The organism is Nocardia sp. NPDC050378 (genome assembly GCF_040655675.1).
In the GTDB taxonomy this organism is placed as follows: Bacteria; Actinomycetota; Actinomycetes; order Mycobacteriales; family Mycobacteriaceae; genus Nocardia; species Nocardia coubleae.
Genome location: NZ_JBFAKI010000011.1, coordinates 1 through 224878, shown reverse-complemented (window position 1 = coordinate 224878; position 224878 = coordinate 1). Strand labels below are relative to the sequence as shown.

The following is a 224878-nucleotide window of genomic DNA, read 5'->3' as shown; positions in this document are numbered from 1 at the left end:
TGGACGGCGTTGCGGCGGAAATCCTTTCGATGTCGGCGACGATGGCCCGCGACCCGGGCATCGTCGCCGCCGCCGAGAAGGAACTGAAGGCGGGAATGCCGACGGCGCACGCCGTGCACCTGGCCTTCGAGGGTTTCTGCGCCAAGCTCGAGGCACTGGGCGGGTACATGGCCGAACGCGCGACCGATCTGCGCGATATCGGCGGGCGAACGATCGCGGTGCTGCTCGGTGAGCCGATGCCGGGTATTCCCGAGCCGGGATTTCCGTTCGTGCTCGTCGCGCGCGATCTGGCGCCGGCCGACACGGCGATGCTGGGCGACAGCGATGTGGTCGGCCTGCTCACCAGTGCAGGCGGGCCGACCAGTCACACCGCCATCCTGGCGAAATCGCTCGGCCTGCCCGCTGTGGTGAACTGCCCGCAGACCGACAAGCTCGTCGATGGCGCACCGGTGCTGCTCGACGGGTCGACCGGTGAAGTGGTGATCGACCCGAGCTCCGAGCGTCAGCAAGCAGCGGCCGAGCAGGCGGCCGCCGACAAGGCGCGGCTCGCGGCGGCCAGCGGACCGGGGCGCACGGCCGACGGCACCCCAGTGCACCTGCTGGTCAATATCGGCACGGTCGACGACGCGGTGAAGGCGGCGCCGGTCGACAGCGAGGGTGTCGGCCTGTTCCGCACCGAGTTCATGTACCTCGGCAAGGCGTCGGAGCCTTCGCTGGACGAGCAGACCGCCTCTTACACAGCGGTTCTCGAGCAGTTCGGGGGCCGCCGCGTGGTGGTGCGCACTCTTGACGCGGGCTCGGACAAGCCGCTGCCGTTTCTCGATCTCGGGACCGAGGAGAATCCGGCGCTCGGTGTGCGTGGATTGCGGATCGGATCGGTATTCCCGGAAACACTGGCCACCCAGCTCGCCGCGCTCGCTCGCGCGGGCGAGGCGACGGGCGCCGACTTGTGGGTGATGGCACCGATGGTCGCCACGGCCGACGAGGCCGCCGGATTCGCGGCGCTGGCAAGGGAATCCGGCGTGCGCAAGGTCGGGGCGATGATCGAGATTCCGGCGGCGGCATTGCGGGCGGCCGATCTGCTGGCGCACCTGGACTTCGTGAGCATCGGTACCAACGATCTCAGCCAGTACACCTGTGCCGCGGACCGGATGGCGGGCAGCCTCGCACAGCTCCTCGATCCCTGGCAGCCGGCGGTGCTCGACTTGATCGCGATGGTCGGCGCGGCGGGAACGGCATCGGGCAAGTCCGTCGGTGTATGCGGTGAGGCGGCGTCGGATCCACTGCTGGCCCCGGTGCTGGTCGGGCTCGGAGTGACGAGCCTGTCGATGTCGGCGCCCGCCCTGCCCGCTGTCCGAGCGGCCCTGGCGGGGATCGACATTCAGCGTTGTCAGGAAGCGGCCGACGCGGCGTGTGCTGCGCGTGGGCCACAGACGGCACGTCAGGTGGTCGCGGCGATCGTTGGACGGGCATGAGGTGGTGACGGCGGGGTCGAGCGGCTCGGTGGTCGCTGCGGCTGCGCGCGGGGTGCGACGTTCGGCCGCCGACAGCGTGGTGGCGGCCGTCCCCCTGGCAGCGGGGATGTCACTGATCGGGTCTCCAGCCGCAACCAAGTCACCGGCAGGGCCGCCGCCTCCGGTCGGGGCGGGCGGACCCCAGGCAGCAACGGTGCAACCAGTCGAACCGTTGGCCGCGGTCGTGGCAGCCGAGCTTGCGGCAGCAAGAATTTCAGCGGTCGGGCCAGCGGCGGGGATAGTGGCCGGCGCATACCGGGCAGTGACGCTACCAGCGGTTGGGCCGCTGGCGGCGTGCTGGTCGATCATCGGCCCGCGGGGTGCGGCGGTTTGGGGCACGCCGGTATCCGGCGGTATTGGTAGAGGGATAGGTGGGTCGGCATGACTGCCTTGCGGGGGTGGGTCGTCGGTGCGGGTGAGGGTGAGATTGCCGATGGCGTGGTCGAATTCGACGGGGCGACGATTACGTGGGTTGGTGAGGCGGCGAGTTATCCACGCCCGCAGGAACTTCCGGAGGCTACGGATGACCTTGTGCTGCCCGGGTTGATCGACCTGCATTGTCACGGCGGGGCCGGGTTCGGGTTTCCCAATGCCGACGGGACGGGGGCGCGGGTTGCGGCGGCGCACCATCGCGCGCACGGCACGACTGGGCTGCTCGGCAGCTTGGTGTCGGCGGCGCCGGAGGTGTTGGTCGAGCAGGCGGCGGTGCTGGCGGATCTGGTGGACGGCGGGGAGTTGCTCGGGGTTCACCTCGAGGGGCCGTTCATCAATGCGGTGCGGTGTGGTGCGCAGGATCCGGCGGCCATCGTTGCCGGTGATCCGATGCTGTTCGAGCGGATCTACCGGGCGTCGCGCGGGACCGTCCGGTCGATGACGCTGGCGCCGGAAACCGCGCACTTCGGCGAATTGCTCGGCGTGATGCGCGAATACGGTGTGCTGCCGAGCCTGGGGCATACCGATGCCGACGCGGCGACGACGTCGGCTCGGATCGCCGAGTGGGTCCACCCGCGCGGAACAACCGAGCAGGCCTCCACACCGCGAAGTCCCGACACTGCTCCACAGCCCGCCGAAAGCTTCGGAGCGCCCCGAACCGAAGCCCGTGGGCCAGTGCGGTTCGGTGGCGAACCGATCACCGCCACCCATTTGTTCAACGGGATGCCCGAGTTGCATCACCGCAGGCCCGGACCCGCTACCGCCTGCCTGGCTGCCGCCGCCCGCGGCGAGATGGTGGTCGAATTGATCGCCGACGGTGTGCATCTGGCGCCGGAGACCGTCGCGATGGTCTTCGACACGGTCGGTGCCGAGCAGATCGCCCTGGTGTCGGACGCGATGGCGGCTGCCGGGATGAGCGACGGCGACTACCGGCTCGGCGCCCTCGAAGTGACGGTGCGGCACGGGGTAGCCCGGCTCGCCACCGAGGACGGTTCGCCGGGCGCTATCGCCGGTGGCACGGCAACACTGCTCGAGGTCGTGCGGTGGTCGGTGGAGCATGCGGGTATCCCCCTCGTCGATGCGGTCAGGGCTGCCACGCGCACGCCTGCGCGGGTGCTCGGGCTCGAGGCCGAGCGCGGCACGTTGCGGGCGGGCGCGCGGGCCGATGTGCTCGTGGTCGATCGGCAATGGCAGGTGCGGCGGGTGTTCGTCGCCGGAACGGAAGGAAGCTGATGGAAATCGTGATCCGCGCGGACGAACACGAAGTGGCCACCACGGTCGCCGATATCGTCGGCGGCTCTGTGCGCCAGGGCAACGCGATCCTCGGCCTGGCCACCGGGTCGTCGCCGCTCGGCAGTTATCGGGAACTGGCGCGCCGCTGTCGCGACGGCGAACTGGACTTCACCACGGCCAGCGGGTTTCTGCTCGACGAGTACGTCGGCCTGCCGAAAAGCCATCCGCAGTCGTACTTCTCGGTGATCCGGTCGGAATTCGTCGATCATGTGAACCTCGATCCTGCGCGTGTGTTGAGCCCGAACGGAGAGGCGGGCGACATCGCGGGCGAAGGCAGGCGTTACGACGCCGCGATCGCCGCCGCCGGCGGGGTGGACGTGCAACTGCTCGGAATCGGCACCGACGGGCACATCGGTTTCAACGAGCCCGGTTCGTCGCTGACCTCACGGACCAGGGTGAAGACGCTCACCGAGCAGACCCGCCGGGACAATGCCCGGTTCTTCGACGGCCCCGACGACGTCCCGCACCATGTGCTCACCCAAGGGCTCGGCACCATCTGCGAAGCCCGGCACCTGGTGATGATCGCCCTCGGCGCGGGGAAGGCCGACGCCATCGCGGCGGCCGCCGAGGGTCCGCTGTCGGCGTTCTGCCCGGCCTCGGTGATGCAGTGGCATCCGCATGTCACCGTGGTGATCGATGAAGCCGCGGCGAGCAAGCTGAAGCTGGCCGACTATTACAAGTACGCCCTCGCGAACAAGCCTGTGTGGCAGTCGTTCTGAGGTCAGGCGCGTTCGGCCAGGATGCGTTCGGCTTCCCCCGGGTCGCAGTCGAAGGCGGCGCGGACGGCGGCCACCGCCTGTGCGTGTTCGCCCGCCGCGACGAGCCGGTCGATCTCGGCCCATTGCGCGGACGGCGCGGCCACCTCGGGGCCTAATCGGCGGTCGAGACGTTCCCACATACGGGCGACCGTCGGGTCGTCGGCGAGCAATCCGCCGAGATGCGCTTTGAAGGTGGGGTGTTCGGTGCGGTACATGCCCATCCAGCTGGAGGCGGGTGGGCTCGCCTCGGCATTGGCCGTGCGGTCGGCGAGTTTGAGGATCACGGCGCGGGGGTGGGCGGCGATCTTGGTGTAGGCGTCCAGGTTCCGAGCCTTGCGGTCCGAACCCACGCCGGTGACCGCCCAGACGAGATCGAGAACCGCACGCCCGAAACGGGTTTCGACCTCTTCGGCGGTGACCGGGGTGTCCTCGATGACGTCGTGGAGCCAGGCCGCCACCGCGAGATCGCCGCCGAAACCGAAGTCGTCGAGTACTCCGCGCACGGCCGCGAGATGGGTGACGTAGGGCCGCTCCCCATAACGCTGGTCACCGTGCGCCGCGACGGCGAATTCCCGTGCCTGCGCTTCGCGCTGATCGAACTCCATGCGACACCCCCGTGCTCGATTGCGATCCTGTTGCCCCGACCCTAGCCGAGGCCACCGACAAGTCGGGCCGATCAGCGCTGAGCGGTCCCGGATGCGGGTTTCATACAGGTGAGAATGCCGGTCTGATAACGGCTCTGGGTGTAGCCGAGCTCGGTGAAGCCGATGGCCGCCAGCTGGTCAACGTAGCGGCGGATATCGACAGCGTCGAAGCCGCCGAACATCGGTGCGAGCAATCTGCGCATTCGAGGTGACGGTGAGGCATCGGCAAGCAGCAACCTGCCGCCGGGACGCAGCACACGCCACATCTGCGCCAGCGCCTCAGCACGGTGTTGCTCCGGGATGTGATGCATGACGAAAGTGCTGGTCACCACATCGAATTCGGCATCACCGAAAGGCAATCGCTGCGCGGGCCCGTGCTCGTATCGATGATGGGGTGTGCGGTCACGCCGCTGGTTGTCGTCGATGGCGGCCGCCGACGGGTCGACACCGACGACGGCACCGGTCGAGCCCGTCGCGATACCGAGGGCGCGGACGAGTTTTCCCGGGCCACAACCGATATCGAGCACATGGTCACCGGGGCGCACCCCTGCGGCCGTGACGAGTTCGGTGAGCAGCGCGCGATGCCTGCCGAGGAAGAACACGCTGGTGAACAAGTTGTAGCGGCGCAGGCCAGCGATGAGCAGACCGGTGTCGCCGTCGTCGACGAACATGGGAGTGAGAAGCTGATTTCCTGTCATGAACCTATGGTCGGGCGAGGTCGTTGCCGCGACCAGGCGCAAGATGTGGCGATCTGTCCGTTTCCGCACAGATCCGGGAAATCCGTCCGGGAGGCACGATGTCCGAGCACACCGATCGCCGCGTCCGGCGCACCCGCGACGCCCTGCACCGCGCGCTGATCGAGCTGATGATCGAGCGCGGCTACGAGCGGGTGACGGTGAGCGACATCATCGAACGCGCCGACGTGGGCCGATCCACCTTCTACGCCCACTACCGGGACAAGGACGACCTGCTACTGGTGAGCTGCACCGAATTCCTGCGCCGCGAAATCGCGAACACCGCGGGCGGGGCCTCTCCGCTCGGCCGACTTCGCGTGCTGTTCCAGCTCGCGGGTCGGTATCCCGAGGTGTACCGGCCGCTGGTCGGGCCCAAGGCTGCGACCGCCGTGATCCACGCCTACCGGCGCGGATTGGCGGAGCTGATCGCCGAACTGTTCGGCGACTGGCCCGCGACCACCGTCGCGTTCGTGTCCTGGGGACTGCTCGGCCTCACCGCGGAGATCATCGACTCGCCCGATCCGCTGCCGGCCGAGCGAGCATGGCAGCAGTTCGAGAAGCTGGTGGCGACCGGGATCAGTGGCGGCGCAGATCCGGCCACGGCGGACGGCGCAACAGGGCGAGCGCCAGGATCACGCCGGTGAGCAGACCGATCCACTCCCCCAGTTGGGCAATGCGATTGGCATCGACCGCCGGTGACCAGTGCGCTCGGCCTTCGTGAATGACGAAGACACCGACGGGCCGTGCGGGCCTGCCGAATCCGCCGCCGCGAGCGACGGTGATGACGGTGGTGCCATCGGCCGTGTCGGTAGGTTCGCCGAAGACTATCGGCGGTTCGGTAATGGCCTGTTCCAGTCGATCTCTGATCGTCATCCGGACCCCCGTTGGTGTCGATGCGGCAATGCCGTCGAACATACGCGCCATGACCGACAGGTCGCGTTCATTCCGGCTGTCATGATGGGAACTGCCGCGCCCGGCGCCCGTCCGGGACGAGAGGAGCCGCGCCGATGACCCCCGATCCGGTCCTGTCCACCACCTGGTCGCGCTCGCTCGGTCTGCGGGTCCCGATCGTGAACGCGCCGATGGGCGGCGCGGCGGGTGGACGGCTCGCGGCCGCGGTGACCGAGACGGGTGGACTCGGCATGATCGGGATGGGCAGTGCCGGTTCGGCGCAGGCATTGCGCCGCGAACTGAGCGAGGCAGGCGGCGCCCCGGTGGGCATCGGGCTGGTCGACTGGGTACGCACACGCGAAGCCGACCTGCTCGACACCGCTCTCGCCGCCCGTCCACGGGCGTTGTCGATCAGTTTCGGTACCGATTTCTCGTGGGTGCCCGAGGTCCAAGCGGCGGGCATTATCGCGATCACGCAGGTCTATGACGTACCCGGCGCACATCGAGCACAGGAGGCGGGCATCGACGTGATCGTCGCGCGCGGCAGCGAAGGCGGCGGGCACGGCGCCGACCGGCTGGCGCTCATGCCGCTGCTCGACGCGGTGCTCGACATCGCGACCGTGCCGGTGCTCGCCGCAGGCGGCATCGGTTCCGGCCGGACACTGGCCGCGGTCCTGGCCGCCGGAGCCTCGGGCGCGTGGCTCGGTACCTGTCTGGCCGCGGCCGAGGAGTCGCTCCTGGGTGAGAACGCGCGGCGTGCCATGCTCGCCGCCGACTCCACCAGCACCGTGGTGACCACCGAATTCGACGAGGCACTCGACCTGCCGTGGCCGCCGATCTATCCGGCGCGGGTGTTGCGCAACGAATTCACCGATCCGTGGACCAGGGCAGAGGGTGACGAGAACCCGCCCGGTGTCGATGATCTGCGCGCGGCCATTGCCGCCGACGATCCACGGATCGCGCCGGTCGACGCGGGTCAGGGCGTCGGGCTCGTCACGCATGTGGAACCCGTCGCCGAAACCATCGCACGCCTGTGCGCTGAAGCCGCCGAGCTGCTCACGGCAGGCTGACCTTGCAAAAATATGTTGACCGGTCTAGTTTTGGCTCGTGGGTGCAAAAGGAGCCGAAACCCGGTGCAAACTGATCAGGACCACCAGGTCACTGATCGAATCGCGCGGCTACTTCGGCACCGGACTCAAACAGATCGTCGAGGACAGTGGGGCGCCACGCGGGTCGCTCTACTTCCACTTCCCCGGCGGTAAGGATGAACTGATCTCGGCGGCACTCACCGACAGTGGCACCGAGATGGCGCAGCTGATCCGCACCATCGAGGCGACCGACGCGCGGGAATTCGCCCACACCATGCTCCGGCTGCTCGGCGATCAGCTCGAGTCCTCCGACTGGACCATCGGCTGCCCGGTGGCGGCAGTGGCATTGGATACCGCGTCGACCAATGACGCTGTGCGACAGACCTGTTCGGCTACTTACCGCCTCTGGGAAGACGCCATCCGGGAGCGGCTGATCACGTTCGGTCACCCCGAGCCCGAACGCCTCGCCACGGCGGCACTCGCCCTGATCGAGGGTGGATTGGTGCTGGCCAGAGCGCACCGCGATCGTCGACCTCTCGATCGACTGACCGACACCATCGACCTGCTCGTCTGACCCCGCAGCGCCCGCAGCGGGGCTCGTTTATCACCACAAAATATGCCAATCGGTCTACTGAAAGTAGGACATCATGGTTCATACCGATTCGATCGTTTTCGGGGCGGCCGGATTCATCGGCCGCTCGCTGGTCGCGGAATTGCTGCGCACCGGGCACACCGTCACGGCCGCCTTGCGCGCCGGCAGTGAGCAGCGCCTGTCCGCGTGGCTGGTCGAGCAAGGCGTGGACACCGCCGGTCTCACGATCACCACCACCGATATCGCCGAACCAGATCTCGCATTGGGTGACTCGATCGAAGGAGTACGCGATGTGTACAACGCGGCCGCCTTGATGAAGTTCGGGCTCGATGCCGACGTGGCGCGTCGGGTCAATCTCGACGGTGCGCTGCACGTGCTGGAATGGGCAGCGCGGCAGCCGGATCTGCGTCGTATCGTGCACATCACCGGATACCGCGCCGAAGCCGGACACACCGACTACCGTTCCGGCGCCTACGAGGCCTCGAAGGTCGAGGCCGACGCGCTGCTGCGAAAAGTGGCTGCTGACAAGCACATCCCCCTGACCTTCGCCAACCCGTCCGGCGTGGTCGGCCCCGGTCAGTTCTTCGGGCTCGCCGACCTGATCGACTTGCTGTGGCGCGGCAAGTTGCCCGTGCTGCCGGGGTCGGCCGACACGTTCATCCCGGTCGTCGACCTGAACTACCTCACCCGTTTCATCGTCGGCCTGCCCACCCTGCCCGACACAGCGGGACGTTCCTACCCCGTCCTCGACGCCACGACCCCGAATCTTCCCGAGCTGATCCGCCTCGTCGCTGATCACTTGCATGTCCGCGCACCGCGCATCACCGTCCCTGCCGAAATCTTGCGGCGGCTGCCGCGGGCACTCACTCAGACCGATCCCGAGACGCTGTCATTCATCAGCAGCGACCGATACGACACCTCCGCCGGCGACGAAGTCGCCGCACGGCTGGGTATCACGCAGCCACCGGTCGGCGATCTCCTGCGGTCCTATGCCGACCGGATCGTCGCCACTCGTAATGGTGCCGTGGAGACGACGCGGGCAGCCGGTTTCCACACGGGAACCTGGCTGAGCGGCGATCATGCCGACCCAGATTATGTGCTACTGCACGGCATTCCACTCGACAGCGATTCGTGGGCCGATCTCACCGATGCGCTGGAAGGTTCGGTTCTCGCCGCGGATCTGCCCGGACTCGGCCGCTCGGCCGCGACGAACATGTCGTCAGCCGAGTGGATCGACGACGTACTCACGCCGGTACGCAGCACGCCCGTGCTCGTCGGGCACTCCCTCGGCACCGGTGCCGCCGTCGAATACGCGCTTCGCCACCCGGATCGGGTTTCGCGACTGGTGCTGATCGCACCGTGGTTCCTCCAGTCACAGGTGCCGTGGATTACCGCTTCGCCTCTGGCTGCCGCTGTCGCGAAGCGGCTTCCGGTCGCGAAACTGGCCGCGCGCCTGGGTATTCCGAATGGCGCCGCGATCGAGTCGGCGGTCGCGGGCCTGCGGCGCACCGGGGTGGCTCAGCGTACGTTCGCGATCATGCGGGCGGTACGCACGGATCGATACCGTGCCGACCTGGCCGCGAAACTCGCCGAGGTCCGCGTTCCGGTCGACATCGTCGTCGGTGCCGACGACCCGCTGACGCGGCCGACCACCCACCGGGTCACCACCATCGCCGGTGCCGGACACTACCCACAGCTGACCCATCCCGACCAAGTCATCCGCGTGATCGAGGGCTCGGAAAAGTCTGTCTCCCAGCAGGTTTAAGCAGGCAGTTCGACCCGCACGGCCGGATCGTTCAGCAGCGCCTGCCCGAGTTCGACGGTTTCGGCACCGCGCCACCGCGCATGCCAGGTCGGCACGCCACCGGACAGGTTCAGCTCGCGGGCGGCGGTGAGCAACGGCAGTTCCACCCGCGCCGCCTCGACGGTGACCCGCGCATTGGTCGGCGTATGCGACCACACGTCGTCGACAACGTCGGTGATGCGCACACCCAGGCGATGCCCGACAGCCAACCGCGCGTCCTGCCACAGCAGCCGGACCTGGGTTTCGGTGCGAACCGGGGCGATCCCCCGGCTCATCACCGTGGCGCGGCCGTCGGGTGCGATGTCGTAGAGCTCCAGCGCGACCGTCGCCTCGGGCGGGCCGGACAGTGTCAGGGACGCCGTGGGGCGGCCCGCCAGGTGCACCGGCTGGGTGACCGGATCCGAGATGGACCAGATCTCCCGGTCGGCGCCGGGCAGCAGACCGCGATCGACATAGGTTCCGGTGCGCAACTGGACCGTCGTGCGGCGCGTATCGACCGGCGGCCACACGTCTTCGCTGCGCCACCCGCCGTCGAACTGGCCGACGGTGACCGGCGGGCCGGGCACCTCCACATCGGCACCGGCCACGTGCCGGTCCAGGAATGCGGACAGTTCGGCGGCGAAATGCGGTGTGCCGCACTTCTCCCGGCAATCGGAGTGGCCCCACTGTCCGAACCAGGCACGATGCTCGCCCGGGCCCCGCGCTTCCCAGGCCTCGATGACCCGATCGGCGCGGGTATTGGCATCGAGGAAGCCCTGGCCGAGGAACAGCGGGGTGGTGTTGCCGCGTAGGTCCTCGACCATGTCGCGCTCCCGCCAGCCGGGGTCGGCGCCGTTGTGGTTCACGGTGAGCCCGAGATAGCTGTCGGCGCAGGCCTGGGTCATCTGGACGGCGTTGGCTTTGTACTCGTCGCTGTCGGCCCAGTGACCGGGGGTCGACGCGATGGCCAGGTGCTCGCCGCCTGCCATGTCGGCGGGGCGCACACCGTCCTCGGTCAGCGGTTTGCCGCCGAACTTCCACGAGGTGCCCTGCATGTACAGGTACGAATACGGGTCGACGACCGGCGCGAACGCCGCGACCGCCGCGAGCCCCTTCGGCTTCTCGGCCAGCGCCATCATCCCGGTCCAGCCCTCATAGGAGGTGCCGACCATGCCGACCCGGCCGGTCGACCACGGCCTGCTCGCCGCCCACTCGACCGCCGCGACCACATCGGAGCGCTCCCCCGGCCCGCCGTAATCCGGGCAGCCGTTGGACCCGCCGAAGCCGCGCAAATCCACGATCACATAGGTGTAGCCGGCCTGCAGCGCCCATTCGACCGGCAGATTCTCGGTCGAAGGCCCGCCTTCGGGTCGAGGCACACTGAGATAGGCCAGATGCGCTCGGTACGGACTGACGGTCAACAGCACCGGCGTCCGCACATCCGGCGCCAGGCCGGGAGGCCGCAACACATCCGCGTGCAACCGGGTTCCGTCGGCCGCGGTCAGATACTCCTGCGTCCACGTGAACTCCACCGGCGCCTCGGCCACCACCGGTGCCGCCGCCATCCCGACCACCAACGCCACGCCGGCCATCGCCCGCGCCGCCACAACGCCCCATCGCACCCCTGGACTATTACCGCAATCCGCTCACCCGTCCAGCCCCGATATCCGGGGGGCGAAAACCCCGGATACGGGAAAGTCCACCCGCCGTGTGATCACGGAACGGGTGGACTCAACCGTTTACTGCGTACCCACTGCTTAGGGAACGGGCCGATCAGCACCGTTTCCGCAGGTCAGGCTTACACGTCGTAGTAGAGCTCGGACTCCGTGCAGGACGTTTGTTGCTGATGCCTGCGCTCGGTTCGTGTGCTTAACCTGGGGTTTCGATCGCCGTCATCGTTGGCAGGATATGGGCGCATCCGCGCCTACTGCGGACGGATTGCGGACGGGTTGAGGTCGACCAGGTTCGCATCTCAAGGTTCTCGTTGATTCTGGGCCCATTCCGGCATCCGACGGCCTGGCGCGGCCAGCCACGAGAGTGTCCCCAGGTGGAGTGATCGCAGTCCGCATGCAAAGCAGGTGCTAGATCGTCGTCGCCCAGACTCGGCAGATGTGCGCCCGGTAATGGTCTACGACCGTGGTCCACCGGACACTTCAGACCACCCTGCGGTCCAGCAGGCGCAGGCGGCAGCGGGCCGCGGTTCGGGATCGGGTACCGCAAACCACTACCAGTACGCGTGCCGGACGTTGCCGGACGCTGCCCAATAGTGCCGGACAAGTGCCTATCATTGCCATACACATGCCGATCGTGGTACAAAAGTGTGGCCGGATGAGCATCGGGCAACGGACACACTGCCCCCACACGGGCAGAAGGGAAAGTGAAGACATGACCGAACGGAAGCCCTCTTCCCTCGTGCAGGTGGCAGCGTTCATCGCCAGCGTCGGGGTCGGGAACCGGTTCACGATGAAGCAGCTCAACGCCGCGGTCCCGGATGTCATCCAGACCGACCGGCGGATGCGCGATCTCCGCCAGATGGGCTGGAAGATCGACAACTACAAGACCAACGCCACCCTGCCGCCCGACCAGTACCTCCTGCAGGAGATCGGGGTTCGGGTCGACCAGGGAGAGCGCCGCCCGCCCACCATGCGTCAGTCGATCACCGGAGCCAAACGGCGCCGCATCTTCGACCGCGACGGAATGGCGTGCCGGATCTGCGGAGTCACCGGCGGACAGGAGTTCCCCGACGCCCCTGGCCGCAAGGCTGTCCTCACCATCGGTCACATCGTCCCGAAGGACCGTGGCGGATCCGACAACGACGACAACCTTCAGATCGAATGCCAGCGCTGCAACGACGAGGCGCGCAACAACACCCAGTCGCCGCCGGACCCGGCAGAAGTTCTGACCGCCATCCGCAACCTCAAGGGTGGGCGCGAAACCAAGAAGACGATTGTCGGATGGATGCTCGCCGGCAAACGGGAGATCAGCGACGCCGAGCGCGCTTTCGGCAATTGGTGGCGGCTCCCCCACGACCAGCGTCAGGAGGTCAAGGATGCCCTGGTCAGGGAAGTGCTCTGACTCCGATCAGAGGTAGAGGGGCCGCGGGGCTGCTGATCACTCCAACAGCAGCCCCGCCTTCGCCGCAGACTTCTTGTCGCACCCCCGACGTAGCGTGGAAACGACTCCACAACAACATGTTTCACTCGCAGGAGCAGAACCCATGGTGACGAGCACCAGTGCCTCCGAAGTCGTAGACCACTTTGCCCCCAACGGCACCAAGACCAACAAGTTGCTGGACTGGTGGAAACACCGGCGAGGCCTTGGCCACGTCGCTCAAACTGTCCTGGCCCACGTAAGCCGAACACCTTACACCGTCGTCGCCGAGGACATCGCGACCCTCACCACGAACCATCCTCTTGGCGAGATCCGCCCCAGCCGGGCCTATCAGGTCGACGCCATCAAGAACTGGAATCCCGGCTACGCGTTCACCCACCTGTTCCACCAGATGCTCGAGGAGCACCGCGGGGTTTTCACCTGGGACGAGTTCCGCGAATGGGCTCAGCACCCAGCAGTGGAAGACAGGCTGTGGCGACCCGCGCAAGCAGTCATCGAGGCTGCGGTGGCATCCGGAGCGGACCCGAAGGAAGCCCACGAGGCGATGCAATGGCGGATCGGAGTGTTCTACTACTCGTTCCTGCGCGAGCTCTACGTCATCGCCCGATTCCGCGAGCAAGACCTCCCCGTCCTGTGCCACCCGCTCGCCGACGCCCTATTCCGCACCGACGCATGGTGCGACAACGTCATCGTCGAGCTATACATCCCCAACCCCACATTCAAAACCAGCGACGCCGGCCGGAAGTGGAAAGCCCGCGAGCTGTTCGCCGACCAGCCACATTTCGAAGTCGTCGAGCTGGCCATGCCCACACAGCACACCTTCGGAAACCTGCATCTCCCTGGCCCTCGGACAATCGATCTGGCTGCCAACAAGATCCGGCAGGCGCTCGAGCGGTCACAGGCTCGTGCGGAGACCGCCTAGTAGACATTGTTATGCGCCCCAACGGCGGCCGAGGTAGGGGCGATGGGCACCCCTGACCCCAGTTCAGCCGGTGGGCGAAATCGCCTGGTCAGAGGAATTTTCGATGGGGCACTGCTCGGTGCTGACATGGGAGTTGTTCAGCGTCGTTCGTATCGTGTGGTCCCGTTCCGGTCCCGTTGTCGGAGCCTCGAAATAGGGTGCGCATGTGACAGACAGCAATGACCCAGACTTGGAGGAACGGAGCGGCTTGTGGCTGATGACAGCGTAGAAACAGCTACCACGTGGCCATTGGAAGGCAGCTTCGCCTGTGGTAGCGGCTTCTTAGTGACACCTGACTGCCTCGGGCAGAAATTTCGAACGCGAACTGCGAACCACGAGTTGTTTCTTACGCTGCCAGTCCGACCAGATGGCACGGAGGCGAACGACCTGCGACGCACGCCGTGGACGTACGTTCTTGAGGGCGACGAGCGAGACGCTTGCTGGTCGGATGACGAATGGGGCACCGTAGCAGGCGCTGCCGGGGAGACACCGATCTACGCGCATATCAAAAGGTGCGTTGTCCACTCTCAGGTCGCAGCGAATGATGAGGTTGAGTTCAAGGCAGCTGCCCAGCAGTTCGGAGACGAGTTAGCCGCCTGGTGGAATTCCGTCTGCGATTGGCTCGACATTCTCACTTTGCAGGATTTTGCCAGCCTCAAGCGCGCTCAGCGGAGCATTCTAAACGACTCGGTACAGATGTGGAGCGGCGATTCAGTCGGTATCCGAAAGGCGGGCATCAGTTACCAGATCTTTACAGGTGGAATACACCAGGTCGAAGTACTTGATGCGAACCAGCTACAGGCCGCATTCGATTTGGCTGCACGTGGAACGCGGCCTGACGCTGAATGGCTATTCATGAGAGATGCGCGCTCCCTCCTAAACGCTGGCGAGTATCGGCGAGCGGTGATCGACGCGTGTACAGCAGCAGAGCTCGCCGTGACTTCGCTCATCGACCGGAAATTTGACGATGACGGGACAACAAAGGTTGAACGTAAACGAGAGTTCGGTGCACATCATGGACTCTTTAAGCTCACTCAACTCCACAAGAAGCGGCGGGCCTTCGGGAAACTGCCTACACGCTTGGTCGAGGAGGTCGGCGCTCCTCGAAACAAGGCAGCTCACAAGGGTGCGTCTCTCAGCAGAAATGAAGCAGAGACTGCTATCGGAACCGCAGCAGAAGTCGTTTCCATTGCTTTCCCGCTCAGCTCGATAGTCCCCGGTTTCCCGGCCAGCATTATTCGTTCTTCGCGACAGTTGGGAATTCTGCCACAGGACGAATACATGCATTTGGCGAGAGGATGCGACTTCGTAGCAAGGGCGGAATTGCCGTCGGCCGCAGGCATGAACGGGCAGTCAGCGATCATGCTTACGGGGCGAACTGTCCGTCACGATGACACCCCCTCTGAAACGAGTTCTTGACCATCCGGAGTCGAAGCGGAAGTCGGCCTGGTACGAACAGTTGGCGCCCGATCCTGCGCCTGAAAAGCGGAAGGTCGCCGGTTCGATCCCGGCCCTGGCCACAAAGATCCCCTCACCAAAACACCTGGTAGAGGGGATTTTTCGCGTTCTACCCCCGCTCGGGTACCGGTCGAGATTTTGACCGTGGTTTACCGCTGAAATCCGGTGCTTGGGGCACGTGGGGGGGCACGGGGTCTTGGCCCTGTTCTGGGTTGGGTTGCGCACACTGGGGGCTGGCTCACCGCCTGCCCGTTAAGGCCTGCCTTTCACGCGCAGAGGCTCACAGGTCAAGGGTGGCGAAAGCCATCAGCGAAGCTGACGCGAATGCGCCCTTGAGGTGTGAGGGGCGCGGGATCACACAATGCAGGCCAACCCAGTACAGGGCCACGCGGCCACCGGTCGCGATACCACCGACCTCACCGCGGATTCTGTTCAGCAATTCGCCGGGCTGGGTGTTGCGGGCCTGGGGTCGGCGTCGTTGGCGACCCGCTACCGGCTTCGTTGACGGCGGCCAGGAGGTGGAGAAGGGGGCCGAAGCCCCCTCCCGGGCTAGGCGTATTCGGTCATGGCGGCTTCGGTGGCGAGGTAGTCGGTGAGGCAGGGCTGGCAGGCGAAGAGGGGCTTCCAGGGGCCGTGGTCGTGCTCGGGGAAGACGGTGGTGGCGGGTGCGGTGGTGCAGGCCCAGCAGGTCGGGTGAGTGGTGATGATCATGATGGGGGTTCCTCTCCGGTTGGGGTGGTCTGGCTCTGTGTCGGTGGAATCTGGGCTCGCCCGGACCAGGCCGCGCCCGCCCCGGCAAAGGCTCACCGCCCGAGGTGGTCACCCGGCAGAGTGATCGAGGTGAGGTGAAGTGCCCGAAATGACGTCGCCGCTGGTGACCACCTCGGGCGGTGACACGTCTTGGTCTTTGCCGGGGTGGGTGCGGTCTGGTACGCCTTCGGCAGATTCCGTCGACGCAGAGACAGGCCGCACCAGGCGGAGAGGAACCCTGGTGGCCATCGCTGCGGACTGGACTGCGACTGAACGCGACAACTGACCATCGCAACGGGACGAACTGGCATGGACCTCGACCGGACCGGACCACAGCCAGTCGACCGGGCAGAGTGCCGGCCTTTTCGCCGACGACTGCGGGAGAGCCAATCGGGGACGGCACCCGTCGCGCCCAGCACTGCTCGGTTGTTGGGAAAGGCGGTCAGATAGGACCAAGTCGCCGGTATGGCGCAAGCGTGCCGCCGACGCGCCGACGTGCCCAGGCGGCGCCTTATCAGCCTGGTTGCGCGTCGAAGCGCGGCGGCGGCGCGCATGCGCCGCCGCAGGCGCTCTTGACTCTATATAGCCGAATTCGGCAACCACTTCGTGAAGTGAGAGGCGCTCAACAACTCGGGGTGTCGTGAACCTGGCCGGTGAACCCAGCGAGATCGGTTGGCGTTCATGGCCTTCCACCCTGACCGCTCGACTAGGCTGGGCGTCACCTCCAGCTCAGGGGCGGTGTGGCAGCTGGTCCAGGCCGCATCGCGCCGAGGAAGGAGGTGGTGGGAGATGGCGAAACATCGCCGGAGGAAGAGCAAGGCCCCGGTCGACTACGGCATTGTCCTTGCAGGGGCTGCCGTGATCGCCGGGGCGCTCATGTTGGTCCGCCGAGTCTGGCTGGCTAGCTAAACCCACCTGGGTAGGGCGTCGGGCCAACGGCGTCCTACCCGCTCGGCATCACTCTCGTGACGTTCCTGATGGTACTTGACGTTGAACCTCAGGAACAGCGCGATGAGCGTCTAGTCACCTTGCGAAGTTACCTGGCAGCAACCGGCGAGGGTGTCGCATCCGGCGTAAGATGAACTCGTGAATGAAGCGATGGCGAAACTCCTAGCGCCACTTACTGATTCGCGACGTGCCCACTCCATTGCAGTCGGTGAGCGAATGGAGGGCGTTGCTAACGTGTTGCCGGAGAATTTGCGGGCCGACGCGATCACGGCCGCATACCTCCATGATGTCGGCTACGCGCAAGCCGGGCTCGGCTTCCACCCGATCGATGGGTCGCGACTGCTCCGCTCGTTGGGCTACTCGCCGATCGTCTGCCACATCGTCGCTTTCCACACGGCAAGCATGGTTGAGGCCGACGTGCGCGGAATTGACCCGCAGGTGTTCACCGAGTTCGAGCTCGACGACGTGCCGGGCCTCGACCTCGCGGACGACTTGATGTGGTGGGCCGATCTGTCGACGGGGCCGAATGGCGAATCGTTCACGGTCGACCAGCGAATTGACGAGATCCTGTCGCGATACGAGGCGGGAAGCGTCGTCCATACGGCGATCACCCGCTCTGCGCCGCTGCTCAGAGCGGCCGCTCAGCGTGCGGAAGGATCGATGTAGGGCTCATCCTGCGTAAGTGCCCAATCGAGGCGTTTTCGCTGGCTGGGGTCCATTTTCAGTGTCGGTATGCGGTCGATGGGCACCCACTCGACACGGGTGCTTTCGCTACTGGTGGTCGGAGTCCCACCAACCGCTTCCGCGCGGTAGATGACAGTGAATTCCTGCCGGACCTCGTCGTTGCTCGTGTAATGAATGACATGGTCCGGATCGGTGAAGATACCGACAATGCCGGTCAGTTCGACCGCGACGCCGGTCTCCTCGTCCGTCTCACGTACGGCGGTCCGGCTCAATGATTCGCCGGGGTCGTGGGCTCCGCCGGGCATCGACCAGTTGCCGTTGTCAGATCGGCAGATCAGAAGCACTGAGTCGCCCTGGCGGACAAATGCGCCAGCACTCGGCCGGACACTGTTGGCCGCAGGTGCGTTCGGATCGTGGTGGTAGTCGATTCGGCGTCCCATCACCTCAGGGTAGTTCGAGGTCCCCCAATTTCCAGACAGCCTCGAAGGACTCCATGTAGTAGTTGAACAGCTGTCCGCCGGGCACATGCTGGAGGTGTTGAACCGGCGACTTCGCCGCGTATGCGCCGTAGCTGTGGGTATTGACCAGCATCGAACCGTCGAACCGGTAGATGCTGTTGTACAGCGGCGTCCCATGCGTGGCGATCTGCACGTTCGGCGAGCTGGTCGTCTCCTTCAAATACTCCATGGTGGATTTGCAACGCTCCGGGAGAGACATCAAGCCCTCCTCTTTCGCCCGCTTGAGAACCTCGGGCGCATCGGGCTTTCCGAGAAGAATGCGGATTTCCACGCCCTGCGCAGCCTTCTGCTTGACGACGTTCACGAAGTCGAGGGATTCGACCAGGAAACCGCCCGCGTAGACCAGGACATCGATGTGGCTGGTCGCCTGTCGCATGAGCGTCCGCCACACTTCGTGGGGCACGTCCGGGCGAGTGGGCCAGAGCTGCACCAATTCAGACTGGGACGCTGCGGCTGAGCGGCTGCCGGTCAACAGCTCGGGCCACAGGTATGTCTCGTCTCGATCCAAGAGCCGGGCGACCCGCAGACGCATGTCCGGATGCGGTAGCCGATCCTGCGTGATCCACCGCTCGACCGTCTTGGTCGACACTTGGGCCTGCTCGGCAAGGCCGTTCTTGGTCAGATTCGCCGCGTTCATCGCCCCGCGAAGCCGCTCGTTTGCCATGACTCCATGGATCGGGTCATCGGTGGACACCGTGCGCACCAAGATGCTGCCCGGCCACAGCCCTGATGACTGGGAAAACCGTGCCGACCACCTGGCCCACGCCTTCGGTACCCAACATGCCGCCGTCACGGTCGCCGGACCTGCCCTGATCGAAATCAGCTTCCGCCGTACCGATTCCCTCGCCGACCCCGTCGTCGTCCCGTTCGAGTCGATGGCCGGATTCAAGAACGTCACCAACAAGGCCGCATGACCACCGCTGAGATTCCGCTACCCGAAGGAGGCCGCGTCATGACCGATCAACCTGATGCCCCTGCGGCCTCCCTCGGCCGTCTCACCGCCGCCCAACGCCGGGCAATGCCGTCGCTGAAGGACATCGCCGAATCCGCCGCCGAGAAAGAAGGCGTGTGCGCTCGGGTCGTCCCGATGCGTGCTGTCGATGACCGCACCGGCAAGATTTCCTACATCGGCGCCCCGTGCAAATGCCGCTTCGAAGCGATCTGCCCCGCGTGCGCCAAGGCTTACCGCAACCTGCGGATGACACAGCTTCGTGAAGGGTGGTGCCTGGATCAGGAACCGGTCGATGAGACCGTCGAGCCGACCCAGCAACACACCGACCTGCTCAGCATCCGCTCCCACCTGTTCGACCAGTTCCGCCAGGCCCGCGAGTCCGGCGACGACGACATGATGGAATCCATCCGCGCCGCTGTCGCCGACATCGATACCGAGCTGCGCGAACTCGGGGTGAAAGGCCGGTTCCCGTCGCTGGATGAGAAGCCGCGCCGTAAAGCCAAGTCGACCCGTCGTCGTCAGGACGTGCCCGACCTGCCCCGCCGCAAGGTCGAAAAGCGCACTGTCGGAGCGGTGTACAACGGCTACCAGCCCTCCACGTTCCTCACACTCACGTTGCCGTCCTACGGCGAGATCAACCGGGTTTGGGACCCTGCGGCGAAGAACGGCAAAGGCGAGTGGGTCTCGGACGGTTCGCCCGTCGACCCGGACACCTACGACTACTCCCGCGCGGCTCGCGACGCGATCCACTTCGCCGCCCTCTATGACCGGTGGGTACAGAACCTGCGTCGGGCGGTCGGCTGGAACGTGCAACTGTTCGCCACCGTCGAACCCCAGAAACGCGGTGCCCCGCACCTGCACATCGCGATCCGGGGTTCCGTGTCGAACAAGATGCTCCGCGCGGTTACCGCGGCGACCTACCGACAAATCTGGTGGCCCCACTTCGACCGCGAGGTCTACACCGGCGACAACATGCCCGTCTGGGACTACGAGGCCGGCACTTTCGTCGACCCGAAAACCGGCGCCCCACTGACCTCCTGGGATGACGCGCTGGCGGTGATGGACGAGGTAGACGACCTCGAACCCGCCCACGTGATCCGCTTCGGTGTCCAAAAGAAGCCGGTTCAGATCCTCGGCGGCACCGACAAGATGGACACCAAGGTTCGCTACCTGGTTAAGTACCTCACCAAAAGCGTCGCCGACCTGCTCGAACCACCGTCACGCCGGGTAGCCGAACACTACGACCGGCTCCACGCCGAACTATGCGTGACCCCGTGCTCACCGACATGCGGGGTGTGGTTGCGGTACGGCATCGTGCCCAAGGGCGCTACCGAGAAGACCCAACCCGGTCGATGCAAGCGCAAAGCCCACCGTCGCGACACCCTCGGGTTGCCTGGTCGCCGGGTGCTGGTGTCGAAGCTGTGGAGCGGTAAGACCCTCCCCGACCACAAGGCCGAACGACAGGAATTTGTTCGGCAACAACTCGCCGCCGTCGGCATCGTCAAACCCGACACCTCACACCTGCGTGTCTACCCGGTCCCGCCCGGCGACCCCGACGCACCACCACGCGAACACCTCGTCATGGCACTCGTCGCCGCCCGCTCAGCCTGGCGCAACGAGTACAACACCGCCCGCCTGGCGATAGCCGAAACACCGCCTGGCACAACATCTCTCGTTCAGCAATCCAACGCGGCATAGGGAGGAAACCCGCAATGAACACCGAAGAGACGTACCTACGGGCCAAGGACTGCGAAGCCCTCACCGGCATACCGGAAGCGACTTGGCGGTGGTGGGCCCACGTGGGCCAAGGACCAGCGAGCTTCAAGCTCAGCGCCCGCCGACGGGTGTGGCGCAAGTCTGTTGTTCTGGCCTGGATCGAGGAGCGCGAGCGGCTCACCGGAACGCAGGAGGCGGCCTGATGGGTACCTCACCGCGTCGCCACCGACGGTCGGGTGTAGAACCTCGCTGGTACAAGACCGTCACAGTTGTGGCCGAGGATGGCACGAAAACCCGCGAACAGGTGCCCTCGGCGAACTACGGCGTTGGGAAGAAGTGGCGTGCCCGGTACGTGGACGACCAGGGCAACGAGCATGCCAAGGGATTCGACCGCAAAACCGACGCACAAGCCTGGCTCGATACCCAGATGTCCGCGCTGGTACAGGGCACCCATGTCTCGCCCCGAGATGCTCAGCTGACCGTGCAACAGTGGTGCGATCTCTGGATTCAGGGCTACGGGGTACATCGCACGTCCACCGTCCGACAGGCCAAGGTGCACATCAAGCTGATCACTCACGAATTCGGCAACATGCCCTTGGCCGCCGTTCGGCCATCGTCGGTGAAGACCTGGGTGGCGAAGTTGAAGCGTGACGGTCGAGAGGCGAGCTACGTCTACGCCCTGCACTCACGCCTGTCGCAGATCATGAGCGACGCGGTGCATGAGGGGCTGCTGGTTCGTAACCCGTGCTCGCGCCGGACCGCTCCCCCGATGGGAAAGCAAAAGCCGTATGTTGCTACCACACAACAGGTTTGGGCGATCTATGACGCCTTTCCGGAACACCTTCGGGCAGCCGTTCTCCTCGGTGCGTTCGCGGGTCTCCGGGTCGCCGAAGTATCCGCCCTCAGGGTTGAAGACGTCGACCTGATGCGCGGAGTGATCAGCCCGAAGCAGCAATGGAAGAACGAACCGCTCAAGACGGACGCGAGCCGGACCCCGATTCCGATTCCACGGGAGCTGACTCTGCTGCTGTCGGCATCGGTGAAGAAGTGGCCCGCCGACCAGATGGTGACCGACGGCATGGGCAACCCGGCGCCGCCGTGGCACATCGATCGTGCCCTCCGATCTGTGCGGGCTGCGGGCACAGTGAAGGGGCTGCCCGAGGAATTCAGCTTTCATGACTTCCGGCACTACTTCGCTTCGCTGCTGATCGCCAAAAAGGCCGACATCAAGACTGTGCAGGCCCGTCTACGGCACGCGAGCGCGAAGACCACACTCGACACCTACGGGCATCTGTGGCCGGACGCAGACGAGTCCACCCGAACCGCAATCGGTGAAGTGATCGCGGAACGGATGGACTCGGGTACGGCAACTGCGGACGAACTGCGGACAGAGGACCGGGGTTAGATGCTCAGCCGCAGGTCAAGCCATCGAAATGGCTTACACGTCGTAGTAGAGCTCGAACTCGTACGGGTGCGGACGCAGGTTCACCGGCGCGATTTCGTTGTCGCGCTTGAGCTGGATCCAGGTCTCGATCAGGTCCTCGGTGAAGACGTTGCCTTCGGTGAGGTAGTCGTGATCCTGCTCGAGGCGGTCGATGACCGTCGCGAGGCTGGTGGGGGCCTGCGGGATGTTCTTGGCCTCCTCGGGCGGCAGCTCGTAGAGGTCCTTGTCGACCGGAGCCAGCGGCTCGATCTTGTTCTTGATGCCGTCCAGGCCGGCCATCATCATGGCGGCGAAGGCCAGGTACGGGTTACCCGAGGAGTCGGGCGCGCGGAACTCGATGCGCTTGGCCTTCGGGTTGTTGCCCGTCACCGGGATACGCACGGCAGCCGAGCGGTTGCGCTGCGAGTACACCAGGTTGATGGGGGCCTCGTAGCCCGGCACCAGACGGTGGTAGGAGTTGACGGTCGGGTTGGTGAACGCCAGCAGCGACGGGGCGTGGTGCAGGATGCCGCCGATGTAGTGACGCGCCAGATCCGACAGGCCGCCGTAGCCGGCCTCGTCGTGGAACAGCGGCTTGCCGTCCTTCCACAGCGACTGGTGCACGTGCATGCCCGAGCCGTTGTCACCGAAGAGGGGCTTCGGCATGAAGGTGACAGACTTGCCTTCCTGCCACGCGGTGTTCTTCACGATGTACTTGAACAGCTGCAGGTCGTCCGCGGCGCCCAGCAGAGTGCCGAACTTGTAGTTGATCTCGGCCTGACCGGCGGTGCCGACCTCGTGGTGGCCACGCTCGAGCTCGAAGCCCGCGTTCTGCAGGTTGGTCGAGATCTTGTCGCGCAGGTCGACGTAGTGGTCGTACGGGGCGACGGGGAAGTAACCGCCCTTGTTGCGGACCTTGTAGCCGAGGTTGCGGCTGCCGTCCGGGTTGAACTCGTTGCCGGTGTTCCACGAGCCCGAGATCGACTCGATCTCGTAGAACGAGCCGTTCATGCCCGAGCCGTAACGGATGCCGTCGAAGATGTAGAACTCGGCCTCGGCACCGAAGTACGCGGTGTCGGCGATACCGGTCGAACGCAGGTACTCCTCCGCCTTGCGCGCGATGTTGCGCGGGTCGCGGGAGTACGCCTCACGGGTGAACGGGTCGTGCACGAAGAAGTTCAGGTTGAGCGTCTTCGCGGCACGGAACGGGTCGATCCGGGCGGTGCTGAAGTCGGGGAGCAGGAGCATGTCCGACTCGTCGATCGACTGGAAGCCACGCACCGAGGAACCGTCGAACGCGAGACCCTCTTCGGCCAGGTCGGCGGTGAACGCCTTGGCCGGGATCGAGAAGTGCTGCTGGACGCCGGGAAGGTCCGAGAAACGGATATCGACGTATTCGATGTCCTGTTCCTTGATGTACTGGATGACCTCTTCGGCCGTGCTGAACGTCACTTGTTCTCCTTACGGATCGGTTCCCAGCCCGTCACGATGCGTGGGTTCGTCGCGACCTGACGTTATGGACGCGGTGTTTCCCTACAGTCAAGGCTGTGTTTCGCCAGTGTTACGCGCATGCCGGGCGACGGTGATGTCTGCCATCCGGGCGCGACCTGCAGGCCCAATCCTGCCATCTTCACTTGCGCGCGCTCACGTGACCTCCGTCAATGCGGTCGGTAGCCGCCCCTGACCCGGCTCTATCCTGGAACTCATGGCGCGCATCACCGGCACATGGCTCTCGGGCAATCCCACCGAAGGCGACGACGAGACACCGGGTTACCCCGGCGAGCTCTACGGGTTGCCTCGCGAGGGCGCGGGCTCGCTGGCCCCGACGTGGCGGCGGGTGGTGGCGCTGTTCGTCGACTGGTTCATCGCGGTGGGCATCGCGGCCGTCATCACCGGCAGTTTCGCGTCGTCGTCGGTGCCGCTGCTGGTGTGGTTCGTGATCGGTGTGCTCGCGGTGACGCTGTTCGGGTTCACCCCCGGCCAGTACTTCCTGCGGATGCGGGTGGCGCGGATCGACGCGCCCGTGCCGGTCGGGTTCGTGCGCGCGCTGGCCCGGCAGGTGCTGGTGTTCTTCGTGGTGCCCGCCCTGTTCACCGATGCCGACGGCCGCGGCATGCACGATCAGGCCACCGGCACCGCTCTGGTCAACGCCCGCTGATCGAGCGCGTGGCGTGCGGCGCGGCCATACGATCGGGCCGTGTCACTGAATCCGGCCCTACTGGCCGTACGTTTTCTGCTCGAACTGATCGCCATCACCTCGTTCGGGGTGTTCGGCTGGCGTGCCTTCGATTCCCCGTGGCGATATCTGCTCGTCGTGGTGCTGCCGGTCGCGGCGGCTGTGCTGTGGGGCACGCTCGCGGTCCCCGACGACCCGAGCCGCAGCGGTGACGCGCCGGTGCCGGTCCCCGGTCCGGTGCGGCTCGGCGTCGAGTTCGCGGTGCTGTTCGGCGGGGCCGCGGCCCTCTGGGCAGCGGGGCTGCCACGGTTGGTGCTGATCTCGGCGGCTGTCCTCGTCGGCTATCACCTGCTGGCCTACGACCGTGTCCTGTGGCTGCTGACCGGCCGCACGCCCCAGGCCTGAAAGCGGCGAGCCCGCCACCTCCCATGGTGACGGGCTCGCGACGGGGTGGATCAGCGGCGACGGATGGCGCGCTGCATGCCCTTCATCTTCGCGCCCGGGGGCATCGGGCCCTTCGGCATCGCGGGACCGCCGCTGCGGGAGCTGAGGGCCGAGAGCCTGCCCTCGATCTGGTCGATCCGCTTGACGTCGATATTGCGCGGCAGCTTGGTGAGGAACTTCTGCAGATCCTTGAGCGGGGTCTGCCCTTCCTCGTTGCCGACGATCACCTCGTAGATGGGGGTGTCACCGATGAGGCGCCCGGTGCGCTTCTTCTCCTGCGCGATGAGCGACTTGACCCGCTGCGGCGAACCCTCGGCGACGAAGATGACGCCCGGCAGACCGATCACGCGGTGCACCGCGTCGAGCTGGGTGGTCGCGGCCACGCCGTTGGCGACCCGCCACTTGCCCTGCAGGTTCTCCAGCACCCACGCCGCCGCGCCCGCCTGACCCTCGGCCTTGCGGTAGACGTTCTTCTGCACGCGCCGCCCGAAGATGATGAAGGCGAACAGCACACCGAGCAGCAGACCGAGGGGCAGCAGGAACCACTGCATGTCGAAGATCAGGCCGATGACGAAGAACACCACCGTCGTGGCCACGAGTGCGCCGATCATCAGCGGCAGCAGCGCCTTGTCTTCCTTGCGCTGCATGTTGAACGCCTGCCACAACTGCTGACGACGTTCGCGTGATGCCTGCTTACGGGCCGCTTTAGCCGCGGCCTTGGCTTCCTTCGACGGCTTGCCGCCCTTGCCTCCTGCCATGGTGTTCAGCTTAGATGCACGCTCGCGCGCCGGTCGGACCGCATGACACTCGCGACGATTCGCCGCACTTTCCGCCGCGTGTCCGGCGAGAATGGCGCAGGTGCGCCCGATCACCGACAACAGTGCCCACTCCCCCGTCACCGACGGTGCCGACGACGACGTGGCCGAACGACTTGCCGCGGCCCTGCGCTGCGCGACGGTCTCGGCCGACGATCCCGCCCGCAGCGCCGACGCCGAGTTCGCCCGCCTGGCCGAGCACCTCGAGGCCGCGTTCCCGCTGACCCACGCCGAGCTCGACCTCACCCTGTTCGGCCGCAGCAGGCTCTACCGCTGGCCGGGTGTCGAGGAGGGCGTGTCGGCGATTCTGCTGGCCCATCAGGACGTGGTCCCGGCCGACGACCCGCAGCGCTGGACCCATCCGCCGTTCGCCGGTGTGGTCGACGACGAGTTCATCTGGGGCCGGGGCGCGATCGACGACAAGAGCCGCGTGCTCGCCGTCCTCGAGGCCGTCGAGTGGGCATTGCGGAACGGAATCCGGCCGAGCCGCACGGTCTACCTGGCCTTCGGTCACGACGAGGAGGTGTTCGGCGACGGCGGCGCGGTGCGCATGGCCGGGCACCTGCGCGACCTCGGCGTCCGGGCCGATCTGCTGCTCGACGAGGGCGGTGTCATCACCGACGGGGTCGCCGACGGCGTCGACCGGCCGGTCGCCAGCATCATGCTCGGCGAGAAGGGCTACGCGACGGTGCGGCTCTCGGTGACCGAGACCGGCGGGCACTCCTCGATGCCCGGGCGGCAGACCGCGGTCGGCAGACTGGCCCGCGCGGTGGCCCGGGTGCAGGACCGGCCGATGCCGTTGCGGCTGACGCCGGTGATCGCCGACATGCTGGCCCGGATGCGCGTGGCGCTGCCCGGGCCACGCCGCAAGCTGCTCGGGCTCACCGATTCCGAGGTGCTGTCGCGGCTCGCGGCACCGCTGCTCACCCGGATCATGGCACTGGCTCCCAGTACGGAAGCGCTCGTGCGTACGACGACGGCACCCACGGTGATCGCGGGTGGGGTGAAGGCCAATGTGCTGCCGCAGAGCGCGGAGGCGCTGGTGAATTTCCGTATCCTGCCCGGTGATTCGGTCGCGGCCGTCCTCGCGCACTGCCGCCGGGTGATCGGCGACGACGGCGTGACGGTCGAACTCGTCGGCCCCACGTCGGAACCGTCGCAGGTCAGCGGCGCCGGACCCGCCTACGACGTCATCGCCGACATCGCCACCGATTTGGTGCCGGGCATCGTGACGACGACCGGGCTGGTGCCCGGTGCGACCGACTCCCGCCACTACGACGATTTGGTCGAAACGCGCTGCAACTTCGCGCCGATTGTGCTCGACGCCAAAGACCTGGAACGTATCCACGGAACCGACGAGCGGATCTCACGGCTCAACTACGCTCGGCTGATCGAATTCAATCGGCGTCTGATCCAGTGGCTCGCGTCGAGCGACGCACCCGAGCAGGCCACGACCGGCCGGACAGCGCCCGAGCCGACAGGAACGCAGCAATGACAACCGACACCGGTGACTTCGCGGGTAACGGCGGCCGGATCGCCTGGCGCGCATGGCGACCCGAGACACCGCGCGCGGTGGTGACGCTCGTGCACGGCGTGGCCGAACACTCCGGCCGTTACGAATACCTCGGCGCCGCGCTGGCAGAGGCCGGGTTCGCGGTGTACGCCCTCGATCATGTCGGACACGGGCGGTCCGGCGGTCGTCGCGCCAACATCGATTCGATGGACGCCGCCGCCGACAATGTGACGACCCTGCTCGACCTCGCGAGCACCGCCAACCCTGGGCTGCCGCGATTTGTGCTCGGGCATTCGATGGGCGCTCTCGTCGTGCTGCACCTGGCTACCCGCGCGCCCCTCGACGTAACCGGCGTGGTGGTATCGGCGCCGCCGCTCGACATCCCGCTCGGCAACCCGGTTCAGCGGGCCGCCGCACCACTGCTCACCCGGTTCGCCCCGAATCTCGGTGTGCTGAAACTGGATTCGTCGCAGATCAGCCGCGATCCCGACGTGGTTCGCGCCTATGACAACGACCCGCTGGTGTTCCGCGGCAAGCTACCCGCCCGCACCGCCGTGGAAATCTTGCGTCACACCGACCTGGTGAAACAACGCCTCGGTTCGCTCACCGCACCGCTGCTCGTGCTGCACGGCACCGGCGACGCGATCGCCGCGCCGTCGAGCGCCGACGTACTCGAACGCGACGCGGGCTCGGCCGACAAGACCGTGCGCCGCTACGCGGGCTACTACCACGAGGTCTTCAACGAACCCGAGCGCGACGAGGTGATCGGCGACGTCGTCGACTGGCTCACGGCCCATATTACCGACAAGTAACTTGTCGGCTAGTAGACTCCGACCATGGGAAACACCACTTCCGGCGCCGTCGCCTTCATCCGCGCCAGCTGGCACAGTTCCATCGTCAACAAAGCACACGAGGGCTTCCTCGCCGAGTACGCCGACCTGGGCTTCGACCAGGCGGTGGTCGAGGTGTTCGACGTGCCCGGTGCCTTCGAGATCCCGTTGCACGCCAAGCGCCTGGCCGCCACCGGCCGCTACGAGGCGATCGTCGCTGCCGCCTTGGTCGTCGACGGCGGCATCTACCGCCACGACTTCGTCGCCTCGGCGGTGATCGACGGCCTGATGCGCGTGCAGCTCGACACCGATGTGCCGGTGTTCTCGGTGGTGCTCACCCCGCATCACTTCCACGAGCACAGCGAGCACGTGGACTACTACACCAACCACTTCGTGACGAAGGGAGCCGAGGCTGCCCGCGCGGTGGCGAACACCCTCAGCTCCCTTCGATCGCTGCCGGTTTCCTGACCTACTGGAACTGACTCCAGCAGACCTGCTCGCCCTGCAGGACGCCGGTGCGGAAGGCCTCGAGTCGCTGGTATCCGCTCGGCACCACCTTGCCGTCGACATCGCTGGCGGCGAGGCCGTCGGCGAGCAGGCCGGAGACCGCTTCGTCGAGGTCGCCCGCCGACAGTCGCGGATCACTGCCCGGCTCGCTGAGTTTCGTGGTGAGCGCACCCGACAGGCAGGCCGTGCGAAGGCCCGCGGTGGCCGCGCCGGTCAGTGAGACCTTCCGATCCTGTTGCAGCGCAAGCGCGTAACGGGAGACGAAGACCACGGCGGCGTTGTAGTCGCCGGTGACGACCGCCGACAGCGGTTCCTCCGCACCGCTCGCGCCTTCTCCGGCCCGCTCGGCCATGGCGGGCACGTCGGTGCCGATGGTGTTGGACGAAGGGCAGTACGAGACCGGTTCGGTCGTGGTCGTTTTCGCGCAGTTGCGGGTGACGCCGCTGTAGTCGAACTTCGGCACGTTCTGCACGGGCATCGACTTGCCGAGCTGGGTGGCGAGCGTGCTGAGCGTTTCCTTGTCCACCGGCAACTGCTTGTCGCGCTCGTCCTCCTCGAAGGTGACCGGCAGCCCCTCGCGGCGCTTGGCGATCTCGTCCTTGTCGATGGCCTTACACGCCTTGGCGCCGTCGGTGTAACCCATCTGCACCGCGGTGACCCGCTCGAACGCCGAACCGTGGATGGCGTCGGGATCGTTGGGGTCACGGTCGCGCACGGCGACGGTCGCACCGAGGACACCGTTGAGGCCGTCGGTGGTGTTGAGGGTGAAGTGCTTCGAATTGCCTTCCGCCACATGGCGGAGGAACACACCGGCCAGGCAGTCGGCCTGCTGCTCCTTCACCAGGCCGTCCATCAGGAACCCGCGCAGCAGGTCGGCCTGCGCCTGGATGGCGTGCCCGTACTCGTGGGCCAGCACCATCACCACCGACATCTCCTTGTACTTGTCGACCAGCAGCGGCAACAGCACCTCACGGTCCCAACCGATGGTGTGGTCGAGCGGGCAGTACGCGGCATTGACCAGCTTGTAGGTGCTGCCGAAGCAGAACTCCACCGACTCGGCCTCCGAGGCCCGCGCCGACCAGGAGATGTACTTCGAAGCCGGCTTGAAGTCGCCGCGGAAAGTCTTGGAATACTCCCCCTGCCAATACTCTTCGATGTCGGCGATCGCGTTCATCGCGAGCTTGTCGATGGCACCATTGTCGGTGTTCTCGGCCTTCTTGTCGGTGTCGGGCACACCCGGGCGCGGGCCGCTCGGCCCCTCGCTCGAGGTCGCGCCCGCCACCTCCCACGGGTTGTCCTGCGTAGGTACCGCCTGGTCACCGGTGACGGTGTTCGCCGTCGAGCAACCGGTGACCAGCACCCCCACACTCATCAGTGCCGCGGCCGCGGCCACGCCGAACCGATGTCTTCTCATACGCTGTCCTCCCCGGAAATGACGCGGACACGAAGCCTCCGCTGTCGAGCGCTCACATGGTAATCCAGAAGTGTCAGCGGTCCATTCGGAGCGTGGCGAGCACAGCGCGATGATCGGTGCCCGGAAGGGTCAGTGTGCGAACGTCTTCGGCGACACCACCGGCGACGAGCACGTAGTCGATACCGAGCAACGGACCCCAGCGGCGGTCGGCGGGGTAGGTGAGCAGGATGCCGTCGCCGGTCTGGTCGGCGGCCGAGGCGAACGGGCCGTCGAGCAGTGCCCGGTAGGCCGAATGATTCTGGGTCGCATTGAAATCCGCGCCGACGATCGCGGGCGCGCTGGTGGCGGCGAGGATCTCGTCGACCCGGCGCATCTCGTTCGACCACGCCACGAAGTCCAGGTTCGGCGGCATCGGATGGAAGGCGAACACCGAGATCGGGCCGCGCTGCGGGTGTTCCATGGTCGCGCCGAGGTTGCTCATCACGAATCCGTCGAACTTCCTGGTGTCGCGCAAGGGATAGCGGCTGTAGATTCCGGTGCCTCCCCCGCCCGCGTGGGCCGCTTCGAGGTAGACGTGCGGAAGCTGCTCCTCCAATCCGGCCGCGCGCAGCGCCGTGATCGCGTCGAAGGTCAGTTCCTCGACGGTGAGTAGATCGACGTCGTTGTCGCGCACCGTCGAGACCACCGCCTTCGGGTCGGCCTTGCCGAAGAGAATGTTCGACTGCAGCACAACCACTTCCGGCCCGTCCGCGGCCCGTGCCTCGGGAACGTAGGACGGCACGACCAGCGCGCCTGCCCCCACCAGCACCGCCGCACCAACGGCGGCACTGCGCCACCCACGCGCGAGCAGCAGCAACACCACCCCCACCACGGCGCCGAGCATCAACCACATCGCCCCCGAAGCCAGCAAGACCAACGTTCTCTGCTGCCAGTTCCCGACGTGCAACACGATCCCGGCCACCGCCGCGATCACTGCGCCCCACCCCAGGACGAGCAGCGCTCGATCCATCCATTCACGCATCATGCGAGCAGCCTAAGCGGGCACGCATCAGGCCTGGATGTGGTGCCTCTGAGGATTCTCTGAGGGGCCTACACTGGCCGCCGAGAAGGAGGTGGCCGTGTACATCGAACAATTCAGTGCCGCCGGGCAGCTCACCGAGCAGGCGGTCGAGGACCTGATGACCGTCGCGACGAGCCGCACCCCCGCGATCACGGTGACCGTCGGGACCCGGACCGTGCAGCTGCCGGTCCTGCCCGTCTGCTGGCCGGAACTCGACGTCCGCGCGGGCACCCCGATCACCGTGGAAACGACCGACCCCGAGGCCCTGCGCGAGTTCGTCACGACCTTCCAGCGCGTGACCGGCGCACCGGACTAGAGGGGCATCCCCGCTTCGATCCAGTTGTAGGCCTGGATCTTTCGCGACGCCGGATCGTTGACGACCTGGTTGATGAGATCGTTGATCTGATCGGTCGACAGCGGATAACCGTAGTGTTCGGCCGCGCCCGCCGAGGCCCAGAGCGACGCGAACAGGCCCGGCCCGCCCAGGATGTGGGTGAGCGCGTTGGCCACCTCGTCGACGGTATCGATGACGCCGTGCACCAGGGCGATCGCGATGTCCTCGTCACCCGGGACCGCACCGGGCGCCAGCGCACCGGACTCGACCGCCCGCGCGGCGAGCCACTCACGCGGGATCAGCGGGTTGGGGCCGATGGCGTCGCCGAGGTAGTAGCGCCATTCACCGGGGTTGCCCTGGTCGAAGGCGTGGATGTAGAAGGTGCGGGTGAGCGCCCACAGCGCGATGTAGCGCAACGCGACCTGTTCGGGGCTCAGTTCCACCACCTCGGGACCGCTCGCCCGGTCCTGCTCGAGCAGTGCCCACGAGTAGGTGAACCAGACCAGTTCGGAATTGCCGACCCAGGTGGCGGGCAGCCGTTCGGCCAGCGCGGCCACATCGGCGGCGGGGCCGTCGAAGCCGGGAGCACCGGACGCCTCGGCACGCAGGTTCTCCACATAGCCGCGCAGGGCGTCGACGGAGGTGAACACCGCGTAGCCCAGCTGGGAGAAGCGGGTGAGGTCGGCATCGGCCGGTTCGAGCAGCAGCACCACGGGCATCCCGACACCGGGCTGCAGCCCCTCGGGCCAGAACGCCTCCGCCACCGCGAGTTCGCGGCCGGTGATGGGGTCGGAGACCTCGCTGTCGAGCAGCGGGAAACCGAAACCGTCGGCGACGAGGTCCTCCACGAGGGCGTTCACCTGGTCGACGGCCGGGTCGCCGACCGTGACACCGGCGACACCGACCGTCAGCAGCGTCGGCCGGTGCAAGTTGCCAGTGCGCAGCTTCTCCAGGAACGTATCGGCCGCCCGTGACAGCTGCATGCGTCGCGCGCGCAGGAATTCGCGATAGTTCTCCACGCGCCACAGGTTGGGGTCGGTGGGAATCCACTGAGAGGCGAGGACGCCCGGGTTGCGCCGCTCCATCTCCGCGAAGTAGTCCGCCGGTTCACGCTCGCCCACTTCGGCTTCCGAGCCGGGACTCAGGAAGCAGAAGTTGGCGATCGCGTTGATCTCGTTGCGCTCGTAGCCGTATTCGCGCAGCAGGGTTTTGGGGAACAGGTAGTGCACCTGCACCGGGGTGCGGTCACCGAACTGTTCGATGCCGAGTTCGGTTCCCGTGCCGAGATCGCGCGAACCGTCCACGCGGGTGAGCAGGTACAGCAGCGGGTAGAAACGCGAACCGCGGGTGGCGCCGGCGAAGTCGTCGGCGCACAGGTCGAGCGAGCCGCCGCGAAGGCGTTCCAGGGAGGCGATCAGCGCGTCGATACCGCCGCGTTCGAGGGTGTCGTAGTCCTGCTGCAGGAAAGTCTCGGTCGACCCGCTGAAGCGGCCCCACAGCGCCGAATGGATGTACCAGTACAGCACCCGGTCGCGGTGCAGGTCGTTGTCGAACTGCCCGCCGTTGAGGAACAGCAGCCGGGTGATGACCGGAATCGCGTAGCGGCCCATCAGGACTCGGTCGTGGTCGAGGCCGAGCCTGCCCGCGACGGTGTCGAGGAAGGTGTCGACCTGGCGCGCCGACTCGCTGAGCGCCAGCTCGAATTCGGCGGGCTCGAGGTCGCCGAGGGCGTCGAAATGGGAGCGCCCGTTGCCGACCGCGATCACATTGCGCAGCAGCCAGTCGAGGGTGAAGGTGTAGCCGTCCTTGTCCCAGCGGATCAGGTGATCGCGCAGGTTGCCGCGCGCCTGCGGCCACTGGGCACACAGGGTGGCCAGCGCCAGGTCGCCCTTGGAGAGTTTGGTGCCGCCGGAGTTCACCCGGTTGAAGATGTCGACCACCTCGTCGACCGTGCGGTCCGAGCCGGTGATGGTCTCGACATTGAACTCGCGGTGGGTGATCTCGCGCAGCTTGTTCAACCGGTCCAGGTACAGCGCCAGGGTTTCCGGCGACTCGTCGGGGAACCGGGACATGTAGTGCATCGGGCCGAGCGCGAACAGTTCGGTGACATCGATCCACGCCGGGCTGATGTCGCGGCCGGGCACCTGGAACTCGAAAAGCTCACGCTCGACATCGAAATGGAGGCCGGTGAACGCCACGGCGTCGCCCTCGAAGAACGACGGCGCCTTCCCGCGCACGATGCCGTAGAGGGTGGTGATGCGCTGCTGGCCGTCGAGCAGCAGCTGCCGCAGGCCCGAGCCGGCGGCCGTGCCGCGCACCGCGATGTCGTCGGATCCGGTCTCCCACACCAGCAAGCCACCGACCGGGTACCCCAGGTACAGCGACCGCATGAGCCCACGCACCTGATCGCGGTTCCACACGTACCCGCGCTGGAACTCCGGCAGCAGCACGGCCCCGGAATCGATCTGGTCGAGCAGGGTGGACAGACGTGTCACGACAGCCTTTCGATCGCGTTCCTCCTAGCGGCGAACCGCCCCATCGTCGCACGGATCGTACCGACAGGCTCCGACATCCCAGCGCCCGAACAGGACTGGCGGCTCGCGTGCCGCGCTACCCGGTCCCGGCCACCGCGGCACGGAATTCCGCGGAGGCGTAGAACGGCGCGAGCCTGCGTCGCAACAGCGCGTCGAGATAGCCGCGTTCGTCGAGCTTTTCGAGCACCGACGGGCCGAAACGCAGTGCCTCCTCCATGATGTCGGCGCGGCTCACGCCGAGCTCGGCCAGGAGTTCGGTGAGTGCGGTGTCGCCGTACTTGTCGAAGACGTGGTCGATGCCCTCGTCCAGCAGCGCGTGGAAGTAGTCGGTGTCGCGGAAGGAGCGCCAGAATTCGAAGGCGAGCACGACGATGTCCTCGACATCGTCGGCCGAGACCACCTCACGGAACGTGCCGACGGAATCGCCGACGTGCTTGCGCCAGGTCTCGCGGGCGGTGTCGATGAGTACCTCGTCGGCGTCGTTGCTGTTGCCGCGCAACACGAATCGCGCACCGGTGCGGGTGATGCGGCCGACGCCGTTCTCGATCACGGGCATCGCCGGTTCGGCCAGTCGCGACAGCGCGCCACGCAGCGAGGCGGCCAGCCCGCCGCCCTCCACATGGCGCCCGTCGTCGACCGCGGTCACCACCGCGCGCTGCACGGCCTCCACGCAGGCGTCGACGGTGACGGGGCTGTTCAGCACCATGCGCAGGAGCCGGTGCGTCACCTCCATGCCCGCGATCGCGTCGACGAGGTCGTCGAAGTGGCGGGTGTCGACCACCTCGCCGACCTCCATCTCGTCGTTGACGCGATGGTTGTACAACCGCGCGGCCACCTCACCGACGAGTTCGGGGATGGCGCCCTCGACGGGGAACTGCACCGCGTACTTGTGCGCGACGGCCTTGATCTGCTCGCGGGTGACGGCCTCGGCCAGGGTCAGCACGTCGGCCTCGGCGAGCGCGCCGTCCACCTCCTCGGTGATCAGTTCGAGAAAAGCCGCGGGATCGCGCAGCCGTCGCTTCTCGAAGGCCACGTGCGCGTCGAGTACCCGCATGGCGAGGTCGATGTCCATGGTGCCCAGATTGGCACACTTCGCGGCGGCGGGTGAGCGAGGCCGAACGATGACCGAAACCGTGTGCGACACGCCCGGGGATTTCCGCAGACTCCGCCCATACGGTGGTGTGATGCGACCGAATGCGCGGTTTGCTGACGAGTGTGGCATACTTGGACGCTGAGACTGGGCTGATCGCAAGTGATCGCCGTGGCTCACCTACGGAAAAGACTTTTAAAAACATGACTCAAGGCACTGTTAAGTGGTTCAACGGCGAAAAGGGCTTCGGCTTCATCGCCCAAGACGGAGGCGGCCCCGACGTCTTCGTGCATTACTCGGCCATCGGCGGCTCGGGCTTCAAGTCGCTCGAAGAGGGCCAGCGCGTGGAGTTCGAGGTCGGTCAGGGCCAGAAGGGCCCCCAGGCTCAGGACGTCCGCGCCATCTGATTTCGGCGTGATGCTGTAGGAAGGCCCCGCACCACTGGTGCGGGGCCTTTCTCATGTCCTCACACCCCGAAGACCCGCTCGACGACGGCCCTGGCCCGGCGCGTGATGCGCAGGTAGTTGTCGAGGAATTCGCTGCCGTCGTCGTTGGGCCAGCCGGCCACCCGCGCCACCGCCGACAGCAGTCGGCCGGGACCGGGCAGCTGATCGGTCGGCTTCCCCTTCACCAGCACCAGCGCGTTGCGGGCCGCCGTCGCCGTGAGCCACGATTCCCGCAGCAGCGCAACGTCTTCCGGCTCGAGGATGCCCTCGGCCTCGATCACGTCGAGCGACTGCAGTGTCGAGGTGTTGTGCAGGGCCGGCACCTCGTGGGCGTGCCGCAACTGCAGCAATTGCACCGTCCACTCGATATCGGCCAGGCCACCGCGACCGAGTTTGGTGTGGGTGGCGGGGTTGGCACCGCGCGGCAGCCGCTCGGAATCCACGCGCGCCTTGATCCGGCGGATCTCGCGTACCGCCTCGGGCGACACACCGCCCGCCGGGTAACGCACGGGATCGATGACGTGCAGGAACCTCACACCAAGGTCCTGATCCCCCGCCACCTGGTGTGCGCGCAGCAGCGCCTGCACCTCCCACGACTGAGCCCACTGGGCGTAATAGGCCTGATAGGCCGCGAGCGTGCGAACCAGGGCGCCTTGACGACCCTCCGGGCGCAGGCCCGCATCGACCTGCAGCGGCGGGTCGACACTCGGGGCCCCGAGCAGCCGCTGCACGTTCTCGGCGACACCGGTCGCCCATTTCACCGCGGTCGTCTCGTCTTCACCGGGCCGGGGATCGCACACGAACAGCACGTCGGCGTCGGAACCGTAGCCGAGTTCCTTGCCGCCGAGCCTGCCCATGCCGATCACCGCGATGTCGGCGGGTGCCGGGGCGCCACGCTCGGCTTCCGAGGCCCGGATGACGGCGCTGAGCGCCGCCTCGAGCACCGCGACCCACACCGACGACAGCGCCGCGCACACCTGCGACACGTCGAGCATGCCGAGCAGGTCGGCCGAGGCGACCCGGGCCAGTTCGTGCCTGCGGAGCGAACGAGCCGCCGCCACAGCGCGTTTCGGGTCGTCGTAGCGGGCGGCGGCGGTCTGGATGCCGCGGGCCACGTCCTCGGGTAGCGGTCCGAGCAGCTGTGGCCCGCCGGGACCGTCGGCGTACATGCGGATGGTCTCGGGGGCGTTGATGAGCAGATCGGGCAGGTACTCCGAGGAGCCGAGCACGATCATCAACCGCTGGGCGATGGCGCCCTCGTCGCGCAGTTCGCGCAGGAACCAGATCTGGTCGTCGAGCCCCTCCGAAACCCGGCGGTACGCGAGCAGGCCCGCATCGGGATTCGGTGTGTCACCGAGCCATTCGAGCAGCGTCGGCAGCAGCAGCGCCTGGATACGACCCTTGCGCGACACTCCACCGGTGAGCGCCTTGAGGTGCCCGAGCGCGTTCTCCGGGGCGGCGTAGCCGAGGGCGGCGAGCTGGCGCACGGCGGCGTCGGGGCTCAGGCGAAGCGCGTCGGAATCCATCCGGGCCACCGCGTCGAGCAGCGGTCGGTAGAACAGCTTGGCGTGCAGGCGGCGCACCCGCACCGCGTTGCGGCGGATCTCGGTGTCGAGCACGCCGACCGCGTCCTGGCGGCCGTCGGGCCGGATGTGGGCGGCGCGCGCCAGCCAGCGCATGCCTTCCTCGTCGTCGGCGGCGGGCAGGGTGTGCGTTCGTTTCAGCCGCTGCAGCTGCAGGCGGTGCTCGAGCAGGCGGAGGAACTCGTAGGAGGCGGTGAGGTTGGCGGCGTCGTCGCGGCCGACGTACCCGCCCGCCGCGAGCGCGGTGAGCGCCTCGACGGTGTTGGTGACATGCAGCGAGTCGTCGACCCGCCCGTGCACCAATTGCAGTAGCTGCACGGCGAATTCGACGTCACGCAGGCTGCCCGCGCCGAGTTTGAGTTCGCGTTCGCGCAGGTCGGCGGGCACCAGGTCTTCCACCCGGCGGCGCATGGCCTGCACGTCGGCGACGAAGTCGGGGCGTTCGGAGGCGGCCCACACCATCGGCATGAGCGCGTCGCGGTACTGCTGCCCGAGTTCCAGATCGCCGGTCATCGGGCGGTTCTTCAGCAGCGCCTGGAACTCCCAGGTGCGGGCCCAGCGCTTGTAGTAGGCCAGGTGCGAATCGAGGGTGCGTACCAGCGCACCGGCCTTGCCCTCGGGGCGAAGTGCCGCGTCGACCTCGAAGAAGGCCGAGCTCGCGACACTCATCATCTCGGCGGCCAAGCGCGTGGCGGTGGCGTCGGCGGGCTCGGCGACGAAGACCACGTCCACATCGCTCACGTAATTCAGTTCGCGCGCACCGCATTTGCCCATCGCGATCACCGCGAGCCGCACGGGAACCTCGCCGTTCTTGCACACCCGCGCCACCGACACCGACAGGGCGGCGGTGAGCGCGGCGTCGGCCAGGTCCGACAGGTGCCTGCCGACCACCTGATACGGCGGCACCGGTTCGTTCTCGACGGTGGAGGCCAGATCGATCGCGGCGAGGAGCATGAGCTGATCGCGATACCGGTCACGCAGCAACGCGATCGACTCGGGACCGGAGATACCGGCCCGGAACAACATGGGGCCCGCGTTGGGGCCGGTCTCGGGTTTCGCGTCGACGGCGTCGAGCAGGTCGGCGATCAGTTCGTCGCGATCCGGAAGCCGACTGGCGCGCAGCACCTTCCAGCGCTGCGGTACGGCGACGAGGTGATCGCCGAACGCCGTCGAGGAACCGAGCAGCGCGAACAGCCTGCCGCGCAGCGTCGTTTCCGAGCGGATCGCCGAATCCAGTTCACCCCAGTCGTTCCCGAGCGCTTCGCGCAACCGCACGAGCGTGGACAGGGCCAGATCGGCGTCGGGCGAACGCGACAGCGCCCAGAGCACGGGCACGCCGTCGACATTGTCCCAGCCGAGCTGGTGCAGGGAGTCCGCCGCGGTGGGTTCGAGTAACCCGAGCCGACCTACGCCGGGAACAGTGGAGCGGGCAGTCGGTGGCCGAACCATGCGTCAAAACTTACATGGTCCGGGCAACGACAGCGTCACGCCGGATCCCACGGCGCAGGAATTACAGGCTGAGGTATTCCTTGAGCTCCCAGGGGGTCACCTGACTGCGGTAGTCGGCCCATTCGCGGCGCTTGTTGCGCAGGAAGAAGTCGAAGACGTGCTCGCCGAGGGTCTCGGCGACCAGCTCCGAGCGCTCCATCGCCTGCAGTGCCTCGTCGAGGGTGCCCGGCAGCGAGCGGAAGCCCATCGCGCGCCGCTCGGCGTCGGTCAGCGACCACACGTCGTCCTCGGCCTCGGGCGGCAGGTTGTACCCCTTCTCGATGCCGCGCAGACCGGCCGCGAGCAGCACCGCGAAGGTGAGGTACGGGTTGCAGGCCGAATCTGGGCTGCGGATCTCGACGCGCCGCGACGACGACTTGTTCGGCGTGTACATCGGCACGCGCACCAGCGCCGAGCGGTTCGAACGGCCCCAGGACGCGGCCGTGGGGGCCTCGCCACCGTGGATGAGGCGCTTGTAGGAGTTGACCCACTGGTTGGTGATCGCGCTGATCTCCGGGGCGTGCTCGAGGATGCCCGCGATGAACGAGCGAGCGGTGCTCGACAGGTTGTTCGGGTCATCCGGGTCGGCGAAGGCGTTGGACTCGCCCTCGAACAGACTCATGTGGGTGTGCATGGCCGAACCGGGGTACTGGGAGAACGGCTTGGGCATGAACGTCGCGCGCACACCCTCGTCGATCGCCACCTCTTTGATGAGGTAGCGGAAGGTCATCACGTTGTCGGCCATCGATAGCGCGTCGGCGTAGCGTAGGTCGATTTCCTGCTGGCCGGGCGCGCCCTCGTGGTGGCTGAACTCCACCGAGATGCCCATCGACTCGAGCGCGTCGATGGCGTGGCGGCGGAAGTTGGGCGCCGAGTCGTGCACGGCCTGGTCGAAGAAGCCGCCGTTGTCGGCGGGCATCGGCTGGTAGCCGTCGCGAAGCTGGTTCTCCAGCAGGAAGAACTCGATCTCGGGGTGCACGTAGCAGCTGAAGCCCACGTCGGCGGCCTTGTTCAGCTGACGGCGCAGCACGTGGCGCGGGTCGGCCCACGACGGCGAACCGTCGGGCATGGTGATGTCGCAGAACATGCGCGCCGAATGCTGGTGGCCCTTGGAACTGGCCCAGGGCAGCACCTGGAAGGTCGACGGATCGGGCCGCGCGACCATGTCCGCCTCGGACACGCGCGCGAAGCCTTCGATGGCCGAGCCGTCGAAGCCGATGCCCTCCTCGAAGGCACCTTCGAGCTCGGCGGGGGCGATGGCGACGGACTTGAGGTAGCCCAGCACATCGGTGAACCAGAGACGTACGAAGCGGATGTCCCGCTCTTCGAGCGTCCGCAGCACGAATTCCTTCTGGCGATCCATACGGCGAGCGTAGGCACCCGGCGTTAAATCCGTGTTACATACGCCGACTCGTTTGCTGTCAGGTCACATCGTCCGCACTTCTCACCCGGCGTGACCGGGCGGTGTGCGCGGTCTCACCCGCCGCAGGTGAGTCCGGGCGCGGGCGTGGCGAGTTCGGTGAGGTAGGCGATGACGGCGTCGTCGAGGCACCGGTCACCGGCGACGAGGGCGGCGGTGTGCCGGTTGCCCCGGAAGGTGACGAGCGCGGCGCCGAGCTGCTCGGCGAGGTCGACACCGGCCTGGTACGGGGTGGCCGGGTCCTCGGTGGTGGAGACGACGACGATCTTCGCCACGCCCGGCGCCGATATCCGGTGCGGTTCGCTCGTGTTCGGCACCGGCCAGGACGCGCACAGTTCCAGCGGTGCGGCGCCGGTGCCCTTGCCGTCGTCGAGAAATGGCGCGGCCCGGCGGTATTCGGCGTCCTGGCGGGCGACGACGGCCGGGTCGGTGATGCGCGGGTCGTCGACGCAGCGGATGGCGTTGAACGCGTCCTGGGTGTTGGCGTAGGTGCCGTCGGCCCTGCGGCCGTCGTAGAGGTCGGCCAGTTGCAGCAGGGTGTCCCCCGTGCCGCCCTGTAGCTCGGTGAGGCCGCGGGTGAGCAGGGGCCACATCTCGTCGCTGTAGAGGGCCTGCTGGACGCCGGTGATGGCGTCGTTGTAGCTCAGGCCGCGTGGATCCTCGGTGCGGGCCGGGGTCGCCTGCAGCGGGTCGACGAGTTGCCGGAAGCGGGCCACGGCGCCTGCCGGATCGGTTCCGAGCGGGCAGTCGGCGCTGTTCGCGCAGTCGGCGGCGTAGGCGTCGAAGACGCCTTGGAAGCCCGCCGCCTGGCGCAGCGATTCCTGCACCGGCTCCTGGGAGGAGTCGACGGCACCGTCGAGAACCATCGCGCGCACGTTCTGCGGGTACTTCTCGGCGTAGGCGGCGCCGAGGCGGGTGCCGTAGGAGTAGCCGAGGTAGGTCAGTTTCGCGTCACCGAGGGCCGAGCGCAGGACGTCCATGTCCTGGACGACTTCACGGGTGCCGACGTGGCCGAGCAGGTCGAGGCCCGAGCGCTCGGCGCAGCGACCGGCGTATTCGCGGTTCTCGGCTTCGGCCTCGGCGATGCCCGCCGGGGTGTTGTCGGTGGGCGGTTCGGCGCGTTCGGCATCGGCCTCGGGTGGGGTCAGGCAGACGATCGCGGGCAGCGAGGAGCCGACGCCACGCGGATCGAAACCGATGCGATCGAATCGTTCGGCCAGCTCGGTGCGGTGCCCGACGGTGACCATCGACAGCCCGGAGACGCCGGGCCCGCCCGGATTCATCAGCAGCGACCCGATCTTGTCTCCCCTGGCCGGGATCCGCGACAGCGCGATCTGGGCGGTCGGACCGTCGGGCCGGGCGTAATCGATCGGCACGGTGACGCGCGCGCACTGGGTGCTCGGCGGCAACCGTTCCTCCGGACTGCCGAACTCCTCGCAGGAACCCCAGTCGATGCGCTGTTCGTAGAAATCGTTCAGCCCGGGGGGTGACGGCGGCAGCGGAGTGGGCGGGGTGGCGCTGTCGCTGCCGGTTCCGCATCCGGTGGCGACCAGCGCGCAGATCGCGCCGAGAACAACGACGAGCCTGCCTCGCTGCACAGTTGGCCAACCTTTCCGCGCCGGGCGGCGCAACACGACGCACCCGAACGGGCTCGCCATCACGGTAACCGAAGCGCGGGTGTGACCGATCCCACCGGCCACGCCCTTAAAACGGTTCGGGGCGAGGTGGCACACTGGATGCGTCAGAAAAACCCGGGGACCCGCTACGGGCCTCGAGGAACCAGACGAAAGTAGGGACGATGATGTCCGTATCCGATGAGCAGAGCCCTGCCTACGGTGCCGCTCCCGCTGCCACCCCCAAGCCTCGCCGCAAGACCCGTGTCCAGCATCTGCAGCAGATGAAGGCCGAGGGTGAGCGCTGGTCGATGCTGACCGCCTACGACTACTCCTCGGCCCGCCTGTTCGAGGAGGCGGGCATCCCGGTCCTGCTGGTCGGCGATTCGGCCGCCAATGTCGTGTACGGCTACGACACCACCGTGCCGATCACCGTGGACGAGCTGATCCCGCTGGTCCGTGGCGTGGTGCGCGGTGCGCCGAACGCCCTGGTCGTCGCCGACCTGCCGTTCGGCACCTACGAGTCCTCGCCTCAGCAGGCGCTGGCCACCGCCACCCGTTTCATGAAGGAGGGCGGCGCGCACGCGGTGAAGCTGGAGGGCGGCGAGCGGGTCGCCGAGCAGATCGCGCTCATCACCGCCGCGGGCATTCCCGTGATGGCCCACATCGGTTTCACCCCGCAGAGCGTGAACACCCTCGGTGGTTTCCGGGTGCAGGGCCGCGGTGACGGTGCCGAGCAGCTCGTCGCCGACGCCATCGCCGTGCAGGAGGCCGGTGCGTTCTCGGTGGTGATGGAGATGGTGCCCGCCGAGCTGGCGGGCCAGGTCACCCGCAAGCTGACCATCCCGACCGTCGGAATCGGTGCGGGCGCCGATTGTGATGCCCAGGTGCTGGTCTGGCAGGACATGGCGGGCTACACCAGCGGCAAGACCGCCAAGTTCGTGAAGCGGTTCGGCAATGTGGGCGACGAATTGCGTTCCGCCGCAACCGCTTACGCCGACGAAGTGCGACAGGGCACCTTCCCGGGGCCCGAACACAGCTTCTGATCCGCACGCACCCGGCCCCGTCGTCCGGCGGGGTCGGGCAGCGGCGCGGCGGACGGCGAGATGGCAGACTCGGAGTCGAAACAGCCGACTCGAAGAGGTACGCATGCATCGCCGATGGAAGACCAGTCCCGGGCTCGTTGTCACCGGTGTCATCGCCGCCGTGACCCTGACGGCCTGTGGCGGTACGGAAGTCACACCCAGCGGGTCCGCGACCACGACCGCCGCCGCCACCACGACGGCAGCGCCGAGCACCACGCTCGAGATCAGCGACTCCTCGGCGAACCAGCTCTGCGACATGATCCGGCCAGAACTGTCGAACTTCCGGGTGCAGGGTCCGACGCTCGGCCGGTTCGCGCTGAACACGATGGTGCACGAGTGGGCGCTGCGCAACGGCGGCATCAACGGGCACGTACTGGCCGACAAGGCCATGATCGACCGGCTGACCACCAAGGCCTGCCCCGATGTGCGCACCGAAACGCTCACCGCCCTCGACCTGCCCGACCTGGCCTCGGGATTGGCGTTGTGATGCGCGGCCTGTACCCGGAGCTCGAACCGTTCGACAAGGGCCTGCTCGATGTCGGCGACGGCCAGTCGGTGTACTGGGAGGTCAGCGGCAACCCCGACGGCAAGCCGGTGGTGTTCGTGCACGGCGGCCCCGGCGGCGGCACCGGTCCGCTGCACCGCCGGTTCTTCGATCCGGCGGTGTACCGGATCGTGCTGTTCGATCAGCGTGGGTGTGGAAAGTCGGTGCCGCACATCGCCGATGGCGCGAGTCTCGAGTTCAACACGACCCCGCACCTGATCGCCGACATGGAGGCATTGCGCGAGCATCTCGAGTTCGAACGCTGGCAGGTGTTCGGCGGGTCGTGGGGTTCCACCCTCGGCCTGGCCTACGCCCAGGCGCATCCACAGCGGGTCACCGAGCTCGTGTTGCGCGGCATCTTCTTGTTGCGGCGCAAGGAGATCGACTGGTACTACAACGGCGCGGCGGGCAACATCTACCCCGCAGAATGGGCGAAGTTCCTGGCGCCGGTGCCTGCCGAGGAACGCGACGAGGACCTCGTCGAGGTGTATCACCGGCTGCTGCATTCGCCGGATCCGCAGGTCGCCCTCGATGCCGCGGTCGCCTGGTCGACGTGGGAAGGCGCGACGAGTTCGCTACTGCCGCACCCGGATCGGGTCGCCGAGACCGGTGAGCCACGCTTCGCTCTCGCCTTCGCCCGCATCGAAAACCACTATTTCCGGCACGGCGGATTCCTCGACGAGGGACAGTTGCTGCGTGACATCCATCGGATCGCCGACATCCCCGGAGTGATCGTGCAGGGCCGCCACGACGTGGTGTGCCCCGCGGTGAGCGCCTGGGAACTGCACAACGCCTGGCCCGGCTCCACCCTGCACATCGTCGAGGACGCCGCGCACACCGCGCACGAACCCGGCATCACCCACCACCTGGTCGAGGCGACCGACCTGTTCGGGAAGCGAGACTGACCCATGGCGAACGAAGCCGGACCCGCCGTCGTCGCGGCACTGCGCGAGGACATCGACCGGCTGCTCGCCGCCGAACCCGATGTCCGCGCCGACGCCGAGGACTCGGTGCACCAGATGCGGGTGGCCACCCGCCGGTTGCGCAGCGTATTGCGTTCCTACCGCAAGCTTTTCGACAGCGACGCCGCCGCCGAGACGGTGACGGAGCTGAAGTGGCTCGCGGAACTGCTCGGGGTCGCCCGCGACGCGGAGGTCCGCGGCGAGCGGTTCGCGAAACTGCTCGACGGGTTCGGCGAGGTGCCCACCGAGGTCACCCGCCGCCTGGTCGGCGCCACCCACGACGCCTACGCCCAGGCACACACCGAGATCCTCACCGCCCTCGACGGCAACCGGTACGCGGCCCTGCGCGAGGTGCTCACCACATGGCGCACCGATCCCCCGCTCGACGATTCCCTCGCCGGTGACGACGCGGACGACGTGTTCGCGCGCGTGCTCGGCCGCGACCGTAAACGCCTGCGCAAACTGGTCTTCGCCGAGCCGACCGCCACCCCCGCCGACCGGGTGGAACTGCTGCACGACATCCGCAAGGGCGCCAAGCGTTTACGCTATTCCTGCGAAGCGGCGGGCGAGGTTCTCGGCACCGACGCCACCGAACTGGGTACGCGTGCCAAACGCCTGCAATCGGTGCTGGGCGACCACCGCGACGCCGTGGAATCCCGCGAGGCCATCCTCGCCGCCGCCGCCGATGCCACCGACGCCACGATCTACGAACTCCTCGCTGACACCGAGGAAGCCGCGGCAGGCCGCGCGATCGCGGGTTACCCCGCCGCCGCGGCGTTCATATCGACCGACTGATCACCCGGCGGACGCTGCCCGCCTCGATGGCGCACCGAGGTTCACTCGGTGTCGGCGGGCTCGCCGTTTCGATCGGCGGTATAGGCGAATTCGATGGTTCTCGTCATGGGATCGGCGGTGCGCAGGCGGACGGAGACGCGTTTGCCTTCCGGTGGCTTGCCTGCGCAGCGGGCGAGGATCGGGGGTTCGGCGACGAAGATCTCCGCGTCACGGGAGCCGTTGGCTTCGCGCAGGACCAGGGCGTCGAAGTCGGTGCCGACGCGGGGGCCGAGGATGGTGGCCTCGGTGATGTCGACGCACGCGCGGTCGACTTTGCTGGCGAGCGAATCGGTGCGGCGCAGCGTTTCCGCGGCGGGAGCCAAGCCGTCCAGCACCCACTGCGGTACCTCGGTGCCCGCGCAGTGCGCCAGACAGATCTCGGTGGTGAAGCGGTCGGCCAGACGGCGCAGCGGAGCGGTGACGTGGGCGTAGGGGGCGCCGATGGCGCTGTGGGTCAGCTTGTCAGGACCGGGGTCGTCCAGGTCTGCCAGCAGGGTGTAGCCCGCGCCGCGCAGCAGGGTGGTCGCCTCCGACATCAGCACCAGACCGGCGGGGGTGTTGGGGTCCAGGCCCGCCAGCATGCGGCCGACGGGCAAGTCGTCGGGCCAGTCCACCCCGAGCGCGGCGGCGGTGCGGCGCATCGAGGCCACCGCACTGTCGGCGGGCGGCGGCATGGTGCGCAGCAGGCCGACCCGGGTTCCGTTGTGGTCGAGCATGATTCGCGCCGCGCACATACCGGTGAGCAGGGAGACCTGCTCGTTCCAGTCGTCGGCGGCGGTGCGCGGTTCCAGGTCGAGGCGCCAGTTGTCGCCGTGGCGCACCACGTCCTGGGCGGGCAGGCGCAGCGAGATCGCGCCGCGCTCCAGCCCGGCCTCGATGCGCAACCGCCCGAATTCGGGCAGCGCGGCCAGCGAGGGGTGCAGCGTCCCGGCGTCGGCGGCGGCCTGGACCTGCTGGTAGTCGAAACGTTCGCGGGAGCGCACCAGGGCGCGCTCGACCGAAGAACGAAGGGGCGCGGCGTCGTTGTCGAGTTCGATAGTCCACAGCGCGACGGGACGGTCCACACCGGGCAGCAGGCTCGCGGTCCCCTCCGACAGCACGGGCGGATGCAGCGGCACGGTGCCGTCGGGGAGATAGAAGGTCTGGCCGCGTGATTCGGATTCGCGGGCGAGGGCACCGCCGGGCACGATCACCGCGCCGAGATCGGCGATGGCGTAGTGCAAGGTGAAACCGGTCGCGGTGCGTTCGAGGTGCAGCGCCTGGTCCAGATCCATCGCGCTGGGTGGGTCGATGGTCACGAACTCGATGTCGGTGCGATCCACCCGGTCGGCGGCGAACGCGTCGACGGCGTCGCGTGCCTCGGACACGGCAGCGGCCGGATACTCCGAGGCCAACCCGAATTCGGCACGAATAGCACCGAAATCGACCGGCGCCGACACGATCCGCTGATGCAGTTCCATAGCTGGGAGCGTAACGAGTCGCCGCGGCGACGGCCCCACAACGCAGTCGACGTCGCGTGCACACAGCACGCGACGTCGACAGTCGGCCTCCGCCAGGCGCGGAAACCGGTGGCTACTGCAGAGCCAGCATGGTGCCGTTGAGCTGATCGAACGGGCCGTACACGGTGAAGGTGACCCGGCCACCCGGCACCGAACTCGAGACGGCCGCCGCCGCGTCGAGCGCCTGACCGAACGAGGCCGCCGACGGATGCGGCAGCCCGGCGACGGTGCGGCCGAACTTGTTCTGGTGCACCCAGGCGGTATCGGCCGGGCTGAGATCGACCTGGACCCCGCCGGGCAGCGGGGTCACCGCGACCGCGCTCGCCGTTCCGGCACCCATCGAGGTGAGCACCGCGGCGGCTCCGGCGATCAATGCACCGGCGACAATGGAACGAACTACCCGCATGGAAATGTGACCTGCTTCCGCGATCGATGTGAAGGCCCACAGAACGGGCCCTGCCGACGGGCAACACTCTATGACCTCGCTCACGTTCCCGACGAGTTCCCGCGCATATTCACCGCCCCGTCGCGCGTCTCGCACGAATTGTTACTGTGGCGGCGGCACACCCGGCACCAGCCGGAAGGTGTTGCACCCACGCCGATAAATGGGAGTTCCGAGCGTATGTCGTCGCTGATTTACGATTACCTGTTGCCGATCCTCGGGCCGGACCAGGCCACCTACTGGGCCCAGGTGCTGATGATCAACCCGGCCTGACTCACCGTCACGCGAATCAACATGTCGCCTCCCGTTAACCTGACGGGAGGCGCCTTGTTTCCTGGGGCGCTAGCATCCCGCTGCGTGAGTAGAACTACCGCCGCCCTCGCGGCAGGCACCGCCGTCTTCGCCCTGCTTCTGACCGGTTGCAGCGAAGACTCGTCCACCGCCGCCCCCGCAACCACCACCACTCCGGCCGTTCAGGTCGATCCAGGCAAGGCCGGAAGGTTCGTGGTGAGCTATCGCAACGCTTTCCCGAAGCTGGCCGCAGGCCGTGACGACCTAGCGGTGAGCGGGGTGCTCAACCAGACCTGCTCCGACATCAAGGCGGGCAAGGCCGAGGCCGACACCATCGCCGGGATCGTCAAGAGCTCGACCAACGGCTCTGTTTCGGCCACCGAGCAGGAAGCGCGCGCGGTCTACGACATGGCCAAGCTCATGTGCTGAGTCCCGCTGGGACAGACGAAGGCGGCGGTCCCGTGTGGGACCGCCGCCTTCGTCGTTTCCTTGGCGGGCGAGCCGGCCTGTAAGCCGGATCCTGTCCCCGGCTCGCGCCGGGGGGCGACCATCCATCTGGACACACCGTCGCCGGGTGCCTCGAGCGGTCCACCCGCAGGCTCGGGCGAGCAGCCCTCGAACACCTGCGCAGCCGCACCGTCGCCGGTGCGGCCTTCGACCTTGCTCCGGGCGGGGTTTACCTAGCCGCCCCGGTCACCCGGGGCGCTGGTGCGCTCTTACCGCACCGTTTCACCCTTACCGCACGCTGGGCGTGCGGCGGTTTGTTTTCTGTGGCACTGTCCCGCGGGTCACCCCGGGTTGCCGTTAACAACCGCCCTGCTCTGTGGAGTCCGGACTTTCCTCGGTGGCGGGCGGCGACACCGATGTGCCCGTACCCGTCACCGCGGTCGCCCGGCCGACTCGTCCGCCCCGCCATGGTACTCGGTACGGTTATCAGTCATGGAACGTGTCGACGTCAGTTTCCCATCGGGTGACCAGCAATGCGCCGCATGGCTCTACCTCCCCGATGGTGCGCCGAGGCCGCGTCCGCTGGTGATCATGGGACACGGGCTGGGGGCGACCCGCGAGATGGGGTTGGATCGGTATGCGCGACGGTTCGTCGCGGCGGGAATGGGGGTGCTGGCCTTCGACTATCGGCATTTCGGTGCCAGTGAGGGTGCGCCCCGCCAGGTGCTCAATATCGCCAGGCAGCGCCAGGACTGGAAGGCCGCGATCGCCTACGCGCGCAGCATCCGCGGCTTCGACGCCACCCGGATCGCGTTGTGGGGCACCTCTTTCGGTGGCGGGCATGTGCTCTCCGTCGCTCCCGACGACGACTATCTGGCGGCCGTGGTCGCCCAGGTGCCGTTCACCAGTGGCTGGGCGTCGGCGCGGGCCAAGGGACCGATCAGCCTGACCAAGGTGGCGACCGTCGCCATGACCGATCTGTTGTTCGGTCCGTTGCGCCGCAAGCCGATTCGCATCCGCCTGGCAGGCCGCAAACGCGCCGCCGCCCTGATGAGTGCCTCCGATGTGCCCGAGGGCTTCGGCAGGCTCGCCGAGGAAAGCCCGACCTACGATCCCAAAGTGGGTGCGCGCGTGGCTTTCTCCACCTTGTTCGACGCCCCCGGCCGACGCGCCAAGTCGCTGAAGGTCCCGGTGCTGTACACGATCGCCGAGAACGACTCCGTCGCACCGTCCGGCCCCACCCGCAAGGCCGCCGCACGCACCAAACACGCCGTGGTCAAGGAATACCCGGTCGGCCACTTCGACGTGTACTTCGATGACGTCTTCGAACAGGTCGTGCGCGACCAGACCGACTTCCTGGTGTCGATCCTGCGCCCCTGATCACGCGATGCGCGTGTTCTGGAACGAGGTGAACAACCAGATTCCCTCGACCGCACCGCCGTATTGCAGATCAGGAGATGATGTCGGCGTCCTCGGTGGAGGTGGCGGCGAAGGCCGCGCCGCCGCCCAGGCGGCCGTCTGCGCGCCGAGCAGGTGGTGGATGGCGTGGGCATCGGTGTGGCTCATCGGGTGGCCTGCCGCAGGCCCGCGTACTCGAGGGTTGGCCGTCGAGTTCTTCTACCCGCTCGACGACTTCACCGCCGCCATCATGAAACGGGGCGCAGCATCGTGATGATGCTGCGCCCCTGAGTGTTTCGTGCGGTGATCAGATCGGCTGGAAGCCCGCGCCGACCCCACCCGCGCGGTTCACCACATCGAGGATCACCTCGATCGGCTGGAAGTAGGCGGGCGAGTGGATCGGGTTGGCGCCGTTGGTGCACGGCACGTCGAAGTCCACGGGGCCGAGGCCGGTGAGCCTGCCCTGGTTCATGCCGACGAGCCGGTCACCGACAACGACCGGACCACCGGAATCGCCCGGCTGCGAGCAGTACTGGTTGATCGAGTTGCCCTCGAGCTCACCCCACACCACACCGCAGCTGCGGCCGCTGGTCCGCCCGTCGGAGCACACGGTGGAGCCCGGCGCAGGCGCGGGGCCCAGGCCTGCCACGGTGGTCTGGCCGATCGTGCGCGTGGGCACCACCTTGGACGCATCCAGTTGCAGCACAGCGAAATCCAGGTAGTCGCCGTCGTCGGAGAAGGCGACGGTACCGATCACGCCCGCGTGCAGTGCCTGCTCCGCACCGACCTTGGCGCCGGTCGACGCGCAGTGCCCGGCGGTGAGACCGACCAGCCGGCCCGCGTTGTCGTGGCCGATGGCCGTGAGCGAGCAGCCGGAGTTGTTGTCGAAGACGATGCCCGAACCGGCACCGAGCACCACGCTCGGATCAGCCGACACGCTGCCTACACCGGCAGACGTGGTGAGCGCCCCCGCGATGGCCGCCGCGAACGCCGCCATCCGTAGAAACTTCATCAAGTACCTTTCTCCACGGCCGCGACCGGCTATGCGTCGACGTGACGCGCATCGCGAACCCGGGCGACCGTACCGCGCCCGGGTGACACAGGGCCACCTCAGAGATAGGAAGTGTCGTTGACCAGGCGCACCGAAGCGCCACCGTCGGGGTAGAACTCGGCGATGCACAGCGACGCCAGGTCCAGGTGCAACCGGTACAGCAGCGACGGGCCGACCCCGAGCGCCAACTGCAGCAGGGTCTTGATGGGAGTCACGTGGCTGACCACGACGATGTTCTCGCCGGGATACAGCGCGACCAGGTCGCGGCGCACGCCCTCGATCCGTTCGCGCACCTGGTCGAAGCTCTCACCACCGGGCGCGGGGATCGACGGGTCGCCCAGCCAGTCGGCGTGCAGCGCCGGATCCCGCTGTGCCGCTTCGGCGAAGGTGAGTCCTTCCCACTGGCCGAAATCGGTTTCGATGAGGCCGTCGAGAATGCGCAGGGGCACATCGAGTGCGGTCGCGGCGGCCTCGGCGGTGGACCGCGCCCGCTGCAACGGTGAACTCACGACGGCGGCGATATCACCTTTGGCCGCAAGCATTTTCGCGGCACGGTCGGCTTGTTCGCGGCCCAGCTCGGTGAGAGGCGGGTTGCCGCGCCCGGAGTAGCGGCGTTGCACCGACAGTTCGGTTTGGCCGTGGCGCAGCAGGAGTAGGCGGGTGGGGCGGCCGATGGCGCCGGTCCAGCCCGGGGAATAGGTGCCCTGGGCCGTCTCGCCGACGGCGACCTGATCTCCCGGCATGTAGCCCGCGGCGCGAGACTCGCGGACGGTGCCGACGAGGGCACCGTCGTCCATCGCCTCGTTCGCCAGCCGGTCGGCGTGGGAGTTCTCGGCACGTGGGATCCAGGTGAAACTCACCCGGTCGAAACCGGCGACCAGCCGACGTGCCTGTTCGGCGAGCGGAATCATGGAGGCGTGCTTGATCTTCCAGCGGCCCGACATCTGTTCGACGACGAGCTTGGAGTCCATGCGCACCGTCACCACCCGCGCACCGAGTTCGGTCGCGGCTTCCAGACCCGCGATCAGACCACGGTATTCGGCCACATTGTTCGTGGTGACGCCGACATATTCCTTGCGTTCGGCCAGCACGCGCACATGGTCGTCGGCGAAGACCACCGCGCCGTAGCCCGCCGGGCCGGGATTGCCGCGTGAGCCGCCGTCGGCTTCGACGATCACCTCACGCACACCAACCGGCCCAGCGGTCACAGTCCGGATTCCTTGGTGCGCACCATGATCGCGCCGCACTCGGGGCAGCGGACCACCGCGTCGGGCGCGGCCTTGGCGATGCGCTGCATCTCACCCCGGTCGATCTCGATGCGGCACGCACCGCAGCGGCGGGCCTGCAGCAGGGCGGCGCCGACACCGTGGGCGGCGCGCTGCTTGTCGTAGACGGCGAGCAGTTCGCCGGGGAACAGGCCGATCAGGGCGGCGCGGTCGTTCTCGCACCGTTGCTGCGCGACCTCCAGGTCGGCCATCGCCTCGTCGCGCAGGCGTTCGGCGTCGGCCAGGTCCTGGTCGGCCTTGCTGAGCCGGGCACCGGCGTGGTCGTGGTCGGCGGCCATCGCCTCACGCTGCTCCATCACGGTCAGCAGTTCGTCCTCGAGGACGGCGCGACGGCGTTCCAGGCTGCCCAGTTCGTGCTGGAGTTCGGAGAGCTGTTTGGCGGCGACGGAGCCCGAGGCGAGCATGGCGCGGTCGCGGTCCTCGCGCTTGCGCACCGCCTCGACCTCACCCTCGAGTTTGCGGATGTCACGATCCAGGTCGTCGATGCCGATCTCGACCGCGACCGCGGCGTCCTTGTAGCCGTTGCGTTCGGCCGCCAGCCGCGCGACCTCCTGCTGCTCGGGCAGCGCGGTGCGCCGGTGCGCGATCCGCGTCAGCTCGGCATCGACAGCGGCGAGCTGCAACAGCTTGGACTGGACCGACGGTTCGACATTCAACGGGCACGAACTCCTGAACACGGTGGACGGATGGATCGATCAACCGTACCGCGCCGCACGAGGCGGACACGCCATGACCCGGATCCGCGACCGAGCGGAACCGAACGGGCGCGTGGCGCGTGCTCCGCGCTGGTGAGCTTTCCGGCCGCCCCGGTGGCGGAGCCGCTGTTTCCTGCACGGACGATCGGTATCTCGAGGCGGAGTCAGCACCGGGCGGGAGCCGGTCGAGTGTGCGGGCGCACCTGAATCTCGTGGCCGTCTTCGGGCAGCGGGTGCGCTGACCGGGTTCAGCCGGTGACCGTCCACGGGTCGGTGCGAAGGGTCGACACGCGGGTGGTCAGTCCGGGCAGCGCGCGGGAGACGACGGATTCGGCCTGGACACACCACGGGAATTCGGTGGCCCAGTGGGCGGCGTCGACGAGGGCGGGGCCGCCTCGGCGGAGGTGTTCGTCGACAGGGTGGTGGCGCAGGTCGGAGGTGAGGTAGGCGTCGACGCCCGCGCGGACGGCGGCATCGAGGTAGGAGTCGCCGGCACCGCCGCAGACGGCGACCCGCTTGATCGTCCGGTCCGGGTCGCCCGCGGCTCGCACGCCCCAGACGGTGCGTGGTAGACCGTTGCCCACGCGGGCGGTGAACTCGCGCAGTGTCTCGGGTTCGGCGAGTTCGCCGATGCGGCCGATGCCGAGGGACGACGGCAGGGACGCGCGTTCGGTGACGTGGTAGGCCGGTTCCTCGTAGGGGTGGGCGGCGCGCAGGGCCGCCAGGACAGCGGTGCGCGCGGACGGGGCCGCGACGACCTCGACCGCGTCCTCGGTGACGGTCTCGACGGTTCCGACCGCGCCGATGGCCGGGTTCGCGCCGTCGACCGGCAGGAACTGGCCGGTGCCGGAGGTGTACCAGGCCGCCTCACGGTAGTCGCCGATCGCACCCGCACCGGCCGCGAACAGTGCCGACATCAAGGCAGCGGTGTGCGTCTGCGGCACCTGGATGACCCACTTGTCCATCGGGGCGACGGGTTTGGGGTCGAGCGGGCCCGTGACGGTGAGGCCGACGGCGGCGGCGAGCGCGTCGGAGACGCCGGGGTCGGCGGAATCGGCGTTGGTGTGCGCGGAGAACAATGCGCAGTCGGAGCGGATCAACCGGTGCAGCAGGGCGCCTTTCGGCGTACTCGCCGCCACGGTGTCGACGCCGCGCAACAGCAGCGGGTGATGCACGACCAAAGCCTGTGCGCCCCAAGCGATCGCCTCGTCCACGACGGCGGCGGTGGGGTCGACGGCGAACAGCACCTTCGAAACCTCTTGGTCCGGGTCACCACACACCAGGCCCACCGAATCCCACGATTCGGCCAGTTTCGGTGGGTACGCCGCGTCGAGCACCCCGATCAGTTCGGCCAGGTCGGTCACCGCCGCCTCCTTCGCTCCGCTGAACCCTGCGCCGCCGTGGGCAGGTACGACACTCGTATCATGCTGGGCCACCGCGTGTTCCGGCCATCAGACGTCGGCGGACGATGAGATCGCGCCCGTCGACCCCCTGGGCCTTCATCAGGTCGTGGTCGACGGGTCGACAGCCGATCGGCCGCACGTCGCGACCACACTGATCGCGCCGGCCTCCCGCGCGGAATCGGTATCACCACAGCGCGGCTCGCAACCCGTCGATCAGCTGATCCACCTCGTCGCGGCCCCGCACGGCTACGCGCAAGTGGTCGGGGCCGAGGCCGGGGAACGTGTCGGCGCGGCGGACGGCGATACCTCGGTCGGCGAGGTGTTTGCGGACCAGCGCGCCGTCGGTGACGCGCAGGAGCAGGTACGGGCCGGTCGCGGGGGTGTGCACGTCGATGCCGAGTGCGGTCAGACGGTCGATCATGGCGTCGCGGTCGGTGGCGATGCGCTGGGCGAGGCGACGGGACTCGGCGACGGCGGCGGGTTCGGCGGTGGCGCGGATCGCCTCGAGCTGCAGTGTGCCCAGCGGCCAGTGCGGGCGACCCTCGGTCAGCCGGGCCAGCACCTCGGGAGCACCGAGTACGTATCCGCAGCGCAGACCGGCCAGCGCCCACGTCTTGGTGAGACTGCGCAGCACCAACACGTCCGGTGCGCTCAGCCCGGCCAGCGACTCGGGTTCGCCACCGATGCCCTTCGGACGTACCGCACCGGGAACAGCGTCGGCATCCACACGGTGGGCCGCAGCGCCACCGGCCTCTACCCGCTGGGTCGCGGCGCCACCGGCCTCGTGTCGTGCAGTCGGCGAACCCGCCGACGCTCGGCGGTAGGCGACCGCGTCGGCGAAGGCCTCGTCGACGACGACGATGCGGCCCGGGCGGCGCAGGGCCCGAATGGTTTCGGCGGGGTGCAGGATCGAGGTGGGGTTGGTGGGGTTGCCCAGGACGACCAGGTCGGCTTCGTCCGGTACCCGGGCGGGGTCGAGGGTGTACGGGCGTTCGAGGACGACGCGGGTCACCGGAATGCCTGCCTCACGCAATGCCAGTTCCGGTTCGGTGAAGGACGGGTGGATGACGGCAGCCAGGCGTGGTCGCAGGCGGGGCAGCATCGCGAAGCCTTCGGCGGCGCCTGCCAGCAGCAGGACTTCGTCGGTAGTGCGGCCGTGGCGGGCGGCGACGGCCGTGCGGGCGGCGAGTTCCTCGCCTGCGTCGGGGTAACGGCCGAGGTCGGTGAGGCGGTCGGTGAGGCGGTCGCGTAGCCAGGCGGGTGGGGCCGTGCCCTGGACGTTCACCGCGAAATCGAGCATGCCCGGGCGCGCTTCCACGTCGCCGTGGTGGCGCAGCATCGCGGGGTCGACCGAGTCCTCGAACACAACTGAACACCCTACGTGGCGCCGCCGCGGCCCTACCGGCGACAATGGGACCCGTGGGAGAGCTGCACGTGACCTTCGTCTGCACAGGGAACATCTGCCGGTCGCCGATGGCGGCGAAGATGTTCGAAGCGCATCTGTACCGTGCCGGTCTGGCGAACCGGGTGCGGGTGAGCAGCGCGGGCACCGGATCGTGGCATGTCGGTGACCCCGCCGACCCGCGCACCGCCGCGACCCTGCGCCGCGCCGGTTACGCCGCCGAACACATCGCCGCCACCTTCGGCGACGAGCATCGCGACGCCGATCTGATCGTGGTGCTCGACACCAGCCACGACCGGGAACTCGCCCACCGAGGCGTCCCTACCGAACAGCGCAGGCTGCTGCGCAGCTTCGACCCCGCCGCCGACGGTGCCGACGTGCCCGACCCGTACTACGGCGACCAGACCGACTTCGACCTGGTCCGCGACCAGATCGAGGCAGCTGTCCCAGGTCTGCTCGATTGGGTACGTGCGGAACTCGAGGCCCGCGACCCCGCCGCCGCGCGACGCTGATGCGCAAACTCACCTTTCTGCTGCGCCCGAGCTGGCTGATTCTGGCGCTCGTCGTCGTCGCGTTCGCCTACCTGTGTTTCACGATCCTCGCGCCGTGGCAGCTGAACAAGAACAGCAGCACCGAGCACCGCAATCAGCTGATCGCCGACTCGGTGCAGGCCGAGCCGGTGGCTGTTACCGACATCCTCGCCGGTGATCCCGGTACCCACACCGAGTGGCGGAAGGTGATCGCCAGCGGTTCGTTCCTGCCGGATTCGACGGTGCTCGTCCGCTTGCGCCACCTGGACGGTGCGCCGGGGTACGCGGTTCTTGCCGCGTTCCGACTCGATGACGGTCGTACAGTGCTCGTCGACCGTGGTCTGGTTGCCGCGGTCGACGGGACGCGGCCGCCCGCGATTGCCGAGCCGCCGGGTGGGGCTCAGCGGATCGAGGCGCGAGTGCGGGCTTCCGAAGGCGTCGTTCCCGATAAAGTGCCGAGCACGCAGGACGGGTTCCGGCAGGTGTACACGGTCGATACCACTCAGGAATCCACGGTTCTCGGTATCCCGCTGACGCCTATCCCGACGGGTACCGATAAGGGTGGTTATCTTCAGCTCGCCGAGAATCAACCGGGCGCGTTCACACCCGTACCGCTTCCCCAACTGGATGCGGGTCCCTACCTTTCCTACGGCCTTCAATGGCTGGCCTTCGGTGTGATGGCTCCGCTCGGGCTCGGGTATTTCGTGTTCGCCGAAATGCGGGCTCGCCGTCGTGAGCGTGGCGAGGTCGGAGCCGAGGTGGCCGATCATTCTGCTTCGACGTCCGCGGAGAGCACTACGGAAGCACGTCTCGCCGATCGGTACGGCCGCACTCGCTGACGCTCACCTACGCAGCAATGCCAGCGCGGCGCTGACTGCTACGGCTGCGATCTGTACTGCTTCCGACATGCGGACGGCTCTGCGAAGATCGTCGGTTTCGGGGGCGCGCCCGGTTCCCAGGGTCGGGCGTAGTTCCGCTCCGTAGCGGTATTGGGTGCGGCCGCCGAGTCGAACTCCGAGGGCACCGGCCATCGATGCCTCGACGACTCCGGCGTTGGGACTCGGGTGTTTGCGCGCGTCCTGGCGCCAGGCTTGCCAGGACTGGCCGGGGGTTCCGCCGACCAGGGGCGCCAGCACCACTGTGAGCAGTCCGGTCACCCGCGCGGGGAGGAGGTTCGCCACATCGTCGGTGCGGGCGGCTGCCCAGCCGAAACGTTGATAGCGCTCGTTGCGGTAGCCGACCATCGCGTCGAGTGTGTTCACGGCTCGATATGTCAGCAGGCCGGGCACACCGGCCACAGCACCCCACAGCAGCGGTGCGACGGTGGCGTCGGAGGTGTTCTCGGCGATGGATTCCAGTGCGGCGCGGGCCAATCCGTCGGCGTCGAGGACCGAGGGGTCGCGTCCGCACAGCGAGGGCAGCAGTTCGCGGGCGGCGTCGATATCGCCTGCGTCGAGCCGGTCGGCCATGTCGTGTCCGGCCCGGGCAAGACTGCGGCCGCCTAGAACGGTCCAGGTGGCGAGGGTTGTCGCGAGCAGGCCGCCGCGCGCGGCCACCGCACCGAACGCGAGGACCGAGCCGACCGCCACGGTCTCGTGCAGGATTCCGGCGCGGTGGGTGTCGGCGTAGGTTCGCTGCTCCCATGCCGCTGCCGCCGTGCCGAATCCGGCAACGGGATGCCAGCGGCGTGGGTCGGCGAATACCCGGTCGAGTGCGAAACCGAGCAGCAGTCCCGCGGCGGTCGAAATCCCCTTGTGCACGGGGCGAGGTTAACCGGTGGGGCAGCGATGTCACACCGGATGCGTCTGCTTCGTCGTCTCCATGACAGCATCCTGGGCGACCCGCCCACTCTCGACCGAACGGCTGGCACGATGACCGACACCGCGAACCTCGACCGCGCGGAACTGGCGCGACGCTTCGAGGAGCACCGCGCCTACCTGCGCAGGCTCGCCTACAGCACCCTCGGCAGCCTGGCCGACGCCGAGGACGTGGTGCAGGAGGCATGGCTGCGGCTGCAACGGCAGCACGAGGCGGGCAAGGCGGGCGAGATCGACAATCTGCGCGCCTGGCTCACCACCGTGACGGGCAGGCTCGCCCTCGACCAGCTCGGGTCCGCGCGGGCCCGGCGCGAACAGTACGTCGGCGAGTGGTTGCCGGAACCGGAGGTCAGCACCATGGACGATCCAGCCGACCGCATCACCCAGGACGAACGGGTCACCACCGCACTGCTGGTCGTGCTCGAATCGCTCTCACCCGCCGAACGCACGGCCTTCGTACTCCAGGACGTGTTCGGGATGTCGGGTCCGGAGGTCGCCGAGGTGGTCGGGCGCACCCCGGCCGCGGTACGTCAGCTGGCCTCGCGTGCCCGTAGGCACGTGGAGAGCGGCACGCCGCGATTCCCGGCGTCGCCCGCCGAACAGGAGAAGGTGGTGTCGGCGTTCGCCCTGGCCTGGCGCTCGGGTGACCTGAGTTCGCTGCTCGGCGTGCTGGACGAGAAGGTGGTGCTCACCGCCGACGGTGGCGGCAAGGTGCCCGCGATCCGCCAGCCGGTGCGCGGCGCCGAACTCATCGCCAAGATGCTGCTCGGCTGGTACCACGCACCGTCGGCGACCGATGCCTGGGGCCGTGCGGTGCTGGTCAACGGCGCACCGGGGCTGGTGGTGTTCGACGGCAACCACATCGGCGTCTTCTCGTTCGTCGTCGACGACGGGCGCATCGTCGCCATCAACGTGGTCCGCAACCCTGACAAGCTGCGCGACCTGCCCACCGAGGGCGCACCCGACTGGTACATGGGCCGCGCCGAGGACTAGCCGTACATGTGACAAGCCGAGCCTTTACCTTCCCGGCTACCGGGAAGATCTCTGTGCCCCGTCCGGCCGGTCCGGTTCAGTAGTGCAACGTGTCGCACGGTGTGGCCGGTCGGGCAGGGTAGGGAGTCGATGGTGGGTTCGGAACGAATCGTGGTGGTGACCGGCGCCAGTCGCGGCGCGGGCAAAGGCATCGCGCTCGCGCTGGGGGAAACCGGGGCGACGGTCTACGTCACCGGGCGAACACGGAACGAAGGCGATTCCCCACTGCCGGGCACAGTATTCGCGACCGCCGAGGAGATCACCCGCCGCGGCGGCCACGGCGTGCCCGTAGTCCTCGACCATCGCGACGATGCCCAGGTCGAGTCGTTCTTCGCACGTCTTCGCGACGAGCACGGACGGCTCGACATCCTGGTCAACAACGCTCTCGCGGTACCCGACGGCCTGACCGCGAAGGGGCCGTTCTGGGAAAAGCCGCTCACCTTGCTCGACCTGCTGGATGTGGGTATGCGCTCGAGCTACGTCGCCACCTACTACGCCGCACCGCTGCTGGTGGCCAATGGTGCGGGATTGGTCGTGAACACGTCGTCGTTCGGCGGCACCTGCTATATGCACGGGCCCGCGTACGGTGCGGGCAAGGCGGCGGTGGACAAAATGGCGCACGACATGGCCGTCGACTTCCGTCCGTGGAACGTGGCGGTCGTCTCGATCTGGATGGGCCTGCTCGCGACCGAGCGCACGCTCGCCGCGTTAGCCGCGAATCCGGGCGCCTACGACGGTCTTGCCGCGACAGCCGAATCGCCGGAATTCACCGGTCGTGTCATCGACGCCCTCGCGCGCGATCCCGAGTTGATGGACCGTACCGGCCAGGTGCTCATCGGCGCCGAGATCGCGCGGGAACTCGGCGTCGAAGACACCCGGGGCCAGCACCCGCCTTCGCACCGGCCATTCCTCGGTAACCCTCCGGTGTACTCCGACGCGGTCGTCGACTGACCTCGCAACAACGACTATTCGCTCATCACCTCCACACCCGGGCAGGCAACAGATGGATCTCGCACAACGCATCGACACCCTCGAACAGATCGAAGCGATCAAACAACTCAAGCACCGGTACTGGCGAGCCTGTGACAGCAAGGACCCGAAGACGATGCGGGACTGCTTCATCCGCTCCGGCGCCGACCTGGACTACGGCCGTATCGGCACCTTCGACGACGCAGGGCCCCTGGTCGACATCTTCACCCGCATCGCGTTGCACAAGGTCGACGGCAAACACGTCGTCCTCGACATGCATCACGGCATCCACCCCGACATCACCCTCACCGGGGAACGCACCGCGACAGGCCGGTGGACCCTGCGGTTTCGCCAGGTCAATCTGATCGACAACACCGAGTTCGTCTCCACGGGCGACTACGACGACGACTACGTGATCGAGGACGGCCGCTGGAAGATGTCGCGCAGTCATTTCACGGAGCGCTGGTCGATCACCCGCCCGCTCCTGGCGGACTCGGTCATCGCCGAGGGGATCTTCGCGGAGCCCTAGACCCCAAGCGAATACCCGTGCGCGGCGGCCACTTCCGCGGACAGCAGCTTCCCGTCGACCGCGGTGAGCCCGGCCGACAACCCCGGGTCGGCGGTGCACGCGCCACGCCAGCCGTTGTCGGCGATGGCCAGCGCGTAGGGCAGGGTGGCGTTCGTGAGCGCGACGGTGGAGGTGTGCGGGACGGCGCCGGGCATGTTCGCGACACAGTAGAACAGCGAATTGCCCACGGGGAAGGTGGGATTCGCGTGGGTCGTCGGCCGGGTCGACTCGAAGCAACCGCCCTGGTCGACGGCGATGTCGACGAGTACCGACCCCGGCCGCATCCGCGCGACCAGCTCGTCGGACACCAGCTTCGGCGCCTTGGCCCCTGGCACGAGCACCGACCCGATCACCAGATCGGCGGCGAGCACGGCCTTCTCGATCTCGAGGGCGTGCGAGGCCAGGGTGCCGACCCGCCCGGCGAACCGGGCGTCGAGTTCGCGCAACCGGGCCAGATTCGTGTCGAGCACGCTCACCCGCGCACCCATCCCCACCGCGACGCTCGCCGCGTTGGTGCCCGCCACGCCACCGCCGAGCACCACCACGTCGGCGGGCCGGACCCCGGGCACGCCGCCGAGCAGCACGCCTTCCCCGCCCATCGGCGCCATCAGGTGATAGGCACCGACCTGCGCGCTGAGCTTGCCCGCCACCTCGCTCATCGGCGCGAGCAACGGCAACGAACCGTCGGCCGCCCGGACCGTCTCGTAGGCGATGGCGGTGATCCCCGACGCCAGGATCGCGTCGGTACAGTCCTTCGACGCGGCCAGATGCAGATACGTGAACAGCACCTGCTCGCGCCGCATCAGCGAATACTCCTGGGCGATGGGTTCTTTCACCTTCAACACCAGATCGGACTCGGCCCACACCTGGTCGGCGTCGACCGCGATCCGCGCACCGGCGGCCCGGTAGTCGTCGTCGGCGAAGCCCGAGCCGACGCCCGCACCCGCCTGCACGAGCACCTCGTGTCCGTGGGCGGCGAGCTCCGCGGCACCGGCCGGAGTCAGCGCGACCCGGAATTCTTGCGGTTTTACCTCGGCCGGAACACCGGAAGTTACGCCCGTTGCCGTCATTCACCCAGACTAGGTCCTGTTTCGGCGGTCCGCAGTCGAATCCGTCGCGTGTCCGGATCCCTCCCTCGCAGGCGCTGCGACCACCGGGCGGCGGCCCACCGCGCCCGACGCCGGGGCACAGCGCGATAATCGCCGCATGATCATCAAGGTGAGCGGGTTCGCGCCCGAGATCGACGAGTCAGCATGGATCGCGCCGAACGCGACCGTGATCGGGCGGGTGCGCCTGGGCGCCGAGGTCGGAGTCTGGTACTCGGCGGTACTGCGCGGTGACCTCGAACAGATCACCGTCGGCGCCCGCACCAACATCCAGGACGGGTGCGTGCTGCACGCCGACCCAGGCTTCCCGCTCACCGTCGGTTCCGGTGTGTCGGTGGGGCACAACGCGATTCTGCACGGGTGCACCATCGGCGACGACGTGCTCGTCGGCATGGGTGCCACCGTGCTCAACGGCGCGGTGATCGGTGCGGGCACCCTGATCGCGGCCAACGCGCTCATCCCCGAGGGCGCCCAGATTCCGCCCGGCTCGCTGGTTGCCGGGGTGCCGGGCAAGGTACGTCGCGAACTCACCGAGGCACAGCAGGACGGCATCAAGCTCAACGCCGCTGTGTACCTACACAATCTCGCCACGCATCGGGACGCCGAAGTGTTGTGACGCATCACACTGAGCAAATGACCAGTAGGGAAACCTGATAACATTTGCCCTGCGTATCGCGACCGGTCCACCGAGTCTTCAGGGCCGGCACCGGTACGCGGGGCAGGAGGTATCACGGTGGCATACGCGCAGGTAGGTGTGCACCGATCCGGGGGCAGGCTCAGCGTGGCCGATATCGCGGCACAACCAGGCGGTATCGAGGCACTTCAGTGCCGTGTTCACGAATTACGTTCCCGGGGTGTGCATTTCGCGGCAAACGCGATCGAGCAGGAGATGGTCGCGCTGGATCTCCCACCACGGGGATAATGGGCTGATGCCCACTGTCTCGACCATCCTCGCGCGGATCCTGGAAAAGCCTGTCACCGACGGGGAGAAACTGCTCGACAGCGCGTTGTCGGCGTTTCTGGATTTCGGGATCAAACGGACAAGCATGGGCGAGATCGCGCGCCGCGCCGGCATCAGCCCGGCCACCCTGTACCGCCGCTTCGAATCCAAGAACGACCTGGTCGAAGCGGTAGGCGTGCGTGAGGCGCAGCGCTATGTGGGCGAGATCGACGAGCGGGTCCGCGCGGTCACCGAACCCGAGGACCGGCTGGTCGAGATCTTCGTCGCCTTCGTCACGACCATCGCGGGCAACGAACTGCTGCGACGGTTGCTCGGCACCGAACCGGAGATGATCCTGCCCAAACTCACCACCGACGCCGGTCCCATTCTGGCGGTGGGACGTGAATATCTCGCCGACAAGCTGCGTGAGGTGCAGGCGGGCTCCCCCGACTTCGACCCCGATCTGGTCGCCGAGATCATGGCCCGGCTCGCCCTCTCGCTGGCGCTGACACCCGACGGGCTGATCCCGCTCGACGACGCCGAGGCCGGGCGGGAATTCGCGCGCCGCACGCTGCTGCCGATGGTCGGCGTGCGCCCCTCCTACTGAACGGGCACCCCGAACGCCTCGGCGACGGCTTCGTCCAGGGCGGCGTCGGGCACCGCGACACCGTCTTCCAGGAGACCACGCACGCGACGCACGATCTCGACGGCGGCCGGACCGCACGGGTCGGGCAGGGGCAGCCGGGCGACGTACTGGGTGATCCAGCGGCGCCTGCCCGAATACAGACGGTTGCCGCAGACCGCGTCGTAGAAGCGCAGGCCGAGAGCCGAATTCGCCACGCCCATCAGCAGATACGCCAGGTCGGTCGCGGACTCGCCCGCGTCGAGGTCGGTGAGCGAGATCCAGTAGCAGTCGCCGTTCACCACGGCACCGGAGCGGTCGAGGGCGAAGCGGGGTCGTTCGCTGATATCGGGGAAGACGAGTTTCGGCGCACCCCACAGGTGTGGTCGTTGCGGCACCCAGATCTCGTACCACTCGCGGCCACCGTCGAGAACATAGCGTCGACCGGACAGCGCCTCCTCATGAGTACGCAGATACTCTGCTGCGCAGGGGAATTCGGCAAGATCGACCGGAGTGCGCCGAGTTTGCCGCAGGTCATAGGGGTAGAGCACTCTGGTGCCACGATCCTTGTTGATCCGCCACCGCTCGAGGTCGTGGTGAGTGATCAAGGGCTGCAGCAGTTCTCGCTCGGGCGTGGGGTCGAGGTCGTCCCAGTGGTCGGAGATGAACACCCGATCGGCGGTCGTCTTGATACCCACCCGGATTCGCGCGGTCTCGCCGAAGGTGTGCCAGGTTCGGTCGGCGATCTTGTCGAGCCAGCGGTCGACAGCCGGCCGTGACATCCGCCAGACCGTCTCGCCGTGCGGAGGTTCGTGATCACTGTTCCCCCGGCCGATCGATGGTCCGTTCGCCGCTTCCCGCCCCTGCGATGCCAACGTGCCCACTTCTACCGCGAACACCCGTCCCCCGGCCCCGACCAGACAGTCGACTTCTCCGGCCAGTGCATCGAATAAATCTGTCCCGCAGCCGGTTTCACAGCCAGGTTGCTCATAGACGGAGACGTACCGGCAACCGACCGAGCTCTCGGCAACATTCGCCGGAACGCTTCGCTTCGAGAATCCGAGGGCGGACAGGGAATCGGTGGGCACTGTGGCGGGCGCCGCAGCATCGCCCGCCACAGTGCCGGACGCCGAGGTGGAAGCCGCGGCATACGCGCGCGTTCCGCGGTTCTGATGCGCATTGCCGGCGCCTGCACCGCTCACACCGTCACCGGCCGGGATCGTGTCGTCGCCGGGAATCGCGCGGGCATGCGCGATGCTCGCCGCTGATCTGGTGGCGATGGTGATCGCGGGGAGGACGGCGGCGGAGAAGAGTTTGGTGTCGCCGAGGTCGTAGAGCTCGACCGGGGTCAGGTCGGCGGTCAGGATACGGCGCAGGTTCGCACCCGCTCGGGTGGTGAGAAACCTGTTGGCACAGAGCAATCCGAGCACTCCACCCGGCGCGAGGAGACGCGGCGCCAAGGCGACGAAGGGGTGGGTGAGATCGATGCGACCACGGAGCCCGAATTTTCGGCTGAGCAATTGCGCGGTGGCCCCGCCGAGCTGCTGCGTGCGCACATACGGCGGGTTGCTGATGATCAGATCGAAGGAGCCCTTCGCCAGACGCGGCGCCTTCGCCAGGAAATCGCCTGCCCGGCAGTTGATCTCGACCCCCTCGGCCGCGGCCCGTACCAGCGTTTCGCCGACGGCGGCACGGTCCAGGTCGTATCCGGTGAGCCGGACCGCGACCTCCGGTGCGCAGGAGACCATCTCCCGATGCACCGCGAGCAGCAGCTCCCCGTCACCACAGGCCGGGTCGAGCACCCGCAACTCGGCGCCGCACGGGGCGTACAGCAGTGCCCGGCGCGCCAGGAACCGCGCCAGCTCCGGCGGGGTGTAGTGCCTGCCGTGCCGTTTGCGCTCCTGCGCATCGCGGGACTGCAACGCCATGGGTCCGATTGTGCCCCGCCGCGCACCGATTGCGCGTCAGGCGCGGGCTGCCGCGGGCTCCCGGCCACAGTCGGCCGCCCCCGACCCACGCGTGGTGTGAACCTGCCGCGGCCGTGGGAATCGGGTCAGGACCGGTGCGGCGACTCGCGGCAGGGTCGGCTCGCTGTGGTGAAACTCCGCACCGCCGCGATCGCTTGTTGTTGCCCGTACCGGCGCAGGCGGATACCGCCGAATACGCGCCGACCCTGATCCTCCCGGATCCCTTCTCGCGCTCCTGCCGTGCCGGTCGGCGGCCATGACCGTCGCCCGGCGATCAGAACCCGCCCCGCCCGAATCTTCGTGGCGCGGGCGGGTTCCGTGTTTCCACCCCGACTGCTAAATTGGTCTCAAAATGAGACCAGTTCTCACGACCGACCGAGGAGCCGCGCGATGGCGCCGACCGACCACCCCGATTTCGCCGCCCTGCAGCGCCTGGCCGACGAACGCTGGACCTGCAGGCAATTCAAGCCCGATCAAGTCGAGCGCGCCACGATCGAACAGCTCCTCACCCTCGGACAGCGCACTCCGTCCTGGTGCAACACGCAGCCCTGGCAGGTCGTCGTCACCGCGGGCGAGGGCACCGATCGGTTCCGCAAGGAACTCCTCGCGCACGTCCAAACCGACGCCACCGCACCGGATTTCGAGTTCCCGGCCGCCTACGAGGGCGTCTACCGCGACCGGCGCCGCGCCTGCGGATTCCAGCTCTACGACAGCGTCGGAATCGTCAAGGGCGACCACGAGAAGACCATGCGGCAGATGGTCCGCAATTTCGAGCTCTTCGACGCACCGCACGTCGCGATCGTCACCTCCGAAGCCGATCTCGGCGTCTACGGCGCCATCGACTGCGGTCTGTGGCTGGAGAACTTCCTGCTCGGCGCCCAGGCCCTCGGCCTCGGCGCCGCACCCCAGGCGGCGCTGGCCTCCTACTCCCCCTTCATCCACGAGTACTTCGGCATCCCCGACACCCGCAAGGTCGTGTTCGGTGTCTCCTTCGGCTACCCCGACCTGGACCACCCGATCAACGGCTTCCGCACCGCCCGCGCCCCCCTCGACGACCAGGTCATCTGGCACACCTCCTGAATCAAGATCATCACGCTCTGGTGGCGGCATCGGCCGAGAGGCGAACGCCACCAGAGCGTGGTGATCAGCCGACCAGTCAGGCGGCGCCGGTGATTCCGGGGCCCGCCTGCGGTTCGATATCGCGAGCGGTGACCTCGGCGTGGCAGACGTCGCAGGTGAGGTGGACGTGGGCTTCGCCGGTGCAGTCGCGGTGGCGGTATTCGACCGGCGGACCCTCGGGGGCCATGTAGGTGTCGCCCCAGTCGCGGATCGCCATCAGGATCGGATAGATGGCGTGGCCTTTTTCGGTGAGGCGGTATTCCTCGTAGGCGCCGTCATCGACGGGGCGTTTGACCAGGATCTCGTGCTCGACGAGGCGATCGAGCCGGTCGTGCAGGCGGCTGCGGGAGATGCCGAGCGCGCTCTGGAAGGCATTGAACCGGCGAACCCCCGCGAAGCAGTATTTGAGGATCAGCAAGGTCCACCGATCCCCGAAGATCACCAACGGCCTCGTGATCGAACACGGGACGTCGGCGAGTTCCTCATAGCGCACCCTGCCATTATGCGCGTGGCTCCCGCCTGCGTGATCTCATCGGCGCGGGCTACGCGCCGTCGCCGCCGTCCCGCAGGGCATGGATCATGCCGCGCAGGATCCGGGACGCGTCCGCGCGCTCCGACTCGGTCATACCCGCCAGCATCCTGTCCTCGACGGACCGAACCGCCACCGTGGCCTTCTCGAGGCTGCGCCTACCGCGCGGAGTGAGCCGCGTCGGCAACGCTTTCCCAACGGGCGCGGCCTCGGGTCTGGTCACGTAGCCGTCGCGCTCCAGCGCCTGGAGCAGCACGTTCATCGTCTGCCGGGTCACGAACGCGCCCCGCGCCAGCTCCGAGTTCGACAGGCCCGGCCGCTGCGCCAGCAGCTCGAGGCACGAGTAGTGCGTGATGCTCATCCCCAGCGGCCGCAACACCTCCTCCATGGCGACACGCAGCGCGCTCGACGCCTCCTTGAGCAGGTAACCCAGTGACGTCTCCAGGTCGACGCCGTCTTGACTCATGTCAGCATTCTGACATAGCTTGGCAGATGTCAGAAAACTGACACACCGAACAGGAGCATCATCATGCCCGTCACCGGCCCCGACTTCCTCTCGCTCCAAGCACGCGACCTCGATGCGTCACGGGCGTTCTACGAGCAGTACCTCGGCCTCGTCCGCGCGCGGACCGGCCCGCCACACGCTGTGGTCTTCGAGACGACACCGATCGCCTTCGCGCTCCGCGAGCTCGTCCCGGGCACCGACCTCACCTCAGCACCGCACCCCGGCCTCGGCGCCGCGATATGGCTCCACGCCACCGACGTCCAAGCCATCCACGATGCCCTGGCCGCCGACGGCCACCCCATCGTCAGCCCACCCGTCGACGGCCCCTTCGGCCGCACCTTCACCTTCGCCGACCCCGACGGCTACCACATCACCCTCCACGACCGCGCCTGACCGAGAGCGGTCGGGCGAGGCCATGACAGCGAATAGGCCGCCGCCCCTCCTGGTTTCGAGGAGGGGCGGCGGCCGTTGGTCGTCTGGGATCAGAGCGGGATGTTCTTGTGATGGCTCTTGCGGGCAGGGGCCGAAGCCAGGGCCGCGGCGAGGGTGCTGCGGGTCTTGGCCGGGTCGATCACCTGGTCGACCACGCCGATCGCGACGGCACGTTCCACGCCACCGGCGATCTTCTCGTGCTCGGCGGTGAGCCGCTCGTGCAGCGCCTCACGCTCGTCCTCCGGTGCGGCGGCCAGCGCCTTCTTGTGCAGGATGCCGACCGCGGCCTTGGCGCCCATGACGGCGACTTCCGAACCGGGCCAGGCGAATACGGCGGTGGCACCGAGGGCCCGCGCGTTCATGGCGATGTAGGCGCCGCCGTAGATCTTGCGGGTCACCAGGGTGACGCGCGGAACCCGAGCCTCGGCGAAGGCGTGCAGCAGCTTGGCGCCACGACGCACCACACCCTCGAGTTCCTGACCGACACCCGGCAGGTACCCGGGAACATCGGTGACCACGATCAGCGGGATACCGAACGCATCGCACAACCGCACGAAACGCGAAGCCTTCTCGGCACTTTCGGAGTTCAGGCAGCCACCCAGGCGAAGCGGGTTGTTGGCGAGCACACCGACGGTGCGCCCACCGAGGCGGCCGAGACCGGTCACCATGCTGCGCGCGTAACCGCCCTGCAGCTCCTCGAACGACGACTCGGTCGTGCCGTCGGGCGACTCCACATTGTCGAGCAGCTCGTGGATGATCGGCTTCACGTCGTAGGCGCGCTTGGCCGATTCCGGCATCATCGCCTTGAGGTCGACATCGCCGTGCGCGGCCGCGACCAGATCGAACTCGCCCTGCTCGGCGAACATCGACACCAGCCTGCGGGCCCGATGCAGCGCGTCGGCCTCGTCGTCGGCGGCGATATGGCAGACGCCGGACTTCTTGAAGTGTGTGGTGGGACCACCAAGGGTCTCCATGTCGACGTTCTCGCCCGTCACCGAGCGGACCACGTCGGGACCGGTGACGAACACGCGGCCCTCCGGCGCCATGATGACCACATCGGTCAGCGCGGGGCCGTAGGCGGCGCCGCCTGCGGCGAAGCCGAGCACCACCGAAATCTGGGGAACGAGCCCCGACGCGCGGACCATGGCCTCGAAGACGAGTCCGACCGCGTGCAGCGCCTCGACACCCTCGGCCAGGCGTGCGCCACCGGAGTGCCACAGGCCGACCACGGGGATGCCGGATTCGATGGCGGTGTCGATCGCGTCGACGATGTGCTTGCAACCCTCGACGCCCATCGCGCCACCCATCACGGTGGCGTCGGAGCAATACGCGACGGTACGAACACCGTCGACCTCGCCGATCGCGGCGAGCACACCGGAGCGGTCGCGGGGATGCAGCGGCAGGATCGTGCCGGGATCGAAGAAGCGCTGGAGCCGGCCGAGCGGGTCACGCGGGTCGGTGACCGAATCCTGAAACGCGGGAGCAATGATGGTCATCGCGTCCACTCCTACCTTCGTTGTCGAAAATCTCTCGGCCTCCGCCGGATCACGGCGGAGGGTCGAACCATTCAGTTGGCCGACCCCCCACCGGGAAATCCGTGCGTCAGGCCCGACCGAAGGCGAGCGCGACGTTGTGCCCACCGAAGCCGAAGGAGTTGTTGATCGCGTACTCGATTTCCTGGCGACGGGCTTCCCCGTGCACCACATCGAGATCGATCTCCGGATCCTGGTTGTCCAGGTTCAGCGTCGGCGGAACGATGCCGTCCCGAATCGCGAGCACAGTGAGCACCGACTCGAGGGCGCCGACGGCACCGATCGAGTGACCGAGTGCCGACTTCGGCGCGTACACCGAAGCGTGGTTGCCCACCGCCAAATTGATCGCGTTCGCCTCGGCGGTGTCGCCGATGGGAGTCGCGGTCGCGTGGGCGTTGATGTGGGTGATGTCGCGCTTGGTCAGACCGGCGGTCTGCATCGCGCGGGTCATCGCCCTGGCCGCACCGGTGCCCTCGGGATCGGGAGCGACCAGGTGGAAACCGTCGGAGGTGATGCCCGCACCCAGCAGACGCGCGTGGATGGTCGCGCCGCGAGCCTTCGCGTGCTCCTCGGTCTCGATCGTCATGAGCGCGCCCGCTTCGCCGAAGACGAAACCGTCACGATCCTTGTCGAACGGACGCGAAGCACCCTTGGGGTCGTCGTTGCGCGTGCTCATCGCCCGCATCATGGAGAACGCCGCGATCGGCACCGAGTCGATGAAGCCCTCGACGCCACCGGTGACGACCATGTCGGCGTCACCCATCACGATCATCCGCCACGCGTTGGCGATGGCCTCCGAACCCGACGAGCACGCCGAGACCGGAGTGACCACTCCCGCCCTGGCCTTCAGCTCGAGACCGACGACCGCCGACGGACCGTTCGGCATGACCATCTGAACAGCCAGCGGCGAGATCTTGCGATAGCCACCGTTCTTCAGCTTGTCGACCGAGTCGATCAGCGCGTCGCCGCCACCGAGACCGGTACCGATCGCGACACCCAGGCGGTCGTGGTCGACCTCCGGGCTGCCCGCGTTCTTCCACACCTCGCGACCGAGCACGGTCGCCAGGCGCTCGACATACGCCATACGGCGGATCTCGACCCGGCTCAGGAGGGTGTCGGGGCTGACTTTCAGGTGACCGCCGATACGCACCGGCAGGTCGTATTCCTCGATGAAGGAATCCTCGAGAACGTCGATTCCGCTCTCACCGTTGAGGAGTCCCTTCCACGTCGCATCGACATCACCCGCGATCGACGTGGTCGCAGCCATGGAGGTGACGACGACGTTGGGGAAATTCCCGTTCAAGGTGGAAGGAGTGGTCACTGGTTCAGCCTCTACTCGGCGTCGAACTTGGCCTTGAGCTCCGCGGCGGCGTCGGAGTTCTCCGCCTCGAGCTTCTGGATGTAGGAGACAGCGTCACCCACGGTCTTCAGGCTGGCGAGATCCTCGTCGGGGATCTTGACGCCGTACTTGTCCTCGGTCTGCACAGCGATCTCGACCATGGACAGCGAGTCGATGTCCAGGTCGTCGACGAAGGACTTCTCGATGGTCACCTCGGAGGGTTCGATACCCGTAACCTCTTCGATGATCTTGCCGAGTTCTTCGACGATCTGTTCCTGGGTCAGAGCGGCCACTTTGGTGGCTCCCTTCTTGTTTCTCATTTGTAGGGTCTTGAACAGCCGACGCACTTCGTCGTGCGCGACCGCCGGGGGGAAAGCTAGCCCGCGGAGGTGAGTCCGGCCAACGCGGGGAGGTCTTCGGGAGTCTTGAGGGCGAGGTTGGGGGTGCCCTTCAGTTCCCGTTTGGCGATGCCGACCAGGGTGCCCGCCGGTGGCAGTTCGGCCACCGCCGAGACGCCCGCGGCACGGACGGTCTCGGTGCACAGGTCCCAGCGCACGGGACGGGTGACCTGCGCGGCGAGCTTGTCGATCGCGTCGGCGCCCGAGGTGACCGGTTGTCCGTCGAAGTTCGACAGCAGCGTCCGGATCGGGTCGCTCGGCGAGATCTGGGCGATGGCATCGGCGACAGCTGCCTGTGCCGGGGCCATGAAAACGGTGTGGAACGCACCGGCGACGGGCAATGCGCGGACCCGTGCCTTCTCCGGCGGGTTCGCGGCGAGCTCCGCCAGAGCTTCCAGGCGGCCCGCCGCGACGATCTGGCCTACCGCGTTGCGGTTGGCCGGGACGAGATCGAGTTCGGCGAGCCGTGCGAGCACGGTGGCTTCGTCGCCACCGAGCACCGCGGACATGCCGGTCGGTTCCTGCGCACACGCCTTGGCCATCTCCCGGCCGCGGATGGCGGCCAAGCCGACGGCCTCGTCCGGGGTGATGACGCCCGCGACAGCGGCCGCGGCGAATTCGCCGACCGAATGCCCGGCGACGATCGTATCCGCCGGAAGCGTTTCGGGGGCGATTTCGGCGAAGGCCAGCAGCGCGGCCGCGACCACGAGCGGCTGCGTCACCGAGGTGTCGACGATCTCCTCCGCCGTCGCGGTGGTGCCGAGACGGACCAGGTCGAGGCCGGCGGCCTTCGACCACAGCTCGAGGCGATCAGCCGCACCGGGGAGGGCGAGCCAGGGCGTGAGCATGCCGGGTGTCTGGGACCCCTGTCCAGGGGTGAACAACGCGATCACCCCCTAAGAAAACACTGTGACCCCCGCCGCACGAGATGTCGGCGCGAATGAAGGTTTGGAACGCGTTTTGTAGGGGTCCCACAAAATCCGAGGTGGGGCGTCCGGATCGACCGATTCACGAATCCCGTTACAGGGGGTCGTGAGCCATTGGGGTTGACGGGGTTTCCGTGACAGAAGTCGATGATTCGTTATGCGTTCGTGTCAAACGGCCCACTGTGGCCGCGATCCGGAGCACATACGCGTCCCGCGGATTGAGCGGATCACGTCCGGTCACCTCGCCGATTCGCTTGAGGCGATACCGGACAGTATTTGGATGGACGTACAGCTGACGCGCGCACGTTTCTACTGCTCCGCCACAATCCAGGTAGGCGTCCAATGTGTCGGACAACGAAGATCCGGCCGACGCCAACGGGAGGACAACATACTCGTTCAGCGCCTCTATCGCAGCTCTATCGCCCAGCAGGGCCCGTTCCGGTAACAACTCCGAGGCGTGAACGGGCCTTGGCGCGCCTCGCCACCCGACAACAGCCTCCATTCCGGCCAATGCCTCGATGGCGGAGGCGTGTGCGGCGCCGAGGGTGCGCATGGTCGGGCCGATCACCACCGGACCGTCGGAGAACACCTCGGCGAGCAGGTCCGACAGGAACGGCGAACCGATCCCCGCGTCGCCCAGGTGCCCGCTGACCACCATCACCAGCCGCGCGCCCTGCACCACCGCGAGCGCGGCGCGACCGTGCCTGGTCGCGATGGTGTGCACCGCCCCGACCGTCGACACACCCTGGTCCTGTGGCGGGGTGCCGACGAGCACCGTTGCCGGTGCGGTGGCGTCCCAGTTCAACGTGGCGGCCCGGGAGAGCATGTCCGGACCCGTGTCCCCGCGCACCACCGCGTCGACCACCAGCGCCTCGAGGCGGGTGTCCCAGGCGCCCCGCGATTCGGCCGCGCTGGCGTACACCGAGGCGGCCGCGAAACCGAGCTCACGCCCGTATCGCAGCACCGCCTCGGTGAGCGCGACCAGCTGCCGGTCGTTGCGGGCGAGGGCGGGCAGCCACTGTTCGAAGAAGTCCATGGCCACCCGGACCATGTCCACGGTCTGGCGCAGCGTGAGCCGCCGCGCCAGATCCTGCGGAATCACCTGGAAGGCGTCCAGGCTGAAGCGGATGTCGGATTCGGGATCCTGCAACCACTCCAGAAAGTTCACCACCGCGGTCTGCACCAGCATCTGGACGCCTGCCCGTTGGGCGGCGTCCAGATCGGCGAAGAACGGCAGCCGGTCCTGCATCGCGCCGACCGCCTCGGTCGACAGCCGGCCCGAGAACTGCTTGACCCGTCGCAGCAGCGTGTCGGGCAGCGGGTCACGGGTCTGCCGGTTCGGGGACAGCGCCCCGGTCGGCAGGTAGACCTCGTGCGTGCTTGTGCCCTCGGTGATCCGACGGGGCCGCGGCGGTTTGCGCTCCACAGTCCAATAGTCCGCTACGCCAGTTCCTCCGGTGCGTCCGCACTCGGCTTCGGCGCGGCGGACACATCGTCGATGCGGTATTTCGCGGCCGCTTCCACCGCCTTGGCCTTGTCGAAGGTGCCGTCTTTCACCAGGCCTTCGAGCACCGCGACGACGATCGACTCCGCGTCGACGTTGAACACCCGGCGGGCGGCGGGACGAGTATCGGAGAAGCCGAACCCGTCGGTGCCCAGGGTGATGTAGTCGCCGGGCACCCACTGCCGGATCTGATCGGGAACCGCGCGCATCCAGTCGGTGGCGGCTACCACCGGTCCACGCGCCGAGGCGAGTGCCTCGGTGACGTAGGCGACGCCGGAATCGGCATCGGGGTGCTTGAGTGCGTGGATCTCCTTCTCGACGGCTTCCTTGCGCAACTCGCCGAACGAGGTCACCGACCACACGTCGGCGGCCACATCCCACTCCTGCGCCAGGAGCTGCTGGGCGCGCAGACCGGCGGGCACGGTCACCCCGGAGACCAGGATCTGGGCGCGCACCTCACCCTCACCACCGCGCTGGTACAGGTACAGGCCCTTGAGCAAGCCGGCCACGTCGAGGTCGTCGGGCTCGGCCGGCTGCTGGTAGGGCTCGTTGTAGAGCGTGATGTAGTAGAAAATGTTCTCTCCGCCGAAGGTCCCGGTCTCCTGCGGGTGGGTGCCCGGCAGCGTGCCCGGCTCCGGGTGGCCGCCGCCGTACATGCGGCGCAGACCGTCGCGCACGATGTGGGCGATCTCGAACGAGAACGCCGGATCGTAGGTGACCACGGCCGGGTTGGTCGAGGCGAGCAGCAGCGAATGCCCGTCGTTGTGCTGCAGGCCCTCACCGGTGAGCGTGGTCCGCCCGGCCGTCGCCCCGAGGACGAAGCCGCGGGCCAGCTGGTCGGCCGCGGCCCACAGGCCGTCGCCGGTGCGCTGGAAACCGAACATCGAATAGAAGATGTAGAGCGGGATCATCGGCTCGCCGTGCGTGGCGTACGCGGTGCCGGCCGCCGTGAACGACGCCGTCGACCCGGCCTCGTTGATCCCCTCGTGCAGGATCTGGCCGACGTTGCTCTCCTTGTAGGCGAGCATCAGTTCCGCGTCGACGGAGGTGTAGAGCTGGCCGTTGCGGTTGTAGATCTTCAGCGACGGGAACCAGGAGTCCATGCCGAAGGTGCGTGCCTCGTCGGGGATGATCGGCACGATGCGCTTGCCGATCTCCTTGTCGCGCAACAGTTCCTTCATCAACCGGACCAGCGCCATCGTGGTCGCCACGTTCTGCTTACCCGAACCCTTGCGCACCGAGCGGTAGGCCTCGTCACCCGGCAGCGTCAACGGCTTTGCCGCACTTCGCCGTTCGGGCAGGTACCCACCGAGCGCCGTGCGCCTGGCCTGCATGTACTGGATCTCCGGCGCGTCCTGGCCGGGGTGGTAGTACGGGGGCAGGTACGGGTCCTTCTCCAGTTCCGCGTCCGAGATCGGGATGCGCTGCAGATCGCGGAAGTCCTTGAGGTCCTGCAGCGTCAGCTTCTTCATCTGGTGGGTGGCGTTGCGGCCCTCGAAGTGCTTGCCGAGGGTGTAGCCCTTGATGGTCTTGGCCAGGATCACCGTCGGCTGGCCCTTGTGCGCCATCGCCGCCGCGTACGCCGCGTAGACCTTGCGGTAGTCGTGGCCGCCGCGCTTGAGGTTCCAGATCTCGTTGTCGGACATGTTCTGGACCAGCGCCTTGGTGCGCGGGTCGCGGCCGAAGAAGTGATCGCGCACGTAGGCGCCGTCGTTGGCCTTGTAGGTCTGGAAATCGCCGTCCGGGGTGGTGTTCATCAGGTTCACCAGAGCACCGTCGCGGTCGGCGCCGAGCAGCGCGTCCCACTCCCGGCCCCAGACCACCTTGATGACGTTCCAGCCCGCGCCGCGGAAGAACGACTCGAGTTCCTGGATGATCTTGCCGTTACCGCGCACCGGTCCGTCGAGGCGCTGCAGGTTGCAGTTGATCACGAAGGTCAGATTGTCGAGCGCCTCGTTGGCGGCCACCTGGATCAGGCCGCGCGATTCGGGTTCGTCCATCTCGCCGTCGCCGAGGAACGCCCACACGTGCTGGTCGGAGGTGTCCTTGATGCCGCGATCGTGCAGGTAGTGGTTGAACCTGGCCTGGTAGATCGCGTTCATCGGGCCCAGGCCCATCGAGACCGTCGGGAACTCCCAGAAGTCGGTCATCAGGCGTGGATGCGGGTAGGACGGCAGGCCCTTGCCGAGGCCGCCGTGGCTGTATTCCTGCCGGAACCCGTCGAGCCGGTCGGTGCTCAGGCGACCCTCGAGGAACGCGCGCGCGTAGATGCCGGGCGAGGCGTGGCCCTGGATGTAGATGTGGTCGCCGCCGCCGGGATGGTCCTTGCCGCGGAAGAAGTGGTTGAAACCCACCTCGTAGAGCGCCGCCGAGGAGGCATACGTCGAAATATGCCCGCCCACACCGATTCCTGGACGCTGCGCGCGATGCACCATGATCGCGGCGTTCCAGCGGATCCAGGCGCGGTAGCGGCGCTCCACCTCCTCGTCGCCGGGAAACCACGGCTCGTTCTCGGTGGGAATCGTGTTGACGTAATCGGTGGAGGTGAGCGCGGGAATCGACACGCGACGCTCACCGGCGCGTTCGAGCAGCCGCAACATGAGATAACGCGCGCGGCCCGGGCCTTCCCGGTCGAGCATCTCGTCGAAGGACTCCAGCCATTCACTGGTTTCCTCCGGATCGATATCGGGTAGATACGATGCCACGCCTTCGCGGATCACCCGCACGCGTTCCCCGGTGGGTTTGGCACCGGGCGCCGCGGGGTCGTTCGGCGAATCGGAAGAAGCTGCAGAGTGGATCAGGTCGGTCAAATCTGCTCCTCGTACTGGGGGCTGAACTGCTTGTCGGCGTCGCGGTCCCCGGGCTTGCCCGCTTGGTGTGCGGAGCACCCGTCTCGAAAGGTTCGGGCGACCCCCATCCTTGCCGAAAGGGTCGCCCAGGTCATCATCCCAGCAGGAAATCCACTAGATTCGCGATGGACCTACCGGTCAGTGAAGTGAGAGGGAACGGGTTCGACGATGAGGGTGCCGCACGCGCGCAGACTCGGGCTGATCTGCGCATCGGTCGCGGTGATCGCCGGTTCGGTGATCGCCGGGTGCGCCCAGCAGGTCACCGGTAACCCGACCACCGACCCCGCCGAAGTCGCCGCCTACAAGACCGAGGCGGCCGCGTCGTCCTCGGCGGCCGCGTCCTCGCGTGCGGCGGCCGCCCGGACCAAGGCCATCGAGGACAACTGCGGCCAGTTCCCCACCACCACCGGTGCGGGCGTCACCGCCTACAACGACTTCGTGAAGGCCCACGACGAGAACGCCCCCGACTACGCCGCCAAACGCGAGGCCGCGGCCGTCGCGCTCGACACCGCCGCGACGGCCGTCGAGGCCGGTGTCGCCGCCGCCGCGGGCGCCCTGCCGACCGAGCTGGCCGACAAGTTCACCGCCTATGTCGTGGCCGCGCGCGAGCTGTCCGCCGAGACGCGGAAGATGACCTACAGCTCCGCGGTCGGCGGTCTCAACGATGCGAGCCGCAAAATCAATCAGGCGCGTACCGAGGTACAACAGGCCTGCCCACGGCGCTGAATTCACGTCGCCGACACGCGGCGTACGGTACCGATTCATCCGATCGGCTTGCGCTGCGGCCGATAACCATGTTCGCTTGCACGTATCTTACTGTCGGCAGTTTAGGGAGGACACCACCGTGGTCGCCGCGGCGGACGCGCAGAACTACGCTCAGAAGCTTGGCATTTCTCACGGCTTGGTTGTTCAGGAATTGGGCTGGGACGAGGACACCGACGACGCATTGCGCGCCGAGATCGAGGAGATCACGGGCGGCGAGATGGTCGACGAAGACTCCGACGAGGTCGTCGACGCCGTCCTGCTGTGGTGGCGAGAAGGTGACGGCGATCTGGCCGACGAGTTGATGGATGCCATCAGCCCGCTGGCCGACGAAGGGTTCATCTGGGTCCTCACCCCCAAAACCGGTCAACCGGGCCATGTCGATCCGAGCGAGATCGCCGAAGCCGCACCCACGGCCGGCCTGACCCAGACATCAACCATCAGCCTCGGCAGCTGGACGGGCTCGCGCCTGGTTCAGCCGAAGGCACCGTCCAAACAGCGCTGAAACCGCCGTTCGCTAAGGTCTCAGCCGGACGAGAACGCTCGGCTGAGACCCGACACGACGACAGGAATTCCCCTATGCCGCTAGAGGTTGGCACTCTCGCGCCGGATTTCACGCTCAAGGACCAGAACAACCAGCCCGTCACCCTGTCGGACTACCGGGGCAAGAAGAATGTCCTGCTGGTGTTCTATCCGCTCGCCTTCACCGGCATCTGCCAGGGTGAGCTGTGCAAGGTGCGTGACGAGCTGCCCAAATTCCAGAACGACGACGCCGAGATCCTCGCGATCTCCGTCGGCCCACCACCCACCCACAAGATCTGGGCGGCCGAACAGGGCTACCTGTTCCCGTTGCTCTCCGACTTCTGGCCACACGGCGCTGTCGCCCAGGCCTACGACGTCTTCAACGAGAAATCCGGTTACCCGAACCGCGGCACCTTCGTGATCGACAAGTCCGGATACATCACTTTCGCGGAGATGAACGGGCCCGGAGAGGCCCGTGACCAGGCGGCTTGGGAGAAAGCGCTGGCCGCGCTAGATTCATAACCCGACACCGCCGGTCCCACCGGCGATGCAGGGGCGTATAGCTCAGCGGTAGAGCACTGGTTTTACACACCAGCGGTCGGGGGTTCGATCCCCTCTGCGCCCACATCTTGTCGCACACGTTCGGTTCGCACGTAACCGTCAGGTCGGTAGGCCGATCTCCTCGGGTGTCTTGTCGGTGCGGATCCCGCGGAAGCTCGGATGCCGTAGCAGTCCGTCGCCGCTGATCTCGCGATATTCGATATCGGCGACGAAAACCGGCTCGACCCACCAGGCCGTTCGGGCGACCGGTGCGGGTGGTGGATCGTCGAGCGGTGTCGTCTCGCGGCGCACTCGGTCCAGGGCGGCGCGGATGCTGCGGCGGGAGGCCGCGGTGAAGCCCGTGCCGACTCCGCCGATGCAGCGCAGTCGCCCCTCCGGCGTGTGGGCGGCCAGGACGAGACCGCCGAAGGTCGCGGCATTGGCGCCGTTGCCGGGGACCGCGCCGACGATCACGGCTTCGGTCGTGAGCCTGAGGACGACTTTCGTCCAGGCCGAGGAGCGGCGGCCCGGTTCGTAGATCGAATCGCCGTGTTTGCAGACGATCCCTTCCAACCCGGAGTCCGTCGCCACGCGCAACAACTCCTCCGCGCTGGTGTCGGTCAGCGACCACATCGGTGGAACCCGCACGCGCACACCGTCGTCGAGGGTGAGGTCGGCCAGTTCGGCGCGGCGGGTGCGGTAGGAGTCCTCGAACAGCACCTCCTCGTCGACACCGAGCACATCGAAGACGAGATAGTCGACGCGGACCTGCTCGATCAGCGCGGGCGTCGGCCGCTGGACGTGCATGCGCTGCTGCAACCGGGAGAACGAAGGCGCACCGCGCTCGTCCGGCGCGACGAGTTCGCCGTCGAGCAGCAGGGTGCGTCCATCGGTGATCTCGGTGAGCGCGGTCACGATCTCGGGGTAGGAGCCGGTGATGTCGCGCAGGTTCCGGCTCCACAAACTGATCCCCGCCGGGGTGCAATGGGCGATCGCGCGCACACCGTCCCATTTCATTTCCGCGCACCAGCCGCCTGGCGGCTGCGGTGGCCGTCCGGGTTTGGCCAGCATCGGTGCCGGGACCGTGAACCCCACATGATCAGCCTATTCCCGCTGTGGTTCGGGCTCCGCTCACGCGGCAGATCCTCGGCGCGTCCGATCAGGCCGAATCCGTTATCGACCGGCCGGCAGGGCACGGTGGGCGGCACGGAGGAGGAAAGCTGTCGCGATCGTCGCGCCCGCCAGTCCCGCCATGACGATTCTCGCGATCCAAGGCCCATAGCTGATCGCCGCCACGCAGCCGAGCGTCACGAGGACGCCGACGGCGAACAGCAGCACAGCCGCCCTGCCGATTCCTGCGGTCTTCCCACGCAGAACCTGCTGGGAGGCGAACAGCAGGCCGAGGCCCGCCAGCCCGGGAACGGCACCCACCACGCAGATCATCAACAGATACGGCGAGTCGAGACCGGACACGATCACTCGGGACGAACAGGCCAGCAGCACCGCTCCGACCGCACACCCGGCCGCACCCGCAGCCCACATTGCTCGCCGCTCCTTGGAATCGGCGACATCCGAGGTCTTCGCTCGGACGTCATCGACCTGGTCCATCTGAAACCCCCACGGCAACGCAATCAGCGACAGGGGCGTAGCCATGCCCCACATCCGACCGTACCGGCCTACGGTGAACCCGTGGAGGCACCGAGATGATCGAAATCCCCAAGGCTTTCGCGCACGAGACGATCGGGCGCGAGAATGAGCCGGGCCGCGCCTGGCTCACCTCGCTCCCCCAGCTGCTCGATGATCTGCTGCAACGCTGGTCCTGTAGGCCGGACGGCCCACTGATGCACGGCAATGTCGGGGTCGTGCTGCCCGTCGTCCACACAGACCACCCGCCCGCGGTCATCAAGGTGTCCTTTCCCCACCCGGGCAACGACTTCGAGGCCGATGCCTTCGACACGTGGAACGGCGCGGGCGCGGTGCGGCTGTTCGAACGCGACACCGCGCACTATGCGATGTTGCTGGAGCGCGCTCCGGGCAGAGCGCTGTCCGAGGTAGCCGACTTCGACGAAGCCGTGACCGCCCTGGGTGAACTGTCGTGGCGGCTGGCCGTCGAAGCCCCACCGGCTCTGCCGCGTCTGAGCCGCTTGGTCGCCGAATGGCCGGGCGAAATGGCTTCTGCCGCAGCAGAAGTGGGAAATCCGCTGCCTGGTCGCGTCATGGGTGCCGCTCTTGCCACTGTGCGCGAGCTCGGCCCGAACCAACCCGAAACGATCGTCCACGGCGATCTCCACGACGCCAATGTCCTGCGCGGCGACCGCGAGCCCTGGCTGGCGATCGACCCCAAGGGTTACGTCGGTGACCGTGCCTACGACACGCTCACCGTCATCCGCAGCTACCGTTTCGCTCCCCTGCTGTTCAGTGCCGACCCGACGCGTGACCTCCGTCGCGGCCTCGACATGTATTGCGAGGCAGCCCGGATCGATCGTGATCGGGCACGCCGGTGGGCGCAGGTGCGAGCGGTGCGAGCCGCGCTGTGGGGTCGACAGCACGGTGAACCGGACTGGGTCGTACAGGTCACCGACCGGCTCGCCGAGATGCTCGCCTGATCTCGGCGTAGCCCTTCGTATGGTCGGCAGGTACTACACAGCCGTCTTCGCGACCGTGAGCGTGCACTGCCCGTTGTCGCAGGAGCGACGGAGTCGCCCCCGGGAGAGGGTTTGGGCGAGGCCGATGGTCCAGCACATCGGGCATCCACGCAGCGCGATGAGGCCGACGGGTAGCAACAGCAGGCTGATCGCACCGATGAGGGGCAGCAGGGCGATCGAGCCGATCAGTGCGCCGAAGCCCACGGCCCCACGCGTCAGGTGGCGGGGCAGTGACGCGCCGGCGAAGTCGGGTTGGTCAGACATTCTTCCCTCCGGGAGGTGGATCAGACTGGAGTGCTTGGCGCACCGACGCGCGGGCACGGTGCAGGCGCGATTTCATCGCAGTGGTGCTGAGGCCTAGCGCGTCCGCGACGATGCGTCCGCTGAGGCCCTGGATATCGCGCATGATCAGGACCTGGCGCTGATCATCGGGCAGCGTGGCGACGGCGGCCGCCACCGTCGCCGCTTCCAGGCGACGCAGCACTTCGTCCTCTGCGGAGGCTGTCACGGTGACTTCCGACGGTGGATGCTGCGGCCCGATCCGCGCCCGCCGCAGGCACTCGTTGCGCACGATCCGAAACATCCACGACGCCAGCGCCCCCGACGCCCGCAGCATCCCGATCTTGCGATACAGGATGATGAGGGCTTCCTGGGCGGCGTCCTCGGCGTCTTCCGGTGTGGCACAGAGGGTTCGGGCGAAGCGCTGGATGTTCGGGTAGGAACCCGACACCAGCGCGGCGATCGAATCCACATCTCCCTCGCGGGCGGCGACGATCAGTTCCTCGGTCGGCCAGCGCGAGTCAGTCACGCCCGGCCCGTTTGCGACGCAGGGCGTACACGCACGTGCACATCAACACCAGGCCGACGACGATTCCGGTTCCGACGATCACGACAACCTCCGTTTCGTCCCCGCACGGTGCGCGGACACCTATAAGAGGTGCGAGACGCGAAAAAGGATTCACGGCCGTTTCGCGGTGACGATCCACGCTCGCGAATCGAACAGCACGCCCTGGTCGGTCTCGTGCGCGGCGAGCACCTCCCGCAGCCGTGCGCGGGCTCGCTCCCCCTCGGTGGGTTCGAGGTTGTCGAGTGAGGTCCGGAGTCCGTCGAGCAAGCGCAGGTTGCTGTAGGCGGCGTCGCTGTCGGCGCCCAGATACACCGGTTCGTGCACGTCAGTGAAGGCGATGTCGACGAAACCCGCTGCGGTCAGGACGGATTCGGTGGCCGAGGGGTCGGCCAGCGAGAACGGCCCCGGCCCTGGCTTCGCCATCGACGCGACGAGATCGCTGCGGAACACCGTCACCCACTCGTTGCGCTCACTCCCTTGCCACACCATCACCACCAACCGCCCACCCGGCCGCAATGCCCGCCCGATATTGCGGAACGCCGCAACGGGATCGACGAAGAACATCACCCCGAACCGGCTGATGCACAGATCGAACGCCCCGGCGGCGAAGGGATGACCCTGAGCATCGGCAACCTCGAACCCGACATTACCCAGCCCTTCCTCCACGCTGATCCGCCGAGCCTGTTCGACCATCACCGCCGACACGTCGACCCCGAGCGCCTCCCCCTGCACAGCGGCCCGCGCCGCCTCCCGCGTGGTCCCTCCGGCGCCACACCCGATATCGAGCACCCGATCCCGCACCCCCACCCCTGCCGCCGCCCGCAGATGCACATTGTGCGACCGCAACTCGGCGTCGTAATCGAACAGTTCCATCCCGACCTCCACCGAGTGTGCGTCCGGCACCATCACACCACCCGCGTCCGACGCATGCGAACATCGCCAGCGATTTCGCCGTCAACCGCCCGCACTGCCCACCAATCGACGTGACAGTGGTGGCGGGAGCGGCGAGGATGGGGCGATGTCGACACGGGAGTTGATCGTCCTCGGGACGGCGGGGGCGGTGCCGACTCGTCGCCGCAATCACAACGGGTATCTGTTGCGGTGGGATGGGCGGGGTGTGTTGTTCGACCCGGGTGAGGGGACGCAGCGGCAGATGGCGCATGCGGGGGCTTCGGCTACCGAACTGCACTGGTTGTGTGTGACCCATTTCCATGGGGATCATTCGCTCGGCGTGCCGGGGATCGTGCAGCGGCTGGGTCGCGACGGCGTTCCCCACGAGGTGCACGCCGTGTTCCCGGCCGAGGGCATCGAGTACTGGGAGCGGCTGAAGTTCGCGACGAGCTACTACGGCTCGCCCACCCTCGTCGAACACCCGGTGAGCGGTGCGGGAGAAACATTGCAGGGCAATGGTTTCAGCCTGACCGCCCTGCCGCTGTCGCACAGCATCCCCACCTACGGATACCGCCTGGCCGAACCGGACGGTCGCACATTCCTGCCCGAGAAATTGCGTGAACACGGCATCTCCGGTGCCGCTGTGCGGGAACTGTCGGGCCCGTTGCTCGAGGAGTGTTCGGCGCCGAGACCGGGCCAGAAGGTCGCCTTCGTGATGGATACCCGCCTGTGCGACAACGTCTTCGAGCTGGCGGCCGATGTGGACATGCTCATCATCGAATCCACCTTCCTGGATTCGGAAACCGGGCAGGCGCACGAACGCGGGCATCTCACCGCCCGTCAGGCGGGCGAGGTCGCCCGTACGTGTGGGGTGAGAACACTTGTGCTCACCCACTTCTCGGAGCGCTACACCGCGGCCGACGATCGAACGTTCCTGGAGCAGGCCGACTTCCCCGGCGCCGTCCTCGCCCACGATCTCGATCGCGTCCCCCTTCCGGCCCGCCGCACTCCATGAACGGCGGATCCGGAAGGCGGTCCGGCTAGAAGCTGCCGGTCGAAGGCATCGAGCTCGGCACGTTCACGGTGACCAGTTCGGAGAACGCGAACTCGGCACCGTTGACGCACCCACCGCGCGCGGTGATCGTGGAACCCGGCTCGAGCCCCTCGAGCGAGGTGGTGACCGTTTCGCCTGCATCGGCCAGCGACTCCGGCGAACCGTTACCGAAGAACGCGTGGTTGTTCTCGGGCCCGATCCCGGCCTCGGCCCAGCACTGTCCCCGGTCGTTCGGGTTGAGCAGGGTGGCGGTGACGGTGCCCGCGGCGGTGCCGGTGAAGGTCACCTGCGGGGCGACGAACGGCGTCGCCGCACCGGCGGGAGCGATGGACCCGAAGGCCACGGTGGCCGAGGCGGCCAGTACGAAAGCTGCGGAAACTCGTCTGTTCATCACACGTTTGATGCTGCCGCACAACAGTTTTCGACACAAGGAAACCGGTGCCACCACAACTGGGGGCTGGTAGCGCCGGAAAACCTGTTGGCGGCGCGGGCGCGGGATGGGTATCGTCGCTGACGTGTATACAGGCACCGCGATGATGAAGCCCTGGTCGCTCCGCTGACGGCGGCGACCAGCATTCCATCCCTCTTCTGACGCCGCCGTCCCGGGTCATCCGCCGGGCGGTTTCCTTGTGCTGCCCGGCTCCTTTCTCGAGCCGCGGAGTCCTCTGTGCCTACTTCTCCTTCCCTGCCCGCTGGTGCGCATGCCCACCTCCGGGCCGCATCCATCCACGTCACGCTCGGTTCACGCCCGGTGCTGACCGACGTCTCCGTCACCGTCTCCGCTAGTTCGCGCTTGGCGATCGTCGGCGAGAACGGGCGCGGCAAGACCACCTTGCTGCATGTTCTCGCCGGTCTGCTGAACCCTGACAGCGGTTCGGTCGGCCGGGTCGGCACCGTCGGCGTCGCCGAGCAGAACATCACCGTTCGCGCGGGCGAGACGGTCGGCGATCTGGTCGCCGAAATTATCGAACCGGCCCAGTGCGCCCTGCGCGATCTGGACGCCGCCACCCTGCTGCTCACCGAGGACGCACCGGGCGCCGACGACGCCTACGCCGCGGCCCTGGATGCCGCGACCAGGCTCGACGCCTGGGACGCCGAACGGCGCGTCGACATCGCCCTGGCCGCCTTGAACGCCTGCACCGACCGGACCCGTCCGCTGTCGACATTGTCTGTGGGGCAACGCTATCGGGTCCGCCTGGCCTGCCTGCTCGGCGCGACCAACGACATCCTGCTCCTGGACGAACCGACGAACCACCTCGACCGCGCGGGACTCGACTTCCTCACCGACCGTCTGCGCGCCCACCCCGGTGGCCTGGTCGTCGTCAGCCACGACCGCGCCCTGTTGCGCGCGGTCGCCGAGGAGTTCCTCGATCTCGACCCGAGCCCCGACGGCCGCCCTCAGCTTTTCGCCGGTGGCTATGCCGGTTGGCAGGAGGGCAGGCGCCGTGCCCGAGACCGGTGGGAACACGACTACGAAGAACAGCTCGCCGAACGCGCACGACTGCGGGAGGCGGTGGACGGTGCCCGCGACCGGCTCAGCACCGGGTGGCGTCCGGACAAGGGCCACGGCAAGCATCAGCGACAGTCCCGAGCGCCCGGCCTGGTTCAGATGCTGAAGCGCCGCCAGTCGGACCTCGACGCCCACACCATCACGGTGCCGGAGCCCCCACTGCGCCTGCGCTTTCCGGAGCTCTCGGTCCGCCGAGGAACACCGACCCTGCGGTGCGAAGGCATCACCGTCCCCGGCCGCCTGAACGCACCGATCGACCTGACTCTCGAAGCAGGCGACCGCCTCCTGATCACCGGCCCCAACGGCGCGGGCAAATCCACCCTGCTCACCGTGCTGGTCGGCGCACTCACCCCGGCGACGGGGGCCGTCCACCAGCACAGTTCCGCCCGCATCGCGCTGCTCGGCCAGGAAGTCCCCGACTGGGACCTCACCGCCACCGCCAACGACATCTACGAACGGCACACCCGGGACCTGGACAACCCGCTGCCCCTCAGCGCCACCGGCCTCCTAGAGAAACAAGCCTTCCGCACCCCGGTCGGCCGCCTCTCGCAAGGCCAGCAGCGCCGCCTTCACCTCGCCATCGAGCTGGCCGCCCGACCGACAGTCCTGCTCTGCGACGAACCGACCAATCACCTCTCGACCGCCCTGGTGGACGACCTCACCGCCGCCCTGTCGACAACCCCCGCCACCGTCGTTGTCGCCACCCACGACCGCCGAATGCTCACCGACCTGAACAGCTGGCCCCGCCTCCGCCTACCCCCGACCGGGCAGGAACACTCGTCCGACCGAGCAGCCTCACTCTGCGTGTTCGCCGATGACCACTAGCGGCCCAGCCGACAGGAACACGGCGGACTCGTGGTGGTGCACAGGATGACAGAGAGCCCGGGGCGGTAGTGGAGGGTCAGCCGACGTGGCGGCGCAGCCAGGTGACTTCGGCGCCGGTGCAGTCGGTGCCCTGACGGAAGGCTTCGAGGTCCTCGTCCCAGGCGGTGCCGAGGGCGCGGTCGATTTCGGCGCCGAGGTCGAAGGTGCTCAGTTCGGTGGCGGCTTGGAGGAGGGCGCGTAATCGCATCTCGCCGAGCATCACGTCGCCGTTGGCGCCGGTGGAGCCGTGCCAGAGGCCGAGGGCGGGGACGAAGCTGTAGCGTTCGCCGTCCACGCCTTCGCTGGGGTCCTCGGTGACTTCGAACCGCAGGACCGGCCAGGCACGCAATGATTGGGCTATCCGGGCGGCGGTTCCGACGGGGCCGATCCAGTCGCCGCTGGCGCGCAGTTGTCCGTCGGCGGGCTGCGCGGTCCAGCGCAGTTTCGCCGGCGTGGAAAGCGCGGTGGACAGTGCCCATTCGATGTGCGGGCACAACGCGGCGGGCGAGGAGTGGATGTAGACCACACCTGCCGTCGCGTCAGCGAACTGACTCGATGCGCGCACTACCAACACCTCCAGCCTCGACAAGGAGCGTCTTCCCCAACGGTCCGTCGGACTGGTGTGGTGCGAGTGTAGGCGAAGTGAGCGATGTTGCGGGTGTTACCTCACTGCGTGTTATGTGTCTCTGCGATCACGGAATCACTAAATTTCGGCCACGCCGTTCTTGCCCAGTCGCCGAAATTCTCGTCGCTCAAACCGATCGTGGCTACCCCTATTTCGGGGTCGACCCAGAGGAACGTCCCGGACTGACCGAAGTGCCCGTAGGTGCGCGGCGAATTGGAATGACCGGTCCAGTGCGGGGTTTTCCCGTCGCGGATTTCGAAGCCGAGACCCCAGTCGTTGGGCCGCTGGGAGCCGTATCCGGGCAGCACTCCGTCGCGGTCGGGGAATTGCACGGAGGTGGCCTCGTCGAGTGTTTGCCGAGATATCAATTCGGGTGTCAGCAACTCGGTGGCGAATAGCGTCAGGTCACGAAGGCTCGCGCGTCCCGCATGCCCCGCCGACCCTTCCAGAACCGCATCGCGCATGCCGAGTGGTTCGAATACCGCCTCGTGCAGATAGTCCGGAAAGTGGATGCCCGTGCTTTCGGTGAGGAAATCAGCGAGTAGTTCGAATCCGGCACTCGAGTAGATGCGTCGGGCACCTGGTTTCGCGATCACCTCGGGTGTGGCGAAGGCCACACCCGAGGTGTGGGCCAGTAGATGCCGCACGGTCGATCCGGGCGGGCCCGCGGGCTGATCCAGTTCGATCGCCCCTTCCTCGACGGCGACCAGGGCCGCGTAGGCGACGAGGGGCTTGGTGACCGAAGCCAGCCGGAACACCCGGTCGAGTTCACCGGTGGTGTCGACCCCGTCGACGGTGACCACGGCGGCCGCGGCGTGCGCCACCGGCCACTGCTGAACCTGCTCCAACGAACGCATATCCGGCAGCGTAGCTACGATCGACGACACCATGAGTCCCGCACCATCAGTTCACGGCGACGTGGCGGCCGGTTTCGGCCCTGTCGCCGATGCTTTCCGCCGCAATTTCACCTCCCACGCTGAGATCGGCGCCGCCGTCGCGGTCTACGCGGGCGGCGAACCGCTGGTCGACCTGTGGGCGGGCCATCGCGACCGCGCGCGTGCGGTTCCCTGGGAGCGCGACACGATCGTCCCGGTGTTCTCGTCGTCGAAGGGCATGTCGGCGTTCACCATCGCCACCGCCGTCTCGCGCGGACTCCTCGACTACGACGCCCCCGTCGCGAAGTACTGGCCGGAGTTCGCCGCGCACGGCAAGGACCGGATCACCGTGCGCCAGCTGATCGATCACCAGGCCGGTCTGTCGGGCCTGGACCGGATCGTGCGGCTGAGCGAACTCGGTGACCGCGAGAGCCTGGCCCACCTGCTCGCCGCTCAGCAGCCGATGTGGGAACCGGGCACCCGGCACGGCTATCACGCGCTCACCCTCGGCCTGTACCAGAGCGAATTGCTGCGCCGCGTGGATCCGGCGGGGCGCAGCCTCGGTCGTTTCTTCGCCGAGGAGATCGCGGCGCCGGTGGGCGCCGACCTGTTCATCGGGCTGCCCGAAGACGAGCCCCTGGACCGCGTAGCCCAGCTGTCGGCGACCAAGGGCCTCGACATCCTGCGCTACGAACTCGCCGACATCCCGCTGCGTATCGGCGCGGAGGTGTATGCCAAACGCGGGCATTCCTATGCGGCGCTCACGAATCCGCGCCCCGGCGCGCCCGCCCGCGCCACTCGTCGCGAGTTCCTCGGCATCGAATGGCCCGGCATGAACGGCGTCGGCAACGCCCGCGCGCTGGCCCGCGTCTACGGCGCGGCGGCCGGACGCACCGGCGCACTCCCCCTCAGCGACGCCGTTCTCGACCTGCTCGCCGCACCGACCGTCGACTCCGTCCCCGCCGCCGACCTGGTCCTGCACACCAAGAGCCGCTACCACCTGGGTTTCCGCAAATCGCGCGGAAGTTTCCGCTTCGGCTCCGACAAACGCGCCTACGGCACGACCGGCCTCGGTGGCTCCTTCGGATTCGCCGACCCCACAACAGGTCTTGGCTTCGGCTACACCATGAACCGCCTCGGCATGGCCATCCTCGACGACGTCCGCAGCCGCAACCTCCGCACCGCCGTCCTGGCCTGCGCCACACGCTGAACCTGAACAGACGATCACCACGCTCTGGTGGCGGCATCGGTCGAGAGCCGAACGCCACCAGAGCGTGGTGATCTTGATCGCGAGCATCCCCTAGTGGGCGGAGACCCCGTTGATCTCGTTGGGCGCGGCGGGGAGGGTGGCCGACTGGGTGATCTTGCCCTCGGTGAGGTCGACGCGGTGGACCTGCTTGGTTGCCGGTTCGGTGACGTAGGCGATGCCGTCACGGACGTAGAGCGTCGGGCGCGCGTCCTGCCATTCGAGCGGTTCCTGCCAGGCACCGGTCACCGGGATCGTGCGGGTGACCGCGCCCGCGACCGGGTCGATGACGTGGAGCTTGCCGTCGGTACCCAGCACGAGCGCCTCACCCTGCGGGCCGCGGCCGAGCGAGCGGAAGGAGTAGCTGGTGCCGATGTCGACCAGTCGCAGGCTGCCGTCGGCGGTGTTCACCAGCGAGATCTTGGTCGGCCGTTCGAGTTCGGCCTCCTTGTCCTGCTTGTAGTCACCGAGCACGATCGGGGAGGCTTCGCTGCCCGACATGTTGCCGATGCGGCCGTAGGGGGTCGGGCTGGTCACCTTGGTGATCTTGCCGTCGCGGTAGACCACGGCACCGGTCTGGCAGCCGACCACCACGGCCTCGTTCTGGGCGGTGGCCTCACCGTGGACGCCGGGGCAGTCCTCGTTGCGGGCGATCTCCTTGCGGTCTTTGTCGAGGGCGACCAGACCCACCCGCGCGTCCTCGGTCCCGAGGGTGACCAGCAGGTTGCCGTTGCTCAGTTCGACGGCGACACCGTGGTGGGCGGCGGCCGCCTTGTACACCTCGGTGGGCTTGCCGCTGTCGATCTTGTCGGTGTCGACGACGGTCACCTCTCCGGTTCCGTCGGCGAACAGCACGGTCTTGCCCGCGTGCCGCACGACGTGGCCGGGCTTGCTCGCGGGGTACTCGGTGCCGGTGAATTCCGCCTTGTCGGCGTCGAACACCCGGAAGCTGTCCTTGACGGTCACCATCAGGTGGTCGTCGTCGCCCGCGGGGTTGAGCCGGTTGAAGCCCTCGAGCTTCACCTCGCCTTCCTGGGCGAGCGTCAGGCCGTCGAGGACGTAGATGCCGCCGTCGTAGGTGAGGGCGATCGGTTCGGCGCCCGGGGCGTGGTCGTGGGTTTCGACGTCGTCGCTGCCGCAACCGCTGAGCGCTACCACCGAGGCGAGCGCCCCGGACATGGCCACCATCGTGGTGGCCCGTGACCGACTGTGCATGTCGTGCTCCATCTCTTGTTGAATTACGTTGTCGGCCCGGACAAGCCGCGGGCGATGGCCTCGGTGTTGGCGCGCGCCATCTCGAGATAGGTCGCGGCGCCGCCGCCGGGTTCGGTGAGCGATTCGGTGTGCAGAGCGGCTACCTGCACCTGCAGGCCCGCATGCTCGGCCAGGACACGCGAAAGACGGTCGGGCGCGGCCGAATCGGCGAAGATCGTATGCACTCCGGCGGTGCGGATGGCGGTGGCGAGGTCGTCGAGGTCAGAGGCGCTCGGGGACGCGAGGGTGGTGCCGCTGGGGATCACGGCGCCGATCACGGTGAACCCGAATCGCTGTGCGAGATAACCGAAGACGTGGTGGTCGGTGACCAGCTGCCTGCGTTCAGGCGGAATCGCCGCGAACCGGTCGGTCATCCAGCGGTCCAGCTGGTCGAGTTCGCCCACATAGCGGGCGGTGTTGGCGCGCACGGTCTCGGCGTCGATGCCCTCGACCCGCTCGATGACTTCGGCGCTGATCGCCTCGACGGCTTTGCGCACCCGCGCCGGGTCGGTCCAGAAATGCGGATCGGGCTGACCGGCGGATTCGTCGGAGGTGTAGGTGATCGGGTCGGTCCGCTCGGCCACCGCCAGCGTCGGCACACCTGCCGAGGCGGCCGCCTGCACATGCCTGGCCACGCCTTCCTCGAGGCCGAGGCCGTTGTGCACGACCAGCGCCGATCGTTCGATATCGGCGGCCTGACGTGCGGAGATGCCGAACGAATGGGGGTCGGTCCCCGCTTGCATCAGCACCGTCACCTCGGCGGTGTCGCCGACGACGGCCTTGGTCAGGTCACCGAGGATGTTGGTGGTCACCATGATTCCGCCGCGGTCGCCGCCGGTGCCGCACGCGGTGATCGACGCGAGCAGCGCGATCACGACGAGGGCCAGACCCGCGACGCGAGGAGCGCCCCGAAATCCTCTGGTGCGGTGGACAACCCGTGCTTCGTTACTCACAGACCCGTCTCCACCATCAGTCCGGGCGCGATATCCGTGGGGAACGTGCGCGCGATTCGGAGGTTGTCGTTGTAGGCGACCTCGAGAACGGCTCGGCCATTGAGGTCGTTGATGTAGGCACGGTTCGGGTCGACCTGGATCACCCGTTCACCCTCGACCGGTCCGGTCAGTGCGACCCGTGCGGTCTCCGCACCGGTTTCGAGGTCGAGCCCGTGCAGCACACCGTCCCGGGTGAGGACGAGCACCGCCGACCCCTCACCAGCCGTGTTCACCGCGACCGCGTCGGCGATCGGGATGTGCTTCCAGGTCTTCTTGCGGACGTCGAGGGTCCACACACCGGTGCGTCCGGCGAGCGCGGTCAACGTCGTGCTGCCGGGCCGGTGGGTGAACGCCGTCGCCCGATCGGCGCCAGGCGCCGGATAGGCGACCTTCTCGGCGACGAACGCACCGTCACGCTGGGCGACGACCATAGCCCCGTCGGCACAACCGAATACGACTCCACGCCGGGTGACAGCCTGACCACGTGGCTGCGGGCACGAGCCGGCCAGTGGCTCACCAGCCGCACCGTCACGCCCGCGCACATCCACTCGGCCCGCGCCGTCGGCGACGACCAGCTTCTCGCCGTACGGCAACGCGATGCCGTCGATCCGATGCGGCTCACGGACCTGCCCGTCACCGAGCGCCACCCGATCGAACGCCAGCGTGGCACCGGAATCGAGCACCACCGCCGACACCGCCGGATCACCGTATGCGGCGACAACTCCACCCGCCGCCGCGATGCCGCCGACTTCACGCACCGGGGCGCTGTAGTAGTGGCGGTGATCGGCGTGGTCGACGGTCCATCCCCCGCTGTCGATTACACGCACCGACCCACCGGCACTCAGGAATCCGAACCGCCCGTCGCCGACCAGGGCCGAGGACGCCGGCGCATTTTCGCGTCCGGCGAGCGTGGTGACCTGTTCGGTCAGCAGATCGATCACCCGGATGTCGCCGGTGGCCGGATCGCTCACGACCAGCCGGGTCTGCGCCTCGCTCATCTCCTCTGCCCCGGCGACATACCCGTGCGGCGGCTCCTCGACGATCACCGGTTCGGTCGCGGCACACCCGGCCACCGACACCGCGGCCAACGCGGCGACGCCGACCTTCCCGAACCGCTCCCGCAGCGCCGAGACCACCGCCGACACGAAGAACGATCCGACCGCGACGGCGGCGATCGTCGCCCCGGCCGCGGTACCCGCGTGCCACGAGACGACGAGCCCGGCAGCGGTGGAGAACCCACCGATCAGCGCGGCCAGCACCATCACCACCGGAATCCGGTCCGACCAGTACACGGCGGCGGCGGGCGGGGCGATGAGCAGCCCGAACACCAGCAGCGTGCCGACCACGTGGAAGGAGGCGACGATGGCCAGGGTCACCAGACCGACGAGCGCGATGTGCGCCGCCTTCGGGTGCAACCCGAGCGTGTGCGCCTTGCGCGGATCGAAGGTGAGCGCGACGAAAGCCCGATGTCCGAGCACGGCGACAACCAGCGCGAGGCCAACGGCGGCAACGAGGTACCACAGGTCGACAGTGCGCACCGCGAGCACGTCACCGAACAGGAATCCGGTGAGGTCGACGGCGAAGGACTGCGACCGCGACACGATGATGACACCGGCCGCGAGCATCCCGACGAACAGCAGCCCGATCGCGGTATCGGCCGCGAACCGCTTGCTCCGCGAGAGCACCGAGACACCGAAAGCCATCGCGGTGCAACTGATCGCGGCGCCCACGATCAGATTGCCGCCGAGCAGCGCCGCCACCGCGACACCGGGCAGCATGCCGTGCGCCATCGCGTCACCGAGAAAAGCCATGCCGCGCACCACCACCCACGTTCCGGCGAGGGCGCACACGCAGGACACCAGCAGCCCGCCCCACAGCGCCCGCTGCACGAATGCCACCTCGAACGGGGCGATCAGCCACTCCATGGCAACGGACGATATACTGAAAACGATTATCGTTTCAAACGAGGTGAGATGCAACACACAGCAGACCCGGCGATCCGCATCGAGGACGTCACCGCCGGCTACGGCCGCATGCCCGTGCTGTCACAGGTGAGGGCGTCGATCCCGCGCGGACAGGTCACCGCGATCGTCGGACCCAACGGTTCGGGGAAATCGACGCTGCTCGGCGTCCTGGCGGGCACGGTGCCCGTCCGGTCGGGCACGGTGCACCGCGAGACGACCCGGCGACCCGCCTTCGTGGTGCAGCACACCGCGATTCCCGCGGCGCTACCGATGACGGTGCGCGAGGCGGTGGCGATGGGACGCTGGGCGCATCGGGGATTGTGGCGGCGGCTCACGAAGGCCGACCGCGAGATCGCGCAGGCCTGCCTGGAACGGATGGACCTCACAGCCCTGGCGACGCGGCGCCTGGACACGCTCTCGGGCGGTCAGCGCCAGCGCACACTCCTGGCCCAGGCGTTGGCGCAAGAGTCCGATCTGGTCCTGCTCGACGAGCCGGCGACCGGACTGGACGACGCCGCGCGCGCCGAGATCTCGGGTGCGCTCACCGAGATCGCGGCCGGCGGGGTCACCGTGGTGCAGGCAACCCACGACCCGGCCGAGGCGGCACGCGCCGATCATTGCCTGCAGTTGCGCGACGGCAGAATCCTCGCCGAGGGTTCACCCGGCGAGGTACTGGGAGCGGTCGGCTACCAGTCGGCTTCGGTGTAGCGGATGATGCCGCGAATGTTCTTGCCGTCCAGCATGTCCCGGTAGCCCTGGTTGATCTCCTCGAGGGAGTAGCTACGGGTGACCATGTCGTCGAGATTGAGCTGGCCGGCCTTGTACAGCGACAGCAGCCGCGGCGCGTCCTGGCGGGCGTTGCCGCCGCCGAAGATGCAGCCCTTCACCGTCTTCTGCAGCATCGAGAGCAGGAAGCTGTTCATCTTCACCTCGCCCGCGTCCATGCGGCCCATGGAGGTGACGACGAGCGTGCCCGCCTTGCCGGTGAGGATCAGACCCTCTTCGACGTAGTCGCCGTGCATCTCACCCATGGTGAGGATGACCTTCTCGGCCATCCGGCCCTCGGTGGCCTCCATCAGCGGCATGATCGCGGCGGCCATGCTCTCGTAGGTGTGGGTGGCGCCGAACTTCTGCGCCTGTTCGCGCTTCCACGGATTCGGGTCGATGGCGACGACTTTCGACGCACCACTGAGCACCGCGCCCTGCAGCGCGCTCATGCCGACACCGCCGATGCCCGCGATCACCACCGTCTCACCCGGCTGCACCTGCGCCACGTGCGTGGACGACCCGAAGCCGGTCGGCACGCCGCAGCCGACCAGGCAGGCCACCTCGAACGGGATGGTCGGATCGATCTTGACCACCGAGGTGTGGTGCACCGTCATGTACGGGGCGAAGGTGCCGAGCAGGCACATCGGGATGACGTTCTCGCCGCGCGCCTGGATGCGGTACGTGCCATCCGAAATCGCCTGTCCCATCAGCAATCCCGCACCCAGGTCACACAGCGCCATATTCCCGGACACACACGACGGACAGCGTCCGCAGGCCGGGATGAACGAAAGGATGACGTGGTCGCCCACGGCCAGATCGCTCGGGCAGTTCGGCCCGAGCTTGGTGATCACACCCGCGCCCTCGTGCCCACCCATCACCGGGTAGCCGGGCATCGGGGTGGCACCGGTGACGATGTGGTGATCGGAGTGGCACATGCCCGCCGTTTCCATGCGGATCTGCACCTCCCCCGACACGGGGTCGCCGACCTCGATCTCCTCGACCGACCATTCCTGGTCGACGCCCCACAGGATCGCGCCCTTCGTCTTCATTACGATCGACCTCTCGCCAAGCAGTGCCTCGTTGTGACTGCTCCCACCCTACGAACTTTCGGCCGATTCTGGAACACGTTCTAGAAATCTGGTGAAGATTTCTCTATCCGCGCACGTCGTGGACGTGGTGCTCGAGGTCGTGCAGGAAGTATCGGCCCAGCGAGGCCACGGTGAACAGCGATCCGTCGCTGCGGGCACCGCGCCAGTCGAGCCGATCCGAGGGCACGGCGGCGAACGCCGCGGCCACCTGCTCGGCAGCGGCGGACAACACTTGGCCGACCACCGCCGGGTCCTGCTCGTTGTAGCGGTCGGCGACGGCGGTGGCGTCCTGATCCCAGTTCGCGAATCGCGGCGCCGTCGCGCCGTCACCGTCGAGCATCAGCGCGAGCCGGGTGTCGAAGATCCGGCAGACATCGCGCACGTGGGCGGCGTATTCGAGGACCGACCAGGTCTGCGCGTCGGGCCGATCGCGCACGTCGTCGCGATCCAGGGCCGAGGCGATGTGAGCGGCAGCGGCGCGCGCCCGGTCGGGCACCTGCTCGAACGCGATCGACGCCGCGTCGTATCCGCATTCCGCGCAGGGCTTTTCGAGGACCCAGGTCCAATCCTTGGTATCAGGCACGATCATGTCGCCAAGGCTATGGCGTCGCAATCTTGACGTCCATTGATATTCTGCCAATGAACGTCGAGATCCGGGCATCAGTCGATCAGCTTGCGCGCCTTCTCGAACAGTTCGAGGGTCACCGCGTGCAGGAAGTCGCCCACCTGCTTGGGCGCCTTGCCCGCGAAGGCCCTGGCGTGGGTGCCTTCGAGCACGATGCCGAGCTTGAAGCAGGCCAGCACCTCGTACCAGGTGACGGCGCGCAGGTCGCGGTCGGAGAATTCGGCGTAGTGCCGGATCATCTCCTCGGGCGTCGGCAGGCCGCCGACAGTACCGAGGGTGCCCATCAGCCCGGCGCCGACGGTGCCGGGTTCGGGGCGGGTCGCCAGTTGCCAGCCGAGGTCGAGCAGCGGGTCGCCGATGGTCGACATCTCCCAGTCGACCATGGCCGCCACCTCGGGGCCGTCGTAGTCGAACATCATGTTGGCGAGGTGGCAGTCGCCGTGCATGATGCCCGGCGCCGGGTCGGCGGGACGGTTGCGGTCGAGCCAGTCACCGATCCGCTCCACGTCGGGGATCTGCGGGCCCGGGTAGCCCTCGTTGGCGGTGTAGGTGTCGAGTTCGCGCAGCCAGCGCGGCACCTGACGTTCGAGAAAGCCCTCGGGGCGACCGTAGTCGGCCAGGCCGAGCGCCAGGTAGTCGACCGTGCCGAGGCGCGCGATGGCCTCGATCGCCGACAGCCCCATCCGCCTGCGGATCTCCGGGTCGTTCGCATGCAGCTCGGGTAGTTCGGTCTGCGGATTGAAGCCGCGGATGGGTTCCATCAGGTAGAAGACCGCGCCGAGCACCGAGGGGTCGGTGCAGGCGGCGATCACCCGTGGGGCGCGGATCTCGGAGCCGTCCAGCGCCGTGAGCAGGCGGGATTCGCGGGCGATCACCTCGTTGCTCTTGGCCCGCAGGTGTTCGGGTCCACGGCGCAGCACATATTCGCGGCCGCCCCGGGTGAAGCGGATCATGATGTTCTGGGTGCCGCCGCCGATCGGGCTGACCTCCCCGATCGTGTCGCCGGGTAAGCCCTGCTCGTCCATCCAATGTCCGAGCGCCACGAGATCCGGTTGCGAAACAGCCATGGCGCACATTCTGCCCCGAACCGCGCCCGGCGTAGGGTTTTGGCCACGATGCGCACGCTGTTGATCGATAACTACGACTCGTTCACCTACAACCTCTACCAGCTCATCAGTGAGGTCAACGGGAGCGAGCCCGTCGTCGTGCGCAACGACGAGGTGGACAGCGTGGGCGAACTGGCCCTCGACCGATTCGACAATGTGGTGATCTCGCCGGGTCCGGGCCGTCCCGATCGGGCCAGGGACATGGGGATTTCGACGGCGGTGCTCGAGCAGGCCGAGCTGCCGTTGCTCGGGGTATGCCTCGGGCATCAGGGCATCGTGATCGGGGCGGGTGGGCAGGTCGGTCGCGCACCCGAGGCGCGCCACGGTTACCTCGATCGGGTCGCCCACGACGACCGGGACCTGTTCGCCGGGTTGCCGCAAGACTTCACGGTGGTGCGCTACCACTCGCTGGCCGCGCTGCGACCGCTGCCCGACGTGCTCGAGGTGACGGCGACGACGGGCGACGGTGTGGTGATGGGTGTGCGGCACCGCGAGCGGCCGCAGTGGGGTGTGCAGTTCCATCCGGAGTCGGTGTCGAGCGAGTTCGGGGCGGCGCTGTTGCGCAATTTCGCCGATCTCACCAAGGCTCGGACCCCGGTGGCCGCGCCGGTGGTCGTGCGTGGGCCCGAGGCACCGTCGGATCCGCCGACGAAACGGTTCGTGGTGCGGCACAAGGTGATCGAACGGGCGATCGATACCGAGGCGATCTTCCTGCGTTGCTACGGCAACTCGACGACCGCGTTCTGGCTCGACAGCGAACACGTCGAACCGGGTCTGGACCGGTTCTCCTTCCTCGGCGACGCGGCGGGACCGCACGCCGAGATCGTCGGATACCGGGTCGGCGACGGCGCCGTCACGGTGACGGATGGCGCGGGTGCCCGAACCGTCGCGGGCACCGTACTCGACTACCTGGACCGCGAACTGCGTGCCAGGCACTGCGAAACACCGTTGTTGCCTTTCGATTTCGCGGGCGGTTATGTCGGTTATCTCGGCTACGAGGTGAAGGCCGATTGCGGGGCGGGGGCCGTGCACCGCTCCCCCACCCCGGACGCGCAGTGGATTTTCGCCGACCGATTGGTCGTGGTCGACCACGTAGCGGGCCGCACCCATCTGCTCGCTCTCACCGATCCGGGTAGCGAAGCGGCGAGTGCGGATTGGCTCGGTACCACCGAGTCCGCCCTCGCCGACCTGCCGACCTGGAAGAACCCCGTCGACCTGCGTGTGCGCGCCGATCCCGACGCGGTCCAGGCGCATCTCGTGCGCGGCCGCGACCGCTATCTGGCCGATATCGCGGTGTGCCAGGAGCGGCTACACGCGGGTGAGTCCTACGAGATCTGTCTGACCGACGCGGTGGTGGTCGCGGCGGGCCAGGACGACGGCCTGGCCTTCTACCGCCGCCTGCGCCGCTGCAATCCCGCGCCTTACGCCGCCTACCTGCGGTTCGACGGTCTCGAGGTGGCCTGCTCGTCGCCGGAGCGGTTCCTCAAGGTCGACCGGGACCGGGTGGTGCAGAGCAAGCCGATCAAGGGCACCGCACCGCGTGGCCGGACACCCGCCGAGGACGCGCGATTGCGTGACGCGCTGGCCGCCGACCCGAAGACGCGCGCCGAGAACCTGATGATCGTCGACCTGTTGCGCAACGATCTCGGGCGCGTGTGCGAGGTCGGTTCGGTGCACGTGCCCGCGCTCATGGTCACCGAAACCTATTCCACCCTGCACCAATTGGTGTCGACAGTCCGCGGCACCCTGCGTCCGGGGGCGGGTGTGGTCGACTGCGTGCGCGCCTGTTTCCCGGGTGGGTCGATGACCGGGGCGCCGAAACTGCGCACCATGGAAATCCTCGACGAGCTGGAAACCCGGGCGCGCGGGATCTATTCGGGCACCATCGGCTTCCTCGGGCTCGGCGGAACCGCCGACCTCAATATCGTCATCCGCACGGCCGTGCGCCACGACGACGAGTGGACCATCGGCGCCGGCGGGGCGATCGTGCTCGATTCCGACGCCGAGGACGAGTACGCCGAGATGGTCCTCAAGGCCGCGGCGACCTTCCGCGCCCGCTAACGACGTCGGCGCTTCTCCGACTCCGGTGGTGGTTCCTCGCCGCCGCGCCCGGTGAACCGGCCGATCAAGCCCACGCCCGGCAGTTTCGCCAGGGCACCGAACAGGTCCTCACCCAGCGAGATCATCGCCTCGAGGCGGGGCAGCAACCGGTCGTAGGTGGCGAACACCGGGTCGGCGAGGGCGAGCGTGCGGTCGAGGCGGTCGATGGTGCTGTTGAGCCGGTCGACCGCGATCGACAGGTTCTCCACCAGATCCGGCAGCTGCGCGGCGAGTTGCGCCGAGGCCGGTGGCAGCCGTACCGCCGCGTCGAAGGCGTAACCCGCCGTCTGCTGCGCCGCGTCGATGGCCTGCCCCGCGGCCGACTGTGCCGCGCCGACCGCCGCCTGTGCCGCCGACAGCAGATCGGCGCCCGGCACCCTGCGCGCCTGCGGTGGCACCGGTGGTGGTTGCGGCGTGCGCCCCCGCTTCTTCGGGTTCGTCATGCCTCCACTGTGCCCCACGGCGGCCTCGTGCGCAGGGAGGAGCCGCCGTGTCCGTCAGTTCTGTCCGGCCAGCACGACCGGTCGGCCGAATCGCGGTTGCACCGGGCGGTTGGTGTGCGGGAACAGCCCGCGATAGTGCTCCACGTCGGCGATCGCGACCGGCGCGGGTTCGCGCAGCACGATCCAGCGCACTCCTTCGGTACAGGGCGGCGTGGTGAGTGATCCCTCGTATCGGAACTGGGCGAACCCGGTCGGCAGATACGCGCGCGGATCGATGCTCGTCACCGTCCTGGTGGCACCCACTCGATCCGGTGCCGCCGCGAGTACCGCCCCCAGCGGCGCCGAGTCCGGCTGCGCGCGCAACAGCACGGCGAGTACCGCGAGCCTGCCTGCTCGGTCCGCGTGCACGAAGTGCAGCTCCATCGCCGCTTCCGCCCCGTCGACGGTGTGCTCGCTCGGCAGATGGAAATGGAACTGGGTCAACTCGAACGCGCTCCCGTCGACGACGATGCGGTTACCCGAGCCGGGCGCCACGTTCGCCTGGATCGTGTGCCCGTTGTTCACCACCTCCACCGAGGACATCGGCCGGTACTCGATGTCGATGTGCTCGTCGGGATGCAGTTCGGTATGGGCGGGCAGATCGATCGGCGACTGCGCGTGCCCACTGCGGCAGGTCACGAACCGGCTGTCCAAATCGGCCCAGTGGTCGGGCCCTTCCGCGTCGTAATCCCAGTGCACGTCGCTGTGCGCCGCCTGCCCCGACCCACCGCATCCCGCCACCGCGAGCAGAGCGAGCGCGGCCAGCGCTCCCCGTCGGGTGAGTAAGTGACCATTCGACATACCGACAGCTCCTCGTCACCTCGGCCGTCGGCACCGAACGCGGCGGCCCAAAATGTCCGCTTTGCACCGAATATCCCTATATCACAACGGGTTTCGATATCGAGCGGACCCCAACGCTAAACCTGCGAGGACGGCGAAAACCAGGCCCGCCCCTGCGAGATGGCTCACACCTACCGAGATGGCCGGGGCGGCGCTCGGTCGAACCGTGTCGGACCTCCGTGGCATCATGCGAGGACCATGGAACTACGCAAGGGCGCGAATTCGCCGGTACCGACATCGCTTCTCGCCGTGGTTGTTTCATGGCGGGGGGCACAGGCTGTCGACGCCCACGCTCTCCTGGTCACCGAATCCGGGCTGGTCCGCACCGACCGCGATTTCGTCTTCTTCAACGCCCCTCGCCACGCCTCGCAGGCGGTCACCCTCGACCAGGAACCCGAACCGGGGACGGCTCGGCTGAGCATCTCCCTGCCCCGCACCGAGGCCGACATCGCCCGCATCGTCGTCACGGCCTCGGTGGACGACACCACCTTCGACCGCCTCGACGACCTCACTCTCACCGTGCACGCCGCCGACGGTCCGGTCGCCCGCTTCGCCGTCGACAGCATCGAGGACGTGCGGGCGATGATGTTCGGCGAGTTCTACCGGCGCGACGGTGGCTGGCGTTTCCGCGCGATCGGCCAGGGCTGGGCAGGCGGGCTGCGGGGGCTGGCCGTCGAATTCGGTGTCACGGTCGACGAACCGGCCGCCGTGGGCCGAGCCGACGAACCACGCACCGGCCGGACCTGTGCCGAACTGTCCGGCGCGCCCGCCCTGACCCGCCGCGTCATCGATACCCCGCCGCCACCACCGGCAGACCCCGACCTGGCCGACTGGCATCCCGACCCGGACGCGCCCGACCGCCTGCGCTGGTGGGACGGCGACGAATGGACATCGAGCGTTCGCCCCCATCTCCCGCCGGCCCGGGGCCACTGCGCACGCTGCGGTAACACCCTGCGCCGCAAGCTGTTCGGCGGTCATGCTCCGTGCAAGGCGTGTGCGGCCGAGATCGAGGAGTTCCTCACCCACTGGCGCAACCGAGCCGTGCGGGTCCTCACCGGCCCCGGCACCCGATCTCCGGAGTGGACACAGGTGTGGGCGTCACTGCGGTTCCAGCGCATCGACGAGGAACAGGGCAGAGCGTTTCTGCGCGAGGACGGCCTCACCCAGGTGGAGCGGATGGTCGCGTTCGCGTTCGCCGACGGTGAGGTGTTCGCCGAGGAACTGGACGCGTTCGAGCACGTCGTCGGTGAGCTCGACCTGGGCGGCCCCATCGTCGACGATCTGCGCAGGCGAATGCACCGGGGCCGCACCCTGTCACGGCTGCGAGCAGGCGAGCTGCCTGCCGTCGACACCCGCGGCCTGCACCTGGACCCGGACGAACGCGTCCACCTCGACCTGCCCGCCGTGCACATCCGGATGCTCGCGCGCGGTCCACGCCACTCCGAGGGCAGATTGATCGGCAGTTCCAAGAAGCTGCGCTTCGTCGGTGACGGTACCGGTGTCGAACTGCCCTGGTCCCGGGTGGTTTCGGTGCATCCAGAACACGGCACCGTCGTGGTGGCCGCGACCTCCGCGCGCGGCGGCGCGACCTTCGGTGTGGCCGACCCGGACTATGTGGCGGCGGCGCTCGAAGGCGCGCTGCGCGTGGCCAAACGCCTGGTCCTCACGCCAGGCCAGCGCGACAGCCGCAGCATTCCCCAGGATGTGAAGGCCCTGGTGTGGCAGCGCGACGGTGGAGCCTGCGTGGAGTGCGGCGACCGGCACTACCTGGAGTTCGACCACATCATCCCGCTCAGCCGGGGCGGCGCGACGAGCGCGTCGAACCTGCAGATCCTGTGCCGGGCCTGCAACCGGGCCAAGGGCGCGCGGATCTAGCTGCCGAGAACCGCGTTCATGATGGTGCCACCGCTGGTGGCGACCACACCGCCGATCATCGCGCCCGCGATCATCTTGGGCGATTCCATGGAGCTGCCGTTCCACTTCTCCCAGGCGAACTTTCCGCCCGCTACGGTGATGGCCAGAATGCCCGACAGGATCATGAACCAGGTGAGGTACTGGACCATCTGCATGATCTTGTCCGAGAGCGGCGGTGCCTCCGGCGTAGGGTTGCCGACCTGCGCAAACGTCGTGACGGTGTCGGCCATCGACGTCAGGATGATGCTCATAGCCTGCTCCCCTTTTCCGCGTATAGCGAACTACGTTCCAGCGCTGCCGTATTCGGACGAGTTCCAGGATACGGCCGCGAACCCCCAGCGCACCAACAAAACCGATCGGTTCTGTCGAGGGGGTGGCTGCGACGCCGCGCCGGACGGGATACCATCGGCCACAGCAGTTCATCGCCGTTCCCCCGAGTTACCGAGTGAGCAAACATGATTCTGGCCGCTGTCACCGATACCTTGGCCTTCACCGATACCTTGGCCCAGATCGGCAATCCGACACCCGAGGCGCCGCCGCTGTCGGAGAAGCTCTTGCAGATGGTGCGTTACTTCACGTGGTTCGTGCTGCTGTCGGGCATCATCGCCATCACCTACGCGGGTGGCAAGTTCGCCTGGGAGAAGTGGACCGGCGGCGCCATGCAGTCGCCGCGGATGGTCGCGGGCGCGATGATCGGCGGCGTGGTCGCCACCAGCGGCGGCACCATCATGAACGCCATGATCTGATTCCTGTCCGCTCGGGCCGGTCCGGATGAACCGGGCCGCCTCGACCGGCAAGGACTCCCGACCCGGGTTCTGTTGTGGTTCAACAGGACCCGGGTCGCTTCAGCTGGGTTCTACTGTGTCGGCACATGGCAGCAACCTCCTTTCTGTCAGCCGGGCGGGTTCGCTAGGTGTAGAGCTTGTCGACGAACGCGTAGAGGTTGTCCACCACGCGCTCGGCCTTCTGCTCCACGGTCAGATCCTCGCAGTATCGGCTGCCCATCGAGGGCTTCTTCTTGTTGCGGGCGTACAGCGAGCAGGCGAGATCGGTGCACATGTAGCTGCCGATCGTGTTTCCGCGCCGCCCCGATTCCCCGGCCTTGTTCGCCGTCATCAGCGACACCCCGCCGCCGGTGTGGCTGGTGAGGCACAGCGCGCACATCTGCGTCTTGCCCGAACCACCCGTCTCGTGGCGCAGCGCGATGCTCACCAGCTTGCCCTCACGCGGCACGGCGATGTAGCAGCGCCCCGCGTAGGAGGGGTCGGTCCAGCCGAGGAAGTCGAGATCTTCCCACGGACGTTCGGCCAGGTCACGGGGAACATTGAGACGTTTGGCGTCGCCTTTCGAACAGTTCACGAACGACGCTCTGATCTCGCGTTCGGTGATGGGTTCCATCGCATTCCTCTCGGTAGTCGAACACAAAACGTAGCCACGCTAACGAGTTGCCGAGACGCTGACAACCGAGTTTCTCCAGGTCACACGGCCTCCATGTCCCGGCGGCGATTCACCGCCGGGACATCCGGCCGGTCACGCCACGGATTCGAGGATCGGGTAGTCGGTGTAGCCGATCGCATCGCCACCGTAGAAGTAGGCCTCACGGAACTGGTTGATCGGCGCGCCGTCACGCAGCCTGGCGACCAGGTCGGGATTGGCCAGGAACGACCGGCCGAGCGAGATCAGGTCGGCGCCCGCGGCGAGCAGTTCCTCGGCTGCGGACCTGCCACCGTCGACGGGCAACGGCGAACCCCAGCCGAGCACCGGATTGGCGATCAGCACGCCGTCCCAGCCCGCCCGGATCCGCGCGAACACCGGGGTCCCCGGGTCGGCGAACACCACGTGCAAGTAGGCCAGGCCGCGACCGCCGAGTGCGGCGACCAGCGCTGAGTACAGCTCCTCGGTGTCGGATTCGACGATGTCGTTGGCGCCGACGCCGGGTGCGACGCGCACCCCGACTCGCTCCGGTCCGATCGCCGCGGCCACGGCCTCGACCACCTCCACGGTGAACCGGATGCGGTTGTCGACGGTGCCGCCGTATTCGTCGGTGCGCTGGTTGGTGTTGTCGGACAGGAACTGGTGCAGCAGCATGCCGTTGGCGCTGTGCACCTCCACGCCGTCGAACCCGGCCGCGATCGCGTTGCGGGCCGCCTGTGCGAAATCCTCGACGGTGCCGTGGATGTCGTCGATGCTCAGCTCCCGCGGCATCACCGCGTCCTGCGAGCCTGCCGCGGTGCGGATCGGCGTCGACAGCCGTACGGGTGAAGGGGCGACCGGGACGGCACCGCTGTTGTCCGGATGCCCGACGCGACCGCCGTGCTGCACCTGCAAGAAGGTCCGCCCGCCCGCCGCGTGGATCGCCTCGGTGATCCCGCGCCAGCCGGCGATGTGGGCATCGGTGTAGATGCCAGGGATGCCCGCGAACGTGATGCCCTCCTGGTTGGGACTGGCCGCCTCGGCGATGATCAGACCGGCGTCGGCGCGCTGGGCGTAGTAGGTCGCCATCAGTTCGGTCGGGCTGCCGTCCTCGGCCGCCCGGTTGCGCGTCATCGGTGCCATCACGAGCCGGTTGGGGAGTTGGAGAGCACCGACAACGGCCGCATCGAAAAGGCTGGGTACTGCATTCTTCGTCATGCGGGTACGGTAAAACTTGACATTGGTGTGAGATTCAAGTCGATGTGTGAAAGGCCAGGTGGCGCATGCGAATCGGGGAGCTCGCGGCGCGGACCGGCGTCAGCGAACGGTCACTTCGCTACTACGAGGAGCAGGGTTTGCTTGCCTCTGCCCGTACTCCGGGCGGCCACCGTGACTACCCCGATCTCGCCGTGGACCGGGTGATCCACATCCAGGAGCTGTACGCGGCCGGACTGTCCAGCAAGAAGATCGGCCAGATCCTGTGCTGCATCCGCGACGCCGACGGCCGGGCCAACGAGAACGCCACGCCCGAACTGATCGATGAACTCCGCACCGAACGAGCCCGGATCGACCGCACGATCGCCGACCTGATCCGCTCCAGGGACGTCCTCGACGACGTCATCGCGCGAGCCTCGGAAGACATTCCCGTCGCCGCGGAATAGCCCCGCTACCGGACTATTCCGGCCGCTCGGGCGGCGAGCAGCCAGTCGGGGAACTCGCTGAGCAGGCGTCGGTAGAGCTCGGCGTCGTCGAGTTGGTCGATGTCGGGGACGGCGAAGAAGCCCGCGTTGTCGACCACCCGGCCGTCGAGTTCGTCCAGGGTGCGCAGCACACCGAAGTTGGCGGGACCGAGTCCGATGAACTGCCAGAACGCGGGCAGGTGGGCGGCCTCGCGCATGAGCGCGGCGATCTCGCGCTTCTTGGCGAAGCCGCCGTCGGTGAAGAACAGGACGAGCGTGGGCCGGGTACTGCCGTGCAGGGTGTCGATCACCGCACGCATGATCGGCAGTTCGTCGTTGCGCCCGCCGAGGCTGCCGTAGTCGATCCCTTCGTGCGTGCCGTTCAGGTGCAGATAGGTCTGCGTCCAGCGCTCGGCGTCGGCCACGGTGATGTCCGGGAGTTTCGCGTAGGACAGGGCGTAGAGGTAGGCCTCGAGGGTGCCGTCGTCGTCGAGCTGGGTGGCGACCGGGATCATGCGCTCCACCACCCGGTGCACGGTTCCGGCGCGATACATCTTCTGCATGCTGCCGGTCTTGTCGATCACCAGCACGACCCGCGCCCGCGTTCCGAACGCGCTCTTGTCGATGAGGATCTTGGCGACTTCCTGCTTACGCATATCCAGCTTCTGCCGCTTCTCGAACGACAGCGCGTGCTCGCCGGGCACCGTCCTCGGCACCGCGACGGGTTCCGGTTCGTCGTCGACACTCACCCCGTGATCGGTGACCAGATCGGCGAACCCGCCGGCATACCCCTGCCCGACCGCGCGCACCTTCCACTGCTCACCCCGGCGATACAGTTCGAGCGCGATCACCACGGTCTCTCGATCCAAGCCCTCGATCAGGTACTCGCACACGGTATTTCCCGCGGCATCGGCCACGACCGCGACCGGCGCCGGTCCGCTCCCGAAGGTCTGCCCGTCGGCGGTGATCACCGCCCGGATCTGCGCGATCTCACCCGGCACCTCGGCCGGCGTGACGTGCAGCGCCGCACCGTCCAAACGGACCCCTCGGGCCTGGGGTTGATTGAAGAACACGAAGTCGGCATCCGTCCGAACCTTGCCCATCTCGGTGACCAGCAGAGCCGACAGATCCGCCGCCACACCGCCACGCACCGACAGCACCACCTCCCCCGCCGCCAGCCCCAGGTTCTGCCCCTTCACCAGCACAGCAACCATCGCACGCCCCTCATCTCGCACCCGATGCCCCACACCCTAGGCCAAACCCGTCAACCACGGACGAGGTCAGCGAGCGCACGTAGGATGAGTACTCGACCTCGAGCTCGGGAGGCGCAGGGTGGATTTCACCGTCGCATACCTGCAATACGCCGGTTCCGGGCCTATGCGCCACGAAGAACAACTTCTCACCGAAGGCCTGGGGAAACTCGGAATCCCGATCCGCCACTACAGCATCAAACGCATCCACCGCAGACAACTGCCGCTCGGCCCCGAGACCTTCGTTGCCGGTGACATGCCCGCGATGCACGGCGCGATGCGCCAGCTGGGCGTCCCGATCCCGCTGCCCGACGACTATCCCGAGGTGCTGGGGCGTTTCCTCGGTCGCAAGGTCTGGACTTCGACATTGGGTCAGGTCGAACGCATGATGGAAAGCTCTTCCGCGGCACCAGTTTTCGTCAAGCCTGCGGACCGCCGCAAGAGCTTCACGGGCACGGTCTGCTATTCGGAACACGACTTCGGCGCGTGGGGTGGAGCGAGCAGGTATCAGCGTGTCCGGTGCTCGGAGGTCGTCGCCTGGGTCAGCGAATTCCGGGTGTATGTCATCGGCGGCCAGGTCGTCGCGACAGACCACTATGCAGGCGATGATTCCGCTGAGCTCGATATGAATGTCGTGCATGCGGCCGTCGACATCTACCACCGCAGCGGCACCGCACCCAGCGCCTACGCCGTCGACTTCGGCGTGCTCACGAACGGGGACACCGCACTTGTCGAAGTCAACGACGGCTACGCCCTCGGCGCCTACCGGATCACGGCGGATCACTACACCGAACTGGTGATGGCGCGGTGGCGAGAGCTGCTGGCGACGGTGAATCATGACCCCGAATGAACGCTTCCTACGGCTAGGGGCCGCTCACCGGCGACAGGTTCATCTGTCGCTGTGTGCCGATGTCCTCACGACGTGGACCGATTATGTCCGGGGAAAGCCAGCCGCGCTTCGCTATCGCGACTCGGTGGTCGGGATGCGCCACCACGTGGACATCGAGCTTCCGATCGATGCCCTCGAGGCGGCTCGGGCCGGCGTGGACCTCGCGAATGTCGGCAGCCGCTATCTCGAGCCCATTGCCGCGCTGCAAGACGACGACCTGACCTTCCCTGATCCGGTCGAGTTCGCTTACTACGCCATCTACAACTGCTTCCGCAAGTACGTCTCGGGTGCCGACATCGCGGACTGGCTGATCGTCAACCAGGCGTTGGCGGTGCACGATCCCGGCGAGGCGGCGCAACGTCTGACGCGCGCTCTCGACGGCGTCGATCCCCTTACGAGCGAGGATGTGTCATCCGGCGGGTGACACAGACGGCTCGTCCGTTGCCACCTTTCGGTGCTCGTACCAGATCGACGGGATGAGCGATCCGTTCGGCAACCGTTGTGCTCGCCGGTCCTTTTCCGTCGCGCCGATCTTGTCGCAGATTCGCCGCACGGCGAGATTCGACTCGGAGGTACCGATCTCGACGGTTGCGAAACCGGCGTCGTGGATCGCCTCGACCAGCGCGGCCACCGCTTCGCTCGCGTACCCCGCGCGCCGGTGCTGTGGTCCGATCCACCAGCCGAGGGTTCGCGATGACGGGTCTGTGGCACCCGGATGCACCGTTGCGCCACCGACGAGGGCCCCGTCCGACCGCGCCTCGAAGACGAGCAGCCCGGGAACCGGGTACCCCGACCGGACAGCCTTCACCATTGTCCGAGCCTCGCGTTCGGTCCACCCGTTCCCGGCGAGCATCTCCGCATCGATCGTGGCGGCGAGCGCAACCGCGTCCTGCGCTATCGGTCGGCGCACCAGCAGCCGGTCGGACTCGACCTCCCGCAGCCCGTGGTAGCGGCCGCTGACTTCCTTGTCGACGAGCCCGCTGAGTCGCCACGCCCATAGCCCGCCCGCGACAAGCAGGACGACCCCCACGAGCACCACCCATAGGGTGATAACGAATCCCTTTGCGGAGGCACCGGATTCGATCGTCAACACGATCCCGACGAACACCGCAGGCGCCCCGACTGTGACGATACAACTCACCAGCCCGAGAGCGACGGAATGCCAGGACGCTTGCTGAACGGCCGCTCTGACATACGCGACTCGCCACCGGGAAGACATGCGCGAACGATATTCGATGAGGCCCGACCGTGCAGATCCCAACCGACACAGGTCGGCGCAATAGGTGTTCCAGGCGACATAACCGCTGGTGAAGGGCTGCTGAATGTGGGGCGGGTGGGGCTCGAACCCACAACCAGCGGATTATGAGATCAAACACTTTCGATGCTGTGCTGACCTGCGAAGAAGCTGCTGACAGCTGACCGTTTTCGCGAAATCCATTGGTGGTCGCTTCGAGCTTTGGCGAACCTCTAGGTCGCTCCGACTACCGCCGAGGCCCGGCAGGTCTCAGTTGCAGGGGTGGAATAGCGCTCCGGGGTGTGCGCGGCACACTCGTTCGGCGGTACTCCCCGAACGAGGCATCGACTACTCGCGTCCACTCGCCCGGAGACCACACCTTTACGGCAACCCTGACACCCTCTTCGTGCCCGAACGATCAGGCGAGTTGACGGCGCCTATCCGGCAACCCCGTCCGGCTCCAGCGGTTCGGGAAAGTCCGGATCCGGGTTGGCGATATCAACTAGGGTTTGCACTAGCGTACGCATTGCGTTCCACTCCTCGTCGAGTCGCTTCTCACCGGATTCTACATCTCTAAGCATCTGCTCTATTCTTCCTTGCACAACCGACTTTTCGGAAATCTCGCCTTGATATTCCGACATGCCTTCGATATAGCTCTTCCACCGAACGGGAATGAGGTAGCCGTCTTGCCCCTTCAAGCATCGTTCACCAAAATAGAACTCCACCGAACATGCACGCCCGTTGACATCATCTTGAGCTACACCGGAAGGGCCGAGAGTTGGATACTCACGTGCGAAATCTAGCTCGGGCAGCCTGCAAATGAAGTAGTGGTCAGGGAGAGGGCCGCTGGCGAGTTGCTTCTCGGCTTGTCGACCCGCAGTGTCATTGTCGAGGAGGCCGATCACTCGATTCATGACACCGGCAGCCGCGAAGCTCCGCAGGTTCCTGACAACCTGATCGGTTCCACCCGCAGCCTTGGAGTTCTCGATATCCCAGAATCGGAAGTACCCGGCTACATCGGGACGAACAAGTTGCATTGCTCGAGGTAGGACACGCGAGTCGAATTTACCCTCGGTGATTACGATGATTGGTCCTGTATTCGCTGTGGCGAAACTGAGATCCTGAACCGCTTGATCAGAAAGAGCATCGGCGCTGCGACAGTAACCAGCGGCGAGTAAGTCCGACAAATCCATCGTTAGTGAGCCATTAGGATCTTGCCCATACAGGAGTGCGCTGAGCAGAAAACGTGGATCCTCCGAGTCATCCTCGAAATAGAATTCGAGGTCATCCACACAGGACCATTCAATGTCTTCGAGAATTCTGAGATCCAGCCCGTGGTGCGAGCATGCGTTGACGTACGAATTGAGGCCCGTCTCGACTACTTCCTCAGGAGTCATCTGATGGGGAACCCCCTGAACACCTCTTGCCGGACGGGCGTATAGGACATTCTCGTCCTCGCCATCGCGCCGAAGCTGCGAACGACGGATCTCCGCCATCGATCGCGTACTCGAATACGCGTCGAATCCCATAAGCCGTAGTCGGGTAAGCGCGATCTGAACGGTTGTGCGATATCCGAATAGAGTTGCCCCGGTGCGACTCGCCCGGTCGGCGATCTCATCGAGATGCTCAGGCCAGTCCTCTTCATCCAGAGTGGTTTGATTCAGTTTGTCGACTGCCTGAGCCCATTCCCCATGCACGACCTTGTCATGCTCTCGAAAAACAGCCATCAGTCGGGACGGGAACTCATTCTTCCCCCACAAGATCTGGCGATCTCCCAGATACAGTCGCCACTTGTCACCCACTGCGCCATCCCTCCTGTGCCGTCCCTGCTTGTAAGCCGTAGTAACGCTGCCCCGCGCCGCGCACACTGGCCACGGAATCAGCGCCCTATCCAATGCTCACATACCTCGGCTGCAGCACAACCGCCTCCTGTGAGCATTAGGTCGACCGCGGCGTGGAGCTGATGCGCTGCTGGTTGCTCAGTCGGTCGGCGTCTGGTCTGCGCGGCGAGAAGCGATGAGGCCACGGGTCCGACCGCACTGGCTGGCACGTGCCAACGCCTCTCCCACGCGTGACTGTTAGTGCTCAGGCCGTTTTCTGCAGACAACGGCGAATTCGCCGCGGTAGTGACACACTTCTTGGATGGGAAAGCACGATGATCAGACGATCGCAGCTCCGCCGGCAACTGCGACAACATCCGGCCTGTCAGTAAAAGTTGGTGTCCGGGGTTACAGGGCGACCCAGCACCTATGGTCCGCGCGACGGGCCGCAAAGGAGAGCAGCAGTATCGAGCACCGCCTCGCTAATTCCCATAGGGCAAGCGTGGAACTAGAGGCCGCCGTGACAATCGCAGTGCTGTTGTCAGTCGCCTTCATGGAAGCTTCCGTGAATGAGGTCCTGCAGGACATCGCTGAATCAGAACCCGGAAAGCTCAGTACGCGATGCATTGGTATCAGCGAGGATTCCGCAGCGTTGATCCGCGAACTGTGGAGGCCGCCAGCCCGCCTGGAACGTGCTGGGACATTGGAGAAGTACCAGGTAGCTCTCGTGTCTGCCCGCAAGCCTCCGCTCGCCACGGGGCAAAAACGTACCAGTGGGCAAACAAGCTAATCAGCCTCCGCAATGCGCTAGTCCATTTCAAGCCCGAATGGCAGATGGAAGACGACGAGCATGCACAGGAGAAGAACCTTAAAGGACTCTTCGCTGAAAGCAAACTCTTCACCGGCCCAGTACAGCCATGGTATCCGCCAGCGTGTTTGGCCTCCGGGTGCGCAGAGTGGGCCCATATGACCGCTGTGGAATTCGTTGACTCGTGGTGGAAGCAAATCGGACTCAAACGGGACTACCACGAAGATTTGCGAGCGATGCCAGCGTTTTAGGAGTTGGGCTGACCAAGTAGGGGGCGCACGACTTACGGGAAGTATGCGCGGTGGTCAAACCCAGGCACCGCTCGTACTTCGACTTAGCGCGGCTTGCCGAACACGTTCTCGTCGGCGAAGGCACCGCTGAGCCGACTCCTCGTTGCGGTCATCATTCCGGGCGCGGTCGACGGCGATCCGCCGGTTCGGCTCTCGTGCATAGCCGTACAGCGACCCGCGCCGCGGAGCCCTATCGGCCTGATACCGCTCCGCGCGTTCTACGACGCAGACGCTCACCCCGACGCAACTGCCCATCCGGCTACGTCGTGAATGCAACGGGGCTCCCCGACCCAGCCACGCTCCCAACCCGGCCTCTTCTTTGCGGTCTTCTCTTCCTCTTGTCTCACTCACTTCTTCCTCTCTCTTCTTTGCTTTGTGCAGTTTTCCTCCCTCGTCAAGGCCATGTCCCAGCACATGTAGCTGCCGGTATGACACTCTTGACTTCACACAGATCCCCTAACGGAGGCTGCCATGGCAAAGCGGTATCGGGTGACAATCGTCGCGGAGTTCGAAGTTCACGATGAACAAGCGCTGACCGACTCGGTCCAACTCTTTATCCGGGATCAATTGAACGAGCTCGATGAGTTTCCCACGGAGATGTCCGTCGACGGTGCGCTTAGGATTGCGCTCGCCGAACCTCTGCTATCGCTGCAGATGTACCCTCCAGCAGGCACCCGGCATATCACCAGCGGGTTCAGCGACGTGCAGAGGGTCGATTAGGCGATTCTCGCCTAGGTTAAATGGCTATCAGGGCGTGTTAAAGAATCCGCGCGAGGACGTAAGGGCACCCCTTGCTTGCTCGGCAGAAAGTTCACCAGCATCGACTCGTTTCGCCATCGTGAACAGGTCACGAGTATCGATTACGAGCCCACCCTCCTCAGCGAAGATCTGAACATCCTTACTGTGGTTACGCATAAGCGGACGCCGCTCGCTCGGGTTGCGATATCTAAACTGATTGACCACATACCACTTTGCCGCAGGCATCCGCCCTTCGCTCAGCGCATACCTGGCGGCGAACCGTTCAATCTTCTGAAGATCGCTGGGCTTACCGCCGCTTGAGTAGCCTTTCACTTCAACAATCGCGGTAAGGCCATCGCCCCACGACACTCGAAGGTCCTCGAGCTTCTCGCGCCGCCCGTCTTCTTGATCCATGTTGCGCACCGAGAATCCCCACTGCGTGAGCAGATCCGCCAGTCGATCAACGAGAGCGTCATCTGTTCCGGTGAGCAGCATGCGCTCCCTCGTATCTGCCGCCTCACGCGCCAACACGACCTGCTCCTCCTTCGCGCGAACTTTCTGCGCCATCTCATCTGCGACGCGACACTCCTCAGCGCGGGCGTCTTCGAGTGCCGCACAGACTTCCAACTCTCCGAAGGTCATCCAGGTTGGATCCGAAGTCCAATCGGGCTCGGCCGGAAAAATGTCGGGCTCAGCCTTCGACCACTCCACGTACGCTGCACGCAGCCACGGTGTGAAGGCGTCGATTGCATTGTCCGGCAGGTACAGGCACTCAGAAGGCCCCTCCCCGGGAAAGTACCGCATTGCGATGATCCCACCATCCAAGTCTCGAACTAGCGGGACTACCTCGTCTGAAATGTTATTCGTTTCTTCGAATGCCGAGTTCACAGTAAACGCTGAGCGCGGAAGTGGGAGGGCCTGGATGCCCGGAACAAGTGCCGTACGAACAAGTTCCCTCCATGACGCAGCAACACTATCCGGGATCTCCAGCTCCTCACCGAGGCTGAGAGCCTCGTAGAAGCGTGCTGTAGACACAGCCTTACCCTTAGACGTTTCCCGCGTCCTCTGCCATTCCCCGATAGGCGTTCCGCCGATCTGGATATGCCGGATTCCCGACAGCGACCGAAGGTCGAAATCTGGTGGGTCGTCGAGCGATACAATCACGTCCCAGCTCTTCACACGAACGGTAGGCATCTCTGCGAAGTAGCCGACGCGCCCAGACATTTTCTCGATACCCTCTGCGTATGGGTGCGAGCGGTCGAACCCGCACACCAGGACACGCGGGCGCTCGCTCTCCGCAAAAATGACCACTCACGAAATTTACTCCACACCGACGCCAGCCTGCGGTCGCCGGCCGATCCGGTGGCCCATCGCGGTCCCCGCGTAGCGTCAGACGGCACGGACTCTACCGGCTGAGCCCAACCACTTCCTTGTGGTCCTCACTGCCACGTCGCTGTCGGCGGCGCGCTGCGCTAGTTCACCTCGTGCGCGCGGCCGCGTCAGCAACCGCACCGCCGCACCCGAACGACCTGGCGCAGCTACGCGTCCTGATCCGCAGCCGCTCGCCCTGACGCAATTGCCCGCCCGACTACGTCGAGATGCAACGGGCGCTCCCCCACCCAGCCACGGCCCCAAGCCGTCCCCCTCTGTTGTGGTCTTCTCTTCCTCTCTTCTCTTCCCACTCTCACTTCTTCTTTTTCTTTCTCTTCTTTCTTTGTTTTGTGTTGTTTTCCTCCCTCCCTGGGTATCACTCTCTCAGCAAAGCGAGAGAGTGATACCCAGGGGAGGGAGGAAGGCAGCGCAAAACACCCCAGCTCAGCTGGGGTATCGGGCAAGGTCGTCCGGGACTTGTCCGGGACTCGGTAGGTCCGCACGCATTGCCTCTTCGTGTTCGCGCTGCATGTCAGCGGCTCCTTTCGATTCCGTTGTGGCCGTCGGTGATCGGGTTGGGCATGGACTGGGTCGGGTTGGCCTCGGCGGCGACCCGCTCGGGGCTGCCGAACCGTTCGCGCTTCGGTGTCTGCTGTGCCAACTTGGCCACGGCCTGATCGCGCTGGGCTTTGAACTGGTCGCGCTCGGCGGGCCGATACACCGCCAGCGTGTACTCGCTGCGACCGGGCGGGGGGCCAAGCCCAGGTCATCCAGACCGTGCATCCGACCGGACGCGATGGTTCACATGCACTGTGCTGGATCAAAACGTCTGATGCGAAGCAGAGATTCGCAGGTCAGAGAGGTAAAGTGGGGCGGGTGGGGCTCGAACCCACGACCAGCGGATTATGAGTCCGCGGCTCTAACCGACTGAGCTACCGCCCCTGACCGCGGTCTCCGCGGGCGAGTCGCATGGTACCCGGTGGGTTGCGAGATTGACCACTCGTGCGGGGATGGCGGACCGGTCCGGTCAGGACCGGTCCGCCTTCTCCCGTTCGGTGCGTGCGCGATCCAGACGGTCGCGTTGCTTGACACTTCCCCCTGGGCTGCTGGCGAGTTTGATGACTCCGATCACCAACAACAAGACCGCGACTGTCACCCCGGCGACAATTATTCCCTGCACATATTGAACTTAACGTGTATTCCGTTGCGCCGCAGGGTAAGTTACACTGTCGCGCCGATCGTCAATACGGTACGTCCGAGGGCGGAACGGTCCTCGATGACGGCATGCGCCCGGCGCACCTCCTCGAGCGGAAATGCCTGGCCAACCACCACTTCCAGCTCACCGGCGGCCACTGCCGACTGCGCGCGGCGGGCGATGGACTGCCAGTCGATTTCGCCGCCGACGATGTCGAACAGGCCGCGGATCGTGACGTGACGCACACTCGCCGCCTCGGTATCGCCGTTGGCGAACTCGCCTGCGGCCGAGCCGTATCCGAGGAACAAGCCGCCGTCGGCGGTGGCGGTCAGCGCGCGACCACCGATGTCACCGCCCGCACCGTCGAAGACCACCGCCGCTCCCCCGCCGGTGATCTCGCGAACCCGCTCCGCCCAGCCGCCGGAGGAATAGTCGACAACAGCGGTCGCACCCAGTCGCTGTGCGAGAGCCAGCTTTTCGGTTCCACGGGCGGCCGCGACGACTTTCGCACCGGCCGCCGCGGACAACTGGGTGAGCAGTGTGCCGAGGCCACCGGCCGCCGCGGTGATGAGAACCCACGAATCCGGTTGCACCCCGGCATGTTCGAAGACCGCCAGCGAGGTGCGGCCGTCGTGGGCCAGCGCGACCGCCTGCACGGTGCTGAGCCCGTCGACGATCTCAACCAGCGTGGCCGCCCGTGCGAGCGCCTGCTCGGCGTACCCGCCGATGGGCAGGCCGCCACCGATGCCGCTGGCCGCCGTCTGAGTGACGACGCGCTTGCCGACCCACGCGGGGTCGACCTCCGCGCCGACCGCACGCACCACACCGCCGATCGCGCCGCCGGGAATGTACGGCAGGCTCAACGGGAAGAAGTCCTGTCCCCAGCCCGCCCGCAGCCGGGTATCGAGGAACATCACGTCGGCCACGTCGACATCGATGAGCACCTCACCCGGACCGGGCCGCGGCGCGGACAATTCGCGCACCTCGAGCACATCGACTCCGCCGAATTCCTTGACCTGCACTGCACGCATCGCGACTCCTTGTGGTGTTCACCGGGACACCACAAGCTTCGAACCTGAAGCAAAGTTCAGGTCAAGGTGCTGAGACCGCTGTCACATATCGCACTGTCGACCCGCACCGGACGACAGCCGGCGCTCGACCCCGCGGCGGCCTGCGCACCGCCCGCCGCTAACTTCCGCCGCCACAACTACTGCTGCTTCCACCGCCACAACTGCTGCTACTACCGCCACCGCAGCTGCTACTGCTTCCGCCACCGCAGCCACTGCTGCTTCCCCCACTGCATCCGCTGCTGCTGCCACCGCCGCAGCCGCTACCCCCGGAACCCACATCCCCAGGCCAGCCGGCCGAACACCCCGACCCACTGTTCGTCCACGTCTGACCAGGCGTCCCATCGAAGAACCCCGTCGCACCGGCCGCCCCGGCGACCCAGCGCGGGTCGTGGGGGTTGATCGGGGGCGGGCTCAGCTTCCGCACGAGCACGACCACCGTCGTCACCACCAGCCCGATGCCGGCGGCGAGGAAGAACAGGACGATCAGGACGGTCATATGTGCAGGCTAACCCGCCGGAATGTTCCCGGCAGCCCTACGCCCAGGGGCCTTACAGTGAAGCATGGCCATCACGATCCCCGGACTTCGTCGGCGACCGGTCGATCTGGCGACGGTCGATCGGACCGTCGCCGACCTCGATTTCCCCGACGCGATCTTCAAGACCTGCCCCTGGCAGCCGCGCGATCTGGTGGAAACCGGTCTGCGCCAATGGTTGCGGTGTTGCGGTGCCGCGCTGCGCGATGATCAGGTGATCGGTATGCCCTCGCACGCGGTCGACGAGGCCTGGCACGGTTTCATCCTGTGCACCCAGCTCTACGCCCGGTTCTGCGATCGGGCCTACGGCCGGTTCCTGCACCACTTCCCCGACGGCGTCGCCGCGGACACACCGACCGACGCCGGCCCGATGCTCGAACAGCTCGGGCGAACGGTGGTCGCGTGGTCGATGGTCGCGGCACCGGGCGAGCCGTGCGTGCTGTGGGATCTCGACCGGCGGGTCGGTGTGGAGAACCCGTGGGGTGTGGACGCCCGGCACGTCGCCGCCGTGGAGCGGCAACTGCACCGGGCGTGAGTCCTACTCGACCAGTTTCATCCGGCGCGCCGCGAAACGCACCGCGCCGGGTGCGATCCGGTTCACCCGGTACTGCAGCCACGATTCCGGGGTCACCGGCACGATGTCACGGCGCTCGCGCACGGCACGCACGATCTGGTCGGCCACCTTGTCCGGGGTGTAGCCGCGCCGTTCGTAGAGCTTGTCGAACTTGCGCTGGGTAGCGGCTTCCACGTCGGCCGAGACACCCGAGATACGGGTGGTGGCAACGATATTGGTGTGCACGATGCCGGGGCAGACGGTGGACACGGAGATTCCGCGATCGGCCAGTTCCGCACGCAGGCAGTCGGAGAACATGAACACCGCCGACTTACTCGTCGCGTACGCACTCATATCGCGTTGCGGGCTGTAGGCGGCCATGCTCGACAGGTTCACGATGTGCCCGCCGAGTCCGCGTTCGGCCATGGCCGATCCGAAGGCGCGGCAGCCGTTCACCACGCCGCCGAGATTGATCCGCAGCACCCGGTCGAACTCCTCGGCGGGGGTGGCGAGGAATCCGCCCGCCTGTCCGACACCGGCGTTGTTGACCAGGACGTCGGGCACACCGTGCGCCGCGATCACCGTGTCGGCATGTGCCCGCACCGCCTCCGCATCGGAAACGTCCAGCGGATAGGCATGCGCGACACCACCTTCGGCGGCGACCAGTTCGGCGGTGCGTTTGGCCGCGAGCTCGTCGATGTCGGACAGCACCACCTCGGCGCCGAGGCGGGCGAAAGCGAGCGCGGTCTCGCGGCCGATGCCACTGCCCGCACCGGTGACGACTACGAGGTGATCGTCGAATTCCCGCCGGGTACGGCCCACTTCGGCCCGCGCCAGCCCGCGCGAGACACCGGCCCCGCCGAGCGCGTCGATCAGTTCGGTGGTCGCGGTGGCCAGCAGTTCGGGATGGGAGAACGGCATCCAGTGCCCGGCGGGCACATCGCGCCGCCACAGCCGGTCGGTCCACTTGCGTGCGTCGTCGTAGCCGGCCGGGCGCACCGCGACATCGCGGCCCGCGACGATGAGCTGCACCGGAACCCGGGTGCGGCGCTCGCGCGGTTCGAGCATGCGCTGCACGATGTTGGCGCGGTAGATGAGCAGCCCGTCGACCATGTCGCGACGGAAGGTCGGGCCGAGCTTCACGTTCGCGGCAGGCGTGTCGTTCATGATGGAAACCACACGCTGCCACAGCTTTTCGGTGCCTATCGCGTTGAACGTCACGCGCGGGAGGCCCGGAGTCATGAAGAAGAACGTGTACGCCGAGGACGCCAGCTGGGTCAGCGGCTGCCACACATTGCGCGGGGTGGGGCGCGAGAGCCGATCACGCACCCAGGCGGCCAGGTGGTCGAGATTGGGGCCCGACACGGAGGTGAACGAGGCGACCCGCTCGGCGGCCCGCGGTTCGCACACCGCCTCCCAGACCTGCACCGAACCCCAGTCGTGGGCGAGTACGTGCACGGGACGGTCGGGGCTCACCGCGTCGATCACGGCGTAGAAGTCGCGGGCGAGCTCGTCGAGCCGGAAGTCGGCGGTGCGCTGGGTTCGCGTGGAGGCGCCGTGGCCTCTCGTGTCGTAGGCCACCACGTGGAAGCGGTCGGCGAGCAGGGGAATCACCTTGTCCCACAGGTGATGGGTGTCGGGCCAGCCGTGCACCAGCACCAGGGTCTCGGCGGCGGGGTCACCGTATTCGAACACCGCGATGTCGAAGGCGCCATTGCGCACGACGCGCTCGTTGGCCGGGTCGATGGTCATACTTTCGGACTCCTCGTGTGGGGTAGGTCGCGCAACCGGGCTCACAGGTCGAGCACCAAACGCTCACCGCGGGAACGGGATACGCAGGCGAGCATGTCGCCTGCGGCGTGGTCGGTCTCGGAGAGCACGCTCTCACGGTGGTCGGGTTCGCCGCCGCGCACGCGGACCACGCAGGTGCGACAGAAGCCCTGCCTGCACGAGTACGGCTGGTCGGGGCGGACGGTCAGGATGGTGTCGAGCACCGTTCGATCGGCGGGGACGGTGAGGACTTCGCCGGTGGAGGCCAGTTCGATCTCGAACGGTTCTCCGTCGACGATCGGCGGCGGAGAGAACCGTTCGTAGTGCAGTTCCACCTGCGGCATCTCGCGCACCGCACCGACGACGGCCGAGGTCATCGGGGTGGGACCGCACGCGTAGATCGCAGTGCCTGGTCCGACACCCGGCAGCAGATCGGTCGCGCTGGGCAGGCCGTGTTCGTCGTCGGTGCGCACGATCACGTGCGGGCCGAAGGCCTCGAGCTCGTCGAGGAACGGGATCGTCGCCCGGCTGCGCCCGCTGTAGACCAGCGACCAGTCCACACCGAGACGGTGCGCGAGCCGGGCCATCGGCAGGATCGGGGTGATGCCGATGCCACCGGCGACGAAATGCAGACGCTGTGCGGGCGAACCGTGCCCTGGCACCACGAACGGGAACGCGTTGCGTGGTCCACGCACCATCAGCGTGCTGCCCACCGGCAGTTCGTCGTGCACCTCCACCGAGCCGCCTCCGCCGTCGGGAATCCGGCGCACCGCGATCCGGTAGGCGTGCGCGTCGGCGGGATCACCGCACAGCGAGTACTGACGCAACCGGCCCGAGGGCAGTTCGAGGTCCAGATGAGCGCCGGGACGCCAGCGCGGCAGCACCCGCCCCGCGGGCGACTCGAGGCGCAGGCTCACCACGTCCTGGTCGTGCGCCTCGATCCGGCGTTCGGTGACGACCACCGGCAGCCGGTGGTCGTCGGCACGCGAGCGCGGATCGCGGCGGTTCACCAGCGCGCTCCACCGCAGCCGGAAGGTCGCGATCGTGTCGATCACCCGCACCCCCGGATCGTGCCGATGCTTGCCGTACAGGTCGCCGGGGATGTCGCGGACGGTCATGACGCGGCCGCGCGTGCGCCGGGCGAGGCGGCGAGGTAGGCCAGCGCCTGCGCGGTCGAGCCGACCTTCTCCGGGTTGTACCCCGGCTGGAAGGTCGACAACGCGCTCACCAGCAGCGACGGCACACCGGGAATCGCGCCACGCCACATCGCGCCGAGCACACCGGCGATCAGCCTCGGGTAGCGGTAGTCGGGCAGCCCTGGATCCTGGTGCACCAGGAAGCGCGTGCCACGTACGAGCAGGACGATGAAGATGGGGAACACCAGCGTCATCGTCGCGCAGCGGCGCAGGTAGCCGACGCCGAAGTACTCGGCCACGTCATGGGCGACATTGCGATGCTCCACCTCCTCGGCACCGTGCCATCGGAACAGGTCGGCCATGCGGGGGTCGGCGCCGAATTTCTCCAGGTCGGCATTGAGCACCCAGTCTCCGAGCCAGGCGAAGAAGTGCTCGAGGCAGGCGATGAACGCCAGCCGTTCCACCAGCATCTGCTTGCCCGCGCGCCCCTCGCCGCGCTTGCCGAGCGTCACCCGGAACAGGTATTCCATCTGCCGCTCGTACGGCCCGGTGTCGACGCCGTTGGCGGCGAGCATGTCGACGAGCACCTTGGCGTGGGTTTCCGCGTGCATGGATTCCTGGCCGATGAAGCCGAGCATGTCCTCGCGCAGCTTCTCGTCCTCGACGTAGGCCAGCGCCTCGCGGTAGGTGGCGATGAACATGCGCTCACCCTCGGGCAGCAGCATGTTGAGTGCGCAGATCAGATGGCCCCCGACGGGTTCCGCGGGCATCCACTGCAGCGGGACGCCGGACCAGTCGAAGGTGACATTGCGCGCGTGCAGCGCGACCGCTCCCGGATCGACGTCCGGTCGGGTGGCACTCCAGCGAAGTAACTTCATCGGTACTCCTCGATCACCGCATGATCGTTGTGCGCCCGGAGCGCGGCGGTGCGCTCGCGGGTGGTTCTGATCGTACAACTATCTCGTACTCAACGTAACACCAAAATCCTTCATCCGTGTATCGATTCACGAAGCAATCGATCGCCGAGTTATTGCTAACGGCTATCTGGGTATCCTCGATATAGGCGAATAGAAGCCAGGCTTCCGCGCATTACCAGCCGCTATGCTGCACAGCCCCCCGCAGCTGCTGACTGGTAGCTGGCCAGGTGCACAGGTGAAGGAGGTGAGCAACATGGTCATCGATTTCTTTCAGTGGTTGGCTACTGTGATCTTCGAATTCTTCGTCTGATCAACAGGTGGAATCACGATGGCGCCCACGTCGGTGGACGCCATCGTTACGTTGAGCGCCCCCTTGTTTCCCTCGCCCATCACCGGGTAGGTCGCAGGCAGAACGCCCACCACCCAGGAGGTGCAGACTCATGCCGCAGCAAGCGTGGAGCGACAAACGCGAACGTCAGTACAAGGACATCAAGAAATCCGAGCGTGCGCGGGGTCGCAGTGAGGACCGCGCAGAGGAGATCGCCGCCCGCACCGTGAACAAGACCCGCGCCCAGCACGGCGAGACCAAGTCGGGTGGGTCGTCGTCCGGCGGGAAATCCGGTGGCAAGTCCAGTGGCACCTCCCGTCGCGGCGGCCAGCAGGCCAAGGGCAGTGGCAAGACGCGCGACGAACTGTACGAAGAGGCCCGCCGCCGCAATATCGACGGCCGCTCCAAGATGAACAAGCAGGAACTGGCCAACGCCCTCGGACGCCACTGACCCGGAGAGGTTCGCCATGCAGATCGGATTCAAATTGGCGGCCGAGGCCTTCGACCCGAACGAACTGATCCGCCAGGCCGTTCGGGCCGAGTCCGTCGGCTTCGATTTCGTCGAGATCAGCGATCACTTCCATCCGTGGCTGGACAATCAGGGCCATTCACCCTTCGCCTGGTCGGTGCTCGGCGCGATCGCCGCGCGCACCGACCGCCTCGAGCTCGCGACCGGCGTGACCTGCCCGATCATCCGCTACCACCCCGCGATCATCGCCCAGGCCGCCGCCACCACAGCGCTGCTCTCCGACGGCCGCTTCACCCTCGGGATCGGGTCCGGTGAGCGGCTCAACGAGCACGTGGTCGGCCAGGAATTCCCGCCGGTGCTGGTTCGGCAGCGGATGTTGCGCGAGGCGCTCGAGATCATCCGCCTGCTGTGGCGCGGCGGCTACCGCAATTACGACGGTCGCTACCTGTCGCTGTCGGACGCGCGGGTCTTCGATCTGCCGGACACACCGCCGAAGATCGCCGTCGCGGCGGGTGGTCCACGTGCGGCCGAGATCGCCGCCGAACTCGGCGACGGCCTGTTCGCCACCGAACCCGACCCCGATCTGGTGCGCACCTATCGGGACTCCGGCGGTATGGGGCCACGCTACGTGGAGGTCGGTGTCGCCTTCGATCCCGACGAGCGCAAGGCCGCCGAGGCCGCGCTGTCGACGAATCGGTGGATGACCGGTGGCTGGAAAGTGATGAGCGAGTTGCCGAATCCGGTGAACTTCGCCGCCGCGTCGACCACCGTGCGAGTAGACGACATGCTCGAGGCGATGGTCTGCGGTAACGACCCCAAACGCTATGTCGAGGCTGTCCGCAAGGCCACCGACGCCGGCTTCGACCGGGTGGTGCTGATGAACGCGGGCCCGGATGTCGACGCGTTCCTCGATTTCTACAGCAGCGAACTCCAACCGCTGTTGCGCGCGGAGGGCTGACTCGGCGATGCCCCTGCGGATAGGTACCTCCGGCTGGCAATACCGTGATTGGCGCGGTGTGCTCTATCCGCAGGGGCTGCCGATGCGAAGCTGGCTCGAGCACTTCGCGCAAGCCTTCGCGACGGTGGAATCCAACAACGCCTTCTACCGGCTGCCGAGCCGGGAAAACTTCGCCGCGTGGCGCGAGCGCACGCCCGCGGATTTCGTTGTCGCGGTGAAGGCCAGCCGGTTCCTCACCCACATCAAACGATTACGCGAGCCGGAGGAACCGGTGCAGCGTCTGCTCGATCGGGCCGAGGGCCTCGGCGACCGGCTCGGCCCGATCCTGTTGCAACTGCCACCCACCCTGCGCGCCGACGCGGGCCTGCTCGACGACTGTCTGCGCTGTTTCCCATCCTCGGTGCGGGTGGCGGTGGAACCCAGACACGAGTCGTGGTGGACCGACGAGATCCGCGATGTCCTGTGTGCACGCGGAGCCGCGCTGTCCTGGGCGGATCGTGATTCACGGCCGGTGACCCCGCTGTGGCGCACCACCGACTGGGCGTATCTCCGACTGCACGCCGGTCGCGCCGACCCACCACCGCACTACGGCAGGCAGGCCTTGAACGGCTGGGTGCACCGTCTGCTCGACACCTTCCCGGCCGCCGCCGACTGCTACGTCTACTTCAACAACGATCCCGGCGGGGCGGCCGTGCGCGACGCCGTCACCTTCGCCTACTTGGCCGAGGGTGCGGGCGCCGAGGTGACCCGCGTGCCGGACCTGTCCACCCAGCGAGCCGCCTCATGACCACGACCAAGTACCCCGGCGCGGCCGAGTACGTGCCGGGCACCGACGACCTGGCCACCCTCGCGGCCGCCGCCGACGCCTGCCATGGCTGCGACCTCTATCGCGACGCCACCCAGACGGTGTTCGGTGAGGGCGCACCGCACGCGAGCACCGTCCTGATCGGTGAACAACCCGGCAACGAGGAAGACCTCGACGGGCACCCGTTCGTCGGACCGGCCGGGCGACTGCTCAATCGGGCCCTCGACGACATCGGCGTCGACCGGAAATCGCTCTACCTCACGAACGCGGTGAAGCACTTCCGCTTCGAGCAGCGCGGCAAACGACGCATCCATCAGCAACCCCGGCGCACCGAGATCGTCGCCTGCGCGCCCTGGCTCACCCGCGAATTGGACCTAATCGCACCGGAACTCGTGATCTGCCTCGGCGCCATCGCCACGCAATCGGTGCTCGGCCCGAAGGCCAAGGTCACCGAATTGCGTGGCCGCACGGTCGAACTCGAACATTTCCGGGTCGGGGCGACGGTGCACCCGTCCTCGGTGCTGCGGGCGACCGACCGCACCCAGGCCTACGCCGAGTTCGTCGACGACCTGACCCACCTGTTCGAGCGGGCCTGATCACCAGCCGGGATCGACATCCATCGGCACATTGATCCAGCTCGGCCGCGACGGGTCGAGCTCGAGGTGCTGGGTCCGCAGGCCGCTCTCGTTCAGCAACGGCCGCAGCGGGATCGCGCTGGGGAAGTTGCCCGCGAACACGTCGACCCGCAGGCGGTGCCCCGGCAACAGCACACCGTCGGTGGCGCGGATGCCGATCTCGATAGTCGTCGGCTCACCCGGCACCGTCGGCTGACGGGTGTCCAGCGTGAGGATGGGGTACGGGTCGGTGTAGTCGCCGTTGGGCGAACGGGTGGACTTGGCCTCGTCGATCGCCCGCAGCGACGCCATCAGCTGACCCTGCGACCAGACCGTCGAACGTCCGTCCGGCGCCACATCATTGACGGTGACGGTCCAGTACCCGTCGGTGGTGTCGAGCACGGTGTTCAGGTGCGCGGCGATCGCCCCGGAGATCCGTGTCGGCTTGTCGACCGGCGCGGTGGTGAAGGTGAGCGCGGCGCCCTCGCTGATCCGGGCGTCCTTGGCGCACACATCGGGCAGCGGAACGAGTCCGGCGGTGCCCTGTGCGGCATCACGCGAACAGATCGTCGACAAACTCGGATCCACCGAAAGACGCTGCGCCCCGCCGGGAGCGGTGACCAGACTGCCGTCGTGACGGGCTCCGGGCGCGGTCCCCGACGACGCGGCATCCAGATACATCCGGCGGTACTCCATACCGGGGCGCGGGAACGCCACGTCGGTGGTCCACTGCTCGCTGCCCTGCTGCCACAGCGTCACCGGGTCGTACCGGTCGATGCCGTTGTCGATGCCCTTGAGCCACTTGTCGAACCACGCGCGCTGCAATGCCTCGAGCGGCGCGGGCGCACCCGGCTGACCGAGTCCCGAGCTCACGGTCACGTGGTACACGTTGCCCATGATGAGCTTCTTCTGCTCGGCGGGCACATCGAGCGCGTTGTAGATGCGCGGGGTCGAGTAGGTGAAGATGTCGTGCCAGCCGCCGTAGAGGAACGCGGGCACCTGAACCTTCTCCGGCTGACCGACCCACGCGGTGCGCAGCGCCGAATCGTCGTCGAGGATCGCCGACATCTCCGGCGGGATCTGCTCGACGGTCGGGGTGGTCAGGGCGGCGATGAGCACATTGAAGAAGGTGAACGGGTCACGCACCCGGTCGGCCAGCCATACCCAGTCGAACTTGCCCGCGAGGATCGAAACCATGTCGGGCAGCAACTTGGCGCCGTCGACCGCGAGCAGCCAGGCCGGGATGAAGCCGACACCGAGCGCGCCACCGGGCGCGGCGACATCGCGGATCAGGTCGCTACCGGGCACCACCGGGAAGATCGCCTTCAGCGCCTCGGGCTGACGCTGGGCGGTGTGCAGCTGGTTGATCCCCGAATAGGAGATGCCGCTCATCCCGATCTTGCCGTCGGACCAGCGCTGTTTCGCCGCCCAGTCCACCACTTCCACGCCGTCGAGCTGCTCGCGTTCACCGAACACCTGCCAGGTGCCCTGCGAGAACCCGGTGCCACGCACGTCGACGACCACCTGGGTGTAGCCACCGCGGATCAGGTTGCGGTCGACACCGAAGGTGCGCGCGGCGCCGCCGGGCAGCGCCTTCATCATGTCGCTGAGGCTGCTGAAGCCGAACGGCGAGAAGTCCAGGTTCTGCAGGACCGGCATCAGCAGGTCCGACAGGCCGGGCACCGCGAGCGCCGAGTCCGCGATGTTGGACACCAGCTTGGTGTAGGGCGTCATGTTGACGATCGTCGGCGTGGGCTCGGCGATGGGCTGACCGTCGGCACCGGCAGGGTGATAGACGTTGGCTTTCAATACCGTGCCATCGCTCATCGTGATGGGGACATCCCACTCGATGAAAACGTTGGGGTACTGCTGTGGCCCGGTATGGGTTGCCACGAACTGGGCATCGAGCCCCTCGGCGGCCGGGGCGGCCGAACCCATCGGCGCGGAGGCCACCGCACCTGCCAATACGACGACCGACGCCATCAGCGCCGTCAGTCGCCCACGATATTTGCCCATACCTCGACGTCAGCCCTCCCGCTATCGGGAACCGTATCGTTCCCGTACCGGAAAGTAACGTAGCCTGTGTCACACGCGATCGCAACGATGTGCTCTCCGCCGCCCGCCGACCAGCGTCATCACTCCGACCTGACACAATCACCCCTGTGACTGCGCCCGGATTCGACGCCGACGGTCGCCGGTACCGGGGCGCCGCTCCCGGGCAGCGCCAGCGGGAACGTCGCGCCCGCCTCATCGAGGCAGCCACCGAGGCCTTCGGCACCGAGGGCTACCGCAACACCACGGTGACCACGATCTGCGCGGCGGCCGGGGTCGGGAAGCGGTACTTCTACGAATCATTCAGCGACAGTGAGGATTTGCTGCTCGAGGTGTACCGCGAGATCGCGGCGCGGATGATCGAGTCGATCCACGCGGGCATCAGCACGGCCGACACCGATGTGACGACCCAGGTCCGGGTGGCGCTGGCCGCCTACTTCCAGCTCATCCACGACGACCCGCGCGTGCCGCGCATCGCCTTCTTCGAGATCCTCGGCGTGAGCCCCGCCGTCGACCGGGCTTACCGCGACGTGCTCGACGCGCTGGTCGACATTTGTCTCGCCCTGCTCACCCCACACGTCGACCACGAGGCCCACCCGGCGGTGAGCGTGCGCACGGTCCTGCTCGGCTTGGTCGGCGCCATCGTCATCATCGCCCAGCAGTGGGTGCTCTCGGACTACCGCCAGCCGATCGGCGATGTGGTCGACAGCGCGTGCCTGGTGGTCGGCGCGGTGCTGGAGCGCCTGAGTCCGTAGTGGCTCAGCTCAGGGCACCGTCAGCACGGCGAGTCCGACGAGAATATCGACCAGGCCGCAGAACTCGGCGAACGACCGGGCGACGGTGCGGTCTGGCGATGCCCGTAGTCCCACAGGCCGTGCGATCAGCCACCCGAAAGCGCTGTCCGGCAACCGGACTCGGTCCGGCTCAGTCGCCTTCCGCATGCCCCGCTCCGACATCGAGCACCTCCACTTGTCATTCCCGGCCGGGCGGTGGGCAACCGCACGACCTCCCCACATCGGGCCGTACAACAGTCTGCTCGCCTCCGCCTACATCGGTCGAGCGGAAAGCCGGTGGGTGGCCTCCGCCCGGGGGCGCAGATGTCGAGACCGAGCGCGATGGTGCCGCTTCGGTGTCGCACCGGTGGCTTTCAGCCGGATGAGATCGGTACCGGTGGCGAGGGGATGAACAGCGTGCGACCATCGCCTTCGCCGTATTGCCTTGTTCGGCAAAGCGAGCCGAGACTTGGGGCACGCCCGCACCCGTTTCGGTGTGCGATCCGGGCGAGCAGCCGAGCCGAAGGACCCGCGATGCCCTTTCTGCTGATCTCCGGCGTCTTCGTTGCCAAAGGCGCTGCGCCCGACGGTGATTCGGTACGGTTCCGGCCCGACGATCCGGCCCTGTGGGACCGGGTGGGCGGTCCGCACCGGGTCAAACGCAATTCCTCGGGTGCCGCGCAGTTGCGGCTGGACGGCATCGACTCCCTCGAGACGCATTACACGCCCCGTCACGGCACCCGTACGCATCAGCCGTTGCCGCTGGCACGCGCCGCGGCCGACGAGTTGCTGGCATGGCTCGGCTTCACCGGCGTGGTCCGCAACGACAGCGAGACCGTGACCAGCACCGACCAGGTCGAGGTGCCCGGTTTCATCCTCACCCGCGGCGCCGATCTGCACGGCCGGTGCGTGGCGTTCGCCGGTCGGGGGTCGGCACCGGACAGCTCCGGTGCCGAGATGTTCGTCGACGTGGCCCTGCTCCGGCTCACCGTCAACCACCACCAGTTGGCGACCGGCCTGGCCTATCCCACGTTCTATCGCAGCCTGTTCCCCGCCCTGCGCGCGGAGTTCACCGCGGTATCGGAGGCCGCGGCGGCCGGCTCGCTCGGTGTCTGGGCCGCCGACGCCACCACGACCGGGGCGGCCATCACCTCGCCGAGTTCCCTGTCCGACGACGTGGTCGTGCTGCCGAAGCTGTTCCGCCGCCTCGCCGACTACCTCGAGCTCGGCGACGGCGACCTCTCCCTCGACGGCTTCCCCGCCTTCCTCGCCCAGGCTGCCGACCGCTTCTTCATCATCTCCACCGGCCACTCCACCACCGGCCTGGACGCGATCACCGTGATCGACGGTTCGACGGTTCGTCTCACCCACCCGCCGACCGATCTGGTTTTCGACGAGAAGTAGCTGTTGCCCGGCGCTCGCATCGGGTATCCCACGGATATGACTACTCACGAGCAGCAGCAACTCGACGAGGTCATCGAACGGTTGACCATCCGGTACCCGAACATTCCCCCCGAAGAGATCACCGACATCGTCCGCGAGACGTATCAGCATTTCGGATCGGCACAGGTGCGCGACTTCGTTCCCCTGCTCGTCGAGCACCAGGTGAAGGACGAGCTCGGCACCCCCACCGGGGACATTCCGCCGATCCCGGATCGAATCGGGCGCGGGCCCGGCTAGCGTGGAGGCCACCACGCAAACTATTAGGAGGTCCGCATGCCTGCAACTGTGCGCGGTGTCGTCGCTCTCACGAAGAACGCGCCCGTGGAAACCGTCGACATCGTGATTCCCGACCCGGGACCGCACGATGTGGTGGTCCGGGTGCAGGCGTGCGGGGTGTGCCACACCGATCTGCACTACCGCGAGGGCGGGATCAACGACGAGTTCCCCTTCCTGCTCGGGCACGAGGCGGCAGGCGTCGTGGAATCGGTCGGCGAAGCGGTAACGCACGTGGCCGAGGGCGATTTCGTTGTTCTGAACTGGCGCGCGGTCTGTGGCGAGTGCCGAGCGTGTCGGCGTGGCCGCCCCTGGTACTGCTTCGACACGCACAACGCGAGCGTCCCGATGACGCTCGCCGACGGCACCCCGCTCACCCCGGCGCTGGGTATCGGCGCCTTCGCCGACAAGACGCTGGTGCATGAAAAACAGTGCACGCGAGTCGATCCCGGCACCGATCCGGCCGTCGCGGGCCTGCTCGGCTGCGGCGTGATGGCCGGTATCGGCGCCGCCATGAACACCGGTTCGGTCTCGCGCGGCGACAGCGTCGCCGTGATCGGGTGCGGCGGTGTGGGTGACGCCGCGATCGCCGGTGCGTACCTGGCGGGTGCGGGCACCATCATCGCGATCGACCGTGATGCGCGGAAACTGGAGTGGGCCAAGGAGTTCGGCGCCACCCACACCATCGATGCCACCAGCGGCGACGTAGTAGAGCAGATCAAAGATCTGACCGATGGTTTCGGTGCCGACGTGGTGATCGACGCGGTCGGCCGGCCGGAGACCTGGAAGCAGGCGTTCTACGGCCGCGACCTCGCGGGCACCGTAGTGCTCGTCGGCGTCCCGACCCCGGACATGAGCCTCGAGATGCCACTGATCGACCTGTTCTCGCACGGCGGGTCGCTGAAGTCGTCGTGGTACGGCGACTGCCTGCCCGAACGCGACTTCCCCATGCTCATCGACCTGTACCGGCAGGGCCGGTTGCCGCTGGACCGGTTCGTCACCGAACGCGTCGGCCTCGACGACGTCGAGGCGTCCTTCGCCGCCATGGGCGAGGGCCGGGTCCTGCGTTCGGTGGTGGTGTGGTGAGCGCGCGCATCGAAAAGGTCGTCACCTCCGGCACTTTCAGCCTCGACGGCGGCACCTGGGACGTCGACAACAACGTGTGGCTGATCGGCGACGACAGCGAGGTCGTCGTGGTCGACGCCGCCCATGATGCCGACGCCATCGCCGCCGCGGTCGGCAATCGGCACGTCACCGCGATCCTGTGCACGCACGGCCACAACGACCACGTCACCGTCGCGCCCGATCTGTCGGCCCGTCTCGACGCGCCGATCCTGCTGCACCCCGGCGACGATCCGCTGTGGCGGATGACCCACCCCGAGACGGAGTACCGCTCCCTGGCCGGCGTGGACCGAATCACCGTGGCCGGCACCGACATCGACCTGCTGCACACGCCCGGCCACTCCCCCGGCTCGGTGTCCCTGCACGCCCCCGACCTGGCCGCGCTCTTCACCGGCGACACGCTGTTCGCCGGCGGACCCGGCGCCACCGGCCGCTCGTTCTCCGATTTCGACACCATCATCGATTCGATCCGCGACCGGTTGCTCACCCTCCCCGAGGAGACCACGGTCCACACCGGCCACGGCGACACGACCACCATCGGAGCGGAGAAGCCCGCCCTGGCGGACTGGATCGCCCGCGGACACTGACTCGGGCCGGTGGTCCCCGGGTGATCCCGGGGACCACCGACCGCCTGCCGCCGAGGCCATCGCGGCGGTCGAGTCTCGGGCCTCGCCGCGACCGCCGCCGGTCCGGCGAGGTGAGTCGCTCCGGCGGCGGGCCGAATCAGCTGTGTGGCAGGGGCGCCACGTCCGCCACGGTGTAGTGGGCGCGACCGGGTGAGCAGGGGCTGTAGAGCGAGGACATGGTGGCCAGATCGCAGATTCCGCTGGTCAGCATCTGGAAAGGCGTGATGCCGAGCAGGACGATGAGACCGATCAGGTCGCCGTTCTGTGCCAGATAGACCGCCGACTGAGCGGCTGCCGAGCCGGCGTCGGCCGCGGACGAGCCGGTTCCCGAATCGGTGGCGATCGGTGCCGGTTGGGCGGCGGCGGTCGCCGTTGCGGTGAGTAGGCCGGTCGCGACGATCGCGGCGGCGGTGAGGCGAAGGGTGGTACGCATAATGCTCCTCGGAAAGTTCGGGTGAGTCAGCGCGGGAGAACGCTCATGTCGCGGTTCATCGTCGGGATCTCGATGCTGATCGGCATGCGCAATTCGGCCAGGTAGGTCAAGGCCGCTTTGCGCAGGAATTCGTCGAGCAGCCAGTAGGCGTCGGCCACCGGTGGAACCACACCGAGCACGCCCTCGCGCACGGCGATGAAAGGGCCCCAACTGAAGCGCAGCAACGGATCCCAGACCGGTTCGCGCGGGATACCGAGGCCGTCGGCGAACTTGTCGCCGAGCAGGAACCGGGTGAACGAGCCGAGCACCGGCTTGCTGAGCAGGGCCAGGTCGATATTCGCACCGAGGCTCAGCAGGCGGTCGGCCAGTTTGGCGCCCTCCGGCGTGGGGGCGAGGATCGGGTCGAGGATCTGTGCGGCTTGAGAATTGGCGGCCGGCCAGGATTTCGGAATGTACTCGTGGCGCACGCCGAGCATGTGCGCGGCGACCTGCCAGGAATGCAGGAACGCCTCCGACTCGTGCTGTGGGATGGGCACCCCCCAGTTGGTCAGGTGCTTCATGACCGTGGTCGGCAGGCTGTGCCAGGTGACCATGATGTCGTTCTGGCTGATCGGTATGTCCTCTTCGGCCGACTGCACCCAGTGCGGTGACTGCGGCAGCAGGTGGCGCACCGCCGCGTGGACCAATCGGGTCTTCACGCAGGTGATGATCATTTCGCCGTCAGGCGCGTAGGCGTTGTTGCTGCCGATGTCGTAGCCCAGTTTGGCGGTCTTGGAGATGCGGTCCTCGAGATCGTGTCCGCCCTTGGAGTAATAGACCGACCGCGCCTCCTTCGGGATGACGGTGCTCATCATCCCGCTCGCGAACCCGTACAGCACACCGAGATACAGCCCGCGCTTCTTGTTGAACTCGATCGCGGTGTTCAGTTTCCCGTAGTCCGTCCACTGCGGCATCCGCCGCGCGTACTCCATGAAATCCCGGAGTTCCGAGGGCAATCCGTCGGGCAGCGGCTGACCGTTGCGGGTCCAGGTGCGCAGTAGTTCGTTGACCCGCGGCACCTGCCCGCTCTCGATCAACCGCGCCACCACCGGGTCGGCCTCGGGATCCCACACCGTCAACGGGTCGACCCCCGACCCCGACCCGGCGACCGATTCCTCCGGCGACCAGGTCCACGGCTCCGCCCGCGCCGTCGTCGCCAACCCCAACGCCCCGAGGGCCCCGAGGACGCCACCAGCTTTCAGCGCATCGCGCCTGTTGAGTCCATCCATTGCGTCACTCCTCGTCGAGTACGAAGCACACCGCGACCGCAGGGAACGACCGATTCAGGTAGCCCGATCACGCGCGGAATGAGTATTAACTTAACAGCGACGAGGGAAGCTATACAGGTGTTTTGCCGATGACAGTCCGTAGCGCCCGATCCCTGGCCTCAGCGGGCTGTTTGGCCGTAACTTCTCCGAATGAAACCTGTTCCAGCCAGATTATCGACACTGTAGTCGTGCGCTACGACGGCCTTGCGCAGCGCAGTCGGTCGCTGAACGCAAGGCCGATGACCCTCACCATCGACAGAAACAGTCAGTCACATACGGCATTCTCGGCTGCGGAGCCGATCGGACGGACACGGACCGAGAGGCGGTGGCGTGCGGAATCGGGGTGTTACGAGGTTCCTGCCGGACGGCCTCCATGCCGAGTACCGAGCCGATGAAGACAATGGACTGTGCGGCATGGAATTTCACCCCAGGTCGCGGCGGTTCAGGATCGGACGGGCAGACCGTTCGGGTAGGCCCAGGCCAGTCGGGTGAGGACCAGCGCAGCCGCCATGAGGCCGAAGTCGCGCAGGGCGATGTCGCCGTAGCCGCCAACCATCAGCAGGTCGACGATGATCGCGCCCAGCCAGACCGCGACGAGCGGGGCACCGAGCCGGGGCAGCAGCAGGACCGCGATGCCCGCGACGATCTCGACCACGCCGACGATCTGCATGGCGGTGTTCGCATCACCGGGGGCGAGGGTGTCGAACGAGTCGGCGAGGTAGCGGGTCCAGTCGGCGGTGAGCAAGGTGATGAACTTGTCGAGGCCGAAAAGGATGGGCAGCACCCCGAATCCGAGCCGCAGCGCCCAGAAAGCCTGGTAGCCGGGGTCTTTGACGGAAACAGCGCGATCGGTGGCGGTCATGGTGTGCTCCTCGCAGTGGGCGCGGTCGAGCATCGGCCGCGCGGAATGTGGTTCGCAGTGTTTGTTGCGGCGGGCGCGTCGTGTCTTACCGCTCAGGACCTGTTCAGATCCTGGGTGAGCAGTTCGCGCAGCGTCTGCTCCTCCTCGGCGCACGCGCCGCATCCGGCCAGATGGGTGCGCATGACCGGATCGTCGTAGCCGGGATCGGCGAGGCGGCGCTCGACATAGACGTCGATGCGGTCGAAGCACTCGTCGCAGGAGAGGTAGGGGCTGGTGTCGGTCAACAGGGCGTCGATCACCGTGGGCGTCGGATCGGTCATCGGGTGCTCCGATCGGGACGGTTGTCGAGATGCCCGCTCGCGATCAGGGCGGCGCGCAGCTTCCGGCGGGCATCGTGGAGTGTCTTGTAGAGGGCGTTGCGGGTGCTGCCCAGCCGCTCGGCCAGCACGTCGATCGGCACCTGCTCCACCACCAGCGAGAGCAGAATGCGGCGTTGGTGCGGCGTGAGCTCGCGGGAAATGGCCGCTTCGAGCGCGCGGGCGAGGTCGGCGGCGCCGGCGAGGGCGTCCGGGGTGGGTGCGGGGTCGATGTGCCAGGCGAGGGCGTCGGGCAGCAAGATCTCACGGTGTCGCCATGCCTGCCTGCGCACGGCCACACCCGCGATGTTGACCCCGAATTTGTACGCCCAAGTGGTGAACCTGCTGCGCCCCTCGAACGTCGAGAGTCGTTGCAGGACAGCCACCACCGCATCATCGGCGCACTGCTGGGCGAGGTCTTCCAGTTCGGCGGCGCCCGCGCCGGGCAGCAGGTCACGCAATCGCCAGATCTGATGCCGGGTGGCGCGCAGCAACACCTCCCGCAACCGCCGCACGGCGTGCCGGCCTGCGGGTCCGTCGTCGACCAGGTCGGTGAGCCATTCCCGATCGGCGTCCGGCCGCGCCACCCCCGATGTGGTGGGCGGCAGCGTGCTCATCGCGGCTTCTCCGGCAACGGCGCCAGGATCCGCACCGCCAGCTCCGGCGCACAGCCCTGGTCGACGAGCTGCGACAACGCATGCACATCGACCTCGGGATCGGACGTCACCGTCTCAGCCAACCACGGCGGAAACCCCGACGCCACCAACCACCGGCTGCGCCATTCCCGAACCTCCCCGGGCACGCTGTCGAGGGCGGGCAACGCGGCCTGTGTGAGTTGAACAGTCATGCCATATGAGTGGCGTGCGATGCCGACTTCTTACCGGGGCGTCCGCACCACGACAACCCTTCATGGCGAAGGACCAACTGGGGCGCCGGGGGCGCGCCCACCACGTTTCCGAGCACGGCCATGTGCCGATGCTCGACGACCCGGACACGATCCTGCGCTACATCGATGCCACGGTCACCGCCGCGCCGTGGCTGCCCGACGAGCACGACAGCTGGGGGCGGCGTTCCTCGCGACGCCGGAGCACAACCGCCTGAGCTCAGCGGGGCACGGCCCGACCGGCCACCATGCGCAGGCAGAGCCGAAACAGGCGCCACAGGCCGGGCAGGGTCCCTCGGTGGGCGAGAACGGTGGTGACCGTGCTGGTCGTCGGTTCGGGCAGCGGCCGACCGTTGAAGCGCTCGTCGAGCCAGTCGAACATCAGCGGTGCGGCGAACACGGCCATGGTCACGTGTTCACTGAGGCGGTCGCGCAGGTAGGTGACATGCGCGCCGCCGGTGCGGTAGCGCTGCACCTGGCCGTCGACGTCGTCCACCGAGATGAGCGGGTCGGCCACGCTCTGTACGACGAGCATCGGCATGGTCGGGGTGTGCCGACCGAGCTGGAGGCTGTCCATGAGCGCCACGATTTCCGGCCTGGCCAGCACATCGGCCAGGGGCTCGCTGGTGAAGTCGTCCCAGTCCATCCTCGGTGCGCTCAGCAGGGCACCGAGGGTGGTGCGGTCGGCCAGCGACGCCAGTCGCCGCTCCCCGACGGCGGTGGTGGTTTGCGCGAGGGCGGCGTCGAGCGCAGGCGAAACCCGGCGAAGCCCGGTCACGACCATGCCCGGTAAGCCGGAGAACACCGTCTTGTTCAACCGCAGAAAAGTGGAGGCGGGATCGCCGACCGGTGAACCTGCCGCAGCGCCGACGATCATCAGCTCCGGTGCGTAGGAGTCCGCCATCTCCGCGGTCCAGGAGGTGGCCATGCCGCCGCCCGAGTACCCGAACAGGCCGACGGGTGTGGCCGGGTCCAGCCTCAGTTCGTCGAAGGCCAAGGTGGCCCTGATGCCGTCGAGCGAGCGGTAGCCCGGTTCGCGGGGAGCGCCGAACGCGCCGAGCATGCCCTCGTGATCGGGGACTGCGACGATCCACCCACGCTCGAGCGCGCAGGCCATCAGCAAGAGCTCGAACTGAGGCACCGAGCCGAGCGCACGCGCGCCCTGCTGTAAGGCATAGGACGGAAAGCAGCGTGAGGTCACCGCGTCGATGGCGCACTGGAAACTGAGCACTCGATCGGGACGATGGGCATCGCGCTCCGGAACGAGCACAGTCACCACCGTCGTGTCGGGTCGACCATCGAGATCGGTTGTGCGATAAAGCAATTGCCATGCAGTACCGGGCTGGCGAACGACACCGAAAAGGCTGAGCGTGACCGGTCGCGTGTGCAGGATCGTGCCGGGGGCCGTCGTTTCCCAGCCGAGCGGCGGAATGCGGAAGGGATCGCCTTCAGGACGGACGGGCCGCCCGGGGTGTGGGAACCGTAGCGGCTCCACCGGCGCGAATTCGTCGCAGACGTCGACGTTGACGGTCATCTGGGTCCTTCCTGACCGAGACCTCCGTTGGCCTCGGCGTCAGCACAGCCACCTCGGCGACTGTCGGCGCCGAAACAATCACGGCCCCACCACAATTCTTCAGGAACGCACCCGTTCCTGTCACTGTACGAAAGCGAGAATCGAAGGGCCCTGGTTCATCACACGTCCTGATCCCCCGGGCTGCCCGCGCGCTCACGCAGGGTGGTGAACATCGTTCGATCATGCGAGGTGAACACGGTCAATCGGGGGTCACGGCCGACGATCTCGGCGACCGCTCGCGTATTGCGCCAACGCTGCGCCGCGGCGCGCACGCCAGGAGCGCCGTAGCAGGCCGCGCCGAGCCGGCGCACGGGATCGGTGAGATCACGGGTGGCGAGGAACGCGTCGCCCGCGTGCAACAGCCACCCCGTCGGGGTGTTCACCGCGACGCCCACGTGACCGCGCGTGTGCCCGTACAGCGGGACGACCAGGATGTCGGCATCGAGACCTGGCAGCTCCCGGACCGCACGCAGCCCGAACCAGGTGTCCGAACCGGCGACTTCGTTGACGATCCAGCGTGGCCCGTGTGCCCACTGCGCCGGACGATACCGTGGCCGTTCGATCCATCGCGATTCCCGCGCTGCCCGCAACTCGGGTCCGTGCACGTGTATTCGCGCGTCCGGGAAGTCGGTGAGCCCGCCGGCGTGGTCGTAGTCGAGGTGGGTCAGCACGATGTCGGTGACGTCGGCGGCGCGGTAGCCGAGATCCTCCACCTGGCGAAACGCGGTGGTCCCGAGGTCGATGCGTGGACGCGTCAGATGTCGGGTCCAGCTCAGTCGGCCGGCGGGATCGGCGACATCCGCGGCGCCGAACCCGGTGTCGACCAGGACCAGCCGGCGATCGGTCTCGATCAGCAGGCAGTGATCGACCATGCCACCGATCATCGGGCCACAATCGAGGTGGTGGACGCGCACGGCTACTTCAGCGGCAGCGCGCCGGCGCCGCCCACGTCGACGATCTTCCAGCCGTTACCCGCGTCGACGGCCACGGCGTAGTGCACGGTGGTTCGCGTCCGGTCGGGCGTCTGTGCGCTGGTGGAGGCCACGTCGACAAAGACGTCGACCTGATAGACCTGCGCCGACTTCGACGCCACCTCGGCGCCGGACGCCGTGCCCTCGGAAGTCCACTGCATCGGAACGAGGATCTCGGTCAGTTTGGGTGCGGTGGCGTCGAATTTGGCGGCCAACTCGGTGGAAGTGCCGGCTTTGAGCCTGCTCACCCAGGAATCGAGATCCTTATAGTCCACCCTCGACGCGCCCAGCGCGTAGTCGGTGGCCACCTGTTCTGCCCGCCGTTCGTCGGCCGCGGCCTGGGTGGTGGCTTGCAGGTCGGCGCGGGCGTTGAACCACAGCACGCCGAAGCACACACCGGCCGACACACCCATTACGGCGATCGCGCCGGTCAGCACCGTCGAGAGCGGGAGGGTCAGTTGGCGGGCCGATGAGCTCGTTTCGATCGAATGCTCCTCGGCGGCTGGTTCATTCACCGTGGTGTCCGGAACCGGTGGGGTGTGCGTGACCATGTGTGTCCTCGATAGTTGTGGCTATTTGACGGTGATCCGCAGGTGCAGCGCTCCCGCGGGTTCGCTGGCGGCCGCCGCCGACCCGATCAGGGCGCCCAGGTCCAGTCCGCCCGCCGCGGTGGTAGCCGCGTCGGCGAGTGGTCGCAGGGCGGGGGCCAGTGGTGCGAGTTCAGGACCGGCCCGGTCGACCCAGTCGGTCAGCTTGTCGAGGAACGGGATGAGACCGTTGCCCTCGGTGTACATCGCCGGAGTGTTTCCGGTGCGCACGAGCCTTTGCACCGCTTCGGCGATCTCGTCGACTCGCTGTCCGAACTCGACGAAATTCGGTGCCGCGGTAGCGAAGGCGGGCCCCATCCATGCCATGTCCGGTGTCACCCGCTCCAGATCCGCGATCAGCCCACCGAAGACGGCCGACCGGCTCATCAGCATGGCGGCGACGAGGTCACTGGATCGGGCCAGCCGCGGCATCAACTGATCGGTGCCACGCAGGGCGGTCTCGGTTGTGGCGAGGAGGCGGTCGAGCACCGCTGGATCGAGTTGTTCCATGACCCCGGTGACGAGCCGGGCCACCTCGGCGATGCCGAGCGGTGCCCGGATCTTCTCCCCCGCCAGCGTCTGCCCGTCGCGGACGAACGGACCGTGGCTCGAACTCGGCGCGAAAACGACGTAAGGCTCGCCGAGCCCTGACAGCGATTCGATGAATACCGTGCTGTCGACCGGGATCTCGTACCGGGCGTCGAGGGTGAATTCCACGACGACACGGCCGCGAGCGCGCTGCACCCTGGTGACGGAGCCGACTTCGACACCGCGCAGCAAGATGGGCGAACCGGGGAGCAGCCCAGCGGAATCCGGCAGCTCGAGCGTCGCGGCCAGCTGTTCGCGCAGCGGCTCGTACCGCACCACGCCGAAGGTCAGGTAGCCGACGCCGAGCAGCGAGATCACCGCGATGCCGAACAGCGAGAACACCGGACCACGCTTCACCGCACCGCCCCGATCATCCGCAGGGCCTGCACGATCGGGGCCACCTGGTCGTCGGTGCCCGACGGCCCGTCCGGATCGGTGCCCACGCGGACCCCGGCGATGTTCACCTTCGGACCGCGCTCGACGAACGGGATGATCCGGTCGCGAATCAGCGAGACCAGCGCGTTGAGGTTCGACGGAGCCGACAGGTCGAGTGGGCGGCCGGTGAGAGCCAGCGGCACGAACGCCTTGGCCGCGGCGTCACCGGCGGCGGCGAGTGGGGCCAGCCACGCCAGCGAATGCGCCACCGCACCGAGTGCGCCGAGCACCCCGACGACGTTGACGATGGACGCGACCGCCGCCGATGCCTGCGCGACACCGGGTTCGGTGAGCAGCTCGGCGAGCTGCTCCTTCCTGGCGTCCACGGTGCCGACCGTCGCGTTCATGGCGTCGAGGAAGGTGTCGGCCGCACCGAGATTCGCGGCCAGGTCCTGCGCGTCGGCGCCGATCACCTGCGCGATCCGGCGGGTCTCGGCCGGGTCGTCGGGAAAGACCGTGTTGAGCTGGTCGACGATGTCCTGAAAGCGGGTGATCGCACCGCCCTGCACCAGGGTGGACAGACCCGCGAGGGTGTCTTCGATCTGGGTGGCGGGCTTGGTCTGTGCCCGGGGGATGGTGCCGCCGTCGCCCAGCGGAGGCGCCTGGCTGGACGCGGCGGAACTGAGCTCGATGTGGATGTCACCGAGCACCGTGTTCTGCCGCAACTGTGCGACGGTGTCGGTGCGCAGGGCGACGGACTCGGTGATGTCGGTGGTGACCACCACGTAACCGCCGGTCGCGGCCTCCACCACGGCGACGTCGGCGACGGTGCCGACCCGGACCCCGTCGGCCATCACCTTCGCCCGCGCGGGCAGGTTGAGCGCGTTGGCGAACTCGATGCGCACCTGATAGGTCGAGCCGCCGACCCCGGTGCCAGGTACCGGAACCGACGCCGGGTCGAACGCGCATCCGGTCGCCGCGACGGCGACCACCGCGGCCGCCGCCACCATGGATCGCCAACGGCGCGTACCGATCGGGTACCTCATCGTGCTCCCACCAATCCGAATACCAACCGCGAGAGCGGAATCTGCGTGAGGCGCGGGTCGCCGGGACCGCATTCGGGTGCCTCGCCGAGCGCGCACAACCGCTCCGCGATCTCCGGCGGCAGCGCGACATTCGGTGACCGATAGGCGATACCGCGCGCGGGATCGACCACCGACTGGGCCGCTGCGGCCAGCACGGGAATCCGGACGACGATGTCGCGCAGCGTGTCGACGTTGACCCGGAGCAGCCGGATGAGCGGTACCGACGCGTCGAGCACCCGGAAGATCGGGTCACCGAACATCGAGGTGATCTCGTTGAGCATCGGCAGCACGCGCTGGAAGCCGTCGATGATGTCGACAGTGCGGTTGAACAATTGGTTGTTCACCTGGTCGAGCACGGTGGCCAGCCGGGTCAGCATCAGCCGGATGTCACCCCATCGATCGGCCACGCTGCCCGAGATCGCGGCGAGCGAGTCGATGATGCCGCCCAGGTGCGCGATCGAGGCGTCGGGGCTGTCCAGCAGCGCGGCGACATCGGTGATACCGGCGTTGATGTCGGGGCCGGTGCCCGCGGTGGCGCTGTCGAGCGCCGCCAACCCGCGGCGAATGGCGTCCCGGGTACCGGACTCGGGGCCGAGCGCCTGGTTCGCCAGCCCGGCGACAGCGTCGAGGGTCTGGGTCATGCTCTTGGGCGTGAGAGTTCTGGTGAGGCAACCGTTGTCATCGCGCTGACCACCGGGGTCACCGCCGGGCAAGACAGCCAGCTCCCGGTCGGCGACGATGGTGTCGGACACGGTGACCGCGGCGGCGTCGGCGGGGACGGGGTGGCGTTCGTCGACGGTGAAATCGACGCGCACCGCCGCGCCCTGCGGGTCGATGGCGGTGACCTCGCCCACGCTCATGCCACGCAGGGTCACGTGATTGCCCACATAGAGCCCGATGGTGTCGGGGAACATCGCGCAGTAGCTCTTGGTGGTCACGGGCGGGCGCAACACCAGCAGATAGGCGGCAACGGCCACCATCGACACCGCCGCGGTGGCGACGATGGAGACGAATCCTCGGGACGAGACCAGACGGCGCAGCATCAGCACACTCGCCCCGGCACCGGAACGCACACCGATGGTCCCGATTCCGGCGTCGTGGAAAGTGTGCTGCCGGACTGATCGATCACGACTTCTCCCGGTGCGGGCACCAGCGCGCTGAGCCGCTGAGCCAGATCGTGTACCCCGTCGATGACGGGCTGCAAACGGTCGCCGAGGGCGATGAGCTCGGGCACCGCCTCGGCGAGCTTCACCGCCATCGGTCGCAAGGTGGACTCCCAAGTGGGCTGGACACCGGCGAGCCGACTCACCACCCGGTCGAGCTGTTCCACCGCGACCCGGACCTCGCTCTGCTTGTCGGCCAACATGGTTTCGAGCAGGGAGACCTTCTCGACGAGCCGACCCAGCTCGCCACGGGCCTGCTCGACGGCGCCCAGCTGTTCGTCGGCGATCGCGATGGCCTTGGCGACGTCGCCGCGCTGACGGTCCAGCGCGGCGACGAATCGGCCGATGCCGTCCACGGTCTGGCGGATTCCCTCCGGTCCCGCGGTGATCGAGGTACTCAGCGCCTCGAGATTCGCCCGCAGCAGGTTGCCGTCGATCTTCTCGATCGGCTCGACCGCGTCCTGGAAGGCCTGAGCGAGGTTGTAGGGCAACCGCACCCGGTCGGCGGGTATCGGGTCCCGGCCCAGCGGGCGGGTGCCCGCGGGAATCAACGCGACGTAATGTCCGCCGACGATGGTGAGCATGCGGATGTCCAAGCCGGTCTCGGCTCCGACGAAGACCGCGCTGTCGACGGTGAAGGTCATCTCGACGTGCTCGTCGGTGAGCTCGAGCTCGGTCACCTTGCCGACCGGGACACCGGCCAGGCGCACATCGTCGCCGACGCGAACCGACTGCGCTTCCGGCAGCAACGCGGTGTAGGACCCCTTGCCGAACGGGACTGCGTACAGCGCCCCCACCGCGACCAGCGCAACCACCAGAACGGCGATGCCCGCGAACCCGGCCCACAGTTCGGTGCGCCGCACCGCCTCGGCGTCGCGACTGCTGGTGAGCTTGCGCAGCCCCGCGAGCACGGTACTCAACCTCGACACACCGACACCTTCTGTCCGGCGAACAGGATCGCGACGGGCGCTGGAACCTCGGCTTCGCCCTTCGTGCAGGACATTTCGACCCCCGCGCCCGTCGGCGGGAGCGCCGCCCGCAGGCTCGCCAGCAGAGCGGGCAATTTCCCGAGGATCTCGGCCACCGCCGCCGGGTCCGGCACCGCCTGGCGCAGCGCGCTCGCCAGGTCGGGGTTCTCGTCCTCGGTCAGGCCGAGCGTGGCCATCAGGGAGTCGACCGGGCCGAGCACCGGTGGTGCGGTCATGGCGAAATCGATCAATCCGTCGACCTTGATCTGGAGCGAAGTGAAGACGTCGGCCAGCTTCGACAGCAGCGTGACCAGGTGCTGGGAGCGGCCGCCCAGTGCGTCGGAGATCCCGGCGAGATTGGTGATCATCGTGGTGATCAACGCCTGCCGGTCGGCGACGTAGCCGCTCAGCGTGGCGATGGCCGCGAGCGCCGGACCGATGCCGTTGCCATCACCCTCGATCACCGCGAGCAGGCTCGTGGTGAACTGGTTCAGCGCCTCGGGCGAGAGCGTCGCCAACACCGGCTTCAATCCGTTGAACAACGCGGTCACATCGAATGACGGGGTGGTGCGGTCGGTGCCGATCGTGGCGCCCGCCGGTGTCCTACCCGTCGGATTCGCCTGCTGTTGCAGGTCGATGTAGCGCTGTCCGGTCAAATTCTGATACCTGATAGCCAGGCGCGAATTGTCGTGGACCGACGATCCGCTGCGCACCGAGATCCGGACGACGGCCTCGGACCCGCTGAGCGCGATATCCTTCACCTTGCCGATCTGGACGCCGTAGAGCCGAACATCGTCGCCGGTTTTGAGCCCGTTCACATCGGTGAACACGGCTCGATAATCCACCGTGTCGCCGGCTACCGGCCGCTGGATGGCGGTGACGACAAGGCTCAGCAAGACGATCATCGCCGCACCGAAAACAGCCAGTCGCCAAGCGGATCCACTCACCGACTTCACTGCGGGATCACCTGTCCGCCGAGCAGGGGAATCATCGGCACCGGCGCGATCCGCAGATCCACATCCACATTCAGCACGGGGCCGGACTCGGTATCGGTGACGGCCGAGCGCAGGTTCGCCAGCAGAGCGGTCAGCTCGGCGCTGCTGCGCTGGGGGTCGGGCACCGCGCTCGCCACTGCCGACAGCAGCGGTACCGCCATGGCCGCGTAGGCCGGGAACTGCCGGCCGGCGTGCGCCATCGTCGTCTGCAGCGCGGGAAACAGCTGCTCGACGACCATATTCACGGAAGCGTCGAACCGAGGCCGGTTGGTGCGCAGTGCGTCGATCCGGTACACCCGGTCGATCACGTCGACAGTGGCGCCGGCGAACGGCGCCGCACCCGCCACCGCGGAGCCGGCCTGTTCGAGCTGAAAGGAGGGCGGCAGGGTCTGGTTGTCGGCTACCGCGCGCGCCGTCACCACCATGGCTTGCAGCAGTGGAGTGAAAGCCCGCACGTCCGTGGCGAGTTGGTCCAGCACGACGGCCAGCCGGGAGCTCAGCGCCTGATCACCGACCTTGGACAAGCCGCGCAGCAGGTTGCCCATCGTCGCGTCGACGGCGTCGGCGGCTCGTGCGCCGGTCAGGTCGACGACCGAACCGGAGTGCAAGGGCGCTCCTCCGCGACCCGGCCGGAGCTGGATCTCGCTGATCCCGAACAGATTCGAGGTGCCGTAATCGACCCGCATGCTGTCATCGATGCCGTCGAGTTGTGACCGGTCCACGACCAGGGTGATCGCCTGCGCGCCCAGTCCGACCGCGGCGATCTCGGTGACCTGTCCGACGTGGACACCGTCGGCACGCACCCGTGTCCCGACGACGATGCCGTCACCGAGTCGCTCGGTGCGCAGCACGATCTCGGTGCCCGCGACCTCGTCACCGTGCGTCGCGATGCGCCAGCCAAGCAGACTCGCCGCCAGGGCGACAACAGCCACCGCTCCTACCACGATCGCCGTTCGCTGATGGATGGCCACCCCCGGCAATCCGTAATTCGGCATTCCTACCCCGTGAAATCGATAGCGGCGTTGAAACCCCACAACGCGATGGACAACAACATGTCGATGGCGATGATCGCGACGAAACTGGCGCGCACCGCCTGTCCGGAGGCGATACCGACCCCCTGTGGGCCACCCGCGGCGAAGAAGCCGTAATAGCACTGGATCAGGATCACCACCGTCGCGAAGATCGCGACCTTCACTACCGCGGCGATCACGTCGAAGCCGGTGACGAACTGGAAGAAGTAGTGGTCGTAGACGCCCGCGGACTGTCCGTGCACCAGCGTGATCACCGCGCGACACGACAGGTACGACAGGATCAGGCCGATCAGGAAGGTCGGCACGATGGCGATCGCGCCGGCGATCACGCGCGTGGTCACCACGAAGGGAATCGACCGCAGCCCGAGCGCCTCGATCGCGTCGATCTCCTCCGAGATCCGCATCGAGCCGATCTCGGCGGTCATCCGGCAGCCCGCTTGGGCGGCGAACCCGATCGCCGCGGCGATCGGCGCGAGCTCGCGGGTGGTGGCGTAGGCGGAGATCAAGCCGGTGACCGGTCCCATGCCGAGCATGTTGAGCGTCGCGAACGCCTCGACTGCCACGGAACCGCCCATCGCGATGCCGAGCACGATCATCATCGGCACCGTGCCGCCACCGACGATCACCGAACCGCTGCCCCACGTCATGCCCGAGATCGAACGCATCGTCTCGGCCCGGTAGCGACGCAGGGTGAGCGGGATCGCCGAGAGCGCCTGCCAGACGAAACCGAGCACGAAGCCGAGATTTTCCAGGGGCCGGGTCAGTCCGCCGTTGCGCCGCCACCGGTCGATCCGGCCGAACCCCCAGGGGGCGTAGGTCGAACTCATGCCAGCCTCGTCGGCAGGAACATGGCGGTCACCTGGGTGATCGCCAGATTGACCACGACGATGGCGACGACCGAGAGCACCACCGACGCGTTCACCGCGTCGGCGACACCGCGGGGGCCACCCTTGGCCTCGAGGCCGCGCTGGCAAGCGACCATCACGACGAGGAACCCGAAGATCACCGCCTTGACCAGGGAGATCCACACATCGGCGACGGTGGTGAAGGAGCCGAACGCCGCCCAGTAGCTGCCGGGCGTGACGTTCTGGCCACCGATCGCGACCAGGTATCCGGCCACGACACCGACGAAGATGATCAGCACGTTGAGCAGCGGTGCCACCAGGACCATCGCGATCATGCGCGGGATGACGAGCCGGTGGACCGGGCTGATACCCATGGTGTGCAGCGCGTCGATCTCCTCCCGGATGGTGCGGGCTCCGAGATCGGCCGCGATGGCCGAGGCGCCCGCCCCACCGAGTAGAAAGCCGGTCGCCATGGGCGCGCCCTGCTTGATCACCCCGAGGCCACCGGTCGCGCCGAGCAGCGAGTCGGCGCCGAGTGTGTGGATCAGATTCCCCACCTGGACAGAGACGATCACGCCGAAGGGCACCGCCATCAGGATCGCGGGAATCGCCGTAACCGTCACCAATCGCCATGCCTGCGTGAGGATTTCGCGCCATTGCAGGCGACCGCTACCGAGGTCGGCACACGCGCCGAGCACCGAGGAGAAAGCCAGCACCACCGTGCGGCCCAGCGTGCGGATCGCCGATCCGATCGTGTCGCTGAAGTTCCGCGAAATCAGGCGGGAGAATCCGGGGCCCTGCTCCGGCGACGCGGTGATCGTGGGCAAACCGCCGGGGAGGTTTTCCGCCAATGCTTCGGTGCCCTTCCCTCGAACCCCGCACAATTGTGACCCGGGCCATAAATATGAACGAGTTCCGAATCTAGGGAACAGTGTGAAGCGTTGTCACTGCACGATGCCGAGAATGAGCGGGTGCCGATTAGTCTCCGAGCACTAATACGTCAAACGGTCAATTGTCCAGTTCGACGGAATTTTGCGGCTCGCCATTCACCGGTCACAATCGCCCGATGTCGTCAGAACGTCAGCTCAGTCTCGAGACACCGCTCATCCGCCGGTCCATTCCCCGGCTGGCCGGCCTCGCGACGGAATTGCTCGATGCCGGCCTGGCACAGGTGCCGGGGACCGAGCAACTCCCGCCCGGCCACTTCGCTGACGACGTCGCGCCCTCCATCGTGGCAGTGGTCGCGGCAATCCTGCGAGCGATCGACGAGCAACGCGACCTGGACGCCGACGAGATCGCCGCACTGGTCGGCCCGGTTGTCGAGCGACAGGCCGAGGAACGTATCCCGTTGCGGATGTCGGTCAAGGCGTTCTTCGGCGGTGTGCACCAGCTGTGGCGAGAAATAGCCGCGCAGGCCGAGCCGGCGGACCTACCCGATCTGATCAGCCTGTCGGACCTGCTGCTCGATCTTCTCGAACACCTCAACATCATCATGGCCGAGACCCACGCCGACGTCGTGCAGTCGATCTTCGGCACCGAGCGTGAGGCTCGCCGTGAGCTGTCCTCCGCACTGCTGCACGGTGGGCCCGCGGAGGAGCTGGCGATTCGTGCCGATATCTCGCTCGCCGACGAATACGACCTACTAGCGGTGCAGATTCCCGTCGGCGACCGTCGTATCCCGATTGCCGACGAGGCGGTCGCCCGCCGCCGGGTGCGGGTGGCCACGGAGATCCTCGACGATCTGTCCGGGATGAGCCCGTTGCACACCTTCGACGGCACGACCGGATATGTTCTGCTCCCGCCGCCGCCGGGCGGAGACGACGCCGTGCGCTACGGACACGTGGCGGGCGAGTTGTCCCAGCGACTCGGCACCCCGGTCGTGGTGATCGAGTTCCACGCCGTCGCGCGCACACGGCTGCCGACGGCGGTGCTGGAGATCAAGGAACTGTCGGAACTGGCGGTGAGTCTCGGCAAGCCCTCCGGCACATACACTCTCGACGACCTCATGCTCGAGTACCAGCTCACCCGTCCCGGGCCTGCCCGCGACCGCCTCGCAACCCGTATCGTGCCGCTGCTCGAGCATCCGCACTTGCTCGAGGCGCTCCAGGCGCACATCCGTTACGGGTGGGACCGCAAGAGCGCGGCGGCCGCGGTTCATCTGCACCCGAACAGCTTCAGTTATCGCCTTCGCCGCGTTGCCGACCTGACCGGTTTCGATCCGTCCGATCCCTACGACTCCCGAATGCTCGCCGCGGCTTCGACGGTGTACAAGCTTTTCGCGCCGAACCAGATTTCGGACAAAGACTAATTACCGGAGATTAGTTCCGCACAACTAAGCGAGCTGTCCCGCTTCTCCACGATGTGCAGTGACAAGTCGGATTGCCCGACTCGATACTGGTCCTTCGACCATATCGAGCAGAGGGCATCGTGTCGCGCCGGCATCGCGGAGTGCACACGGTGCCCGGACAGCAAAGGCGCTGACATGATCTCGTCGTCCGACAACAACCCGGCCAACCACCCGCTGTTACGGCGAACCGATTATCCGGGCGGAAGTCTGCGCTCGCGTGCGATATCGGTGGCGCTGCGCTGCACGATCAAACCGGTGATCGCGATGTGGATGCGCACGCCTGGGCTGCGCTGGCCCTATCACGTCGCGGATTGGCTCGGCAGACCGCTCATCTCGGCGCCCGGCGTGACCCGTTGCGCGGTCGCGCTGCCTTCCTGCGCTGCGGTCCTGACCCGGCCCGCCGGAGACAGGCCCGACCGTTTCGTCGTCTATTTGCACGGCGGTGGCTTTCTGGTCGGCGGCACCCATTTGCACCGGCAGATGACCGCGCGATTCGCCGCCGAATTGGGGGCCGAGGTACTTGCCGTCGCTTACCGCAAATTGCCCGTGCACAGCATCGCGACCTCGGTCGCCGACAGCCTCGAGGGCTACCGCTATGCCCTCGAACGCGGTGTGCGCCCCGAAAAGATCACGATCATGGGCGATTCCGCGGGCGGATACCTGGCGCTCATGACAGCGATCGAGATCCGCAGACACGGACTGCCCAGTCCCGCGGCCGTGGTCGCGATGTCACCACTGACCGACTGGGATCTGCCGGCGAGCAGCGCCGCTCACACCTGCGCGCTGTTTCCGCGCACCGCCAGAAGCAGCTTCCGCGCGGTCGCGATGAACGCCGCGCTGGGACAGCCGCTGGAGTCGCCCGCCCACTGTGACCTCACCGGGCTGCCACCGACCCTGATCCAGGCCGGTCGGGCCGAATCTCTCTACCCCGACGCCGTACTGATGGCCAGTCGCCTTGCCGAGCACGGAGTGCCTTGCGACCTACAGGTGTGGGACGGCGAGGTGCATGTCTTTCAGGCGGCCGCCTCGGTGACCCCCGAGGCGGCGGCCGCGGTCGCCGAGATAGGCCGCTTCCTCGACCGCACCCTTGCCACCGGCGTCATCGGTCGCACGGCCTGAACTGCCCCATCCCGAAGGAGACCCACACTTGTCCGACGCCACCTCTGCCCTGCTCGCCGAACTCGGCGGCCGACCGTCCGACATCGTCGAGCAACTCACTGCCGACGAGGCGGCCACCGTGCTGAACCTCTATCTGACGGCCCGTCGGCAACGACGCGTCGAGCTCGACCGAGCCATCGACGACACCCTCGGCTTCCTGCCACGGCTGGTGCGTATCCCCGCCCGCAAGATCATGTTCGGAAAGTAGTGCTGATGACCGACCTGCTCACTCGAGCCCAGCTCCGCATGCTCGGCCAGACGCTGCGCGCCGAGCCGGCGGACCTCGACGGCCTCGCCCGGCTCGGCGCACACGATCTGCGCGTCTTGCACGAGCGAATCTCCGGATTGCTGTTCGACGCCGACGAACCAGTCTTCGCCCGACTGGCGAAACTGTCTCCCCTGATGCCCAACGCGTTGCTGACCAAGATCGCCGTCGCCGCCGTGCCACCCGAGGTCGGTGGACGCGCGGGCGGGTCGCTCGGCCTGGCCCACCCGGATCGGATCGCCGACGTCCTGTCCGCGCTGCCTGCGCGGTATCTGGCTGATGCCGCACCACATCTGGATCCGCGGACGATCGCCGGGCTCGCCCCCAGGCTGTCGGGCCAGATCCTGATCCCCACCGCGGTCGAACTGTTGCGACGCGCGGACTACCCCACGGCGGGCCGGTTCGTCGAGCACGCGACCGACACCCTGATCGATGAGCTCGAACGAGGTATCACCGACGACGTCGGGCTGCTGCGCGCTATTGCGGTCATCCCCGACGCCGAGCGGCTGGACACAGTGGTGGGCAGGCTACCCGCGGCGCGCCGGGCCGCCGTGCTCCGCGCCGCCGCGACCGATTCCGACGACGCCGTGCTGGCCGCGCTGTCGGTGTTGGCCCGGCTCAACGCCGAGCCGAGGGCGCACTCGACGACCACCCTGATCGAGTCGCTCGATGACGAGGAGCTGACCAGGGTGGTGTCGATCGCTGTGCACCGACAGGCACTCGGAGAACTTCTCGCCGCCCTGTCGGAGACCAGCGCGGCTGTCGGCCTGCGCGTCGCCGACATCATCGCCACCGCGTCCGGCGAGCTGGGCGCCGCACTCGCCGACGCGGCGGACACCGTGGAACTGCGAGGCCGTTTGAACGCCCTCCGCGCACTGCGCGCCTGATCTTCGTTTCCGGCAATGTCAGCGCGCGGCTGACCATCGCCGGAAGCGAACAGATGCCGCCGACGAAGATTATTCGTCGGCGGCATCGTTGTCTTGCCCTCGCGATACCAATCGAAGACTGCGCATTGTTCTCCTGTGGAGAATTGCGCTCGCACCGTTTCGAAACCGGCGTACGGCACCGACGGCCATGGTTTCCTTCTGACGTGGGCAACCCGACGCAGCGGCGATACATCCGCGGAGCAGAATATGTCGATGGAACCGATGTCGGGCGCGAGGAAGTTGCCGTGCACTCCCCAGATCTCGCGCTCGTCGCCGGACTCGAGGATTCCGCGCTCCGGCTTTTGCTCACCGCCGCCGCCGAACTGCCCCTCGACGCACTGCTACGCCTCGAAGTGACGGCCGAGATCATCCGCAAGATCGAACGCCTCGTCCCGACGGCGCTCACCGCCTCGTTATAGCGTTGCTTCCTGATCCATTTCGGGCGGTCGGTAACGATATCGGCCTTAGTTCGGGGTGAAGTGGCGGCGTCGGACCAGTTCTGCGGCTTCGGCGGCCGTGACGGTCCGGCCCAGCCCGCCGTATTGGTGTAGCGCGCCCTGCAACTCGATATCGGCGGCGCGGTCGATGCCGCCGGCCCGAACCGGGGTGTAACCAGCGGCGGTCACCAATTCCTCCACTGCGCTCGCGGCGGTGTCGTCATCGGTGACATAGAACAGCACGGCACGTGGTCGCGCATCGGCGGCGTCGGTGAGCGTGTCGGCGCCCAGCGTGCCGAATGCCTTGGCGTAGGCGATCGAGCCGGGTAATTGTGCGGCCAATACCTGTCCGCCGGATTCGTTGTCACCGACCAATCGCGCGATCGGTCCGCGTTCATCGAACGACACGGGATTGGTCGGATCGATGAGTATCTTTCCCGCCAACTGCTCGGCGTACGCGCTGACGAACTCCGGCAAGGCGGCGAAGATGATCGTCGGGACGACCACATCAGTGGTGCGTATGGCGTCTTCGATGTCGGCTGATGTGACGGACCCGCCGAGCTTTGCCGCGAGCGCGACGGCCTTGTCCGGTTTGCGATCGGCGACAACCACTTCTTGCCCACCGCCGGCCAGCAGGGTGGCCACCGTCGTGCCGATTCGCCCCATGCCGATAACCGCTGTCTTCATTACAGGCTCCTCTGAGTCGGGGGGTGCTGCGGCCGCAGAACTCGGGACTTCATTCGGCGATGCCCCAAAATTCGTCCTCGGCCGACTGGTCCTCACTGATCAGCCACACTTCGACGATCTGGTCGCCGATGATCCTGAAAATGTCTACACCGGACTGGTCCAATTTCGCCCCGCCGGGGCGGGTGGCGGTGAAATGCGTTGTAGCCGCGACCAATTCGCCCGCGCTCACGACGTCGCCCACGGTAAGGGAGAACGTCTCGCCGCTGATCTCCGCGAACCGCCCCAGCAACGCGAATACCGCATCGCGGCCCTCATGGCTGCCCGAAAGCACGTTGCCGCCCGGCTGATGCCAGACGATATCCTCGGCGAATACCTGGCTAAGTGCGGCCATGTCGCCGCCCGCCAATGCGGCGCCGTAACGATTGAACACGTCCACAGTGCTCATGCCGTGAATCCTCCGTCGATGTTGATGCTGGCACCGGTGATGTAGGCGGCTTCCGGGCCACTCAGATACGCGACGAGCGCGGCGACCTCCTCGACCTCGCCGTAACGGCCCGCCGCGATATGTGGATTCAGCAAGTCGGCGAAGGGCCCGACCGCGGGATTCAACTCGGTCGCGACCGGTCCCGGCTGCACGGTGTTCACGGTGATGCCGCGAGCGCTCACCTCCCGCGCCAGGGCGCCCGTGAACCCGGCGACACCAGCTTTGCTCAGCGCGTAGATGCTGGCACCGGGCAGCGGGTTGCGTTCGGCGTTGACGCTGCCGATGTTGATGATGCGCCCACCGGACTTCATCAGCCCCAGCGCCTCCTGCGAGGCATGGAACACCGCGCCCAGGTTGATGCCGACCACTCGGTCGTAATCCTCGGCGGTGAGCGTCTCGATCGGCGCGAATACCCCGACCCCGGCATTGTTGACCAGGATGTCCAACCGGCCGTTGGCGGCAGCACTGTCCCGAATGGCCGCACGCAGCGCGTCCTGATCCGCTGAATCGACCTTGACCGCCGTGGCTACACCGCCCGCCTCGGCGACCGAGGTCACCAGCGCGGTGGCCGCCGGTTCCGAAGCGTTGTAGGTGAAGGTGACGCGTGCCCCGTCGGCCGCCAGTCGCCGGACGATCGCTTCCCCGATACCCCGGGATCCTCCGGTGACGAAGGCGTGCAGCTCGGTCAGATCCTGTGCCATGGTTCCTCCTGGGACGAATTATTGAACGACCACTTAACAATTACAACGCCCACCGGAGATGTCAAGTAGAATCTTGAACGAGCGATAAAGAACACGGAGGTGCGTTGTGGCCGCAGGGAGACCACGCCAGTTCGATCTCGACGATGTGCTGTGCCGGGCCGAACGCCTGTTCTGGACCAATGGGTTCGAAGGCACGACCATGGCACAACTGTCCGAAGCGACCGGGCTGCAAGCGGGAAGCATCTATGCCGCCTTCGGCTCCAAGGCCGGCCTCTTCGAACACGTGGTCGACCACTATCAGCAGCAAGTCGGCCGGGGATACGTCGAAGACGCCCTGGCCGCGCCGTCGGTGCACGAGTTGATCCGCCGCTGGCTCGACGGTGTCGTACGGTTCACCACCGGCGCCGACACGCCATCGGGCTGCCTGCTGGTTCAGAGCGCACTGGTCACCGGCGACGGCGCCGAGCGCACCCGCGATCTGATCCGCGCCAGGCATCAGGCCAGCGCGGCGGCGGTCACCGAACGGATGCACCGTGCGCAGGAAAGCGGAGACCTGCCCGCCCATGTCGATCCGGCGCTCGCGGTGCGTTTTCTCACCACCGTCGCCGAGGGCCTAGCGGTCGAAGCCGCGATGGGCACGAGCCGTGCGGAGCTGCTCGCCCTCGTCGACCTGGTGACCCAGCGGCTGCCATGGGAAACAGAGGGGTGAACTCGGTGGACCGTCAATGCAAGAGAAGCAGGACCTGGAGTTCGCCGATGAGAAATCCGAGTACAGCGCCGATCGCGACCAGTTTCCATTCGTCCTGTTTGAAGGCGGGTCGCAACAGGCCCTCGTACTCGTCGTCGGACAGGCCGGCGAGACGGTCGGCGAGCATTTCCTGGACTCCGATGGCCTGCAAGGCGCGAGGGTCGAGTGCGCTGCTGGATCGACGCAGCAAGGTCAGGATGCCCTCGCTGACATCGGTTTTGAGATCGTTGTAGTCCGCGGGAGCGAGCAGTGTCGCCAGCTGCTTGACAGCCCCTGCGCGAGCATCGACGAAGGCACTGATGTGATGGGTGAGCAGTGCCGTGACCCGGTCCGCGCGTGGCCCGGTGAACACACCGTCGAGAATGACTCCCGGGGAGAGGATCTCGGTGGTCACCAGTGTGATGTAGTCGGCGCTCACCTGTGCGCGACGACGGTGGAACATGCCTTGCCACACAGTGATCCGGCCGATCCGCCATGGCCGTACCGGCCGGAAGATCATCTGCAACGCCAACCAGTCGGTGACGAGCCCGGTGAGCCCGCCGAAGACCGGCATCATCCAGGTGGACTTCGTCAGCGCCCACGTCAACATCTGCACGATGCCGAGTACGAAACCGAACAGCAAGCCCGACCGCACAATAAAGCGCAGCTCCTCGCGCCCGACTTCGCGCACCATCCGAACCAGCAGCGCTGTGTCTCGAATCAACACCTCTGTCGCCATGGCGCGTAGATCGACGATGTCGTCGAGATGAGTTCGCAGGTCCGCGACGATCTCGGCGACCAGACCGGGCACCTGACATTGGACTCGCCGAACCAGCGCCGCCCTGGCGAATGTCGGGGTGTTGACCCACAAATGAGGCTGATTGCGCATCAGCACGTCATCGACCATGTGCTCGACAGCGGCATCGAGTGGTTCACGCAGGCTTTCGGTGAGCTCGTCGACATCGATACTGCGCAGGATTTCCTGAGGGTCGATCAACCGGGTGAACATGAGCTCGACGGCGACCGCCGCCATGCGCGGCGCCGCACGTGGCACCACACCTTGCCACCCGAACCAGGGACGAATCCCGCGAAATTCCAACGGCCGCAGCAGCATTTCCACCGCGACGATCTTGGTCGACCACCCGATCAGCACCGCGATCAGCGGGATCGTGGCGTAGAGCAGCCAATGTTCGGCGACATCAGCGACGAGGTCAGCGATCATCGACGCCTGCCCGACCACGAATCGCGTTCACGCTCGCCAACCGACGTGGAGCGCTGTGGGGCCGCGCAGTGCGGTGCCGACTTGGCTGATCACTTTCGCGTCCGCGTCGGCGCCCGGTTGCAGACGCAGTCCGGGTAGTCGTTGCAGCAGCACCTTCAGGGCCGTGGTCAACTCGGCGATGGCCAGCCAATTGCCCGCACAGCTGTGGGGGCCCTGCCCGAATGCCAGCATCACCTGTTTCCGGCGCGAGATGTCGAATTCGTCCGGGCGTTCATAGACCGCCGGGTCACGCAACGCGGCATTGATGGAGAAGATCATCGGCGTGAGGGCAGGAATCGCAATGCCGTTCCACTCCACCGCCGCCGGACACGCCCGCGGCAGCAAACCCACCGGCGGCTCCCAGCGCAGGCCTTCCCAGACCGCCCACGGAGTGTGCTCGTCGAGGTCCGATTCCAGCAGAGCCAACTGGTCGGGATGAGTCAGCAACGCCGACAACGTATTACCCAGCGCCAGCATGGTGGTATCGGCGCCCGCGGGAAACAGCAAACGCAGGAAGGACAGCACCTGCTCGTCATCGAGGAACTGTCCTTCCGAGGACTCGGTGACCAGCATCGAGATCAGGTCGTCGCCCGGCTCGCGGCGACGCTCGGCCAGCAATGGCGTGACGTAGTCGGTGAATTCGCGCGATGCGCGCATCGCGGCCTGCGGGTCCATCGGGAAGTAGAACAGGTCGTGCGCCCAGCGATGAACCACCGTCTCGTCCTCGATCGGCAGTCCCAGCAGGCGACTGATCACCAGAACGGGGTAGGTGTTGGTGAACTCGGCGATCAGATCGGCGTGGCCACGCGCCTGAAAGCGGTCGATCAGCTCGTGCGCGATCGGCTCGAGCAGGGGCTCGACGTACGCGGAGACCTTGTTGCGGCGAAACGGTGGTGTCGCGACGCCGCGGGCGATCCGGTGTTCGGCACCTTCCATGCACTGCAACGTCTTTCCCAGTACCGGTTGCGTCGTCATCCGGTAGACCGCGGCCGGGGGGAAGGTCGACTCGTCTTTGAAGGCGGCGCTGACCAATTCGTTGGTCAGCAGTAGTACCGCGCGCACGCCCGCGAACGGCACGACCGCGAAGGGGCGCCGGGTGCGCAGCCGCGCCAGCATGGCATGGACGTCGGCGATGTCCTCGAACGCGAAGTCGACTCCCTCGACGTCCAGGGAGTCGAGCAGATTGGCGGTCACCATTGATCCTCCGAAAACGGATATTCGTGTCATATGATTCGAATATTGGGTTCACGCACGATAGGAGACCGAGTGCCATCTGACAAGACCCCTTCGGCCGATTCCTCGCCGCCCACCCAGCGAGTGGTGCTCGTGCTGGAATTGCTCGCCGCGGCCGAGCTACCACAGACGGCCGCGCAGATCGCCGACACGCTGGCCCTCAGCCGATCGACCGTCGCCAGCGTGCTGTCGGCGCTGCACGCGCGCGACTGGGTCAACCGCAATCCCGACCTCACCTACCAGATCGGCCCGGCACTACTCCGTGCCGCCGAGCAGCACCGAGCCAATCCAGCCCGCGATCCGATGCACATCGCCTTGCGGAAGCTGGCCCGCACGGTCGATTGCGGAGTCGCGATGCTCGAGACCAGTGGCACGGAGATCCGGTTCATCGCGGTCGTGGAAAACCGCGGCCGCATCCCAGCCGGCATCTCGACGGGAACTCGCCTCCCGCTCATCCCGCCTGCCGCCGCCACGATCATCGCGCACGCCGACCCCGACGCCCAGGACGCCTGGGTGGCGGCAGCCGAACCCGAGCACCACGACCGGCTGCGAAACCTCCTCGACGATATTCGCGCCCTCGGCGCCGCGGTGTGGGGCGTCGACGCCCACAGCGTGGCATCCCTGGACGTACTCGCCGACCTCGTCGAGCATCTGTCTCACGACCCGGCCAGTGCCACCTTGCGCGATCGAGTGCTCGCGTTGCTCGGCGGCATCAGCGGTGACGCGTACCGTCCCGGCGATCTGGAGGAAGACATCGAACTGCCGATCAGTTACATGTCCGTGCCGGTCTGGGCGGGCGAGAGCCGACCGTCAGCCGAATTGCTGATCGGCCCACTACGTTCGGCGGTAACCCTGCCGGAGCGAGAGCACTACCTCGCCGCGCTCACCGAGGCCGCGGCAGAACTGCTGCCACCGACGAAGCATTGACCCGGCGCCACACGACTAGTCGGCAGAGGACCGTGTCCATTGGAGCAACTGAAGGCTTTTGGCCAACACGAGGACCGACTTCTGTCCACGGGCGCCGCTGGGATCCGATCATGTAGCAGCCCCGTTTGCGTACGATCATGAACGACTTCGCCGCCAGCTCGGCGTCGCAACAGACCATCCGAGGAGAGCTCACTGATGTCTTGGCGGGACACCACACCCCAGCAGGTCCAAGACGACATGGACGACCTGCTCGACGCTGCGCTGATCCGTGCCGAAGAGCAACTGACGCAGCACGGCGAGTTCTACCCCTTCAGCGTGGCCATCGACATCACTGGCAACAGGAAACTGTTCGGAGCGGGAACTGGGGACGCTCGGCGTGCCAAGGAAATGAACTTCGACGCGCTCAGGGCGAGGCGAGCCGACATTCGGGCCGCTGCGGTCGCGATCGACGTTTCCTTGCCGGAAACAGGGTCGAGCGGGATCGAGGTGCACATCGAGCATGCCGACGGACCGGCGATAGGCGTGCTCAAGCCATACACGATCTCCGACGGGAGGGTCGACGCCGCGCCGCTAGAGGGTTTCACCGCCGAACATCTGATCTGGTGACACTGCGAGGGCGAGAAGGAGTCAGCTCTGGTCGTAGCGGATGATCCGCTCCGCGTTGCGCCGATACCATGGAAACTTCGATGTCAGGAACGGTTCGACCAGGTCACGCACGCCCTGAGCTCGCAGCTTCGACAGCGCGTCGAGTGCGTGGCCTTGCACTGTCTCATCGTCGAGTTGGGCGGTGGCGACCGCAGCAGCGTCGGGATGCTTCGACTTGCCGAGCCAGTCGACCACCATCTGCCGCTCAGCCCCGAATCCCCGGTCCGCAGCGATGCAGGCGAGGGCGTCGAAATGCTCTTTACCAGCAGGAATCTTATACAGGGCATTGCCCGCCGCCCATCGCACGCGCGCGCTTGCTGGTTTGGCATGGTCGAACTGGCTGATCAGCGCTGGGATCGCCATGGTCTTGCGCGATTCCTTGCGGTTCAGTGCGTTGGTCAAGCTCAGTCGCGCCATATCGCGGCCTTCCGTCTCAACGCCTGGCCACCAGTCTTCGAGTTCGGTGAGCCACTCAGCGAGTACCGGGATGACCGTGGGCGAGTCCCCGAGGCGGCTGCCGATTTCCGGGATCGTGTCGGCATACCCACCTGCCCGGCGGTACGCGTCGAGCAAACGGGTCGCGGCTTCGTCGTCGGTGGGAGTCAACTTCGGAAGTCCATCGTCGTGTGTTTGATCTTGCCCTGCTTCACGAGATCTTGTAGCTCCTGGGAGAGACGGGTGTTGTGGTCGGTGATCAGGACGAACTCATACCCATTGGTCTGACAGTAAGCCATGTCGTCTTTGAGCTGGTTGTCGTAAGACTGATACTGAACATTCTTCACCTCGGTGAGGCGTTTGGTGGTGTGGTCGAGGTCGTCCGGTATGGCATTACGCCTACCCGTCACCGAAGGGATCGATTCCTTCGGCTTGTTCGTATCGATGCCAGCCCGTGCTTCCGCTTTCGCCCCTTCGAGTTTGTTCCGGCGAACGGTCGCTGCTTTCGTCGGAGGTGGCGGGGTCTTCAACTGTTTGTTGAGAATCGGCGTGAACTTGGTGTTCACCGCGCTGACTACCGTCGAAGACACCGCCGTGAACGTTGCACACGAGACCCGTTGTGCATCGGCGAGGCCGTTCAGCATTCCCTGAATCTTGTTGCGGGAGTGCTCGATCTCCGCCTCAGCCGCATCCAAGATCAGTTTCTTGATAGGTCGCCCGATGGTGGCAGCGTTCACCGTGTTTATTGCCTGAGTCACAGTTTGTAGCTGCATCTCCCATTCCGCGCCCTCCTGCGCAGCCCGCAGAACGACGGCATAGCCATCAATTGCACCGGCCTGTTGACGGAGCGCATCGCCGAGGATTTCCAACCCATCCACGACGGATCTGTGGGCTTCATCGATGTCGGGAATTTCCTCGCTGGTCGAGCACGCGAGGGTCCTCATCTTCGGATTCAGATCGGTGTTCGAGGGTGCTGTAGACCGAGGCAACGGTCTGCCAGCTCGTGGCTACCGATTGCATCCTGTCGGCATTACCGTCGACCCACTTCGACGTACCCATCACGATCTCCCACCCGACCGGTTTCGGCCGGGTACCGCCAGAGGGAGACTTCAGCGGACGATGCACGAAGGTCTTCGCGCCCGGATCGGAGGCGGGCAGCTGCTTGCCGGTGTTGTAGTCGTCGGCGTTTTCGGATTGGTCGTGGTTCACACCGCTTTGGCGAATCAGGGCTGCCATCCTCGCAAGGACGTCGGTAGCCTTGCCTGCCGTGACGACGGCTTCGATGCCTGAGGTCCAGTAGCCCTGTGCCCACAACACCCCGCTGTTGTCGTTGCCACTGAAACTTATCGCGTCACGGAGTTCTCGGTCCATGTTCGTCAGCGCGGTTGTAGCCGACCGGCTCGCGAGACTGTAGGCGCCGGACAGTTCGTAGAACGCCTCCGGGTTGACGTCGAGTTCCGACACAACCGATCAGCTACGCCACATCGCCACGTTGGCAGCGATCGCCTCGGTGTAGTTGCTATGCGCCGCCTGCGCGGACTGCCGCATGTCCTCGATTCCGTCACGAATTTCCTTCGCAGCAGCCATAAGCCGAGCATGGGCAGCCTGTTGAGCAGAGGCTGCATCCCCTTCCCACCCGGTCTGTAGCTTGCTGATCGCAGTGTCGAAAGCTGTGATCTGCTCGTCGAAGAGCCCTCCGAAACCCGTCATCCTCGCCACAACCGAGTCCAGCAGTTCGAGGTTGACGCTATGAGACATCCGGCAAATCCAACGACGAGGCCACCGATTCGATCGCGGCGGCGTTGACGCCATCTTGCCCAAGATAGGCCTCCGAGCTGGCATCCAACGCAACGGTCGTATCGCGGATAGCGTCCAGCAGCTCCGACAGCCCCTCACGCACGTCAGCGAATCCGGCAGCGAACTGTTCGCCTTGCTTGCCCTTCCATGTATCAGTCAGGGTGGTGACTTCTCGGTCAAGCGATGCAAACCCACCGGACAGACCATCGAGCAGGCTGCGTATCGCCTTCGCAGCAGCGACAAGTTCGGCTGGCGTAGCGACGAACGTCTCAGGTGTTGTCAATCGATCCCCCCGCTAATACTCGTCCAACCTACCGGGTCGTTGAAGCGACGGCGACACACCCGATCACGTAAACATCGCCCAAATCCCCCTTTGATGAACGGCGGCACCTGATGGATGGCTCCCTGTCGCACAACTTGATACGCGCGCGGGCCAGGCTGTGTCCGTTCCCAGATCCCGACCTGCCCCACGGTTGCTCTACACACGCAGTCGGCATGAACCGTCACGGGTTGGGGGCCGTTTCTTTCTAGTGGAAGATGGTCACCTCATGCCGAAGCGTTATCCCCCCGAGGTTCGTGAGAAAGGCCGTTCGGCTGGTCTTGGAGCGCCTCGATGAGTTCGAGTCCCCGGATGCCGCCGCCAGGGCGATCGGCCCGTTGGTCGATAAACCGAGGTCGTCAACCGGCACGGACCGTTCACGACCCTGTCCGAGGTCGAGTTCGCGCTCATGGAATGGGTCGACTGGTACAACAACGCCCGACCGCATTCCCGGCTGGACTACCTGACCCCGGCCGAACACGAGGCCGCGTACTACTCTCAACAACCACCACGCCGACCGGCGCTGGTCTGAATCAGAAGCCGGTCCCTTACCCGTGACGGTTCAATGCGCCAACCGCGTACCAAGACCGACGCAGGCTATAGGACCGTCTTGATCCCGTCGTTCGTCGTCGACACCCTGCGTCGTGTTCGCTCCGAAGCAGTTGCAGTTCCCAACGATCTCGACTTGGTGTTTCCCAACCGCGACGGCGGCATCTGGGACCCGCACAACTTCAACCGCTTGTGGAAGCACGCCCGGGATGAGAAGTTGGATCACCGCCAAGACCTTCCGTAAGACTGTTGCCACGATGATCGCGGCCGCACACAGCCCCGAGGACGCAGCCCGCCAGCTCGGCCACTCGAGCGATGCGGTGACCCGCCGCCACTACATCGATCAACCGACTCAGGCCCCCGACTTCACGAAGACTTTGGAGCAGCTGAAACGCTGAAAGTGTGACGTTTCCGTGTCATGATGACCCCGAAAAGCAGAAAACCAGGGTCAAACGATGACGTTTGCCCTGGTAGGTGCTCCCCCATCTGGACTCGAACCAGAAACCTGCCGATTAACAGTCGGCTGCTCTGCCAATTGAGCTATAGGGGAATATCCTGAGCTGTTGGGCTCGGGTCAGCTTGGCTTGCTGAACGAGATGAAACTTTAGCGTATGGGGTCGTGGGTTCCCAAATCGGGCCGCTACCTGCGGACATGTGGGCCGGTCGCCTGGGTGGGGTGGATCGACAGGGGTGGGGTGGGTCGGGCAGGATGGGGCGCGCACACAGACGTGGGAGGAGCTCCAGGAGATGCTGCGGTTGATCATCGGCGTGGCGGCCGGGTATGTGCTCGGCACGAAGGCCGGGCGGGCGCGCTATGAGCAGATCAGTGCGGCGACACGGGCGGTGACGGGTAGCCCCGTGACGAAGAAGCTGGTGTCGGTGGGCAGGCAGAAGCTGTCGGACAAGTTGAGCACTCAGCCGAAGCTGGAGCCGATGGAGCCGCTCGACGAGCGGACCACGGTGATGGTGCCGCACAACCAGCTGCGCCGGGGGCGTTAGACGCCGGTGACGTTGGGGTCGTTGCCCATCGCCCGCTGCCCGAGGTCCTTGCGGTACGCCTCGAGGGCCACCAGGTCGCCGAACAGCTCCATGTAACCGTCGGGCTGATCGGACGCCGACATGCGCTGCAGGCGTGACTTCAGCTCGGCGATCTGGCGGCCCACCCAGATCTCCTGCACGCGGGCGAGCACCCCGGAGATGAGCCGCGGAACGTCTTCCTGCGTGCGGACGGGCAGTTGTTCGTTGGCCAGCTCCGAGACGAGGGCACGGATGAGCAGGTCCTCGCTCTGATCGGCCACTGCCGCGACCCACTCGGCGCCGGTGAGACCCGCTGCGGTGCCGCCGGCCTTCGCGATCATCAACCGGACCATCACGTAGGCGGGGTGGATGAACGCGTCGGCTTCGACGTCGTCGAAGGCCGGACCCGCGATCCCCGGGTATTGCAGAGCCGCGCACAGGCTTTGGCGCTGGGCGAGCAACGTCGGTTCGCGGGGGTCGGGTCGGGCCGAGTCGCCGTTGCCGCGGGCGGGCGCGACCGGACGTGGTGCGACGGCGCCCCGGCGGCCACCCTTGTCGTCGGCGGGCGCCGCGCCGCCGCGGAAGTGCTTGCGGGCTTCGTCACCGACCTGGCGCACCAGGGACTGGATGTCGTCCACGCCGAGCCAACCGGCCAGCTTCGTCGCGTACCCCTTGCGGGTCGCGTTGTCCTTGATCTGGGCGACCACCGGAACCGCGCGCCGTCGCGCCTCGACCTGCCCTTCGACCGTGTCGAGGTTGTATTCGGCGAGCACGCCGCGAATCACGAACTCGTAGAGCGGGGTTCGGCGGGCGACGAGGTCGCGCACGGCGGAGTCGCCGGAGCGCTGACGCAGCTCGCACGGATCCTGCCCGTCGGGCGCCACCGCGATATAGGTCTGTCCGGCCAGCCGCTGGTCGCCGCTGAAGGCCTTCAGCGCGGCCGCCTGGCCCGCCGCGTCACCGTCGAAGGTGTAGATGATCTCCCCACGCCAGAAGTTGTCGTCCATCAGCAACCTGCGCAGCACCTGCAGGTGTTCTTCGCCGAAGGCCGTTCCGCAGGAGGCGACAGCCGTCTTCACGCCGGCCAGGTGCATCGCCATCACATCGGTGTAGCCCTCGACGACGACGGCCTGGTGCCCCTTGGCGATCTCGCGCTTGGCGTGGTCGAGACCGAACAGCACCTGAGATTTCTTGTACAGCAACGTTTCCGGCGTATTCACGTACTTGCCGGGCATCGTGTCGTCGTCGAAGATCTTGCGGGCGCCGAACCCGATCACCTCGCCACCAAGGTTGCGGATGGGCCACAGCAGCCTGCGGTGGAAGCGGTCGATCGGGCCGCGTTTGCCCTGCTTGGACAGTCCGGCCGCTTCCAGTTCCTTGAACTCGAAACCCAGGCGCTGCAGGTGTTTGGTGAGAGTGTCCCAGCCCGCGGGCGCGTAACCACAGCCGAACTGCTGCCAGACGGCCTGGTCGAAATTGCGGTCGGTCAGGTACTTGCGGGCCGCCTCGGCCTCGGGTTCGTACAGGCGCGCGGCGTAGAACTCCTGCGCGGCGGCGTTGGCGGCGACCAGCCGGGAGCGGGTGCCCCGGTCGCGCTGCACCGAGGTGCCGCCGCCCTCGTAGTTGATCTGGTAACCGATGCGGTCGGCCATCTGCTCGACGGCCTCGACGAAACCGATGTGCTCGATCTGCTGCAGGAACTTGTAGACGTCGCCGCCCTCGCCACAGCCGAAGCAGTGGAACAGGCCGTGATTGGGCCGCACATGGAACGACGGGGACTTCTCGTCGTGGAACGGGCACAGGCCTTTGATCGAGTCGGCACCGGCGCGTTTGAGCGCCACGTACTCTCCGACAACGTCTTCGATCCGGACACGTTCACGGATCGCCGCGATATCGCGATCTGGGATTCGTCCGGCCACGCGGCAAGTCTAGTGGGTCCAGGTCAGCGGCAGTCCAGCGCGGTCGCGACCCGCTCGAAGCGGCTTTCGGTGTAGGAGGCGATCTGGTCGATCACCACGCGCACCCGGGCGGTGTCGTCGGTGGCGGCGTTCCACCAGGGCAGCATCTGGTCGTCGAGGTGGGCCGGAGCGGTGGTGAGCAGGCGGTCCGCGACGGCCTGGACGCGTTCGCGCTGGGTCTGCTGCCTGGCCAGGTGCCCACGATCGGAGCGCACGTACCGCAGCGCGACCGTCTTGAGCACGGCCACCTCGGCCGCGACCACCGGCGGCACGATCAGATCGGCCTCGTAGCGCATCAGTGGGCCCGGCCCGGCGTGCTCCTGGGTGGCGACGATGGCGGCGGTGGCGAAGCGCCCGACGAGTTCGCTGGTGAGCCGTTTCAGGGCGACCGATGCCGCGAAGGTGCCGTCGTAGCCCGCCGCCTCGGCGACCACGTCGAGTTCGGACAGCCGTTGCGCGGCGGCGGCCAGGGCATCGATCGACTGGTCGGGGTGTTCGCCGTGGCCCTGTTCGGCCAGGGCCGCCTGTTCGGCGGGGTCGGCGAGGGCGCGCAGATCGATGCGGCCGACGATCACGCCGTCTTCCACATCGTGCACGGAGTACGCCACGTCGTCGGACCAGTCCATGATCTGGCATTCCAGGCTCTGCTTGCGCTCGGGAGCGTCTTTGCGCACCCACGCCAGGCGCTCCAGGTCGTCGACGTAGGCGCCGAACTTGGTGCCGGAACCGCTTCTGCCCCACGGATATTTGAGGGTGGCGTCGAGGGCGGCGCGGGTGAGGTTGAGTCCGGCGCTCTCCCCCTCGGCGTCGACGACCTTCGGCTCGAGGCGGGTGAGGATCCGCAGGTTCTGGGCGTTGCCCTCGAAACCGCCGTAGGCGTCGGCGAATTCGTCGAGGGCGCGTTCGCCGTTGTGGCCGTAGGGCGGGTGGCCGATGTCGTGGGCGAGACCGGCCAGATCGGCGAGGTCGGGGTCGGCGCCGATGCCGTCGGCGATGCTGCGCCCGATCTGGGCGACCTCGAGCGAATGGGTGAGCCGGGTACGCGGGGTGTCGCCTTCGCGTGGACCCATGACCTGGGTTTTGTCGGCGAGGCGACGCAGCGCGGCCGAGTGCAGCACGCGCGCCCGGTCCCGGGAGAATTCGCTGCGGTGGCCCTTGCCCGCCGCACCCGGCCAGGCGGTTTTGCCCGGTTCGGTGACCATGCGTTCGCGGTCGTGCGGGGTGTAGGTATCGGTCATCTCACTGTCCCGCCTCGTAAGGGAAATCTGCCGAGAAATGAGTGAGCTGGTACCACAGCAGCGCACCGGTTTCGCGGGCGATGCCGTGGAATTGCGACTCCCTCGTGTAGACGGCCGGCCCGGTGCGGGTGGGTGCGGTCCAGGCGTGCAGACCGGCGTCTCGCGCCATCGTCCTGGTTCGCAGTGAATGCCACGGGTCGCTCACGAGTACGGCCGATGACAACCCGCCCTCTTGCATGGCGGCGGCGACGGCCTCGATGCTGCGCAGCGTGTCGGAACCCGTTTCGACAGCGAGGATGTCGGCGCTCGGCACCCCCTTGTCCTCGAGATATTGCTTGCCCGAGGCGGCTTCGGTGTAGAGGTCGCCCTCCTGCTTGCCGCCGACGGTGATCACCAGGGGTGCGACACCGGTCTCGTAGAGCCGCCACGCCTGGTACAGCCTGGCCTCGAAGACCGACGACGGCGTCCCCGAATACTGGGCGGCGCCGAGCACCACGATCGCGTCGGCCGGGGTGTGGTCGTCGATCCGCGCGACCTGCCACACCCGGAACGCCGTCCCGCCGACCAGCACCAAGCCCATCACGATCGCGCCGGCGACCAGCCTGGTGATCCAGATCGAGACCGTCGAGAGCAAGCCGCGCCGGTGCCGGGCATCCGGAGCGGGCACGGTCGTGCGCGAAGAACCCGATTTCACCTTGCTCAGTCTGCCAGGTGGCACCGACCGGCCGCCGGGCCAGCGGTCACTACCCGATTCCGGTCCGGTGAAGGACGCGCCGTGCCCGGCTCGGCTGGGACTACCAGCCACGCTCCCGCCACTCGGGCAGCTGCGGCCGTTCCGCACCGAGGGTGGTGTCGTCGCCGTGACCGGGATAGACGACGGTGTCGTCCGGGTAGCGGTCGAACAGCTTGGTCGTCACATCGGTGAACAGGGAGGCGAAATCCTCGGCGTTGTGCGTTTTGCCCACGCCGCCGGGGAACAGGGAGTCACCGGTGAACAGGTGAGTGCGGCCCGCGCCGTCGGTCAGGGCCAGCGCGATCGAGCCAGGGGTGTGGCCGCGCAGGTGGATGACGGTGAGGGTGAGTTCGCCCAGGTCGATGGTCTCCCCGTCGGCGAGGAGGCGGTCGGGGGTGATGGGCAGCGGTTCGGCGTCGAGAGGGTGCGCGGCCGACGGGACGGCGAGGGCGCCTGCCACATCCGCCAGCGCCCACCAGTGGTCGGGGTGCTGGTGGGTGGTGACGATGAGTTCGACCTGCCCCTCGGCCTCCTGGTTCACCAGTTCGAGGATGCGGTTCGCCTCGTTGGCGGCGTCGATCAGCAGGGTTGCCCCGGTGGCCTCACATCGCACCAGGTAGGTGTTGTTGTTCATGGCGCCGACGGCCATTTTCACGATGCGGGCGCCGGGGACATCGCGCTGCTGAGCGTCGCCGCCAGGGGCGACCTGACCGGTGTAGCGGGCATCGACTGTGACCATGGTCCCGATGGTAGTGAGGCACGCGCCGACCTGTCGTACCCGTCGCACTCGGTCCGGGCCGTTAGATTCGACTCATGCCGCTGCCGAGGAAGAGTCCGCGCATGTCATTGGCCGCAAGGCTGCTCGGCGCCGTGGTCGCCGCCCTGCTTCTCGTGTGTCCGGCCGCGAGCGCGGAACCGCCCGTCCGGATGGGCCCGCAACTGGTCGACTCCGCCGACGTGCTCAGCCCGGCGGACGAACAGCGAGTTCTCGGCGCCGTCGACGCCCTCTACCGCGATCACCAGGTGAAGCTCTGGCTCGTCTACGTCCACGATTTCGGGTCCATGTCCGCCCGGGACTGGGCAGCGCGCACGGCCGAGCTCTCCGATTTCGGCGATCGCGATCTGCTGCTCGCGGTGGCCGTCGACGACCGCGGCTACTGGTTCGACGGCATCCCACCCGCGAGCATCACCGGTGCCGAGGTGGAGTCGCTGCTGGCCGACACGGTGGAACCCGATCTGCGCGAACAGAAGTGGGCACAGGCGGGGATCGACACCGCCGAGGGACTCGGGGCGGCGGCGCGCGGTGGTGGCGCGTCGTCGGGTGTGCTGGTGTTGACAGCACTGGCCGTGGTGGTGGCGGCCGGTCTGCTCGTTCTGGTCATGCGCCGGCGTCGCCATGCCAAGGACCGGGCCCAACTCGCGACAGCACGCGGCATGGACCCCACGGATTCGGCTGCGCTGTCGCGGCTTTCGCTACCGACCCTGCACGCGTTGTCGAAGGAGCGCCTGGTCGAGATCGACGACGCGGTGCGGACGAGCGAGGAGGAATTGGCGCTGGCGACCGGCGAATTCGGCGAGACTGCGGTGACTCCGTTCCGAAACGCCCTCGAGGCGGCCCGTGCGGCGACCGCGAAGGCATTCGCCCTGCGTCAGCAACTCGACGACGCCGTTCCCGAAACTCCAGATCAGCAGCGCGCCCTGCTGCTGGAACTGCTGTCGACCACCGGCCAGGCCGACCACGAACTCGACGCCCAGGTGGCCGACTTCGACGCCATGCGCGATCTGCTCATCGACGCGCCCGCCCGCCTCGACGCTCTCACCCGCACCGTCGTCGAGCTCACCGCCCGCCTGCCCGCCGCCGACACCGAACTGGCCCGGCTCGACGCGACCTATCCCCCGGCGATGCTGACCTCTGTGCGCGACAACGTGCGCATGGCCCGGGAGCGAATCACCTTCGCCCAGACCAATATCGACGCCGCCCGCGACGTACTCACGAAGCCGGCCGGGCAGCAGGGCGGTGCGGTGGCGGCTATCCGGGCGGCCGAGGCCGCTCTGGGCCAGGCCCGCACGCTGCTCGACACCGTGGAGCACGCCGCCGCCGACATCCAGCAGGCCCGCGACGGATTACCCGCCGCCCTGGACGAATTGCGCGCCGATCTCGCCGCCGCTTCCACGCTGACCGAATTCGGTGGCACCCAGCTCAGCGGCGCGATGGCCACCGCGACCACCACCCTGAACACGGTCGACGACGCCGATCCGCTCGGTGCCTTCCACGAGGTGGTCACCGCCGACGCCGACCTCGACCGAGCTATCGCCGCGGCCTCGGACCGCAAGCTCGCCGTCGAGGACCTGCGCCGTCGGTTCGACCGCACGGTGCTCGACGCGACCAGCCGGATCGACGCCGCCTCGTCGTTCATCACCACGCGGCGCGGCGGTGTCGACGCCGAGGCGCGCACCCGGCTGGCGGAGGCGCAGCGTCATCTCGATCAGGCCCGGCAGCAGGCAGGCACCGATCCCGAACTGGCGTTGCGGAGCGCGCAGGCCGCCGCCGAATTGGGCGGGCGGGCCCTGCAGCAGGCGGAGGCGAGCGTACGGGCTTGGGAGACAAGACAACCCATGTCCGGAAGTGGACAGACCGGTGCGGTGCTCGGCGGCATCCTGCTGGACGGTCTGCTGCGCGGAGCGATCAGCGGTTCGCGCGGTGGTGGGTACGGCTCACGCGGGGGTGGGTACCGGCCCGGATCGTTCGGTGGCTCGTCGGGGTCGCGGCGGGTGAGCCGAGGCGGCAGATTCTGAGCGTTGACTCTCACACTGTGTGAGGCCGTACACCGGAGGGCGTCATGTTCAGTATCGGAGATTTCGCCAGACACGGTCAGGTGTCGGTGCGCATGCTGCGCCACTACGACGCGGTCGGATTGTTGCGGCCCGCCCGCGTCGATCCGGCCACCGGCTACCGGTTCTATTCGGCCGCGCAGCTGGCCCGGCTCAACCGGATCGTCGCGCTCAAGGGCCTCGGGTTCAGTCTCGAGCAGGTAGGCCGGATGCTCGAGCCGGGGCCACAACCCCGGGAGCTACGCGGCATGCTCACGTTGCGCCGGGCGGAGCTGGAACAGCGATTGGCGGCCGACCGCGCGCGGTTGACCGAGGTCGAGGCGAGACTCCGCATCATCGAGAAGGAGGGCGTCATGCCCGAGCAGGATGTTGTGGTCAAGTCGGTGCCCGCCGTGCGGGTGGCCAGGTCGAGCGGAGTGGCGGCGGGTTTCGAACCCACCCAGATCAGCCCGGTGATCCAGCCGCTGTTCGAGGGGCTCAGCGATCGGCTCGCGCAGGCGGGCATCGCCATCGCCGGTCCGGCCATCGCGTACTACGAGCCCGCCGACGACGGGACCGTGCGGGTGCACGCGTGTGTGCCGGTGAATGCCGAACCCGAGGCGGTACAGGACATTTCGGTCGTCGACCTGCCCGCGCTCGACCGAGTGGCGACCACGGTCTACCACGGGAATGTCGGCGGGATCGGTGCCGCGTGGCAGGAACTGGGTCGCTGGGTTGAGGACAACGGGCATCGTACCGGCGCGCCGGTGCGTGAGGTCACCCTCGAGTGGACACCCGACCCCGACGGCTGGATCACCGAACTCCAGGAACCACTCGCGCAGCGCTGACCACGGCCGGGGTTCAGCGTGGAATTTCTTGTCGGACAGTCGATCTAGAGTTCTTGCGGATCGACGAAAAGAGGACATAGTCATGCTGAAGTACCGGATCACCGTGGCGGCCGCCGCGTGTGCCGCCCTCCTGGCCGGGGGCGGTCTCGCCCAGGCGGCGACCCCCGAGGGAGAACAACTGTTCCTCGACACGGCACGGCACCACTCGCCGTCGCTGTGGCTGCAGACCGACGAGGGGCTGCTCGACGTGGGCTACGCGATGTGCGAGGTGTTCGACTCGCGCGGGGTTAGCCCCGAGGTGTTGCGCAAGGTCATCGGGTTCGGCGAGGAAGGCGGGATGACCGAGCCGGAGACGCGCAACCTCATGGGCGCGGCCACTCGCGGGTTGTGCTCGCAGCACGGCGACGCGCTCATGGTGGCGTTCGATGAGATGGTCGCCGGCGGCTAGGCGCTGGCCGCTACCGCTGCGGCGGCGTGGCCGGTGAGCTCGGCGGCGAGCGCGGGCAGCAGTTCGGTCGCGCGCGGTCCGCCGCCGAGCCTGGCCAGGGTGAGGCAACCGAGGTAGGTGTAGACGAGGACGGTCATCGCGGCCGAGGCCCCGGTCGACGGGCGCGGATGTGCGGAGAGATAGACGATCTCGTAGTCGTCGAGGGTCAGGCCGACCGGTGCCCGGAAGGTGGGCACCGTGCCGGTGTTGGTGAGGGCGATGTGTCCGGCCGTCGAGTGGATGCGGTCGGGGCCGAAGAAGTCGGGGAAATGCAGGACCGACTGTTCGATCACGCCGGTGGCGAGGTCGTTGTGCAGGCTGGTGCCGATCCGGCGGGCGAGGTCGATCAGATCGTCGGTGTCGGTGGTGGCGAAGGCCGCCAGGCCGGAGACGTTCGTGCCCGCGGCCGCCGCGATCGGCGGGTCGAGGCGCCTGCGCAGATCGACCGGGTAGACGCAACCGACCTCGGTGACGTCGTACACGCCCGCGAAGGCGCGTAGCGCCGCCGCGGTGACCAAGCCGTTCACACTCACCGCGTGCGTGCGTGCCTGGTCGAGCACCCGGGCGGTCTCGGTGGGACTCAACTGGATTCGCGCGGGCCTGGCCAGAGCCGCCGAGGGGGGCGGCGAGGGCTCGACGACACCCACCGCGTCGGCGACGACCACCGGACGGATCACCGGTTCGAGCCCCGATCGCGGCGCGCGGGTGATTCCCCGTTCGGCGAGCAGCGTTTCCACCGAGACCGGATACTCCCGGCTGCCCGCGACGATGGTCCCGGTCTCCACATGATCGGTGTAGTAGTCCCACAGCCGCGCGAACAGTTCGACGCAATGCCCGGCGTCGGCTACGGCGTGATGCACGAACAGCGTGACGCGCGCCCGGTCCTCCTCGGCGAGAACCACATCCAGATACGCCAGTTGATCGGCAGGGTCCAGCGATTCGGTCGGGATCCTGACGTCGTCGGGATCACCGAAACTCACCCACGCGCCGACCGGCTCGATATGCCCGGGGCGCAAAAGGATTCCGTTCCCGTCGGCATCCTCGACGATCCGGCCGACCAAGATCGGGAAGGCGCGCTGCAAGGCGGCGAACGCCGCGCCGAGCGCTACCGCGTCGAGTTCACCGCGCACCGTCACCGACCGTCCGGTGTAGGTGGCATGGCGCACGAATCGCTGTTCGGACGGGTCGAGCACGCGCACCACGTCTTCCGGTTCCCACAGCACATCGGACAGAGTGAGGCACGGCGCCGCCAGACGCAAACTGCCGGGTGCGCACTGTGATCGCCTCCACGACGCGCTGCCGTGGCTACCGGCCTGTGACGCGACGAAGCCCGCGCCGGATGGTGGCGCGGGCTTCGGTCAGTGGCGGTTCAGGCGCCGACGAGGCGGGTGGCGAGGTAGGTCTCCACCTGGTCGAGAGCGATGCGTTCCTGTGCCATCGAGTCGCGCTCGCGCACCGTGACGGCCTGGTCGTCGAGGGTGTCGAAGTCGACCGTGATGCAGAACGGGGTGCCGATCTCGTCCTGCCGACGGTAGCGGCGGCCGATGGCACCCGCGTCGTCGAAGTCCACGTTCCAGTTGCGACGCAGCTGGGCCGCGAGGTCCTTGGCCTTCGGGGTCAGGTCGGCGTTGCGCGACAGCGGGAGAACCGCGGCCTTCACCGGCGCCAGGCGCGGGTCGAGGCGCAAGCTGATCCGCTCCTCCGTGGTGCCCTTCGCGGTCGGTACCTGGTCGACGGTGTAGGCGTCGACGAGGAACGCCATCAGCGACCGGGTCAGACCGGCCGCGGGCTCGATGACGTACGGGATGTAGCGCTCACCGGAGGCCTGATCGAAGAAGCTCAGATCGGTGCCGGAGTGCTCCGAGTGCGTTTTGAGGTCGTAGTCGGTGCGGTTGGCGATGCCCTCGAGCTCGCCCCACTCGCTGCCCTGGAAGCGGAAGCGGTACTCGATGTCGGTGGTACCGGCCGAGTAGTGCGACAGCTTTTCCTTCGGGTGCTCGAACAGGCGCAGGTTGTCCGGGTCGATGCCGAGGTCGGTGTACCAGGCCAGGCGGGTGTCGATCCAGTACTTGTGCCACTCGGCGTCTTCACCGGGCTTGACGAAGAACTCCATCTCCATCTGCTCGAACTCGCGGGTGCGGAAGATGAAGTTGCCGGGGGTGATCTCGTTGCGGAAGCTCTTGCCGATCTGGGCGATGCCGAACGGCGGCTTCTTGCGCGCGGTGGTCTCGACGTTCTTGTAGTTGACGAAGATGCCCTGCGCGGTCTCGGGACGCAGGTAGTGCAGGCCCTCTTCGTCGTCGACCGGGCCGAGGAAGGTCTTGAGCAGGCCGGAGAAGTTCTTCGGCTCGGTCCACTTGCCCGGCTGGCCGGTCTCGGGGTCGTTGATGTCGGCCAGGCCGTTGGCGGGCGGGCGGCCGTGCTTCTCCTCGTAGGCTTCCAGGAGGTGGTCGGCGCGGTAGCGCTTGTGCGTGTGCAGCGACTCGACCAGCGGGTCGGAGAAGGTGGCGACGTGGCCCGAGGCCTCCCAGACCTGGCGGGGCAGGATCACCGAGGAGTCAAGGCCGACAACGTCTTCCCGGCTGGTGACCATGGTCCGCCACCACTGCCGCTTGATGTTCTCCTTCAGCTCCACGCCCAGCGGACCGTAGTCCCACGCCGACTTGGTGCCTCCGTAGATCTCACCGCACGGGTAGACCAGACCCCGGCGCTTGGCGAGGTTGGCAACGGTGTCCACCTTCGACTTGGGTGCCACGCGAGATTTCTCCATCCACTGCGAGTCGGTTTGTTCGGTAACCAGCCTGCACGGTTTCCGAACGCATTTGGTCCAGCGTATCGGGCCGGGTCCAGCGAGTTATCAGCAGCCGACCGATGCCGCGCCGCGTCACATTCGACATGCGCACACTTGCATGTCAAAATGGTATCGGTTTCCATTAAGGAGTTGGTTGATGACCACCGATGCCGCGCCTGCGCACCAGCACAGCCCGTATCAGTCCCTGCCGCCCGCGCCGGTGCCCGCGCGCACGGTGCTCGAGGACGCGGGTGAGCTGCTGCGCGCCCTCGCCGCCCCGGTGCGGATCGCGATCGTGCTGCAGTTGCGCGAGTCGCCGCGCTGCGTGCACGAGCTGGTCGACGCGCTCGGTGTCACCCAGCCACTGGTCAGCCAGCATCTGCGCATTCTGAAATCGGCGGGCGTCGTGCACGGGGAACGCTCGGGTCGCGAGGTGCTCTACGAACTCGTCGACGATCATCTGGCGCACATCGTCGTCGATGCCGTCGCCCATGCCGAGGAAGGGTGAAACCGTTGGCAGACAACCACTCCGGCAAGCAGGTCGGCGTTCGCAGCACCCGTCAGCGCAGCGCCATCTCGGCGCTGCTCGGCGATATCGAAGAGTTCCGCTCGGCGCAGGAGTTGCACGACGAACTGCGCAAACGCGGCGAAGGCATCGGCCTGACCACCGTGTACCGCACCCTGCAGTCGCTGGCCGACGCAGGCATGGTCGACGTGTTGCGTACCGATTCCGGCGAGTCCGTGTACCGCCAGTGCTCGAGCGGCCACCATCATCACCTGGTGTGCAGGCAGTGCGGCAGCACCGTCGAGGTGGAAGGCCCGACCGTCGAGGCGTGGGCCGAGGCGATCGCAGGCGAGCACGGCTTCACCCAGGTGAGCCACACATTGGAGATCTTCGGCACCTGCCGCGACTGTGTGCGCGTCGCCGCCGAGAACAGCGAGTCCGCCTCCGTGTGACTCACATCACATGATGGAACCCTTGCTCCGCGTGCCCCGTCCAACCATCACAACGACGAGGCGCGGTAGCGGAGGAGGGGATTTCGTGAGTGGATTCTTGGGGGTCGAACCCGGGCAGCTGACGGCGATGGCGACCACCTGGCGTCAGGAAGCCGGTGCCGTCGAGGCGCTGAGCTGGGCGGTGATGAACGAGGCGACCGGCGAGGGAAGTGACGTGCTCGCCGTGCTGCGCGGCGTACCCGACCCGGCGCGACAAGCGATGACCTCGATCGCGACCAGGTATTCGGCGCTGGCCGATCTGCTCGACAAGTTCTCGGCCGACATCGAGGCCGCCGACGGCGCGACCGCCGCCGAGATCACGAAGCTGGAGCCGCGCTGATGCGGCCGACGATCCCCCAGCTCGACACCTGGAATCTCGACGCCGTGCACCGGGCCGCCGAAGCTGCCCGCGCGAACGCCGACCTGCTGTCCACCTCGGTGGACGATTGTTCGCGCGCGCTCTCCGCAGCGGAAAGCTGGCACGGCCGGACCAAAGACGCGGCTACGCAGCGCATCGATGAGGAAGTCGATCACGGGTACGAAGTGCGCGCGGTACTGCTGCGCATCGCCGACGACGCCGCCGATGTGTTTCAAGGGCTGATACACGCGAAAACGTATGTGCTGGAACAGAAGAACCTCGCGGTGTCGCAGGGGTTCACTGTTGCGGCCGACGGAGCCGTGAGTCATTCGGAGCCCGAGAAGACCGGTGCCGCAGGCGTTTTCCAGCTCAACTTGCGCAGCGGACTGGACGAGATCGAGCGGCTCGACACCCTGTTCGGTGGTCGGTTGCGCGAGTCGATCGGTGATCTGGTCGCCATCCGCGATGGTCAGCCCCGCGTGGCCCTCGCCGATGGCTCGCCGCACGACCCCGACGCGGTCGTGGCGCGGTTGGCCGCGATGTCGCCCGACGAGCGGGCCGCCTTCCTGGCCGGGTTGAGTCCGGAAGCCCAGCGTCAGCTGGTGATCGCCGCGCCGGAGACACTCGGCAACCTCAACGGGGTGCCGTTCGCGATGCGGATCGAGGCGAACGAGATCACCATCCGCAACGCGCTCACCAGGGAGAAGGCCCAGCCGGTACCAGATCAGGCCCGGGTCGGACAGTTGGAAGCCATGCTGTCACCGATCCCGGATCCGGAGGCGACCGTCTCGGCCGCGGCGCTGGGCATGGTGGACCGCAAGTTCGTCATGTTCAGCACCGAGGGCAACGGGCGGATGATCGAGATGCTCGGCAGCATGCGATCCGGGGTGCCCGGCGTCGGCGTCTACGTGCCGGGCACGAGCACCAACCTCAATTCGTCCGGGTCGAATCATGTGGCCGCCTGGAACCTGGCCGACCGGACCGGCGGGCCGATCTTCCTCTACATGGAGGGCGACTTTCCGCAAAGTCTCACCAGCCTGTCCGACGGTGCGCCGAGCCCGTCGTTCGCCGCGGAGATGGCGCCGAAACTGGTCGAGTTCGGCCGGGAAGTGGACCGCGAGGTGAGCAGCCAGGCGCCGGGCACGCCCGTGACATACGTCGGGCACTCCTACGGCGGCTCGGTGGTGGGTTCCGCCGAGCAACTCGGGCTGCGAGCCGATCGGATTCTGCACGCTTCGTCGGCGGGAACCGGTGTGTTCGAGGGTGGTTGGAACAACCAGAATCCTGATGTGCAGCGCTATTCGATGACCGCGCCCGGCGACCTCATCGGCGTTGTCCAGTCCTACCCGGATGCCGGGCTCAGCGTGCCCGGCCTGCGCCTGCCCGGCAACCCACACGCCTCCGATGTCCTCGGCGGCGACCCCGACGAGGTTCCCGGCGTGATCCGGCTCGACACCGGCTACTACGGCGACAGCTCCTCGCGTGCGGGTGAGGTCGTGTTCGGCACCGACGGCCACGGCAAGTACTGGGACGATCCCGGATCGACCGCCTTCGGCAATATCGTCGGCGTTATCGCGGGAACGGACGCGAGAGCCTACGTGGAGCGTGGCATCGAAACCCCCTGGGTGGATGTGGGTCTCGGCGACATCGGCAACGGCGGCAAGGAAGCGTTCGACGCCGGTCGCGCCGCCACCGCGCAGGCCGTCCTCGATATCGAGGACCCGTACGCCGACCCGCGCGTGACCGACAATCCGCAACTCGGCGCCCGAATCGAGATCCGATGAGAACCATTGCTGTGCTGGCGGTTTCGCTGGTGCTCACGGGATGCTCACTGGTCGAGGAACACGGCCCGACCAATGAGGACATCATGCGACGCTCGGGACTCACTGTGGCCGAGAGCAAGCCGGTTGTGGCCGACAACTTCGAGCTGATCTGGCCGGAGGAGCTGTCCATCGATACGGCGGCGGTCGACACGAGCACCGGGTGCCGCAGCAGGATGGACTCGATCAGCATGGACGGCCCACCCTGGCGACCCCGATATCAGCGAGAACAGATCAACCCGTCACAGGAGTTCATCGACCGGGCGATGGCCAATCTCGAAGCGATGACCACTCGCGGATTCACCCTCGTGCCGAGTCAGAACCCCGATGCCGACCCGGTGAGCAGGTACTACCGGGACGCGCGCGGATTCTCGGTGTCGTCGTCGCGCAGCCGTGTGGGGCCCGACAAACAGGAGGTGCGCTTCACCATGGCATCCACCTCACCGTGCGCGGCCGAGTGAGACTTCGGGGTGTCGCAGTGGGAGACGACAGTGGCTACGATCGCGGGAACGTCGTGCACGGTTCCGGTTCTGCGGGAGGGATGACAGACATGGCAGGTCGACGGGGTACGAGCATGGTCGGGGTTGTGGCGGCGGTGGGGTTTGTCGTCGCCGGGTGCGGGAGTGAGCAGGGGGCGGCCACTCCGCAGCCGAGTCAGGTGAGTGTGGCGGCCAGTCCTACCTCGGTGGATGCCGAAGCGAAGGTATGGGATCCGTGTTCGCTGCCGGATTCGGCGGTCGGCGGGGTCGGGTTGAATGTGGGGAGTAAGAAGAAGGATGTTGCGGGGGTGGATTTTTCGGGGTGGAAAGTGTGCGAGTGGAAGGATTCTGCGAACCTGTACAGCTTGGCTCTCTTGTCCTCCGAGCACACCCTGGCCGAATCCCGGAAACAGACCACCAAGTACACCGACTTCACTGATGTGACAGTCGGAGGACGTAATGCCCTTCAATTTCGACCGGTCGGCGCGGCGAGCGATCTCGCTTGCTACGTGAGCGTCGAGCTGCCCGACGGCTCGGTTGATTTCCATCTGCAGAATCGGGTCTCCGCCAAGAATCCGCCGGAGCCTTGTGCTGAGGCGATCCGAATCAGCACCGCCCTGGCTCAGTACCTCCCGGCGAATTGACGGGTGGCAGCATGGTTCTCGGTATCGATCCTGGCCAGTGGAGTCAATTGAAGTCGCAGGCGGACGCGGGTCAACTGATGCTCGATCCGGAAGTCGGGCGCGACCTCGACCGTGTGTGCGACGACCACATCTCTCGTTTGGAAGAGGTATTCCTTATGGTCGGGCGCGTCGAGCGCATCACCGGCTTCGGTACCTTCGATTCCAGCGCCGTCTTGGAAAAGAAGTTCTCGCTGACCGCCTCTGGTGGCGATAGAGCACTGGACACGGTGCTCAGGCAACACATCGAAGTCGTCCAAACCGCGAAAGAGGTCGTCGCCAAGGCGATCGCGAATTTCGTCGCCCAGGACCAGGCGGCCGGCGACCAGATCGCCGCGACGGGAGAACACCTGTGACCTACGAGGATTACAAGAGCAGAGTGATCGCCGCGCAGGAACAGTGGAACGTCGAACGGTCGAAGATCTACGCCCACTATGCCGACGGCAACTACGCCACCATTTTCGACGGCGACCTGCAACCGCCGCACATCACCACCCCTGACAATTACGACAACATGTCGCTCGAACAGATGCAGGCCGCCGTCGCCGCGATGAAACCCCGGCTGGTCGACGAGGCCGTGACGGCCTGGGCGAATATCGGCATGAATCTGATGGGCACCTTCCTGAAGTTCAATCAGGAGTTCTCCCGAACCGTCACCGGCGCCAACGGGCGCAGCGGGTGGACCGGTGCGGCGGCGTCGGCGGCGGTCGCGGCGGTGAACAACTACTCGGAACGGTCGATCCCCCTGTCGCAGGCGGCGACCGCGATCAGCTGGAAGCTCACCGAGATGCGCACCGGCATCGAACAGACGCAGGCATTGATGCCGGGGCTCACCGAGCGCGAGAATGTCACCGGTAAGACGCTGCCTGCCGAGGGGGTGATGAAGGTCGACGATCACAATCGCGAGGAAGCCACGCAGGAGGCGCGCAGGATTCTGCGCACTGTCTACAGCCAGGTGGCGGGACAGGCCGATGTCGGGGTGCCATTCCTGCCGACCGCACCGGTCATCGCAGGCGACGGCGGTGGTCCCGGTGGTCCCGGCGCGGGCGGTGGGGGTTCGAATACCGGTGACACTTCCGGAGATTCGGCAGCCGACAGCCCTGAGGACATCGGCGCGGGCGACGATCAGGCGACTACCGAGAACCCGAATTCCGATCCTGCGGCCACCACACCGCAAGCCACCGACCCGAGCTCGACCACCTCGCAGAGTTCCACAGCGACACCGCAATCCAGCACGCCGTCCACTTCGGCCCCGTCCACCGGTTCCCCGACGGCGACCGGGCCCGGCGTGACCGCTCCCGGAGCGACCGGGCCCGGCGGCGGGAGCAACGGTGCCCGAGGTGGAGGCAGCAGCGCAGGCCGTGGCGGCGGCTCGGCAGCAGGCGGTCCCGCATCACCGGGCAAGTCGAGCCCCGGCAACCACTCCCCTGCCGCAGCTGCCGCCGCCGGTTCACGGGCAGGCGCGGCGGCCGGTGGCGGTCGCGGCGCACCCGGGATGGGCGCCATGGGCGCGCCCGGTGGCAGGGGCGGCGGCTCGGACGAGGACCGAACCAAAGGCATTCCCGATTACCTGATCACCCAGGACAACGGCGACCTGCTGATCGGAACCGACGGAATCAAAACCGTGCCCCCAGTGATCGGCGGAGACCACGACAGTGCACCGAGTTGAGTTCACCGGCATCGAATTCGAGATCCTCTGGTCCGGTTACGGCCGCGACCGCCTCCCCTACCCCCTCCAGTACCGCACCGACATCACCGATTTCGACGAACTGAAACGCCACCGCGAAGCGGCCGTGGAGAAGCTGCTCGCCAAATACGATCCGGCGATCGAACAGGCCATCGACGTGCTGCTCGTACCCGACGCCAGGGTCGAGTCCAAGGGCTATGTCGGCCAGGATGTCTCGAACGTCATCCGCTTCCACGGCGCCATCCGCGGCCGCGCCGGCGCCACCCTCGCCCAGGCACCGGGAACCGCCGAGGACACCGGCAGCGATGTCGTGCTCACCTGCTGTACCGCGGACCAGGTCGCCGCGCTGACCGTCGCGGCCCTCCCCCGCACCAAGCCCGGCACCAAACCACCCGTCGAGGTGCGTCGCGAACGCCTCGCCGAGGAAGAGGAACACTTCGAATACCGCGCGGGACGCCTGAGTTCCCTGGAACAACTCAACCGGATCTTCAACCGCCCCCGCCACGCCGTCGGCGAAATCTCCGCCCTCGCGGGCCCCGCCCTCGATTCCCGCCCCACCCCCGCCCGCAGCTTCTGGTGGATGGACTACCCCGACGGCCGCTACTACGTCAAAACCGGCGACCCCATCATCGCCGAACCCCTCCCCACCTCCCGAATGATCGCCGGCATCCAGCGCATGCTCACCCGAGCCCAGCGCTACCACCAGGAATTCGGCCCCAATCCCTAACGCTGAGGCGGAACCCCCTGCGGCGGGTAACCGGGCCGAGGCGGGTAACCCTGCGGCACAGGGTTCGGATTCCCCGGGTACTGCTGGTACCCGGGCTGAGGCTGATACATCCCCGGATGCGGCTGCGGGTATGCCGCCTGCTGCGGAAACTGCTGTCCCATCGGCGGAACCTCGCCTGGGCCGCGGGCCGATCATTCATCTGGATCGACGACGAAATCGACGACCGCGACCGGGAGTGGGTCGCGGCCAAGTACGATGGCCGGGCGCTGCTTTACAGCGTCGAGTCGCGGATTGGTCTGCGGCACAATGATCTCGCTGTCGTGCTGGACTGGATCGAGTCCGTTTCGCGCTGAGAGCAGACCATGACCGCGCCGATCTGTCCGTCGACCGAGCGGGTCCGCCTCTGGTCCTTCCTCTCGACGCGCCGGCCACCTACGGCTTCTGCCCTTGCGACGGCGGTGACGTGGTCTCGCGCTCCGCGAGAAACATGTCGAGCAGCTCGAACGTCATCGTGATCACCCGATCTTCTTGCGTCTGTGTGAGTGGCACACCCGCCTGCCGATCGGGCAAGGCCAAGCGTTCGATCTGCGCCTCCCACGTAAGGTTCGATGCCACTTCATAGTTCGCCATCAACCACTCCCTGAAACCACCCAACCCCGGACCTCCGTTACGTCGCGCGCCGATGTCGTAACCGATGAGGAGACCTTTCACACCGCCGAGTGTGGTGCGTCCGATGTACATTCCGGTGCGCTTGCCGACGAGGCTCAGAAACTCACGGTCGCTGAGCTCGTCGAGGTGGTGGACTACCCGTCCGTTGACGACGAGTGGGCCCGCTCCGTAGGTCGGGCGAACATGATCTTTCTCGGACATAGACGCATTGCAACACAGCATCCGGTTCACGCGCTTCGCGCGCAGCCATTCGCTGCGGCCGCACCGAGTAGGGGGCGACCATCACGCTGATTCCGAGGCCTGGCGCGATCGGCTCGATTCGTCATCGATCGATACCTCGATGACACAGGAAGAATCCTTCTCCGCCCTGCATGACCCGACGCATTCATGCAGTGATACTACCCCTATTCGCTTCAGAAATTGAAGCGAATAGGGGTAGTATCACTGCATGATGGGTAGCACGTACATCTGGGAGGCGGCGGATTGGCCCCGCCTCACTTTCGACTCCGCCCTGCTCGCCAAGCCCACTGCTGCTGTTGCGCTCGCCCAAGGGCGCCTGCACGGTCGCCTCGCGGAGACCGACGCCATGACACAGGAACGCGCCGGACTAGAGGCGCTCACCGCCGATGTCGTGAAGTCGAGCGCCATCGAGGGCGAGTTGCTCGATGCGGTTTCGGTTCGATCATCCATCGCGCGCAGGCTCGGCGTGGACATAGGGGCCGCGGCTCCGTCGGACCGCAAGGTCGACGGTGTCGTCGACATGATCCTCGACGCCACCCGTCACTACGAAAGACCCGTGACCGCCGAGCGGCTGTTCGGCTGGCACGCGGGACTCTTCCCCACTGGATACTCGGGTATCTCACGGATCCGAGTCGGTGGCTGGCGGACCGACGAAACCGGCCCCATGGAGGTGATCTCCGGACCGTACGGCAAACAGCGCGTCCACTTCGAAGCACCTCCTGCCACCCGCATCGACACCGACATGCGTCAATTCCTGGAATGGCTGGACGCGGACACAACCGAACCCGCGATCCTCAAAGCCGGGCTCGCCCACCTGTGGTTCGTGACCATCCACCCGTTCGATGACGGAAACGGCCGAATCGCCCGTGCGATCGGAGACCTCGCCCTCGCCCGCTCCGAATCCAGCCCCCGGCGCTTCTACAGCCTGTCGGCCCAGATCCAGCGCGACCGCAAGAACTACTACTCCGTCCTCGAAAACACCCAACGCGGAAACCTCGACGTCACCGCCTGGCTATCATGGTTCCTGGACGCCCTCCACCAGTCGATCATTCAGGCAGACAAAACAATTGATGCCGCGCTGGCAAAAGCCACCTTCTGGCGCACCTGGCACGGCACCGCCCTGAACCCTCGCCAGATCACCATGCTCAACCGCCTCCTCGACGGTTTCGACGGAAAACTGACCACCCGAAAATGGGCCATCATCACCAAGACCTCGCAGGCCTCAGCCCTCCGCGACATCAACGAACTAGTCGACCACGGAATCCTCCACCGCTCCGCATCGAGTGGTCGAAGCACGTCGTACGAACTCGCTCAACCGGCAGTTCGATGAACGTTCTCCACTACGTACTGTCGCGAAAATCAACGGCCCTGGACATGAGGGTACGAATAGAGAGTCATTCCCACCTTGATCATGGGCGCTTCCGTGCCGAGGAAATGCAATTCAGCCGCATGCGCAAGGTCGATGAAGTCCCACTCTTTGCCACACTTGACAATGGATTCGATCGTGATATCCCAGATCGACCCGAATGAAACCGGCCCGACTCGATCACCTCGCTGTACAATCCCTCCGGTGCAGCGAACAACAGCAATCACAGACCGCCCTCGCACCGAGTGAACGTGATCCACATTGAAGGATCCAGCGCCTTCCTGGACCCACTTACTCGCGACATCTATGATTTCTGACAAACGCAGCCCAAATTTTTCGAACCGATCATGGCATTGACGTGTAGGGCAGCTTTACCCCCACCTTCTCCATAATTCGCTCATAGGATCTCTAATTGTCAAGAGACTTTCGAGAAGCTCGTGTGCCGCTAGACGTGCTTCACCCACGCCACCATCCTCGTTCAACAGCCGCTCGAGCTCGCGAGCATCATCGACCAGAATACTCAGACTATCGCCCTGAATCGAAACTCCAGGAAACTTGCGGCCGCTCCATCTGATCAGCGAGTAGTCACCCTCCGTGTCGAGCAGTTCAGCGGAGTGTTCCATGGTTCCTCCAACCCGGATAGGGGAAATTGAATGTCGCAACAACCGAACCCTTCGAAACACGATTGCCATCTAGGCCATGAACGCGCATGCAGAGGATCCATGAAGTCGGCCGAACGATTGAAGCTCCGCCGACGCAGTGTACAATGCAAATTGCGCAGATCATAGGAATCTGTCGCCATTTTCATTGTGCGCCTGAACCATGGCTATGTGCCCACGGGGCGATCTCAACAATCACCTCGAGGACGCCGGGCATCCGGTCTTCGGGGCCGGATAAGGGCACCAGCAGGGTCGAGGCATCGAACGCTGCCGTCAGTTCGCTCGCGACGCCGAAGCCCGCGTAGAACGCCGCGATTTCCGAGCGCAGGCGCGCGGAGTCCACCTCCGTCACTGTCATGTCCGCTCCCACTTCCCCTCGGACATTTGTCCGAGCCACCGTAGCGAAGGGTGGGCGGGGTCGCCAAGCGCTCAGGATGGATGATCGATCACAGGGGGCGCAGACGGCGATGCTCCACGCGAAAGGGGTTCGCGTGGAGCATCTTTGATGAGGAATCAGGCGGGGACAGGCTCGGGAACTTCCGTGGGGCGGGTGCGGAGGGCGCCCACGCCGAGGAGGGCGACTCCCGCGATGGCCCAGGTGAGGAGGACGGTGAGGGGAAGGCTTGCGCCGGCTCCGTCGAAGTAGGCGATCGAGCGCATCAGGGTGGCGGCGGCGCCGGGTGGGAGGAGTTGGCCGAGGGTGCCCCAGGGCTGTGGGAGGAGTTCGGGGGCGGAGGTGGCGGCGGAGAAGGGGTTGCCGATGAGGAGCATGAGGAGTGCGCCGAGGCCGATGCCCGCGCGGCCGATGGTCGCGGCGAGGCCGACGATGGTGGCGGCTACGGCGAAGGAGGCCAGGGCGGCGACGGTGGCGAGGGTGAGGTAGGAGCCGGGGAGGATCGAGAGCCAGGTGTGGTAGACGAGGGTACTGAGCAGGCCGCCGACGATACCGAACGTGGCCAGGCCCGCCAGGCGGGCGCCGAGGGTGGGGATCACCAGGGTGAGCAGGATGCCCGCGGCGATACCGGACATCACAAGCGGTAGCACCATCGCGCCGAAGCCCGCGCCGCGTGGATCGTCGGTGTCGGCGGCGATCACATCCTGGACCGGGACGGTCGCCGCGCCGCTGAGCTGCTGGGCCAGCGCGGTGAGCTGCTGGGCGACCGCCGGTGACGCGGCGGAGGCGACGAGTACCTGGGGTGCGCCGCCGCCGGTCACGATCGCGCCGTAGATCTCACGGTCGGCGAGGGCGGTGCGGGCGGCGTCCGCGTCGGCGAGGGTGGTGAGTTCGAAGGCGTCGGGGTTGCGCTGCTGCAACTGCAGGCCGACCTGCGTGGCCTGCGGGCCCGCGACGGCGATCGGCAGGTCGCGGGGGGCGAGATTGACAGCCGGCCAGGCGAACGCGATCAGCATCAGAGCTTGCAGCAGGGTGGCCACGAGTCCGATGCCGACCGCTCGGCGGGTGATCGTCATGACGTTTCTCCCTTAAAGCGAATATTCGTTCTTTATTGTCTCCAACGATCGCACCGCCCCCGCTCGCTTGTCAAGAACGAGTATTCGTTTTACTTTTAGGCATGCCCCGAGTCAGCGAAGAACACCTGGAACGCCGCAGGCAGCAGATCCTCGACGCCGCGCAACTGTGCTTCGCCCGCAAGGGCTTCCACGAGACGTCCATGCAGGACGTTTTCACCGAGGCGGGCCTGTCGGCGGGCGCCGTGTATCGCTACTTCGGGAGCAAGAACGAGATCATCGCGGCGCTGGTCGCTCGCACGCTCGGACCGCTGCGCGAACTGCTCGCCGGGTATATCCGGGCCGAGGAGCCGCCGACCCCGGCGGCGGTCGTGCGCATGTTGACCACCGAGATCACCAAGCGCAGCGGACCCGACGGACCGCTGCGCCTCGCGCCACAGGTGTGGGCACTCGCCCTGGTGCAACCCGAGGCCGCGGTCCCGGTGAGCGGCGCCATCGCGGCCATACGCGGCCTGATGACCGAGTACGCCACGCGGATGCGCGAACTCGGCTGGATCCCGGCCGACACCGATGTGGAAGCGCTCGCCAAGACGATGCTCGGCCTGCTGCCGGGGTTCATCCTGCAACATCTGCTGCTCGAGGACGTCACCCCGGAAGACTTCGCCCGCGGTGTCGATGTGATGCTTCCCGTGCCACCCGTCCGCGAGCGGTGATGTCGGCGACCGCACTGTTACGACCGCCGCGCGAAGGGTAGGTTCGGGGGCGGCACCGGAGGGGGTCCCGTGCGCCGGACATCGCCGATAATCGATCCGACCAGGGAGTTTCCTGTGGCACTTCACCGACGAACGCTTCGCACACGCGGCCTGACCGTCCTGGCCGCCGTCACCGTGGCGGCTGCGGCCGCCGCCGGGACGGCACAGGCGAGGATGATCGGCGCATTCGAGGTGGGCGGTGCGATCGAAACCGAATACGACCAGGTGGGCGCGGCCGCACTGGGCGACCCCACCGGACCCGAGGCCGACGCGGCGGCGGGCGGCAAGTACCAGACCTTCGCCAACAACGCGGCGATCTACTGGCACCCCGACACCAACGCCAACACCGTCGCGGGGCAGATCCGCGACAAGTACGCGGCCCTCGGCAACGAGTCGGGGACGCTCGGCTACCCGGTCACCCGTGAACTGTCCACCCCGGCGGGCAACGGCCGGTTCAACCATTTCCAGCGCGGCTCGATCTACTGGTCCGTCGGCACCGGCGCGCACCAGATCAGCGGTCCGATCAAGGACAAGTGGGCGGCGCTGGGCTGGGAGTCGAGCCCGCTCGGCTTCCCGCTCACGGATGTAGCCAAGGCGGGCAAAGCCGACGGCCAGTTCACCATGTTCCCCACCGGCGCCATCTACTGGTCCTCGACCACCGGCGCGCACGCGGTGTGGGGCAGCATCCAGGCCGACTGGATCCGCGCGGGCGCCGAGAACGGCCGCTACGGCTACCCGACCAGCGACGAATACGACTACCAGGGCGGCAAGGCCCAGGACTTCCAGGGCGGCAAGATCACCTGGAAGCCGACCAGCTAGCGGCTACGGCGCGAGCAAGCCCTGCCTGGCCTTGCTCGCGCCGGACAGCGTGAGCAGGAGCATGGTGGTGAGGGCCTGGTCGTCGAGGCCTTCGGCCGGGAACGTGTAGCGCAGGATGATGTCGGCGAGCTTGCCGCGCGAGATCAGGGTGACCGAACCGAACTGGATCTCGGCGTTGCGTTCGGCGACGCGCTTGTGCAGTTGCGGTTTCAGCGGTCGGTCCCAGGCCAGCACGCACGTCATCGAGAGCACGGTGAGGCCGGGCGCGAGGGTGACGGCGCGGATCGACGACAGCGCGCCGTCGTACTCGAAACCGAGCGAACCGTCGGCGTCCACGCGCACGTCGATGTCCTGCATCTGCAGGCAGGCGCCGGTGCGCGCCTGCAGGTCCAGTTCGGGGGTGACCGTGGCGTCCATGTCGGCTCCGTCGCTCATTTGGTTCCACCGAAACGGCGGTCGCGCTTGGCGTATTCCAGGCACGCGGCCCACAGGTTACGCCGGTCGAAGTCGGGGAAAAGCGTGTCCTGGTAAACGAATTCGGCGTAGGCGGCCTGCCAGATGAGGAAGTTGGAGCTGCGGAACTCACCCGACGGGCGAAGGAACAGGTCCACATCGGGCATGTCCGGCTCGTCGAGGTAGCGGGCGACTGTCGACTCGTCGACCTTCTCGGGGTCGATCTCCCCCGCCGCCACCCGGCGCGCGATTTCGCGTGCGGCGTCGGCGATTTCGGCGCGACCACCGTAGTTGACGCACATGGTCAGCGTCATCACGTCGTTGTCCTTGGTGAGCTCCTCGGCCACCTCGAGTTCCTTGATGACGCTGCGCCACAGGCGCGGTCGGCGCCCGGCCCAGCGGACCCGCACACCCATCTCGTGCATCTCGTCGCGGCGGCGGCGGATCACATCGCGGTTGAAGCCCATGAGGAAGCGGACCTCGTCGGGGCTGCGCCGCCAGTTCTCGGTGGAGAAGGCGTAGGCCGACAGCCACTTCACACCGATCTCGATGGAGCCCTCGACCGCGTCCATGAGCACGGCCTCGCCACGTTCGTGGCCCGCGGTGCGCGGCAGACCACGCTCTTGAGCCCAGCGTCCGTTGCCGTCCATCACCAGCGCGACGTGGTTGGGCACCAGCTCCGGCGGAATCGCGGGCGGGCGGGCACCGGAGGGGTGCTGCGACGGCGGACGGACAGTGCGGGTCGAGCTGCTCCCAGCGGCGGGGTCACGACGGAGGATCACGGACTCCATCCTGCCTGATCCCCCACCGAGCCCCGCACGGGCTCCGCCATCGCGACCGGACAGCACGACGACACGGACTCCCCCGTCGAAGTCTGATCCCCCACCGCACCCCGTTGCGGTGCCGCTCTCAGCCCACGCGGCCTGCCGTCGCGGCGCCGGGTTCGACGCGACTGCGCTCGATCAGCGGCAGGGTGCGCAGCTGGCGTTCCAGATGCCACTGCAGATGGGCGGCGACCAGACCGCTGGCCTGGCGGCGCACATTGTCGGGAACCTCCGCGATGTAGGCCCACTCCCCCTTCAACAGCGCGACGAGCAGGTCGAGCACGCCCGCGGCGGGCGTGCTCGCGCCGGGTGGGCGACAGTGCACGCACACCGCGCCACCCGCGGCGACATGGAAGGCACGGTGCGGGCCGGGGGTCGCGCAGCGGGCGCATTCGTCGAGCGCGGGCGCCCAACCGGCGAAACCCATGGCGCGCAACAGGTACGCGTCCAGGATCAGCTCGTGGGGGCGCTGTTTCGCGGCGATGGCACGCAAAGCGCTCGCGGTGAGCGCGTGCAGTTTCGGGGCGGGGGCGCGTTCCTCACCGGCGAGACGCTCGGCGGTCTCGAGGATCGCGCAGGCGGTGGTGTAGCGGCCGTAGTCGTCGATGATGTCGGCGGCGAACGCTTCGACGGTGGTGACCTGGGTGACGATGTCGAGGGTGCGGCCCGGGTGCAACTGCACGTCGATGTAGGCGAACGGCTCGAGCCGGGCACCGAACTTCGACTTGGTCCGCCGCACACCCTTGGCGACGGCGCGAACCAGCCCGTGTTGCCTGGTCAGCAGCGTGACGATGCGATCGGCCTCGCCCAGCTTGTGCTGACGGACCACCACCGCCTCGTCCCGATACAACCGCACGCGCCCAGTCTTCCACGTCGCCCCGACACCGCGTCCACGGACACGGCGGACTCCCCTCCCCGCGGTCAGCTCGGCCTGAGCAGACCGGTGATGAGCAGCAGCAGCGACTGCTGGGTTTCGGCGCGGGCGCGGTCGGGGTCCTCGGCGTGCGCGACGATGAGCGAGGCTTCGGTGATCGCGCTGAGCAGCAGCTGCGCGAGCACCGGGACCGGGACAGCGGGGACGATGCCGGAATCGACGGCGCGCTGGAGTTCGGCGGTGATCAGGCCGAGCCCGTGCCGGGATTCGAACTCACGAAAGTCGGGCCAGCCCAGGACCGTCGGGGCATCCATCAGAACGATGCGCACCATCTCCGGGCGGCCGCAGATATCGAGGAAACAGGCCAGACCGGCCGTCATGCCCGCGACGACATCGCCGGGGTCGACCGCGTCGATCGCGCTCGCGATCTCGGCCGTGGCCTCGGTCTCGACCTGTTCGAGTACCGCGAGGAACAACCCGCGCTTGTCGCCGTAGTGGTGGTGCAGGGCACCACGGGTGACGCCGGCGGCCGCCACCAGTTGCTCGGCGGAGGTACCGGCGAAGCCGCGCTCGGCGAACAGGTCACGGCCTGCCTGCTCGAGCGCGGCGCGGGTGGTGCGGGAGCGGTCCTCCTGACTACGGCGCTGCATGCAGCCGAGTGAACTCCACGATCAGTTCGGCGAGCAACTCCGGCTGGTCCTCGGGCAGGAAGGTGTAGGAATCGCCGACGGTACGCAGGCTCGCCCGCGGCAGGTCGGCGACCAGCCGACGGGCCAGCGACATCGGGAACAGCTTGTCCTCGGTGGACCAGACGACGAGGACCGGCAGGTCGACCTCGGCGAACCGTTCGGCGGCGGCCAGGGTGTGCCGCGCGTCCACGCCCGCGGCGAAGCGGCGCAGGTCCGCCCTGATCGCGGCATCGCGCCGAGCCGGACCGAGGTAGGACTCCGCGATGGGTCGGGGCAGTGCGTGTTTGGTCACCCAGCCGAAGGCGAGCGGCAGTCGCTGCGCGGGCCGCCAGCGCAACGGGGCGAGCAACGCGGCGACTGCGCCCGGGATCTTCACCAGGCGGACCAGGGTCGTGAAGGGCTGCGGCGGGAAGACCTCGTAGCAGTCGACGGCGGCGAGGACGACGCGGCCGATCCGTTCCGGGTGGCGGGTCATCAGGATCTGGGTGAGCGCGCCGCCGGTGTCGTTGGCGACGATCGTGACATCGGTGAGGTCGAGCGCGTCGAGGAACTCCGCGATCAGATCGGCCAGGCCGACGGGTGTGAGGTCGGCGTCGGGCATCGGAATCGAATGCGAGCCGAGCGGCCAGTCGGGTGTGAGGCAGCGGTGTCCAGCCGCGACGAGGCCTGGAACGACGCCGCGCCACAGATCGGCGTTGACGAGCAGACCGTGGACGAAGACGACCGGTGATCCTGTTCCGGTGTCGTGATAGCGGATGCGGCCCGACGACAGCGTGAGGTCGTGCGCCGGGCCGAGTGCTGAGCTGATTCCCATGGGGTCCTCCCCTGCTCGAAAGCTTGGCCTCACCACCATTACATACATACCGTATGTATGTCTAGGCTGGAATATCCACCTAGGGTATGTGGACGAGTGACCAGTTGAGGGCTAGCGTCGAGGCGACTACCTGCAGAGACGGAGTTCTCATGTCCGCGCCCGACCGCATCGCGCCGCCACCGGCCGAACTCGGCCTCGCCGAACTCGCTTCGGCCCTGACCGGCGGCACGACCAGTTCGGTCGCCGCCGTCACCGACGCGCTCGACCGTATCGAGGCGTCGCAGCCGACGCTCAACGCCTTCCGGGTGGTACGTAGGGCGGCCGCCCTGCGCGAGGCCGCCGAGGCCGACGCGCGGCTGGCCGCCGGTGTCCGGCTGCCGCTGCTCGGGGTGCCCGTCGCGGTCAAGGACGACACCGATGTGGCCGGCGAACCCACCGCCTTCGGATGCGGCGGTGAGTTCCCGCCCGCCACCGAGGACGCCGAATCGGTGCGCCGGTTGCGTGCGGCGGGTGCGGTGATCGTCGGCAAGGCCAACACCTGCGAACTCGGCCAGCTGCCGTTCACCAGCGGCGCGGCCTTCGGGCACACCCGCAATCCGTGGGATCGCACCCGCACGCCGGGTGGTTCCTCGGGCGGTTCGGCGGCGGCGGTCGCGGCCGGGATGGTCCCTGCCGCATTGGGTTCCGACGGCGCGGGTTCGGTACGGATCCCGGCGGCATGGACCAACCTGGTCGGCATCAAACCGCAGCGCGGCCGGATCTCCACCTGGCCGCTGCCGGAGGCATTCCACGGGCTCACCGTCAACGGACCGCTAGCGCGCACGGTGGCCGACGCGGCCCTGCTGCTCGACGTGGCCGCCGGCGCGCACGACGGTGACCTGCACACCCCCGCCCCGATCGACGCGCGCGGCGCCGTCGGCCGCGATCCGGGCAAGCTGAGAATCGCTGTGTCGCTGAGCATTCCGTTCACCGCGACCAAGACCGCACTCGATCCCGAGATCGCGGCCGCCGTGCACGCGATGGCGGGCACCCTGCGCGGGCTCGGGCACACAGTGACCGTGGCTGATCTGCACTACGGTCTGCTGGTCGGAGCGTCGTTCCTGCCGCGTTCGCTGGCCGGGATCAGCCGGGTACATCGTGCGATGCCCGGCGCCGTCGTCGACCCACGAACCACCGCCAACGCACGCATCGGACGACTGCTCGACGGTCCGGCTCTGTTCGCCGCCCGCCGCCTGGAACCATTGCTGCACAAGCGGATCGGCGGCTTCTTCGACGACTACGACCTGGTGCTCGCGCCCACCACCGCTACTCCCGCACCGCGCGCCGAGGACATCGACGGCATCGGTGTGGGCTCGACCAATGCGCTCATCACCGGCGCCTGCCCGTATACGTGGCCGTGGAACGTCCTCGGCTGGCCGAGTGTGAACGTGCCGGCGGGCATCACCGAGACCGGACTACCGATCGGCGCGCAACTGATGGGCACCGCGAACACCGAACCGCTGCTCATCTCCGTCGCGACGCAGCTCGAATCGGTGCTGCACTGGGAGCGTCAGCGGCCGACAGCGTGGTGGTGAGTCAGAGCGGGGCGTTCACCCACCAGCGGTTGTAGAGGTCGGTGCCGTCCGTCCCGCCGAGGACGACGATCAGGCAGAAGTTGCGGGCGGTGTCGTCGAATTGGATGCTCAGCGCACCGGCGACGGTACCGGGAACGCGGCCGGGGATGTCCTGGATGACGATCCGCCCCCGGCCCGACGGCCGCTCCCACAACTCTTCCCTGGTCGCGAAGGCGTCGTCGAACTTACCGGCGGTGCCCGGTGTGCGATTGCCTCTGCAGGCCACCGTCATCCGCTCGACCGGAGCGCGATCGCCGTTGCAGCTGAGGGTGCCCATGTCACCGAGTTGGTCCAGCGGTACGGGGTCGTAGTTCTTGTCGATCGCGGCGCACCGGGTGCCCTGGTAGCCACTGGCGAACGGAGATTTCGGGAGCAGCTCGGGAAACGCCCGCACAATGTATTCGTGGGCCTTCCACGGTGATTCGGCGGCCGTCGTCGGGGCCGCCGATGTCGCAGCGGTCTCGGGGGTCTTCGCGTCATCCCGGTTCAGCGCGACGATCCCCACAGCGAGCGCGGCGACGGTGACCACGACGGCCGCTCCGGTCACCAGCGAACGTCGCCTGCGCGGTCGGTAGACGGTCGAGCCGCCACCGGCGACCCACCCCTGCTGTGCACCTTGCGAAATAGCCTGTGTGTGTACCCCTCCCGGAGCCTCCGACGCACGACCCTGCACGCTGCGTGCGCCGTGCAAAGCGCCCTGTGTACCCGGCGCTCCGCCCGGCATCGGCGGCACGCCGCTCGAAACTCCCGGCGCACCACTGGACACACCGCCCCCCGGCGACGCGCCGAGTTGTCCGATCGGTGGGTTCCGCGGCAGCACCGCCTCGGGCTGCCCGGTGCGCGCCGCTGGCGGCACCGGGGTGCCGAATGCCGCGGACGCGGCCGCCGCCAGGGCGCCACAGCTTGCGTACCGGTCATCGGGGTTCTTGGCCAGCGCGCGGGCGATCACCGCGTCGACGGCGGGTGGGAGGCGCGGATTCAGCTCGGTGGGCCGGGGTGGCGGCGCGGTCAGGTGGGCGTTGATGACGGCGGCGGGCGTGTCGCGGGGGAACGGCTTGCGGCCGGTGAGCAGCTCGAAAAGCGTGCAGCCCAGCGAGTATTGGTCGGCGCGATGATCGACGGCGTCGAGCCGGATCAGTTCCGGCGCGGCGTAGGCGAGGGTGGCAAGAAAAACGCCGGACTCGGTCAGCGCGGTGCCGTCGGTGCCGGACTTGGCGATGCCGAAATCGGCGACCAACACCCGGTCCGGCTCCCCCGCACGCGATTCCAGCATCAAGTTGGCGGGCTTGACGTCGCGGTGCAGCAGTCCGGCGCGGTGGGCCGCGTCCAGTCCGGCGGCGGCTTCGGTGACGATGTGCAGCGCCAACCGCGCATCGGGCAGGCCATGACGCAGCACGGAAGCGGCATCGGTGCCCGCCACGTACTGCATCGCGATCCACAGCGCGCCCTGGTCCATCCCGCGATCGTGGACCGCCACCACATTCGGGTGGTCGATCCGAGCTGCCAGTTCGGCCTCCCTGATGAACCTGGCCCGGAATTCGGCGGAGGCGCTGTGCGCGTCACCGAGCACTTTGAGCGCATCCCAGCGCGGGAGTCGCGGATGACGCGCGGCGTAGACGGTGCCCATGCCACCACTGCCGAGCACTCGCTCGATCACATACCCGGCGAAGACCGCACCCGGGCGCAGCTGCGCGGTCATTCGGCCAGTTCCAGCAGGCTGTACTGGGCGGCCGCCTTCTGCCGGATCTGCTGTTCGGTCGGCGCGAAGATCGTGGCGATATAGCGGCCGTGCAGCAGTGCGCACACATAGCGAACCTCCGGCTCGCTATCGGACGCGCCGGAGTCGCCGCACCGGATGTCCACGATACCCGCGGGACCGGGCAGCGGTCGCAGTTCCGCCGGCCACTCCGTGGCGCCGCGCTCGTAGGCCTGACGCGCCTCGGTGGCATCGAAGTAGCGCTTGAGGCCGTCGAAGCCCATCAACGCCAGGGCATTCGCGGAACTCCGGTGCTGGCGTGAACTCATCAGAAAGGTCGCGTTGGGGCCGTACACCACGCCCCGGGCGTGCAGCATGCCCTTTCCGCCCGCGATGTTGTCCGCGTCGACCAGCACCACCGCGGGCGACGACCAGCGACCCACCTTCTCCGGCACCATCCGGGCCAGCATGCCCTCACCGTCGATCGGCAGGTCGGCGAACCGCTCGGGCGCCGTCGGCACGAAGCGGTCGAGTTCGGGCAATTGCGCGTCGATCGCCGCGCCGATCAGAGTGGTCAGCGCCGCGGCATCGGGGGTGGTGTGCACGGCGTACACGCTCACCACGAACGCGCCGTGTGCGATGGTGGCCGCCATGCTCGCCACCGTGGGACGCCAATGCGCCTTGGCCGCAGGGAACTTCGGGATCGGCACCGCGACGTTGTCGGCGTTGACCGCTGCGTCGGTGGCGTCGAGGCCGGCCGCCGCCGCGGTCGCCGCAGCCGCGTTCGGCATGCGAAGGGCCAGCACGGTCAGCTGCCGGGTGCGGGCCGTGTCGGTCCCGCTGACGACGAAACCGGCGAGCATGCCGTGTTCGCTGAGCACGGCACGTGCCTGTTCGGACAGCACACCCGACACCTTCGCCGGAGTCGGCAGCGGCACGGCATCCCATCTGGAGGGTGGGACCGACAGCGCGGAATCGGCTTCGGCCGGATTGACCATGACCTCGCCGATCCGCAGCGACTCGATCACCCGCCCCGAGTATTCGGTTCCCGGCGGGGCCTGTAGCGGAACATGCTGGTAATGCCCATAATCCAAGGTGGCGAGGTCGACCCGGACCGGCTCCGCCGTCCCGGATACCCGGCAGCCGGTCACCGCGGCGGTCAACAGGACGACACCGAGCAGGCCGGGAGTCGCACGGGAATCACAGCGGCGCATCGGCCCACCACCTCTCGCGCAGTTCGGCGCCGTTGGCGCCGCCGACGACCCTGATCCGGCAGAACGACCGGGCGGGCTCGTCGAAATAGATCGACAGATTGCCGAGGGGATTCCCGTCCACATCGGTGTTCCTGCCCCAGTGCAGATTCCCGGTCCCGGACGTACGCCGCCACTGTTCGCTGCCCTCCACCGTGTCAGTGCTCGGCGGTGGCGACATGAGCGAGCGGTCGGTCTTGCATTCGATGGTGACCGACTCCGCCGGGTCGCGGTTGCCTTCACAGCGCATCCGCGCGAAAGGCGCGAGTGTGTCGGTCGGAACGTGGTCGCCGTTGTCATTGATCATGTAGCAGGCCGTCAACTCCTGGTATCCGACGCCGAGCTGAAAGGCGGGCAGCAGGTCGGGAAACAGGTCGGCGATGAAGCTGTAGGCGCCCCACGCGGTCGCCGGTGGTAGGGGCGGCGGCGAGGTGGTGGCCTGCACGCTCGGCGACTCGGTGTCGCCACCGGTCCCGAGCATCGCGGCAGTGACGACGCCGACCATGAACACCGCCGCTGCCGCGATCCAGAAACGACGACGGCGGACGAGCCGGGCGAACGGGGTGCGTCGTGGTAGCAGCACCGCCGTGAACGGGTCTTCGTGGACGAAGCGCGCTCGTGGATCCGGCACTGCCGCAGCGACTCCCGCAACGTACTGCGGAGGCGGGGTGGATGGATGTACCGAGTTCGAGACAGCGGCGGAGGCGGGTGCCGCAGGGCTGCGCACCTGTGGTGCCGACGATGCGGGTGCGGACCCGTTCATCGCTTCGCGGGCCGCGGCGGCCAACGCACCACACGAATCGAACCGCTGCGCCGGGTCTTTGGCCAGTGCCCGCGCGATCACCGCGTCGAAGCCCGCCGGGAGCCCGGGGCGCAACGCGGACGGCCGCGGCGGCGGTTCGTGCAGGTGGGCATACATCACCGCGGCGGCCGTCTGCCGCGGGAACGGGACAGTGCCGGTGAGCAATTGGAACAGCGAGCAGCCGAGGGCGTAGACATCGGCACGGCGATCGACGTGGTCACCGCCCAGTCGTTCGGGCGCGACATAGGACAGCGTCGCGGTGAAGCCACCACCGGCCGACAGCGTCGCGGTGTCCTCGGCGTGCCGGGCGATGCCGAAGTCGGTGATCAGCACCCTGTCGGGCAGGCCCGACTGTTCGGCGACGAGGATGTTGGCCGGTTTCACGTCGCGGTGAAGCAGTCCCGCACGATGCACCTCGTCGAGGCCGCGGGCCGTTTCACCGATGATGTGCACCGCACGTGCCGGGTCGAGCCCGCCGGGGGCGCGCCGGATCAGGTCGGCGGCGTCGGAACCCGCGACGTACTGGGTGGCGATCCAGAGCTTGCCCTCGGTTTCGCCGCGGTCGCGCACCGCGACCAGGTTCGGATGCTGCAGCCCGGCGGCGAATTCGGCTTCGCGCAAAAACCGCGCCCGGTACTCCGCGTCGTCGGCGTGGTCGTCGGCGAGGATCTTGATCGCGTCGTGGCGGGGCAGACGCGGGTGCCGCGCCAGGTACACGGTGCCCATGCCACCGGAGCCCAGCTTCCGCTCGATCAGGTAGCCGGCGAACTCCGCGCCCTCGGCAATACTCACCCGCCCGGTCTCCCACGTTCACCACACTGCCGGGACCCTTCCGGCAGAGAACAGGCACGAGGACCGGAATGGTCGGCCCGCACCAGGTCAGCCCCCGGAAATCAACGGTTCCCGACCATGCCCGAGCGACTATAACAGCACGGATCAGGCTGTGCGGTCCAGCAATTCCGGGTGCGAACGGGCTACCGGCCCGGTTCGCGCCAGCTTTCGAGATCGCTCTTGGTTCCGGACGGGCACCCGTCTTGCCCCGGTTGGCGGGGGAACATCATCAGGCAGCGCTGCGGTCCGCCCCCGCCCACCGCGGTGGTGACGAGCACCGCGATCGACGATCCGTCGGCGACCCGTTTGGTGGAGAAGCCCAATGTGCCGGTGACACCGCGATAGTCGGCCTCGCGCAACTGCACCGCGATCGCCGTCCGGTTCGGCGGCTGGTCGCCGAGCACGCCGCGGCTGGCGCGCACCGCCTGCAGGAACAACCCGCTCACGTCGAAGGCGAGCCCGGTCCTGTCCCCCGCCCAAGTCGGCTGGTACTCGGCCATGTCTGGATAGGCGCGCAGGTCCTCGATGAGACCGGCGAGCTCGGCGCACAACTGTTCGTGTTCGAACGGGACCGGCCGGTCACCGAGTTTGCCGACGCCCTTCACGCAGTCGGCTCCGCCGAGCATCACCGGCGCCGCCTTGGCCACGTAGCGCACCGTCAGGTTGGCCGGAAGGGCGATGGTCGCGCGCGGATCGGTGATCAGCCTCGTCACCGCGTCGTTGCCGAGCAGCGCCGGTCCGTCACCGCTGATACAACCGCGACTGAGGGCCTTGGCGAAGGTCGGGAAGTCGTCGTTGCGGCCCGCGAAGAAGAGCAGTTCGCGCCGGTCGAAGGACGCCGCCTCGCACGGTGCGGGCAGACCGTAGAGCTCCTGCTGCGCGCGCCAGCTCGTACTCCGGTGCGTCACACCGCGTTCGGTGAGCTCCTGCTGAAGGTCCTCGACCAGGGTCGTCACGTACAGGTCGTCGGGTGCCTCGGGGTGGTAGATGGTGACTTTGTCGTAGCGCGGGGTGCCGTCGGCGGCGCGCGCGCCCTGCATGTAGTCGGCGACCAACCGAGCCTGGACCGAATTGCTCGGCGCAGCTTGGAAATACAGCGGTGATGCCTGCTCCAGCCCGTCGGCCGACAGGGTGGTCGCCACCGCGGGCACGCCCAGTTCGCCCAATCGCGTGATGGCCTTGCGGGTTTCGTCGGTGCTGCGGTCGATGCCGACCACACCGAGGACGCTCGGGTCGTCGGCGACGAGCGGACGCAGCCGGTGCTCCACCACCCACCGCGCATGGCGCATATCCGAACCGCCGTTGGCGATGATGATCCGCAGCAACGGCTCGGACTCGTCGGAGGCGAGCAGGGCACGGCGCTGCTGCACCGCGAGCCCGGCCAGTTCTTCCACCTGCGCGTGCGGATAGCGCACATTCGTGTCGACATAACTCAGCCCGGCGAAGTACACCAGCGAGATCAACGGCCGGTTCGGGTTGCTCTCGCGCGCACCGACGGCCGCCTCGTTCAGGCGGAACACCTCGCGCTGCATGGCCGACAGTTCCGGATCGTCGGCAAAGGTCTGGGCGACGTTGTCGCTGTAGCCGACACATTCGCCGTCGACCATGCTGACGCTCACCCCGCCCGTCCACGGCCAGTGCGAGCACGAGGCGCCGCGCAGTGGTGGGAAGTACACCAGCGCGGCGGCCACCGCCAGCACGATCGGGATCAGCACGCACAAGCCGACGAACCAGCTGCGCGAGGCCATCGGCGGGGCGGGCGGTAACGACTGCCCGCGGAAGCGCGGATCACCCACGCGCGGTGTGGAATCCGGCGGTATCAGCGCGCGCAGCGGCAGGAACCAGGCGTCGGCCTGGCGGTGTGTGCGCCTGCTGTCGATCTCCCTGATCCAGGTCTGCAGCGGGTCGGGTGGCTGCGCGGTCGGCTGATCGGCCAGGCTTTCCAGCGTGCGCAGGGTGCGCAGATCGCTGATGTTGGACAGCTCACCCACCTCACGCGTCGGCCCTTCGTCGCGGAAGGCGACGACCACCAGCGGATCGAAAAGGCCGGTCTCGTTGCGGATCTCGTTGATCCAGGTGAGGATGCGCGCACCGTCACCGCCCTCGGTGAGACCACCGAGCAGGGCAACCGGGTAGGCGGTGCGCCGCCAGCTCGACGGCCGCCAGATGCGGCGGCGATACGCGTCGCGCAGGTCTTCCAGGAAGGCGTGGATCAGGAGTTTGGCGACCTGTTCCTCGTTCTCGTCCACCCGGTGCGAGGCGGTGAGCCGGGCGGCGAAACCCAGGAAACTGCCCGACAATTCGGGTGCGAGGTAGCGCTGGTGCAGGAACCAGCGGGTCACCTTCGACATGCCGGGAATGCGTCCCGACACCCACAACCACAGGCGCAGGATCGGCCACAGCGCGAAGATGCCGAAGATCAGCTGGGAGAACATATCGCCCGCGACACCTTCGGCGGTGTCGGAACGACTCGTCGGGCCACCGCTGCGCAGCAGTTTGGGCAGGCGCCTGCGCAGTTCGTCGGGTGCCTCGGATTCGTCGGAGGTGACGCGCTGTCTGGTCAGCCAGTCGGCGGTGCGGTAGTGCGGGAACTTGATGGCGCCCATCGCGGTGTCGTCGGTGGCGAAACCGGCGACCAGTTGCTGGATGATCGGCAGACAGTGGTTCGGGATCTCCTGGTCGTCGGCGTGCGGACCGGCGTTGAACGCGTTGACATCCGGGCTCAGCCGGGTCGGCGGCAGATCGGGAGCGTGCAGGTCGATCCTGGCGCGTGGTGTGGCCCGTCTGCCGCCGGACTCCCCCAGCCAGCTGTAGAGATCGTTGACCAACGCGGTGTGGCCTTGTAAGCCCACCATCTCGACGATCGGGCGCGGCAGCGTACGCCTGCCGTGCACCAGCGTGCGCCACACCCGGGGGCGGGTGTCGGGAATCTCCAGCGCCCGCAGCAGTTCCAGCAGCTTGCCGACATCGTTGGCATCGGGCACGTGCGCAGCCTCCCCGGGTGATCAGCGAACAACGCCGATCACAATCGGCGTGTTCGCCGAACGATACCCCGAACCGCCGACACGCAAACGGTCAAAAACCCAGCTTCCCCAGCTGTTTGGGGTCGCGCTGCCAGTCCTTGGCCACCTTCACGTGCAGATTCAGGTAGATGCGTGTGCCGAGGATGTGCTCGATCTGCTTGCGGGCATTGGTACCGACCTCCTTGAGGCGAGAACCGTTCTTGCCGATGACGATCGCCTTCTGGCTCGGCCGTTCCACATACAGCAGGGCATGCACCTCGAGCATGTCCTCGTTGGCCTCGTAGGGCTCGATCTCCTCGATCACCACGGCCAGCGAATGCGGCAGTTCGTCGCGCACCCCCTCGAGGGCGGCCTCGCGGATCAGCTCGGCCATGAGGGTTTCCTCGGGCTCGTCGGTGATCTCGCCGTCGGGGTAGAACGCCGGTCCCTCGGGCATCTTCGACGCGATCACGTCGATGAGCACCTCGACCTGTTCGCCCTTCACCGCCGAGACCGGAACGACCTCGCTCTCGGGGCCGAGCAGCTTCGACAGCGCCATCAGCTGGTGGGCGATCTCGTCGCGACCCACCTTGTCGATCTTGGTGACCACCCCGATCACGGTGGTCTTGGGCGCCATCTGCTTGATCTGCTCGACGATCCAGCGGTCGCCGGGACCGATCTTCTCGTCGGCCGGGATGCACAGGGCGATCACGTCGACCTCGGAGTAGGTGTCGCGCACCAGATCGTTGAGGCGCTGACCGAGTAGGGTGCGCGGGCGGTGCAGACCGGGGGTGTCGACCAGGATGAGCTGGGCGTGCTCACGGTGCACGATGCCGCGAATGGTGTGCCGGGTGGTCTGCGGGCGCGAGGAGGTGATCGCGATCTTCGACCCGACCATGGCATTGGTCAGCGTCGACTTGCCGGTGTTGGGGCGGCCGACGAAACAGACGAAGCCGGAACGGAATTCGGTGTCAGCCACCGCGCACCTCGCTCAGCACGGCACCCGAACGATCGGTGTGGATCACCGTCGCACCGGGCGACACCTCGTGCATCGCCGCGATGCCCGCGTCCGCTCCACTCGCACCGACCACCACGGCCGCCTCGAAACCCTCGGCGCCACTGGAGATCGCGGCGGCCACCGCGGCCTGCAAGGCGGTCAGGCGAAGGGCGGCGAGGTTCACCTCGCCCGCGGCGTAGGTGCGGCCGTCGGTGTCACGCACCGCCGCGCCGCTCGCGCCACCGGTACGGCCGAGCGCGCCGCGCGCCAGTACCAGCAGTTTGTTGTCCTCTGCGTCGAGTTCACTCATCGGTCTCTCCATTGTCTGCGGGCACCGTCACCGGGTCGGTCTCGGCCTGCGCCTCGTCGGGCTTGCCGTTGCGGGCCTTGTCTGTCTTCTTCTCTTTGTCGGCCGCGCGGCGCACCAGCACGGTGTTCACCCGCATCCGCCCACGCGCGTCGGCGCCACCCTCGCCGCGCAACACCAGGCCGTGCACGGTCACCTTGGAACCCGGCAGCGGGACGCGGCCCAGTTCGTGGGCCAGCAGGCCACCGACGGTGTCGACGTCCTCGTCCTCGATGTCGAGGCCGTACAGCTCACCGAGGTCCTCCACCGACAAACGGGCCGACACGCGGTAGCGGCCCTCACCGAGGTCCTCCACCGGCGGGGTCTCGTCGGTGTCGTACTCGTCGGCGATCTCACCGACGATCTCCTCGAGCACGTCCTCGATGGTGACCAGCCCGGCGATGCCGCCGTATTCGTCGACCAGCAGGGCCATGTGGTTGCGGCGGCGCTGCATCTCGTCGAGCAGCGCGTCGAGCGGTTTGGAATCGGGGATGAACACGGCCGGTCGCATCACCTCGCGCACCGTCACCTTGCGGGCTCGATCGGCATAGGGCACAAGGTCTTTCAGGTAGACCACACCGAGCACGTCGTCGACGTTCTCGCCGATCACCGGGATTCGCGAATGCCCGGAGCGCACCGCGAGCGACATCGCCTGGGCGGCGGTCTTGTCGTTTTCGATCCACACCATCTCGGTGCGCGGCACCATCACCGCACGGGCGGCGGTGTCGCCCAGTTCGAAGACCGACTGGATCATGCGGCGTTCGTCGTCGGCGACCACGCCGCGCTCGCGCGCCATGTCGACCACCTCGCGCAGCTCGATCTCCGACGCGAACGGACCGTTGCGGAACCCCTTACCGGGAGTGATGGCGTTCCCGAGCAGGATGAGCAGCCGGCTCACCGGGCTCAGGACCGCACCGATGATCTGCATCGGGACGGCCGCGGCCAGCGCGATCGAATAGGCGTGCTGGCGGCCGAGGGTGCGCGGGCCGACCCCGATCACCACATACGAGACGACGACCATCGAGGCGGCGGTGACCAGCAGCGCCGTCGTCGGGCTCCACAGCTCCAGCGTCGCGGCGGCCAGCAGTACGGTGGCGCTGATCTCGCACAGAATGCGCAGCAGCACCATCAGATTCACGTAGCGGGGACGGTCGTCGACGATCTTGCGCAAGCGCGCGGCACCGGGCCGTTCCTCGCGCACCATGTCGTCGAGGCGTGCGCGCGAAACGGTGTTGAGCGCCGAGTCGACACCCGCGAACACACCACCCAGGCCGATCAGCCCGATGGCGAGCAGGATCTGCACCATCGAGGTCACGCGGGGCCCAGTGCGTCACCCGGTGCGGTGAACCCTGCCTTACCGAGCAGGCGGGCGTCACGTTCGGCCAGTTCGGCGCGCAGCTGTTCTTCGCGCAGGCTCTGGTACCACTCCTCGAGCAGCTGGGCCTGCAGCGCGAACATCTCCTTCTCCTCCTCCGGCTCGGCGTGGTCGTAGCCGAGCAGGTGGAGCACGCCGTGCACGGTGAGCAGGGCCAGCTCGTGGTCGAGCGAATGACCGGCCTTCTGCGCTTGGCCCATGGCGAATTCCGGGCACAGCACGATGTCGCCGAGCATGGACGGGCCGGGCTCGGGGCTGTCGGGGCGGCCGCCCGGTTCGAGTTCGTCCATCGGGAACGACATCACATCGGTGGGGCCGGGCAGGTCCATCCAGCGCACATGCAGGTCGGCCATGGTGTCGAGATCCACGAGCACCATCGACAGTTCGGCGGCCGGATGCACGTCCATCCGTCCGATCACGAAACGCGCGACGCTGACCAGGTCTTCTTCGGGGATGTCCATACCCGATTCGTTGGCGATCTCGATGCTCACGTGTTCAGGGTACGGGCCGATGGACCGAGTCCTGTGCACCGCCCTACGACGCGACGTCACGAGTACGCCGCGTCGTATCGATGGGCATCGTCGCAGCGTGTGGCTGGTGACTACCGGCGATCTGCCCGGCCCGCCGCCCGGCGCTGGGCCCGGTTGCCCGGGTAGTGCGGGGCGGGAACCGCGCGGGTCTCGGATTCGAAGCGGTCGTAGGCATCGACGATGTCGGAGACCAGCCGGTGCCGCACCACATCGGAACTGGTGAGCTCCGAGAAGTGGATGTCGTCGATATCGGTGAGGATCTCCGAGGCCGCCCGCAGACCCGAACGCTGCCCGTTGGGCAGGTCGACCTGCGAGATGTCGCCGGTGACCACCATCTTCGAGCCGAAGCCGAGACGGGTGAGGAACATCTTCATCTGCTCGGCCGTGGTGTTCTGCGCCTCGTCGAGAATGATGAACGAATCGTTGAGGCTGCGACCACGCATGTACGCCAGCGGCGCGACCTCGATGACACCGGAGGCCAGCAGCTTCGGAATGGCTTCCGGGTCCATCATGTCGTGCAGGGCGTCGTAGAGCGGGCGCAGATACGGGTCGATCTTGTCGTTGAGCGTGCCGGGCAGGAAACCGAGCCGCTCACCGGCCTCGACCGCGGGCCTGGTCAGGATGATGCGGGTGACCTGCTTGGTCTGCAGCGCCTGCACCGCCTTGGCCATCGCCAGATACGTCTTGCCGGTACCGGCCGGGCCGATGCCGAACACGATGGTGTTCACGTCGATCGCGTCGACGTAGCGCTTCTGGTTCAGCGTCTTGGGCCGGATGGTCTTGCCGCGCCGCGACAGGATGTCCAGGCTCAGCACCTCGGCGGGCGATTCGGACACGCCCGCGTCGGTGAGCATGGACACGGTGTGCCGGACCGCTTCGGGGGTGATCACCCGGTTGCGGCCGGTCAACGCGACCAGCTGCTCGACGACCCGCTCGGCCAAGGCCACATCGGCGGCCTTGCCCGTGATGGTGACGGTGCTACCGCGCACGTGGATGTCGGCCGGAAGCAACTGCTCGAGCTGACGGAGGTTCTGGTCGGCCGAGCCGAGGAAGGGGAAAACGGATTCGGGGGCGAGTTCGATGCTGGAACGCACGGTTCGCGCCGCCGGGGATGCTCCGTTGCCGTCGGTGCCGACGCCTGGGACGGGGAGGGTGGGATCGCCGATCTCGCCTGTGTTCTTCAAAAGTGGCTATAGCCTGCTTCCGGTCTCGACCTGGTGTTCGATGAGACCAGTTTACCGCCGCCCACCGACACCGCACAGCAGTTAAAAACCGGGACGTGGTAGAGGACCCATCACTACCCGATCGGGGTACCCCTCCGGGGCGATTTCACGCCCTCTCACCAGCGCTTCGTCAGCGCACCGAGGGCGCCGAGCGCGACCGCGGCGGCGGTGGATGTGCGCAGGACGGTCGGGCCGAGCAGCACGATGTCGGCACCCGCGTCGGCGAGCGCGGTCAGCTCGGCGTCGTCGAGACCGCCTTCCGGGCCGACGATGAGAATCACTTCCTTGCTCTGCGCCAGCGGAAGCTCGGTGAACTTGCCGGTGCCCGACTCGTGCAGGGCGGCGACCACCGCGCCGTCGGCCTTCGCCGCGCGGACCAGCTCGAGCAGGTCGCGGGTGCGGTGCAGGCCGGCGACCTCAGGAATGTAGGCGCGACGCGACTGCCGGGCCGCCGATTTCGCCGCCGCCCGCCACTTCTCGATGCCCTTGGCGGCCTTGGCCTCCCAGTTGGCGACGCAGCGCGCGGCCTGCCAGGGCACGATCAGGTCGGCGCCCGCCTCGGTCATCAGCTCGACGGCCAGCTCGGAACGATCCGACTTCGGCAGTGCCTGCACCACGGTGACCTGCGGGTTGACCGGTTCGGCCAGCCTGCGGTCGCGAACCGTGAGCTCGAGGCGGTCCTTGGCCGCCGCGATCACCTCGGAGTCGGCGAGCACACCGTGTCCGTCGGACAGGGTGATCAGCTCGCCCACCCGGGTCCGGCGCACCGTCGCGGCGTGTCTGCCCTCCGGGCCGTCGAGCACCGCGACAGCGCCCGGCTCCGGGATGTCGTCGAGATAGAAGACCGTGGCGGCCATCGCCGGTCAGCGACCGCTGAACGACGCGCGCAGCCGGGCGAACAGGCCGCTGTTGTGCTCGGACTGCGACGACATCACCTCGGCGCGATCCTTGTCACGCATGCCCTTGAACTTGCGAAGCAGTTCGGTCTGTTTGCCGTCGAGTTTGGTCGGCACCACGATGTCGAGGTGGGCCAGCAGGTCGCCGCGCGCACCGGAACGCAATCGGGGCATGCCGTGTCCGCGCAGGTGGATGACCTCGCCTGGCTGGGTGCCCGGGGCGATGGTGAGCTCGGTGGGCCCGTCGAGGATGGTGTCGACGACCACGGTGGTGCCGAGGATCGCGTCGACCATCGGGACCCGGACGGTGCAGTGCAGGTCGTCGCCGTCGCGGACGAACGTGTCGTGCGGCTGCTCGACGACCTCGACGTACAGGTCGCCCGCATGGCCACCGCCGGGGCCGACCTCGCCTTGGGCGGCCAGGCGCACCCGCATGCCGTTGGCGACACCGGCCGGGATCGGCGCGGCGATCTCGCGGCGCGCACGCACGCGACCGTCGCCACCACACTTGGTGCAGGGGTCGGGGATGACCTCGCCCGCACCACGACAGGTCGGGCAGGGGCGCGAGGTGAGTACCTGGCCGAGGAACGAGCGCTGCACCGACTGCACTTCGCCCGCGCCGCCACAGGTTTCGCAGCGCACCGGCTTGGAGTTGCCGTTGGTGCCCGCGCCGTGGCAGAGGTCGCAGAGGATGGCGGTGTCGACGGTGAGGTGCTTGGTGACGCCCACCGCACACTCGGCCAGGCTCAGCCGGGTGCGGATCAGCGAGTCGGCGCCGGGCTGCACGCGGCCGCGCGGCTTGCGCGCACCGCCGCCCTGGCCGCTCATCCCGCCGAAGAACGCCTCGAACACATCACCGAGACCGCCGAACCCGGCACCGCTGAATCCCGCACCGCCGCCGCCGTTTTCGAGCGGGTCACCGCCGAGGTCGACGATCCGGCGCTTCTCCGGGTCGGTCAGCACCTCGTAGGCGGTGGAGACTTCCTTGAACTTGGCCTGCGCGGCCTCGTCCGGGTTCACGTCGGGGTGCAGTTCGCGGGCCAGTTTGCGGTACGCGCGCTTGAGCTCCTGGTCGGTGGCATTCTTGCCGACGCCGAGCAGTCCGTAGTAATCCCGTGCCACTTGAGTTCTCTAGTCCTTGGTCGCTGTGGTCCAGCCGAACGCCGGGCGCATCCTTTAGTCTGTTCGACTCAACTTTACCCCGGTCGAAGTACCGACCATAACAGTGCCCGCACGGTCGCCGCCGACCCGGCGGTCACCTTTCGGCCAGGACCTCGCCGATATAGCGGGCAACGGTCGCCACCGACGCCATGGTGCCGGGATAGTCCATCCGGGTCGGGCCGAGCACGCCCATACCGCCCAGCACCGCGCCCGCCGCGCCGTACCCGGTGGACACCACGGAGGTGCCGCGCATCTGCTCGACCTGGGTCTCCTCGCCGATCTGCACGGTCACCTGACCCGGCTGCTGGGCGGCGGCCAGCAGCTTCAGCACGATGACCTGCTCCTCGAGCGCCTCGAGCACGGTGCGCAGCGAGCCGGGGAAACCGAAGTCGGCGACATTGCGGGTGAGGTTGGCGGTGCCGCCGAGCACCAAACGCTCCTCCGGGTGCTCGACCAGGGTTTCCACCAGCACGGTCGACACCCGGACCAGCACATCGCGGATCTTGGCCGGCGCGCGCTCGGGCAGTCCGGCCACCGACGCACTGGCCACCGAGAGCAGTTTGCCGTCCATCGCGCCGCCGAGCAGGCCGCGCACGGCGGCGAGGTCGTCCTCGGAGATCACCGCGCCCAGGTCGACGATGCGCTGATCGACGCGGCCGGTGTCGGTGATGACGACCAATAACAGGCGGGCCGGATTGAGCGCGACGACCTCGATGTGGCGCACGGTCGATGCCGACACCGTCGGGTACTGCACCACGGCGACCTGACGGGTGAGCTGGGCCAGCAGCCGCACCCCTCGACGCAACACGTCGTCGAGGTCGACACCGGATTCGAGGAATTCCATGATCGCGCGGCGTTCGGCGCCCGAGAGCGGCTTCACCTCGGCGATCCGGTCGACGAATTCGCGGTATCCCTTGTCGGTCGGCACGCGCCCGGAACTCGTGTGCGGCTGGGTGATGTAGCCCTCCGCCTCCAGCACGGCCATGTCGTTGCGGACCGTGGCGCTGGACACTCCGAGATTGTGCCGTTCGACCAGCGACTTCGAGCCGATCGGTTCCTTGGTGGCGACGTAGTCCGCGACGATCGCTCGCAGGACCTCGAATCGCCGATCTTCGGTGCTCGAAGCCATCGACCCCACCTCCTCGCTCGTGCCGGGTACGTCGTCGGCCCGCGTTGTCGTAGTGCTGGGGCACAGACTCGCACGCGGGCGCTCGGGGCGTCTTGCAGTCCAGTCTAAATTGTCTCGTTCTCCGGTGAGTTCTCCACAGGGCGGAGTTATCCACAGGGTGAGGATCGGGGCTTGTCGCGTTATCGCGCCCAGCGTACGTTCGGTCGTGAATCAGGCGCTTTACCAGCGCTTTTCCGGGGCGGGAGGGGTTTGCGATGCGATTCGATGACGAGTGGGGCGCGGGTGACTCCGCGGTCGTGGTGCGTCCGGAGGAATTCGCCGGGATCGATCGGGCGTGTGTGATGTTTCTCGAGGTAGTCGAGAGCGTCGCGCTGCTCGCCGGGCAGATCTCTTCGCAGACGCACTGGGGTCTGGGGGAAGGTGACAGGCGGCTGATCTCCGGGCCCGCGCTGGTCGGCCGGTTCCGGGAGACGGCGGAGGCGGTGGGTGCCGCGATGGAGACGCACCGCCGGATCGTCGGTGATATCCGCGAGGCGCATCGGATCGCGCGCGACCGGCTCGTGGCGGTCGACGAAGAGTGGGCGCTGCGCTCGGCCGACGTGGAAGCCGCACTGGGGACGCGTGATCCGTTCGCGGTCGGTGCCCGATGATGCCGAGCGGTGGTGAGAACGTCCGCCACTGGCGGCATCGAGAGATCACCGAGGCGTTGTCATCCCTCGATGTCACCGATGCCGTCGCACAAGCGGACGCGTTCCAGCAGTTGGCGCGGTGTTGGGAAGAGGGGCTGGATGCCTTCGATCACGCGATCAGCGTGAGGCTGCCTGCGGCCTGGTCGGGTGTCGGGGCGCAGGCCGCGATGTCCTCCCTCCGGCGATATCTCGATCAGGCACGGGAACTCGCCTCCGCTGTCCATGCCATCCCCGCTCTGGTCCAAGCGGCGGCCGACGCGGTAGTCGCGACCAAGTACGCGCTTCCCGAGCTCGTCGAGGAGTCCGCTGTGCCGGTGTGGTCCGCTGATCCGGGTCGTATGCGGGAGGTGGGCATCCGGGAAGAAGAGGCGAGAGCAGCCATGCGTGATCGCTACATCCGGCCTTTCGGCGAGATCTTCAGCCGAATCCCTTTGATACCGCAGCCAATTCCTCCCTACACAACTGCTGGGAACGGCGACCCTCTCGGTAATGACCTGTCCGCGTCCTTGCTGGTCGACGCAGTCCCGGGCGCCGAGCACTACCGACCCATCGGGACCGATCGCGCCATGGACGCGAACGTGCAGCGAACATGCGACGAATCACGCGGGCCCGCAGTGTCTTCGGGCCCTGATGTGGATCGGTCTGTCGTTAGCGGCGCGGCGCCAAGCTCTCTCGCCGGTCTGCCGGGTACTGACCCAAGACGATTCGACGCGAAGCTCGACAGCGCGAGCGGAGCTGTGACGGGTATCCGCATCGGAGCTGGTGGCGAAGGAACAGCAGGCGCACCGGATGTCGGCGTGGCGGCGGTCGATGGGAGGCGCGGTGAATCCCCGGGGTCGAACGCTGATCGGCTACAACAATCCGACGATGCCGAGCGGGGACGTCACCGCAGCGAGGGCGATGTGGCGAGTGCTCGCGGCGCGGAGACGGCTGGGCCGTCGAGAGGACCGGCAGTGTCGAGTGCGGGATTTCGAGGGGAGGCGAGGACTGGGAGCGCAACAACTTCGGGTGCGGTAGCGAGAACGGCCGCCGGAGAGGGTGGCACGCAACGGGTCGACAGGGCACTGGCAACTCGGTCGGGTGGTGGCGGGCCTACGGGAAGCAGCGGCAACCACCACGGCGGTGGCCCGAACTCGAGCAGCGGGCAACGCGATGCAGGCCAGGCGAACACAGCGACTGACAGCCCCGGTGCGGCGGCCCGCCACACGTTCGCAGACCGCATCGCGCTCGCAAATATGGCGTTCTCCGCAAACGATGCTCCGGTAGGCAATGCAGTCACCGCAGACAACGCCCCGGCAGACAACGCACTCCGGACGAACAACGCCCCAACGGGCAACCTACTAGCGGCGGATAAGGCCCTGGGAGGAAATGCGCCGACGGCGGGCGATGCGGGAGTCGAGACGAGGGCGTCCGGCGCGGGGCAGGGACAGGTGGCCGCGCGGTGGTTCCACTGCGTCGCACTGGCGCCGGGTGTGCCTGGCGCAGAGCAGGAGGAGCACGCTCGCGGGGTGCCGGAGTATTTGACTACCTCGGCCAATACCGAGGTATTGCTCGGTCGACCGGCGCCGACCATTACCGATGGGGTGATCGGTGGGATGCGGGGTGACGGGCACGGGTCCACGGCGCGGGGGTGTTGATGTCCGCGGATCGAGGGGTCGGGTCACGGTCGCCCGGGGCGGGCGACCGTGAGCCGATCAGATGCGGCGGGCGGCGCCGACGCGGGCGGGTGAGTGGGCGGCGCCCACCTCTTTGCCCGCGAGAGCATCCAGGCCGAGCATGGCCAACAGTGACACGCAATCTTCGGCATCGTTGGAATGCGAAGCGACCGTCCGCGCGGCGACCGCGCACTGACGAGCGTTCTCCGCCTTCTCAGCAGAGCGCGCTTCAGCGAACTCGCTCTGCTCGTGGACGAGGGTGATGTGCCGTTCGGTGGACATATAGCTCCCTAGGTTTCGACCCGAAGCCTACGCCCTCAATCGTTATCTTCGGCCCCGAACCCACCGAAGAATCGCTTCGGATACCCCGGTGGCCTGCCCTCGCCGGAGGGTGTGCATCAGACCACATCATCCCGATGACCGGGGGATCGCCGAAGCCGCGGTGAGCTCGACCACGCCCCGAAGAAGACGTCACGAAACGGCATCGCGTGCCGCGCGTTGCAACCGCAACTGTCCGATCTCGGCCACGTTTTTCATCAGTTCGGCATCGACCCAGCCGACCAGATGCGCGACGGTCAGGCCGGCGTCGGCAGGCCATGGATAACCGGAGGGGAGGTCGAAGTCTGCGTCGTCGAGTTCGCTCAGCGTGTCGAGCCACTCCTGCCGTAGGCGGCGGAGCCACTCGATGGTGCTGTCGCCGGGTCCCGGCCAGGCGATATCCATCCGCTCACGTGGCACTCGCTGCCGCAGATGATCGATGGCCACGCTCCACCACCACCCGATGTGCCAGGTGAGCCAACCCATCGTCGGTACCGGAATCGGATCGGGCTCGGTATCCGCCCAGTCCGCGATCCACCCGCCCGCGGGAGCTTCGCGCATCGTCCAGCACAGCGCGCTCGGCTCCCACAGGAAGTCCTCCTCGTGCAGCCGCTCGAGGTGGTACTCGAACAACGACCAGACGAGATCGAACTGCCACCGCAGCAACTCACTTCGTGACGTGGACACGGGCGGGATCGTGCCACGACACCCGCGAACGAGCGAACGAATTCTCGGCGAAAAGGGCGTTGATGGCGCTCAGCCGAGGAGATCGCGGACGATGCCGTCGGCCAGCAGCCGTCCACGATCGGTGAGGACCAGGTTGTCGCCGACGACCTGGGCCAAGCCGTCGGCGAGAACACGGTCGAGGGCAGGCCGGGCGGAGGGGGCGAGGTCGGCGAGGGGAAGGCCGGTGCGCAGGCGAACGGTGAGCATGAGGTGTTCGGTGTAGCGCTCGTCGTCGGTGAGGACTTCCCAGCCCGCGGCGGGCAGACCGCCGAGGGCGACACGGTCGGCGTAGCGGGCGGGGTGCTTCACGTTCCACCAGCGCACCCCACCCACGTGACTGTGCGCGCCGGGACCCGCACCGAGCCAGTCACCACCGGCCCAGTAGCCGAGGTTGTGCCGGCACCGCGCGGAATCGTTCGCGGCCCAATTGGAGACCTCGTACCAGCCGAGACCGGCCTCGGCCAGGCGGGCATCGATGCGCTCGTAGCGGGCGGCGAGCACATCGTCGTCGGGTGCGGGCAGTTCACCACGACGGACCTTGCGCGCCAGCGCGGTTCCGTCTTCGACGATCAGGGAGTAGGCGGACACATGATCCACACCGGCGGCCAGCACCGCGTCCAGGCTCGCGTCCAGATCGGCGTCGGTCTCACCGGGTGTGCCGTAGATGAGGTCGAGATTCACGTGCGCGAATCCGGCGGCGCGCGCTTCCTTCGCCGCGGCCACCGCCCGGCCCGGCGTGTGGGTGCGGTCGAGCACCTTCAGAACGTGCGCCGCGGCCGACTGCATGCCGAGCGAGATCCGGGTGTACCCGGCCGCGCGGAGGCGGTCGAAGAACTCCGGCGAAGTCGATTCCGGGTTGGATTCGGTCGTCACTTCGGCATCGGTGGCGAGGGTGAAGTTCGCGCGCACCGCGTCGAGCACCGAGGCGAGCCCGTCGCCGCCGAGCAGCGACGGTGTCCCGCCGCCGACGAAGATCGTCGAGACCTCGGGGGTCGCGCTCGGCAGCGCACCGAACTCGGTCGCCGCGGTGGCGAGCTCGCCGCGCAACGCCTCGAGCCACGATTGCGGCGACGCCGAGGTGCCGAGCTCTCCCGCCGTGTAGGTGTTGAAGTCGCAATACCCGCAGCGTGTGGCACAGAAGGGCACATGCACGTACACGCCGAACGCGCCGCCCCCGAAATCGCGCAGCACCGGCCGCTCGGCGTCGGCCGGTGTCGCCCCGGGAGCCACGGGAGTTGCGCTGATATTCACCCCTACAGTCTGCCGGGCCTCGGCGAACTGCCGCGTCCGGCCCCGGCACCGGTCGTCGCGCCCGCGCGTCGCCACGCGGGACCCAACTGGACTCGGCACCGCGCGGGCCGCTCGACCGACCGAGCCGGCGACCCGTGGCCCAGCTATGCGCATGCCGCCGGAAAGCCCGAACCCCGCCCGGACGCCGGTCCCGGTGACGGTCCCGGCGACGGGCAGTGCACGAAGGCGGGGCGGTCAGTCCACCACGGGGGTGTTCTGGTTGGCCGTGAGCACCCAGTCGCCGTCCTCCTTGGTCATCACGTACATGGGTGTGCCCTGCCCCGACAGCTCGCCGTCCAGCGTGAAGTAGCTCTGCCGGATCTTCACCGCGGCCACGTCGGGCCGCAGGAACAGCACGTGCTCGATCTCGTAGGTCGCCTTGCCATGGGTGGTCGCGCCGGGCAGCACCTGGGCGGTGAACTCGGCGATGGCCGCGCGGCCGAACAGCCGCTTGCCGTGTCCCGTGGTCCAGATCGCGTCCTCGCGGAAGACGGAGACGAATTCGTCGATCAGTTCGTTGTCCTGCGCGTGCGCGATGGTCTCGACGACGGCGCGAACGGCCGCGAGTTCGGTGTCGAGATCGGCGGGAATCCGGCCCGCTACGGTGACGTCGTTGCTCATGCGGTCACTGTGCGCCCTCAACGGCGGTTGAGGTCAACCGTTGTGGCGCCTGACACACCTATGCCATCGGGCGAATCGCCGGTAACTTCCCGCGCCCGAAGTATGACCCCTGTCACAGAACGGTACGGTCGTCCAGGGGATTTCCCTCAAAAGTGCGGGAAATATCTCCTTGCGGTCGGAACGACCCCCCTGACATGGCACAATAGGCGCATGCACGCAACTGGAGTACGACTCGTGGCCCGTCGCCACGTCGACTTCCAGCGTGTCTGCAGCGCCTGTTGTCGGCCCGGTTTCCACCGGTAGCGCAGCGGCGTCCGCCCGGGAATCTCCCGGTGCCTTCGACTTTCATCGGCCCGCTGACCACCTGACGCGAGCCAGCCCCTCGCGCCTTCAGCACGGATGTTCACCCACCCCCGCAGGAGCGACCCCACATGACGTCGAGCACCGACGCCGGTTCGACCGAACAGTCGACGGCGCAGGCCCGTCCCGAGCGCCCGGTCACCGAGCGCCGCGTCCGGCCCGACCGTCCGCGCCCCGAAGGCGCGGTCGCGCCGCGCGAGCGCACCGGCAAGCCGGTCCGCCGCCGCTCCGAAGGCCAGTGGGCCCTCGGTTACCGCGAACCGCTCAACCCGAACGAGCAGTCCAAGAAGGACGACAATCCGCTCAATGTGCGGGCCAGGATCGAGAACATCTACGCCAAGGGCGGCTTCGACTCGATCGACAAAGCCGACCTGCGTGGCCGTTTCCGCTGGTGGGGTCTCTACACCCAGCGTGAAGAGGGCTACGACGGCACCTGGACCGACGACGACAACATCGACCTGCTCGAAGCCAAGTACTTCATGATGCGGGTGCGCTGCGACGGTGGCGCGCTCAATGCCGCCCAGCTGCGCACCATCGGCCAGATCTCCACCGAGTTCGGTCGCGACACCGCCGACCTGTCGGACCGCGAGAACGTCCAGTACCACTGGATCGAGGTCGAGAACGTCCCGGAGATCTGGCGTCGGCTGGAATCGGTCGGCTTGCACACCACCGAGGCGTGCGGCGACTGCCCGCGCGTGATCCTCGGTTCGCCGCTGGCCGGTGAGTCGCTCGACGAGATCATCGACCCGACGCCAGCGATCGACGAGATCGTCAAGCGCTACATCGGGAAGAAGGAGTACTCCAACCTCCCCCGCAAGTTCAAGACCGCGATCTCGGGTCAGCAGGACGTGGTGCACGAGATCAACGACGTCGCGTTCGTCGGTGTGAACCACCCCGAGCACGGGCCCGGCCTGGACCTGTGGGTCGGCGGCGGTCTGTCGACCAACCCGATGCTGGCCAAGCGGGTCGGCGCGTGGGTGCCGCTCGACGAGGTCCCCGACGTCTGGGAAGCCGTGGTGTCGCTGTTCCGCGACTACGGTTACCGCCGCCTGCGCACCAAGGCGCGCCTGAAGTTCCTGATCAAGGATTGGGGCATCGAGAAGTTCCGCCAGGTCCTCGAGGACGAGTACCTGAAGCGCAAGCTGATCGACGGTCCCGCCCCGGAGCAGCCGGCCAAGCCGATCGACCACGTGGGCGTGCAGAAGCTGCGCAACGGCCTCAATGCCGTCGGCTTCTCCCCCATCGCCGGTCGGGTCTCGGGCACCATCCTGAGCAAGGTCGCCGACGCCGCCGAGAAGTACGGCTCGGACCGCATCCGGTTCACCCCGTACCAGAAGCTGATCGTCCTCGACATCGCCGACGACCAGGTCGACGCCCTGATCGACGAACTGGAACCGCTCGGCCTGCAGGCACGTCCATCGGTCTGGCGGCGAAACCTGCTCGCGTGCAGCGGCATCGAGTTCTGCAAGCTGTCGTTCGTCGAGACCCGCAAGCGCTCCCAGGTGCTCGCCCCCGAGCTCGAGCAGCGCCTGGCCGACATCAACGCGCAGCTCGACGTGCCGATCACCATCAACATCAACGGCTGCCCGAACTCCTGCGGCCGGTCCCAGATCGCCGATATCGGCTTCAAGGGTCAGCTCGTCGACGACGGCAACGGGAATCAGGTCGAGGGCTTCCAGGTTCACCTGGGTGGCAGCCTCGGCCTGGACAGCGGGTTCGGCCGCAAGCTGCGTCAGCACAAGGTGACCAGTGTCGAGCTCGGCGACTACATCGAGCGAGTCGTGCGCAACTTCGTCAAGAACCGCGAAGACGGTGAACGCTTCGCGGTGTGGGCGGTTCGCGCCGACGAGGCCGACCTCCGTTAGTGGATGAGGAGATCTCAACTGTGACAACGAATCTCGCCGCCAAGCTGTCCGAAGACGAACTGCGCGCGCTCGCCGAGCAGGGCGCGGCCGAATTGGGCCCCGACGCCTCGGCCGCCGACCTGATCGCCTGGACCGACCGCACTTTCGGCAACAACTACATCGTCGCCTCCAACATGCAGGACGGCGTGCTGGTGCACCTGGCCGCGCAGACCCGCCCCGGCGTCGATGTGCTGTTCCTCGACACCGGCTACCACTTCGCCGAGACCATCGGCACCCGTGACGCGGTCGAGGCCGTGTACGGGGTGAACGTGATCAACGTGCGCCCCGAGCACAGTGTCGCCGAACAGGACGAGCTGCTCGGCAAGGACCTGTTCGCCCGCGACGCCGCCGAATGCTGCCGGTTGCGCAAGGTGGTTCCGCTGAAGAAGTCGCTGGCGGGCTACAACGCGTGGGTCACCGGCATCCGCCGCGTCGAGGCACCCACCCGCGCCAACGCACCGCTGATCTCCTTCGACGAAGCCTTCGGCCTGGTGAAGATCAACCCGATCGCACCGTGGTCCGACGACGAGATGCAGGCCTACATCGAGGCCAACGGCATCCTCGTCAATCCCCTGGTGGAGGAGGGTTACCCGTCCATCGGCTGCGCACCGTGCACGCGCAAGCCCGAGCCGGGGTCCGATCCGCGCAGCGGCCGCTGGGCCGGTCTGGCCAAGACCGAGTGCGGATTGCACCAATCATGACCGTCACCACCTCTGGGAGTGAGCCTGTGAGTACCCACACCACCGAACGCGACCTCGGCCTGACCGAGTTCGACACCCTCGCGGCGCTGGAATCCGAGGCGATCCACATTTTCCGTGAGGTCGCGGGCGAGTTCGAGCGGCCGGTGATCCTGTTCTCCGGCGGCAAGGACTCCACGGTGCTGCTGCACCTGGCGCTCAAGGCCTTCTGGCCCGCGCCGCTGCCGTTCGCGCTGCTGCACGTCGACACCGGGCACAACCTCGACGAGGTGCTCGAGTTCCGCGACAAGGTGGTGGAGAAGTACGGCCTGCGCCTGCACGTGGCCTCGGTCGAGGAGTACCTGGCCGACGGTCGCCTCACCGAGCGCCCCGACGGCATCCGCAACCCGCTGCAGACCGTTCCGCTGCTCGACGCCATCACCGAACACCGCTTCGACGCGGTGTTCGGCGGTGGTCGCCGCGACGAGGAGCGTTCGCGCGCCAAGGAGCGGATCTTCTCCCTGCGCAACGCCTTCGGCCAGTGGGATCCCAAGCGGCAGCGTCCCGAGCTGTGGAACCTCTACAACGGCAAGCACGCGCCGGGTGAGCACGTGCGCGTGTTCCCGCTGAGCAACTGGACCGAGCTCGACATCTGGCGCTACATCGCCCGCGAGGACATCGACCTGGCCTCGATCTACTACGCCCACCAGCGCCCGGTGTACCAGCGCGACGGTATGTGGATGACCCCCGGCGTATGGGGCGGCCCGAACGAGAACGAGGTCCTCGAGACCCGCTCCGTGCGCTACCGCACCGTCGGTGACGGTTCGACCACCGGCGCCATCATCTCCGACGCCGCCGACAACGAGGCCATCCTGGCCGAGGTCGCCGCGTCCCGGCTGACCGAGCGTGGTGCCACCCGTGGCGACGACCGCGTCTCCGAGGCCGCCATGGAAGACCGCAAGCGAGAGGGTTATTTCTGATATGTCCGACCTATTGAGGCTGGCCACCGCCGGTTCTGTCGACGACGGCAAGTCCACCCTGGTCGGACGGCTGCTCTACGACACGAAGTCCGTGCTGGCCGATCAGATCGACGCCGTGACCCGCGCCTCGGTCGACAAGGGTCTGTCGACCCCCGACCTGTCGCTGCTCGTCGACGGCCTGCGTGCCGAGCGTGAGCAGGGGATCACCATCGACGTGGCCTACCGCTACTTCGCCACGCCCAAGCGCTCGTTCGTGCTCGCCGACACCCCCGGCCACGTGCAGTACACCCGCAACACCGTGTCGGGCGCGTCCACCGCGCAGCTGGTGATCCTGCTGACCGACGCGCGCAAGGGCGTCATCGAGCAGACCCGTCGCCACGCCGCGGTGCTGGCGCTGCTCGGGGTGCCGAAGCTGGTGCTGGCGGTGAACAAGATCGACCTGGTCGACAATCCGGCCGAGGTGTTCGCCGAGATCTCCGCGGAGTTCAACTCGCTGACCTCGAAGCTGGGCTGGGCCGACGAGGACGTCCTCGAGATCCCGGTGTCGGCGCTGCACGGCGACAATATCGCCAGCCGCTCCGAGAACACCCCGTACTACGACGGTCCCTCGCTGATCGAGCACCTGGAATCGGTTCCGGTGGACGCGGATTCGACGGGCACGCACGCGCTGGGGCTGCGGTTCCCGGTGCAGTACGTGATCCGTCCGCGCACCGCCGAGTACCCCGATTACCGTGGGTACGCCGGTCAGATCGCGGCCGGTTCGGTGTCGCCCGGCGACGAGATCGTGGTGCTCCCCTCGGGCATCCGGACTACCGTCGAGCGCATCGATACCCCCGACGGTGAGCTGGCCGTCGCGCAGGTGGGGCGCAGTGTGACGCTGATCCTGGCCGACGAGGTCGACATCTCGCGTGGCGACATCATCGCCTCGGTCGCCGACGCCCCGGAGGCGATCGACACCTTCGACGCCACCGTCTGCTGGCTCGGCGACAAGCCGCTGCGTCCCGGCGCGCGACTGCTGCTCAAGCACGGCGCCAAGACCACGCAGGCGATCGTCGGCGCGCTGGTGGAGCGATTCGACGAGCAAACGCTCACCGCACAGCCGAGCCCGGAGACGTTGGAGCTCAACGACATCGGACGGGTGTCGCTGCGGCTGGCCGAACCGATCCCGGCCGACGACTACCGCACCAACCGGCACACCGGTTCGTTCCTGCTGATCGATCCCGCCGGTGGCAACACCCTCGCGGCCGGCCTGGTCGGCGATGTGCTGACCTCGGTCGAGGTCGGTACCACGGTCTGATGACACGCTCGCTCGTCCCGCCGCGCGGTGCCGTTCCGGTGCCGCGCGGCGGAGGCGGGCCCGCACTGATCGCGGTGGCCCACGGCAGCCGTGATCCGCGTTCGGCGACGACGATGGCGGCGGTGGTCGCCTCGGTCGCCGCATCCCGACCGGATCTGACGGTCCGGTTGGCTTTCCTCGACCTCAGCGCGCCCTCGCTCGACCAGGTCGTCGACGAGCTCGCCGCGCTCGGACATCGCGATGTGGTCGTTGTTCCGCTGTTGCTGGGCAACGCTTTTCACGCACGAGTCGATCTGCCCGCCCTCCTGGCGGAGTCCGCGAACAGGCACCCGCTGGTGCGCCTGACCCAGACCGATGTGCTCGGGGCGGATTCGCGATTGATCGCGGCGCTTGCCGACAGGGTCGCCGGGGTGTCGGTGGGTTTCCCTGTGCCAGAGCCTGTTTCGATGCACCTGCGGACGACACCGGCAGCTCTTTCGCGCGAAAGCGGCCGTGCCGCCGTGGGGGTCGCGGTTGCCGCTGTCGGATCTCGTGACGAATCGGCGAATCGCCGGACCGCCGCCGTGGCTCGACGACTTGCCGTGACGACCGGGCTTCGCACCGAAATGTGCTTTGCGACAGTCGCACCCAGCATCAGCGTGGCGGTCGACCGCTTACACGCGTGCGGAGTCGAACAGGTCGTCGTCGCGCCGTGGTTCCTTGCACCGGGGCTGCTCACCGACCGCCTGCTCCACCATGCGCCGCGCCTCGTGCACGCCGATGTCATCGGCCCGCACCCCGCGCTCACCGAGGTGATCTGGTCCCGCTACGACGCGGCGATCGCGACAGATCTCGAACTCTCCGCCTGACGAATCCCCCGGCGCACCGCCGACGGAGCTGGTCACGCACGATTTCCGCGCCGACCTTGGGCGCACAGCGTCCGCAGACACCTCCGGGCACTCTCGCCTGCGCATACCTCGCGCCATCGACACCTCGCCTGCATCTCCCGAAGGGCTCCCGAAGCCAGCTGCGCTAGTGCGCCAGATCACACTCTCATCCCTTTGCCATATACCCCTGGGGGGTATAAATTCGTGTCAACGCACCAGGGATCAGAGAGGCAAGACGATGACCATCAACTCCCACACCGCCCACAACACGAACGCTCTCGGCACCACTCCCGAAAGCGCTGCGGCACAACACACCTCACACCTCGGTTCGCACGGCGAACACGCCGCCCACAGCGCCCACGGCCATGCCGAACACCGCACTCAGGTGCAACGTGAATCGCACGCAGGACACGGGGACCGCGCACATGCGGCGCAGCCGGCCCACGCGGATCACGTCGACCACGCGGCACACAGCAGCCACGGCAACCTCGCGCCAACCGGTGCGCATTCCGGCCATGGTGGACATGGCACCGACGCAGTCGCAGCACCGCAGGGGAATCATGCCGCTCACGGCGACCACGGGGCGCACGCTGCCGGACTTCCCGGCGGGCTGCGGATCACCCAGGACGGGTACACCCTCGATCTGGAGACCACCGTTGCTCGGCCGGGCGTGATCGACTTCCGGTTCCGGATTCTCGGGCCCGACGGATCGGCGGTGACCGAGTTCGATCCCATCCACGATCGCGAACTGCACCTGATCGTGGCGCGGCGTGAGCTGACCGGGTTCTGGCATGTGCATCCGCGCCGGGAGACCGACGGCACCTGGACGATCCAGCTGGAACTGCCGGAGGCGGGCGCCTACCGGGTGTTCACCGATATCGCGCCGCGCGCTCTCGGCCGCACCATCACTCTCGGAGCGGACCTGGCCATCGCCGGTCACTACGCACCGCAGCAGGTCCCGGCGGTGAATCGCAGCACGGAGGTCGACGGGTACACCGTGACCGTCGACGGCGAATTGCGCGCCGAGGGAGATCTGCTCACCCTCACGGTGCACAAGGACGGTGCGCCGGTCACCGATCTGCAGCCCTACCTGGCAGCTTTCGGTCACCTGGTGATCCTGCGGGCGGGCGACCTCGCCTACGTCCACGTGCACCCCAACGGTGAGCCCAACGACGGCATCACGCCTTCCGGACCCGAAATCTCCTTTCACACCGCCGTCCCCGGGCCGGGCACCTACCGCCTGTTCCTCGATTTCAAGCACGACGACACGGTGCGGACCGCCGCTTTCACCCTCACCGCTCAGCACCACTGAGAGCTGCTTCGACGCCCGGGGCGCGACATACCGCGTCGGGCGAACTGCCGTCACACGACCTCCCCATGTGCCGGGCTCGGTACCGGCTCGTCGCGTTTTCCACCCTCGCCGATCCTGCTCGAAGCCACCGGCGAACCATCGGACGACAGCCTTGACATCAACCACGCTCGAGGTTTCACGATGACCTCATGAGCATCCTGTTTCACAACACCATGCGGATCACCGAAGGGCACACCGAGGAGTTCGGCGCGGCGGTGCGGCGCGCTGTGGCCTTCGTCCGAGAGCACGGACCGCAGCTGATGGTGCAGGTCTTTCTCGATGCCGAGGCCGGGATGGCGCACAGCTTCCAGCTCTATCCCGACTCGGAAGCGGTTCTCGCGCACTGGCAGATGTCGGACCCTTACATTCAGGACGTGATGGCGCACTGCACCATCGAGTCGTTCGAGACTTTCGGGGAGATGTCGGACGCCGTACTCGAGGGATTGCGGTCGGGTCCGGTCGGAGCGGTGACCGTGCGACCGCTATTGACCGGGTTCACCAGGTTGTGAGCTGTTGGCGCGCACCAGTTCCGCACCGATAGCCGCCAATTCGGCTTTCACCTCGGCGGGATCGAGTACCTCCACGTCGCCCGCCCAGCCCGCGAGCTGGCGGGCGACCATCTCGGGGGTGTCGGCGGTGATCTCGGCCAGCACGCGACCGTCGTCGGTGCTGCCGACCAGGGTGCAGTTGCGGCCCTGCTGATCGGCGAGGATAGGAGCCAGCCGCTCGGACACCGCCACCCGGGCGGCGACGGCCGAGCGGCGTTGCTCCATCCGGTCGACCACCCGGGACCACACGGCGTGCAGGTCGAAGTCGGCTGGTCGCTCGGCGGGTTCGTCCAGGACGGTCACCGCGCCGATGCGGTCGAGACGGAAGGTGCGCTGCCCTCGCTCGGTCCCCGCGAGCAGGTACCAGATCGTTTCCTTCTCGACCAGGCCCCACGGGTCGACGGTGCGCATCGTGCGCTGCCCTGCCCGCGCGTATTCGATGCGGACACGTCGTCGATCCACCACGGCGCGCTGCAACGTGTCGAGGACGGCGGGTGGTTGCGGCTCGGGCCTTCCCCAGCGCGCCGGGTCGACGACCACCGCGTCGGCGGCTGCCGCGGCGTCGGCACGGAAGGTCTGCGGCAAGGCCCGGACCAGTTTGCGCAATGCGGACTTCACCTCGGGAGCCGCGGCGGCCGCCGGGCCCGCGAGCAGGAACAGCGCCCTGGTCTCCCCGGCCGTGAGTCCGGACAGGTCGGTGCGCGCGCCACCGATCAGCGACCACCCACCTCCGCGTCCGGCTTGCGGATACACCGGAATGCCCGCCGCCGAGAGGGCCTCGAGGTCGCGGCGAGCCGTCGCCACCGACACCTCGAGTTCGGCGGCGACCTCGGCCGCCGTCACCCGGCCTCGCGCCTGCATGAACAACAGGGTCGCTACCAATCGGTCCGCTCGCATACCCACGATTCTGCCGAAGAAAGTGCTCATTCGGTGAGCACTTTGCCTGGCAGAGTTCAGGGAAACACCAGAACACCGACCCAGGAGCAGACATGTTGCGCGGAATGGCCACCACCACCTACTACGCCGACGACCTCACCGCCGCCAAGGACTGGTACACCGAATTCCTCGGCCTCGCACCGTATTACGAGGTGCCGGGCGGCTACTACGAGTTCCGGCTCGGCCCGGGGCAGGACGAACTCGGCATCATCAACCGGGCCTACGCGCCGGCCGGTGCCCGCAATGCGCCCGGTGGCGGCGGAATCGTGTACTGGCACGTCGACGATCTCGCCGCCACCCTCACCCGGCTGCTGGAACTCGGCGCCACCGAATACGAACCCGTCACCGAGCACGGTGACGGAGCGGGTTTCGTGACGGCGTCGGTCCTCGATCCTTTCGGCAACGTCCTCGGCATCATGTACAACCCGCATTTCGTGGCGATGACGGCCGCACGGGCGGCGGCGCCGAGCTCCTGAGCTCAGAACCAGCGCTCGAGGACGGTGGCGACACCGTCCTCGGTGACGTGACCGGTGACCTCGTCGGCCATGGCGAGCACGTCGTCGGGTGAGCCCGTCATGGCAACCGAATGTGCCGCCCAACGCAGCATTTCGCGATCGTTGAAGCCGTCGCCGATGGCGAGAGTCGCCGAGGCCTCGACGCCGAGAGCGCACCGGAGGCGTTCCAGCGCCCAGCCCTTCGACACGCCACGACGTGAGACGGTGAGCCACGGCCCGAATTCACCGTGGACCCAGGAGGTCTCGGGCACCACGAGGCTGTCGAGCTGGCGCACCATCTCCGCGACGTCGCCACCGGGCCACCATCCGTTGAGACGGGGCGTGGGTTCGCTGCTGAGCATGTGGTGGTCGACGAGCTGGAAATCGCCGATCGAGTACTCCCCCGGACTGTGGCCCGTTGCCCAGATACCGACGCCGACCCGCTCGGCGGCGAAGATCATCTCGGGAAACAGCGCGCGCAACGCGCCGACGGCGGGTGCCGGGTCGAACAGTTCCACCGCGACGGGTTCACCACATGCCACGTCGATCTGCACCGCACCGTTGGAACACAGCGCGTGCCCCTCGATGAGCCCGAGTTCGCGCAATACCGGCCGGGTGGTGAGCACAGTCCGCCCGGTCGTCACCACCACATGCGACCCCGCGGCCACCGCCGCCCGCACTGCCGCGACCACCCGCCCGCTGATGGGGCAACCGGACTCCAGCAAAGTCCCGTCGATATCGAGCGCGATCAGTTTCGGCGCTCCCCCGAGTGCAGCCATTCACCCATTCTGCCCCGCTGCCACCCCGATCCGCCCAGGAATTCACTGCCCTTGACGCACCCTTGCTCCAGCCCGCGCAGCCGAATCCTCTCTACCCCTTGGCCTCTCAGCAGCTCGGCGCGCGCCCAACGGTACATCTGGCAGCCGTAGCGGAACCCGGACGCAGATCCGTACAGCGTCGGATCACCTAGACGCTCGGCCCAGAAGTTTGCCGAGAGGGTCACCGGTGTCGGTGCGCGGCAACAGGCGCGTATAACGTCTGAGCGCAATGCGTTACAGCCCAAGGGCTTTCAACCACGTGCTACGCAGATCGAGTATTCCGCCACCGCTCAATGCCTGCGCCGCTCGACGTAATGCCTGCCGCCGCTCGACGTAACGCCTCCCTCCGCGCGGCGTCTGCCGCTCGACGTAATGTCTGCCGCAGCCCGACGTCGACCTCAGCGGCGCGAACCGCCGCCGTCTCCACCGCCGTCGCCGCCGGACGAGCCACCGGAGTCGCTGCCGCCGGAGGTACCACCCGAAGTCGAACCACCGGAGGTACCACCCGAAGTCGAACCACCTGAGGTGCCACCCGAAGTCGAACCACCCGACGTGCCGCCCGACGTCGAGCCACCGGATGTGGAGCCACCGGAAGTTCCGCCCGATGTGGATCCGCCGGAGCTGCTGTCACCGGACGTGCCCCCGGAGCTGGAGCCGCCGGAGTCACCACCCGAGGCGCCACCCGTGGAACCGCCTGCGTCCGAACCGCCGGAGGTCCCACCGGATGTTCCGCCGGCAGTCCCACCCGACGCGCCACCGGATGTCCCGCCGGAGACCCCGCCCGACGTGCCGCCGGTCGTGCCGCCCGTCGACGCACCCGAATCGGTGCCGCCGGTGCCACCCGGATAACCGCCGGACGTGCCGCCGGACGGGATGCCGCCGGTACCACCGGGGTTGTACGGGTTGTCGGAAGTCCCCGCACCGCTGCCGATTCCGTCGGACACGCCGATATCGATGCCACCCGTGGCGGGAGGCGAGATGTCGGGAGCACTGGTGCCGGGAGCCGGAAGGGAGGTGTCACCGGGAATGGTCGGAGCCCCGGTGGAGGGAATTCCGGAATCGGGCGATCCCGCCGAGGGGACACCGGCGATCGGGCCTGGGTCGGTGATCGGGCCGGGGCCGGGGTTGGTGATGGGCCCGGGGCCGGAGCCGGGGTTGGTCGGCGACTCGGCAGAAGGCTTGTCGAACGGCAGCGGGTTGACGAAGTGGGCGGGGTCGCCGTAGGACGTGCGGGCCAGGACCGGGGAACGGCAGTCGCCGCCGCCGGCCCGGAACCGTTCGCCGCCCTCGGATTCCGCCTGCGATGCCCCACGCTCGGGTGCCCCCGACGCCGCACCGACGATCATTTCGTACGCGGTGCGTGCGGCCGCGCTGACGACGCGCACCTTGCCGGTGACCGGGTCGATGGTGTTGACCAGTCCCGTGGTCTGGGCGGCAAGCAGGTCGGCGCTCATGTCGTAGAGCAGGGCGTCGGCGGGGGCGCCGAGGGCGGGGAACCGTTCGAGGACGGGTGTCAGGCCGGGATCGAACGGGCTGCCGAACACCGTCATCGCCGACATCGCGAGCGCGGAAACCACGGCGGCGCTGGAGAAGACGGCTACGTGCGGCGCCGAGTTGCCGCTCTGCTGCACCGGCGCGAAGGTGCGGGCGGCCAAGGCGGCCGCGCCCGCCGCGACGACCTGCCCCGGATCGGCCACGGTCACCAGGGGCACGCCGAGCTCGGCGAGGGTGCGCGCCACCTCCGGCGGCCGCGTGGCCCCACCGACGAGCAGGATGCGCGAGATATCGGCCAGCCGCAGGCCCGCGGCGGCAACGGTTTTGCTGACCAGCGGGAAGGTGTCGCGAATGTGTTCGGCGCGCAGGCTGTCGGTGTTCACCATCGAGGTGAGTGTCGCCGTAGCGCGGCCGTTGCGTGACTCGACGGCGTACCGGGCGACCATCTCGCCCAGCGGCTTTCCGCCGAAGTCGGTGGAGCGCGCGGGCGTGCCGACCATCGGGTGGTGCGGCCAGTCGGGACCGACGCGCAGCACGGTCAGGTCGAGGCTGTTGGCGCCCAGGTCGTAAACGAGTACGAAACCCCGTGCGAGCGGCCCGTGTTCGACTTCGAGCCATTCGGCGGCGGCCACCGGTTCGGGCACGAGCAGCACCTGACCGGCACCCGCCAGGTGTAATGCCTGCCCGAGCAGGGCGACCTGCTTCTCGGTGTAGGTGGCCGGGTAGGTGAGCACCACCCCGGCGGTCGGCTCGGCCAGTTCGATGAGCCCCGTGGCAACGGCGGCGATCAGGTTGGTGGCGGAGTAGAAGCGCCCCGCGATCACCATCGGCTCCGGTTCGCGGCTCAGGTCCGCGAAATCCGTGATCGCCGAGGAGAATTCGTTGATCGCGCCGATGCGGGGGCGGCCCGCTTCGTCGAATGTGAGGGCGGTACGGCGTGTGCGTACCGTCGGCTTGGCCGGATCCTCGGCGACAACCGCCGAAATCGCATTGACCGTGCCGATGCTCAAACCCAGACCTCTGGTCATTGTTTTGCTATCCCGTCAACGCACCGTGACCACGTCCAGCACGCGAGCGCACTCATGTGGCCGCGGTCGTCTTCCAAACAGCTCGCCTAGATTAACGGCAACATGGCCGAATTGCTGTGAGATTGATACCCGACACTCCACCTCGGATGCAAAGGGCCGCATATTCCCAGGTAGAACCCTATGCGCTTGAACGTCCAGTCCCCTGAACGTCCGCGCGAGCGCTTACAGACTCCGAGAAGCAGCTACCCGGGAGTAATCGCCCGAAGGCGTCCGAAAATACATTCTTCCGGTTTGTTATCACGGCAATGACAGTAATTACCGACCGGTAATCAATTCATTTACTGCGAGTTCGCATACACGTACCGAGAAAACCAAAAGCTCGATTTGTATAACCCCCGGAAAGCGTGACATGTCAACGCAACGGCCGAAACCCGCCAGCACGCACCGCTCCCCGACGGTTGACTCGAAGTCCGGGAGGCCGATCCACACGGGCTCCGAAACATCAAGGGAGAGAAGGTACTACGCATGTCCACTCGTTTCGCCGACCAGGTCGTCCTCGTCACCGGCGCCAGCTCCGGCGTCGGCAAGGCGGTGGCGCTGCGGGTCGCGGCCGAGGGTGCGGCCGTCGTGCTCGGCGCCCGTGGCAAGGACCAAGGCGAGCAGGTCGCCGAGCAGATCCGGGCCGAGGGCGGGCGCGCGCTGTTCGTGCCGACCGACGTCACCGTCGACGCCGATGTCGAGCGGCTCACCCAGGCCGCGCTCACCGAGTACGGCAGGCTCGACGCCGCCTTCAACAACGCGGGCGCGGTGAACGCCTTCGGGCCGGTCGCCGAGATCGGCGACGATGCCTGGCGCGCCGACCTGGAACTGAACCTCACCGGCGTGTTCTACGGCTTGCGGCACCAGGTCCCCGCGATCGTCGCCTCCGGCGGAGGCGCCATCCTGAACAACGCCTCCAACCTCGGCGTGGTCGGGATGGCCTCGGTGGCACCCTATGTGGCGGCCAAGCACGGCGTCGTCGGGCTGACGAAATCGGTGGCGCTGGAAACCGCGGCTGCCGGTGTGCGGGTGAACGCGTTGGTCTCCGGCGCGGTCGACACCCCGGCGTTCCGCGCGTCGATGGGCGCCACTCCCGAGGGAGAGGCGGCGATCGCGGCGTTGCACCCGATCGGACGCATCGCGCAGCCCGCCGAGATCGCGGCGCTGTGCGCGTTCCTGCTCAGCGCCGAGGCCTCGTTCGTCACGGGCGCCGCGGTGACCGTCGACGGCGGCTTCACCGCACAGTGAGCACCGCTCGGTGAGAACGCCGAAGGCCCGCCACACCGCGCAGTCGGTGTAACGGGCCTTCGGCTGTTCGATCAGCCGCGAGCGAGCAGGCGCTTGATGCCGCCGCTCGCCGCGCGCGGTGCGGCGGCCCCACCGGCCACCGCCTGCGGACGACGCGAACGCACCAGCTTGTCGAACTCGCCCGCAGCACGCGCCGGATCACGCAGCGCCCCCCGGTTGAAGTCGTCCGCGAGCTGCTGCACGGTTTCCTGTGCACAGGACTTGTTGGTGCCGATGAACCCGGTGGGACCGCGCTTGATCCAACCGGTCACATACGTTCCCGGCACGACATCGCCACCGGGAGCGTCGAGCACCCGGCCCGCCTCGTTCGGGATCACGCCGCGCGCGTCGTCGAACGGCAGGTCCTTGGTCGGCACACCTCGATAACCCACCGAGGTGAGCACGACGCCCGCTTCCAGCAGTTCGGTGTCGCCGGTCGGCACCGCGCTGGTGCGACCTTCGGCGTCGGTGACCAGCTCGTTGCGCTCGACCCGCACGCCGGTCACCGTCTCGGCGCCGAGGATCTCCACCGGCGAGGACAGGTACCGGAACACGATGCGCTTGCGGTCACCGAACGGGCGCTGCGCCACGCTGTGCAGCAGACGCAGTTTCTGCTCCACCTTGTAGGGCAGTTCCGGCGTCACCGGGGGCAGCTCGCCCTCGATCGCGATGTCGATATCGGCGGCCAGCAGACCCACGAACTCGGGCACCGTGAACGCCGACTCGGCCGGACCACGGCGGCCGAGCACGACGACCTCTTCGATCTTGCTCTCGCGCAACGCCTTCAGGGCGTAGGGCGCGATGTCGGTATCGGCGAGGGTGGCCGGGTCGACGGTCAGGATGCGAGCCACGTCGAGGGCGACGTTGCCGTTGCCGACGATCACGACGCGCTTCTGGTTCAGATCGAACCGATCCTCGGCGTGGTCGGGATGACCGTTGTACCAGGCGACGAAGTCGGTGGCCGACACGTTGCCGGGCAGCCCCTCACCGGGGATGTTCAGCTTGCGATCCGCCGACGCGCCGACCGCGTAGATCACCGCGTGGAAGTGCTCGAGCAGTTCGGCGTGGCTGATGTGCGTGCCGATCTCGACATCGAGGTAGGTGCCGAAGTCGTCCTGTTTCGACATCACGTCGAACAGGTCGGCCACCTTGCGGGTGCGTTTGTGGTCGGGGGCGACGCCGAGACGGGCCAGGCCGTAGGCCTGCGGCAACCGGTCGAACATGGTCACCGCCACCCGGGGCTGGGTGAGCAGCTCGTCGGCGGCGTACATCGCCGACGGTCCCGACCCGACGATCGCCACCCGCAGCGGCGAGCGCTCGGTGTCGATGGCGGGCGGCATCACCGGGGCGGCCAGCGTGGGACGCGAGCGCTGTACCCGGTAGAAGTCGGCGTTGATCTCGATGAAGGGCTTCTGCTCTTCGGTGAGTTTCTTCGAGGAGGTGATCGCGTCGACCGGGCACGCGGTGGCACAGGCGCCGCAGTCCACACACGCGGCCGGGTCGACGTAGAGCATCTCCGCCGTACGGAAGTCCGGCTCATCCGGAGTCGGATGAATGCAGTTCACCGGGCATGCGTAGACGCACGAGGCGTCGCTACAGCACGACTGGGTTACAACGTAGGGCATCTATTTATCGTCTCAGGCAGCGTGCTTCGCGGAGCGCTTGGGCTCGGACCGGTAGCGGCTCGACGGACCATCGATGCCGAGCAGCTTCCAGACCTTCTTGGCGACCGGGTTCATCAGACCGATCTCCTCGGCCAGGGCGCGCACATCGATGAAATAGTCCGCGAAGACCTGCTTGGCCTCCTTGGAGCCGTAGAACAGTTCCTTGCGGACCGCCGTGGGCATCTCGAACTGCTTGAAGAAGGTCTTCGGCGGGGTCGCGATAGCACGGCCGAGCACGAACATGACGATCGGCATCGCGATCGACAGCACGAACTTGTTGACCGCGGGCTGGGCGGGCACGTTCTTCTTCAAGAACTCATGGGCGAAGGAGATGTGGCGAGCTTCCTCGGCCACATGGATCGCCATCACGCCGCGCATGATCGGGTGGATGTCGTCACCCGAACGCAGGATGTCCTTCTGGATGTGGTCGATCGGCTCCTCACCGGCGAGCACGGCCATGAAGAAGAAGTTCGGCAACAACGCACCGGCCGGGGCGGCCAGGTGACGCAGCTGACGCACGAGCGGGTTCATACCCGGCACGTCGGCGACCCGGTTCACCATCTCCTGGAACATCAGGGTGTGGTTGTGCTCTTCGATCATCTCGTGCGAGCAGTACCGGAATTCCGG

227 protein-coding genes, 4 tRNA genes, 1 other RNA gene and 1 pseudogene (1 of these 233 cut by a window edge) are annotated in these 224878 nt (G+C 67.4%); 104 read left to right on the top strand and 129 right to left on the bottom strand.

Going from position 1 to position 224878, the window contains the following annotated elements; genetic code table 11:
• From ptsP to nagB, 3 genes are all read left to right on the top strand, one after another.
• Positions 1-1475, top strand: partial view of a phosphoenolpyruvate--protein phosphotransferase gene (gene ptsP / locus AB0I35_RS23650; RefSeq protein WP_357398364.1) — the 3' portion only. It extends 190 nt beyond the left edge of the window; the window shows 1475 of its 1665 coding nt (coding positions 191-1665); its start codon lies off the left edge, out of view; it ends in the stop codon at positions 1473-1475.
• Positions 1476-1895: 420 nt separating this feature from the next.
• Positions 1896-3179: an amidohydrolase family protein gene (locus AB0I35_RS23645; RefSeq protein ID WP_357398362.1), complete on the top strand. Its 1284-nt coding sequence runs from the start codon at positions 1896-1898 to the stop codon at positions 3177-3179.
• Entirely contained in the window at positions 3179-3958 is a 780-nt protein-coding gene (nagB, locus tag AB0I35_RS23640; protein WP_357398360.1) for a glucosamine-6-phosphate deaminase, read from the top strand. Before AB0I35_RS23645 ends, nagB begins: the two co-directional genes overlap by 1 nt.
• 2 nt (positions 3959-3960) lie before the next feature.
• On the opposite strand, the gene AB0I35_RS23635 is transcribed toward nagB, so the two are convergent.
• On the bottom strand, positions 3961-4602 hold the full coding sequence (locus AB0I35_RS23635) for an HD domain-containing protein (protein ID WP_357398359.1): 642 nt from the start codon (positions 4600-4602) through the stop codon (positions 3961-3963).
• 71 nt (positions 4603-4673) lie between these two features.
• Entirely contained in the window at positions 4674-5339 is a 666-nt protein-coding gene (locus AB0I35_RS23630; RefSeq protein ID WP_357398358.1) for a methyltransferase domain-containing protein, read from the bottom strand.
• Between the two features lie 98 nt (positions 5340-5437).
• Here AB0I35_RS23630 and AB0I35_RS23625 point away from each other — a divergent pair, with 98 nt between their 5' ends.
• Positions 5438-6019, top strand: a complete 582-nt coding sequence (locus AB0I35_RS23625) for a helix-turn-helix domain-containing protein (protein ID WP_357398357.1) — start codon at positions 5438-5440, stop codon at positions 6017-6019.
• Here AB0I35_RS23625 and AB0I35_RS23620 read toward each other — a convergent pair.
• Positions 5952-6248, bottom strand: a complete 297-nt coding sequence (locus AB0I35_RS23620) for a hypothetical protein (protein ID WP_357398356.1) — start codon at positions 6246-6248, stop codon at positions 5952-5954. The two genes, AB0I35_RS23625 and AB0I35_RS23620, sit on opposite strands and share 68 nt — an antisense overlap.
• Before the next feature lie 134 nt (positions 6249-6382).
• Between AB0I35_RS23620 and AB0I35_RS23615 the strand changes: the two genes are divergently transcribed.
• The 3 genes from AB0I35_RS23615 (at position 6383) to AB0I35_RS23605 (ending at position 9711) form a co-directional block, all read left to right on the top strand.
• Entirely contained in the window at positions 6383-7336 is a 954-nt protein-coding gene (locus AB0I35_RS23615; RefSeq protein WP_357398355.1) for a nitronate monooxygenase, read from the top strand.
• Between the two features lie 37 nt (positions 7337-7373).
• Positions 7374-7928 (top strand): TetR/AcrR family transcriptional regulator, encoded by a 555-nt coding sequence (locus tag AB0I35_RS23610; protein WP_357398354.1) that lies wholly within the window; start codon positions 7374-7376, stop codon positions 7926-7928.
• 73 nt (positions 7929-8001) lie between these two features.
• Positions 8002-9711 (top strand): alpha/beta fold hydrolase, encoded by a 1710-nt coding sequence (locus AB0I35_RS23605; protein WP_357398353.1) that lies wholly within the window; start codon positions 8002-8004, stop codon positions 9709-9711.
• Here AB0I35_RS23605 and AB0I35_RS23600 read toward each other — a convergent pair.
• Positions 9708-11351 carry a CocE/NonD family hydrolase gene (locus AB0I35_RS23600; RefSeq protein WP_357398352.1) on the bottom strand — a complete coding sequence of 548 codons (1644 nt, stop codon included), beginning with the start codon at positions 11349-11351 and terminating at the stop codon, positions 9708-9710. The genes AB0I35_RS23605 and AB0I35_RS23600 overlap by 4 nt on opposite strands.
• A 676-nt stretch (positions 11352-12027) precedes the next feature.
• Here AB0I35_RS23600 and AB0I35_RS23595 point away from each other — a divergent pair.
• From AB0I35_RS23595 to AB0I35_RS23580, 4 genes are all read left to right on the top strand, one after another.
• The gene (locus AB0I35_RS23595) at positions 12028-12804 is read left to right on the top strand and encodes an HNH endonuclease (RefSeq protein WP_357398351.1); all 777 of its coding nucleotides are present in this window, start codon (positions 12028-12030) and stop codon (positions 12802-12804) included.
• 142 nt (positions 12805-12946) lie between these two features.
• The gene (locus AB0I35_RS23590) at positions 12947-13762 is read left to right on the top strand and encodes a hypothetical protein (protein ID WP_357398350.1); all 816 of its coding nucleotides are present in this window, start codon (positions 12947-12949) and stop codon (positions 13760-13762) included.
• A gap of 249 nt (positions 13763-14011) precedes the next feature.
• Positions 14012-15220 carry a hypothetical protein gene (locus tag AB0I35_RS23585; RefSeq protein ID WP_357398349.1) on the top strand — a complete coding sequence of 403 codons (1209 nt, stop codon included), beginning with the start codon at positions 14012-14014 and terminating at the stop codon, positions 15218-15220.
• A gap of 24 nt (positions 15221-15244) precedes the next feature.
• Positions 15245-15321 (top strand) — tRNA-Phe (locus AB0I35_RS23580).
• Positions 15322-15808: 487 nt separating this feature from the next.
• On the opposite strand, the gene AB0I35_RS23575 is transcribed toward AB0I35_RS23580, so the two are convergent.
• The gene (locus AB0I35_RS23575) at positions 15809-15970 is read right to left on the bottom strand and encodes a hypothetical protein (RefSeq protein WP_357398347.1); all 162 of its coding nucleotides are present in this window, start codon (positions 15968-15970) and stop codon (positions 15809-15811) included.
• Positions 15971-17095: 1125 nt separating this feature from the next.
• Here AB0I35_RS23575 and AB0I35_RS23570 point away from each other — a divergent pair.
• Positions 17096-17623, top strand: coding sequence for an HD domain-containing protein (locus AB0I35_RS23570; RefSeq protein ID WP_357398345.1), 528 nt, complete (start codon positions 17096-17098; stop codon positions 17621-17623).
• Here the strand turns inward: AB0I35_RS23570 and AB0I35_RS23565 are convergent.
• Both AB0I35_RS23565 and AB0I35_RS23560 read right to left on the bottom strand, forming a co-directional pair.
• The gene (locus AB0I35_RS23565) at positions 17599-18081 is read right to left on the bottom strand and encodes an NUDIX domain-containing protein (RefSeq protein WP_357398344.1); all 483 of its coding nucleotides are present in this window, start codon (positions 18079-18081) and stop codon (positions 17599-17601) included. The two genes, AB0I35_RS23570 and AB0I35_RS23565, sit on opposite strands and share 25 nt — an antisense overlap.
• A 4-nt stretch (positions 18082-18085) precedes the next feature.
• On the bottom strand, positions 18086-18853 hold the full coding sequence (locus tag AB0I35_RS23560; RefSeq protein ID WP_357398342.1) for an XRE family transcriptional regulator: 768 nt from the start codon (positions 18851-18853) through the stop codon (positions 18086-18088).
• On the opposite strand from AB0I35_RS23560, the gene AB0I35_RS23555 reads away from it, so the two are divergent.
• The 4 genes from AB0I35_RS23555 (at position 18846) to AB0I35_RS23540 (ending at position 22232) form a co-directional block, all read left to right on the top strand.
• Positions 18846-19073: a hypothetical protein gene (locus tag AB0I35_RS23555; protein WP_357398341.1), complete on the top strand. Its 228-nt coding sequence runs from the start codon at positions 18846-18848 to the stop codon at positions 19071-19073. The two genes, AB0I35_RS23560 and AB0I35_RS23555, sit on opposite strands and share 8 nt — an antisense overlap.
• A 38-nt stretch (positions 19074-19111) precedes the next feature.
• Positions 19112-20809 carry a replication initiator gene (locus AB0I35_RS23550; protein ID WP_357398340.1) on the top strand — a complete coding sequence of 566 codons (1698 nt, stop codon included), beginning with the start codon at positions 19112-19114 and terminating at the stop codon, positions 20807-20809.
• 14 nt (positions 20810-20823) lie between these two features.
• Complete coding sequence (locus AB0I35_RS23545) at positions 20824-21030, top strand: DNA-binding protein (protein WP_357398339.1); 207 nt, start codon at positions 20824-20826, stop codon at positions 21028-21030.
• Positions 21031-21098: 68 nt separating this feature from the next.
• Positions 21099-22232, top strand: coding sequence for a site-specific integrase (locus AB0I35_RS23540; protein WP_357398338.1), 1134 nt, complete (start codon positions 21099-21101; stop codon positions 22230-22232).
• Positions 22233-22265: 33 nt separating this feature from the next.
• On the opposite strand, the gene glnA (AB0I35_RS23535) is transcribed toward AB0I35_RS23540, so the two are convergent.
• The gene (gene glnA, locus AB0I35_RS23535; protein WP_067642193.1) at positions 22266-23702 is read right to left on the bottom strand and encodes a type I glutamate--ammonia ligase; all 1437 of its coding nucleotides are present in this window, start codon (positions 23700-23702) and stop codon (positions 22266-22268) included.
• A gap of 253 nt (positions 23703-23955) precedes the next feature.
• Here glnA (AB0I35_RS23535) and AB0I35_RS23530 point away from each other — a divergent pair, with 253 nt between their 5' ends.
• Both AB0I35_RS23530 and AB0I35_RS23525 read left to right on the top strand, forming a co-directional pair.
• The gene (locus AB0I35_RS23530; protein ID WP_357398337.1) at positions 23956-24408 is read left to right on the top strand and encodes an RDD family protein; all 453 of its coding nucleotides are present in this window, start codon (positions 23956-23958) and stop codon (positions 24406-24408) included.
• A 39-nt stretch (positions 24409-24447) separates the two neighbouring features.
• Positions 24448-24831, top strand: coding sequence for a YrdB family protein (locus AB0I35_RS23525; protein WP_357398335.1), 384 nt, complete (start codon positions 24448-24450; stop codon positions 24829-24831).
• Between the two features lie 50 nt (positions 24832-24881).
• Here AB0I35_RS23525 and AB0I35_RS23520 read toward each other — a convergent pair whose 3' ends face one another.
• A complete protein-coding gene (locus tag AB0I35_RS23520; protein WP_067487348.1) occupies positions 24882-25628 on the bottom strand; it encodes a DUF4191 domain-containing protein in 747 nt (248 codons plus the stop codon).
• A 100-nt stretch (positions 25629-25728) separates the two neighbouring features.
• Here AB0I35_RS23520 and AB0I35_RS23515 point away from each other — a divergent pair, with 100 nt between their 5' ends.
• The 3 genes from AB0I35_RS23515 to AB0I35_RS23505 are packed head-to-tail and all read left to right on the top strand — an operon-like array spanning position 25729 to position 28496.
• Positions 25729-27180: a M20/M25/M40 family metallo-hydrolase gene (locus tag AB0I35_RS23515; protein WP_357398334.1), complete on the top strand. Its 1452-nt coding sequence runs from the start codon at positions 25729-25731 to the stop codon at positions 27178-27180.
• Positions 27177-28010, top strand: a complete 834-nt coding sequence (locus AB0I35_RS23510) for a lysophospholipase (protein WP_357398332.1) — start codon at positions 27177-27179, stop codon at positions 28008-28010. The genes AB0I35_RS23515 and AB0I35_RS23510 overlap by 4 nt, the downstream gene beginning before the upstream one ends.
• Before the next feature lie 24 nt (positions 28011-28034).
• Positions 28035-28496: a 6,7-dimethyl-8-ribityllumazine synthase gene (locus AB0I35_RS23505; RefSeq protein WP_067487344.1), complete on the top strand. Its 462-nt coding sequence runs from the start codon at positions 28035-28037 to the stop codon at positions 28494-28496.
• A 1-nt stretch (position 28497) separates the two neighbouring features.
• On the opposite strand, the gene AB0I35_RS23500 is transcribed toward AB0I35_RS23505, so the two are convergent.
• Positions 28498-29949 carry a metallopeptidase gene (locus tag AB0I35_RS23500; protein ID WP_357398331.1) on the bottom strand — a complete coding sequence of 484 codons (1452 nt, stop codon included), beginning with the start codon at positions 29947-29949 and terminating at the stop codon, positions 28498-28500.
• Between the two features lie 73 nt (positions 29950-30022).
• Positions 30023-30973 (bottom strand): endonuclease/exonuclease/phosphatase family protein, encoded by a 951-nt coding sequence (locus tag AB0I35_RS23495; protein WP_084457403.1) that lies wholly within the window; start codon positions 30971-30973, stop codon positions 30023-30025.
• 94 nt (positions 30974-31067) lie between these two features.
• Between AB0I35_RS23495 and AB0I35_RS23490 the strand changes: the two genes are divergently transcribed.
• A complete protein-coding gene (locus AB0I35_RS23490) occupies positions 31068-31325 on the top strand; it encodes a hypothetical protein (protein WP_357398329.1) in 258 nt (85 codons plus the stop codon).
• Here the strand turns inward: AB0I35_RS23490 and AB0I35_RS23485 are convergent.
• Positions 31322-33838 (bottom strand): DUF262 domain-containing protein, encoded by a 2517-nt coding sequence (locus AB0I35_RS23485; RefSeq protein ID WP_067487334.1) that lies wholly within the window; start codon positions 33836-33838, stop codon positions 31322-31324. The genes AB0I35_RS23490 and AB0I35_RS23485 overlap by 4 nt on opposite strands.
• A gap of 115 nt (positions 33839-33953) precedes the next feature.
• On the bottom strand, positions 33954-34949 hold the full coding sequence (locus AB0I35_RS23480; protein WP_357398328.1) for a hypothetical protein: 996 nt from the start codon (positions 34947-34949) through the stop codon (positions 33954-33956).
• A 221-nt stretch (positions 34950-35170) separates the two neighbouring features.
• Between AB0I35_RS23480 and AB0I35_RS23475 the strand changes: the two genes are divergently transcribed.
• Entirely contained in the window at positions 35171-35374 is a 204-nt protein-coding gene (locus AB0I35_RS23475; RefSeq protein ID WP_056821080.1) for a cold-shock protein, read from the top strand.
• A gap of 59 nt (positions 35375-35433) precedes the next feature.
• Here the strand turns inward: AB0I35_RS23475 and AB0I35_RS23470 are convergent, their stop codons facing one another.
• From AB0I35_RS23470 to AB0I35_RS23460, 3 genes are all read right to left on the bottom strand, one after another.
• Positions 35434-38445: a bifunctional [glutamine synthetase] adenylyltransferase/[glutamine synthetase]-adenylyl-L-tyrosine phosphorylase gene (locus AB0I35_RS23470; protein ID WP_357398326.1), complete on the bottom strand. Its 3012-nt coding sequence runs from the start codon at positions 38443-38445 to the stop codon at positions 35434-35436.
• Between the two features lie 61 nt (positions 38446-38506).
• On the bottom strand, positions 38507-39847 hold the full coding sequence (glnA, locus tag AB0I35_RS23465) for a type I glutamate--ammonia ligase (protein WP_357398324.1): 1341 nt from the start codon (positions 39845-39847) through the stop codon (positions 38507-38509).
• A gap of 113 nt (positions 39848-39960) precedes the next feature.
• Positions 39961-41562, bottom strand: a complete 1602-nt coding sequence (locus tag AB0I35_RS23460) for an alpha/beta hydrolase (RefSeq protein WP_357398323.1) — start codon at positions 41560-41562, stop codon at positions 39961-39963.
• Between the two features lie 143 nt (positions 41563-41705).
• Here AB0I35_RS23460 and panB point away from each other — a divergent pair, with 143 nt between their 5' ends.
• The 4 genes from panB to AB0I35_RS23440 all read left to right on the top strand — a co-directional run bounded on the left by panB (position 41706) and on the right by AB0I35_RS23440 (position 44903).
• Positions 41706-42563 carry a 3-methyl-2-oxobutanoate hydroxymethyltransferase gene (panB, locus tag AB0I35_RS23455; protein ID WP_357398387.1) on the top strand — a complete coding sequence of 286 codons (858 nt, stop codon included), beginning with the start codon at positions 41706-41708 and terminating at the stop codon, positions 42561-42563.
• A 103-nt stretch (positions 42564-42666) separates the two neighbouring features.
• Positions 42667-43089 (top strand): hypothetical protein, encoded by a 423-nt coding sequence (locus AB0I35_RS23450; protein ID WP_357398322.1) that lies wholly within the window; start codon positions 42667-42669, stop codon positions 43087-43089.
• Positions 43089-44051, top strand: a complete 963-nt coding sequence (pip, locus tag AB0I35_RS23445; RefSeq protein WP_357398321.1) for a prolyl aminopeptidase — start codon at positions 43089-43091, stop codon at positions 44049-44051. Before AB0I35_RS23450 ends, pip begins: the two co-directional genes overlap by 1 nt.
• A 3-nt stretch (positions 44052-44054) precedes the next feature.
• On the top strand, positions 44055-44903 hold the full coding sequence (locus tag AB0I35_RS23440) for a CHAD domain-containing protein (protein ID WP_357398320.1): 849 nt from the start codon (positions 44055-44057) through the stop codon (positions 44901-44903).
• Between the two features lie 41 nt (positions 44904-44944).
• Here the strand turns inward: AB0I35_RS23440 and AB0I35_RS23435 are convergent, their stop codons facing one another.
• Positions 44945-46402, bottom strand: a complete 1458-nt coding sequence (locus AB0I35_RS23435) for an RNB domain-containing ribonuclease (RefSeq protein ID WP_357398319.1) — start codon at positions 46400-46402, stop codon at positions 44945-44947.
• Positions 46403-46514: 112 nt separating this feature from the next.
• Positions 46515-46847: a hypothetical protein gene (locus AB0I35_RS23430; RefSeq protein ID WP_357398318.1), complete on the bottom strand. Its 333-nt coding sequence runs from the start codon at positions 46845-46847 to the stop codon at positions 46515-46517.
• Positions 46848-47240: 393 nt separating this feature from the next.
• Here AB0I35_RS23430 and AB0I35_RS23425 point away from each other — a divergent pair, with 393 nt between their 5' ends.
• Positions 47241-47603, top strand: a complete 363-nt coding sequence (locus tag AB0I35_RS23425; RefSeq protein ID WP_357398317.1) for a hypothetical protein — start codon at positions 47241-47243, stop codon at positions 47601-47603.
• 64 nt (positions 47604-47667) lie between these two features.
• Here the strand turns inward: AB0I35_RS23425 and rnpB are convergent.
• An RNA gene (rnpB, locus tag AB0I35_RS23420) (RNase P RNA component class A) lies at positions 47668-48077 on the bottom strand.
• A gap of 36 nt (positions 48078-48113) precedes the next feature.
• Between rnpB and AB0I35_RS23415 the strand changes: the two genes are divergently transcribed.
• The gene (locus tag AB0I35_RS23415) at positions 48114-49001 is read left to right on the top strand and encodes an alpha/beta fold hydrolase (RefSeq protein WP_067487303.1); all 888 of its coding nucleotides are present in this window, start codon (positions 48114-48116) and stop codon (positions 48999-49001) included.
• A gap of 7 nt (positions 49002-49008) precedes the next feature.
• Positions 49009-49293 carry a hypothetical protein gene (locus tag AB0I35_RS23410; protein ID WP_357398316.1) on the top strand — a complete coding sequence of 95 codons (285 nt, stop codon included), beginning with the start codon at positions 49009-49011 and terminating at the stop codon, positions 49291-49293.
• 33 nt (positions 49294-49326) lie between these two features.
• Here AB0I35_RS23410 and AB0I35_RS23405 read toward each other — a convergent pair whose 3' ends face one another.
• The 5 genes from AB0I35_RS23405 to cobC all read right to left on the bottom strand — a co-directional run bounded on the left by AB0I35_RS23405 (position 49327) and on the right by cobC (position 54820).
• Positions 49327-50031, bottom strand: coding sequence for a S1 family peptidase (locus tag AB0I35_RS23405; protein WP_243749924.1), 705 nt, complete (start codon positions 50029-50031; stop codon positions 49327-49329).
• A 98-nt stretch (positions 50032-50129) separates the two neighbouring features.
• Positions 50130-51257 carry a bifunctional RNase H/acid phosphatase gene (locus AB0I35_RS23400; RefSeq protein WP_357398385.1) on the bottom strand — a complete coding sequence of 376 codons (1128 nt, stop codon included), beginning with the start codon at positions 51255-51257 and terminating at the stop codon, positions 50130-50132.
• A gap of 17 nt (positions 51258-51274) precedes the next feature.
• Positions 51275-52012 carry a C4-type zinc ribbon domain-containing protein gene (locus AB0I35_RS23395; protein ID WP_357398314.1) on the bottom strand — a complete coding sequence of 246 codons (738 nt, stop codon included), beginning with the start codon at positions 52010-52012 and terminating at the stop codon, positions 51275-51277.
• Between the two features lie 287 nt (positions 52013-52299).
• Positions 52300-53415: a Nif3-like dinuclear metal center hexameric protein gene (locus AB0I35_RS23390; RefSeq protein ID WP_357398313.1), complete on the bottom strand. Its 1116-nt coding sequence runs from the start codon at positions 53413-53415 to the stop codon at positions 52300-52302.
• A gap of 223 nt (positions 53416-53638) precedes the next feature.
• A complete protein-coding gene (gene cobC, locus AB0I35_RS23385; protein ID WP_357398311.1) occupies positions 53639-54820 on the bottom strand; it encodes an Rv2231c family pyridoxal phosphate-dependent protein CobC in 1182 nt (393 codons plus the stop codon).
• Between the two features lie 44 nt (positions 54821-54864).
• Here cobC and AB0I35_RS23380 point away from each other — a divergent pair, with 44 nt between their 5' ends.
• Positions 54865-55368, top strand: a complete 504-nt coding sequence (locus tag AB0I35_RS23380; RefSeq protein ID WP_357398309.1) for a low molecular weight protein-tyrosine-phosphatase — start codon at positions 54865-54867, stop codon at positions 55366-55368.
• Entirely contained in the window at positions 55368-56225 is an 858-nt protein-coding gene (locus AB0I35_RS23375; RefSeq protein WP_357398308.1) for an SURF1 family cytochrome oxidase biogenesis protein, read from the top strand. Before AB0I35_RS23380 ends, AB0I35_RS23375 begins: the two co-directional genes overlap by 1 nt.
• A gap of 3 nt (positions 56226-56228) precedes the next feature.
• Here the strand turns inward: AB0I35_RS23375 and AB0I35_RS23370 are convergent, their stop codons facing one another.
• Positions 56229-57146 carry a cobalamin biosynthesis protein gene (locus AB0I35_RS23370; protein WP_357398307.1) on the bottom strand — a complete coding sequence of 306 codons (918 nt, stop codon included), beginning with the start codon at positions 57144-57146 and terminating at the stop codon, positions 56229-56231.
• Between the two features lie 111 nt (positions 57147-57257).
• Between AB0I35_RS23370 and sigJ the strand changes: the two genes are divergently transcribed.
• The 3 genes from sigJ (at position 57258) to AB0I35_RS23355 (ending at position 59733) form a co-directional block, all read left to right on the top strand.
• Complete coding sequence (gene sigJ, locus AB0I35_RS23365; protein ID WP_357398306.1) at positions 57258-58196, top strand: RNA polymerase sigma factor SigJ; 939 nt, start codon at positions 57258-57260, stop codon at positions 58194-58196.
• A 129-nt stretch (positions 58197-58325) separates the two neighbouring features.
• Positions 58326-59186, top strand: coding sequence for an SDR family NAD(P)-dependent oxidoreductase (locus AB0I35_RS23360; protein WP_357398304.1), 861 nt, complete (start codon positions 58326-58328; stop codon positions 59184-59186).
• Positions 59187-59238: 52 nt separating this feature from the next.
• Complete coding sequence (locus AB0I35_RS23355) at positions 59239-59733, top strand: nuclear transport factor 2 family protein (protein ID WP_357151651.1); 495 nt, start codon at positions 59239-59241, stop codon at positions 59731-59733.
• On the opposite strand, the gene ald is transcribed toward AB0I35_RS23355, so the two are convergent.
• The gene (gene ald / locus AB0I35_RS23350) at positions 59730-60842 is read right to left on the bottom strand and encodes an alanine dehydrogenase (protein WP_357398303.1); all 1113 of its coding nucleotides are present in this window, start codon (positions 60840-60842) and stop codon (positions 59730-59732) included. The genes AB0I35_RS23355 and ald overlap by 4 nt on opposite strands.
• Before the next feature lie 136 nt (positions 60843-60978).
• Here ald and AB0I35_RS23345 point away from each other — a divergent pair, with 136 nt between their 5' ends.
• Positions 60979-61494 carry a gamma carbonic anhydrase family protein gene (locus AB0I35_RS23345; protein ID WP_067487266.1) on the top strand — a complete coding sequence of 172 codons (516 nt, stop codon included), beginning with the start codon at positions 60979-60981 and terminating at the stop codon, positions 61492-61494.
• Positions 61495-61807: 313 nt separating this feature from the next.
• Positions 61808-62425 carry a TetR/AcrR family transcriptional regulator gene (locus AB0I35_RS23340; RefSeq protein WP_067487261.1) on the top strand — a complete coding sequence of 206 codons (618 nt, stop codon included), beginning with the start codon at positions 61808-61810 and terminating at the stop codon, positions 62423-62425.
• Here the strand turns inward: AB0I35_RS23340 and AB0I35_RS23335 are convergent.
• On the bottom strand, positions 62419-64368 hold the full coding sequence (locus tag AB0I35_RS23335; protein ID WP_357398301.1) for an N-6 DNA methylase: 1950 nt from the start codon (positions 64366-64368) through the stop codon (positions 62419-62421). The two genes, AB0I35_RS23340 and AB0I35_RS23335, sit on opposite strands and share 7 nt — an antisense overlap.
• A gap of 429 nt (positions 64369-64797) precedes the next feature.
• Here AB0I35_RS23335 and AB0I35_RS23330 point away from each other — a divergent pair, with 429 nt between their 5' ends.
• Entirely contained in the window at positions 64798-65487 is a 690-nt protein-coding gene (locus AB0I35_RS23330; RefSeq protein ID WP_357398300.1) for a nitroreductase, read from the top strand.
• A 76-nt stretch (positions 65488-65563) separates the two neighbouring features.
• On the opposite strand, the gene AB0I35_RS23325 is transcribed toward AB0I35_RS23330, so the two are convergent.
• Both AB0I35_RS23325 and AB0I35_RS23320 read right to left on the bottom strand, forming a co-directional pair.
• The gene (locus AB0I35_RS23325; protein ID WP_357398299.1) at positions 65564-66019 is read right to left on the bottom strand and encodes a helix-turn-helix domain-containing protein; all 456 of its coding nucleotides are present in this window, start codon (positions 66017-66019) and stop codon (positions 65564-65566) included.
• A gap of 49 nt (positions 66020-66068) precedes the next feature.
• On the bottom strand, positions 66069-66521 hold the full coding sequence (locus tag AB0I35_RS23320) for a MarR family transcriptional regulator (RefSeq protein WP_357398298.1): 453 nt from the start codon (positions 66519-66521) through the stop codon (positions 66069-66071).
• 63 nt (positions 66522-66584) lie between these two features.
• Between AB0I35_RS23320 and AB0I35_RS23315 the strand changes: the two genes are divergently transcribed.
• Positions 66585-66953 (top strand): VOC family protein, encoded by a 369-nt coding sequence (locus AB0I35_RS23315; protein ID WP_357398297.1) that lies wholly within the window; start codon positions 66585-66587, stop codon positions 66951-66953.
• A gap of 89 nt (positions 66954-67042) precedes the next feature.
• On the opposite strand, the gene AB0I35_RS23310 is transcribed toward AB0I35_RS23315, so the two are convergent.
• The 6 genes from AB0I35_RS23310 to aceE form a co-directional block, all read right to left on the bottom strand.
• On the bottom strand, positions 67043-68488 hold the full coding sequence (locus tag AB0I35_RS23310) for a carboxyl transferase domain-containing protein (protein WP_357398296.1): 1446 nt from the start codon (positions 68486-68488) through the stop codon (positions 67043-67045).
• A gap of 106 nt (positions 68489-68594) precedes the next feature.
• Positions 68595-69845 carry a KasA/KasB family beta-ketoacyl-ACP synthase gene (locus AB0I35_RS23305; RefSeq protein WP_067487248.1) on the bottom strand — a complete coding sequence of 417 codons (1251 nt, stop codon included), beginning with the start codon at positions 69843-69845 and terminating at the stop codon, positions 68595-68597.
• A gap of 11 nt (positions 69846-69856) precedes the next feature.
• On the bottom strand, positions 69857-70183 hold the full coding sequence (acpM, locus tag AB0I35_RS23300; protein ID WP_067487247.1) for a meromycolate extension acyl carrier protein AcpM: 327 nt from the start codon (positions 70181-70183) through the stop codon (positions 69857-69859).
• Positions 70184-70239: 56 nt separating this feature from the next.
• On the bottom strand, positions 70240-71154 hold the full coding sequence (locus tag AB0I35_RS23295; RefSeq protein ID WP_357398295.1) for an ACP S-malonyltransferase: 915 nt from the start codon (positions 71152-71154) through the stop codon (positions 70240-70242).
• A 127-nt stretch (positions 71155-71281) separates the two neighbouring features.
• On the bottom strand, positions 71282-72583 hold the full coding sequence (locus AB0I35_RS23290) for a helix-turn-helix domain-containing protein (protein ID WP_174552191.1): 1302 nt from the start codon (positions 72581-72583) through the stop codon (positions 71282-71284).
• Between the two features lie 44 nt (positions 72584-72627).
• Positions 72628-75411, bottom strand: a complete 2784-nt coding sequence (gene aceE / locus AB0I35_RS23285) for a pyruvate dehydrogenase (acetyl-transferring), homodimeric type (RefSeq protein ID WP_357398383.1) — start codon at positions 75409-75411, stop codon at positions 72628-72630.
• Between the two features lie 297 nt (positions 75412-75708).
• Between aceE and AB0I35_RS23280 the strand changes: the two genes are divergently transcribed.
• The 4 genes from AB0I35_RS23280 to AB0I35_RS23265 all read left to right on the top strand — a co-directional run bounded on the left by AB0I35_RS23280 (position 75709) and on the right by AB0I35_RS23265 (position 77449).
• Positions 75709-76266 (top strand): hypothetical protein, encoded by a 558-nt coding sequence (locus AB0I35_RS23280; protein ID WP_357398294.1) that lies wholly within the window; start codon positions 75709-75711, stop codon positions 76264-76266.
• A 118-nt stretch (positions 76267-76384) separates the two neighbouring features.
• Positions 76385-76807 (top strand): DUF3052 domain-containing protein, encoded by a 423-nt coding sequence (locus tag AB0I35_RS23275; RefSeq protein ID WP_067487242.1) that lies wholly within the window; start codon positions 76385-76387, stop codon positions 76805-76807.
• Between the two features lie 74 nt (positions 76808-76881).
• Positions 76882-77346, top strand: coding sequence for a peroxiredoxin (locus tag AB0I35_RS23270; protein WP_067487241.1), 465 nt, complete (start codon positions 76882-76884; stop codon positions 77344-77346).
• 31 nt (positions 77347-77377) lie between these two features.
• A tRNA-Val gene (locus tag AB0I35_RS23265) sits at positions 77378-77449 on the top strand.
• A gap of 35 nt (positions 77450-77484) precedes the next feature.
• On the opposite strand, the gene ligD is transcribed toward AB0I35_RS23265, so the two are convergent.
• Positions 77485-78435 (bottom strand): non-homologous end-joining DNA ligase, encoded by a 951-nt coding sequence (gene ligD, locus AB0I35_RS23260; protein WP_357398381.1) that lies wholly within the window; start codon positions 78433-78435, stop codon positions 77485-77487.
• Positions 78436-78537: 102 nt separating this feature from the next.
• Positions 78538-79017, bottom strand: coding sequence for a hypothetical protein (locus AB0I35_RS23255; protein ID WP_357398293.1), 480 nt, complete (start codon positions 79015-79017; stop codon positions 78538-78540).
• Positions 79018-79067: 50 nt separating this feature from the next.
• On the opposite strand from AB0I35_RS23255, the gene AB0I35_RS23250 reads away from it, so the two are divergent.
• Positions 79068-79970 (top strand): aminoglycoside phosphotransferase family protein, encoded by a 903-nt coding sequence (locus AB0I35_RS23250; RefSeq protein ID WP_357398292.1) that lies wholly within the window; start codon positions 79068-79070, stop codon positions 79968-79970.
• Between the two features lie 33 nt (positions 79971-80003).
• Here AB0I35_RS23250 and AB0I35_RS23245 read toward each other — a convergent pair whose 3' ends face one another.
• From AB0I35_RS23245 to AB0I35_RS23235, 3 genes are all read right to left on the bottom strand, one after another.
• Entirely contained in the window at positions 80004-80273 is a 270-nt protein-coding gene (locus tag AB0I35_RS23245; protein ID WP_357398291.1) for a hypothetical protein, read from the bottom strand.
• Positions 80266-80760, bottom strand: coding sequence for an RNA polymerase sigma factor (locus tag AB0I35_RS23240; protein WP_357398290.1), 495 nt, complete (start codon positions 80758-80760; stop codon positions 80266-80268). Before AB0I35_RS23240 ends, AB0I35_RS23245 begins: the two co-directional genes overlap by 8 nt.
• A 207-nt stretch (positions 80761-80967) precedes the next feature.
• Positions 80968-81729: a methyltransferase domain-containing protein gene (locus tag AB0I35_RS23235; protein WP_357398289.1), complete on the bottom strand. Its 762-nt coding sequence runs from the start codon at positions 81727-81729 to the stop codon at positions 80968-80970.
• A 145-nt stretch (positions 81730-81874) separates the two neighbouring features.
• Between AB0I35_RS23235 and AB0I35_RS23230 the strand changes: the two genes are divergently transcribed.
• Complete coding sequence (locus AB0I35_RS23230) at positions 81875-82762, top strand: ribonuclease Z (RefSeq protein ID WP_357398288.1); 888 nt, start codon at positions 81875-81877, stop codon at positions 82760-82762.
• A gap of 25 nt (positions 82763-82787) precedes the next feature.
• On the opposite strand, the gene AB0I35_RS23225 is transcribed toward AB0I35_RS23230, so the two are convergent.
• Positions 82788-83192 carry a hypothetical protein gene (locus tag AB0I35_RS23225; protein WP_357398287.1) on the bottom strand — a complete coding sequence of 135 codons (405 nt, stop codon included), beginning with the start codon at positions 83190-83192 and terminating at the stop codon, positions 82788-82790.
• A gap of 276 nt (positions 83193-83468) precedes the next feature.
• Between AB0I35_RS23225 and AB0I35_RS23220 the strand changes: the two genes are divergently transcribed.
• Positions 83469-85136 carry an ABC-F family ATP-binding cassette domain-containing protein gene (locus AB0I35_RS23220; protein ID WP_357398286.1) on the top strand — a complete coding sequence of 556 codons (1668 nt, stop codon included), beginning with the start codon at positions 83469-83471 and terminating at the stop codon, positions 85134-85136.
• Positions 85137-85212: 76 nt separating this feature from the next.
• Here the strand turns inward: AB0I35_RS23220 and AB0I35_RS23215 are convergent, their stop codons facing one another.
• A complete protein-coding gene (locus AB0I35_RS23215) occupies positions 85213-85740 on the bottom strand; it encodes a DUF3145 domain-containing protein (protein WP_067487208.1) in 528 nt (175 codons plus the stop codon).
• A 101-nt stretch (positions 85741-85841) separates the two neighbouring features.
• Positions 85842-86657: a serine hydrolase domain-containing protein gene (locus tag AB0I35_RS23210; RefSeq protein ID WP_357151690.1), complete on the bottom strand. Its 816-nt coding sequence runs from the start codon at positions 86655-86657 to the stop codon at positions 85842-85844.
• Between the two features lie 31 nt (positions 86658-86688).
• Here AB0I35_RS23210 and AB0I35_RS23205 point away from each other — a divergent pair, with 31 nt between their 5' ends.
• Positions 86689-87885 carry a serine hydrolase domain-containing protein gene (locus AB0I35_RS23205; protein ID WP_357398284.1) on the top strand — a complete coding sequence of 399 codons (1197 nt, stop codon included), beginning with the start codon at positions 86689-86691 and terminating at the stop codon, positions 87883-87885.
• A gap of 90 nt (positions 87886-87975) precedes the next feature.
• Here the strand turns inward: AB0I35_RS23205 and aztD are convergent, their stop codons facing one another.
• The 3 genes from aztD to aztB are packed head-to-tail and all read right to left on the bottom strand — an operon-like array spanning position 87976 to position 92092.
• Positions 87976-89136, bottom strand: a complete 1161-nt coding sequence (aztD, locus tag AB0I35_RS23200) for a zinc metallochaperone AztD (RefSeq protein ID WP_357398283.1) — start codon at positions 89134-89136, stop codon at positions 87976-87978.
• Positions 89137-89159: 23 nt separating this feature from the next.
• The gene (aztC, locus tag AB0I35_RS23195; RefSeq protein ID WP_357398281.1) at positions 89160-90128 is read right to left on the bottom strand and encodes a zinc ABC transporter substrate-binding protein AztC; all 969 of its coding nucleotides are present in this window, start codon (positions 90126-90128) and stop codon (positions 89160-89162) included.
• A complete protein-coding gene (gene aztB, locus AB0I35_RS23190; RefSeq protein WP_357398279.1) occupies positions 90125-92092 on the bottom strand; it encodes a zinc ABC transporter permease AztB in 1968 nt (655 codons plus the stop codon). The genes aztC and aztB overlap by 4 nt, the downstream gene beginning before the upstream one ends.
• Before the next feature lie 48 nt (positions 92093-92140).
• On the opposite strand from aztB, the gene aztA reads away from it, so the two are divergent.
• Positions 92141-92839 (top strand): zinc ABC transporter ATP-binding protein AztA, encoded by a 699-nt coding sequence (aztA, locus tag AB0I35_RS23185; RefSeq protein WP_357398278.1) that lies wholly within the window; start codon positions 92141-92143, stop codon positions 92837-92839.
• Here the strand turns inward: aztA and AB0I35_RS23180 are convergent.
• From AB0I35_RS23180 to AB0I35_RS23170, 3 genes are all read right to left on the bottom strand, one after another.
• On the bottom strand, positions 92818-93948 hold the full coding sequence (locus tag AB0I35_RS23180; protein WP_357398276.1) for an NDMA-dependent alcohol dehydrogenase: 1131 nt from the start codon (positions 93946-93948) through the stop codon (positions 92818-92820). The genes aztA and AB0I35_RS23180 overlap by 22 nt on opposite strands.
• A gap of 103 nt (positions 93949-94051) precedes the next feature.
• Complete coding sequence (locus AB0I35_RS23175) at positions 94052-94576, bottom strand: DinB family protein (RefSeq protein WP_357398275.1); 525 nt, start codon at positions 94574-94576, stop codon at positions 94052-94054.
• A gap of 71 nt (positions 94577-94647) precedes the next feature.
• Complete coding sequence (locus AB0I35_RS23170) at positions 94648-95688, bottom strand: phosphotransferase family protein (RefSeq protein ID WP_357398273.1); 1041 nt, start codon at positions 95686-95688, stop codon at positions 94648-94650.
• A gap of 39 nt (positions 95689-95727) precedes the next feature.
• Between AB0I35_RS23170 and pabB the strand changes: the two genes are divergently transcribed.
• Complete coding sequence (pabB, locus tag AB0I35_RS23165) at positions 95728-97779, top strand: aminodeoxychorismate synthase component I (RefSeq protein ID WP_357398272.1); 2052 nt, start codon at positions 95728-95730, stop codon at positions 97777-97779.
• Here pabB and AB0I35_RS23160 read toward each other — a convergent pair.
• On the bottom strand, positions 97776-98261 hold the full coding sequence (locus AB0I35_RS23160; RefSeq protein WP_357398271.1) for a hypothetical protein: 486 nt from the start codon (positions 98259-98261) through the stop codon (positions 97776-97778). The two genes, pabB and AB0I35_RS23160, sit on opposite strands and share 4 nt — an antisense overlap.
• Positions 98262-98315: 54 nt before the next feature.
• A complete protein-coding gene (locus AB0I35_RS23155; RefSeq protein WP_357398270.1) occupies positions 98316-99101 on the bottom strand; it encodes a carbonic anhydrase family protein in 786 nt (261 codons plus the stop codon).
• A 237-nt stretch (positions 99102-99338) separates the two neighbouring features.
• On the opposite strand from AB0I35_RS23155, the gene AB0I35_RS23150 reads away from it, so the two are divergent.
• Positions 99339-101015 (top strand): TerD family protein, encoded by a 1677-nt coding sequence (locus AB0I35_RS23150; RefSeq protein ID WP_357398269.1) that lies wholly within the window; start codon positions 99339-99341, stop codon positions 101013-101015.
• Here the strand turns inward: AB0I35_RS23150 and AB0I35_RS23145 are convergent.
• Positions 101012-101305, bottom strand: coding sequence for a hypothetical protein (locus AB0I35_RS23145; protein ID WP_067487178.1), 294 nt, complete (start codon positions 101303-101305; stop codon positions 101012-101014). The genes AB0I35_RS23150 and AB0I35_RS23145 overlap by 4 nt on opposite strands.
• A gap of 204 nt (positions 101306-101509) precedes the next feature.
• Between AB0I35_RS23145 and AB0I35_RS23140 the strand changes: the two genes are divergently transcribed.
• Positions 101510-101800, top strand: a complete 291-nt coding sequence (locus tag AB0I35_RS23140; RefSeq protein WP_357398267.1) for a hypothetical protein — start codon at positions 101510-101512, stop codon at positions 101798-101800.
• Positions 101801-101963: 163 nt separating this feature from the next.
• Here the strand turns inward: AB0I35_RS23140 and AB0I35_RS23135 are convergent, their stop codons facing one another.
• Positions 101964-102452 (bottom strand): FBP domain-containing protein, encoded by a 489-nt coding sequence (locus tag AB0I35_RS23135; RefSeq protein WP_357398266.1) that lies wholly within the window; start codon positions 102450-102452, stop codon positions 101964-101966.
• A gap of 132 nt (positions 102453-102584) precedes the next feature.
• On the bottom strand, positions 102585-103685 hold the full coding sequence (locus AB0I35_RS23130; RefSeq protein WP_357398265.1) for an alkene reductase: 1101 nt from the start codon (positions 103683-103685) through the stop codon (positions 102585-102587).
• A gap of 65 nt (positions 103686-103750) precedes the next feature.
• Between AB0I35_RS23130 and AB0I35_RS23125 the strand changes: the two genes are divergently transcribed.
• Entirely contained in the window at positions 103751-104128 is a 378-nt protein-coding gene (locus AB0I35_RS23125) for a MerR family transcriptional regulator (RefSeq protein WP_357398263.1), read from the top strand.
• Positions 104129-104133: 5 nt separating this feature from the next.
• Here the strand turns inward: AB0I35_RS23125 and AB0I35_RS23120 are convergent, their stop codons facing one another.
• Positions 104134-105360 carry a VWA domain-containing protein gene (locus AB0I35_RS23120; RefSeq protein WP_357398262.1) on the bottom strand — a complete coding sequence of 409 codons (1227 nt, stop codon included), beginning with the start codon at positions 105358-105360 and terminating at the stop codon, positions 104134-104136.
• A gap of 118 nt (positions 105361-105478) precedes the next feature.
• Here AB0I35_RS23120 and AB0I35_RS23115 point away from each other — a divergent pair, with 118 nt between their 5' ends.
• Together AB0I35_RS23115 and AB0I35_RS23110 are read left to right on the top strand one after the other, a co-directional pair.
• Positions 105479-106246, top strand: a complete 768-nt coding sequence (locus AB0I35_RS23115; RefSeq protein ID WP_357398261.1) for an ATP-grasp domain-containing protein — start codon at positions 105479-105481, stop codon at positions 106244-106246.
• Positions 106233-106709 (top strand): hypothetical protein, encoded by a 477-nt coding sequence (locus AB0I35_RS23110; RefSeq protein ID WP_357398260.1) that lies wholly within the window; start codon positions 106233-106235, stop codon positions 106707-106709. The genes AB0I35_RS23115 and AB0I35_RS23110 overlap by 14 nt, the downstream gene beginning before the upstream one ends.
• Here the strand turns inward: AB0I35_RS23110 and AB0I35_RS23105 are convergent.
• Both AB0I35_RS23105 and AB0I35_RS23100 read right to left on the bottom strand, forming a co-directional pair.
• The gene (locus AB0I35_RS23105) at positions 106695-107321 is read right to left on the bottom strand and encodes a GNAT family N-acetyltransferase (RefSeq protein WP_357398258.1); all 627 of its coding nucleotides are present in this window, start codon (positions 107319-107321) and stop codon (positions 106695-106697) included. The two genes, AB0I35_RS23110 and AB0I35_RS23105, sit on opposite strands and share 15 nt — an antisense overlap.
• A gap of 635 nt (positions 107322-107956) precedes the next feature.
• On the bottom strand, positions 107957-109321 hold the full coding sequence (locus tag AB0I35_RS23100) for a hypothetical protein (RefSeq protein WP_357398257.1): 1365 nt from the start codon (positions 109319-109321) through the stop codon (positions 107957-107959).
• A gap of 1587 nt (positions 109322-110908) precedes the next feature.
• On the opposite strand from AB0I35_RS23100, the gene AB0I35_RS23095 reads away from it, so the two are divergent.
• Positions 110909-111157 (top strand): hypothetical protein, encoded by a 249-nt coding sequence (locus AB0I35_RS23095; protein WP_357398255.1) that lies wholly within the window; start codon positions 110909-110911, stop codon positions 111155-111157.
• Between the two features lie 27 nt (positions 111158-111184).
• Here AB0I35_RS23095 and AB0I35_RS23090 read toward each other — a convergent pair whose 3' ends face one another.
• From AB0I35_RS23090 to AB0I35_RS23075, 4 genes are all read right to left on the bottom strand, one after another.
• Entirely contained in the window at positions 111185-112486 is a 1302-nt protein-coding gene (locus AB0I35_RS23090) for a hypothetical protein (RefSeq protein ID WP_357398254.1), read from the bottom strand.
• 592 nt (positions 112487-113078) lie between these two features.
• The gene (locus AB0I35_RS23085; RefSeq protein ID WP_357398253.1) at positions 113079-113267 is read right to left on the bottom strand and encodes a hypothetical protein; all 189 of its coding nucleotides are present in this window, start codon (positions 113265-113267) and stop codon (positions 113079-113081) included.
• A gap of 147 nt (positions 113268-113414) precedes the next feature.
• Positions 113415-113488: transfer RNA gene (locus AB0I35_RS23080), tRNA-Ile, on the bottom strand.
• A 279-nt stretch (positions 113489-113767) separates the two neighbouring features.
• A complete protein-coding gene (locus AB0I35_RS23075; RefSeq protein WP_357398252.1) occupies positions 113768-114772 on the bottom strand; it encodes a zinc-binding dehydrogenase in 1005 nt (334 codons plus the stop codon).
• A gap of 599 nt (positions 114773-115371) precedes the next feature.
• Here AB0I35_RS23075 and AB0I35_RS23070 point away from each other — a divergent pair.
• Positions 115372-115878 carry a hypothetical protein gene (locus AB0I35_RS23070; protein WP_357398251.1) on the top strand — a complete coding sequence of 169 codons (507 nt, stop codon included), beginning with the start codon at positions 115372-115374 and terminating at the stop codon, positions 115876-115878.
• A gap of 3 nt (positions 115879-115881) precedes the next feature.
• Here AB0I35_RS23070 and AB0I35_RS23065 read toward each other — a convergent pair whose 3' ends face one another.
• Genes AB0I35_RS23065 through AB0I35_RS23055 form a run of 3 tightly spaced genes read right to left on the bottom strand, consistent with a single transcriptional unit; the run spans position 115882 to position 119680 of the window.
• Complete coding sequence (locus tag AB0I35_RS23065) at positions 115882-117648, bottom strand: SDR family oxidoreductase (protein ID WP_357398250.1); 1767 nt, start codon at positions 117646-117648, stop codon at positions 115882-115884.
• Positions 117649-117689: 41 nt separating this feature from the next.
• Positions 117690-118784, bottom strand: a complete 1095-nt coding sequence (locus tag AB0I35_RS23060; protein WP_357398249.1) for a PDR/VanB family oxidoreductase — start codon at positions 118782-118784, stop codon at positions 117690-117692.
• Positions 118781-119680 (bottom strand): metal-dependent hydrolase, encoded by a 900-nt coding sequence (locus tag AB0I35_RS23055; RefSeq protein ID WP_357398248.1) that lies wholly within the window; start codon positions 119678-119680, stop codon positions 118781-118783. The genes AB0I35_RS23060 and AB0I35_RS23055 overlap by 4 nt, the downstream gene beginning before the upstream one ends.
• A gap of 479 nt (positions 119681-120159) precedes the next feature.
• On the opposite strand from AB0I35_RS23055, the gene AB0I35_RS23050 reads away from it, so the two are divergent.
• From AB0I35_RS23050 to AB0I35_RS23035, 4 genes are read left to right on the top strand one after another with little or no spacing between them, the layout of a single operon-like run.
• Positions 120160-120498, top strand: coding sequence for a plasmid stabilization protein (locus AB0I35_RS23050; protein WP_357398247.1), 339 nt, complete (start codon positions 120160-120162; stop codon positions 120496-120498).
• A gap of 16 nt (positions 120499-120514) precedes the next feature.
• Positions 120515-121474: a TIGR03557 family F420-dependent LLM class oxidoreductase gene (locus tag AB0I35_RS23045; protein ID WP_357398245.1), complete on the top strand. Its 960-nt coding sequence runs from the start codon at positions 120515-120517 to the stop codon at positions 121472-121474.
• Positions 121475-121481: 7 nt separating this feature from the next.
• The gene (locus AB0I35_RS23040) at positions 121482-122261 is read left to right on the top strand and encodes a DUF72 domain-containing protein (protein ID WP_357398244.1); all 780 of its coding nucleotides are present in this window, start codon (positions 121482-121484) and stop codon (positions 122259-122261) included.
• A complete protein-coding gene (locus AB0I35_RS23035; RefSeq protein ID WP_357398243.1) occupies positions 122258-122875 on the top strand; it encodes a UdgX family uracil-DNA binding protein in 618 nt (205 codons plus the stop codon). The genes AB0I35_RS23040 and AB0I35_RS23035 overlap by 4 nt, the downstream gene beginning before the upstream one ends.
• Here AB0I35_RS23035 and AB0I35_RS23030 read toward each other — a convergent pair whose 3' ends face one another.
• On the bottom strand, positions 122876-124909 hold the full coding sequence (locus AB0I35_RS23030) for a CocE/NonD family hydrolase (RefSeq protein WP_357398242.1): 2034 nt from the start codon (positions 124907-124909) through the stop codon (positions 122876-122878).
• A 146-nt stretch (positions 124910-125055) separates the two neighbouring features.
• On the opposite strand from AB0I35_RS23030, the gene AB0I35_RS23025 reads away from it, so the two are divergent.
• Positions 125056-125700, top strand: coding sequence for a TetR/AcrR family transcriptional regulator (locus tag AB0I35_RS23025; protein WP_357398240.1), 645 nt, complete (start codon positions 125056-125058; stop codon positions 125698-125700).
• A 9-nt stretch (positions 125701-125709) separates the two neighbouring features.
• On the opposite strand, the gene AB0I35_RS23020 is transcribed toward AB0I35_RS23025, so the two are convergent.
• Positions 125710-125886 carry a hypothetical protein gene (locus tag AB0I35_RS23020; RefSeq protein ID WP_357398239.1) on the bottom strand — a complete coding sequence of 59 codons (177 nt, stop codon included), beginning with the start codon at positions 125884-125886 and terminating at the stop codon, positions 125710-125712.
• A gap of 366 nt (positions 125887-126252) precedes the next feature.
• On the opposite strand from AB0I35_RS23020, the gene AB0I35_RS23015 reads away from it, so the two are divergent.
• From AB0I35_RS23015 to AB0I35_RS23000, 4 genes are read left to right on the top strand one after another with little or no spacing between them, the layout of a single operon-like run.
• On the top strand, positions 126253-127122 hold the full coding sequence (locus AB0I35_RS23015; protein WP_357398237.1) for a hypothetical protein: 870 nt from the start codon (positions 126253-126255) through the stop codon (positions 127120-127122).
• Between the two features lie 36 nt (positions 127123-127158).
• Entirely contained in the window at positions 127159-127398 is a 240-nt protein-coding gene (locus tag AB0I35_RS23010) for a three-helix bundle dimerization domain-containing protein (protein ID WP_357398236.1), read from the top strand.
• A gap of 36 nt (positions 127399-127434) precedes the next feature.
• Positions 127435-128520 (top strand): S-(hydroxymethyl)mycothiol dehydrogenase, encoded by a 1086-nt coding sequence (locus AB0I35_RS23005; protein ID WP_357398234.1) that lies wholly within the window; start codon positions 127435-127437, stop codon positions 128518-128520.
• The gene (locus AB0I35_RS23000; protein WP_357398233.1) at positions 128517-129143 is read left to right on the top strand and encodes an MBL fold metallo-hydrolase; all 627 of its coding nucleotides are present in this window, start codon (positions 128517-128519) and stop codon (positions 129141-129143) included. The genes AB0I35_RS23005 and AB0I35_RS23000 overlap by 4 nt, the downstream gene beginning before the upstream one ends.
• A 136-nt stretch (positions 129144-129279) precedes the next feature.
• Here the strand turns inward: AB0I35_RS23000 and AB0I35_RS22995 are convergent, their stop codons facing one another.
• The 6 genes from AB0I35_RS22995 to AB0I35_RS22970 form a co-directional block, all read right to left on the bottom strand.
• Positions 129280-129615: a hypothetical protein gene (locus AB0I35_RS22995; protein ID WP_357398232.1), complete on the bottom strand. Its 336-nt coding sequence runs from the start codon at positions 129613-129615 to the stop codon at positions 129280-129282.
• 26 nt (positions 129616-129641) lie between these two features.
• On the bottom strand, positions 129642-130883 hold the full coding sequence (locus AB0I35_RS22990) for an oxygenase MpaB family protein (RefSeq protein WP_357398231.1): 1242 nt from the start codon (positions 130881-130883) through the stop codon (positions 129642-129644).
• A 481-nt stretch (positions 130884-131364) separates the two neighbouring features.
• Positions 131365-131784 carry a hypothetical protein gene (locus AB0I35_RS22985; RefSeq protein WP_357398230.1) on the bottom strand — a complete coding sequence of 140 codons (420 nt, stop codon included), beginning with the start codon at positions 131782-131784 and terminating at the stop codon, positions 131365-131367.
• Between the two features lie 92 nt (positions 131785-131876).
• On the bottom strand, positions 131877-132104 hold the full coding sequence (locus AB0I35_RS22980; RefSeq protein ID WP_357398229.1) for a hypothetical protein: 228 nt from the start codon (positions 132102-132104) through the stop codon (positions 131877-131879).
• A complete protein-coding gene (locus AB0I35_RS22975; RefSeq protein ID WP_357398228.1) occupies positions 132101-132757 on the bottom strand; it encodes a sigma-70 family RNA polymerase sigma factor in 657 nt (218 codons plus the stop codon). The genes AB0I35_RS22980 and AB0I35_RS22975 overlap by 4 nt, the downstream gene beginning before the upstream one ends.
• Complete coding sequence (locus AB0I35_RS22970; protein ID WP_357398227.1) at positions 132754-132987, bottom strand: hypothetical protein; 234 nt, start codon at positions 132985-132987, stop codon at positions 132754-132756. The genes AB0I35_RS22975 and AB0I35_RS22970 overlap by 4 nt, the downstream gene beginning before the upstream one ends.
• Before the next feature lie 62 nt (positions 132988-133049).
• Here AB0I35_RS22970 and AB0I35_RS22965 point away from each other — a divergent pair, with 62 nt between their 5' ends.
• Positions 133050-133241: a hypothetical protein gene (locus tag AB0I35_RS22965; RefSeq protein ID WP_357398226.1), complete on the top strand. Its 192-nt coding sequence runs from the start codon at positions 133050-133052 to the stop codon at positions 133239-133241.
• Positions 133242-133243: 2 nt separating this feature from the next.
• On the opposite strand, the gene AB0I35_RS22960 is transcribed toward AB0I35_RS22965, so the two are convergent.
• The 11 genes from AB0I35_RS22960 to AB0I35_RS22910 form a co-directional block, all read right to left on the bottom strand.
• A complete protein-coding gene (locus AB0I35_RS22960) occupies positions 133244-134557 on the bottom strand; it encodes a lipase family protein (protein WP_357398225.1) in 1314 nt (437 codons plus the stop codon).
• 158 nt (positions 134558-134715) lie between these two features.
• Positions 134716-135480: an MBL fold metallo-hydrolase gene (locus AB0I35_RS22955; RefSeq protein WP_357398224.1), complete on the bottom strand. Its 765-nt coding sequence runs from the start codon at positions 135478-135480 to the stop codon at positions 134716-134718.
• A 32-nt stretch (positions 135481-135512) separates the two neighbouring features.
• Positions 135513-136082: a hypothetical protein gene (locus tag AB0I35_RS22950; protein WP_357398223.1), complete on the bottom strand. Its 570-nt coding sequence runs from the start codon at positions 136080-136082 to the stop codon at positions 135513-135515.
• A gap of 57 nt (positions 136083-136139) precedes the next feature.
• Positions 136140-137099 (bottom strand): MlaD family protein, encoded by a 960-nt coding sequence (locus AB0I35_RS22945; protein ID WP_357398222.1) that lies wholly within the window; start codon positions 137097-137099, stop codon positions 136140-136142.
• Complete coding sequence (locus AB0I35_RS22940; protein WP_357398221.1) at positions 137096-138163, bottom strand: MlaD family protein; 1068 nt, start codon at positions 138161-138163, stop codon at positions 137096-137098. Before AB0I35_RS22940 ends, AB0I35_RS22945 begins: the two co-directional genes overlap by 4 nt.
• Positions 138160-139275 carry an MlaD family protein gene (locus AB0I35_RS22935; RefSeq protein WP_357398220.1) on the bottom strand — a complete coding sequence of 372 codons (1116 nt, stop codon included), beginning with the start codon at positions 139273-139275 and terminating at the stop codon, positions 138160-138162. The genes AB0I35_RS22940 and AB0I35_RS22935 overlap by 4 nt, the downstream gene beginning before the upstream one ends.
• Entirely contained in the window at positions 139245-140294 is a 1050-nt protein-coding gene (locus tag AB0I35_RS22930) for an MlaD family protein (protein WP_357398219.1), read from the bottom strand. The genes AB0I35_RS22935 and AB0I35_RS22930 overlap by 31 nt, the downstream gene beginning before the upstream one ends.
• Positions 140282-141280: an MCE family protein gene (locus AB0I35_RS22925; RefSeq protein WP_357398218.1), complete on the bottom strand. Its 999-nt coding sequence runs from the start codon at positions 141278-141280 to the stop codon at positions 140282-140284. Before AB0I35_RS22925 ends, AB0I35_RS22930 begins: the two co-directional genes overlap by 13 nt.
• Before the next feature lie 5 nt (positions 141281-141285).
• Entirely contained in the window at positions 141286-142323 is a 1038-nt protein-coding gene (locus AB0I35_RS22920; protein WP_357398217.1) for an MlaD family protein, read from the bottom strand.
• A gap of 2 nt (positions 142324-142325) precedes the next feature.
• Complete coding sequence (locus AB0I35_RS22915; protein WP_357398216.1) at positions 142326-143186, bottom strand: ABC transporter permease; 861 nt, start codon at positions 143184-143186, stop codon at positions 142326-142328.
• The gene (locus tag AB0I35_RS22910; RefSeq protein WP_357398215.1) at positions 143183-144031 is read right to left on the bottom strand and encodes an ABC transporter permease; all 849 of its coding nucleotides are present in this window, start codon (positions 144029-144031) and stop codon (positions 143183-143185) included. The genes AB0I35_RS22915 and AB0I35_RS22910 overlap by 4 nt, the downstream gene beginning before the upstream one ends.
• A gap of 239 nt (positions 144032-144270) precedes the next feature.
• Here AB0I35_RS22910 and AB0I35_RS22905 point away from each other — a divergent pair, with 239 nt between their 5' ends.
• The 5 genes from AB0I35_RS22905 to AB0I35_RS22885 all read left to right on the top strand — a co-directional run bounded on the left by AB0I35_RS22905 (position 144271) and on the right by AB0I35_RS22885 (position 148319).
• Complete coding sequence (locus AB0I35_RS22905) at positions 144271-145512, top strand: helix-turn-helix domain-containing protein (RefSeq protein ID WP_357398213.1); 1242 nt, start codon at positions 144271-144273, stop codon at positions 145510-145512.
• 174 nt (positions 145513-145686) lie between these two features.
• Positions 145687-146670: an alpha/beta hydrolase gene (locus AB0I35_RS22900; protein WP_357398212.1), complete on the top strand. Its 984-nt coding sequence runs from the start codon at positions 145687-145689 to the stop codon at positions 146668-146670.
• Positions 146671-146698: 28 nt separating this feature from the next.
• Positions 146699-146917 (top strand): hypothetical protein, encoded by a 219-nt coding sequence (locus tag AB0I35_RS22895; RefSeq protein WP_357398210.1) that lies wholly within the window; start codon positions 146699-146701, stop codon positions 146915-146917.
• 5 nt (positions 146918-146922) lie between these two features.
• A complete protein-coding gene (locus tag AB0I35_RS22890; protein ID WP_357398209.1) occupies positions 146923-147861 on the top strand; it encodes a hypothetical protein in 939 nt (312 codons plus the stop codon).
• 284 nt (positions 147862-148145) lie between these two features.
• Positions 148146-148319: a hypothetical protein gene (locus AB0I35_RS22885; protein ID WP_357398207.1), complete on the top strand. Its 174-nt coding sequence runs from the start codon at positions 148146-148148 to the stop codon at positions 148317-148319.
• Positions 148320-148364: 45 nt separating this feature from the next.
• Here AB0I35_RS22885 and AB0I35_RS22880 read toward each other — a convergent pair whose 3' ends face one another.
• From AB0I35_RS22880 to AB0I35_RS22870, 3 genes are read right to left on the bottom strand one after another with little or no spacing between them, the layout of a single operon-like run.
• A complete protein-coding gene (locus AB0I35_RS22880; protein WP_357398206.1) occupies positions 148365-149024 on the bottom strand; it encodes an NAD(P)-binding domain-containing protein in 660 nt (219 codons plus the stop codon).
• 49 nt (positions 149025-149073) lie between these two features.
• On the bottom strand, positions 149074-149469 hold the full coding sequence (locus AB0I35_RS22875) for a nuclear transport factor 2 family protein (RefSeq protein ID WP_357398204.1): 396 nt from the start codon (positions 149467-149469) through the stop codon (positions 149074-149076).
• Complete coding sequence (locus AB0I35_RS22870) at positions 149466-150209, bottom strand: 3-oxoacyl-ACP reductase family protein (protein WP_357398202.1); 744 nt, start codon at positions 150207-150209, stop codon at positions 149466-149468. Before AB0I35_RS22870 ends, AB0I35_RS22875 begins: the two co-directional genes overlap by 4 nt.
• A gap of 106 nt (positions 150210-150315) precedes the next feature.
• On the opposite strand from AB0I35_RS22870, the gene AB0I35_RS22865 reads away from it, so the two are divergent.
• On the top strand, positions 150316-150918 hold the full coding sequence (locus AB0I35_RS22865) for a TetR/AcrR family transcriptional regulator (RefSeq protein WP_357398201.1): 603 nt from the start codon (positions 150316-150318) through the stop codon (positions 150916-150918).
• 13 nt (positions 150919-150931) lie between these two features.
• Here the strand turns inward: AB0I35_RS22865 and AB0I35_RS22860 are convergent, their stop codons facing one another.
• Positions 150932-152158, bottom strand: a complete 1227-nt coding sequence (locus tag AB0I35_RS22860; protein ID WP_357398200.1) for a DUF445 domain-containing protein — start codon at positions 152156-152158, stop codon at positions 150932-150934.
• 27 nt (positions 152159-152185) lie between these two features.
• Positions 152186-153391: a cytochrome P450 gene (locus AB0I35_RS22855; protein ID WP_357398199.1), complete on the bottom strand. Its 1206-nt coding sequence runs from the start codon at positions 153389-153391 to the stop codon at positions 152186-152188.
• A 72-nt stretch (positions 153392-153463) separates the two neighbouring features.
• Between AB0I35_RS22855 and AB0I35_RS22850 the strand changes: the two genes are divergently transcribed.
• Positions 153464-154357 (top strand): helix-turn-helix domain-containing protein, encoded by an 894-nt coding sequence (locus AB0I35_RS22850; protein ID WP_357398198.1) that lies wholly within the window; start codon positions 153464-153466, stop codon positions 154355-154357.
• 237 nt (positions 154358-154594) lie between these two features.
• A complete protein-coding gene (locus tag AB0I35_RS22845; protein WP_357398196.1) occupies positions 154595-154963 on the top strand; it encodes a hypothetical protein in 369 nt (122 codons plus the stop codon).
• Between the two features lie 21 nt (positions 154964-154984).
• Here AB0I35_RS22845 and AB0I35_RS22840 read toward each other — a convergent pair whose 3' ends face one another.
• Genes AB0I35_RS22840 through AB0I35_RS22820 form a run of 5 tightly spaced genes read right to left on the bottom strand, consistent with a single transcriptional unit; the run spans position 154985 to position 157517 of the window.
• A complete protein-coding gene (locus AB0I35_RS22840) occupies positions 154985-155608 on the bottom strand; it encodes a HEAT repeat domain-containing protein (RefSeq protein ID WP_357398194.1) in 624 nt (207 codons plus the stop codon).
• Entirely contained in the window at positions 155605-156315 is a 711-nt protein-coding gene (locus tag AB0I35_RS22835; protein WP_357398193.1) for a putative toxin, read from the bottom strand. Before AB0I35_RS22835 ends, AB0I35_RS22840 begins: the two co-directional genes overlap by 4 nt.
• Positions 156316-156331: 16 nt before the next feature.
• Positions 156332-156901 (bottom strand): hypothetical protein, encoded by a 570-nt coding sequence (locus AB0I35_RS22830; RefSeq protein WP_357398191.1) that lies wholly within the window; start codon positions 156899-156901, stop codon positions 156332-156334.
• A 6-nt stretch (positions 156902-156907) separates the two neighbouring features.
• The gene (locus tag AB0I35_RS22825) at positions 156908-157195 is read right to left on the bottom strand and encodes a WXG100 family type VII secretion target (protein WP_357398190.1); all 288 of its coding nucleotides are present in this window, start codon (positions 157193-157195) and stop codon (positions 156908-156910) included.
• A complete protein-coding gene (locus AB0I35_RS22820) occupies positions 157185-157517 on the bottom strand; it encodes a WXG100 family type VII secretion target (protein ID WP_357398189.1) in 333 nt (110 codons plus the stop codon). Before AB0I35_RS22820 ends, AB0I35_RS22825 begins: the two co-directional genes overlap by 11 nt.
• 397 nt (positions 157518-157914) lie before the next feature.
• Here AB0I35_RS22820 and AB0I35_RS22815 point away from each other — a divergent pair.
• A pseudogene (locus AB0I35_RS22815) lies at positions 157915-158085 on the top strand (integrase core domain-containing protein); the annotation flags it as partial.
• Positions 158086-158311: 226 nt separating this feature from the next.
• Positions 158312-158500, top strand: a complete 189-nt coding sequence (locus AB0I35_RS22810; RefSeq protein WP_357398188.1) for a hypothetical protein — start codon at positions 158312-158314, stop codon at positions 158498-158500.
• 79 nt (positions 158501-158579) lie between these two features.
• Here the strand turns inward: AB0I35_RS22810 and AB0I35_RS22805 are convergent.
• A tRNA-Asn gene (locus AB0I35_RS22805) sits at positions 158580-158652 on the bottom strand.
• A 197-nt stretch (positions 158653-158849) separates the two neighbouring features.
• On the opposite strand from AB0I35_RS22805, the gene AB0I35_RS22800 reads away from it, so the two are divergent.
• Positions 158850-159101 carry a hypothetical protein gene (locus AB0I35_RS22800; protein ID WP_067486858.1) on the top strand — a complete coding sequence of 84 codons (252 nt, stop codon included), beginning with the start codon at positions 158850-158852 and terminating at the stop codon, positions 159099-159101.
• Here AB0I35_RS22800 and dnaG read toward each other — a convergent pair.
• The 4 genes from dnaG to AB0I35_RS22780 all read right to left on the bottom strand — a co-directional run bounded on the left by dnaG (position 159098) and on the right by AB0I35_RS22780 (position 163787).
• A complete protein-coding gene (gene dnaG, locus AB0I35_RS22795; RefSeq protein ID WP_357398187.1) occupies positions 159098-161038 on the bottom strand; it encodes a DNA primase in 1941 nt (646 codons plus the stop codon). The two genes, AB0I35_RS22800 and dnaG, sit on opposite strands and share 4 nt — an antisense overlap.
• Positions 161039-161061: 23 nt before the next feature.
• Positions 161062-162315, bottom strand: a complete 1254-nt coding sequence (locus AB0I35_RS22790) for a deoxyguanosinetriphosphate triphosphohydrolase (RefSeq protein WP_357398186.1) — start codon at positions 162313-162315, stop codon at positions 161062-161064.
• A gap of 1 nt (position 162316) precedes the next feature.
• A complete protein-coding gene (locus AB0I35_RS22785) occupies positions 162317-162895 on the bottom strand; it encodes a YdcF family protein (RefSeq protein WP_357398380.1) in 579 nt (192 codons plus the stop codon).
• A 214-nt stretch (positions 162896-163109) separates the two neighbouring features.
• A complete protein-coding gene (locus tag AB0I35_RS22780) occupies positions 163110-163787 on the bottom strand; it encodes an MBL fold metallo-hydrolase (RefSeq protein ID WP_357398185.1) in 678 nt (225 codons plus the stop codon).
• A gap of 101 nt (positions 163788-163888) precedes the next feature.
• Between AB0I35_RS22780 and AB0I35_RS22775 the strand changes: the two genes are divergently transcribed.
• The 3 genes from AB0I35_RS22775 (at position 163889) to AB0I35_RS22765 (ending at position 167155) form a co-directional block, all read left to right on the top strand.
• On the top strand, positions 163889-165844 hold the full coding sequence (locus AB0I35_RS22775; RefSeq protein WP_357398184.1) for a TPM domain-containing protein: 1956 nt from the start codon (positions 163889-163891) through the stop codon (positions 165842-165844).
• A gap of 44 nt (positions 165845-165888) precedes the next feature.
• The gene (locus AB0I35_RS22770; RefSeq protein WP_357398183.1) at positions 165889-166707 is read left to right on the top strand and encodes a MerR family transcriptional regulator; all 819 of its coding nucleotides are present in this window, start codon (positions 165889-165891) and stop codon (positions 166705-166707) included.
• Positions 166708-166789: 82 nt separating this feature from the next.
• Positions 166790-167155: a DUF732 domain-containing protein gene (locus AB0I35_RS22765; protein ID WP_357398182.1), complete on the top strand. Its 366-nt coding sequence runs from the start codon at positions 166790-166792 to the stop codon at positions 167153-167155.
• On the opposite strand, the gene AB0I35_RS22760 is transcribed toward AB0I35_RS22765, so the two are convergent.
• Positions 167152-168417: an acyltransferase gene (locus tag AB0I35_RS22760; protein WP_357398181.1), complete on the bottom strand. Its 1266-nt coding sequence runs from the start codon at positions 168415-168417 to the stop codon at positions 167152-167154. The two genes, AB0I35_RS22765 and AB0I35_RS22760, sit on opposite strands and share 4 nt — an antisense overlap.
• A 146-nt stretch (positions 168418-168563) precedes the next feature.
• A complete protein-coding gene (locus tag AB0I35_RS22755) occupies positions 168564-169949 on the bottom strand; it encodes a glycine--tRNA ligase (protein ID WP_357398180.1) in 1386 nt (461 codons plus the stop codon).
• A 193-nt stretch (positions 169950-170142) separates the two neighbouring features.
• On the opposite strand from AB0I35_RS22755, the gene AB0I35_RS22750 reads away from it, so the two are divergent.
• From AB0I35_RS22750 to AB0I35_RS22705, 10 genes are all read left to right on the top strand, one after another.
• Positions 170143-170493 (top strand): metalloregulator ArsR/SmtB family transcription factor, encoded by a 351-nt coding sequence (locus AB0I35_RS22750; protein ID WP_067486782.1) that lies wholly within the window; start codon positions 170143-170145, stop codon positions 170491-170493.
• 5 nt (positions 170494-170498) lie between these two features.
• On the top strand, positions 170499-170942 hold the full coding sequence (locus tag AB0I35_RS22745) for a Fur family transcriptional regulator (protein WP_357398379.1): 444 nt from the start codon (positions 170499-170501) through the stop codon (positions 170940-170942).
• Positions 170943-171027: 85 nt separating this feature from the next.
• Positions 171028-171321, top strand: a complete 294-nt coding sequence (locus AB0I35_RS22740; protein ID WP_357398179.1) for a hypothetical protein — start codon at positions 171028-171030, stop codon at positions 171319-171321.
• Positions 171321-173123 carry an alpha/beta hydrolase gene (locus tag AB0I35_RS22735; protein ID WP_357398178.1) on the top strand — a complete coding sequence of 601 codons (1803 nt, stop codon included), beginning with the start codon at positions 171321-171323 and terminating at the stop codon, positions 173121-173123. The genes AB0I35_RS22740 and AB0I35_RS22735 overlap by 1 nt, the downstream gene beginning before the upstream one ends.
• A complete protein-coding gene (locus AB0I35_RS22730) occupies positions 173120-173620 on the top strand; it encodes a hypothetical protein (protein WP_357398177.1) in 501 nt (166 codons plus the stop codon). Before AB0I35_RS22735 ends, AB0I35_RS22730 begins: the two co-directional genes overlap by 4 nt.
• A gap of 113 nt (positions 173621-173733) precedes the next feature.
• Complete coding sequence (locus AB0I35_RS22725; RefSeq protein ID WP_357398175.1) at positions 173734-174282, top strand: DUF3558 domain-containing protein; 549 nt, start codon at positions 173734-173736, stop codon at positions 174280-174282.
• A gap of 11 nt (positions 174283-174293) precedes the next feature.
• Positions 174294-174674 (top strand): hypothetical protein, encoded by a 381-nt coding sequence (locus AB0I35_RS22720; RefSeq protein ID WP_357398174.1) that lies wholly within the window; start codon positions 174294-174296, stop codon positions 174672-174674.
• The gene (locus tag AB0I35_RS22715) at positions 174671-175987 is read left to right on the top strand and encodes a hypothetical protein (RefSeq protein ID WP_357398173.1); all 1317 of its coding nucleotides are present in this window, start codon (positions 174671-174673) and stop codon (positions 175985-175987) included. Before AB0I35_RS22720 ends, AB0I35_RS22715 begins: the two co-directional genes overlap by 4 nt.
• Positions 175974-176732 (top strand): ESX secretion-associated protein EspG, encoded by a 759-nt coding sequence (locus tag AB0I35_RS22710; protein ID WP_357398171.1) that lies wholly within the window; start codon positions 175974-175976, stop codon positions 176730-176732. Before AB0I35_RS22715 ends, AB0I35_RS22710 begins: the two co-directional genes overlap by 14 nt.
• Before the next feature lie 116 nt (positions 176733-176848).
• A complete protein-coding gene (locus AB0I35_RS22705) occupies positions 176849-177085 on the top strand; it encodes a hypothetical protein (RefSeq protein WP_357398170.1) in 237 nt (78 codons plus the stop codon).
• Positions 177086-177164: 79 nt separating this feature from the next.
• Here the strand turns inward: AB0I35_RS22705 and AB0I35_RS22700 are convergent, their stop codons facing one another.
• The gene (locus AB0I35_RS22700) at positions 177165-177602 is read right to left on the bottom strand and encodes a hypothetical protein (RefSeq protein ID WP_357398169.1); all 438 of its coding nucleotides are present in this window, start codon (positions 177600-177602) and stop codon (positions 177165-177167) included.
• 247 nt (positions 177603-177849) lie between these two features.
• On the opposite strand from AB0I35_RS22700, the gene AB0I35_RS22695 reads away from it, so the two are divergent.
• The gene (locus AB0I35_RS22695) at positions 177850-178971 is read left to right on the top strand and encodes a Fic family protein (protein WP_357398167.1); all 1122 of its coding nucleotides are present in this window, start codon (positions 177850-177852) and stop codon (positions 178969-178971) included.
• Between the two features lie 840 nt (positions 178972-179811).
• Here the strand turns inward: AB0I35_RS22695 and AB0I35_RS22690 are convergent.
• On the bottom strand, positions 179812-180024 hold the full coding sequence (locus AB0I35_RS22690) for a hypothetical protein (RefSeq protein WP_357398166.1): 213 nt from the start codon (positions 180022-180024) through the stop codon (positions 179812-179814).
• Between the two features lie 155 nt (positions 180025-180179).
• On the bottom strand, positions 180180-181136 hold the full coding sequence (locus AB0I35_RS22685) for a hypothetical protein (protein ID WP_357398165.1): 957 nt from the start codon (positions 181134-181136) through the stop codon (positions 180180-180182).
• Between the two features lie 101 nt (positions 181137-181237).
• On the opposite strand from AB0I35_RS22685, the gene AB0I35_RS22680 reads away from it, so the two are divergent.
• Both AB0I35_RS22680 and AB0I35_RS22675 read left to right on the top strand, forming a co-directional pair.
• Positions 181238-181846, top strand: a complete 609-nt coding sequence (locus AB0I35_RS22680) for a TetR/AcrR family transcriptional regulator (protein WP_357398164.1) — start codon at positions 181238-181240, stop codon at positions 181844-181846.
• Positions 181847-181960: 114 nt separating this feature from the next.
• The gene (locus tag AB0I35_RS22675) at positions 181961-182704 is read left to right on the top strand and encodes a hypothetical protein (RefSeq protein WP_357398163.1); all 744 of its coding nucleotides are present in this window, start codon (positions 181961-181963) and stop codon (positions 182702-182704) included.
• A 3-nt stretch (positions 182705-182707) separates the two neighbouring features.
• On the opposite strand, the gene AB0I35_RS22670 is transcribed toward AB0I35_RS22675, so the two are convergent.
• The 5 genes from AB0I35_RS22670 to AB0I35_RS22650 form a co-directional block, all read right to left on the bottom strand.
• Complete coding sequence (locus tag AB0I35_RS22670; RefSeq protein WP_243749936.1) at positions 182708-183061, bottom strand: hypothetical protein; 354 nt, start codon at positions 183059-183061, stop codon at positions 182708-182710.
• Between the two features lie 74 nt (positions 183062-183135).
• On the bottom strand, positions 183136-183948 hold the full coding sequence (locus AB0I35_RS22665; protein WP_357398162.1) for an isoprenyl transferase: 813 nt from the start codon (positions 183946-183948) through the stop codon (positions 183136-183138).
• A gap of 118 nt (positions 183949-184066) precedes the next feature.
• Positions 184067-184837, bottom strand: coding sequence for a DNA repair protein RecO (gene recO / locus AB0I35_RS22660; RefSeq protein WP_357398161.1), 771 nt, complete (start codon positions 184835-184837; stop codon positions 184067-184069).
• 65 nt (positions 184838-184902) lie between these two features.
• Entirely contained in the window at positions 184903-185505 is a 603-nt protein-coding gene (locus AB0I35_RS22655; protein WP_357398160.1) for a TetR/AcrR family transcriptional regulator, read from the bottom strand.
• Positions 185492-186358 carry an alpha/beta hydrolase gene (locus AB0I35_RS22650; RefSeq protein WP_357398158.1) on the bottom strand — a complete coding sequence of 289 codons (867 nt, stop codon included), beginning with the start codon at positions 186356-186358 and terminating at the stop codon, positions 185492-185494. Before AB0I35_RS22650 ends, AB0I35_RS22655 begins: the two co-directional genes overlap by 14 nt.
• A 149-nt stretch (positions 186359-186507) precedes the next feature.
• Between AB0I35_RS22650 and AB0I35_RS22645 the strand changes: the two genes are divergently transcribed.
• A complete protein-coding gene (locus tag AB0I35_RS22645; protein WP_357398157.1) occupies positions 186508-187932 on the top strand; it encodes an amidase in 1425 nt (474 codons plus the stop codon).
• A 1-nt stretch (position 187933) separates the two neighbouring features.
• Here the strand turns inward: AB0I35_RS22645 and AB0I35_RS22640 are convergent, their stop codons facing one another.
• The 12 genes from AB0I35_RS22640 to hrcA all read right to left on the bottom strand — a co-directional run bounded on the left by AB0I35_RS22640 (position 187934) and on the right by hrcA (position 203209).
• Complete coding sequence (locus tag AB0I35_RS22640; RefSeq protein ID WP_357398155.1) at positions 187934-189670, bottom strand: protein kinase; 1737 nt, start codon at positions 189668-189670, stop codon at positions 187934-187936.
• Positions 189667-190881, bottom strand: coding sequence for a hypothetical protein (locus tag AB0I35_RS22635; RefSeq protein WP_357398154.1), 1215 nt, complete (start codon positions 190879-190881; stop codon positions 189667-189669). Before AB0I35_RS22635 ends, AB0I35_RS22640 begins: the two co-directional genes overlap by 4 nt.
• Positions 190868-192511, bottom strand: coding sequence for a protein kinase (locus tag AB0I35_RS22630; RefSeq protein ID WP_357398153.1), 1644 nt, complete (start codon positions 192509-192511; stop codon positions 190868-190870). Before AB0I35_RS22630 ends, AB0I35_RS22635 begins: the two co-directional genes overlap by 14 nt.
• A gap of 182 nt (positions 192512-192693) precedes the next feature.
• Positions 192694-195534, bottom strand: coding sequence for an ABC transporter substrate-binding protein (locus tag AB0I35_RS22625; protein ID WP_357398152.1), 2841 nt, complete (start codon positions 195532-195534; stop codon positions 192694-192696).
• A 91-nt stretch (positions 195535-195625) separates the two neighbouring features.
• The gene (gene era, locus AB0I35_RS22620) at positions 195626-196531 is read right to left on the bottom strand and encodes a GTPase Era (RefSeq protein WP_181698384.1); all 906 of its coding nucleotides are present in this window, start codon (positions 196529-196531) and stop codon (positions 195626-195628) included.
• Positions 196524-196859, bottom strand: a complete 336-nt coding sequence (locus tag AB0I35_RS22615; RefSeq protein WP_357398151.1) for a cytidine deaminase — start codon at positions 196857-196859, stop codon at positions 196524-196526. The genes era and AB0I35_RS22615 overlap by 8 nt, the downstream gene beginning before the upstream one ends.
• Positions 196852-198201: a hemolysin family protein gene (locus tag AB0I35_RS22610; protein WP_357398378.1), complete on the bottom strand. Its 1350-nt coding sequence runs from the start codon at positions 198199-198201 to the stop codon at positions 196852-196854. The genes AB0I35_RS22615 and AB0I35_RS22610 overlap by 8 nt, the downstream gene beginning before the upstream one ends.
• Positions 198202-198206: 5 nt before the next feature.
• The gene (ybeY, locus tag AB0I35_RS22605; protein ID WP_067486705.1) at positions 198207-198761 is read right to left on the bottom strand and encodes an rRNA maturation RNase YbeY; all 555 of its coding nucleotides are present in this window, start codon (positions 198759-198761) and stop codon (positions 198207-198209) included.
• A 110-nt stretch (positions 198762-198871) separates the two neighbouring features.
• Positions 198872-199966: a PhoH family protein gene (locus AB0I35_RS22600; protein ID WP_067487115.1), complete on the bottom strand. Its 1095-nt coding sequence runs from the start codon at positions 199964-199966 to the stop codon at positions 198872-198874.
• 173 nt (positions 199967-200139) lie between these two features.
• Complete coding sequence (locus AB0I35_RS22595) at positions 200140-200880, bottom strand: 16S rRNA (uracil(1498)-N(3))-methyltransferase (protein ID WP_357398149.1); 741 nt, start codon at positions 200878-200880, stop codon at positions 200140-200142.
• Between the two features lie 6 nt (positions 200881-200886).
• Positions 200887-202041, bottom strand: coding sequence for a molecular chaperone DnaJ (gene dnaJ / locus AB0I35_RS22590; RefSeq protein ID WP_067486699.1), 1155 nt, complete (start codon positions 202039-202041; stop codon positions 200887-200889).
• Positions 202042-202174: 133 nt separating this feature from the next.
• Positions 202175-203209, bottom strand: coding sequence for a heat-inducible transcriptional repressor HrcA (gene hrcA / locus AB0I35_RS22585; protein WP_067486696.1), 1035 nt, complete (start codon positions 203207-203209; stop codon positions 202175-202177).
• 254 nt (positions 203210-203463) lie between these two features.
• Between hrcA and AB0I35_RS22580 the strand changes: the two genes are divergently transcribed.
• The gene (locus AB0I35_RS22580; RefSeq protein WP_357398148.1) at positions 203464-203859 is read left to right on the top strand and encodes a hypothetical protein; all 396 of its coding nucleotides are present in this window, start codon (positions 203464-203466) and stop codon (positions 203857-203859) included.
• A 1733-nt stretch (positions 203860-205592) separates the two neighbouring features.
• On the opposite strand, the gene AB0I35_RS22575 is transcribed toward AB0I35_RS22580, so the two are convergent.
• From AB0I35_RS22575 to AB0I35_RS22560, 4 genes are all read right to left on the bottom strand, one after another.
• Positions 205593-205835, bottom strand: coding sequence for a hypothetical protein (locus tag AB0I35_RS22575; protein ID WP_067486687.1), 243 nt, complete (start codon positions 205833-205835; stop codon positions 205593-205595).
• 189 nt (positions 205836-206024) lie between these two features.
• A complete protein-coding gene (locus AB0I35_RS22570; RefSeq protein ID WP_357398147.1) occupies positions 206025-206558 on the bottom strand; it encodes a DinB family protein in 534 nt (177 codons plus the stop codon).
• A gap of 69 nt (positions 206559-206627) precedes the next feature.
• Entirely contained in the window at positions 206628-207788 is a 1161-nt protein-coding gene (gene hemW / locus AB0I35_RS22565; protein ID WP_357398376.1) for a radical SAM family heme chaperone HemW, read from the bottom strand.
• 294 nt (positions 207789-208082) lie between these two features.
• Positions 208083-208508 carry an SgcJ/EcaC family oxidoreductase gene (locus AB0I35_RS22560; RefSeq protein ID WP_357398146.1) on the bottom strand — a complete coding sequence of 142 codons (426 nt, stop codon included), beginning with the start codon at positions 208506-208508 and terminating at the stop codon, positions 208083-208085.
• 431 nt (positions 208509-208939) lie between these two features.
• Here AB0I35_RS22560 and AB0I35_RS22555 point away from each other — a divergent pair, with 431 nt between their 5' ends.
• The 7 genes from AB0I35_RS22555 (at position 208940) to AB0I35_RS22525 (ending at position 216452) form a co-directional block, all read left to right on the top strand.
• A complete protein-coding gene (locus tag AB0I35_RS22555) occupies positions 208940-210733 on the top strand; it encodes a nitrite/sulfite reductase (protein WP_357150011.1) in 1794 nt (597 codons plus the stop codon).
• A gap of 20 nt (positions 210734-210753) precedes the next feature.
• Entirely contained in the window at positions 210754-211473 is a 720-nt protein-coding gene (locus tag AB0I35_RS22550) for a phosphoadenylyl-sulfate reductase (protein WP_067642387.1), read from the top strand.
• 26 nt (positions 211474-211499) lie between these two features.
• Positions 211500-212429, top strand: coding sequence for a sulfate adenylyltransferase subunit CysD (gene cysD / locus AB0I35_RS22545; protein ID WP_357398145.1), 930 nt, complete (start codon positions 211500-211502; stop codon positions 212427-212429).
• Between the two features lies 1 nt (position 212430).
• Positions 212431-213726 (top strand): GTP-binding protein, encoded by a 1296-nt coding sequence (locus AB0I35_RS22540; protein ID WP_067642321.1) that lies wholly within the window; start codon positions 212431-212433, stop codon positions 213724-213726.
• On the top strand, positions 213726-214574 hold the full coding sequence (locus AB0I35_RS22535) for a CbiX/SirB N-terminal domain-containing protein (protein ID WP_357398144.1): 849 nt from the start codon (positions 213726-213728) through the stop codon (positions 214572-214574). The genes AB0I35_RS22540 and AB0I35_RS22535 overlap by 1 nt, the downstream gene beginning before the upstream one ends.
• Positions 214575-214830: 256 nt before the next feature.
• A complete protein-coding gene (locus tag AB0I35_RS22530; protein ID WP_357398143.1) occupies positions 214831-215904 on the top strand; it encodes a hypothetical protein in 1074 nt (357 codons plus the stop codon).
• A gap of 188 nt (positions 215905-216092) precedes the next feature.
• Positions 216093-216452 carry a hypothetical protein gene (locus tag AB0I35_RS22525; protein ID WP_357398142.1) on the top strand — a complete coding sequence of 120 codons (360 nt, stop codon included), beginning with the start codon at positions 216093-216095 and terminating at the stop codon, positions 216450-216452.
• Here the strand turns inward: AB0I35_RS22525 and AB0I35_RS22520 are convergent.
• Entirely contained in the window at positions 216426-217388 is a 963-nt protein-coding gene (locus AB0I35_RS22520; RefSeq protein ID WP_357398141.1) for a WYL domain-containing protein, read from the bottom strand. The genes AB0I35_RS22525 and AB0I35_RS22520 overlap by 27 nt on opposite strands.
• Positions 217389-217480: 92 nt before the next feature.
• On the opposite strand from AB0I35_RS22520, the gene AB0I35_RS22515 reads away from it, so the two are divergent.
• A complete protein-coding gene (locus tag AB0I35_RS22515) occupies positions 217481-217903 on the top strand; it encodes a VOC family protein (protein WP_357398140.1) in 423 nt (140 codons plus the stop codon).
• A 2-nt stretch (positions 217904-217905) separates the two neighbouring features.
• On the opposite strand, the gene AB0I35_RS22510 is transcribed toward AB0I35_RS22515, so the two are convergent.
• Positions 217906-218700, bottom strand: coding sequence for an HAD family hydrolase (locus tag AB0I35_RS22510; protein WP_357398139.1), 795 nt, complete (start codon positions 218698-218700; stop codon positions 217906-217908).
• 437 nt (positions 218701-219137) lie between these two features.
• The gene (locus tag AB0I35_RS22505) at positions 219138-221261 is read right to left on the bottom strand and encodes an Hsp70 family protein (RefSeq protein ID WP_357398138.1); all 2124 of its coding nucleotides are present in this window, start codon (positions 221259-221261) and stop codon (positions 219138-219140) included.
• 525 nt (positions 221262-221786) lie between these two features.
• Here AB0I35_RS22505 and AB0I35_RS22500 point away from each other — a divergent pair.
• A complete protein-coding gene (locus AB0I35_RS22500) occupies positions 221787-222548 on the top strand; it encodes a glucose 1-dehydrogenase (RefSeq protein ID WP_357398137.1) in 762 nt (253 codons plus the stop codon).
• Between the two features lie 71 nt (positions 222549-222619).
• Here AB0I35_RS22500 and AB0I35_RS22495 read toward each other — a convergent pair whose 3' ends face one another.
• Both AB0I35_RS22495 and AB0I35_RS22490 read right to left on the bottom strand, forming a co-directional pair.
• Entirely contained in the window at positions 222620-224212 is a 1593-nt protein-coding gene (locus AB0I35_RS22495) for an FAD-dependent oxidoreductase (protein WP_357398136.1), read from the bottom strand.
• 12 nt (positions 224213-224224) lie between these two features.
• The coding region (locus tag AB0I35_RS22490) for a diiron oxygenase (protein WP_357398135.1) at positions 224225-224878 on the bottom strand (654 nt) is incomplete at its 5' end.

What these genes read in the sequence shown, in the direction of transcription:
- AB0I35_RS23480 (WP_357398328.1), bottom strand. Translation starts at nt 34,949, where the DNA reads ATGGACATCGACCTCGCCATGCGGGTACTCGACGCGCACGTGGCCTTC.
- glnA (WP_357398324.1), bottom strand. Translation starts at nt 39,847, where the DNA reads ATGGATCGCCAGAAGGAATTCGTGCTGCGGACGCTCGAAGAGCGGGAC.
- ald (WP_357398303.1), bottom strand. Translation starts at nt 60,842, where the DNA reads ATGACGGCAACGGGCGTAACTTCCGGTGTTCCGGCCGAGGTAAAACCG.
- AB0I35_RS22825 (WP_357398190.1), bottom strand. Translation starts at nt 157,195, where the DNA reads ATGTCTCATAGCGTCAACCTCGAACTGCTGGACTCGGTTGTGGCGAGG.
- AB0I35_RS22635 (WP_357398154.1), bottom strand. Translation starts at nt 190,881, where the DNA reads ATGCGCCGCTGTGATTCCCGTGCGACTCCCGGCCTGCTCGGTGTCGTC.
- pip (WP_357398321.1), top strand. Translation starts at nt 43,089, where the DNA reads ATGCGCGGCCTGTACCCGGAGCTCGAACCGTTCGACAAGGGCCTGCTC.
- AB0I35_RS23345 (WP_067487266.1), top strand. Translation starts at nt 60,979, where the DNA reads ATGATCATCAAGGTGAGCGGGTTCGCGCCCGAGATCGACGAGTCAGCA.
- AB0I35_RS22845 (WP_357398196.1), top strand. Translation starts at nt 154,595, where the DNA reads ATGGACGACCTGCTCGACGCTGCGCTGATCCGTGCCGAAGAGCAACTG.
- AB0I35_RS23005 (WP_357398234.1), top strand. Translation starts at nt 127,435, where the DNA reads ATGCCTGCAACTGTGCGCGGTGTCGTCGCTCTCACGAAGAACGCGCCC.
- AB0I35_RS23340 (WP_067487261.1), top strand. Translation starts at nt 61,808, where the DNA reads ATGCCCACTGTCTCGACCATCCTCGCGCGGATCCTGGAAAAGCCTGTC.
- AB0I35_RS22915 (WP_357398216.1), bottom strand. Translation starts at nt 143,186, where the DNA reads ATGAGTTCGACCTACGCCCCCTGGGGGTTCGGCCGGATCGACCGGTGG.
- AB0I35_RS23040 (WP_357398244.1), top strand. Translation starts at nt 121,482, where the DNA reads ATGCCCCTGCGGATAGGTACCTCCGGCTGGCAATACCGTGATTGGCGC.
- AB0I35_RS23635 (WP_357398359.1), bottom strand. Translation starts at nt 4,602, where the DNA reads ATGGAGTTCGATCAGCGCGAAGCGCAGGCACGGGAATTCGCCGTCGCG.
- AB0I35_RS22880 (WP_357398206.1), bottom strand. Translation starts at nt 149,024, where the DNA reads ATGAAGACAGCGGTTATCGGCATGGGGCGAATCGGCACGACGGTGGCC.
- AB0I35_RS23145 (WP_067487178.1), bottom strand. Translation starts at nt 101,305, where the DNA reads ATGAGCATCATCCTGACGTCGATGGCCGACACCGTCACGACGTTTGCG.
- AB0I35_RS23135 (WP_357398266.1), bottom strand. Translation starts at nt 102,452, where the DNA reads ATGGAACCCATCACCGAACGCGAGATCAGAGCGTCGTTCGTGAACTGT.
- AB0I35_RS23565 (WP_357398344.1), bottom strand. Translation starts at nt 18,081, where the DNA reads ATGGGACGCCGAATCGACTACCACCACGATCCGAACGCACCTGCGGCC.
- AB0I35_RS23170 (WP_357398273.1), bottom strand. Translation starts at nt 95,688, where the DNA reads ATGTGCGCCATGGCTGTTTCGCAACCGGATCTCGTGGCGCTCGGACAT.
- AB0I35_RS23380 (WP_357398309.1), top strand. Translation starts at nt 54,865, where the DNA reads ATGGGACCCGTGGGAGAGCTGCACGTGACCTTCGTCTGCACAGGGAAC.
- AB0I35_RS22685 (WP_357398165.1), bottom strand. Translation starts at nt 181,136, where the DNA reads ATGACGATCACCCGCCGAGCGGTCGGCATCGGACTCGTGGCCACCCTG.
- AB0I35_RS22790 (WP_357398186.1), bottom strand. Translation starts at nt 162,315, where the DNA reads ATGACCGATACCTACACCCCGCACGACCGCGAACGCATGGTCACCGAA.
- AB0I35_RS22515 (WP_357398140.1), top strand. Translation starts at nt 217,481, where the DNA reads ATGTTGCGCGGAATGGCCACCACCACCTACTACGCCGACGACCTCACC.
- AB0I35_RS22495 (WP_357398136.1), bottom strand. Translation starts at nt 224,212, where the DNA reads ATGCCCTACGTTGTAACCCAGTCGTGCTGTAGCGACGCCTCGTGCGTC.
- AB0I35_RS23035 (WP_357398243.1), top strand. Translation starts at nt 122,258, where the DNA reads ATGACCACGACCAAGTACCCCGGCGCGGCCGAGTACGTGCCGGGCACC.
- AB0I35_RS23310 (WP_357398296.1), bottom strand. Translation starts at nt 68,488, where the DNA reads ATGACCATCATTGCTCCCGCGTTTCAGGATTCGGTCACCGACCCGCGT.
- AB0I35_RS22985 (WP_357398230.1), bottom strand. Translation starts at nt 131,784, where the DNA reads ATGACCGCCACCGATCGCGCTGTTTCCGTCAAAGACCCCGGCTACCAG.
- AB0I35_RS23645 (WP_357398362.1), top strand. Translation starts at nt 1,896, where the DNA reads ATGACTGCCTTGCGGGGGTGGGTCGTCGGTGCGGGTGAGGGTGAGATT.
- AB0I35_RS23030 (WP_357398242.1), bottom strand. Translation starts at nt 124,909, where the DNA reads ATGGGCAAATATCGTGGGCGACTGACGGCGCTGATGGCGTCGGTCGTC.
- AB0I35_RS23330 (WP_357398300.1), top strand. Translation starts at nt 64,798, where the DNA reads ATGGCGCCGACCGACCACCCCGATTTCGCCGCCCTGCAGCGCCTGGCC.
- AB0I35_RS23375 (WP_357398308.1), top strand. Translation starts at nt 55,368, where the DNA reads ATGCGCAAACTCACCTTTCTGCTGCGCCCGAGCTGGCTGATTCTGGCG.
- AB0I35_RS22990 (WP_357398231.1), bottom strand. Translation starts at nt 130,883, where the DNA reads ATGGATGGACTCAACAGGCGCGATGCGCTGAAAGCTGGTGGCGTCCTC.
- AB0I35_RS23470 (WP_357398326.1), bottom strand. Translation starts at nt 38,445, where the DNA reads ATGGTTCGGCCACCGACTGCCCGCTCCACTGTTCCCGGCGTAGGTCGG.
- AB0I35_RS22940 (WP_357398221.1), bottom strand. Translation starts at nt 138,163, where the DNA reads ATGAGGTACCCGATCGGTACGCGCCGTTGGCGATCCATGGTGGCGGCG.
- AB0I35_RS22595 (WP_357398149.1), bottom strand. Translation starts at nt 200,880, where the DNA reads ATGGCCGCCACGGTCTTCTATCTCGACGACATCCCGGAGCCGGGCGCT.
- AB0I35_RS23505 (WP_067487344.1), top strand. Translation starts at nt 28,035, where the DNA reads ATGGGAAACACCACTTCCGGCGCCGTCGCCTTCATCCGCGCCAGCTGG.
- AB0I35_RS23430 (WP_357398318.1), bottom strand. Translation starts at nt 46,847, where the DNA reads ATGCGGGTAGTTCGTTCCATTGTCGCCGGTGCATTGATCGCCGGAGCC.
- AB0I35_RS22775 (WP_357398184.1), top strand. Translation starts at nt 163,889, where the DNA reads ATGTCATTGGCCGCAAGGCTGCTCGGCGCCGTGGTCGCCGCCCTGCTT.
- AB0I35_RS22700 (WP_357398169.1), bottom strand. Translation starts at nt 177,602, where the DNA reads ATGTCCGAGAAAGATCATGTTCGCCCGACCTACGGAGCGGGCCCACTC.
- AB0I35_RS22695 (WP_357398167.1), top strand. Translation starts at nt 177,850, where the DNA reads ATGATGGGTAGCACGTACATCTGGGAGGCGGCGGATTGGCCCCGCCTC.
- AB0I35_RS23175 (WP_357398275.1), bottom strand. Translation starts at nt 94,576, where the DNA reads ATGATCGTGCCTGATACCAAGGATTGGACCTGGGTCCTCGAAAAGCCC.
- AB0I35_RS23415 (WP_067487303.1), top strand. Translation starts at nt 48,114, where the DNA reads ATGGAACGTGTCGACGTCAGTTTCCCATCGGGTGACCAGCAATGCGCC.
- AB0I35_RS23230 (WP_357398288.1), top strand. Translation starts at nt 81,875, where the DNA reads ATGTCGACACGGGAGTTGATCGTCCTCGGGACGGCGGGGGCGGTGCCG.
- AB0I35_RS23550 (WP_357398340.1), top strand. Translation starts at nt 19,112, where the DNA reads ATGACCGATCAACCTGATGCCCCTGCGGCCTCCCTCGGCCGTCTCACC.
- AB0I35_RS23460 (WP_357398323.1), bottom strand. Translation starts at nt 41,562, where the DNA reads ATGGCGAGCCCGTTCGGGTGCGTCGTGTTGCGCCGCCCGGCGCGGAAA.
- acpM (WP_067487247.1), bottom strand. Translation starts at nt 70,183, where the DNA reads ATGAGAAACAAGAAGGGAGCCACCAAAGTGGCCGCTCTGACCCAGGAA.
- AB0I35_RS23150 (WP_357398269.1), top strand. Translation starts at nt 99,339, where the DNA reads ATGGAACTACGCAAGGGCGCGAATTCGCCGGTACCGACATCGCTTCTC.
- AB0I35_RS23110 (WP_357398260.1), top strand. Translation starts at nt 106,233, where the DNA reads ATGACCCCGAATGAACGCTTCCTACGGCTAGGGGCCGCTCACCGGCGA.
- AB0I35_RS22610 (WP_357398378.1), bottom strand. Translation starts at nt 198,201, where the DNA reads ATGGTGCAGATCCTGCTCGCCATCGGGCTGATCGGCCTGGGTGGTGTG.
- AB0I35_RS23405 (WP_243749924.1), bottom strand. Translation starts at nt 50,031, where the DNA reads ATGAAGTTTCTACGGATGGCGGCGTTCGCGGCGGCCATCGCGGGGGCG.
- AB0I35_RS22510 (WP_357398139.1), bottom strand. Translation starts at nt 218,700, where the DNA reads ATGGCTGCACTCGGGGGAGCGCCGAAACTGATCGCGCTCGATATCGAC.
- AB0I35_RS23335 (WP_357398301.1), bottom strand. Translation starts at nt 64,368, where the DNA reads ATGGCGTTGCAGTCCCGCGATGCGCAGGAGCGCAAACGGCACGGCAGG.
- AB0I35_RS22810 (WP_357398188.1), top strand. Translation starts at nt 158,312, where the DNA reads ATGAGAAGTTGGATCACCGCCAAGACCTTCCGTAAGACTGTTGCCACG.
- AB0I35_RS22785 (WP_357398380.1), bottom strand. Translation starts at nt 162,895, where the DNA reads ATGGGCTTGGTGCTGGTCGGCGGGACGGCGTTCCGGGTGTGGCAGGTC.
- AB0I35_RS23225 (WP_357398287.1), bottom strand. Translation starts at nt 83,192, where the DNA reads ATGAACAGACGAGTTTCCGCAGCTTTCGTACTGGCCGCCTCGGCCACC.
- AB0I35_RS22615 (WP_357398151.1), bottom strand. Translation starts at nt 196,859, where the DNA reads ATGAGTGAACTCGACGCAGAGGACAACAAACTGCTGGTACTGGCGCGC.
- AB0I35_RS22965 (WP_357398226.1), top strand. Translation starts at nt 133,050, where the DNA reads ATGGCGAAGGACCAACTGGGGCGCCGGGGGCGCGCCCACCACGTTTCC.
- AB0I35_RS22770 (WP_357398183.1), top strand. Translation starts at nt 165,889, where the DNA reads ATGTTCAGTATCGGAGATTTCGCCAGACACGGTCAGGTGTCGGTGCGC.
- AB0I35_RS23020 (WP_357398239.1), bottom strand. Translation starts at nt 125,886, where the DNA reads ATGCGGAAGGCGACTGAGCCGGACCGAGTCCGGTTGCCGGACAGCGCT.
- AB0I35_RS23435 (WP_357398319.1), bottom strand. Translation starts at nt 46,402, where the DNA reads ATGGAACTGCATCAGCGGATCGTGTCGGCGCCGGTCGATTTCGGTGCT.
- AB0I35_RS22705 (WP_357398170.1), top strand. Translation starts at nt 176,849, where the DNA reads ATGCGGCTGCGGGTATGCCGCCTGCTGCGGAAACTGCTGTCCCATCGG.
- AB0I35_RS22955 (WP_357398224.1), bottom strand. Translation starts at nt 135,480, where the DNA reads ATGATCGGTGGCATGGTCGATCACTGCCTGCTGATCGAGACCGATCGC.
- AB0I35_RS23545 (WP_357398339.1), top strand. Translation starts at nt 20,824, where the DNA reads ATGAACACCGAAGAGACGTACCTACGGGCCAAGGACTGCGAAGCCCTC.
- AB0I35_RS23605 (WP_357398353.1), top strand. Translation starts at nt 8,002, where the DNA reads ATGGTTCATACCGATTCGATCGTTTTCGGGGCGGCCGGATTCATCGGC.
- AB0I35_RS22780 (WP_357398185.1), bottom strand. Translation starts at nt 163,787, where the DNA reads ATGGTCACAGTCGATGCCCGCTACACCGGTCAGGTCGCCCCTGGCGGC.
- AB0I35_RS22890 (WP_357398209.1), top strand. Translation starts at nt 146,923, where the DNA reads ATGACCGACCTGCTCACTCGAGCCCAGCTCCGCATGCTCGGCCAGACG.
- AB0I35_RS23495 (WP_084457403.1), bottom strand. Translation starts at nt 30,973, where the DNA reads ATGATGCGTGAATGGATGGATCGAGCGCTGCTCGTCCTGGGGTGGGGC.
- AB0I35_RS23235 (WP_357398289.1), bottom strand. Translation starts at nt 81,729, where the DNA reads ATGGAACTGTTCGATTACGACGCCGAGTTGCGGTCGCACAATGTGCAT.
- AB0I35_RS23060 (WP_357398249.1), bottom strand. Translation starts at nt 118,784, where the DNA reads ATGACCGTCCGCGACATCCCCGGCGACCTGTACGGCAAGCATCGGCAC.
- pabB (WP_357398272.1), top strand. Translation starts at nt 95,728, where the DNA reads ATGCGCACGCTGTTGATCGATAACTACGACTCGTTCACCTACAACCTC.
- AB0I35_RS23070 (WP_357398251.1), top strand. Translation starts at nt 115,372, where the DNA reads ATGGCCATCACGATCCCCGGACTTCGTCGGCGACCGGTCGATCTGGCG.
- AB0I35_RS22980 (WP_357398229.1), bottom strand. Translation starts at nt 132,104, where the DNA reads ATGACCGATCCGACGCCCACGGTGATCGACGCCCTGTTGACCGACACC.
- AB0I35_RS22670 (WP_243749936.1), bottom strand. Translation starts at nt 183,061, where the DNA reads ATGCAGGACATCGACGTGCGCGTGGACGCCGACGGTTCGCTCGGTTTC.
- AB0I35_RS22995 (WP_357398232.1), bottom strand. Translation starts at nt 129,615, where the DNA reads ATGCGTACCACCCTTCGCCTCACCGCCGCCGCGATCGTCGCGACCGGC.
- AB0I35_RS23320 (WP_357398298.1), bottom strand. Translation starts at nt 66,521, where the DNA reads ATGAGTCAAGACGGCGTCGACCTGGAGACGTCACTGGGTTACCTGCTC.
- AB0I35_RS22580 (WP_357398148.1), top strand. Translation starts at nt 203,464, where the DNA reads ATGCGATTCGATGACGAGTGGGGCGCGGGTGACTCCGCGGTCGTGGTG.
- AB0I35_RS23125 (WP_357398263.1), top strand. Translation starts at nt 103,751, where the DNA reads ATGCGAATCGGGGAGCTCGCGGCGCGGACCGGCGTCAGCGAACGGTCA.
- AB0I35_RS22905 (WP_357398213.1), top strand. Translation starts at nt 144,271, where the DNA reads ATGTCGTCAGAACGTCAGCTCAGTCTCGAGACACCGCTCATCCGCCGG.
- AB0I35_RS23315 (WP_357398297.1), top strand. Translation starts at nt 66,585, where the DNA reads ATGCCCGTCACCGGCCCCGACTTCCTCTCGCTCCAAGCACGCGACCTC.
- AB0I35_RS23065 (WP_357398250.1), bottom strand. Translation starts at nt 117,648, where the DNA reads ATGACCATCGACCCGGCCAACGAGCGCGTCGTGCGCAATGGCGCCTTC.
- AB0I35_RS22920 (WP_357398217.1), bottom strand. Translation starts at nt 142,323, where the DNA reads ATGCCGAATTACGGATTGCCGGGGGTGGCCATCCATCAGCGAACGGCG.
- AB0I35_RS23010 (WP_357398236.1), top strand. Translation starts at nt 127,159, where the DNA reads ATGACTACTCACGAGCAGCAGCAACTCGACGAGGTCATCGAACGGTTG.
- AB0I35_RS22500 (WP_357398137.1), top strand. Translation starts at nt 221,787, where the DNA reads ATGTCCACTCGTTTCGCCGACCAGGTCGTCCTCGTCACCGGCGCCAGC.
- panB (WP_357398387.1), top strand. Translation starts at nt 41,706, where the DNA reads ATGTCCGTATCCGATGAGCAGAGCCCTGCCTACGGTGCCGCTCCCGCT.
- AB0I35_RS22535 (WP_357398144.1), top strand. Translation starts at nt 213,726, where the DNA reads ATGACACGCTCGCTCGTCCCGCCGCGCGGTGCCGTTCCGGTGCCGCGC.
- AB0I35_RS23180 (WP_357398276.1), bottom strand. Translation starts at nt 93,948, where the DNA reads ATGAAGACGAAGGGCGCGATCCTGTGGGGCGTCGACCAGGAATGGTCG.
- AB0I35_RS22640 (WP_357398155.1), bottom strand. Translation starts at nt 189,670, where the DNA reads ATGACCGCGCAGCTGCGCCCGGGTGCGGTCTTCGCCGGGTATGTGATC.
- AB0I35_RS22540 (WP_067642321.1), top strand. Translation starts at nt 212,431, where the DNA reads ATGTCCGACCTATTGAGGCTGGCCACCGCCGGTTCTGTCGACGACGGC.
- AB0I35_RS23205 (WP_357398284.1), top strand. Translation starts at nt 86,689, where the DNA reads ATGAGTCCCGCACCATCAGTTCACGGCGACGTGGCGGCCGGTTTCGGC.
- AB0I35_RS22875 (WP_357398204.1), bottom strand. Translation starts at nt 149,469, where the DNA reads ATGAGCACTGTGGACGTGTTCAATCGTTACGGCGCCGCATTGGCGGGC.
- aztA (WP_357398278.1), top strand. Translation starts at nt 92,141, where the DNA reads ATGCAACACACAGCAGACCCGGCGATCCGCATCGAGGACGTCACCGCC.
- AB0I35_RS22525 (WP_357398142.1), top strand. Translation starts at nt 216,093, where the DNA reads ATGAGCATCCTGTTTCACAACACCATGCGGATCACCGAAGGGCACACC.
- AB0I35_RS22900 (WP_357398212.1), top strand. Translation starts at nt 145,687, where the DNA reads ATGATCTCGTCGTCCGACAACAACCCGGCCAACCACCCGCTGTTACGG.
- AB0I35_RS23280 (WP_357398294.1), top strand. Translation starts at nt 75,709, where the DNA reads ATGAGGGTGCCGCACGCGCGCAGACTCGGGCTGATCTGCGCATCGGTC.
- AB0I35_RS22870 (WP_357398202.1), bottom strand. Translation starts at nt 150,209, where the DNA reads ATGGCACAGGATCTGACCGAGCTGCACGCCTTCGTCACCGGAGGATCC.
- AB0I35_RS23355 (WP_357151651.1), top strand. Translation starts at nt 59,239, where the DNA reads ATGGATCTCGCACAACGCATCGACACCCTCGAACAGATCGAAGCGATC.
- nagB (WP_357398360.1), top strand. Translation starts at nt 3,179, where the DNA reads ATGGAAATCGTGATCCGCGCGGACGAACACGAAGTGGCCACCACGGTC.
- AB0I35_RS22650 (WP_357398158.1), bottom strand. Translation starts at nt 186,358, where the DNA reads ATGGGAATCAGCTCAGCACTCGGCCCGGCGCACGACCTCACGCTGTCG.
- AB0I35_RS22560 (WP_357398146.1), bottom strand. Translation starts at nt 208,508, where the DNA reads ATGAGCAACGACGTCACCGTAGCGGGCCGGATTCCCGCCGATCTCGAC.
- AB0I35_RS23360 (WP_357398304.1), top strand. Translation starts at nt 58,326, where the DNA reads ATGGTGGGTTCGGAACGAATCGTGGTGGTGACCGGCGCCAGTCGCGGC.
- AB0I35_RS23055 (WP_357398248.1), bottom strand. Translation starts at nt 119,680, where the DNA reads ATGAAGTTACTTCGCTGGAGTGCCACCCGACCGGACGTCGATCCGGGA.
- AB0I35_RS23210 (WP_357151690.1), bottom strand. Translation starts at nt 86,657, where the DNA reads ATGCGTTCGTTGGAGCAGGTTCAGCAGTGGCCGGTGGCGCACGCCGCG.
- AB0I35_RS22800 (WP_067486858.1), top strand. Translation starts at nt 158,850, where the DNA reads ATGCTGCGGTTGATCATCGGCGTGGCGGCCGGGTATGTGCTCGGCACG.
- AB0I35_RS23575 (WP_357398347.1), bottom strand. Translation starts at nt 15,970, where the DNA reads ATGATCATCACCACTCACCCGACCTGCTGGGCCTGCACCACCGCACCC.
- AB0I35_RS22665 (WP_357398162.1), bottom strand. Translation starts at nt 183,948, where the DNA reads ATGGAGTCCGTGATCCTCCGTCGTGACCCCGCCGCTGGGAGCAGCTCG.
- AB0I35_RS23160 (WP_357398271.1), bottom strand. Translation starts at nt 98,261, where the DNA reads ATGACGAACCCGAAGAAGCGGGGGCGCACGCCGCAACCACCACCGGTG.
- AB0I35_RS22555 (WP_357150011.1), top strand. Translation starts at nt 208,940, where the DNA reads ATGACGTCGAGCACCGACGCCGGTTCGACCGAACAGTCGACGGCGCAG.
- AB0I35_RS22970 (WP_357398227.1), bottom strand. Translation starts at nt 132,987, where the DNA reads ATGACTGTTCAACTCACACAGGCCGCGTTGCCCGCCCTCGACAGCGTG.
- AB0I35_RS23270 (WP_067487241.1), top strand. Translation starts at nt 76,882, where the DNA reads ATGCCGCTAGAGGTTGGCACTCTCGCGCCGGATTTCACGCTCAAGGAC.
- ligD (WP_357398381.1), bottom strand. Translation starts at nt 78,435, where the DNA reads ATGCTGGCCAAACCCGGACGGCCACCGCAGCCGCCAGGCGGCTGGTGC.
- aztD (WP_357398283.1), bottom strand. Translation starts at nt 89,136, where the DNA reads ATGCACAGTCGGTCACGGGCCACCACGATGGTGGCCATGTCCGGGGCG.
- AB0I35_RS22575 (WP_067486687.1), bottom strand. Translation starts at nt 205,835, where the DNA reads ATGTCCACCGAACGGCACATCACCCTCGTCCACGAGCAGAGCGAGTTC.
- AB0I35_RS22735 (WP_357398178.1), top strand. Translation starts at nt 171,321, where the DNA reads ATGCGGCCGACGATCCCCCAGCTCGACACCTGGAATCTCGACGCCGTG.
- AB0I35_RS23590 (WP_357398350.1), top strand. Translation starts at nt 12,947, where the DNA reads ATGGTGACGAGCACCAGTGCCTCCGAAGTCGTAGACCACTTTGCCCCC.
- AB0I35_RS23410 (WP_357398316.1), top strand. Translation starts at nt 49,009, where the DNA reads ATGCGCGTGTTCTGGAACGAGGTGAACAACCAGATTCCCTCGACCGCA.
- aztB (WP_357398279.1), bottom strand. Translation starts at nt 92,092, where the DNA reads ATGGAGTGGCTGATCGCCCCGTTCGAGGTGGCATTCGTGCAGCGGGCG.
- AB0I35_RS23530 (WP_357398337.1), top strand. Translation starts at nt 23,956, where the DNA reads ATGGCGCGCATCACCGGCACATGGCTCTCGGGCAATCCCACCGAAGGC.
- AB0I35_RS23625 (WP_357398357.1), top strand. Translation starts at nt 5,438, where the DNA reads ATGTCCGAGCACACCGATCGCCGCGTCCGGCGCACCCGCGACGCCCTG.
- AB0I35_RS23520 (WP_067487348.1), bottom strand. Translation starts at nt 25,628, where the DNA reads ATGGCAGGAGGCAAGGGCGGCAAGCCGTCGAAGGAAGCCAAGGCCGCG.
- AB0I35_RS22975 (WP_357398228.1), bottom strand. Translation starts at nt 132,757, where the DNA reads ATGAGCACGCTGCCGCCCACCACATCGGGGGTGGCGCGGCCGGACGCC.
- AB0I35_RS23475 (WP_056821080.1), top strand. Translation starts at nt 35,171, where the DNA reads ATGACTCAAGGCACTGTTAAGTGGTTCAACGGCGAAAAGGGCTTCGGC.
- AB0I35_RS23630 (WP_357398358.1), bottom strand. Translation starts at nt 5,339, where the DNA reads ATGACAGGAAATCAGCTTCTCACTCCCATGTTCGTCGACGACGGCGAC.
- AB0I35_RS22690 (WP_357398166.1), bottom strand. Translation starts at nt 180,024, where the DNA reads ATGACAGTGACGGAGGTGGACTCCGCGCGCCTGCGCTCGGAAATCGCG.
- AB0I35_RS23045 (WP_357398245.1), top strand. Translation starts at nt 120,515, where the DNA reads ATGCAGATCGGATTCAAATTGGCGGCCGAGGCCTTCGACCCGAACGAA.
- AB0I35_RS23120 (WP_357398262.1), bottom strand. Translation starts at nt 105,360, where the DNA reads ATGGTTGCTGTGCTGGTGAAGGGGCAGAACCTGGGGCTGGCGGCGGGG.
- hrcA (WP_067486696.1), bottom strand. Translation starts at nt 203,209, where the DNA reads ATGGCTTCGAGCACCGAAGATCGGCGATTCGAGGTCCTGCGAGCGATC.
- AB0I35_RS22750 (WP_067486782.1), top strand. Translation starts at nt 170,143, where the DNA reads ATGACCACCGATGCCGCGCCTGCGCACCAGCACAGCCCGTATCAGTCC.
- AB0I35_RS23620 (WP_357398356.1), bottom strand. Translation starts at nt 6,248, where the DNA reads ATGACGATCAGAGATCGACTGGAACAGGCCATTACCGAACCGCCGATA.
- AB0I35_RS22730 (WP_357398177.1), top strand. Translation starts at nt 173,120, where the DNA reads ATGAGAACCATTGCTGTGCTGGCGGTTTCGCTGGTGCTCACGGGATGC.
- AB0I35_RS22530 (WP_357398143.1), top strand. Translation starts at nt 214,831, where the DNA reads ATGACCATCAACTCCCACACCGCCCACAACACGAACGCTCTCGGCACC.
- AB0I35_RS22860 (WP_357398200.1), bottom strand. Translation starts at nt 152,158, where the DNA reads ATGATCGCTGACCTCGTCGCTGATGTCGCCGAACATTGGCTGCTCTAC.
- AB0I35_RS22645 (WP_357398157.1), top strand. Translation starts at nt 186,508, where the DNA reads ATGTCCGCGCCCGACCGCATCGCGCCGCCACCGGCCGAACTCGGCCTC.
- AB0I35_RS23250 (WP_357398292.1), top strand. Translation starts at nt 79,068, where the DNA reads ATGATCGAAATCCCCAAGGCTTTCGCGCACGAGACGATCGGGCGCGAG.
- AB0I35_RS22505 (WP_357398138.1), bottom strand. Translation starts at nt 221,261, where the DNA reads ATGACCAGAGGTCTGGGTTTGAGCATCGGCACGGTCAATGCGATTTCG.
- AB0I35_RS23255 (WP_357398293.1), bottom strand. Translation starts at nt 79,017, where the DNA reads ATGGCTACGCCCCTGTCGCTGATTGCGTTGCCGTGGGGGTTTCAGATG.
- AB0I35_RS23050 (WP_357398247.1), top strand. Translation starts at nt 120,160, where the DNA reads ATGCCGCAGCAAGCGTGGAGCGACAAACGCGAACGTCAGTACAAGGAC.
- AB0I35_RS22960 (WP_357398225.1), bottom strand. Translation starts at nt 134,557, where the DNA reads ATGACCGTCAACGTCGACGTCTGCGACGAATTCGCGCCGGTGGAGCCG.
- AB0I35_RS23095 (WP_357398255.1), top strand. Translation starts at nt 110,909, where the DNA reads ATGGCAAAGCGGTATCGGGTGACAATCGTCGCGGAGTTCGAAGTTCAC.
- AB0I35_RS23015 (WP_357398237.1), top strand. Translation starts at nt 126,253, where the DNA reads ATGCCCTTTCTGCTGATCTCCGGCGTCTTCGTTGCCAAAGGCGCTGCG.
- AB0I35_RS23595 (WP_357398351.1), top strand. Translation starts at nt 12,028, where the DNA reads ATGCCGATCGTGGTACAAAAGTGTGGCCGGATGAGCATCGGGCAACGG.
- AB0I35_RS22655 (WP_357398160.1), bottom strand. Translation starts at nt 185,505, where the DNA reads ATGCAGCGCCGTAGTCAGGAGGACCGCTCCCGCACCACCCGCGCCGCG.
- AB0I35_RS22520 (WP_357398141.1), bottom strand. Translation starts at nt 217,388, where the DNA reads ATGCGAGCGGACCGATTGGTAGCGACCCTGTTGTTCATGCAGGCGCGA.
- AB0I35_RS23140 (WP_357398267.1), top strand. Translation starts at nt 101,510, where the DNA reads ATGATTCTGGCCGCTGTCACCGATACCTTGGCCTTCACCGATACCTTG.
- AB0I35_RS23440 (WP_357398320.1), top strand. Translation starts at nt 44,055, where the DNA reads ATGGCGAACGAAGCCGGACCCGCCGTCGTCGCGGCACTGCGCGAGGAC.
- sigJ (WP_357398306.1), top strand. Translation starts at nt 57,258, where the DNA reads ATGACCGACACCGCGAACCTCGACCGCGCGGAACTGGCGCGACGCTTC.
- AB0I35_RS23510 (WP_357398332.1), top strand. Translation starts at nt 27,177, where the DNA reads ATGACAACCGACACCGGTGACTTCGCGGGTAACGGCGGCCGGATCGCC.
- AB0I35_RS23075 (WP_357398252.1), bottom strand. Translation starts at nt 114,772, where the DNA reads ATGCGTGCAGTGCAGGTCAAGGAATTCGGCGGAGTCGATGTGCTCGAG.
- AB0I35_RS23450 (WP_357398322.1), top strand. Translation starts at nt 42,667, where the DNA reads ATGCATCGCCGATGGAAGACCAGTCCCGGGCTCGTTGTCACCGGTGTC.
- AB0I35_RS22680 (WP_357398164.1), top strand. Translation starts at nt 181,238, where the DNA reads ATGCCCCGAGTCAGCGAAGAACACCTGGAACGCCGCAGGCAGCAGATC.
- AB0I35_RS22765 (WP_357398182.1), top strand. Translation starts at nt 166,790, where the DNA reads ATGCTGAAGTACCGGATCACCGTGGCGGCCGCCGCGTGTGCCGCCCTC.
- AB0I35_RS23500 (WP_357398331.1), bottom strand. Translation starts at nt 29,949, where the DNA reads ATGAGAAGACATCGGTTCGGCGTGGCCGCGGCCGCGGCACTGATGAGT.
- AB0I35_RS22720 (WP_357398174.1), top strand. Translation starts at nt 174,294, where the DNA reads ATGGTTCTCGGTATCGATCCTGGCCAGTGGAGTCAATTGAAGTCGCAG.
- AB0I35_RS23615 (WP_357398355.1), top strand. Translation starts at nt 6,383, where the DNA reads ATGACCCCCGATCCGGTCCTGTCCACCACCTGGTCGCGCTCGCTCGGT.
- AB0I35_RS23155 (WP_357398270.1), bottom strand. Translation starts at nt 99,101, where the DNA reads ATGTCGAATGGTCACTTACTCACCCGACGGGGAGCGCTGGCCGCGCTC.
- AB0I35_RS23245 (WP_357398291.1), bottom strand. Translation starts at nt 80,273, where the DNA reads ATGTCTGACCAACCCGACTTCGCCGGCGCGTCACTGCCCCGCCACCTG.
- AB0I35_RS22725 (WP_357398175.1), top strand. Translation starts at nt 173,734, where the DNA reads ATGGTCGGGGTTGTGGCGGCGGTGGGGTTTGTCGTCGCCGGGTGCGGG.
- AB0I35_RS23130 (WP_357398265.1), bottom strand. Translation starts at nt 103,685, where the DNA reads ATGACGAAGAATGCAGTACCCAGCCTTTTCGATGCGGCCGTTGTCGGT.